The organism is Blastococcus saxobsidens DD2, from assembly GCF_000284015.1.
Taxonomy (GTDB): Bacteria; Actinomycetota; Actinomycetes; order Mycobacteriales; family Geodermatophilaceae; genus Blastococcus; species Blastococcus saxobsidens_A.
Genome location: NC_016943.1, coordinates 1,311,120 through 1,541,805, shown reverse-complemented (window position 1 = coordinate 1,541,805; position 230,686 = coordinate 1,311,120). Strand labels below are relative to the sequence as shown.

Below are 230,686 nucleotides of genomic sequence, written 5' to 3'. Positions count from 1 at the left end.
CGTGGTCTTGCCGGCGCCGTTGGGGCCGATCAGGCCGACGACCTCACCGGCCCGGATCTCCATGTCCACACCGCGGACGGCGTGCACCCCGCCGTACTCCTTGCCCAGGCCTGCCAGGGCGACCACGGTGTCGCCGGCCGCCGGGTGGCTGCGCCCGGTGCGGTCGTCGGCGGCGTCGCCGGCGTCCGACGGCATCCGGGTGCGGCGCGGGAGGAGGCTGGCCAGCCCGCCGGGCAGGAAGAGGATGACCACCAGCAGCAGCAGGCTGGCGAGGAAGGGGCGGATCCAGCCCGCCTCCACCCCGACCGCCCGCTGGACCTCGGGGACGATCGTCTGGAACCCGCTGCCCAGCAGGGGCCCGAGGAACATCGTGGAGCCGCCGACCACCGCGGTGACCAGCCCCTCGACGGCCGCGACGAAGTCGAAGTCGTCGGGGGCGATGAGCCGGACGTAGTAGGCGTAGAGGACGCCGTACAGCCCGGCGACCGCACCGGCGGTGACGAACGCGGCGAGCCGGTGCCGGCCGACGTCGATGCCCATGGCGCGGGCGGCGAGCTCGTCCTCCCGGATGGCCTCCAGCGCCCGGCCGTACCGGGAGCGCCCCATCCGCCAGAACCAGTACGCCACCAGCGCCAGCGCGGACCACGCCATGCCGACGGTCAGGATGCGGGACACCCCGAGCCCCTGCGCGCCGCCGGTCCACTCCTGGTTGAGCAGCACCACGCGCACCGCCTCGGCGAAACCGAGGGTGGCGATGGCCAGGAAGACGCCGCGCAGGTGCATGGTGGGCAGGCCGAGCACCACGGCGGCGAGCGCGCCCACGGACATGCCGATCGCCACGGCGATCAGCAGCGCGGGGATGTCTCCGACGTCGGCCCGGTCGGGGGCCAGGTAGGCCCCGGAGAACGCCGCGAGGGAGGCGAAGCCGGCCTGCCCGAGGCTCAGCTGCCCGGCGATCAGGACCGCGTAGAACGAGTAGGCGAAGATCGCGCCGAGGGCGATGAAGGTCAGCGTGGTGGCGTACTGGTCGAGCATCAGACCTCCCGGACCTTCCGCGCGCCGAGCAGCCCCTGCGGGCGCAGCAGGAGGATGACGAACAGCAGGCCGAAGGCGATGACGTCCACCCAGGACGAGCCGATGTACTGGACGGCGAACACCTCGGCCAGGCCCAGCAGCAACCCGCCGATGAGCGCGCCGGGCAGCGACCCCATGCCGCCGACGATGATGACCGCCAGGCCCTTGAGCTCGATGGCCGCGCCCATGCCCAGCTGCGCCGTGTTCACGTTGATGGCGAACAGCACGCCGGCCACCGCACCGAGGGCCGAGGAGATCGCGAAGGTCACCGCGGTGACCCGGTCGACGTTCACGCCGAGCACGCGCGCCGCCGTCGGGTTCTCGGCGACCGCGCGCATCCCCCGGCCCAGCCGGGTGCGCGTGACCATGTAGGTGAGGCCCACCATCAGCGCGAGGGACACCGCCAGGATGACCACCTGCACGAGGGTCACCTGCGCGCCGAATACCTGGAACCGGGTGTCGGGGAACGAGCCCGGCGGGAAGCGGCGGGTGTCGGGGCCGTAGCGCCACTGCAGCAGCGCGATGAGCATGCCGGCGAGCGCGATGGAGGAGATCAGTCCGGCGAAGTGCGCGTCGGCCCGGCCCTTCAGCGGCCGGAAGGCCAGCCGCTCGATCAGCAGGCCGAGGACCGCGCCGACGACGAACACGAGCGGTAACGCCGCCCAGAGGGACAGGCCGCCGCGCTCGACCAGCTCGATGCCGACGAAGGCGGAGGCGGCGAAGACCGCGGGGTGCGCCAGGTTCAGCCGGTCCAGGATGCCGAAGACCAGCGTGAAGCCGATGGCGAACAACGCGTAGATCGAGCCGATGAAGATGCCGTTGAGGAGCTGCTGCACAGCGGTCCCTGTCTCGTCGTGGGTGCGGGGCACGGTAGCCGACAGACCGCCGGGGGCCCGGTCCGAGGACCGGACCCCCGGCAGGGTCGCGAGCAGCCCCGGCCGGTCAGCCGGCCGGGGCCACGTGCCGGATCACTCCAGGACGGCGAACGAGCCGTTCTCGACCACCTGCACGACGGCGGGGTGGTCGGCGTCGCGGTTCTCGTCGATCGAGAACTGACCGAGCACGGTGGGGACGTCCTCGATCTGGCCGAACGCCTCCTGGATGCTGTCCCGCTCCGCGGAGCAGTTGGCGCGCACGGCCTGGTCGACCAGCTTCAGCCCGGTGTACGCCTGCGCGGCGAACTGGTCGGGCTGGGCGCCGTACTCGGCCTCGTAGGCCTCGAGGAACGCCTGGTTCTCCGGGTTGTCGGAGGAGGAGTTCCAGGCGGCGCCGACGACGACGCCCTCGGCCGCCTCGCCGGCGTCGGCCATCAGCCGCGGGTTGTTGAACCCGTTGCCACCGATGATCGGCACGTCGATGCCCAGCTCGCGGGCCTGGGTGACCAGCGGCACGGCGGCCTCGATCAGCGCCGAGACGACCAGCGCGTCGGGGTCGCTCTCCTGGGCCTGCGTCAGCAGCGCCCGGAAGTCGGTGTCGGACTTGGAGAAGGTGATCGTCTCGCTGATCTCGACGCCCTGCTCCTCCAGCGCGGCGGCGAACGCCTCGTAGCCGGACTCGGTGAACGCGTCGTCGTTGCTGTACATGACCACCACGTTCTCGAGCCCGAACTGCTCGGTGGCGGCCTCGATGGTCTGCGGGATGACCGCCTGCTCGGTCAGCGAGTCGCGGAAGATGTAGTCCCCGATCTCGGTGACGCCCGCGGCCGTGTTCGAGATGCCGAGCACCGGGACGCCGGCCTCCTGGGCGATCGGGTCGGCCTGCACGGCGGCGTTGGACAGCGTGGGCCCGATGATCAGGCTCGCGCCGTCGTTGACGAACTCGTCGAACAGCGTGATGGCCTGACGCGGGTCGGTCTGGTCGTCCTCGATCGTCAGGTCGTAGGTGACGCCGTCCTGCTCGGCCAGCTCCGCGGCCGCCAGCTCCAGGCCGCGCTGCTGCGACTCGCCGTAGCTGGCCGCCGCGCCGGTGAGGCTCAGCACGGCGCCGATGGGCACCTCGCCCTCGATGGTGCACGAGTCGCCGCTGCCCTCGCCGGTCAGGCCGCCGGAGGCGGCGGAGTCCCCGCCGCCGGACTCACCGGAGGAGCAGGAGGCGAGGACGAGCGCCGCGGCGCTCGCCGCGGCCACGGTGTAGAGCTTGGTGCGCATGTCTCTCCCTTGTCGAACACGACGACCACGCCGGCCCCGACGGGGAACGGCGTGCGTCCTGGAGGCCACGGGAAGGGCCCGCACCGTCCAGTCGTCGTGGGCCGACCGCGGTCGGCCGGCCGGTTACGGCGCCACAGTAAGCACCCCGGTCCGGCGCGCGGACGGCGGCGTGGCGAGCGTGCCCAGAACGTGACCGACGCCGGCGCCCGGTCGCGCGTCGACGGCGCGCTGCACCGATCCCGTCACGCCGGTGCAGGATGGGGCGCTCCCTCTCCCGCTCCCCGGAGGTGCCCCGTGCCCCGCCCCGTCCCTCCAGCGCGCACGTAGTGCGCAGCGCAGCCGCCGCCCGGTCGGGTGGCTCCGGTCCCGGATACGTTCTTCTCCCGCTCGCCCACCGTGCCCGCACGGTGATCGCCCTCCTGCTCGCCGCCGTCCTCGCCGGCTGCGGCAGCTCCTCCCCGGCAGCCGACGAGCCGGACCCCCTGCGCATCGGCGCCATCCCCGACCAGGACCCCGAGGTCCTGCAGCGGCTCCACGGCACGGTCGCCGACTCGCTGTCCGACGCTCTCGGCGTCGACGTCGAGTACGTGCCGGTCACCGACTACGCCGCCGCCGTGTCGCTCTTCCGCACCGGCGACCTCGATCTCGTCTGGTTCGGCGGCCTCACCGGCGTCCAGGCCCGCCTGCAGACCCCCGGGTCGGTGCCGATCGCCCAGCGCGACATCGACGCGGACTTCCACTCCGTCTTCGTGGTGAACGAGGCGACCGGGCTGGCGCCGTCCGACGACCTGGCGCCGCTGGCCGACCTGCGTTTCACCTACGGCAGCGAGACCTCCACCTCCGGCCGGCTGATGCCCGCCTGGTTCCTGGCCGAGCACGGGGTGGATCCCGCCGGATTCCCGGGCGGCCCGGGCTTCTCCGGATCGCACGACGCGACCCTCGCCCTGGTGGCATCGGGCAGCTACCAGGCCGGGGTGCTCAACGAGCAGGTCTTCGAGGCGCGGAAGGCCGCCGGGGAGATCCCCCCGTCGGTCGTCCGGTACGCGCGGAGCCCCGCGTACTCCGACTACCACTGGCTGCTCGGCCCCGACGCGGTCGAGCGGTTCGGCGACGACCTGCCGCAGCGGCTGACCGGCTGGTTCACCGGCCTCTCGGCCGACGACCCGGCCGACGCCGAGGTGCTCGACCTCTTCGGTGCGGGGTCGTTCGTCCCCACCGAGGCGGCGAACTACGAGCAGATCGAGCGGATCGGCCGCGACCTGGGGCTGGTCAACTGAGCGCGCTCGCGCGGCTCACCGGGATCGAGGTGCGCTTCGGCGGCACCCCCGCCCTCTCCGGCGTGGACCTCGAGGTGGCCGCGGGTGAGCGGCTCGCCGTCGTCGGGGCCTCCGGCGCCGGGAAGTCCACGCTCCTGGGCGTCCTCAACGGGTCGGTGCGGCCGGACGTCGGCGAGGTGCGCGTGCTCGGTGCCGACCCGGCCGCCCTGCGCGGCCGGGACCTGCGCCGCCTCCGGGCCCGCACCGGCACGATCCACCAGGGCCTGGAGCTCCCCGGCGCCCTGCGCGTGGTGCACAACGTCAACGCCGGTCGGCTCGGCTCGTGGTCCGTGGCGCGGGCGGCGTGGTCGCTGGTGCGGCCGCAGGGCACCGCCGAGGTGCACGACGTGCTGGACCGGGTGGGCCTGGGCGACCGGATGTACGAGCGGACCGACCGGCTCTCCGGCGGCCAGCGGCAACGGATCGCGCTGGCCCGGCTGCTGCTGCAGCGGCCGGAACTGGTGCTCGCCGACGAACCGGCGTCCGCGCTCGACCCGGCCCTGGCCGACCTCGCGCTCGGCCTGCTCGGCGAGCTGGCCACCGCCCGCGGCGGCGTGCTGCTGGCCTGCCTGCACGACCCCGCGCTGGCCCTGCGGCACTGCGACCGGGTGGTCGGGCTGGCCGACGGCCGGGTGGTCCTCGACGCCCCCGCCCGCACGCTCACCGTTCCGGCGCTGGAGGAGTTCTACGGGGTCACCCGGTGACCGCCGTCCTCACCCGGGCGGCACCGCCCGAACCGCAGCTGCGCCGGAACCGGCGGCGCTGGGGATGGTCCCTGGCCGGCCTCGCCCTGGTGGCGTGGTCGCTGGCCGGCAGCGGCCTGTTCTCGGGGCCGGTGGTCAACCCGGCCGGCAGCGGTGAGTTCGGCCGCTTCCTCGCCGCGGCGCTGCGGCCGGAACTCGACGCCGGCTTCCTCGCCGTCGTCGCCGAGGCGACCCTGGTCACCCTCGCCTACGCGGTGCTCGGTGCCACCCTGTCGGTGCTGCTCGGTGCCCTCGGGGCGCCGCTGGTCGCCCGTGCCGGCTGGGGACGCCGCCGAGCCGGCTGGCTCGCGACCCGCGCCGCGCTGGCGCTGCCGCGGGGTCTGCACGAGGCGGTCTGGGGGCTGCTGCTGCTCAACGTGCTGGGCCTGGACCCGTGGGTGGGCGTGCTCGCCATCGCCGTCCCCTACGGCGCCATCACCGCCAAGGTCTTCGCCGACCTGCTCGACGAGGTGCCCCGGGGCGGGCACGACGCGCTGCTCGCGGCCGGGGCCGGGCGCGGGACCGCGGTGCTCTACGGGCTGCTCCCCGCCGCCGCCGGCGGGCTGCTGTCGTACTCCTTCTACCGGCTGGAGTGCGCGGTCCGCTCGGCCGTCGTCCTCGGCCTGATCGGCGCCGGCGGGCTCGGCTACCAGCTGGCCCTGTCGTTCAGCTCGCTGCGCTGGGCGCAGGTGTGGACGACGGTCTACGCGCTGGCCGCCCTGTGCCTGGCCGCCGACGTCGCCGGCCGCGCCGTCCGCCGCCGGGTCACGGCCCCGCCTCCGGGTGGAGCGGCGTTCCGGCGCGACCGGCTGCTCACCGGGGCGGTGGTCGCGGTGCTCGCGCTGGCGGTCGGGGCGGCCTGGTACCTGGCGCTCTCGCCCGCCGCGCTGTTCTCCGCCCGCACCGCGCAGCAGCTGGAGTACGTCGTCTCGGCCGCGTGGCCGCCGACCACCGACGGGGATCTGCTCGGCACGGTCGGAAGCACCGCCCTGGTCACCGTCCAGATGTCGGTGCTGGGCATCGTGTTCGCCACCGCGGGGGCCGTCGCGCTGGCCGGCTTCGCGGCCCGGCCCCGCGTTCCCGCCGGCCCGGCGCGCCGGGCCCTCGGGGTGCTGACCCGCCTCGGGTTGCTGCTCCTGCGGGCGGTGCCGCCGCCGGTGTGGGCGCTGGTCCTGCTGTTCGTGCTGCTCCCCGGCGTCCTGCCCGGCGCTCTGGCGATCGGCGTCTACACCCTCGGTGTGCTGGGCCGGCTGGTCGGTGAGGTGGTCGAGGAGGCCGACCGGCGCTCCGGGGAGGCGCTGCGGGCGTCGGGCGCATCACCGGCCGGGAGTTGGCTCTACGGCACCGCGCCGGCCGTGGCCGGACCCGTGCTCGCGCTGGCGCTCTACCGGTGGGAGGTGGCGATCCGCGACACCGTGCTGGTGGGCCTGCTCGGCGCCGGCGGGATCGGCGTGCTGCTGTCGGCCGAGACGTCGTCGTTCGACTGGCCCGCCGTCGCGACCGTGCTGACCGCGATCGTCCTGCTCACGTTCCTGGTGGACCTGGTCAGCGACCGCGCCCGTGCGGCGCTGCGCTGACCGACGGCGCGATCCGGCCGAGCCGCGTCCTAGCTCACCATTCCGGGTCCTGGCTCAGCGTCGACGGTGAGCCAGGACCCGGAACGATCAGGTGACCTGATCACCGGTGCGCGCCGATCAGGCCCAGCGCGTCCTGGCGGAGAGAGCGGCGAGGGCGGCGGCGCCGGCGGTGGAGGTCCGCAGCACCTCGGGGCCCAGCCGCACCGGCTCGGCGCCGGCGGCGCGGAAGGCGACCACCTCGCCGTCGGCGAGACCGCCCTCGGGGCCCACGACGATCACCACCGTCCCGGCGCCGGGCAGCGCCAGCTCGGCGAGGGGACGACGGGCGGCCTCGTGCAGGACGACGGCGAGGTCGGCGTCGGCCAGCAACCCGCAGACCTCGCGGGTGGTCATCGGCTCGATGACCTCGGGCAGCCGCGGGCGGCGCGACTGCTTGGCCGCCGAGCGGGCTGCCGACCGCCACTTGGCGACCCCCTTGGCCACCCGGTCGTCGCGCCACCGGGTCACGCACCGGGAGGCCTGCCAGGGGATGATCCGGTCGACGCCCAGCTCGGTGGCGAGGTCGACGGCGAGCGGGCCGTGGTCCCCCTTGGGCAGCGCCTGGACGAGGACGAACTCGACGGCCGGCGGCGGGACCTCGAACCGGGTCCGCACCGCGACCCGCAGCCCCTCGGGTCCGGCCGCCGCCACCTCGCCCTCGGCCACGGTCCCGTGACCGTCGCCGACGTGCACCCGCTCCCCCGGCCCCAGGCGGAGCACGTCGGTCGCGTGCCGCCCCTCCGCCCCGTCGACCAGGACCTCGGGTGCGTCGGGCAGGTCGTCGACGAGGAAGAGCGGTGCGCCGTCGAGCTGCGGGGTGTCGCTCACCGGTCAGCGGCCGTTGAAGACGTCGCGGACGCGGGAGAACAGGCCGCCCTGCGCCTCGCGGTTGGACTCGGGCTGGTCCTCCCCCCGGAGGGCGGCCAGCTCGCGCAGCAGCTTCTCCTGCTCCGCATCGAGCTTCGTCGGCGTCTGCACCTCGACGTGCACGAGCAGGTTGCCCCGCCCGGTGGCGCGCAGCCGGGGGGCGCCGTGCGCCCGGAGGGTGAGCACGCTGCCCGACTGGGTGCCGGGCCGGATGTCCAGCTCCTCCTCGCCGTCGAGCGTCTTGAGGTTGAGCGTCGTGCCCAGGGCGGCCGAGGTCATCGGCAGGGTGACGCGGCAGTGCAGGTCCTCGCCGTCGCGGGTGAAGACGTCGTGCGGCCGCTCGTGGATCTCCACGTACAGATCGCCGGCCGGGCCGCCACCGGGACCGACCTCGCCCTGGCCGGTCAGCCGGATCCGCATGCCGTTCTCGACACCCGCCGGCACCTTCACCGAGATGGTGCGGCGGGAGCGGACGCGGCCGTCGCCGGCGCACGTGGGGCACGGCTCGGGGATGACCTGCCCGGTGCCCACGCAGGTGGGGCAGGTGCGGCTGGAGACGACCTGGCCGAGGAAGCCGCGCTGCACGCTCTGCACCTCGCCGCGGCCCGAGCAGGTGCCGCAGGTGGCGACGTGCGTGCCGGGCGCGGTACCGGCCCCGGCGCAGGTCTCGCAGAGGACGGCGGTGTCGACGGTGATCTCCTTGGTGACGCCGAAGACCGTCTCGTCCAGCTCCAGCTCCACCGGGATCAGCGCGTCGCGGCCGGCGCGGGTGCGGCTGCGCGGACCACGCGTCGCCGCGCCGCCGAAGAAGGCGTCCATGATGTCGCCCAGCCCACCGAAGCCGGCGCCGCCGAAACCGGCCCCGGCGCCCGCGCCGGAGTCGAACGGGTCACCGCCGAGGTCGACGATCCGGCGCTTCTCCGGATCGGTCAGGGCCTCGTAGGCGCGGCTGACCTCCTGGAAGCGGTCCTTCGCCGCGGGGTCGGGGTTGACGTCGGGGTGCAGGTCCCGCGCCAGCCGCCGGTAGGCGCGCTTGATGTCGGAGTCGGTCGCCCCCTGGGCCAGGCCCAGCACGCCGTAGTAGTCGGTTGCCATCGAAGTCTTCGTCCTCAGCTCTCGGCCAGCAGATGGCCGACGTAGCGGGCCACGGCACGGACCGCGGCCATGTTCCCTGGGTAGTCCATGCGGGTCGGCCCCACGACGCCGAGACCGCCGAGCGGCCGGTCCGCCGAGCCGTACCCGACGGTGACCAGCGAGGCACCCGTCAACGCCTCGTGGTCGTTCTCCTCGCCGATCCGCACCAGCACGGTGCTCGCGTCGACCTCGCTCATCAGGCGCAGGACGACGACCTGCTCCTCGAGCGCTTCCAGCAGCGGCCGCATCGTGCCGGGGAAGTCCATGGCGCTGCCGCGGGTGAGGTTCGCCGTCCCCCCGACGACCAGCCGGTCCTCGCTGGGCTCGACGAGGGTCTCCAGAAGGGTGGCGCTCACCGCGGCGACCAGGCCGCGCAGGTGCGGCGGCGCCGTCTCCAGCAGGCCGGGGACCTTGTCGCCGGCCTCACCCAGCCTCACCCCGGCGAACGCGGAGTTCAGCAGCGTGCGCAGCTCCGGGACGGCGCCGGGTTCGACGTCGGCCGGGCACTCGACGACCCGCTGCTCCACCCGGCCGGTGTCGGTGATGAGCACCACCAGGAGCCGGCCGGACGCGACCTGGACGACCTCGAGGTGCCGGACGGCGCTGCGGGAGAGCGTCGGGTACTGGACCACGGCGACCTGGCGGGTCAGCTGCGCCAGCAGCCGGACGCTGCGGCCGAGGACGTCGTGCAGGTCCACCGCGCCGTCGAGGAACCGCTCGATCGCCCGCCGCTCGGCGGCCGACAGCGGCTTGACCGCGGAGAGCCGGTCGACGAACAGCCGGTAGCCCTTGTCGGTGGGCACCCGGCCGGCGCTGGTGTGCGGCTGGGCGATGTAGCCCTGCTCCTCCAGCACCGCCATGTCGTTGCGGATGGTCGCTGGGGAGACGCCCAGGTCGTGGCGCTCGGCGAGGGCCTTGCTGCCGACCGGGTCGTTGGTCGAGACGAAGTCCTGGACGATGGCCCGGAGGACCTCCAGGCGGCGTTCGTCGTGCGCCACGGTGACACCTCCCCGTACCGGTCGACGCGCCGTGCGGCGCCGGACGCCGAAGCGATGTCCCCGGGGCCTGGCGGCCGTCCGGGACACCCCCGGACCTGGCACTCGCACGGACGGAGTGCCAGGCCAGCATACGTCCGAGCGCGGGAGCCGTCGCGCGGCTGGCGAGGTGCCCTCACCCCTGCCGGGGAACGCCGACGGGGCCGCCGCGCGGCGTCTAGGGTGGACGGCGTCGGCGCCCCGGGGCGGGGCTGAGAGCGGAGGTCGGTCCCCTGATCTTCAAAGGCGTGCGCAACGGGCGCCCCTATCCCGACCACGGGCTGTCCACCCGCGACTGGGCGATGATCCCGCCTCGTCAGGTCCGGCTGGACACCCTGACGACGACCAAGCGCGAACTGGCCCTCGACGCGCTGCTGGCCGACGACTCCACGTTCTACGGCGACCTCTTCCCGCACGCCGTGCAGTGGCACGGGGAGCTGTACCTCGAGGACGGCCTCCACCGCGCGCTGCGGGCGGCCCTCCAGCAGCGCACCGTGATCCACGTGCGCGTGCTCGACCTGGACGCGCTCACCCCGGTGCAGTCGCAGCGCGGGCCGGACACCGCCGCGATCCCCGCGCAGCCGGCCGTGCCCGCCCGGCGCGACGGCTGACGGCCGGACGTCGGGTCCTCCTACAGCCAGCCCTTGTCCGCGGCCACCCGCGCCGCCTCCACCCGGGTGCGCGCGCCGGTCTTGCCGATCGCGGACGACAGGTAGTTGCGCACCGTCCCCTCGGACAGGAACAACCGTCCGGCGATGTCCGCGACAGTCGCCCCGTCGGCGGCTGCCCGCAGCACGTCGGCCTCCCGCGCCGACAGCGGCGTCGCCCCGATCGCCAGGGCGGCGGCGGCCAGGTCCCGGTCGATGACCCGCTCCCCCGCCATGACCGCCCGGATGCCACGGGCCAGCTCCGCCACCGGCGCGTCCTTCACCAGGAAGCCGGCGGCGCCCACCTCCATGGCCCGGCGGAGGAAGCCCGGCCGGCCGAAGGTGGTGAGGATGACCGACCGGCAGGTCGGCAGCACCGTCGCCAGCTCGCGGGCGGCGGCCAGCCCGTCGGCGCCCGGCATCTCGATGTCCAGCAGGGCGATGTCGGGGCGGTGCTCGGCCGCGGCGGCGGCCACCGCGTCACCGCGGCCCACCTCGGCCACCACCTCGATGTCGTCCTCGAGCTCGAGCAGCGCGCGCAGCGCCCCGCGGACCATGGTCTGGTCCTCGGCGATGAGCACCCGGATCACGGTGTGGTCACCTGCCCGGCCGCCACCGGCGTGCTCAGCGGGATGGCGGCCGTGAGCCGGAACCCGCGGCCGTCCGCCGGGCCGTGCACCAGCCGCCCGCCGAGCGTGGCGACCCGTTCGGCCAGGCCGCACAGCCCGGCCCCGGCGGGGGCGTCCCCGCCGCGGCCGTCGTCGACCACGCTGAGCTCGACGCCGTCGTCCCCGGTCCGGAGCGTGACCGCGACCGTCCGGGCGTCGCTGTGCCGCAGGACGTTGGTGGTGGCCTCGCGGACCACCCAGCCCAGGACGGCGTCGACCGGGCCCGGCAGCGACCGGCCCGGCGCCGGGGCCTTGAGCGAGATGCCGGCGGCGGACAGCGCCGAGCGCGCCTCGGCCAGGGCCTGCGCCAGGCTCACCTGGCGGTAGCCGCTGACCGCGTCGCGCACCTCGGCCAGCGCCCGGCGCGCGGTGGACTCGACATCGGCCATCTCCTGCCGGGCGCGGGCCGGGTCGCGCTCGGCCAGCCGCCCGGCCAGCTCGCTTTTGAGCGCGATGAGCGACAGGCTGTGGCCGAGCAGGTCGTGCAGGTCGCGGGCGAACCGCAGCCGCTCCTCCGCGACGGCGTTGCGGGCCAGCTCGTCGCGCGCCTCCACCAGCTCGGCGTTCACCGAGATCAGGTGCCGGGTGCTCCGCAGGGCGAACGCGGTGAGCACGCAGATCACCGGCAGGATGAACACCTCGCCGAGGACGCCGTGCGCGGCGAGCACCGCGGTGCAGACGCCGGCCGCACCGACCACCGCCGGCCACACCCACCGCTCCGGCAGACCCGAGGACGCCGCCGCCGACAGGTAGATCATCAGCCCGGCCCACGCGGGCCCCAGCCAGACCGCCAGCGCCACCCCCAGGACCGCGACGACGACCAGCTGCAGGCGCGGCCAGTCCCCGCCGCGCCCGAAGACGCGGCCGAAGACACCCAGGTACGCGACGGTGAAGGCGACCAGGGCCGCCGCGGCCACCAGCTGCACCCACAACGGCCGGGGCGTGGTCACCAGGTCGGCGATCGGGAAGATCTGGAACAGCAGCCAGGGCACGGCCCAGCCCAGGCGCTGCCATCGGGTCCGCGGGTCCACGGCGGGGACCGTAGCCCGCGCGGGATGGTCAGGTGCAGGTCCTCGACGGCGACCGCGGCGCCGTAGCGGACGGTCAGCCCGCGGATGTCGAGGGCGGGTCCGGGTGGCATGGCCCCGAGCCTGCTGCCTCGCCGCGGCGGCCAGTAGTGCCGGACGTCGCCGGGCGCCCCTGACATCGTCAGAGGCGACCGGCGACCGGTGGGTCAGGCGGCTGCGGTGCAGGCCACGCAGGTGGACGCGAACGGGCGCAGCTCCAGCCGCTCCTCGGGGATCTCGGCCTGGCAGCCGGCGCACCGGCCGTAGGTGCCGGCCTCGATCCGCGCGAGCGCGGCGTCGATCTCCTCGATCTGGCGGTGCAGGTCGGCGCTGCGGCGCTGGGCGACCGGGTCGGGCACCGAGGTGGCGCACTCGGCCAGCGCCTCATCGCGCTGCTGGATGGTGTCGGCCCGCTGGGTCTGCAGCAGGGTGCGGAAGCGGTCGTGCGAGCCGGCGGGCGAGGTGTGGGCGTCGAGGGTGGTGGTCATCGGAGCTCCTTCGGGCAACGCGGGAAGACGCGGTCACCGTGTGGTGGCGCGTCAGGACGGGCGGTTGCGACTCCGGGAGGGAGTCAGGAGAACTGCGGCGGGGCCCGATCCTGGCTGCGGCGGAGGACGTCGAGTCCTCGCAGGCCACGCGCTCGCCGGTTCATCGCCAGGGCGAGCAGCATCCCGCCCGTCAGCGGGGGTACCGCGGCACCGGATCGGTCACCGGGCGGCGGGAGCACCGGCCGGTGCGCGAACGTGTACGCGTCCATCGCCGATCACCTCCCCGTCAGCCCGGCGTCGTTGCCGGAACCGGGACCATAGCCCACAACCGACCGTGCAATCCCGCTCTTTCGGGTGAGTCGGTCAGTCGGTCAGATCCCGGACGACCGCGTCGGCGAGCAGCCGGCCACGGTCGGTGAGAACGGCCAGACCCCGACCGTACGCCTCCGGGGAGAGCAGCCCCTGGGTCACGGCGGCCGCGGCGCGGGCCCGGCCGGTGTCGGTGAGGGCCGTCAAGGGCAGTCCGTCGCGCAGCCGGAGGCCGAGCATCACCGCCTCCAGGGCGCGGTCGGCCTCGTCGAGCAGTTCGGCGTCCTGTGCCGGGCTCTCCCCGCGGGCCAGCCGGTCGGCGTAGGCGGCCGGGTGCTTGACGTTCCACCACCGCAGGCCACCGACGTGGCTGTGCGCGCCCGGGCCGACGCCCCACCAGTTGGCGTTGGCCCAGTACAGCTCGTTGTGCCGGCACCGGGCGGCGTCCGAGGTCGCCCAGTTGGAGACCTCGTACCACCGGAACCCGGCGCCGCGCAGGGTCGCGTCGGCCTGCTCGTAGCGGTCGGCGAGGACGTCGTCGTCCGGCATGGGCAGCTCGCCGCGGCGGACCCGCCGGGCCAGCTTGGTGCCCTCCTCGACGATCAGCGCATAGGCGCTGACGTGGTCGACGGGCGAGTCCAGGACGGCGTCGAGGGAGGCGGCCCAGTCGGCCTCGCTCTCCCCCGGGGTGCCGTAGATGAGGTCGAGGTTGACGTGCTCGAAACCGGCTGCCCGGGCCTCGTGCGCCGCCTCGACGGCCCGCCCGGGGGTGTGCCGCCGGTCGAGCGTGGCGAGCACGTGCGGTGCGGCGGACTGCATGCCCAGGCTCACCCGGGTGAAGCCGCCCTCGCGGAGCCGGGCCAGCGACTCGGGCGAGACGGTCTCCGGGTTGGCCTCGGTGGTGACCTCGACGTCGCCGGCGAACGGGAAGAGCCCGCGGGCGGCGGAGAGGACGGCGGCGAGGTCGTCGGCCGGCAGCAGCGTGGGCGTGCCGCCGCCGACGAAGACCGTGGAGACGGTCGGCAGGTCCGGCCCCAGGGTGCGGGCCGCGCGCTGGAGCTCGGCGATCGCGGTGCCGGCGTACTCGCTCCGGTTGGCGCCCGGACCCAGTTCGTCGGAGGTGTAGGTGTTGAAGTCGCAGTAGCCGCAGCGGGTCGCGCAGAACGGGACGTGCACGTAGAGGCCGAACGGCGTGGTGGCCAGCCCCTCGCGGGCGCTGTCGGGGAGCCGGTCGGGGCCGGGTGAGCCGGGGGGCGGTCCGGCGTCGTTCAGCAGCGGCAGGACGGTGTTCATCTGCTCCCAGTGTGCCGCGCGGGGCCCGTGGACCGGCAGGATGCCGGACGTGACCTCCGACCGAGTGCTGCAGGTGTCCGTCTCGCGCGGCGTCGCCACGCTGACCCTGGACTCCCCCGCCAACCGCAACGCGCTGTCCCGGGCGATGCGCGCCGAGCTGCGCACCGCGCTGACCGACGCCCTGGCCGACGACGCGGTCCGCGTGGTCGTGCTCGACCACACCGGCCGCGTCTTCTGCTCGGGGATGGACCTCGCGGAGGCGGCCGGCGGATCGTCGGAGGACCAGGGCGTGCGCGAGTTCCCCGAGCTGCTGTCGCTGGTCTGGTCCTCCCCCAAGCCCGTCGTCGCGGTCGTCCGGGGGCCGGCCCGCGCGGGCGGCGTCGGGCTGCTGGCCGCCTGCGACGTCGTCGTGGCCGCCTCGTCGGCGACCTTCGCGTTCTCCGAGGTGCGGCTGGGCCTGGTGCCCGCGGTCATCTCCGCCGTCGTCCTGCCGCGGATGACCACCTCCGTGGCGCACCGGCTGATGCTCACCGGCGAGGTCTTCGACGCGGCCACCGCGGCCGCCGGTGGGCTGGTCGACCTGGTCGCCCCCGACGACGAGCTGGACGCCGTCCTGGCCGGTCAGCTCACCGCGCTGGCCGCCGGTGCGCCGGAGGCCCTGGCCGCGACCAAGCGGCTGCTGCGGAGCCGGCAGCCGGAGCTGGCGTTCGAGGACCTGCTCGGGCTGTCTGCACGGTTCTTCGCCGGCGAGGAGGGCCAGGAAGGCATCGCGGCGTTCCGGGAGAAGCGCCCGGCCCGCTGGGTGCCGGCTGCGGACTGACCGGGAACAGTTCCCGGCACAGTCGGTCTCTGCCCAACCAGGGTGGGCAGAGACCGACCTCCCTCACAAGACGTAGGTGGCGATCATCTGCCCGAGCTGGCGGATGTCCCCGCTTCTGAGCAGGGCAGCCACGGGACCGAGGACGCCGTCCCCTCGACACGCGGAGACGGGATCGGGCGCCTACCGCAGCCGGCGGGTGTTGTCGGGCAACCGGACGGTGACGCCCCGGGCGTCGAGCCACTCCATGAGCGGGACGGCGACCCGGCGGCTGGTTCCCCACGCCTGCCGGGCCTGGCTGAGGGTGAAGGGCTGCGCGACCGAGGCCAGCCGGGCCCGCGCCACGTCGGCGACCCCCGGCGCCAGGTAGACCTGCTCCCCGACGCGCACCAGCTGACCGCTGCGGACGGCCGCGGCCAGTTCCCGGACGCCGAGCCCGGCGGCCGCCAGGTCGGGGGCCTCGGGCGCCGCGAACGGGTCGGCCGCGAGGCGGGCGCGCACGTCGTCGACCGCCCGCTGCACCGCCGGCGGGAGGTCCGCGGCGCCGTCGACGACCCGGCCCTCGCGCAGCACCAGCGGTGCCCGGACGAGGGCGGGCACCAGATCGGCGTCGGGCAGGTCGAGCGCCCGGCGCACCACCTCCGCCGGTGGTCCCGGCTCCAGCGGGCGCAGCCTCCGGTAGCGGCTGACGACGTCGGGCACCCGGGCCGCCAGCTCGTCGGCCAGCCCGGCGGCGAGCAGCCACGGCCCGGCGGGGGTGGCGCCCACGGGCACCGGCCAGCCCATGGCCGCGAAGTCCGCGGCGCGCACGATCCGCCGGCGGGCCAGGTCGGCGGCCGCCCCCGCGGTTCCCCCGGGCTGGGCCGCGAGTTCCGCGGCGCGCTGACGGGCCGCGCCCCGGCGGCGCAGCCCGGGCGGATCGACGTCGCGCACGTCGGCACCCAGCACCCGCCGGGAACCCGGATCGCGCAGCAGCAACCGATCGCCCACCCTCAGCGGGAGCGGCGCGTTCAGCCGCAGCCGCACGGCCGCGCCCTCCAGCGGCCGGAGCCGGGCACCGACCGTCGCGGACCCCACGTGCACCACCGGCTCGGTGGGCAGCCGCTCGTCGGGCTCTGCAGCGAGGGTCACGTCCACGACGTCGGTGAGCCGGAACGCCCCGGGGGTGAGCAGGGCGTCGCCGCGCGAGAGGTCCTCCACCGCGACCCCGCGGAGGTTCAGCGCCACGCGCGCGGTGGCCGCGGCCCGCTCGACCGGCTCGCCGAGCGACTGCACGCCCCGCACGGTCACCTCCCGGCCGCCCAGCAGGAACCGGTCCCCGGGCGCCACCGTCCCGGCGGCGAGGGTGCCGGTGACCACCGTCCCGGCTCCCTTGATCGTGAAGGCACGGTCGATCCACAGCCGGACCGGCGCCTCGTGGTCCGGCGCGGGCAACCCGGAGAGCAGCGCCTCCAGGGCTGCGGCGACCTCCGGCAGCCCCGCGCCGGTCACCGCGCTCACCGCCACCCCCGGCACCTCGCCCATCGACGTCGCGGCCAGCCGCTCGCGCACGTCGTCGAGCACCGGGGCGGGGTCGGCGAGGTCGGACTTGGTGACGGCCAGCAGTGCGTGCCGCACGCCGAGTGCGTCGAGGACGGCGACGTGCTCGGCGGTCTGCGCCGACCAGCCGTCGTCGGCGGCGACGACGACCAGCGCGGCGGGCACCGAGCCCACGCCGGCCAGCATGTTGCCGACGAACCGCTCGTGACCCGGCACGTCCACGACGGCCAGCCGCCGGCCCGAGGGCAGCGTCGTCCAGGCGAAACCGAGGTCGATGGTGAGGCCCCGGCGGCGCTCCTCGGCCCAGCGGTCGGGCTCCATGCCGGTGAGGGCGCGCACCAGCGCCGACTTGCCGTGGTCGACGTGACCCGCGGTCGCGACGACGTCCATACCGACGGGGGTCACGTCCACCGGCGGGCCACCTCCAGCACCGCGGCAGCCAGCTCGGCGTCGGCGGCGGACGGGACGCTGCGCAGGTTCAGCAGCGTCCGGTCGTCCTCGAGGTAGCCGACGACCGGTCGTGCGCCCCGGCGCAGCGGCTCGGCGAACGACGCCGGCAGGGAGACCGCGGCGCCGGGCAGCGGGTGCTCGGGCGCCCCTCCCCCGCCGACCCGCGAATCCGCGTCGACCGCGACGGCGTCCACCCCGGCGCCGGACAGCCGGTCGGCCAGTGCACGGGCCCGGGCGCGCAGGCCGTCCACGTCGGCGGCGAGCATCTGCTGCACCGGCGGGAGCGGGCCGCGCAGGGTGGCCTCCAGGGCGGCGAGCGTCGTCTTGTCCACCCGCAGCGCCCGGTACAGCGGGTGCCGGCGCAACCGCTGCACCAGGTCGGCCCGGCCGAGGACCAGCCCCGCCTGCGGGCCGCCCAGCAGCTTGTCCCCGCTCGCCAGCACCAGGTCGGCGCCGGCGGCCAGCGTGGTCTGCAGGTCCGGTTCCTCGGGTAGCAGGGGGTGCGGGCGGAGGAGCCCCGAGCCGACGTCGGCCACCAGGGGGACGCCGCCGAGTGCGCCGGCCAGCTCGGCCACCTCGACCGCCCGGGTGAAGCCGCGCACCACGAAGTTCGACGGGTGGACCTTGAGCACCGCGCCGGTCTCCGGGCCCAGGGCGCCGCGGTAGTCGTCGACGGTCACCCGGTTGGTCGTGCCGACCTCGCGCAGCCGCGCGCCCGTGGCCTCCAGCAGCTCCGGGATGCGGAAGCCGTCACCGATCTCCACCAGCTCGCCGCGGGCCAGCACCAGCTCCCGGCCCTGACCGAGGGCCGTGGCGACGAGCGCGAGGGCGGACGCGCAGTTGTTCACCACGATCGCCGCCTCGGCGGCGGGCACGGCCTCGAGCAGCGCGGCGATCGCCGCCGCTCCGCGGGGCCCACGACGGCCGGTGGTGAGGTCGAGCTCGACGTCGGTCGTCCCGGCGGCGGCGGTGATCGCCTCCACCGCGGCCGCCGACAGCGGAGCCCGACCGAGGTTGGTGTGCACGATGACGCCGGTCGCGTTCAGCACCGGGCGGAGGCTCGACGCCGTCGCCGGCAGCTCGGCCAGGACCGCGTCGACCGCTGCGTCCGGAGCCACCTCACCGGCCCGCACCCGCTGCTGCACCCGCTGGACGGCGTCCTTCACCAGCCCGCGGCCCAGGCGCTCACCGGCGCCGGCGAGGCGGAGGTCGGCGAGCAGCGTGTCGGTGCGCGGCACCTGGCGGCGCGGGTCGGTGCCGTGCGGGTCCTGAGTCATCGCCCCGCAGCGTATGTGCGGGAAGTGTTGGCGGAGGCGGACGGGAATCGAACCCGCCTGACCGAGCTACTCGGCCACGTCGGCTTTAGAGGCCGCGGGGGCCACCAGACACCCTGACGCCTCCGCCGGGCACCCTACGTGGCCGGCCGTCTCCCCGGAACTGTCGGTGGCTCCTGCCAGGCTCCGGTCCGTGAACCGCACCGGGTCCCGCTCCCCCACCACGCTGCCGCCGGTCACCCTCACGCCCGAGGAGGCCGCGGCGGTCGCCCTCGCCCTCGCCGGGCAGCCGGAGGGCGCCTACACCGCCGCCGGGCGCGGTGCCCTGGAAAAGGTGCTGGCCGCGCTCGAGCCCGATCCGCGCCGGCACGCCGGGCTGCTGGCCGCGGTCGCCCGTGTCGCCGGGCACCCGTCGCGACGCGCACGCACCGGGGAGCGTGTCCCCTCGCCCCGACACCCCGCCGGCCGGAGGCATCGGTCCGATCCTGACCCGGCCCGGCCCGCCCCCGAGGCGCCCGTCCCACCACGGCTGGTCGTCCTCCCCGGGGGACGGGCCTAGATTCGGGGGCGTGACCACCGCACCCGCCAGAGTCAGGCTCACCCAGTACGCGCACGGCGGCGGTTGCGCCTGCAAGATCCCGCCGGGTGAGCTGGAGGCGGTGGTCGCCGGTCTGTCGGCCCAGGGCCCGGTCGACCCGGCGGCCGAACTGATCATCGGGCTCGACGACGGCGACGACGCGGCCGTCGTCCGCATCCCCGGCGGCCAGGGCCTGGTGCTCACCACCGACTTCTTCACCCCCGTGGTCGACGACGCGTACACGTTCGGCCGCATCGCCGCGGCGAACGCGCTGTCGGACGTCTACGCCATGGGCGGCATCCCGGTCGTCGCGGTCAACTTGCTCGGCTGGCCGCGGGACGTGCTGCCGGCCGAGCTCGCGGCGGAGGTGCTGCGCGGCGGGCTCGAGGTCGCGCAGCAGGCCGGCTGCCACGTCGGGGGCGGTCACTCCATCGACGACCCGGAGCCGAAGTACGGGATGGCCGTGACGGGCATCGTCGACGTCGACCGGATCATCACCAACTCCGGCGCGGTGGCCGGCACGCCGCTGACCCTGACCAAGCCGCTCGGGGTCGGCGTGCTCAACAGCCGGATGAAGGCGACCGGCGAGGTGTCGGAGGAGGCGGTCGCCGCCATGACCGCGCTCAACCGGGACGCCGGGCGGGCCGCCGTCCAGGCGGGGATCCGCGCGGGCACCGACGTCACCGGCTTCGGCCTGCTCGGCCACCTCTACAAGATGGCGCGGGCCAGCGGCGTCACCGCCGTGGTCGACGCTGCCGCGGTGCCGTACCTGACCGGTGCCCGCGAGGCCCTGGCCGAGGGCTTCGTGTCCGGCGGGACCCGGCGCAACCTGGACTGGGTGCGCCCGCACACCGACCTGTCGGCGGTGCCGGAGGACGAGGCGCTGCTCCTGGCCGACGCGCAGACCTCCGGCGGCCTGCTGCTGGCCGGCGAGATCCCCGGCTCGCCGGTGATCGGCGAGTTCGTGCCGCGCGGCGAGTTCGTCGTCGTCATCCGCTGAGCCCTCAGGTGCGTCGCGGCGAAGAACGGACCGGGGCGCGTCAGCGGACTTCCGCGTGTCCCGCGGGACACGCCGGAGACCGGGCTCCTCTCCGACGAAAGTCCCTCGCCCTACGGGTGATTCCGCTGCCACGCTGCCGCCCTCGACGGACCCGAAGATCCCGCGGTCCGACGCCGAGGAGGACGGGATGAGGACGAGGACGGCCAGGCGCGCGCTCACCGTGGCGCTGCTGGCGGCGACGACCGGAGCAATGACGGCGGGCCCGGCCGCCGCCGAGACCGAGACACGGATCGGCTTCGCCTCCACCGGGCTCGACGGCACCGATCCCCGCACCGGTCGAACGCTGCACAGCGGCTTCGACGTGTTCGACCCGCCGGACGAGAACGCTTTCGGGGTCACCGACGTCTTCGTCGGCGGAGTCGTGACCGGGGGCGGCGAGGGAATCATCTACGAATGCATGACCGAGGACCGGGTGCGGGCGCGGCTCGACGCACTGAGCTCGGCCTTCGCGGCGGGGGTGCTCCGGGTCGACTGCTTCTCTCCGGACGGGCTGCCCGACCGCAGCGGTTACGTGGTCGTGGCGCTGAGCTGGCGGGGAACGGGGCCGGTGGAGCGGCACGTCTTCGACCGTGGCGACGGCTGCACCGAGTACATGGACGTGCGCGGCGCGCACGTCACCGGCCGGATCGTTCTCATCGTGCCCGGGGTGGCCGTTGCCCCGCTGGCCAATGAGGATCCCGCGGAGAGCGAGCTGCGCCAGCAGCGGATCGTCTGCAGCAGCTGATCGTCGCCCCTCCGGGCCACCTCGCCATGGTGCGGCCCGGAGGGAGGCGATGACATAGTGCGGGGCATGCTGGCTGCCTTCGTCTCCGCCCCCGCCCCGAAGGACCCGCTCTCCGTGCTCGAGGTGGGTGAGCGCCCCGAGCCGGAAGCGCCGGAGGGCTGGACGACGATCCAGGTGAAGGCGGTCTCGCTCAACCACCACGACCTGTTCAGTCTTCAGGGCATCGGGCTGCCGGCCGAGCGGATGCCGATGATCCTGGGCACCGACGCCGCGGGGATCGACGAGGACGGCAACGAGGTCGTCGTCCACGGGGTCATCTCCACGCCCCACTGGATGGGCGACGAGACGCTCGACCCGAAGCGCTCGCTCCTGTCGGAGGTGCACCAGGGATCGATGGCGGAGAAGGTCGCCGTCCCCCGCCGGAACCTGCTGCCCAAGCCGGCCGAGCTCTCCTTCGCCGAGGCCGCCTGCCTGCCCACCGCGTGGCTGACCGCCTACCGGATGCTCTTCGTGAAGTCCGGCCTGCGGCCGGGCCAGACCGTCCTGGTACAGGGCGCCAGCGGCGGCGTCGCGACGGCGCTGATCGTGCTCGGCCGTGCCGCCGGCTACCGGATGTGGGTCACCGGCCGGAGCGAGGAGAAGCGGACGGCGGCGCTCGCGCTCGGCGCGGAGCAGGCTTTCGAGACCGGCGCCCGGCTGCCCGAGCGGGTGGACGGCGTCATGGAGACCGTCGGCGAGGCCACCTGGAGCCACAGCATCAAGTCGCTCAAGCCCGGCGGCGTCCTGGTCACCTCCGGCGCCACCACCGGCTTCAACCCGGGCGCCGAGCTGAACCGGGTCTTCTTCACCCAGCTGTCGGTCATCGGCTCCACCATGGGCACCAAGCCGGAGCTCGAGGCCCTGATCCAGATGTGCCGGGTCACCGGGATCCGGCCGCAGATCGACGTCGAGCTGCCGCTGACCGAGGCCCGGGAGGGCTTCCAGCGCATGCTCGAGGGCCGTACCAACGGGAAGATCGTCTTCACCCTCTGAGACCGCCGCGCGGATGGGTGGGCAGTTGCGGCCGCCGACACATGCGGCCTCGGCGCGGCCGCCTGCCGCGACTGCTCACTCAGCGCGAGGGTCAGTGCAGAACTTTCAGCCCGACGACGCACCCGACGATCCCGGCGAGCAGCAGGATCTTCACCACCGATACCGACTCCGCACCGGTGACCATCGCGTAGACGACGGTGAGCACCGCACCGATGCCGACCCACACCGCGTAGGCCGTGCCCAGGGGTAGCTCGCGCATGGCGTAGGCGAGCCCGGCCATGCTCGCGGCCAGGGCGACGACGAAGAGCACCGTCGGCCGGAGCCGGCTGAACCCTTCCGACCGGTCCAGGGCCGCCGCCCACACCGCCTCGAGCACCCCTGACACGACCAGCACCAACCACGACATCGCGGGCTCCTCTGGCGCCGTCTTGTCGCACACCGGGTACGGCACCGCTCGTCCGGGAGCCGTGGTCGCGGCTCTCCCTCAGTCTGGCACGGCGCTCCGTCGCCCACGCTGTCAATCAGCGTTGACAGGGAATCAGGAGCAACCTAAGTTGACAGCCATGTCCGATACAGCGCAGGTGGCCGGCGCCGCCGGCAGCAAGGACCCCACGGTCGGGCTGAAGGCCGTCCGGTCGCTGCGGGTGCTCGTCGAGCGCCTGGAGGCCCTGCAGGTGCGGAACGCCCGCGACCAGGGCTGGACCTGGGAGCAGATCGCCCAACTGCTCGGCGTCAGCCGGCAGGCCGTGCACAAGAAGTACGCGAGCGGCCGCGGGCCGCTCCGTCGGGGGGACTGACCATTTTCGAACGCTTCACTCCCGAGGCCCGGGCGGTCGTCGTCGGGGCGCAGCGGGAGGCCCGGCAGCTGCACCACCGCTCGATCGGCACCGAGCACCTGCTGCTGGCCCTGCTGGCCCAGGACACCCGCAGCGCCGCCGTGCTCGTCCGGCACGGACTGACCCATGACGCCGTGATCGAGGCGGTCGCCGCCCACGTCGGCGGGCCGGAGCTGGATGCCGGGGCGCTGGAAGCCGTGGGCATCGACCTGGACGCCGTCCGCAGCTCGGTCGAAGCCACCTTCGGGCCAGGCGCGCTGGACCGGCCACCCGGCAGCGGAAGGGCAAGCCCTGAACACATCCCGTTCAGCCCCCGCGCGAAGAAGGTGCTGGAGCTGTCGCTCCGGGAGACCATCGCGATGCGGACCAAGACCATCACCGACGGGCACATAGCGCTGGGCCTGATTCGGGAGGGCGAGGGTCTGGCGATGAAGGTGCTGCACGACCGGGGGGTCGACGCCGGTGCACTACGCACCGACCTCAGGATCGCGCTGAACCCCTGACTGTCCCCCCGCGCAGCAGCACCAGGGCGGCGACCGCCGCCAGACCTGCCGCGATCGCCGCCCCGGCGAAGACCGTGTGCAGCTGGGTCAGCAGCGCCGTCTCGGTCGCGGCGTCGTAGGCGGGACAGTCGGCGGGGCTCGTCGGGCACACCTCCATCGGCGTACCGATCGCGGCGATCTCGGCGGTGAACCGGCGCAGCGCCACGGCGGTGAGCAGCGACAGGCCCGCGAGCATGCCGACGGTCCGGGCGACGACGGCGAGCGCGCCGGCGCTGCCGTGCACCTCGGCCCGGGTGACGGCGAGCAGCACGGCGTTCACCGGCGCGATGGCCAGGCCGAAGCCCAGGCCCGCGGCGAGCAGCACGACCGTCGACCACGCACCGTCCAGCGACCGCTCGTCCCAGCCGGTCATGGCGACGAAGGCGACCGCGGTCAGCGCCATGCCGGCCCCGGCCACCACCCGTGGCGCGACCACCCGGCACAACCACCCGCCGGCCACGGCGCCCACCGGAACGGCGACCAGCAGCCGGAGCAGCACCAGCGCCGCGCCCAACTGGTCACCCGGCGTGGTGGTGGCACGGGCGAAGAGCGGGACGTCGACCAGCGCGGCGACGAGCGCGGCACCCACCAGCAGGTTGACCAGCAGTGCCCCCCACGCACCCACCGGCCGGAGCGCGGCCAGCGGCAGCACCGGGTTCGGCGTCCGCCGCTCGTGCAGCACGAACAGCACCGCGGCGACGCCGGCCAGCGGCAGCAGCACCCAGCCGTGCGCGACCACCTCCCGGGAGGTGTCGGCGGCGGCGAACGCCCAGACCAGCGCGCCCAGCGACAGCACGACCAGCGCCGAGCCGACGACGTCGACCTCCCGGGCCAGCCGCCCGAGCCCCCGCAGCGGCAGCACGGCCCCGGCCGGCCGGAGCAGGCTGCACGCGACCAGAGCCACGGCAGCCAGCACGGTGGCCAGCAGCAGGGGCGCCGTCCACGCCTGCCCCGCCACGAGCGGCACGTACAGCAGGCCGAAGGTGATGTCCTCGGCCAGCGCGGCGGGCTCGGCGAGCAGCAGCCCCAGCGCGGCCGCGGCGGCGACGGCCAGCACCAGCCCCACCGGGTCCGGCCGCCGCACCCGCCCGGTGACGACCACCCCGGCCGCGAGCCCCAGCCCGAGCAGCAGGTTCAGCCAGAAGATGGCCCGCCAGTCCGCCAGGGCCAGCACCGCCGCCCCCGCCAGAGGGCCCAGCACGGCGCCCGCCTCCTGGACGGCCCCGACCACGCCGAGGGGCAGCGACCGGCGCTCGGGCGGCCAGCGGTCGGCGACCAGCGCGAGCGTGGCCGGGACCAGCCCGCCGGCACCGATGCCCTGCAGCCCCCGTCCGGCCACTGCGAGCCCCAGCGACTCCGCCGCGGCGGTCAGCAGCGACCCGAGCGCGAACAGCAGGAGGCAACCGATGAGCACCGGCGTCCGCCCGCGCAGGTCGGCCAGCCGGCCCAGGAGCGGCAGCGTGGCGGTGTAGCCGAGCAGGAAGCCGCCGACGATCGGCGTCGCCTTCTGCAGCTCGTCCAGACCGACCCCGACGCCGGCGAGGATGTCGGGCAGCGCGAGGACGACGACATAGGTGTCGGCCGCCGTGACCAGCACGGCGAGGGTGGCCAGCGCGATCGCCGCCAGCCCGGGGACCTCCCGGACGGCGGGCGGCCGGTCAGCCGGTGGGCGGTGCGCTGATCTCGACATCGGCCCCGAAGTCGCTGAGCTCGAGGGTGTACGTGGCGTCCGCGTCGGCGGTGAAGAACGGCCCGGTCAGCTCCGCCCGGCGCAGCTCCCCACTGTCAGCGGCGACGGAGAACCGCGCCTGCACGGGCTCGGACAGGCTCTGGGTACTCAGGATCTCCTCGACGAGCTCACCGGGCAGTTCGGCGGTGACCTCGCGCACCACCTCGCCGTCGACCCGGCTCTCCTCACCGAGTTCGGCGGAGGTCGCCTCGGCGAGCAGCTGCGAGATGCCGGTCTCCGGGTCCAGCAGGTCGCCGGGGTCGCCGAAGCCGAACTGGGCCGGGTCGATGACGCTGAACCCGCTGGTGAACGGCAGCTGGGCGTAGACCGTGTCGTCGACCGACACCACCTCGAGGTCCAGCGTGGATCCCAGCGCCTGCACCTCCAGCGTGCCGTCGAAGGACGCCGGCCGGGCGATGTCGCCCTCGCCGCCGACCAGCAGGGTGCCGCTGGACGGGGCGCCCTCGCTGTCCAGGACGAAGTGCGCGCTCTCGGCCTCGTCCAGGGTCGCCTTGGCGCGTTCGAGCAGCTGTGCGGCCGACTCCTCCGGCTCGTCGGCGCCACAGCCGGCCAGGACCGGGCCGGTGAACAGTGCGATCACGAGAACGGGCAGGCCCGATCGGCGCAACAGCATGGCGACCTCCACGTCCCGGCTGGGTTCCCCGGCCGTCCGGCGGACACTAGCGCGCCGGAGCCCTAGAGGATGGGAGCGATCCGCCTGGCGATCTTCCCCGCCACCTTCGCGCGGTCCTTGTCTGGCAGGTGGGGCAGCGCCGGTTCCAGCTCGGTGATCCGGTACTTCTGCGTCGTGAACGCCCGGAACGCCAGCCCGATCGTGACCTCGTGGTCGGGCCGCGCCACGACCGTCACCTCGTCGTCGGCGGCGACCTCCCCGGTCTCCAGCACCCGCAGGTACGCCCCGCTCGCGCCCCGCGCGGTGAACCGCTTGACCAGCTGCGGCTCGTCCCAGAAGCGGGCGAGGGTCGCGCACGGGATCCGTGGGGCGGTCACCTCGAGCAGCGTCGTCCCGACGCGCCACCGCTCGCCGAGCAGCGCACCGGTGAGGTCCAGCTCCGTCGTCCGCAGGTTCTCGCCGAACATCCCCGGCGGGAGCTCGCGGCCCAGCTCGGCGATCCAGAGGTCGGCGTCCTCCTGGGCGTAGGCGTACACCGCCTGCCCCTCGCCGCCGTGGTACTTGCGGTTGACCTGGACGTCACCGTCCAGGCCCAGCGTGCCGACGGCGATCCGGCCGGCCACCGGCCGCTTGGAGATGCCGCTGCGGTCGGGCCGGCGGCCGGGCAGCGGGAGGAGGTCGGCCCCCGACACGCAGACGGCGTCGACCCGCCCCGTCACTTGGGCTTGGCCGAGGCGGTGGACTCGTTGGTGGAGAGCGCCGCGACGAACGCCTCCTGGGGGACCTCGACGCGGCCGACCATCTTCATCCGCTTCTTGCCCTCCTTCTGCTTCTCCAGCAGCTTCCGCTTGCGGGTGATGTCACCGCCGTAGCACTTGGCGAGGACGTCCTTGCGGATGGCGCGGACGGTCTCGCGGGCGATGACCCGGGAGCCGACGGCGGCCTGGATGGGCACCTCGAACTGCTGGCGCGGGATGAGCTCCCGGAGCTTGCCGGCCATCATCACGCCGTAGCTGTAGGCCTTGTCCTTGTGCACGATCGCGCTGAACGCGTCGACCGCCTCGCCCTGCAGCAGGATGTCCACCTTGACCAGCGCGGATTCCTGCTCGCCGGCCTCCTGGTAATCGAGGCTGGCGTAGCCGCGGGTGCGCGACTTCAGCGCGTCGAAGAAGTCGAAGATGATCTCGCCGAGCGGCAGGGTGTAGCGCAGTTCGACCCGGGACTCGGAGAGGTAGTCCATCCCCCCGAGCTGACCGCGGCGGCTCTGGCAGAGCTCCATGATCGCGCCGGTGTAGTCGCTCGGGGCGATGATCGTGGCGTTGACGATCGGCTCGTGGACCTTGTCGATCTTGCCCTCGGGCCAGTCGCTGGGGTTGGTCACCGTGTGCTCGGTGCCGTCCTCCATGATCACGCGGTAGACGACGTTGGGCGCGGTCGAGATCAGGCTGATCCCGGCCTCGCGCTCGAGCCGCTCACGGACGATCTCCAGGTGCAGCAGGCCCAGGAAGCCGACCCGGAAGCCGAAGCCGAGCGCGGCCGAGGTCTCCGGCTCGTAGACCAGCGCGGCGTCGTTGAGCAGCAGCTTGTCCAAGGCCTCGCGCAGCAGCGGGTACTCGCTGCCGTCGATGGGATAGAGGCCGGAGTAGACCATCGGCCTGGGATCGCGGTAGCCGCCGATGGACTCGGTGGCCGGCTTGTGCTGGAGCGTGACGGTGTCGCCGACGCGGGACTGGCGGACGTCCTTCACCCCGGTGATGAAGTAGCCGACCTCGCCGACGCCGAGGGAGCCCACGGGCTTGGGCTCGGGTGAGATGACGCCGATCTCGAGCAGCTCGTGGGTGGCGCCGGTGGACATCATCTTGATCCGCTCGCGGGCGGAGATCCGGCCGTCGACGACCCGGACGTAGGTGATGACGCCGCGGTAGATGTCGTAGACGGAGTCGAAGATCATCGCCCGGGCGGGCCCCTCGGCGACGCCGGTGGGCGCCGGGATGTCGGTGACGATCCGGTCGAGCAGCTCCGGGACGCCGACACCGGTCTTGCCGCTGACCCGCATGACCTCGTCGGGGTCGCAGCCAATGATGTGCGCGATCTCCGCGGCGTACTTCTCCGGCTGGGCCGCCGGCAGGTCGATCTTGTTCAGGACCGGGATGATCGTGAGGTCGTTCTCCAGCGCCAGGTACAGGTTCGCCAGCGTCTGGGCCTCGATCCCCTGCGCGGCGTCGACCAGCAGCACCGCGCCCTCGCAGGCGGCCAGCGACCGGGACACCTCGTAGGTGAAGTCGACGTGACCCGGGGTGTCGATCATGTCCAGCACGAACTCGGTGCTGGTGTCCGCGCCGCTCCGCGGCGTCCAGGGCAGGCGGACGTTCTGGGCCTTGATGGTGATGCCGCGCTCGCGCTCGATGTCCATGCGGTCGAGGTACTGGGCGCGCATGTTCCGGCCCTCGACGATTCCGGTGACTTCCAGCATCCGGTCGGCCAGCGTCGACTTGCCGTGGTCGATGTGGGCGATGATGCAGAAGTTCCGGATACGGGCCGGATCGGTGGCAGCAGGAGTCGTCACAGTGCCGCCATCGTCCCACGTCCCCGCCCGGGAGCGGGAACGGGCGCGGCGGGCGGTGGGTGCTGGGTGGCGGGCACGGGATGTGCGGTACGTCCCCGGACCGCGGGTTGGGGTAGCGGGGGCGACGCTGGTAATCTTGCAGGCCGGTCCTGTGGCGCATGCGCGGACGCAGAATTTTGCACGACTGTCAGAAGTACTCCCTCCTGTCGAGACACCGAGGCTCACGCGTGGCGAACATCAAGTCCCAGTTGAAGCGGATCAAGACCAACGAGAAGGCGCGCCAGCGCAACGTTGCGGTCAAGTCCGCCCTGAAGACGGCCGTCCGGCGCGTCCGCACGGCCGCCGAGTCCGGGGACGCCGCCGCCGCGACCGCCGCCTACCAGGTCGCTGCCAAGCAGCTGGACAAGGCCGCCAGCAAGGGCGTCATCCACAAGAACCAGGCGGCCAACCGCAAGTCCGGCCTGGCGAAGCTGACCGCCGGCCTCTGAGCCGCGCGGCACCGGTGAGCTGACGCCGTCGCGGCGGTCACCTCACTAGCTCCACTTCCCGACGAGCCTCCTCCCGGTGGGAGGGGGCTCGTCGCGTGTCCGGACCCGTGCGTGCACGCGTCCCTGCCCGGCACCGGCGCGCCGGGCCCGTGGCTGGACGGCGCGCTCAGTGACCGGTGCGAGCCGGTCGGCCCCGGCCGGTCTCGGTGCGGATGGTGACGATGCGCCGGATCGCCCGCTCGAGCGCGTAGTCGGCGCTGGCGGCGACGCCCTTGACGTCGGCGTTCAGGTCCGCGGCCACGCCCAGGGCCTGCTGCAGCCCCTCGATGCTCCAGCCACGCGCCTGCACCTGGGCCTTCTTGACCTTCCAGGGCGGCATCTTCAAGGTGCGGGCGAGGTCTCCGGGGTTGCTGGAGCTCAGGGATGCCACGCGCGCGGCGGTGCGCACGCCATCGGCGATCGCGTCGGCGATCAGCACGTGGGCGACCCCGCGCTCCAGTGCCCAGCGCAGCATCTCGATGGAGCCGGCGCGGTCACCGGTCAGCACCCGCTCGGCGACGGTGAAGCCGGTGACCTCCGCCTGGCCCCGGTGGAACCGGGCGACGTCGTCGGCATCGACGCTGCCGCCGAAGTCGGAGACGAGCTGGCTGGCCGCGGCCGACAGGGACCGGAGGTCGGCCCCGATGGCGTCGACCAGCGCGGTGACCGCATCGGGGGTGATCCGGCCGCCCAGCCGGCGCACCTCGTTGCGCACGAAGGCGATGCGGTCGCCGACCGAGCTGACCTTCGGGCAGTCGTCCACCGCGGCTCCCGCGGCCTTGAACGCCTTCACCAGGGCCTCGTTGCGCTTCCCGCCGGAGTGCACGACGACGAGCGTCAGGTCCGGATCCGGGTCCTTGGCGTAGGCGGTGAGCGAGTCGGTCAACGCACCGGCCGCCTCGTGCACCCCGGTGACCACCACCATCCGGTGGCCGCCGAACAGCGACGGGGCGAGCACGTCGGCCAGCTGGCCCACCGGCAGGCCGAGCGCGGCGAGCTCGTGCACCTCGGCGTCGGGGTGGTGGGCGAGGACGGCGGAGCGGACGGCGCCGACCGCGCGGGACCGCAGCAGCTCCTCCTCGCCGATGACCACCCGCAGGCGCGACGTGGGCTCGACCGGGGCTGCAGGCACGGGTGCATGGTCCCACGCGCCGCCGACCGTTCCCGCCGGTCCGCCGGGTAGCCGGCGCGGGCACCGTCGGATGCGGCCAGGGGGTGGCCGGCCGCTCCGACGCCGCGTCCGCGCCGCTGCTCCCCCGCGGGACGACGCCCCAGTCCCCCTCCTCGCCGACGACGGCGAGGTCGCCCTCGCGGTCGGTGCGGTGCACCCGCATGCCGGCGTCGGCCAGCCAGCCCAGCAGCCGGGGCGCCGGATGGCCGTAGGAGTTGTCCGCCGCTACGGAGATGAGCCCGATCCGGGCGCCGGTGGCGGCCAGGAAGGCCGGGTCGGCGTCCCCGCTGCCGTGGTGCGGCACCTTCAGCACGTCGGCCCGCAGATCGGTGCCGTCCCGGCGCAGCCGCGTCTCCGCGTCCGCGCCGAGGTCACCGGTCAGCAGCAGCCGCAGACCGCGCACCGTCACCCGCACGACGAGGGACAGGTCGTTGCTCTCCGCAGCCGCGGTCGCCCGCCGGGGTTCCGGAGCCAGGACGTCCAGCACGACCCCGGCCACGGTGCGCCGGTCACCGGGGACCAGCACGGTGCGGGTGCTGCCGGCCTGCCGCACCAGCTCGTCCACCACCGGTGCGCGGTCGTCGCCGGGTGGCAGGGTCCCGCCGGCCACCTCCCCGACCGCCCGACCGGTCAGGGCGCCGGCCAGCCCGCCGACGTGGTCGGCGTCGAGGTGCGAGAGCAGCACCAGCGGCAGCTCGTCGATGCCCAGCCGGTCCAGGCAACGGTCGACCGCGGCCACGTCAGGGCCGGCGTCGACGAGGATCCCGCGCCCGGCTCCCACCGGCAGGACCAGCGCGTCGCCCTGCCCGACGTCGCAGGCGACCAGCACCGCACCGGGAGGCGGCCAGCCGTCGACGCGCTGGCGCAGCGGCCAGGCGACGACGACCAGACCGACCAGGGCGGCCACCCCGAGGGGCCGCAGCCGCGGGAAGCGCCAGAACGCCCAGCCGGCGCCGAGCAGCACACCGGCGAGCAGCAGGGCGCCGAGCGTTCCCCCCGGCCAGTCGGCGACCGCGTCCGGAGCGGCCGCGGCGCGCTCGGCCACTCCGACGATCCAGCGCACCGGCCAGCCGGCGAGCCACACCAGCGCGTCGCCGAGCGCGGGCGACACGAGCCCCGCCGGGGCCGCCAGCAGCCCGAACACGGTCGCCGGTGTCACCGCGGGGACGGCAAGCAGGTTCGCCGGTACCGAGACCAGGCTGACGGTGCCGTTCAGGCCCGCGACGATCGGGGCCGTGGCGAGCCCGGCGGCGACGCTCACCGAGACGGCATCAGCTGCCCACGCCGGCCAGCCACCGGCGCGCAGCCGCCGGGCCCACGGCGGGGCCAGCAGCACGATGGCCGCGGTCGCCGTGACCGACAGCGCGAAGCCCGGGTCGCGCGCGAACTCCGGCACGGCGAGCAGGAGCACGGTCACCGCGGCACCCAGGGCCGGCAGCGCGGCCCGTGGGCGGCCGGAGGCGAGGGCGAACAGCGTCACCGCGCCCATCGCACCCGCACGCAGCACGCTCGCGCTGGGCCGGGCGAGGACGACGAAGCCCACGAGGGCCACCAGGGCCACGCCGGCCTGCACCCGGCGATCGACGGCACGCCGCCGGAGCGGGTGCAGCACGCAGGCGATCACGATGGCCACGTTGGCGCCCGAGACGGCGGTCAGGTGGGCCAGCCCGGCGCGCTGGAACTCCTCGTCGAGCACCTCGTCCATGCGGCGGGTGTCCCCGACCACCAGCCCCGGCAGCAGCCCACCGGACCGGTCGTCGAGCACGCGCGCGGAGGCGGTCGCCAGCGACTCCCGCAGCGCGCCGGCCGCCCGCTGGACGGCGCCCGGGCCCGCACCGCGTTCCGGTGGCCCGCGCGCGGTGAGCACCGCGGCGACGTCGTCGCCCACCTCCGGTAGCGCGACCCGGGCGCGCACGCGGAGGACCTGGCCGGGGAGCGCTCCGGTCCAGCCATCGGCCGGCGCGAACACCAGGACCGCATCCCGCACCCGATGGACGGTGCCGCCGTCGGACAGGGAGGTGACCTCGGCGTCGAGCAGCACCCGGGGGCCGCCTGGGCCGGTCAGGCGCCGGGCATCGCTGCGGACCGTCAGCGTCACGTCCGCCGTGGCACCGGACTCCGCGGCGGCCCGGAGCGGCGAGCCCTCCTGTGCCGCGGCCCGCACCGCGGCGGCCCCGGAGGCGACCGTGGTTCCGGCGAGCACGACCAGCACGATCGCCGCAGGCGCGCCCCGGCCCCGCGCACCGACCACCGCCGCGGTCACGATCCCCCCGACCGCTCCAGCGGTGAGCAGGTGCTGTGGCAGGAACGGGGCCGCGAGCCCGACCGCCCAGACCGCGGCGGCGACCGGCCACAGCCGCAGGTCGAGCCAGTGCCAGCGGCCGGGCGCCGGCGGACCGGCCGGCGGTCGCCGGTCGCTCACACGGCCACCAGCTCGGCCAGCTCTGCCGCGATGGCCGGGCCGATTCCCGGGACCTCGTCGAGTTCCTCGACGGTGCGGAACGGCCCGTGCCGGGTGCGGTGGTCGACGATCCGCTGGGCGAGCACCGGCCCGATGCCCGGCAGCGCGTCCAGGTCCGCCATCCCGGCGGTGTTGAGATCGACCGGACCAGCCGGTCCCCCGCCGGCGGGACCGCCGGCCCCGCCGACCGGTGCAGCCGCCGCCGGCGCACCCACCGGGATCTGCTGCCCGTCGGTGACGGGAGCCGCCAGGTTCACCGAGGCCGGATCGGCGTCGGGCAGGAGGCCACCGGCGGCGGCGACGGCATCGGCGACCCGCGCTCCGGCGGCGAGCGTGACCAGGCCCGGCCGCGCCACCTCGCCCACCACGGAGACGACCACCGTCGGAGGTGTCGAGGGCGCCTCGCCGGGCGGTGCGGACGGTGACGCCGGTACCCGGGCGGAGGCGCCGGCGGCATCCGACGCGGCGGCGGCCGGTTCCACCCGCGGCCGCTCCAGCCACGTCCAGCCCAGCACCACCAGGATGGTGGCCACCGCCGCCACCCACAGGGCACGGGACCCGCTCGGGCCGGCGCCCCAACGGACGGCGACCCCCGGTGCGCGGTGCCGGCCCACGCCCTGCGGCAGCCCGTCGTCCTCGCCGGCGAGCCCGTCCGGCAGAGGCGACCGCTCCTCGGCCGGGGCTGACGGGGTCGGCCAACCCTCGTCCGGCTGTTCCTCCGGGAGCCACCCGCCGACCGGCGCCTCCTCCGCCAGCAGCGCCCGCAGGCGGGCGCGGATGATGTCGGCGTCGTCGCCGCGGCGGGTGGTCAGGCGCACTCGGGCGACGCTAGGGAGCGCCGCCCCGCCGTGAGCCGGTCAGGACCGGACTGTGGACGCCGGGTCGTCCTGTGGACGGCGAACCGCCCCGGGCGCCGTCCCCGGTGCACGCTGGGCCGATGGGACCTCGCCGATCATCGCGCCGCGGGATCGTCGCGCGCCGGGCCGTCCGTCGGCTCCGCAGGCGTAGGCGCGCCCGTGGAGATCACCACCCCGACGGAGCCGGGGCCCACGTGTGCCCCGATCGCGGCTCCCAGCTCGCTCACGTGCAGCTCCCGCAGGCCGGGCACCCGCTCACGGAGTTCGGTGACCAGCCGGTCGGCGCGCTCCGGTGCGGCGAGGTGGTGGACGGCGAGCGAGACCTCCCGGTCCCCCGCGTGGTCGACGACGTGCTGCACCAGCCGGCTCAGCGCCCGCGCCGACGTGCGCACCTTCTCCAGCGGGACGACCTTCCCGTCGACCACGTGGAGCACCGGCTTCACCGCGAGGGCCGACCCCAGGACGGCGGCCGCGGAGCCGATCCGCCCGCCGCGGCGCAGGTGCTCCAGGGTTTCCACGACGAACAGCGTGCGAGTGCCGTCGGCGGCCTCCCGCGCCGCCCGGACCACGGTGTCCCGGTCCGCCCCGTCCGCCGCCGCACGGGCGGCCGCGACAACCGCGAACCCGAGTCCCATCGCCGCCGATCGCGAGTCCACCACGGAGACGATGTGCTCCCCCACCTGGGACGCGGCGACCCGGGCGGCGTCCCAGGTGCCGGACAGCTCCGCCGACAGGTGGACGGACACCAGCCGGTCGGCGCCGGCATCCAGCTCGGCACGGTAGGCGGCCAGGAAGTCCCCCGGCGTCGGCCGGGACGTGGAGACCCGCTGGCCGCGCGACGACAGCGCCCGGGCCACGTCCTCCGACGAGATGTCCTCGCCCTCGCGCCCCGACCGGCCGGCCAGCACGACGTAGAGCGGGACGACGTGGATGCCGTACTCGTCGGCGAGTGCCCGGGGCAGGTAGGCCGTCGAATCGGTGAGGACGGCGACGCGCACGCGGCGAGGCTAGCCGTCGTCCCGGGGCAGGGGCCCGGCACCCGTCGCGCAGGCGGGCCGCTCAGCCCACGGCGTCGGCGTCCTGCGCGGGTCGGTCCCCGCCGTCGGCTGCGTCCGTGCCGGGCCCCGGGTCGACCCGGAGCCGCTCGGCGGCGGGCACGGAGAGCCCCTCCGGGAGCGGGCCGGCCGACGAGTTGTGCCGCACCAGCCGCCACCGGCCGCTCTGCCGCACCAGCTCGCTCCAGGCGCAGTTGCCGAGCGGACCGAACACGCGCCGGTGGTCGGGACCGAGCTCGAGCAGCAGCTCGAGCAGCCGGCCGCTCGTGCCGCCGTGGGCCACCACGACCGCCACGTCGACCGGCGGCAGGTCGGTCAATGCCGCGAGCACCCGCTCGACCACCGCCACCTGCTCCTCGCCACCACGGCCGCGCACCGGCCGGCCGGCCATCCAGTCGGCGTACTGCTCCGGGTAGCGCTCGGCCACCTCGTCCCGGGTCAGCCCTTCCCAGGCGCCCATGCCGTGCTCGCGCAGCCGGGCGTCCAGGCGCAACGGCACGTCGAGCAGGGAGGTCAGCGCCCGGGCGGTCTCCACAGCACGCTCCAGGTCGCTGGAGACCACCGCCGTCGAGCGGCCCGCCAGCCCGGCCGCCACCAGATGCGGCGCGGTGTGGGCCGCCTGCGCGCGGCCGACGTCGTCCAGCGGCGGGTCTAGCTGGCCCTGGAAGCGGCCGGCCGCATTCCACTCGGTCCGCCCGTGCCGCCAGACCACGAGTCGGGTCACCGGCAGCTCGGGCAGGGCCGACGGGGTCACTGGCCGGCCGTCTCCGCGACGGGAGGGGAGCCGGCGTCGGTCGAGCCCTCGGCGACGGGCGCGGCCGAGTCGACGAACGGGATGGTGGGGCAGTCCTTCCAGAGCCGCTCGAGGGCGTAGTAGGCGCGCTCCTCGGCGTGCTGCACGTGGACGACGACGTCGACGAAGTCGAGCAGGACCCAGCGGGCCTCGGCCACGCCCTCGCGACGCACCGGCTTCACGCCGTGCTCGCGGAGCCGCTCCTCCACCTCGTCGACGATGGCCTGGACCTGCCGCTCGTTGGGCGCCGACGCGAGCACGAAGGCGTCGGTGATCGCCAGTCGGTCGCTGACGTCGATGACGGAGACGTCGGTGGCCAGCTTGTCCGCAGCCGCCTGCGCGGCGACGAGCGCGGTTTCCCGTGCTTCGGCCGAGGCGGTCATCGGGGTACCTCCTGGAGGTGAGAAGTCGTCGATGATGATTCAGCGCCGGCGCCCTCGGAGGTGTTCCCGGGTGCGTCGGGCGGTGGGCGGTCGTACGTCGGCCGGTCACCGGTCGCGCGCCCGTCCGCGACCGCGGGCTGCTGCCGGCGGGACGGCTGGCGGTAGAGCCCGCGCTTCTCGATGTACTGCACCACCCCGTCGGGGACCAGGTACCAGACGGGCATGCCGCGGCCCACGCGGTCGCGGCAGTCGCTGGAGCTGATCGCGAGGGCCGGGATCTCGACCAGGCTGACCCCGCCTTCGGGCAGGTGCGAATCGACCAGGGTGTACCCGGGCCGAGTCACACCGATGAAGTGCGCCAGCTCGAAGCACCGGGCGCCGTCCCGCCAGGTCATGATCTGGGCCAGCGCGTCGGCGCCGGTGATGAAGAACAGCTCGGCACCGGGCCGCTGGGCCTGCAGGTCGGTGAGGGTGTCGAACGTGTAGGTGGGGCCGCCTCGATCGATGTCGACCCGGCTGACGGAGAACCGCGGGTTGGACGCGGTCGCGATGACCGTCATCAGGTACCGGTCCTCCGCCGGGCTGACCGCCTGGTCGCTCTTCTGCCACGGCTCCCCGGTGGGCACGAACACGACCTCGTCCAGCCCGAAGAGGCCGGCGACCTCGCTGGCGGCCACCAGGTGGCCGTGGTGGATGGGATCGAAGGTCCCGCCCATCACGCCGACTCGTCGTCCTGCCACCGTCCGAGCCTATCCGGGGCCACCAGGGCCGGCCCCGTGAGGACCGGCCCCGCCCGGCTGGCCGCCGTCCGGACCCGGGGGCCGGAGCGGAGGCCGCGGCGACCGGCTCCCCCGTGCAGCCGGTCGCGATCCGGCCGCGGCGAAGCGGTCCGGGATGTCGACATGTCGACACCGCGCTGACCAACGGCTCGTCGGGCATTCGGTTACGGCAATGCCTCGAAACAGCGGTGTGCCGGGCGCTTCCGAGACGCGTCGTCACGGCGGGATGTCGACAGGTCGACGTATCGCCCGGGGTCCCGGTACAGATCGGTCGTCAGTTCGCGGTAGCCGCGTTCGGCGCCCCAGCGGGTCTTATCCGGCCGGACCAGCTGGGCACCGACGACGAGCAGACCCGTGGCCGCCGGCGTGCGAACGCGCCGGCGGCCACGGGGATTGCGCGTGCTCCGCCCCCGACGGCCGGGGTCAGCCGTCTTCGGCGCGGCGGCGGCGGCGGCGGACGACCATGGCGCCCGCGACGGCGGCACCGGCCAAGGCCGTGCTGCCGAGGAGGAACAGGCCCATCGATTCGACACCGGCGGTGCTGCCGGCGCCGGCGTCGACGCCGCCCACCGGCATCCGGGTCACCTTCCAGATGCCACCGGTGCCCGGCTGGTAGGCGTACGGCGGCTTGAGCTCCATGTCGATGTTCACGATGCCGTAGTCGACGATGTACATCGCGCCGTCCGGGCCGAACTGCACGTCGAACGGACGAGCGATCGGGTCGCCCTTCACGAACGGCGTGATCTCGCCGGTCTCGGTGTCGACCGCCACGACCTGGCGCCCGATGTTCCCCTCGCGCAGCGGGTTGGTCGGCGGCGCCAGGTCGCCCCACTCGGCGACCATCATCTGTCCGGCGAATTCCCCGAAGCCCTCGGGTGCGATGTCGATCATCGACGGGGACGAGTTGAAGGCGTGCCGCCCGAGGACCCACTCGGGGTCGGGCGGGGTCAGACCGCTGGCCTCCACATCGATGACCGATCCGAGGATCTTGCCCAGCTCCTCGTCGGTGCCCAGGAATACGGGAACCTGGAACTGGTCCGGCGGCTCGAACTGCGGCTCGGTCAGGGGTTCCCGGCTCGCGGAGTACTCGGGGACCCCGTACCAGCGGCCGGGCTCGACGCGGAGCGTCGCATCGATCTCGCCCTGCACCGGACGGGAACCGCGGATGTCGTAGCCGTTCTCGGCGACGAACATCTCGCCGTCGTCAGTCCAGGTGAGGCCGAGCAGGTTGCGGAATCCCCAGGCGTGGGTCTCGATGGTCTCCTCGGCGTTGTCCGGGTCGAAGGTCAGGATGGAGCCGCCGCACTTCTCCACGCCCTCGATCACCTGCCCGGGCTCGGTCGGGGTGCCGAACGGGACGTAGGCCCCGGTGAGCACCATGTCGTCCGGGTCCTCGGTCAGGAAGTTCGGGGTCTGGTAGTTGTGCCCGGTCAGCACGATGTCCTCGCACGGCGTGGTGTGCACGCCGGGGCTCCGCATGACCCACGGAGCCACCGAGGGACCCATCACGCCGGCGTTGCCGGCCGGCCCCACCGACACGTACATCCGGCCGTCGGGCCCCACGTCGATGTCGTTGATCTGGTGCTCGGCCTGGCTGTCCAGGATGCCGTCGAAGAGCAGCTCCACCTCGCCGTCGGGCGTGGCCCGCGACACCGCCCCGGTGAGATCCTCGGCCCGGTGGGTGAAGTAGAAGGCGCCGTCGTGCCACTTGAGTCCTACCAATGCGGGCTCGACCGCCTCGTCGAGCTCGATGACCGGCGTCGCCTGCCCGTTCGCGACCTCGAGGATGCGGATGGGCGCGAGCTGCTCGGGGAAGAGCCCGCTGCCGGCCTCGCCCACGTACATGCGCCCTTCGTCGTCCCAGGTGATCGAGCTGGGCAGCTGAAGCCCGCCGACGACCTGTTCGATCTGGTATCCCTCGGGCAGTTCGAACTGACCATTCGCCGGCGACGCGGGCGCCGCCGCCGCCCCCGTCGCGCCCACGCTGCTCGCCGTGCCGAACAGGCCGAGCGCCACTGCAGCGCTGAGCCTGCTCGTCGTTCTTCTCCTGGCCATGTGGGACATAGCTCTCCTGCTTCCATGGACCGTCGCTGGTCAGAGACGACCCTCGTCGACATCGGCCCCTGGTCTCATGGCCCGTTCGGCGACTGCCCGTCGGCCTACGCCGGATAACCGCCCACTGTGAGCCGTAACACAACCGCAAGGTCGATGGGGACGCGCGCGGGTGGCCGCCCGGCCGTGGGCGGCAGGGCAGGAGCCCTACAGCGTGGTCACGAAGTCGGCCAGCTGCGCGGCGTTGCGGCACTCGACCATGTCGATGACCTCGCCGTAGCGGTCGGCCGCGGAGTCACCGCTCCCCCACAGCCGGCGCGGCTCGGGGTTCAGCCAGTGCGCCGACCGGGCCTTGGACACCAGACCGGCCAGGACCGGGACGCCCGGCTGCCGGTAGTTCGTCCGCCCGTCGCCGAGCACCAGCAGCGACGTCTTCGGCCCGACCGCCGACGCCCACCGGTCGGCGAACACGTCGAAGGCGTTGCCGTAGTCGCTGTGCCCGTCGAAAGCGACCACGTCGGCCTCCCGGCCGATGCGGACGATGGCGTCGGCCACGTCGACGCCGGGCCGGAAGAAGCGGGTCACCTCGTCGGTGGAGTCCACGAAGGCGAAGGCCCGCACACCGGTGAAGTGCTCGCGCAGGGCCTGGGTGAGCATCAGGGTGAAGTGGCTGAACCCGGCCACCGAGCCGCTGACGTCGCAGAGCACCACCAGGTCGGGCTTGTGCACCTTGCGCGGCCGGTGGTGGGTGACCACCGGCACGCCACCGGTGCCCAGCGAGGCGCGGACGGTCTTGCGGAAGTCCAGCCGTCCCTCGCGGCCGAGCCGGCGGCGCGCGGAGAGCCGGACGGCCAGGCGCCGGGCCAGCGGCGCCACCGCACGGCGCAGCTCGGCGAGGTCGGCCGACTGGGCGCGGAGGAAGTCGACCTGGTCGACCATCGGCCGGACGGCGTTCTTGGCGACGCGGTCGCGGCCCTTTTCCGCCGCGGTCCGCCGCCGCACCTCGGCCTCCACGGCGGCCCGGAAGGCGGTCAGCCGGTCGCGCACGGTCTGCCGGGCCACCTGCTCGGCCAGCCCGCCGCGACCGGCGTCGCCGAGCAGCCCGGCCAGCAACTGGGCCACCAGCGTGTCCGGCGACAGGCCCCGCATGACCCGGTAGCTGAAGTACGACTGCCCCGACGGGGTCGGCTGGCCGCGGCCCAGCAGGTCGACGGCGTCCCGGGCGAAGCGGCGCAGCGCCTCCGGGTCGCCGTCCTCGAGCAGCCGGAGCAGCTCGGCGCGCATCTCCCCGGCCAGCGCCGCGTCGTCGGGGACGTCGAGCGTGGACTTCCCGGGCTCGCCCGTCCCGTCCTCGCCGTCAGCCGCGGCCGCCGGCCGGTCGCCCAGCGGCCACCACAGGTCGAACAGCACGTCGTAGGTGGGCCGCTGGGCGGCCCGCTGCAGCAGCACCGCCGCCAGACCGTGGCGCAGCTGCTCCCGGTCGAGCAGGTCGACGACGGTGAGGATCTCGGCGGCGTCGACCGCCTGGCTGATGCCGACCGGGATGCCTGCCTCGCGGACCGCGCGCACGAACGCGTCCAGGTGCCCGGCGAGCCCGCCGTGCCCGGTCGTCGACGCCGACGGCGCGGTCAACGCTGCTGCCCCAGGAGGGGGGCAGCTCCGCCGGCACCGATCACACACCGGAGGTGTGCCCGGTTTCCCTGCGGAGCAGCGTTCCGGTTCCCCTGCGGAGCAGCGTTCCGGTCCCCTGCGGAGCAGCGTTCCGGTTCCCCTGCGGAGCAGCGTTCATCAGTTCAGCCGCAGCTCGGCCGCGGCCCGGGTCTGGTCACTGGCGTGCTTGAGCACCACCCCGAGGGTCGAGGCCATCGCCGGCTCGTCGAGCGTGTCCAGGCCCAGTTCGAGCAGGGTCTGCGCCCAGTCCAGGGTCTCCGAGATCGACGGCGACTTCTTGAGCTCCAGGCCGCGCAGGGCACGCACCGTGCGCACGAGCTGGTCGGCCAGCCCGGGCGCGAGGTCGGGCACGCGAGAGAGCACGATCTCCCGCTCCCGCTCGGCCGACGGGTAGTCCAGCGCCAGGTAGAGGCAGCGCCGCTTGAGCGCCTCGGAGAGCTCGCGGGTGGCGTTGGAGGTGAGGACGACGGTCGGCCGGCGGGTCGCGGTGATGGTGCCGAGCTCGGGGATGGTCACCTGGAAGTCGCTGAGCACCTCCAGCAGCAGCCCCTCGACCTCGACGTCGGCCTTGTCGGTCTCGTCGATGAGCAGCACCGTCGGCTCCGAGCGCCGGATCGCGGTGAGCAGCGGGCGGGAGAGCAGGAACTCCTCGCCGAAGATGTCGTCGTGGACGGTGTCCCAGTCGGCCCCGCCGTCGGTTTGCGACGCCTGGATGCGCAGCAGCTGCTTCTTGTAGTTCCACTCGTACAGCGCGCGGGCCTCGTCCAGGCCCTCGTAGCACTGCAGCCGGATGAGCTCCGACCCGGTGGCCGTCGCCAGCGCCTTGGCCAGCTCGGTCTTACCGGTGCCGGCCGGCCCTTCCACGAGCAGCGGCTTGCCGAGGCGGTCGGCGAGGAAGACCGTCGTCGCGATCTGCGCGTCGGGCAGGTAGCCGGCGGTGGACAGCCGCTTGCTCACGTCCGCGACCGAGGAGAAGTTCGGGGACTGCGACGGCGGGCGGGGCATGCGGCTCCTCGTGCTGGCGAAGGGCGGTCAGCGGGTGTGGCCGCTGCCCGTGACGACGTAGGTGGTCGAGGTCAGCTCGGGCAGGCCGAGCGGGCCGCGGGCATGCAGCTTCTGGGTCGAGATGCCGATCTCGGCGCCGAAGCCGAACTCGCCGCCGTCGGTGAACCGGGTGGAGGCGTTGACCAGCACCGCAGCGGCGTCGACGCCGGCGGTGAAGTCGGCGATGGCACCGGCGGAGTCGGCGACGATCGCCTCGCTGTGCCCGCTCCCCCAGGTCGCGATGTGCTCGAGGGCCTGCGGCAGGTCGTCGACCACCCGCACGGCCATGTCCATCGACAGGTACTCGGTCGCCCAGTCCTCGTCGGTGGCGGGGACGACGGACCCGTGGGCAGCCCGAGCGGTCCCGTCGCCGTGCAGCGTCACGCCGGCCTCCGCGAGCGCCGACAGCAGCCGGGGCAGGAACGGCACGTCGCGGTGCACCAGCAGCGTCTCGGCGGAGTTGCAGACGCTCACCCGGTGGGTCTTGGAGTTCAGCACGACGGCCTCGGCCATCGCGGCGTCGGCGGAGGCGTCGACGTAGACGTGGCAGTTGCCGACGCCGGTCTCGATGACCGGCACGGTCGACTCGCGGACGACGCGCTCGATCAGCGAGGCCCCGCCGCGCGGGATCACGACGTCGACCAGGCCGCGGGCGTTCAGCAGCTCCCCCACCGACGCGCGGTCGGCCGGCAGCAGCTCCACGGAGCCGGCCGGCAGCCCGGCCTTCTCTGCGGCCTCGGTGAGGACGGCGACCAGCGCGGTGTTGGTGCCGAACGCCGAGGCCGAGCCGCGCAGGAGGGCGGCGTTGCCGCTCTTGAGGCACAGCCCCGCCGCGTCGACGGTGACGTTGGGTCGGGCCTCGTAGACGATGCCGACCACCCCGAGGGGCACCCGGACCTGGCGCAGCTGCAGGCCGTTGGCCAGCCGGGAGCCGCGGACGACGTCGCCCACCGGGTCGGGCAGCGCAACGAGCTGGCGGAGCGCGTCGGCCACGCCGGCCACCCGGCCGGCGTCCAGGCGCAGCCGGTCGAGCACCGACGCCGGGGTGCCGGCGGCCGCGGCGGCCGCCACGTCGTCGGCGTTCGCGGCGAGGATCTCGTCGGTGCGCTCGACCAGCGCGTCGGCCATCGCGGTCAGCGCGGCGTCCTTGGTCTCGGTGGGCAGGGTGCGCAGCACCCGTGCGGCCGCCCGCGCGCGCAGCGCGGCGGCACCGATCAGCGGCAGGCCGGAGACGTCGGTCACGCAGGGAAGAGTACGCGCGGGGCCGTTGCCTCCCCGAGCCCGCGGACCCGGCGCCGCTCCACCGTCCGGCTATGCGAGAATGATTCTCATGAACACTTCGGTCGTCCGTCGGACTGCTGCCGCGTCTGCCGCAGCCACCCTGCTGCTGCTCGCCGGGTGCGGCGGATCCGACGCGTCGGCTCCGGACGACGGCCGGCTGGACGTCGTCGCCGGCTTCTACCCGCTGGAGTGGGCCGCCGAGCGCGTCGGCGGGGACCTCGTGTCGGTCTCCTCCCTGACCGCCCCCGGCGGCGAGCCGCACGACCTCGAGCTCACCCCCCAGGACGTCGCCGGGGTCTCCGACGCCGACCTCCTCGTGTACCTGAGCGGCTTCCAGCCCGCGGTGGACGACGCGGCCGAGTCCCAGGCCGGCGACTCCGCCTGGGACGCGGCCGAGGCGGCCGACCTCTCGCTGACCTCGGACGGGTCCGAGCACGCCGGCGAGCAGCACGCCGAGGAGGAGCACGCCGACGACGAGGCGGCGGCCGACCCGCACTTCTGGCTGGACCCGCTGCGCCTGGCCGCGGTCGGCGACGCGCTGGCCGACCGGCTGGCCGAACTCGACCCCGACAACGCGCAGGCCTACGCCGGCAACGCCGCCGCCCTGCGGGCCGACCTCGAGGCCCTGGACGTCGAGATGGCCGCGGCCCTCGGCGACTGCCGGGTGGACACCCTGGTCACCAGCCACGACGCCTTCGGCTACCTCGCCGACCGCTACGGTCTCGACGTGGTCGGTATCAGCGGGCTCAGCCCCGACCAGGAGACCTCGGCCGACCAGCTGGCCGAGATCGCCACGCTCGTCGGCGAGCGCGGGGTGACGACCGTCTACACCGAGACGCTGGTCGACCCGGCCCTGGCCGAGACCGTCGCCGACGAGGCCGGCGTGCGGACCGCCGTCCTGGACCCGATCGAGGGCCTGACCGACGAATCGGCCGGCGAGGACTACCTCGAGGTCATGCGCAGCAACCTCGCCACCCTGGCCGAGGGCCAGTCCTGCTCATGAGCCGACCGGCTCCAGCACCGGCCGTCATCCGCCTCCGCGACGCCACGATCGGCTACGGCGACGTCCCGATCGTGCGCGGGGCGGACCTGACGGTCGGCCCCGGGGAGGCGGTCGCGGTCCTCGGCTCCAACGGCTCCGGGAAGACCACCCTCGCCCGGGGGCTGCTGGGACTGGCGACGGTGCTGGGCGGGGACGTCGAGCTGCTCGGCGCGCCGGTCGGGCGGCTGTCGGAGCGCGGCCGGGTCGGCTACGTCCCGCAGCGCCACTCGGTGACCGGGGCCGTCCCGGCCACCGTCCGCGAGGTCGTGGGCGTGGGCCGGCTGGCCCGCCTGGGCCTGTTCCGCCGGCTCGGCGCCGCCGACCGGGCGGCCGTCACCGACGCCGTGGCCGCGGTCGGCCTCGCCGACCGGCTGGACGACCCGGTCGCCGCGCTGTCCGGCGGCCAGCAGCGGCGGGTGCTCGTGGCCCGCGCGCTCGCCGCCGAACCGGAGTTGCTGATCATGGACGAGCCCACCGCCGGGGTGGACGCCGCGAGCCAGGAGGCGCTGGCCGGCGTCCTCGCCCGGATCTCGGCGCTCGGCACCACGCTGGTCGTCGTCACGCACGAGACGGCCCCGCTGGCCGGCGTCCTCACCCGCGCCGTGGTGGTCGACCACGGCCGGATCTCCTACGACGGTCCCCTGCTGCCGGGCCAGGACGAGCCGGACCCGCACCACCACCCGGCGCCGCGCGGCACCCGCCGCGGCTACCGGATGGACCAGCCGACCGTGACTCCCCGGCGGGGCGGCTCCGCCGAGCAGGGACGCTGACGTGGACATCCTCGACTACGACTTCATGCAGCGGGCGCTGCTGGCCTCCCTCATGGTCGGGCTCGTCGCCCCCGCCGTCGGTGTGTTCCTGGTGCAGCGGCGGCTGTCCCTGCTCGGTGACGGGCTCGGCCACGTGGCGCTCACGGGCGTGGCCGTCGGCGTCCTGACCGCCACCAGCCCGGTGTGGACGGCGCTGGTGGCCGCGGTCCTGGGCGCGGTGCTCATCGAGCTGGTCCGGGCCCGGGGACGCACCAGCGGCGACGTCGCCCTCGCCGTCCTCTTCTACGGGGGCATCGCCGGCGGCGTCGTCCTGCTGGGCCTGGCACCCCGTGGGCAGGCCACCAACCTCGACTCCTACCTCTTCGGCGCCATCACCACGACCAGCACCGAGGACGTGGCCGTGTTCGCCGCGATCTCGCTGGTCGTGCTGGCCACCGTGGCGCTGCTCGGCCACCGGCTGTACGCGGTCAGCGACGACGAGGAGTACGCCCGCGCGGTCGGGCTCCCCGTCCTCGGGCTCAACATCGTGCTGGCCGCCCTCGTCGCCGCCACGGTCGTGCTCTCCATGCGGGTGGTCGGCCTGCTGCTGATCAGCGCGCTCATGATCGTGCCGAGCGCCATCGCCCAGCTGCTGGCCCGCAGCTTCCGGACGACCCTGGCCCTGGCGTGCGTGCTCGGGCTGGCCGTCAGCGTCGCGGGGACGACCACGTCCTTCTACGCCGGGACCCCCTCGGGCGGGACCATCGTGCTGCTGGCCATCGCGTTGTTCCTGCTCGTCACCACCGGGGTCACCGTGCGGGACGCGACGGCCCGCCGCCGGCACCGGCGCAGGACCGACGTGCACGACGCGCACCCGCACGAGCACGGGGAGGGCTGCGGGCACCAGCCGGTCCCCCACGGCGACCACGTCGACTACGACCACGACGGGCATCTCCACGCCCCGCACCTGACCGGTACGGGCGTCCACTACGACGAGCACGGGTCGGATCCCGCCCCCGTGCACGAGCCCGGGACGGGGGCCGCCCGGTGAGCGGGGCCGACCAGCAGGAGGGGACGGGGCGGCGGCCGAGCCGGCAGCGCAGCGCGGTGCTCGCCCTGCTCGACGACCTCGACGGGTTCAGCAGCGCGCAGGACCTGCACGCGCTGCTGCGGGAGCGCGGCGACCCGGTGGGGCTGGCGACGGTCTACCGGGCCCTGCAGGCGCTGGTGGACGACGGCCAGGTCGACGTCCTCCGGGGAGCGGACGGGGAGGCGGCCTACCGGCGGTGCTCGCTGGTCCACCACCACCACCTGGTGTGCCGGTCGTGCGGCACGACGGTCGAGGTCGCCGACCCGCCCGTCGAGCGGTGGGCCAGGCAGATCGCGGCCGAGCACGGCTTCGCCGACGTCCAGCACCAGGTGGAGGTCTTCGGCACCTGCCGCGCCTGCACCACGGCCGGCCCCGCCGAGGGCTGAGGAGGCGTCAGCGCGACCGCAGGGCGCGCAGCGCGGACTTCCGCGCCTCGCCGGTCAGCCGGTCCAGGAAGACCGTGCCGTCGAGGTGGTCGACCTCGTGCTGCAGGCAGCGGGCCATGAGCCCGGTGCCCTCCAGCCGCAGCGGCGTGCCGTCGACGTCGAACCCCTCGGCGACGCAGTGCATCGCGCGGACCGTCGGCGCCCAGATGCCGGGCACCGACAGGCACCCCTCGTCGCCGTCCTGGATCTCCTCGGACCGCTCGACGATCACCGGGTTGACCATGTGCCCGATCACCCCGTCGACGTTGTAGGAGAACGCGCGGACCCCCACGCCGATCTGGGGCGCGGCCACGCCCGCCCGGCCGGGGTGCTCGACGGTGTCCTCCAGGTCGCGGATCAACGCGGCCAGCCAGCCGTCGAAGGCTCGGACGGGGTCGGAGGGGGTGCGGAGCACGGGGTCACCGAGTTCGCGGATGGGACGGATCGTCACCGGGCCAGTCTGGCAGCCCGGCCACAGCGCTCAGCGCAGGCGTCCGACCAGCACCATCTCGTCGCGGTGCACCACCTCGCGGCGGTGCTCCGGCGGCAGGTCGCCGGTCTTGCGGCCGAGGAGGCCCGGCATCTCGCGGGCGTCGTAGGCGACCAGCCCACGGGCCACCACCGCACCGTCGGGCCCGACCAGCTCGACCGGGTCGTCGGCGAGGAAGTCCCCCGCGATGCCGGTGATGCCGGCAGCCAGCAGGGAGGCGTGCCGCTCCCGCACGGCGGTGACCGCACCGTCGTCGAGGATCAGCCGGCCGCGCGGACGGCTGGCGTAGCGCAGCCAGAACTGCCGGGCGCTGGGCCGCCTGCCCATGGCGCCGAACAACGTGCCCACCCGGTTGCCGGCCAGCGCGTCGGCGGCCTGCGGGGTCGAGGTGACCACCACGGGGACGCCGGCGTGCGCGGCGATGAAGGCGGCCTCGACCTTGGTGGCCATGCCCCCGGTGCCCACGCCGTTGCGGCTGGCCGAGCCCAGGCTGACCGCCGCGAGGTCGCCGGGCTCGCGCACCGTGTCGACCAGCTGGGCGGGGCCGGTGCGCGGGTCGCCGTCGTAGACCCCGTCGACGTCGGAGAGCAGCACCAGCGCTCCGGCCTGGGCGACGTGCGCCACCAGCGCGGCCAGCCGGTCGTTGTCACCGAACCGGATCTCCTCGGTGGCCACCGTGTCGTTCTCGTTGACGATCGGCAGCACGCCCAGCGACAGCAGCCGCTCGACCGTCCGGTGGGCGTTGCGGTAGTGGCTGCGACGGGTCAGGTCGTCGGCGGTGAGCAGCACCTGCCCGACGGTGATCCCGTGCCGGGCGAAGGCGTCGGCGTAGGTCTGGACCAGCCGCAGCTGACCCACGCTGGCCGCCGCCTGCGCGGTGGCCAGGTCACGCGGGCGCCCGTCGATGCCCAGCGGGGCCAGTCCGGCGGCGATCGCGCCGGAGGACACCAGCACGACCTCCCGGCCGGACGCCCGCACCGCGGCGAGCACGTCCACCAGCGCCGTCAGCCGCTCGACGTCCAGACCGCCGGGCAGGGTGGTCAGCGACGAGGAGCCGACCTTGACCACGACCCGCCCGGCACCGGCGATCTCCGGGCGGGCGGCGGTGGTGGCGGGCGCACCGGTCACCGTCGGCCCGCCCGATCGTCGTCGTCGACGTCCTCCCCGGAAAGGCCGTCGGCCGGTCCGTCCACGTCGTCGTCCGCGTCGTCGTCGAGGCCGGCGAGGTCCTCGTCGGTCCAGCCGCCCTCGGTGACCTCGAACGGCACCCGGCGGGCGCGCTTGGCGGCGAGCCGCTCGACGGCGCCGATCCGCTCGGTGGTCTCCAGCCGGTTGTCGGTGCCGCGACCGCCGAGCCCGGCGGACTCCTCGGCGGTGAGCGTGCCGGCCGGCAGCGTCGGGGCCCAGTCGAAGGTGACGTCGCCGATGGTGACCGCGTCACCCTCGCGGGCGCCGGCCTCGGCCAGCTTCTCCTCGACGCCGAGCCGGTTGAGCCGGTCGGCCAGGTAGCCGACGGCCTCGTCGTTGGTGAAGTCGGTCTGCCGGACCCACCGCTCGGGCTTCGCGCCGCGGACGACGAACGCTGCGCCGTCCTCCCCGCCCGCCCCGTGGGGATCCCGCTCGACGGTGAAGCCGGTGTCGTCGACGGCGCGCGGGGTGAGGGTGATCCGCACCGGCTCGGGCGCCGGGAGCGCGGCCCGGTGCTCCTCGACCGCCGCGGCGAGCGCGTAGCCGAACGCGGCCAGCCCCTCGCCGGTCGCGGCGCTGACGGCGAAGACCTGCAGGCCGCGCTCCTCGAGCGAGGCCCGCACGAGGTCGACCAGCTCCCGGCCGTCCGGGACGTCGATCTTGTTGAGCACCGCGATCCGGAGCCGTCCGACGAGGTCGAGCTCGTCGCCGCCGGCCGCCGCCCCTGAGGCCACGGCTCCTGAATACTCGGCGAGCTCGTGCTCCAGCGCCTCGATGTCGCTCTCGGGGTCCCGGCCGGGCTCGATCGTGGCCATGTCGACGACGTGCACGAGGACGGCGCAGCGCTCGACGTGGCGGAGGAACTGCAGGCCCAGCCCCTTGCCGGAGGAGGCGCCGGGGATCAGCCCGGGGACGTCGGCCATCGTGTAGACGGTGTCGCCGGAGCGGATCACGCCGAGGTTGGGCACCAGCGTGGTGAACGGGTAGTCGGCGATCTTCGGCCGGGCCGAGGACATGGCGGCGATCAGCGAGGACTTGCCGGCCGACGGGTACCCGACCAGGCCGACGTCGGCGATGCTCTTGAGCTCCAGCACCGCGTCGAACGCCTCACCGGGCTCGCCGAGGAGCGCGAAGCCGGGCGCCTTCCGCCGGGGGTTGGCGAGTGCGGCGTTGCCGAGCCCGCCCTTGCCGCCGTGCGCCAGCACGACGCGGGTGCCGGCGCCGACGAGGTCGGCGATCACGCGGCCGTCGGGGGTGCTGACCACGGTGCCCTCGGGCACCCGCAGCACGCGGTCCTCGCCCCGGGCGCCGTGCCGGTTGCTGCCGGCGCCGGGGCGGCCGTTGGCCGCCTTCTGGTGCGGGCGGTGGTGGAAGTCGAGGAGGGTGTGCGCGCTGGGGTCGACCTCGAGGATGACGTTGCCGCCGTCCCCTCCGTTGCCCCCGTCGGGGCCGCCGAGCGGCTTGAACTTCTCGCGGTGCACCGAGGACACGCCGTGCCCGCCGTTACCGGCGGAGACGTGGATGGTGACGCGGTCGACGAAAGCGGCCATGTGTTCCGAGCGGACGAGGTCCGCGCCGCCTCCTAGCTACCTGTCAAGCGCCACGAGCGCACGGGCCGGTGGCCCGTGCGCTCGTCGCGAAGCGAATGTTCGCACCCCCTGCAGGAGCAGGAGGTGTTGTTCAGGCCTCGACCGCGGTGATGGAGACGGTCTTGCGTCCCCGCCGGGTGCCGAAGGTGACCGAGCCGGGCGCGAGCGCGAACAGCGTGTCGTCGCCGCCGCGGCCGACGCCGAGGCCCGGGTGGAAGTGGGTGCCGCGCTGGCGGACGATGATCTCGCCGGCCTTGACGACCTGCCCACCGAAACGCTTCACGCCGAGGCGCTGGGCGTTCGAGTCACGACCGTTGCGGGACGACGAGGCGCCCTTCTTGTGTGCCATGTCGGCGTCAGCCCTTCGAGATGTCGCGGACCACGACGCTGGTCAGGGGCTGACGGTGCCCCTGCCGCTTGTGGTAGCCGGTCTTGTTCTTGAACTTGTGGATGTGGATCTTCGGGCCCTTGCCGTGCTCGACGATCTCGCCGGTCACGGTCACCGTGGCCAGGGTCGCCGCATCGCTGGTGACGGTGTCCCCGTCGACCAGCAGGATGGCCGGGAGGGCGACGGTGTCGCCCGCCGCGCCCTGCAGGCGGTTGATCGTGAACGTGTCGCCCACGGCCACCTTGTGCTGGCTGCCACCGGCCTTCACCACTGCGTACACCACTGACTCCTCGTTCGCTTCTTCACGTCAAGCTCTGTGTCCGGCGCGCACGACCGGAACGGGCGCCGGGTGCTTGGACGGGTTGCGCACACCTGCCCGGCGGCGCCCGGAGGCGCCCGCGCGGTGGCGCAGCAACCCGTCCAGCGTACCCGAGCCGTCCCGGCCGGTCGACACGCCCCGGCTGTGGCCCTGCTGACCCGTCCGCGGGTTACGCGGGCGGACCTGCCGGGCGGCTGGCGGCCCGGCGACGGCGCGGCCGGGTGGTCGCGGCCGGCGGCTCGCCGTCGGCCGTGAAGCCGTCCTGGGCGCGCGGACCGTCGGACTCGGCACCGGCGTCGGCGTCGGCCGTGTGAGCCACCGCGCCGGGGAGGACGTCGGCAGTCGTGGTCGCCGGGGTAATCGGGACCTGGTTCTGCTCCGGTACCTCGACGGCACCGACCTCGCCGGCCGGCAGCACGTCCTCGGCCTGGGTCTTCGCCGGCGCCGGCGGCGCCGGCACGGTCTCGGGCAGCGGCTCGACCGTCGCGACCGACCCGCTGCGACGGCGCACGGGCGGCACGACCGGCTCCCCGTGGATCTCGTTGTCGGCCGGTTGCTGGGTCGCGGGCGCCGCCTCCTCGGTGGCGGGTCCGCCGGTGCCGGCCTCGTCCCCGGGATCAGCCGCGCCCGCGAGCACGGCGGCGTCCTCGGCCGCGCGCTCCTCGCCCGACTGGCCGCGGTTCCGGCGGCCCCGGTTGCGACGGCCGCCGCGGCCGCTCTCGGAGGCCTCGCCGTCACCGGTCGGGGTCTCGGCCGAACCGGCCTCGGCCCCGTCCTCGGCGGTCTCCTTGTCGGACGTGTCCTTGCTGCCGTCGCCGCGGTTGCGGCCGGAGTCCTTGCCGCCGGAGTCCTTGGCCCCGGAGTCCTTGGCCCCGGAGTCCCTGCCGCCGGAGTCCTTGGCCACGGAGTCCCTGCCGCCGGAGTCCTTGGCCCCGGAGTCCTTGCCGCCGCCACCGCCGCCGCCGCGGCGCTTCTCGTCCACCGGGTCGAGGTGCACGAGGATCCCGCGGCCACGGCAGTGCTCGCAGGACTCGGAGAAGACCTCCAGCAGGCCCTGGCCGACCCGCTTGCGGGTCATCTGCACCAGGCCGAGCGAGGTGACCTCCGCGACCTGGTGCTTGGTGCGGTCGCGGCCCAGGCACTCGGTGAGCCGGCGCAGGACGAGGTCCCGGTTGCTCTCCAGCACCATGTCGATGAAGTCGATGACGATGATGCCGCCGATGTCGCGCAGCCGGAGCTGGCGGACGATCTCCTCGGCCGCCTCCATGTTGTTGCGCGTGACGGTCTGCTCGAGGTTGCCCCCGGAGCCGGTGAACTTGCCGGTGTTCACGTCGACGACGGTCATCGCCTCGGTGCGGTCGATCACCAGCGATCCACCCGAGGGCAGCCACACCTTGCGGTCGAGCGCCTTGGTCAGCTGCTCGTCCACCCGCAGGTCGCGGAAGACGTCGCCCTCCCCGGTGTAGCGGGTGAGCCGCTCGGTCAGCTCCGGGGAGACGTGCGCGACGTAGGCCTCGACGGTGTCCCAGGCGTCGTCGCCCTGGACCACCAGCTCCTTGAAGTCCTCGTTGAAGACGTCCCGGATGACCCGGATGGCGAGGTCGGGCTCGCCGTAGAGCAGCGCCGGGGCGTTGGACGTCGACTCCGCCTTCTTCTGGATGACCTCCCACTGCGCGGTCAGCCGGTTGACGTCGCGGGTGAGCTCCTCCTCGGAGGCGCCCTCCGCGGCGGTCCGGATGATCACGCCGGCGTCCTCGGGCACGATGCGCTTGAGGATGTCCTTGAGCCGCTGCCGCTCGGTGTCGGGCAGCTTGCGGCTGATGCCGGTCATCGAGCCACCGGGCACGTAGACCAGGAACCGGCCCGGCAGGTTGACCTGCTGGGTCAGCCGGGCGCCCTTGTGCCCGATCGGGTCCTTGGTGACCTGCACCAGGATCTTGTCGCCGGACTTGAACGCCTGTTCGATGGAGCGCTGCTTGCCCGACAGACCCGCGGCGTCCCAGTTGACCTCACCGGCGTAGACGACGGCGTTGCGCCCCTTGCCGATGTCGACGAAGGCCGCCTCCATGCTGGGGAGCACGTTCTGCACGCGGCCGAGGTAGACGTTCCCGGCGAACGACGTCGCCGTCGCCTGGGTGACGTAGTGCTCGACCAGGACGTCGTCCTCGAGGACGGCGATCTGGGTGCGCTCGCCGCGCTGGCGGATGACCATCTTCCGGTCCACCGCCTCGCGGCGGGCGAGGAACTCCGACTCGGTCAGGATCGGCGTGCGCCGACGCCCGGTGTCCCGGCCGTCCCGGCGGCGCTGACGCTTGGCCTCGAGCCGCGTGGAGCCGGCGATCCCGCGGACGTCGTCGTCGCTGGTGCTCCGGCCGTTGCGACCGGCCCGCTCCGGGCGGTCGTCGTCGCTCTCGTCGGCGGAGTCCTCGGCGCCCGAGCCGCTGCTGCGCCGGCGACGGCGCCGGCGGCGGCGGGTGCCGGCGCCGGTCGATCCCTCGTCGTCGCCGTCGTCCTCGGTGTCCGTGGCGCCGTCGGAGGTGTCGGTGTCCTCGTCGGTGTCGGTGTCCTCGTCGGCGCCGGGGCGCTCGTTCCCGTTGTCGTCGTCGGAGTCCGAGGAGTCCTCGCCGCTGCGCCCACGGCCGCGCCCGCGACGGCCACGACGCCGCCGCCGGCTGGCCGACGAGCCGCCCTCGTCGGAGTCCTCGCCGGACTCGTCCGAGGCGTCGCGCTCCTCGGCGTCCTCGTCCTCGACGACGGTCGCCTCGGCGGGCTCCTGCTGGTCCTCGGCCGGACGGCGGCGCGAGCGGTTCCGGCGCGAGCGGGAAGGCGCCTCCTCGACAGCGTCGTCGCCGGCGCTGCCGGGGGTCTCGGCCGACTCGTCGAGCGTGTCGGGATCGGGTGACTCCGCCGGCCGGCGACTGCGCCGGCGCGGGGCCGGCGGCACGTCGGCGGGCGGGGCCATGAAGCTGATGAAGGCCGGGGCCGGCGCCGCGGGTGCGGGGGCGACCGCCTCGACCGAGTCCGGGGCGGCCGCGCCCGCCGGGCGGGTGGCCCGGCGGCGGGGACGGGCGACGACGGCGGTCGGTTCCGGCGAGCTGAACTGCGCCCCGAACGGGGACCGCACCGAGTCGTGCTCCGGCTCGTCGGACTCGACGTCCGCGGCCGGCTCGGCGGGCGACTCCGGCTCGGCGGGCGATCCGGGCGGGGTGCCGGCCTCCGCCGCGGCGTCCGGCTCCTCCTCGGCCGGTGCTCCGTCCTCGGGGAGCGCCGGGATGCCGCCGGCCTCGTTCTCGGCGGCCTGCGGTGTGCCCGCGGGGACGTCGTCGCCCTGGGTCTCGTCGTGCGTCGGGGTGTGGTCGGTGTCAGCCACGAGGGCTCTCGCCTCCTGTGTGGTGCTCCCGGGCGCCGATCGGTTCGACTGGCGGCCGCGCAGGAGCACGGGTTGGGCGGGGCGAGCCGCCGCTCGGGGTACGGCGGACGGGCTCGCCCTGCGAAGTCTGTGGGCGGCTCCCGCGCGACGGTTGCCGCGGCGGGGAGCCGGAATGCGGTGGTGCGCGCCTCCGGTGACGCCGGGTGCGGTGGTGCTGAGTCCTGCGGTGGTCTGGGCGTCCGGGACCGGGTGGCCCGGATCGGTCGCGTCACGTCTGGCAGCCGTGCCGCTCGACGGCGCGCAGCCCCCGGGGCCTCCGCCGGTCAGACCGTCGCATGCTCCCCCTGGCAGCGGGTGCGCGCCGCACGGTCAGGACCGAGCGGATCGGCCACGGTCCCGCTGTCGTCGAGCCGGCCCTGCGCCTCACGCACGGCCCGTGGGGGCAACGGCGGGCGCAGGTCGGCGACGGCAGCCAGGGCGGCCAACACGTCATCGGGTCGTACAGCGGGCGTCACCTGCCGGACGACCATGTGCAGTATGGCACAACCTGCCCCCTCGATCGCCGACGCGCTGGCGACGGCGGGGCGGGCATCGATGTCCTTGAGCCCGTTCTTGGTCCGCTTGGCTACGGTCACCACGTCGCTGGCGAGGAACTTCTCCACCGCCGGCGCGAGCTCTGCGAGGGACACCCCTGGCAGCTCGACGCGCCAGACGGAGGTGTCGATGCGGTCGGCCAGGGAACCGGTCCCCTCCTGCGCCTCCACGACCGCGAGGACGGCGACGTCGGGCGGCAGGGCGGCGTCCAGCGCGACCCGCACCGCCTCGGGCTCGCAGCGGATCGCGACCCCGATCTCCAGGTATTCCGCCTCGCTGGCCGACCCGGTCGGCGCGGCACCGATGTAGGAGATCTTCGGGTGCGGGCTGAACCCGGCCGAGAACGCCATCGGCACCTGCGCCCGCCGCAGCGCGCGCTCCAGCGCCCGGGCGAGGTCGCGGTGCGAGGCGAAGCGCAGCCGCCCCCGCTTGGCGTAGCGGATGCGCAGCTTCTGCACGGTCGGCGGCGGGGGCGGGCCCGAGGGCTGGCGGGCCATCAGACGACGGTGAGCGGGAGCAGGCTGCGGCCGGTGGGCCCGATCTGGATCTCGGTGCCCATGGTGGGGCAGACACCGCAGTCGTAGCAGGGGGTCCACCGGCAGTCGGCGACCTCCTCCTCGGAGAGGGCCTCCTGCCAGTCCTCCCAGAGCCACTCCTTGTCCAGCCCCGAGTCCAGGTGGTCCCAGGGCAGGATCTCGTGCTCGGTGCGCTCCCGGGTGGTGAACCAGCCGACGTCGACGCCGAACGGCGCCAGCTCGTCGGCCGCGGCCTGCATCCACCGGTCGTAGGAGAAGTGCTCGCTCCAGCCGTCGAACCTGCCGCCGTCGCGCCAGACGCGCTCGATGACCCGGCCGACCCGGCGGTCGCCGCGGGAGAGCAGGCCTTCGATGACGCCCGGCTTGCCGTCGTGGTACCGCAGCCCGATGGAGCGGCCGATGCGGCGATCGCTGTTGATCGCCTGGCGCAGGAGCCGGAGCCGGGAGTCGATGGTCTCGGCGCTGGCCTGGCTCGCCCACTGGAACGGGGTGTGCGGCTTGGGCACGAAGCCACCGATGGAGACGGTGCAGCGGATGTCCTTGCGGCCGCTGGCCTCGCGGCCGGCGCGGATCACCTCGACCGCGAGGTCGGCGATCTCCAGCACGTCCTCGTCGGTCTCGGTGGGCAGACCGCACATGAAGTAGAGCTTCACCTGCGTCCAGCCGTTGGCGTAGGCGGTGGTCACCGTGCGGACGAGGTCCTCCTTGGACACCGTCTTGTTGATCACCCGGCGGATCCGCTCGCTGCCGCCCTCGGGGGCGAAGGTCAGGCCGCTGCGCCGTCCGTTGCGGGACAGCTCGTTGGCCAGCGTGACGTTGAAGGCGTCCACCCGGGTGCTGGGCAGGCTGAGGCTGGTGTTGGTGCCCTCGTAGCGGTCGGCGAGCTCCTTGGCCACCTGGCCGATCTCGGAGTGGTCGGCGCTGGACAGCGACAGCAGCCCGACCTCCTCGTACCCGGTGGACTTCAGCCCCTGCTCCACCATGGAGCCGATGCCGGTGATGGTCCGCTCGCGTACGGGACGAGTGATCATCCCGGCCTGGCAGAAGCGGCAGCCGCGGGTGCAGCCGCGGAAGATCTCCACGCTCATCCGCTCGTGCACGCTCTCGGCGAGCGGTACCAGCGGGGTCTTCGGGTAGGGCCACTCGTCGAGGTCCATGACGGTGCGCTTGCCCACCTTGGCGGGCACGTCGTCGCGGGTGCGGGTGACCGCGGCGATGGTGCCGTCGGCACCGTAGGTGAAGGCGTAGAAGCGCGGCACGTAGACGCCGTCCACGCGGGCCAGGCGGGCCAGCAGCTCCTCGCGGCCGCCGGGGCGCCCCTGCGCCTTCCACGCGGCGACGACGTCGGTGATGTCGCCGACGGCCTGCTCGCCGTCACCGAGGACGGCGCAGTCGACGAAGTCGCTGACCGGCTCGGGGTTGAACGCGGCGTGCCCCCCGGCGACGACGACCGGGTGGGTCTCGTCCCGGTCGACGGCGTGGATCGGCACGCCGGCGAGGTCGAGGGCCTCGAGCAGGTTGGTGTAGCCGAGCTCGGTCGCGAAGCTGACGCCGAGCAGGTCGAAGTCGCGCACCGCGCGGTGCCCGTCGACGGTGAACTGCGGAACGCCGTGCTCGCGCATGAGCGCGGCGAGGTCGGGCCAGACGGCGTAGGTGCGCTCGGCCAGCGCATCGGGGCGCTCGTTGAGCACCTCGTAGAGGATCATGAGGCCCTGGTTGGGCAGCCCCACCTCGTAGGCGTCCGGATACATCAGCGCCCAGTGAACGGCTGCGGACTCCCACGGCTTCACCTGGGCGTTGAGTTCACCGCCGACGTACTGGATGGGCTTCTGGATCTGGGCCAGCAGCGGTTCGAGGCGGGGGTACAGGGTCTCACCAGTCATGACCTGTCCAGGGTAGCCGCCCCGCTGTCCCGCCCCCCCTGTTGATCAGGTGACCTGATCGATCGGGGTCCTGACTCAGCGTCGACGGTGAGCCAGGACCCCACCAGCTGAGCCAGGACGCCGCCAGGACGCCATGCCGCGCCGGCGGCTACTTCAGCAGGAGACCGGAGAGGCGGCGGGCGCCGATGGTCAGGCCGACCAGCCCCATGACCACCAGGTAGCCGGCGTTGCCCAGCAGCGACCAGCCGACGTCGCCGGTGACGAGGCCGCGGATCAGCTCGATGCCGTGGTACAGCGGCGTGCACTGGACGACGACCTGCAGCGGCCCGGGGTAGGTCGACAGCGGGTAGAAGGTCGTCGAGAAGAGGAACAGCGGCAGCAGCACCAGCTGCACGAACTCGAAGTCCTGCCAGCCGCGCAGGAACGTCGTGGCGGCGAGCCCCACCGCGGCGAAGGCGAACCCGATGAGGATCGCGGCGGGCAGCGCGAGCACCGCCCACCAGGAGCCGACCAGCCCCATGACCACCATGATCCCCAGGAAGGCCGCGGAGTAGGTGGCGCCCCGCATGAGCGACCAGGCCACCTCCCCCACCGCCACGTCCGGCGCGGACAGCGGGGTGGCCAGGACGGCGTCGTAGAGCTTCGAGTACCGCAGCTTGAAGAAGAGGTTGAACACCGAGTCGTAGATCGCGCCGTTCATCGCGGCGGCCGCCATGAGCCCCGGTGCGACGAACTCCTGGTAGCTCAGCGACGCACCGGTGTCGGTGACCACGGTGCCGATCAGCCCGCCGATCCCGACGCCGATCGAGAGCAGGTAGAAGAACGGCTCGAACATCCCGGAGACGAACAGCGGCCAGGTGCGCTTGGCCACCAGGAAGTTCCGGTGCACCAGGTGCCCGGCCCGCCGGGCGGAGAGCGGGTAGAGGGGGAACACCCGCCAGAGCAGCGCCTGCCGCGGAGCGGTGGTCTCCACGGTGCTCACGTGACCAGCCTCCGGCGCAAGGTGCGTGCCGCGAGCGCCAGGCCCACGAGGAACCACAGCAGCAGGTAGCCGACGTGCAGCAGCGCGGCACCCGCTTCGATCGAGCCCAGCGACAGCCCGCGGGAGAGGGCCACCCCGTGCCACAGCGGGGTCGCGTAGGCCACCCACTCGAAGAACCGCGGCAGCTGGTCCACCGGGAAGAACGTCCCGGAGAACAGGAACATCGGCAGGACCAGGAACCGCTGCAGCGCGGCGAAGCCGGTGTCGTTGTCCAACGTCGCGGAGAAGGCGGTGATGGGGGCGGCGAAGGCCAGACCCGTGAGCAGGGCTGCGGGCAGCGTGAGCAGGACGAGCAGGCTCTCGGCGGCACCGAACAGCACGAGGACGGCGAGGAACAGCGCCGCCGACGTCCCCACCCGGAAGGCGACGTACAGCAGGTGGCCGGCCAGCAGGTCGCGCACCCCCGCCGGCGTGGCCAGCACCGCCTCGTAGGTCTTGTCCCACTTGATCGCGCCGAGCACCGGGTAGGTCGACTCGAAGCTGCCCAGCTGCATCGCCGCGGCGACCAGCAGGCCGGGCGCGAGGAAGGACAGGTAGTCCACGCCGCCGGGCAGGCCGGAGCCGCGGTCGACGAGGACGCCCAGCGTCAGCCCCATCGCCGCGAGGAAGAGCGCCGGCTCCAGCACGCTGCTGACCAGGCTGCTGCGCCAGAAGTGCCGGTAGGCGGTGAGCCGGTGAGCGGTGAAGGCGAGGGCGCCGGGAGCGGTCACGTCAGTCCACCAGCGTCCGGCCGGTCAGCCGGAGGAAGACGTCCTCCAGCGAACTCCGGCGCACCAGGCTCGACAGCGGGTGCACGCCGGCGCCGGTGACGGCCGACAGGGCGTCGTCGCCGTCGCCGGTGTAGAGCAGCAGGCGGTCGGGCAGCACCTCGACCCGCTCGACGGCGCCGGCCTGCAGCACCCCGTCGAGGTCGGGGACGTACCGCTCCGGGCCGGGCTGCCCCTCCAGCAGCGGAAAGCGCAGCTCCAGGACCTCCCGGGTCGCGTACCGGCGGATCAGCTCCGCCGGCGACCCCTCGGCGGCGATCCGGCCCTTGTCCATGACGACCAGCCGGTCGCAGAGCTGCTCGGCCTCGTCCATGTAGTGCGTGGTGAGCACGAGGGTCACCCCGCGCTGCTTGAGCCGGTAGAGCCGGTCCCACAGGACGTGGCGGGCCTGCGGGTCCAGCCCGGTCGTCGGCTCGTCGAGCAGGACGACCTCGGGCTCGTTGATCAGCGCCCGTGCGATGGTCAGCCGCCGCTTCATGCCACCCGAGAGCGGCTCCACCTTGTCGCCGGCCCGCTCGGTGAGCTGCACGAACTCCAGCAGCTCGGCGGCGCGGCTGCGCAGCACCGACCGCGCGATCCCGAAGTACCGCCCGTAGACCAGCAGGTTCTCCGCGACCGTGATCTCGGGGTCGAGGTTGTCGGTCTGCGGCACGACACCGAGGCGGGCGCGGATCGCCGGGCCGTCGACCACCGGATCGAGGCCGAGGATCCGGAGCTCACCGGCCGTGGGCGGCGACACCGCGCCGATCATGCGCATCGTCGAGCTCTTGCCGGCGCCGTTCGGGCCGAGGAACCCGAACGCCTCCCCGGGCGCGACGTCGACGTCGATGCCGTCGACGGCGGTGAAGGTGCCGAACCGCTTGACCAGTCCGCGGGCGGAGATCAGGGACTGGTCGGTGGGCACCGGGAGACCGTAGTCAGCCCCACCGACGGCGGACGACCCGTTCTCGGCACGCGCCGGGAGTCAGCCGAGGTCGGGGAAGAACAAGGCGATCTCGCGCGCGGCGGACTCGGGCGAGTCGGAGCCGTGCACGATGTTGTCCTGCACCTCGAGGGCGAAGTCGCCGCGGATCGTGCCGGGCGCGGCCTTCACCGGGTCGGTGGCACCGGCGAGGGCGCGAAACGCCTCGATGGCGCGCGGGCCCTCCACGACCAGGGCCATCAGCGGGCCGCCGGTGATGAACTCGACGAGCGAGCCGAAGAACGGCCGCTCGCGGTGCTCGGCGTAGTGCGTCTCGGCGACCTCGGCGGTCAGCGTGCGCAGCTCGGCGGCGACCAGGCGCAGCCCCTTGCGCTCCAGCCGGGTGATCACCTCGCCGACCAGGCCGCGGGAGACGCCGTCGGGCTTGACGAGGACGAGGGTGCGTTCGGTCACGGGGCGGCAGCTTACGGGGTGGCCTGGTCCTCGCCGTCGGCGTCGCCGGCCCGGGGGGACGGAACCGGGCCGAAGGAGGTGCCGATCAGCTGCTTGCGCACCTGCAGCAGGTAGCTCCAGATGAGCACGAACGCCCCGGCCACGATCCACATGACGCTGTTGAGCAGGCCGGTGAGCAGCAACGGCACCTGCAGCGCGGTACCGATGAGCAGGCCGCGCTCCCGCCGCTGCACCGCCGACGCCAGGATCAGCAGGAGCGCGAGGACGAGCAGGACCGTCAGGCGGCCGGCACCGAGCCCCTCCTCGGTCTGCGCGATACCCCGCGGCACGAACAGGACGGCGATGCCCTCGAGCACGAGCACCGCCGCCGCGGCACCGCGCAGCGCCTTCGCGGCGCGGAGCGGGTCCGGTGCGGTCACCGCCGGCTCCCGGACAGCAGGGTGCGGGCCTCGCCGGCGGTGATGACGCTGCCGGTGACCAGCACGCCGGAGCCGCCGAGCGCGTCGTCCGGGCCGGCCTCGGCCAGCTCGATCGCCTCGGTGATGGCCTCGTTCAGCCGCGGCGAGACGCTCACCCGGTCGGCCCCGAAGACGTCGACCGCGAGCGCGCCCAGCTCGTCGGCCGGCATGGCGCGCGACGAGCTGTTCTGGGTGACGACCAGCTCGGCGCAGACCTCCTCGAGCGCGGCGAGCATCCCGGCGACGTCCTTGCCGTGGACGGCGCCGACGACGCCGACCAGCCGGGTGAAGTCGAAGGACTCCCGGATCGCTTCGACCGTCGCGGTCATGCCGGCCGGGTTGTGGGCCGCGTCGACCAGCACGGTGGGGCTGGTGCGCAGGCGCTCGAGCCGGCCGGGCGAGCGGACCGCCGCGAAGGCCGCGCGGACGGTCTCCTGCTCGATCGGGCCGGTGGCCGCGCCCGCACCCAGGAACGCCTCGACCGCGGCCAGCGCGGTGGCCGCGTTCTGCGCCTGGTGGGCGCCGAAGAGCGGGAGGAAGACCTCCTCGTACTCCCCGCCGAGACCCTGCAGCCGCACCTGCTGCCCCCCGACGGCCACCTTCCGGTCGAGGATGCCGAACTCGGTGCCCTCGCGGGCGACCACGGCGTCGGCCTCGACGGCGCGGCGGACCAGCGCGTCCAGGGCCCCGGGCTGCTGGTGCGCCAGCACCGCGATCGAGTCGGCCTTGATGATCCCGGCCTTCTCGCCGGCGATCGTGGCGACGTCGGGGCCGAGGTACTCGGCGTGGTCCATCGCCACCGGGGTGACGACGGCGACCCGCGCGTCGGCCACGTTCGTGGCGTCCCACCGGCCGCCCATGCCCACCTCGACGACGGCGACGTCGACCGGCGCGTCGGCGAAGAGCGCGTAGGCCATCCCCACCATGACCTCGAAGAAGCTCATCGGGATCTCACCGGCGGCGTCGACCATCTGCACGTACGGCGCGATGTCGTCGTAGGTCTCGACGAAGCGCTCGGGGCCGACCGGTTCGCCGTTGAGCACGATCCGCTCGCGGATGGTCTGCAGGTGCGGGCTGGTGAACCGGCCCACCCGCAGCCCGAAGCCGCGCAGGATCTCGTCGATCATCCGCGCCGTCGTCGTCTTGCCGTTGGTGCCGGCCACCTGGATGACCGGCATCGCGCGGTGCGGCGAACCGAGCAGGTCGACCAGGGCGCTGATGCGGGTGAGGGACGGCTCCAGCCGGCTCTCCGGCCACCGGGCCAGCAGCTCGCTCTCGACCCGGGCCATCTCACCGGTGCTGCCGTTGCTCATCCTGCTCAGGATGCCAGCACGGTCACCGGGCGACGGCGGCCCGGCCGGGGGCGCCGCCGACGACCCCTCCGCCGGCGTGCATCCAGTCACGCGGCGGAGTGTTCTCCACGACGCGCTTGCCGAGCGGGAACAGCCCGACCGCCGCGAGCTTGAAGGACGCCACGCCGAACGGGATCCCGATGATCGTGAGGCAGAACCCGATGCCGGCGACGATGTGCAGCAGCGCCAGCCACCAGCCGGCGACCAGGAACCACAAGAGGTTGCCCACGGCCGACGCGACCCCGGCGTCCGGGGCCCGCACGGTCGTGCGCCCGAACGGCCAGATCACGAAGAAGGCGAGCCGGAACGCGGCGATGCCGAACGGGATGGTGACGATCAGCAGGCAGGCGAGCACGCCTGCCAGGGCGTAGGCCAGGGCGAGCACCCAGCCCTGGAGCACCAGCCAGACGAGGTTGAGCAGCAACCGCAAGGTATCCACACCTGAACCACGAGGCGGCGCCACGCACGGTTCCCGCGACGCACCGTGCGACCGGCCACAGGCGCGTCACCGCGCCCGCCGGAACGGTGTTGCCACGCCTTTCTAGGATGCCGGTCATGGAAACCCGCATCGCGAGCCCGGATGGTGCCGCCGTGACCACGGCCGACCCGGGAGCCTCGAGCGGCGTACCCGAGAAGCCCTCGATCGACGGCCTCGAGGAGAAGTGGGTCGGCCGCTGGGCCGCCGAGGACACCTACGGCTTCGACCGCGCGGCCGCCCTGCAGGCGCCGCGGGAGCAGATCTACTCGATCGACACTCCCCCGCCGACCGCCAGCGGCTCGCTGCACGTGGGGCACGTGTTCAGCTACACCCACACCGACATCGTCGCCCGCTACCAGCGGATGCGCGGCAAGCACGTCTACTACCCGATGGGCTGGGACGACAACGGGCTGCCGACCGAGCGGCGGGTGCAGAACTACTACGGCGTCCGCTGCGACCCGGCCCTGCCCTACGACCCGTCGTTCGAGCCCCCCGCCAAGGCGGGCAAGGACCAGGTGCCGGTCTCCCGCCGCAACTTCGTCGCGCTGTGCATGCAGCTGACGGAGGACGACGAGGCAGAGTTCGAGAAGCTCTGGCGCCGCGTCGGTCTGTCGGTCGACTGGGGCAACGTCTACCGGACGATCTCGGAGACCTCCCGCGCGACCGCGCAGCGGATGTTCCTGCACAATCTGGCCCGCGGCGAGGCCTACGCCCAGGAGGCGCCGACCCTCTGGGACGTCACCTTCCGCACCGCCGTCGCCCAGGCCGAGCTGGAGGACCGGGAGCGCCCCGGCGCCTACCACCGGATCTCCTTCTCCTCCGCCGACGGCTCGGTCTTCATCGAGACCACCCGGCCGGAGCTGCTGCCGGCGTGCGTGGCACTGGTCGCGCACCCCGACGACGCGCGCTACCAGCCGCTGTTCGGGAAGACGGTCCGGACGCCGCTGTTCGACGTCGAGGTGCCGGTGGTCGCGCACCGCCTCGCCGAGCCCGACAAGGGCTCCGGCATCGCGATGATCTGCACCTTCGGTGACCTCAACGACGTCACCTGGTGGCGGGAGCTGCAGCTGCCCACCCGCGCGATCGTCGGCTGGGACGGCCGGATCCTGGCCGACCCGCCGCCCGGCGTGCCCGTGCACCCCTACGACGAGCTGGCCGGCAAGACGATGTTCAGCGCCCAGCAGCGGATCGTGGAGCTGCTGCGCGACTCCGGCGACCTCGAGGGCGAGCCGAAGCAGATCACCCACCCGGTGAAGTTCTTCGAGAAGGGCGAGCGCCCGCTGGAGATCGTCACCACGCGGCAGTGGTACATCCGCAACGGTGGCCGGGACGCCGACCTGCGGGACGCGCTGATCGCCCGCGGCCGGGAGATCCAGTGGGTGCCCGAGCACATGCGGCACCGCTACGACAACTGGGTCGAGGGTCTCAACGGCGACTGGCTGATCAGCCGGCAGCGGTTCTTCGGCGTCCCGTTCCCGGTCTGGTACCGGCTGGACGCTTCCGGTGAGCCGATCCACGACGAGCCGATCCTGGCGCCGGAGTCGGCGCTGCCGGTCGACCCGTCGTCGGACGTCCCCGAGGGCTTCACCGAGGACCAGCGCGGCAAGCCGGGCGGGTTCATGGCCGACCCCGACGTGATGGACACCTGGGCGACGTCGTCGCTGTCGCCGCAGGTGGCCTCGGGCTGGGACACCGACCCCGAGCTGTTCGCCAAGGTCTTCCCGATGGACCAGCGGCCCCAGGCGCACGACATCATCCGCACCTGGCTGTTCTCCACCGTGGTCCGGGCGCACTTCGAGCACGGCAGCGCGCCCTGGTCGCACGCCACCATCTCCGGCTTCGTGGTCGACCCCGACCGCAAGAAGATGTCGAAGTCCAAGGGCAACGCGACGACGCCGATCGACGTCCTCGAGCGCTACGGCACCGACGCCGTGCGCTGGCGCGCCGCCGGGGCTCGGCCCGGGGCCGACTCGCCGTTCGACGAAGCGCAGATGAAGGTCGGCCGGCGGCTGGCGATGAAGATCCTCAACATCGGCAAGTTCGTGCTGGGGCTGGGCGCGGGCTCGGTGGACCTGGCGTCGGCGACCGAGCGGATCACCGAGCCCATCGACCGGGGGATGCTCACCGCCCTGGCCGCCGTCGTGGACGAGGCCACCGCGGCGATGGAGGCCTACAACTACACCCGTGCGCTCGAGGTCGCCGAGACGTTCTTCTGGTCGTTCTGCGACGACTACGTGGAGCTGGTGAAGTCCCGCGCCTACCGGAGCGACGACGCCGCCGCCTCCGCGCAGGCCGCCCTGGCGCTCGCCCTGTCGGTGCAGCTGCGGCTGTTCGCCCCGGTCCTGCCCTTCGTCACCGAGGAGGTCTGGTCCTGGTGGCAGACCGGCTCGGTGCACCGCGCCGCGTGGCCGTCGGCCGCCGAGCTGCCCGGGAACGGCGACCCTGCGGTGGTGACCGTGGCCGCCGCGGCGCTGGCCGCGGTGCGCAAGGCCAAGTCCGACGCCAAGCAATCGATGCGCGCCGACGTGGAGTCGGCGACCGTGACCGCGACGCCCGACCAGGTGCCGCTGGTGGAGGCGGTGCGCTCCGACCTGATCGACGCCGGTCGCATCCAGCTGCTGATGGTCCGCCCGGGCGAGGGCGCCCTGGCCGTCGACGTCGTCCTGGCCGGACCCGGCGCGGACTAGCCGCGACCGGTCAGGGCGTCGTCCCCGCCGAGGCCGAGGCGCCGGAGCACCTCGTCGGTGTCGGCGCCGGGTTCGCGCGGCGGAGTGCGCACGGAGCCCGGCGTCCGGCTGAGCTTGATCGGGAGACCCACCCCGGTGTAGCCGTCGAGTTCGACGACGAGGTCGCGGTGCCGCACCTGCGGATCGGTCAACGTCTCGCCGATGTCGTGCACCGGACTCGACGGCACCCCGCGCTCGAGCAGGGTGCGCCCCAGCTCCTCCCGGTCCCGGCCGCGCAGCAGCGGCGCCAGGACGCCGCGGAGCTCGTCACGGTGCCCGACCCGGTCGGCGTTCGAGGCGAAACGCTCCTCGTCGGCGAGGCCCGGCACCCCGAGCACGTCCACCAGCGCGCGGAACTGCCGGTCGTTGCCGACGGCGAGGAAGAAGATCCCGTCGCGGCACTCGAAGGTGTCGTAGGGGGCGATCGTGGGGTGCGCCGAGCCGGTCCGGGCAGGCACGTGCCCGTTGGCGAACCAGGTCGCGCTGTGCGGGTGCAGCAGGCTGACCGCGGTGTCCAGGAGCGCGCAGTCCACGAGCTGGCCCCGTCCCGAGACCTGCCGTTCCTGCAGCGCCAGCAGGATGCCGGTGACCGCGTAGATCCCGGTCACCATGTCCACGACGGGTACGCCCACGCGCAGCGGTGGCCCGGTCTCCTCGCCGTTGATGCTCATCAGCCCGCCGTACGCCTGCAGCACCGCGTCGTAGCCCGGAGCGCCGCCCAGCGGCCCCTCGACCCCGAAGCCGGTGATCCGGGCATGGACCAGGCGCGGGTACCGGGTGGAGAGGTGCTCGTCGTCGAAGCCCCACGCGGCGAGCGTCCCGGCCTTGAAGTTCTCCACCAGCACGTCCGCGTCCTCCAGCAGCCGGCGCAGCGCCTCCCGGCCGCCGTCGGAACCGAGGTCGAGCACGATGTTCTGCTTGTTCCGGTTCACGCCGGTGAAGTACGCGCTCGTCCGGGGCCCGACGAACGGCGGCCCCCACCCCCGGGTCTCGTCACCGGCAGGCGGCTCGACCTTGATCACCTCCGCGCCGTGGTCGGCGAGCATCTGCGTGCACAGCGGGCCGGCGAGGACCCGCGACAGGTCCACGACGCGCAGACCCGACAACGCGCCGGCGTGGTGGGACATGGTGGCCTCTCAGTAGGACTTCGGCAGGCGCAGCACGTGCTGGGCGATGTGGTTCAGCACCATCTCCTGGCTCACCGGGGCCAGCCGCAGCAGTCGCGCTTCCCGGAAGTAGCGCTCCACGTGGTACTCCTTGGCGTACCCCATCCCCCCGTGGGTCTGGATCGCCTGGTCGGCGGCCTGGAAACCCGCCTCGGCGCAGAGGTACTTCGCCGTGTTGGCCTCGCGTGCGCAGGGCAGGCCCCGGTCGTAGCGCCAGGCCGCGTGGCGTGCGGCGAGCTCGGCGGCATCCAGCCGCATCAACGCCTCGGCGAGCGGGAACGCGATGCCCTGGTTCATGCCGATGGGCCGGCCGAAGACGACCCGCTCGTTGGCGTAGCGGGTCGCCCGGCGCAACGCCGCCCGACCGATCCCCAGTGCCTCGTGGGCCAACAGGATGCGCTCGGGGTTGAGGCCGTCCAGGAGGTAGGTGAACCCCTGGCCCTCCTCGCCGATCAACGCGCTCGCCGGCACCCGCAGGTCGTCGATGAACACCTCGTAGGACGCCACGGCGTTGCGCCCCAGTTTCGGGATGGCCCGCAGGTGGACGGCGTCGGAATCAAGGTCCACCAGGAACAGCGACATGCCCTCGGTGGGCCGGGCGGTCTCCTCGCGCGGGGACGTACGGCAGATCAGCACCATCTTCTCGGACTGGCCCGCCTTGGTGATCCACACCTTCCGGCCGCTGATGACGTAGTCGGTGCCGCTTCGCCGGGCGAAGGTGGAGATGCGTGACGTGTCCGTCCCGGCGTCGGGTTCCGTCACCCCGAAGCACACGTGCAGCGACCCGTCGGCGGCTCGAGGAAGGACCTCTTCGCGCAGCTCCGTGCTCCCGTGCTTGACGATGGTGTTGAGTCCGAAGATCGTCAGGTGCATGGGGCTGCAGCCGTTCATCCCGGCGCCGGATGCAGCCACTTCCTCCAGCAGGAGCGCCGCCTCGAGGATGCCGAGCCCACCACCGCCGTACGCCTCGGGGATGGCGATGCCCAGCCAGCCCGCCTCGGCGAACGCGTTGTAGAAGTCCCACGGGAACTCGTGCTTCTCGTCCCGCTCGGCCCAGTACTCGTCGGAGAAGGTGGCGGCCAGCTTCCGGACGCCGTCACGTACCTGCGTCTGGTCGTCGCTGAGTTCGAAGTCCATCAGGATGCCCCTGGCCGGATCGGATGACGTCGTCGGAGCGGGGCTCTCCAGGGACCGCGCGGACCCGGTGGCCCCGACCGCAAGCGGCGTCGACGCGACGGGACGTGGTCTCCCACGGGGCCAGGGTGAGGGGGTCGCACCCCCGCGGGGCACTCACCGGCGGTCACTCCGAGCAGTCGCTTCGGCGCCCGGCTGCGATCTTCGGTGACTGCTGCCACAGAGCCACCGTAGCGGCCCTAAGGCCGGCGGTCCGCATCGCCAGGACGTGGGCGGCCCCGGCCGTGTGCACTCCGCCCCCCGACCCGCGGCGACGTCGTCGCTCGCGAACGCCGAGCACATCGTCGAGGACCGGCCCGGCCACCGTCCGGGGTCGTGACCGTCACACCCTCCACCCAGCCGCTCGCCGCGCGCCTCGGCACCGGGGCCGGCACACCCTGGGGCGCTGCCACGGGCTCCCACCGGCGAGACGCAGCGAGCCCGCCCCCGGATCGGGGACGGGCTCGCACGGGTGCTACCTGGCTCAGGCCGACTTCTCGCGGGGGGCGCGGGACGGCTTGCGCGGGACGATCGTCGGGTTGACGTGCTCCAGGACGACCTCCTTGGTGATCGTCACGGAGGCGATGTCCTCGCGGCTGGGGATGTCGTACATCACCGACTGGAGCACCTCCTCCATGATCGCGCGGAGCCCGCGGGCGCCCGTCCCGCGGAGGATCGCCTGGTCGGCGACGGCCTCGAGCGCGTCGTCGGTGAACTCCAGCTCCACGCCGTCGAGCTCGAACAGCTTCCGGTACTGGCGCACCAGTGCGTTCTTCGGCTGGGTCAGGATGTTGATCAGCGCCTGACGGTCCAGCTTCTTCACGCTGGTGATCACCGGGAGGCGGCCGATGAACTCGGGGATCATGCCGAACTTCAGCAGGTCCTCGGGCATGACCTCGGCGAAGGCGTTGAGCTCCTCGAGCTCCTTCTTGCCGCGGATCTCGCCGGCGAAGCCGATGCCCTGCTTGCCGGCGCGCGCCTCGATGACCTGCTCCAGGCCGGCGAAGGCGCCACCCACGATGAACAGCACGTTCGTCGTGTCGATCTGGATGAACTCCTGGTGCGGGTGCTTGCGCCCACCCTGCGGCGGGACCGACGCCGTCGTCCCCTCGAGGATCTTCAGCAGGGCCTGCTGCACACCCTCGCCGGAGACGTCCCGGGTGATCGACGGGTTCTCGCTCTTGCGGGCGATCTTGTCGACCTCGTCGATGTAGATGATGCCGGTCTCGGCGCGCTTGACGTCGTAGTCGGCGGCCTGGATCAGCTTGAGGAGGATGTTCTCGACGTCCTCACCCACGTAGCCGGCCTCGGTGAGCGCGGTGGCGTCGGCGATGGCGAACGGGACGTTCAGCATCCGGGCCAGGGTCTGCGCGAGGTGGGTCTTCCCGCAGCCGGTGGGGCCGATCAGCAGGATGTTGGACTTGGCCAGCTCGACGGCGTCCTCGCGGGAGGCGCGGTCACCGCCGGCCTGGATCCGCTTGTAGTGGTTGTAGACCGCGACCGAGAGCGTGCGCTTGGCCTTGTCCTGGCCGATCACGTACTGGTCGAGGAAGTCGTGGATCTCCTTGGGCTTCGGCAGCTCGTCGAACTTCAGGTCCGACGACTCCGAGAGCTCTTCCTCGATGATCTCGTTGCAGAGATCGATGCACTCGTCGCAGATGTAGACCCCGGGGCCAGCGATGAGCTTCTTGACCTGCTTCTGGCTCTTGCCGCAGAACGAGCACTTGAGCAGATCACCGCTCTCACCGATTCGTGCCACCTGCTGACCTCCACCTCGACAGTCGCCGGTCCTGGTGCCAGGTACCCGCGGGTTGGATGTGTACTGCTTGCTACCCCTGCTCGACCCCGCTGACAGGCTGTCCCGCGAGGCTCTCCTCCCGGCGCTTCTGGCCGGGGATCGGGTGTTCGCCGAACGTACCTGCCGCCGTGGACGAGGTCGGGCAATGACTCACCCGGTTCCGCCCCGGCCGTCCCACTCGTGTCCCGCCGTGCCCTCAGACCCCTCCGACGGTACGGGCCGAACACGCGTCACGCGCGTCCCCGGCCCGTACCGGATCACGGAGTCGGGAGGGCGTTGAGCTTCCGGCTCTGGATCACCTGGTCGACGATGCCGTAGTCCTTGGCCTCGGCGGCCGTCAGGATCTTGTCGCGGTCGATGTCCTTGCGGACCTGCTCCTGAGGGCGACCGGTGTGCCGGGCCAGGATCTCCTCCATCTGCACGCGCACCCGCTCGATCTCGGCGGCGTGGATCTCGAGGTCGGACACCTGACCGCCGGACTCGCCGGACGGCTGGTGGATCAGCACCCGGGAGTAGGGCAGCGCCAGGCGCTTGCCCGGCGTCCCGGCCGCGAGCAGGACGGCGGCGGCCGAGGCTGCCTGGCCCATGCAGACGGTCTGGATGTCGGGCCGGACGAACATCATCGTGTCGTAGATGGCCATCAGCGAGGTGAACGAGCCACCGGGCGAGTTGATGTAGATGGTGATGTCGCGGTCGGGGTCGGCGGACTCCAGCGTGATCAGCTGGGCCATCACGTCGTTGGCCGACGCGTCGTCGACCTGCACCCCGAGGAAGATGATCCGCTCCTCGAAGAGCTTGTTGTAGGGGTTGGACTCCTTCATGCCGTAGCTCGTGCGCTCCACGAAGGAGGGCAGGATGTAGCGGCTGGAGGGCATCTGGAAGCTCATCGTCGTCTGTCCTCGGGACTCAGTTGTCGGAGACCGGGTTGGCGCTGTCGGTCATGGCCGCGCGGCTGACGACGTGGTCGACGAAGCCGTACTCCAGGGCCTCCTGGGCGGTGAACCAGCGGTCTCGGTCGGAGTCCTCGAGGATCCGCTCGACGGTCTGCCCGGTGAGCTGCGACTGCAACTCCGACAGCTCCTGCTTGGTCCGCCGGAACAGGTCGGCCTGGATGGCGATGTCGGAGGCCGTGCCGCCGACACCGGCCGAGGGCTGGTGCATCAGGATCCGCGCGTGCGGCAGGGCGTAGCGCTTGCCCTTGGTGCCGGCGGTCAGCAGGAACTGGCCCATCGAGGCGGCCAGGCCCATCCCGTACGTGGCGACGTCGCAGTCGATGAACTGCATGGTGTCGTAGATGGCCATGCCGGCGGTGACCGAGCCACCGGGCGAGTTGATGTAGAGGTGGATGTCCTGCTTGGGGTCCTCGGCGGAGAGGAGCAGCATCTGGGCGACGAGCTGGTTGGCGATGACGTCGTCGACCTGGGTGCCCAGGAAGATGATCCGCTCGCGCAGCAGACGCTCGTAGACCGAGTCGCCGAGGTTCATCATGCCGCTGGCGCCACGCATCATGGGTGCGCTCGCCAAGATCGGGTCGGTGGTGCTCACGGGTGCGGTGACCTCCGTAGGACGCGTCGTGGCAGTAGGTCTCGTCGGTGGTGCGGGCCCGGTTCGGCCCACCGGGGAGGCGGTACCCCCCGGCGATCGCCTGAGTCCTGTCGACCCTAACCCGCAGGCGCGACGGGACAGTCCCCGAGCGGGCGGTGTTCGCCGTCGGCGCAGCGTGCGCCCGGGAAACGCGCCGACGCCGCCCCGCCCGGGTGGGCGGAGCGGCGTCGGCGGCGGTACGGGGGCGATCAGGCCTTGTCGGCGTCCTCGGCCGGCGTGTCGTCGGCGCCGTCGGCCGGCGTGTCGGCGGCGGCCCCGGCCGGGGCCTCGTCGGTGTCCTCGTCCGGCGCCTCGTCGGCGGCCGGAGCCTGCACCGTCTTGGGGCGCAGCGCCTCGAGGTCGACGGTGTTGCCCGACGCGTCGGTGATCGTCGTCTGCTCGAGCAGCTGGGCCAGCGTCTTGGTGCGGCGGACGTCGGCGACGAACTCGGCGATGTTGCCGCCCTGCTGGAGCTGCTGGGCGTACTGCTCCGGGCTCATCCGGTTGCGCTGGGCCTGGGCCATGACCTGCGCCGAGAGGTCCTCGTTGTCGACGGTGACCTCACGGGCGTCGGCGATCGCGTCCAGGATGAACTGGGTCTTGACCGCCTCCTCGACGTTCTTCAGCTGCTCGGCGTCGTAGGCCTCGCGGCTCTCCACGCCCGACATCTGGAGGAACGTGTCCCAGTCCATGCCGGCCTGCTGCAGCTCGCGCTCGAATGCCTGGTTGCGCCACTCGACCTCGCGCTGGACCAGGTTCTCGGGGATCGGCACCTCGATGGTCTCGAGCAGGTGCTCGACCAGCTTGTCGCGCGCCTGGGTGCCCTGCTGGATCACCTTGGAGCGGGCCACCCGGGTGCGGACGTCCTCGCGGAGCTCCTCCAAGGTGTCGAACTCGCTGGCGGTGGAGGCGAACTCGTCGTCCAGCTCCGGCAGCTCCTTCTCCTTCACCGAGCGGACGGTGACGGTGACCTCGGCCATCTCACCGGCGTTCGGGCCCGCGAGCAGTGCGGTCTCGAAGGTCTTCGACTCGTCGGCGGACAGCCCGCGGACGGCGTCGTCGAGGCCCTCCATGAGGTTGCCGGAGCCCACCTCGTAGGACATGCCGGTGGTGGAGCCGTCCTCCAGCACCTCGTCACCGAGCTTGGCCTCGAGGTCGATGGAGGCGAAGTCGCCGTCCTGCGCCGGGCGCTCGACGCCCGTGAGCATGGAGAAGCGCTCGCGCATGACCGAGACCTGCTGGTCGATCTCCTCGTCGGTGACCTCGACGTCGTCGACGGTCACGGCGAGGTCGTCCAGGCTGGGGAGCTCCAGCTGCGGGGCGACGTCGACCTCGGCGGTGAAGGCGAGGGTGTCGTTGTCGTCGAGGCGGGTCACCTCGATGTCGGGCTGGCCGAGCACCCGCACCTGGTTCTCGCGGATGACCTCCGAGTAGACCTCGGGGACCGCGTGCTGGACGACCTGCTCCAGGACGACCGGCCGGCCGATGCGCTGGTCGAGCACGCGGTTGGGGACCTTGCCGGGGCGGAAGCCCGGAACGCGGACCTGCTTGCCCAGCTCCTTGTAGACCTCACCGAAGGCGTGGTCCAGGTCCCCCCACGGCACCTCGATCGCCAGCCGGACCCGCGTGGGGCCCAGTTCCTCGATGGTGCTCTTCACAGCGGCAGTGCTCCTCGGTAAGACGGCGGTTGTGGGCGCCCGCGGGTCCGGTGACGCCGGGTCGACCCCCGAGTCTAGAGACGTCGGGGGCACGCGCGCGGTGGCGGGATGGAGGCATCGCGCTCGTCCGGTCGGGGTGACAGGATTTGAACCTGCGGCCCCCTGCTCCCAAAGCAGGTGCGCTACCAAGCTGCGCCACACCCCGTGGCTGCCCGAGTCTAGGCGGCACCGCGCGGGCCGCAGCCCGGCAACCCGTCAGGCGGACACCGCCGGACGACGGTCCGCCCACGGCGCCGCCTCCTCCAGCGCGGCGGCCACCCGGACGAGCACGTCCTCCCGACCGAAGGCCGCGACGATCTGGACCCCGACGGGCAGCCCCTCGTCGGTCCAGTGCAGCGGCAGGCTGATCGCCGGCTGCCCGGTGACGTTGAACTGCGCGGTGAAGGGCATGACGCTGTTGATCCGCCGGCCCTCCTCCTCCGGCCCGGCGGCGGTGAACCAGCCGAGCTCCGGCGGGCGTGCGGCGATCGTGGGCGTCACCAGCAGGTCGAATCCCTGACCACCCAGCTCGGGCGGCGCCCACCAGCCCGACATGCGGCGGGTCCACGCGCCGAGCCACGTCCGCGCCCCGACGTACTTCTCCGCGGACAGCTTCCGGCCGACGGCGCGGTACATGACGTTGCGCCGCTCGAGGTCGGCGTCCCCCACGGGGCGGCCCAGTGCGCGCTCGAGCGCGGAGAGGGTGAGGGCGATGTCGGCCGAGATCGTGGTGGTGAAGAAGCGCGGGAACAGCGGGTCGAACATCGCGTCCGGAGTCCCCGGCTCGACGTCGCAGCCCAGGTCCGCCAGCAGCCGCCCGGCCCGCTCCACCGCGGCCCGGCACGCGGGGTCGTCCAGGTACTGCTCCCCCGGGTCGGCGTCCAGCAGGCCGACGCGCAGCCGGCCCACCGGCGCCCCCACCTCCTCGGCCAGGGGGCGGGGCAGCGGCGGGGCGACGTAGGGATCACCGGGCATCGGCCCTGCGAGGACGTCCAGGACGGCGGCGGTGTCGCGCACCGAGCGGGTGACGACGCCGTCGGTCGTGGCGCCGGCCCAGCTCTCCCCCACGTCCGGGCCCTGGCTGACCCGGGCCCGCGTCGGCTTCAGCCCGACCAGGCCGCACTCGCTGGCGGGGATGCGGATCGACCCCCCACCGTCGCCGGCGTGCGCGACGGGTACCAGGCCGGCGGCGACCGCGGCCGCGGAGCCGCCGCTGGAGCCCCCGGTGGAGCGGTTGGTGTCGTACGGGTTGCGGGCCGGGGCGTTCGCGGCCGGCTCCGTGGTGATCGTGGTGCCGAACTCGGGCACGTTGGTGCGGCCGAGGACGACGAAGCCCGCCGCGCGGAACCGCTGGGCGAGGTAGCTGTCGCCCGGCCAGCGGAACGCGGCGTCCCGCAGGAAGGACGTGCCGTAGTTGGTCTCCTCGCCGGCGACGTGGCAGCCCAGGTCTTTGAGTAGCAGCGGCACCCCGCGGAAGGGGCCGTCCGGGAGCTCGCCGCGAGCCTCTTCGCGGGCGGCGTCGAAGCGCTCGCGGATGACCGCGTCCAGCTGCGGGTTCACCCGCTGGATCCGTTCGATCGCCGCCTCGACCAGCTCCGCGGGGGTTGCCTCCCCGTCCCGGATCAGCTCGGCCTGCGCGGTGGCGTCCAGCCACGTGGTCTCGATCACACGGGCACCGTAGCTGCGGTGTCCGACACCACCCCCCGGCTCCCACGACGTGGTGGTCACCCGACCTGCTCGGCCGCCACCGTCCGCACACCCGCGGGCCAGGCGGGGGCACCCCGGCCGGACGGGCGCCGGATCAACCACTCGGCGACGGTCAGGTTGATCAGCCAGCCGGCGCCCATGGCCAGCGCCTCGGCGGTCCGGCCGGGCTCGCCGGCGACCGCGAACCAGATGCCGGCGGTGAACACCTGCGTGCCGGCGCCGATGCCGATGGCGTAGCCGCGCAGCATCCAGGCGCGGTGCCGCCGGATGTCGCGGTGCAGGACGGCGACGACGCCGAGCGAGAGAGACGGCCATCCCGGCCCCGGCCGCTGCGCGGAACCCGGTCAGCGACTTGCTGTCGGCCCCGGTGATCACGAGGGTCAGCCACAGCCCGCTCAGCGCCGCCACGAGCCCGGCCGGGGCGGCGATCCGCCCGGTGACCCGGCGCCAGCGCGGCCGCGGCGTCCGGGTGCCGGGCACGAACTGGAAGGCGCCGACCACCGTGAACACGACGGCGCTCACGATGTGCACCACGAGCGGCACGGGGTCGGCGACCGAGTGCGGCGCCTCGAGCGGACGGCGATCGCCGACACGTAGTGGGCGACGGTGTCGTGCAGGTCGCGGGCGAGGTTCTCCCGCTCGCGGGGGGCCACCTGGTCGAGCTCGCCAGCCCGGGCGCGCGACCGGTAGCGGGCAGCGGCACCGAGGGCGAGGGACGAGAGCAGGATCGCGGAGCCGCCGATGGCATCGCCCGGCGATGCCGGGCTGAGGACCATCGAGGCCACCGCGCTGACCAGCAGGACGCCGAGACCGGCGACCGCCTGGACGCCCGAGCCCCAACGCACGATGGCGTACGGCAGCAGCAGCAGCCCGAACGCGGCGGAGTACAGGCCGTCGCCGTCACCGGTGACGATCCCGAGCACGGCCAGGACCCCGAACCAGACGACGAACACGAGCAGCGGCCGTGTCCGGCGCCACAGCAGCACGGGGGCGAGCACGCAGAGGACCGCGACCTGCAGCCAGCGGAACGGCAGGTCGGCCTGGAGCGTCCCCTCGAGCGCGGCGGCGACCGGCACCAGGACGACCAGCAGCCAGTCCCGCCAGACCCGGGTGGGGGCGTCGGTCGGTCTGGGCTCACGCCACACCGGGCGCAGCAGCGCGTGCACGTGGTCACCGTACGAGCCGGGACGGCGGAATAGATCAGCCGGAAGTACGAGTTCCGGGCACTGCCGGACACGGCCTCGCCGGGGTCCGCCGAAGGCGGGCGCTATCCTCCACCCGGACCGTTCGCCCTGGAGTCGATCGACGGGTGCGCGCGGCTCCGCGGGTGTAGCTCAATGGTAGAGCCCCAGCCTTCCAAGCTGGCCATGCCGGTTCGATCCCGGTCACCCGCTCCCCGTACTGACTAGCTCGTATGCCCGTCTCCGCAGTTCAGCGCGGCCTTGGAACCGCTCTCGAGCTTGACGATGCCGACCCCTGTTGACCGCTGACCACCGGCTGTAGCCGGTGTTTAAGGCACGGCTGAGACACGTCCCGGCCGTGGATGACCTCGGCGCCGTGCAGCTGTAAGGCACGGGGCCGCCGGCCCACGAGCGGCGACGGGCACGGACCTCTAAGTGTCGTTTCGTGGCCGGTCGGTGCCCCATCGGTAGCGGCCGGCGCACCGTGATCGCGGCCTGGCCGTCCCGTCGATCACCCGTCGTGGCGGACACCAAGCGGGGGCAGTGAGTCCACCACCGTGATCGTCTCCAAGGAGACTGTGACGATCCGTGCCAGCAGGTCAACGATGTAACGCGGATCGCCGACCTCACGGGACCAGTCGTTGGGGTCGTTGACGATGCCCGACGCCTTGTCGGTCCTCACCCAGTAGCGATCGATGATCCACTCGATGGCCGACCGGCTTCCCAACGTGTACCGGTACGCCTCTTCCGGGACGCCGCGCAGGGTGATCCGGTCGTTGTACTGGATCACCGAACGGTCGTGTCGCAGCCCCGCGGCCTTCTGCTCCGCGGTCGGCTTGCCGAAGGCCATCTTCTTGTTCCGGACGGCGAAGAAAGCGAAGTCCGCATCACCACCCGGGCCGGCCACATCGAGTCCCTCCAGCGCATACGGTTCGAGGGTCTCGTAGCCCAGGTGCACCTCGGCCAGTCGCTTGCCCGCATCGGCGAACGCGCGGAAGTCGCTCGCGAAGGGGATACGCGGAAGCATCTTCTTCAGGTCCGCGGCATAGGTTTCCCGGTACTCCGGCGAGTGCAGCAACCCGTAGACGTAGTCGAAGATGTCGTCCTTGCTGATCGACTCGCCCGGATAGGCAGCCGAGAACGCAGCAAGCGCCTCATCAGTAATGTTGTCGATCCGCCGAAAGCCATCGACGATCTCGCCCTTGTGGACGTCGAACATCCCCGATTCATCGACCTTCTCGTACCGCCATCGAGCAAAGAATTGACCGGTGTCCAACAAGTGCTTGTCGGGCGGAACATTGACCATCAAGGCACTGAAGTCGGCGTGAGAGGCGATGCCCGTGATGTGGAAGCCCCAGTTGCTGGCCTTCAGGGTCGGAAATAGCCCTTTAAGCACTCCAGGACGATGGATCCACCGAATGTCGTCATAGAGGAACTGGCGGGTGAAGGGGCGGTACGCGATGGTTCGAGGCGGGCTACTCAGTAACTCGATTTCACGCCCGCGCTCGAGAAGGGCTTGGAGAGTGGAAGACCACTTGATGTGCGCCTGGTCGATGCGACGATTGCCGAGTCGGGCTGCTTCGTAAGCAGCGACGCTCTTAGTCATGTTCCGTACAATGGCACTGGATGATGCGTTGTAGACCCATGGATCGCGAGTCGTCTCTACACCCCGCCCCGGTTCCTGCACCAAAGACGGCAACGGCAGGAACGCGTCGAAGTCGTCTGCCCGCTGCTGCAGCCAGTCGCCGTGAGCGTTGGGTGTGATAGCGACGGGAGTCAAGCCGCTGATACTGCGCGCCTGAACCACCTCCGCCACCTTCTCGATCGCCGTGGTGAAGTCACCGACCTCCGAGTAGAAGACCGTTGCGGGCTCGGAGGTCTCGGGTCGCTTGACCAGCACCACGATGGCGATGGTCGCAATCGATCCGCCGGAGCCCTTCGCGAATGCTTCCCAGATCGGTCGGCCCTCGGCGCCACCTTGCCGCCGGTTGCCGCGCAGGTTGAACACGTGGATGGCCGAGAACTCCTCAGCCAGCGTCTTGCGCATGCCGTCGGCGGTGTTGGAGTCCAAGAAGCCACCATTGGTGACGAACGCGACGATGCCGCGATCGCCGAGGCGGAGGGTGGCCCACTTGATCGCCCGAATATACGAATCGTAGAGCGAGTTCTTGTTCGTCGCGGAGGAGCGAGCGGCGTACGTCGTCCGAATCGCGCCGTCCAACGTCGGGTACTTCTCGTTCGCGTTGTCGTCGTTCGCGCTGTCCTGCCCGACGGAGTACGGCGGGTTGCCGACGATGACCTGGATCGGCAACTGCTTCTGCCGCTCGAGGCGCTCATTGTTCTCCGGGATGACCTCGATGTCCTGCTGGTCGCTGTCCTCCCATGACTGGAAGCTGTCGGTGAGCACCAGACCGGGGAACGGCTGCGGGGTCCCCTCAAGCTCCTCGAAGGTCGTCTCGATGTTGGCCGCGGCGATGTAGTAGGCCAGTAGCAGAATCTCGTTGGCGTGCAGCTCGTTCGCATACTTTCGGGCCAGGTCGTGCGGCTCGATCAGCCCGCTCTGCAGCAGGCGCACCAGGAAGGTGCCGGTGCCGGTGAACGGGTCGAGGACGTGCACGTCCTCGTCGGTCAGCCCTTGGCCGAACTCCGCGCGCAGTACCTCGTCGGCCGAGCGGAGAATGAAGTCGACGATCTCCACTGGCGTGTAGACGATGCCGAGCTTCGCCACGGTCATGGGGAAGGCGGTGGCGAAGAACTTGTCGTATAGCTCGACGAGCACCTTCTGCTTGCCGGCCGCGTTGTCCACGTTGGATACCCGCTTGCGGACGGACTCATAGAAGCCCTCGAGAGTCTCGTTCTCTGACTCCAGAGCGTGCTCGTCGAGCACCGCCAGCATGTTCTCCATCACCCGGGCCACCGGGTTGCCCTCAAGGAAACTGGAGTGGGCGAACAGGGCGTCGAACACCGGCCGAGTGATCAGGTGCTGGGCCAGCATGTCGATCGCTGCGTCGTCGGTGATCGAGTCATTCAGGTTGCCTCGCAGCCCGGCAACGAAGTGCCCGAACTCGTTCGCCGCTGGCCCGGGGGAGGCGAGCAGCCCCTTGATCCGGGTGACGTGCGCGGCGGCGATGTCGGCGATGTCCTTCGCCCACGTCTCCCAGTAGCGACGCTCACCAACCTTGTTCACGATCCGCGCGAACATCGCGTCCCGGAACTGGTCGGCGGGGAACTCCATGAGCAGCTGCTCAGGGGTCTTCTCGCCGGGCTTGCCGGGATCCGGGACGGTGACGCCGTCGCCGTCCGTCGGGTCGGTGATGGAGACGATCTCGATCTGGTCCGGCTTGCGCTTATTCAGCTCGATCTGGTTGACCAGCGCGTGGAACCGGTCGTCATGGCTGCGCAGCGCCTGCAGCACCTGCCAGACCACCTTGTACCGCTCGTTGTCCCGCAGCGCCTCCTCCGGCGCGACGCCACTGGGGACCACCACCGGCAGCACGATGTAGCCCAGCTCCTTGCCCGGCGCCTTGCGCATCACCCGGCCGACCGACTGCACGACATCCACCTGCGAGCCCCGCGGGGTGAGGAACAGAACTGCGTCCAACGCCGGCACGTCCACGCCCTCGGACAGGCACCGGGCGTTGGTCAGCACCCGGCACACCCCGTCCCCTGCCGGCTCCTTGAGCCACGCCAGGTGGGTGTTGCGCTCGTGCACCCCCATCGTGCCGTCCACGTGCGCGGCCTCGACACGCAGCTTCGGCCGGTCGTCCGGCGCGTCGATCTGCGCCCGATCGGCCAGATCGGGGAACGCGGACGCCGCCGCCTTGGACGCCTTGATGTGCTGCGCGAAGGCGACCGCCGTCCGCATCGGCGCCTTGTCGACGGCACGAGCGTCGTCGTCGCTGGCCCCGGGCCCGAAGTTCTTGGCCAGGCCGTTCCAGCAGCCGATCAGCTTGGCCGCCTGGTCGAGCTGGATCTCGCCGGAGTTGGCCATCGCCTGCTGGAAGTTCTCGGCCACGTACTTCTCATCGACGGCCAGCACCAGCACCTTGTAGTCGGTGAGCAGGTCGGCCTCCACCGCCTGACCGAAGCCGAGCCGGTGCAGCTCGGGGCCGAACACGTCGGCGTTCCCCATGTCTGCCAGGACCGCGTCAGCGTCAGTGGCCTTGCGCTTGACCTCTTCCCCGAAGACCCGAGGAGTCGCGGTCATGTAGAGACGCTTGGCCGCCTTCAGGGCGCCTGCGTCGTGCACGCGGACAAACGCGGACTCGTCTTTGTCGGCGAGGGTCACCCCGGTGGTCCGGTGCGCCTCGTCGCAGATCACCAGGTCGAAGTCGGGAAGGCCGAGCTCCTGCGCACGGGTGACCACGTCGATCGACTGGTAGGTGGAGAAGATCACCCGCATGCGCCCGGCGGCGTTCGTGCCCTGCTCGAACCGGGCGAGCAGGGTCTCGGGGTCGGTCGAGGCCGGCTCGGTCAGGTCGATCGGCAGCTGGTCGGCGTCGTCGGACTGTGCCTGCCGCCCCACGCGGACGTCGGAGCAGACCGCCATCGCCCGGATGTCGACCTCGGCGTTGGCCATCCACTCCCGCAGGCTCTGGCTCAGCAGCTGGATGCTCGGCACGAGGAACAGCACGTTCCTCCCCGCCCCGGCCAGTTCCTCGGCGATCCGCAGGCTGGTAAAGGTCTTGCCCGTACCGCAGGCCATCACCAGCTGGCCGCGATCGTGCACGGCGAGCCCGGCGCGGACGTCGGCCAGCGCCTTCTGCTGGTGCGGGCGCAGCGCCTTCTTGCCCGTGGGGACGACGATCTCTGGCGTCGTCCACGAGAACTGACCCCAGTCGATCGCCGCGTCGGCCAGGTAGCCGATGTCCACCCGCTGGGCGACGCCGTCGGCCAGCGTGTCCTCCGCGTTCGCCGACCAGCCGGCCGCCGTGTCGAAGACGATGCGCCGGGTGAACTGTGCGGAAGCAGAGGCGGACACGAACGAGTCAATGTCGGCCTTGGCGACCGTGCGACCCGAGCCGTAAAACTTGCACTGGATCGCGGTCAGCCCACCGTCGTCGGCGTTCAATGCGACCAGGTCGATGCCGGTGTCCGGCCGGCCGGCGCGCCCCGGCCAGTCCGACCACAGCCACACGTCGGAGAACCGGGACGTCCACTCCGGGTCGGTCATCAGGTACGCCCGGATCAGCTGCTCGAACTTGCTGCCCTTGTCCCGCTCGTCCAGCGATTCGCCGCGCAGGCGGTCCAGGACAGCGTGGATAGTCCCCGTCACGCTTCGTATCTTGCCCGACAGAGCGGCAGGACAGGGTTGCCCCGCCCGGACGAGTGGGCCAGAGATCGACTAGCCGAACGTCCACCCGGCTGGGCTTCGGTCGAGGACCACCCCACCTAGATCGTGGGCACTACAGCTAGCGGCTTCTCGCGGTGCCGAGCCAGCTCCAGATCAAGGCGACGGAACTTCGGTTCTTGGCTGCAGGCTTCCGGTACCTCTTGGGCGATTCTCGCGTCAGGTCAAAGCCTCAGGTCAGGCGCGAACCCCGTCAGGCTTCGTGGCGCCTGCGGGGCCGCCCATCACGGTGTCAGTAGACGTCGACGAAGCCGAACTCTTCTAAGTCCTGAACGAGCTCTGTTAAGTACCAGTGGGCGCGTAACCGTGGATTCAGTTCGATCAGTTGCCGCACCATGTCGAGTGGGGCGTCGGCCCTCGCCTGCGCGATCACGAGCAGGCGAAGGGCAACCTCGAGCTCGCTACGAGCAACAGCGAGTCCGACTGCCTGGGCAGCCACCCGCTCGAGCTCTCCGTCTTCCACGAGCAGGCACCACAGGCATTGGCCAAGCCCGCCGCGCTCCCACCCGGGCGTCTCCTCGGGCCGCTCCTCGACTGCCGACACCAGATGGACGAGCTCCTCTGCGGACCAACGAAACGACGCCCGCGCCTGCTGCTTGATCCCAGGCGGGATCCAGTTGCCGGAGTGCCAGTAGATGTCCGGGTGCGGTGTTAAGTAACTTAACGTGATGATGGCCTGTCTCAGGCTCTCGCCGCGTAACCCGGGCAGCGCTCGGCGCAGAAGTACGAACGCGCGCACGTCTGAGCGACCGAGTGTCCAGCAGTCGTAGACCGCGTTGCGACGCCACTCGTCGTTCGTGTCGAAGAGACCCAGAACCGCCGCCGGGGACCAGAGTCGAAGGTGCTCGTTTGCTGCTTGGATTAGCGCCGGGAGTGTTTCGTCGGACAGAGCTTGCGAGGGAGGAAAGCGGACGATGTCCTCGGGACCTGGTCGGGAGGCTGTGCGCGCATACGCCGTCAGATTTGCCCAGCGAAGACGGCCACTGTCGGGGTCCCAGAGAATACCGAAGACGGGCACGCTGGATTCAGACCAATACCGACGGTCTTTGGGAGTGGCGGGCAGCTCCCAATCGTCTGCTCGGATGAATCGACGGTCACCCTTCACTTGGATACCGACCACGGAGCCAGTGAGCGCCCCGTCTTCGGTGATGTCGACGACCAGGTCGCGTCCGTAATCGCTGCGGCCATCCACTTCATCCACGACGAGCCCGTGACGTTCCAGTAGCGCGCGAGCCGCGTTGACGGCGCCGCGCTCGCTCACATGCCCGATGCGCAGCTTCTTGCGTTCGTCAGCGTTCCGCCTCCTCGACATGCAGCCCATGGTCCCCGAAGGCCCGGCATAGCATGTACACACGCGAGGGTTCTGAGAGTCAGGTGGCGGCTTGAGCTCAGACAGCAGGTCGCCGGGGGTGACGGACGGTCGGGGCGATCACGCGACAGCGAGAACAACTGTCGGTGCGTGCCGCCGGGCGAGAGAACGCGGCTCGTCACGGGGCGATACGCAGGTCTAGGACGGATTGCACGACGTCGCCGATGTCGATCCCGTTTCGCGCGAGGCTTTGCAACTCGCTCACGATTCGCTTCGGCTTGACATCGCGCTGTATCGCGGCCAGGCGTCGGGCGATGTCGACGAACGTCTCGACAGGGACACCGTGCGCTGCTGCTTCGAGGCGAGCGTCGTCATCGCAGGAGACGAAGCCAGAGCCATCGGCAGCCGCGGCGTGGATCGACTCTGACTCTCCCCGGTGCTCGTCCGGGTGCAGGATCTTTCCCGGCTGCTTTCTCTGAGCCCGGGTGTGCAGACTTGCCTCGATGCTCGTGAGGTGCGGCGGTGCCGGCGTCGGTCTGGGGGCCGCCGCGTCCAGAAGCGGGCGGTACCGACCCGCCGCGACGCGCGCCGCTCGATCTGCCGGCCCCTGTCGGCGGGGATCACCCGGTGCGGTTCGCCTGACCGCACGCCGGCTGATCTCCGCTGCCACCGCTCCGACTAACCGCGCCTCCGCGAGATAGGTCTGGTCGTAGAGGTCTGCCATCGTGGCCGAGCCACCAAGACAAAGCAGAGGGCCTGAGTCCAGGTAATGAGCTCCCAGAGCCTTAGTCCTCTGCGTCACCGGCACCTTCCTGTCGGTCGTCGAGCACGATTAGCTTGGCGAGTTCGGGCTCGTCGTCGACGTCATCTCGTGCGAGCCAGGGGTCGTCCGCGTAGGAGGGCCAACCGTCCGGCTGGAGTCGGAGGGCGTCCGTCACCTCGATGGGGCGCGACGACGTCTGATAGTTGCGGTCGATGGTGAAGACCGGGTACGTGAGGCCCAGTACCTCAAGGGGAGCACCATGCGCCTCGATGATCCGTTCGGCTGCATCCGCAGGGCCGCGGCCACCGCTCTCCGCAAGCAGTTGGCGCCGGAACGCCGCAAGGCCAGCTCGCCACCATCTTCGCCCTGCGAAACCGCTCAACTGGCCTGTGTACACGGCGCCGCCGAGCCGACTCGACAGGTCAGTCGCACTCGCGACCACCTGATCCAAAGCCTCCTCCCGCAGGCCCAGGTACGCCGCGGCCCGCAAGTCGTCCACCAAGAACGTAGGAAACGGGAGAACCTTTTGCAGGAACCAGGCGAGCCAGAGCCGTCCGGCAGATGTCGCGGACAGCGTCGACCACGGCGGGCGGCACTGCTCGATTTGCGCCAGCGCATCTGCTGCCCATGGTGTGTCCGCGAGGCTGAGCCATTCCCGCTGCTGGACCGGCTTGGTGGGGTCCCACGTCTCGGGGAGTGCGGCGGCCGCCAGTGCGATGGCCGCGAGCGTGTCCGGTGCGGCGCTCTTCTCGGCCACCCACTCGAGGTCGTAGCGGGACGCCACGGCTGGCGACCAGAGGTGTCGCGGCAGGCCGCTCGCAAGATGGCTGAGATGACCAGTGCGCAGCGCGACCGCAGTCCGGGACGGCGTCGAGTCGGAGATGTTTGGTCCACGATGTTCTAGCTGAGCGCGAAGCACGGCCGCCAGCGCGACGCCGTCGCGGATGAACAGCGTCGGGTGATCCTTGAGTTTCTCGCGGGCGGGCCACCTCTCCAAGTACTCGTCGATGAGCACGAGAGCGGCACGCTCGAGGTGCCGGGTGGAGACGTCATCGGGGAAGACGTGATCCGCGTCGACCCCATGCCGGCTCAGCTGGAGGGCGAAAGCCTCTTGGGCGGGGTCGTCGTCGATGATCAGCACATAGGGCCTAATCGTCATGGCCGGTCCTTCCTTGTGAGCAGGACCCGCACGGCCGACCCCGGACCGTGCGGAGAGGCGACGAACCTCACGTCCCCGCGGTAGTCGTCAGTGATGGCACGGACGATCGGCAGTCCCAACCCGAGGCCCTGCCCGAGAACTTCGTCGACCGTGGTGGTCGTGCTCTCAAAGGGCAGGAACCAGCGTTCGGCTTCGGCGAGATCCACCTTCGTCCCGTCGTTCGCGATGAGGATCTCAGTGTTTCCGTCGAGATCCTCCTTCGCATCGATCCAGATGTTTCCGCCGTCAGCGGCGTTCTTCACGGCATTCGTGAGCAGGTTCGTGAGCAGCACCGTCATCTCGGCGGGAAACATCGGGGGTGTCTTGAGGTCTGGTGGAATGTCGACGTGTATTGCGATCTTCTTGCCGGCCAGCCGAGCTTCGAGGAATCGGAGCACCGACTCACATCGATCCCGGACGAGTACTCGCGCTCTTCTGCGCCGCGGGTCGGTGCTGAGCACGTCGGTCAAGTACGAACTCTGGCGCGCGAGCACATGGGCGAGTTCGTCGGCTGCGCGCAGGATCACTTGCAGCTCACGCCGCTGCTGCCCATCGGGACTTGCAACGATTGCCTCCCGCAGAAGGCTCCGGACGGTCGTCGTGGATGCCAGCATCCCGTTGATGTCGTGCACGAATGCGCCCAACTGCAGGCCCACGCCTGCGAGCGTGCGAAGCTCCGGCTGGATCGACCGCATGTCCTGCAACACCGAGTTGGCGGCGCGGAAGCCGTCCACCAGGGCCCGCACCTCGGGGCCTCCACTGCGCATGGCTGCAGGGGACCGCTCCAGCTGCTCCGCGGCAGTTGCCGCGCTTTGCATGGCTTGGTGTGCCTCTGCGGCAGGCTCCCGTCGCGCCAGCAGGTCGTACGAAGCGCGTGGTTGCGGGTGGGGCTCCGCCTCCGGCGAGGCGGGAGCTGTTCCATCGTCGCGCCCGCCTGCGCCTGACAATTGGTCGTCGGGCGACTCGGCGGGTCCCGGGCCCTTCTCCTTCAGCGCTTGACGGAGGTTGTGCAAGGAGCGTCGCACTCGCACGCTGAGCCGGACACCATTCTGGACGATGCCGCGAATGGCGTCGAACGATGCACCGGGAACGAACCCTTCGCGGTTGATCAGACTCTGCAGGTCGGGCGCTCCCGACGTGGTCAGGAAGACCGCGCCGTAGTAGCCGATGCTCGCGATCGCGTTGAGGGCCTCGCGACGGTCGAGGTCGACGGGGTCACTCGCATCCTCGTCAAGGTCGATCGTGTAATACCGCGCCCCTCCACGGTAATCGCGATTGATCTCGAGCCAATCGTCTCCGTACTCGCCGTAAGGGAGAACCCTGAAACCCTCGAGGTAGACGCGAATTCCGCTGTGCGCTCGCGTGAAGCCGCCAAGCGGGCCGCGAGCTGTGGCATTAGGCATGACGAAGAAGCGCGCCTGAAACCGGAGGGACGGGTCGACGACTGCCTCGAAGTTGTACGGCCTGGCAAGAGGCTCCGTCTGAGCAAATGGGCGGGTCGGGGTGATCCGATAGCGAACGCGACCGTTCTCGACGTCCACCTCGACGCACCAGCTGAAGCTCTCGGCTGCAGTGGCCCATAGGTCGTCTCCAGCGTCCAGGTCACCCGCCAGTTGGATCGAGAACCCTGGATCACCCATCGACGCGTCACGAACGTGCGGCGTCCTGATCAACGGGTCCCCTACCAACGCGAGCGCATCAGCATCTGCGCCCATGAGGAGAGCCGGGGGCTGCGCCGTCTGGAGCTCGGTGACGAAGCTGGCGATCTGTGCACGTGTCCACGGACGCTTCAGGCCTCGCAGGGCCAGGGCGGTACCTGACGGCAGATTTCCCACGATCGGGGTGCCCGAGACCTCAAGCCCCCGTTCCAGCATGTCCAACCGGTCCTGACGGTCGATCTCCTCCCAGTCGATGGCTGCGTGCACGCCCTCCTCCCCGGCAGACGCGACGTGGGCGTTAGGGCGACTGGACACGTCGAGTCGCTTGGCCAACTTCTGGCTCGCCAGACGACCGATCCCCTTCTGCCCGGTGTAGGCACGCTGGTACCGCGGCGACGTGCGATCTCCGACCTCTTTGTCGCGGCCGGCGATCCTCAGGAAGGCAGCCTCGAACCGTTGCAAGGTCATGCCGTTGCCGTCATCTTCCACCGTCAGCACCGCCAGCTCCGCATGGTCGAGCTGCTGCGCGCCCACCCGCACCACGGCGGCGTCTGCGTCGTACCCGTTCTTTATCAGCTCCAGCACCGCTGTGCTGTCTCGTCCGACGAGCAGGTCTCCGAGCTCGCGCAGGAGGTGCGTGTCCACGATGAATCCTCGGGTCATCGCGGGCCTCCGCTCTGTGGGACGACCAAGTCCGGTGCGCGGTCCTCGACGCACCTCGCCGTCGGAACGCGGACAGCACCTAGCGCACGCGGGCTCAGACGTCGGAGGCCGTCGGCCTCGACTGACGAGCTCTCCACGAGTGCGGCCTGCCCGGTCGCGCTACGAAGCCAAGACACGATGGCCATCTTGGTCCGCTCCTCCACCCCATCACGCCAGGTCAGACCGAAGAGGTTGTTAGTGATGCCACATCTTGACTCGTTCGCGTAGAGGTGGAACCGCGCCTTGCTCAGTGCCGAGATCGCCACATCGGGCCGTTGCACTTCTGATGAGAGGTCGAACCAGCGACGACGTTTGGCGCACAGGTGACCGAGGTGGACGTCGGCGGCCTCCGCTCGGGTGAGCGCAGCCTCGACATGTGGATCGTCTCCTCGACCGTAGCCTTCGAGGAGCAGCATCGACGAGAACTCGGCGTTGGGCGCCTCGGGCGTCGCTCCTGGTCGCAGGCGCCTGATGACCGGGGTGAGCCACCGGTCGCCGATACCCAGGGCAAGTGATCTCGGCCCGTCGAGTAGGAAGAAGTGGTTGGCCCCGGTCGCGGTACCCCGCGTCACCACCGCCACGTCACCAAGGCACATATCGTCCCCCGCCGCCGCCCGTGCTGGCGAGGACCGGTCGGTCCGGAGCCGAGTGAACGGCGCAGAGCCGTCGTCCCGCTCACGTACTTCCTGAACCGCTGCGACACCCGGCCAGTCGGTGATGACGAACGGCTGCGGTGAAGTGGCTTCGGGTCCGATCTGCACGACCACCGCGTCGACGATCGCGTTGTCAAACCGCCATGAGTCTGCGAGCCGCAGCGTCACAAGTCGGTGGTGTTGTTCTCGTACGTTTGCGCGAAGCTCGCGGGCGTACTGCGCGCTCATCCAGGCGGCAGGGACAATGAGGCACAGGCCGTCCTCGCTTCGCAACTTCTTAAGGGTCATGGCGAGGAATAGTGTCGACAGGTTCGCCCTGGAGCCTACGAGGTTCCCGGTCGCGGCGACGAGCGCCTCTCTGCGATCCGGCGGGATGAGTTGCCAGCGGGTGTAAGGCGGATTCCCCAGGTAAAGAGTCGGCCCGTCCGGGCGGAATCCCGCCAGCCAGGATGCGTAGTCCGCAAGGCACAGTTCAACATTGCCCAGACTGTCCGCGGATCGAGCGATCGCTTGCAGCCCCAGTGTGACAGGGTTGATGTCGACAGCGTGGACCGACGCATCCGGCCACTGTCGACCGGCAGCGTCCGTAAACACTCCCACTCCAGCACCCACATCGACGACGCAGCGTGGCGCGGCGTGTTTCCTCGCGTAATTTTCCACCATCGAGGCGGCCTCGACTCGAGGGGTGAAGAACGTACCGAGCGCCCGCCGATTCGGCGCCGACACCGTCCGGGCATAGATCATCGCGAGGGACGCGACGGCGTCCGCATCCAACAGGTCACGAATTGAGCTGCGGACCAACTCCGGAACGGGAACCGACGACGCAGGTCGTAACGCCTCCAACAGCGGTCCCGGCGCGGCGGACGACTCAAGGAACGACATAATGATCGCCGACAAGCGCGTCAGATATACGTGTTGCGCCTCGGTGGCACCGGGGACATCCCCGATCCTTTCGGTCAGCTCGTCACGCGATCCGACCCAATCCAGGACATCCCGCATCGATCTTTCGTCGATCACGGACGCGAGCGGACTGTCCATCGCAGAAGCACCGGCGAGCAGGTCTGGGAATGGATCGCCCTGGATCAGACGCTCAACGACGGTCACATCTCACCGCCTCGTCGCCCATAAGCGGCGAGAGAGCGAGACGAAGCAACACCGCATCGGCCGGTGGAATGCGTGTCGGTACCAGCGTTCTGCTTACGTGGACCGGAAGCCAGGACAGCGACGCTGGACCGGCAGAAGCCCATCGTCGACCTGTGGACCGAGGTCACCACATCGCGCTCGCGACGGGCCCAGCACTCTCCTGCCTATCGCCGACCACACCCGACAGTCTCCCTCATGCCGGCCGCGTCCGACCTCCGACTCGACGGTTCAGCGACCGACGGTCGGACGACATCGTGGTGTCGGTGAAGCGTCACGGCGAGCAGTCCGTGGACCACGAGCCGCCGGCGACGGTCCGTGGCGACCCGAGCAGCAGTCCCGACGCCGGAATAGGTGGCCGTCTCGTCGCGACCCTGCCCACCTCCATGGCCGGTCAGTAGGGGAAGCAGCCCGACGGCGGCACGCGGGTTGATGCCATCCTCGACAGCTGCGTCGACCGCAAACGCACAGCGGCCCACGACCTAGGTCGTAGAGCTGGCCGCTCCCGAGACGCCCTCGCGGTAATGACCTTGATGAGGTCGCCGATCTCCTTGCTGGGCTGGCCGCCTGACGTTCGTGGCTTGAGGCGCTCATTCTCTCCGAAGCGCACGAGGCAACGGTCGACACCGATCGGCACACCTCGTCGGCCGCACCAGACATCACGCCGGTCTCTCCGGCCGAGGCGGAGATCTGCGCAGCCGCCGAGTGTCCTGTTCAGTCGAAGATTGCGCTGGGTGGCGTCCCTGACCTGCGGTTCGCAAGGTAGATCCGAACAGCCCGAGCGGATCTTGTTCAGGTCAAGGTTGCACTTTCGGTGACCAGGCGGCCGCTGGCGTCTTCCGTGGGTAGCGTCGAGTCGGCGATGTCGAGCCTTGACTCCGGCTTGCGATGCAGGTCGATCGTGGTGCTGCTGGCGAAGATCGTGGCGGTGATCCCGTCCATCCTGGGTGACCAGTCGCGGATCAGGACTGGGCGGATGTGGCGGTGGTGCAGGAGGGTGCTGCCGCCGCGCCGGTTGATGCCGAACCAGTAGGCGCTGCGGTCGGTCCGGGCCTGGCTCTGGGCGCTGGCCCCAGCCGGGCGGAGCGCGCCGTACTCGCGGGTGTCCGGGAAGAGCTTCTCGGGTCGGCTCGGCGGGCGGTGGCTGTCGTATTTCATCCAGTGCGCGATCGCGTCGCCGCCGTCGGGCGGCTGATAGCCGGGGTGGGCGAGCAGGCGGCCGATCTCGGTGCGGAACCGCCGCTGCTGCTCGGGGCTGCCGCTGGCCAGCCGCCGCCAGGCCGGTGAGGCGAGCACCGCCGCGAGGGTGACGGCTTCGGGATATACCGCGGCGAACAGCCGGGAGGCGCTGAACGTCACCGCCTCTGCTCCGACGGGGATGAGTAGCTTCGTGCGGCCCTCCCATCGGAGCTGCCAGGAGACTGTGTCGGCGTCGGGTCGGTCGGCCCACAGGTGCCCGCAGATGAGGAACCCGGTCAGCACCGCGTCGAAGGTCGCCGCCGGCCCGTGTCGGCGCAGCAGCCTCAGGTGGCGCCGCTGGGCGCAGACGACGTCGTCGAGGTCGTCGTCGAGGTTGTCGCCGAGAGCGGTGGCCGGCTGGCCGGCGTCCGGGGGCCCGATCCAGTACCGGTGGCGGGTGCAGACGTAGCGGTGGTGCGGCAGCAGTCGGGCCACCGCTCCCCCGCCGTGCCGGGCGTCGCAGCGGGGGCAGCCGGGCTGGGGCTGGTGCCGCCACGCGGCCCAGTCTGGCGGCGGGTCGCGCAACTCGGGCAGCGCCCCGGCGAGGTGTGAGGTTGGGCGGCCGGTGAGAGCGGCGAGCCGATCCGCGAGGGCGTCGCGCCGGGCGGATCCGGGGCGGGGGGTGCTGATCGGCTCCCAGAGCTCGCGCGGCGCCATCCCGTGCAGGTTCGCCAGCCGCGCAAGGTAGGAGGCCAGCGTCTCGTGCCGGGCCGGCGGGACCGGGATCGGCAACCGGAGCGGGGGCATCAGCCCGCGGCCTGCTTCCGGCCGCCCCGGTTGCCGACCGCCCGGGGCGGGGTGGCGGCGCGTTCGGCGGCGTAGTCGACCGGGACGGTCTCGAGCAGCTCGCGGGTGATGCGTTCGCTGCCGTCCTCGATGGCCAGGATCGCCGCGCCGCGGACCAGCTGCGAGAGGCTGCCGATCATCCCGCCGCTGCGCCGGTAGAGGTGCTCCTCGAGGGCGAGCAGGTCACCGGGGCGGTGGCGGTGCAGCCGCAGGGTGCCGTCCATGGTGGCGATCAGCGCGCGCCACTGTTCGCGTTGCTCGGTGGTGCCGTAGGCGAACGCGGTGGCCGGGATGACGGTGAACCGGCCGGCGATCTGCCGGCCGCGAACGCCGGCGAACAGGCCCTGCGCCTCCACGTCGATGCCGGCGTAGCAGAAGGTGGCCGGCAGCCGCTCGGCGAAGTACTTCAGCTGGTCGGAGACTTCCGCGCCGGCGCGGGTGGCCAGGTTGAGATTGTGCAGCTCGTCGACGCAGACCAGCTCCACGCGGGTGCGGGTGGCGGTGGTGCAGACCGCCTCGGTGACGTCGGTGAGGTTCGCCCGGGCGGTGAAGCTCAGGCCGAGGAAGCGGGCGAACTCCACGGCCAGCATCCGCGCGGTCGCCGCCGGCGGGACGGTCACGTAGAGCACCGGCAGCCGGTGCTCATCCTCGGGAAAGCGCCGGCGGGTGCGCCGCTCGTGGGTGCGCCCCAGCTGGGTCAGCGCGGTCGTCTTCCCGGTCCCGGAGGCGCCGGAGACGATCACCCCGCGGCGGGCGGAGATCTGGTGCCGGTTGAGCTGGACCAGTAGCCGTGCGGTGGCGATCAGCTGCTGGATCGTCGGGGTGTTCGCCAGCGGCAGGTCGGCGTGGTAGTCCCGCCGCGCCTGGTCGTAGGCCTCCCGCTGCCGGGGTGGCAGCCCGGCCAGCGCCGCGGTCTCGAGCAGCGCCGGCGGGCTCGGCTGCCGGTCGACGAAGCGGCGCCAGCCCTCCTTGGTGGTCAGCGGATCCTCGACCCCGCCCGGGTCGATGCCGCCGTCGGGGTCGGTCACCACCGGTCGGCCTCCGCGTCGGCATCGAAGACCCCGAACGGGATCACCGTGGCCAGCCGCCCGTCGCGGCCGTCATCCCGCTCGACGTCCTCCGGCGCGGCGGTGTCCGCGTCCGCGTCATCGTCCCGGGATGGGGGGCTGTGCGCGGCCGCGGCGACCCGGGTGCGGGCGGCGATCCGGTCGCTGACCTTGTCCACCGGGCCGGCCTGCGCCCGGGTGAGCAGGTCATCGAGCACCCGGGCGACCTCGGTCTCGTTGGTGTCGTCCCGACCTGCCTCGGCGGCGAGGCGCCGGGCGTGCCGCCAGGTGAACTCGGCGAACGGCGCCGAGACCATTGGCAGGTGGGTCCACGGCACCGTCAGCCAGCCCTCGGCGGTGCGCACGAACACGTGCGTGGCGTCATAAGGGTCGTAGTGCACCTCCCACAACCCGCGGCGGGCGGTGACCCCGGAGTGCTGCTGCCGCCACGGGCCCAGCTCAGGACTGTCGTAGGTGCGGTAGCCGATCCGGATGCCGTAGGCGTTGATCGCCCGCCAGGCCACCGGCAGCAGCTCCAGGTAGTCCTCCCCGGCCAGCGTCAGCGGCAGGTAGCCAGCGGCGGCGACCAGCGCGGCATACATCTCATTCGGCGAGAGCGCCCGCCGCGGTGCCAGCGGGTCACGCAACGCGTCGTGCGGGCGGGTCTGCCAGCCGGCCAGCAGCCACTCATCGAGCAGGTCCTGCAGCTCCGGCAGCGTCCAGGCGCCGGTCGCATCCGTGCCCCGCAGCGTGGTGTTGTAGCCGGTGTAGGAGGCCACGTGCTGGCAGAACAGAGAATTGATCGCCTCGAATGTCGTCTCGACGATCGGCTTGTCCGTCGGCGTCCGCGGCCTCGCCCGCTGCACCGAGACGCCCAGCCGGGCGCAGGCGCGGGTGAACGTGTCGGAGAGGAACACCTTGCCGCCGTCGATCACGATGGTGTCCGGCACGATCACCGGCCGGGCCGCGGCCAACTGCATCCGCGCGTCGATGTCGACCAGCCGGGCGTGCGGCAGCCGGGAGGCGGCCATCCGTAGCGCCACCGGCCAGCCCGGCCGCATCGGCTCGGGCACCAGCATCCGGGCCAGCAGCAGCGCCGCGTCCACCGCCTTGGTGCCGACCGGGCGCAGCACCGCCGCGCAGATGGTGCGGGAGGCGACGTCGACCGCGATCGTCAGATCGGCGCGCACCGGGGTCCCGTTGTCCAGCAGCACCAGCACGTCGATCGGGGTGGAGTCGATCTGCACCTGCGCCCCCGGCCGGGCGGCGTGGCTGGGGGTGAACACCCCCGGTGGGCGGTTGGCGGTCTGCCTGCGGGTGACCGCCGAGCCGAACGTGTGCCGGCCGGCGGCCAGGACGTCGATCAGCCGGTAGAACGTCGTCCGGCCCGGCAGCGGCACCACCCCGGGCCCGTGGGTGGCCTCGACCGCCTTGGCCGCCCGGCGGATCAGCCGCGACCGGGTGCCGGTCGAGGTGTCGGTCTCCGCCTCGATGACCTCCCGGACCGCCTCAACCAGCCGCGCATCCACCCGTCCGGTCGCTTCCCACTCCCGCGCCGCCCGCTGGTCCACCAGTCCCCACAGGCCCTGCCGGGCGTAGCGGGCCCGGCGCAGTTGCACTGTGCGAACGCTGACCGCGAGCTCGGCCGCCTTCGCCTCCTCGCGCTGGCGCAGCGTCGTGGTCGCCGGGTCATAGCCCGCCCGCGGGACCGCGCCGGACGGCGGGTTCGGCGGCAGCCCGGTCTCCACCTCCACCACCTGGCGTTCCCACTCCCGCGCCGCCTCCAGCACGCCGGCCGGCAGCCGGTCGAGCAGCCCGAACGGCTGCACCGCCGGCGCCGGCGCGCCGCCGATGACCGCGAACTCCGGGGAGGCCAGCAGGTAGCCGGCAAGCACCACCTGCTCGGTGCCGTCGCCCGCGCGCAGCCGCACCGACGTGCCGGCCAGCGCGATGACCTGGTGCTCGCCGCCGTCGAAGTGCACCCGGTCGCCCGGCCGCAGCACCGCGGCCCGTCCCGGCGTCATCGCGTGCCCGCCGCGGGACTCACCAGCGTCTCCGGATGCAGCGGCACCGACACGTCCGCGGTCAACTCGTGCGACCACAGCAGGTGAAACAGCACCGGCAGCACCGCGATCGGGTCGCCCGCCGCCTCCGCACCGGCCATCAACGGCGTTGGCGTCGCGAACACCCGCCGCAGCGCCTCGACGCTCTCCGGCAGCCGGTGCCGAGGATGCCGGTAGCCGGCCAGCCAGCGCACGTTCTCGGTCTCGACCGCCTCCGGGGCGCCGAGCAGCCGGTACTCCCAGCCGACCAGCGCGCACGCCCTCGCGGTCGCGTCGAACTTCGCCACGTCCCGCGGCTTGCGACGCTCCACCGGCCGGCAGTCGATGACCACCGCCGAGCCGTCCGCCCGCCGGGCGAAGAAGTCCGGTGCGTGCGATGCCTGCTCGCCCGCCTCGCCGGTCCAGCGCAGCCAGAACGGCTGGGATGCGATGCCGACCACGGTCGGGTCGAAGTCCAGCCACATCAAGTTGTCGCGCTCGAGCCAGGACTCGAAGCCCACGTGGCCGCCGGTTGACGAAGACCACCACAGCCCGCTCAGGTGCCGCTGCCCCTTGCGCGATACGAACCGGCGCACCGGCGTTCCGTGCTCGAACGCCACCGTCCACGCCTCGGCCAACGGCACCCGGAGCTCGGCGCCGTCCTCGGTCAGGTAGCCGACCTGAAAACCGTCCGCGCGCAGTGAGTCAGCGGCCTCCGCCGCCCGAGGTGACTGTGTCACCCGTCACAGTGTTCGCCAGCGGTCGGCCCGATCCCGGTAGCGACTCGCAAGCTAATTCCGGACGTCGCAAGATCACTCGCAAGGTAAGTCCGGACTTCGCAAGGTCCAGCCGGACAGGACACCGAGGCAGGCAACCCCTCGGACCATGCAGAACGACAATCCAGCCGACACACCTTCTGCACCGCCGGTCACGGGCCCGCTCCCCGCACTCAAGCGACGCAGGCCACACCGTCGAATAACGTCCTCCTGGCGCAGGAGCCATCAGCGGCGGACCGATCCAGAGTCGCTCAGGGCGAGACGCCGCTGGCGGCAAGAGTGCACTGGAGAATCACTGCAGGGAGGCTGAAGGCCGCCTGCCTACCGTCCGCGGACGTGATGTCACTGCACAAGCTGACCGCCGGGGACGGCTACACGTACCTCACCCGTCAGGTGGCGGCAGTCGACAGCACAGAACGCGGTCACGTGGGGTTGGGCGACTACTACTCCCGGCGCGGTGAGTTCCCCGGCGCGTGGGCCGGGGGCGGTCTGGCCGGCCTGATCGGCGTGTCGGAGGGGCAACCGGTCGGCGAGGAGCAGATGAAAGCCCTCTTCGGCCAGGGGCGGCATCCGGACGCCGACCGGCTGGAGAAGGAGGCCCTCGCGGCGGGCTGCACCGCCGAGGAGGCACGGGCGGCCGGTGCACTCGGCCACCCCTTCCTGATCTTCGCCGCCGACTCCAACGGGTTCCCTGCCCGCTGCGCTCGCAGGTACGCCGAGTTCAATGCTGCCCGCGGCGCTGAACTCGGCGCTCCGATCCCAACAGACGAACGCGCGCGGATTCGCAGCGCGATGGGCCAGTCGATGTTCGCCGAGGCTCACGGCCGTCCGCCCGCCGATGCCCGGGAGCTGTCGGGCTTCATCGCCCGTGCGTCCCGACCGGCGACGACGGCGGTTGCCGGCTACGACCTGACCTTCTCGCCGGTCAAGTCCGTCTCGGCGCTCTGGGCGCTGGCGTCCCGGGACATGGCCGAGCAGATCGAGGCTGCGCATGCCGCCGCTGTCGCCGACGTTCTCGCGTGGCTCGAGCAGCACGCGACATTCACCCGGCTCGGCCACGGCGGCGTCCGGCAGGTGGAGACCATCGGGCTGGTGGCCGCGGTGTTCACGCACCGCGAGTCGCGCGCGGGCGACCCGGATCTGCACACGCACGTAGCGGTGAGCAACAAGGTGCAGACCCACGACGGCCGCTGGCGGGCGCTGGACGGTCGGGTCTTGCACAAGGCCGTCACCGCTGCCTCCGAGCGATACAACACGAGACTGGAGACCCACATGGTCGGCCGCCTCGGTGTGCGGTTCGCCGCACGGCCCGATGGCGAGCCCGGCAAGCGACCGGTACGCGAAATTGTCGGCATAGACGCCGGTCTGCTGGCCGCGTGGTCCACCCGGCGCCGGGCCATCGATGTCCGCCGCGGTGAATTGGCCGCCGACTTCCAGCAGGACCACGGCCGCCCGCCGACGACGGTTGAGGCGATCGTGCTGGCCAAGCAGGCGACGCTGGAGACTCGGGATCCCAAGCACGAGCCGCGCTCGCTGGCCGATCAGCGGCAGGCGTGGCGGTCCGAGGCGGTCGCGGTTCTCGGCTCGCCGGCTGCCCTGTCCCGCATGATGGACGAGGCGCTGTTCCGGCCGGCCCGGGGAACCACCCCCCGGCTGACCGACGGCTGGGTGGCCGCGGCGGCCGCCCGGGTGGTGGACACCGTCAGTGCCCAGCGGGCCACCTGGCAGGTCTGGCACGTGGCCGCTGAGGCGGAGCGGATGGTCCGCGCCGCCGCCTTTGCGCCGGAGGACGTGGACGCCGCCGTCGATCGGCTGACCGACACCGTCCTCTCCTTCGCCTGGTCGGTGCCGCTCGGCGAGATCGACCCGGTCGACGAGCCGCCGGAGCTGCGCCGCGGCGACGGGGCCAGCGTCTACACGGTGGCCGGCGCCCGGCTCTACACCAGCCGGGCGATCCTGGACGCTGAGGCGCGGCTGGTCACCGCCGCCGGTCAGGGTGGCGGCCGCCGCGCCGACCCGGGCACGGTCGGGCTGGCCCTGCTGGAGGCCACCGCCAACGGCGCCGAGCTCAACCCCGGACAGGCGCAGCTGGTCCGGGAGCTGGCCGGCAGCGGCGCCCGGCTGCAGCTGGCGCTCGCCCCGGCCGGTGCGGGCAAGACCACCGCGCTGGCCACCCTGGCCCGGGCCTGGACCGCCGACGGCGGCATCGTCCTCGGGCTGGCGCCGTCGGCCGCCGCCACCGCTGCGCTGCGCGCCGGCCTCGGCGGGCACTGCGACACCCTGGCCAAGCTGGTGTCCTGCCTCGACAGCGGCCGCCTTCCGGACTGGGCGGCAGGTATCGGCCCGCGCTCCCTGGTGGTGGTCGACGAGGCCGGTATGGCCGGAACTCTCGAGCTGGCCCGAGCCGTGGAGTACGTGCTGGGTCGCGGTGGCAGCCTCCGGCTGATCGGCGACGACCGGCAGCTGGCCTCCGTCGCCGCCGGCGGCGTGCTGCGCGACATCGCCGCCGCCCACGGCGCGGCCACCCTCACCGAACTGGTCCGCTTCACCGACCCGGCCGAGGCCGCGGCCACCGTCGCCCTCCGGGACGGCGACACCATCGGCCTGGGCTTCTACCTCGACCACCACCGGGTGCACGTCGGGGACCTGTCCACCTGCGCCGGCCAGGCGTATGCGGCCTGGGCCGCCGACCGCGCCCGCGGCCTGGACGCGCTGCTGCTGGCCCCCACCCGCGAGCTGGCGACCCGGCTCAACGACCGCGCCCGCGCCGACCGGCTGGCCCGCGCCCCGTCCACGGGCGGTCCCGAAGTGCGCCTGGCCGACGGCACCGTGGCCGGCGCCGGGGACGCCGTCATCACCCGCAGCAACGACCGCACGCTGCGCGTCACCACCACCGACTGGGTGAAGAACGGCGACCGCTGGACCGTCACCGGCGTCAGCTCAGACGGCCGCGTGGACGTCGCCCACGCCGTCACCGGACGGCGGATCACCCTGCCCGCCGGCTACGTGCGCGAACACGTGCAGCTCGGCTACGCCAGCACCGTGCACGCCGCGCAGGGGCACACCGCGGAGGCGTGCCACACCGTGCTCTCCGGGGCCGAGAGCCGGCAGATGCTGTACGTGGCGCTCACCCGCGGTCGCACCGCCAACCACCTCTACCTCGCCACCGCCGGCGACGGCGACCCGCACAGCGTCATCACCCCGGCCGCGGTGTGTCCGCCGACCGCCACCGACCTGCTCACCGCGATCCTGGCCCGCGACGGCGCACAGATCTCGGCCACCACGGCGGGGCGGGCCGCCGCGCAGCCCGCCACCCTCCTGGCCCACGCGGCCGCCCGATACACCGACGCGCTGCAGTTCGCCGCCGACCACACTCTCGGCCGGCAGGCCGGAGAAGAACTGGAGAACGCCGCCGAGCGGCTGCACGCCGGGCTCACCACCGCACCGTCCTGGCCCACGCTGCGCGCCCGCCTCGCGCTGGCTGCTCTTTCCGGCACCAACCCGCTCACCGCCCTCCGCAACGCCGCCACTGGCCGGGAACTGGGCAGCGCCGCCGACCCCGCCGCCGTCCTGGACTGGCGGCTGCACCCCCAGCACCCGGCCGCCCCAGCCGGCGGGCCGCTGCCCTGGTTGCCCGCCGTCCCGGCCGAGCTGGCCGACCACCCGCACTGGGGGCCTTACCTGGCCGCCCGGGCCGAGCAGGTCACCGGGCGCGCCGACGAAGTGGCCCGGGCCGCCGGAACCTGGACAGCGGCCACCGCCCCGGGCTGGGCCCGGCCGCTGCTGGACACCGCGCCGTCGCCACTGCGGGCGGACCTCGCCGTGTGGCGGTCCGCCCTCGACATCCCCGACGCCGAGCGGCGGCCCACCGGCCCCCAACGGCCGGCCGCCGCCGAGCGCACCCATCAGCGCCGGCTCGACCGGGTCCTGTCCACCGTGCTCCCGTCGCGGGGCACGTCGACCTGGGCCGCGCTGGCCGACGGCATCGACCCCCGCATCCGACGTGACGAGCACTGGCCGGCCCTGGCCGGCCGGCTCGCCGCCGCCGACCGCGCCGGCCTCGACGCCGCCGGGCTGCTGACCGCCCTCGCCGCCGGACAGCCGCTGCCCGACGACCTGCCCGCCGCCGCCCTCTGGTGGCGGCTGGCCCCGCACCTCGGACCGGCCACCATTCCCGCGCAGGCCGCCGCGCTCCCGCCCCGCCCGGACTGGTACCCCGCCCTGCTCCGGCAGCTTCCCCAGGAGTCGGAGCGCAGTGCACTGGTCGACCCGGCCTGGCCCGCGCTGGTCGCGGCGGTCTCCGCCGCCGTCCGCGCCGGATGGGACGCCGACGAGCTGGTCGCGACCGCCGCGACCGGCCTGCCCGGCACGCTCGCCGCCGGCACGGCGGTCGAGGCGCTGGTGTTCCGCGTCACCGCCCTCACCGACCCCGCCCCGGTCCAGACCGCCGAACCGCTCCCGAGCGATCTGCGGCCACCCGAGGACGCCCACCTCCTCCCCCAACCCGACGCGCCGGTGTGGATCAGCGCGGACGACCCGCTGCTGGCCGACCTGCCGCCCGAGGACACCCCCGACCGGGACGACGCCCGGCCGCCGTCTCGAATGGCGGAGCCGACCTTCCTGACCCCCGACCCGTTCACCCCGGCCGGCCCGGGCGGCGTCGACGAGGCCGACTACCTGCTCGAGCAGCACTATTGGGCCACCGCCGCCGTCGGGCGCGACCGGCTCATCGAACTCAACACCCAGGCCGCAGCCTTCTTCACCGCCCACTACCCCGGCTCCTGGGCGCTCGGCTACCTGCGCGAGCGGCTGGGTACCGATCCCGCCCGCGACTCCCGGTTCACCGTCGGGTACGCCCCGGGCGGCTGGACGTCCCTGACCGACCACCTGCGGCGCTCGGGGGCCACCGACGAGGAGTTGCTGGCCGCCGGGCTGGCCTCGCGCGCGTCCACTGGCCGGCTGATCGATCGCTTCCGCGACAGGCTCACCTTCCCGATCCGAGACACCGACGGCGCGATCCGCGGCTTCGTCGCCCGCCGGAACCCCGCCGCCACCGACGACGGCCGCGCCGGTCCCAAGTACCTCAACACCCCGACGACCGACCTATACCGCAAGAGCGAGCACCTGCTCGGACTGCACGGGGCCCAACTGGCGCTGGCCGCCGGAGCCGCGCTGGCCCTCGTCGAAGGGCCGCTGGACGCGATCGCCCTCACCCTGGCCGCCGACGGCCGGACCGTCGGCGTCGCCACCCTCGGCACCGCGCTAACCGATCAGCAGGCCGACCTGCTACGGCCGCACATCCACGCCGACGGCCCCGGCATCCTGGTCGCCACCGACAACGACCCCGCCGGGCATCAGGCCGCCGAGCGGATCTTCTGGCTGCTCACCGCACGCGGCGACCACCCGCGCCGCCTCGCCCTACCCGACGGGCTTGATCCCGCCGACCTCCTCTACCGAGACGGCGCCACCGCGCTGCGCAACGCCATCGACACCGCGACCAGCCTCGCCGACGCCTTCCTTGACGCGGCGTGCTTCGACAGGAACCCCGCGGACCTCCACACGACACTGCACCAAGTTGGCGCCATCATCACGGCTCTGCCTCCCAGCCGGTGGCTGGCACACATCGACCGAGTCACCCAGACCCTCGGCGTCCCGCCCGGCACCGTCCACAACGCAGTGCTGGGAGCCGAACGGACCACCGCGCCGCCTCTCAGATCGACGACCGGCCCGGCGCAAGTGTCCCAGCTGGCGTCCCCCTACGAAGATCGTCACCGGACGGGTCTACCGGGACACCCGCCTCAAGCCACCCCGACTAACCTGCACCATTCCCTGTAGCCGTTCGGCTTCCGAGACGTCCGGACGTGCCGATGTGCCGATGCGCGGTCGATGCTGCTGCCCCTCCGAACGAGCAGAACGGGCGCTTCTGGTCGCGGGCAGGTGGGTGGCGCGATCAGCGGCATGAGCGCACGTTCGGGAGCGCACGTCACATGCATCGCGCGGTGCCCGAGAGCGGACCCCGGAGACCGTCCCTCGCCCCGCAGGCAGGCAGACGCGACGATTTCGGCTACGGGATGATGGGACCGTGACGACGACGCTCCCAAGCTCGCAAGGTGAAGTGGGGCGTCCGCTCGTCGTCGACCTTGTGCAGGTACCCGCGACCCGATCCGAGGGTCAGCACCTGTGACGACTCCCGACTCGCCCGCAGCACCGCCCCCGGCACCCGCCCCGGTGGGTCCGACGCCTGCGCAGTCTGAGGAGTTCGCTCGAACCAACAACCGCCTGACAGTCGGTGACTACCTGAAACGAGCGTTCCACGACGGCTCCGCTGCCGCAGGCAAGTGCGAATGGAGTTCACACGTCGCCGTCAGCCTCACCCCCGAGGAGGCCGGCGCGCTCGCCTGGGTGCTTATCGACACAATCATGCGGGCCCGCTTCGGGCCCGCCACCGCCTTGCACGACATGTGGAGGCAGCACACGCTCGCGGGCACCAGAATCCCGTCGCCGACCAACCGCATCATCGCGTCGTTCGTCGAGCCGGTGTTCGGACTGCCCAACGCCGAGAAGAGCGAGCACCACCTGCACGGGCACGTCGGCGAGTGGCTCTGGCACCTGCTCACGAAGGACAACCGCGCCGTCCGGGTCCAGCCCGACCCGAAGGGTGACGTCACCGACGCCGGCGGCGACGGCTTCTCGATCTACGAGACAGGCACGGGCGCGCTGCGGTTCCGGCTCTGGGAAAGCAAGAAGAACACCGGTTCCGGGTCGCTTTCCACGACCCTGAACGACGCCTACACACAGCTTGCCGAGGCCGGTCAGCGGTACGTCGCCAAGATCGTCGGCACGTTCGCACAGGTCTCGAACGACAACTCCGACGAGATGATGACCTTCATCACCGAGGTGCCTGAGGCATGGGTCCAAGGTGACGAGCTCGTCGGCGTCGGCGTGATGCTCGCGACGCACCAGACGCTGCCCAAGACGCCGTTCAGGAATATGGCGGCCAAGCTGCCTCTGCTCGGCAAGCCAGGTCAGCTGCGCGGCCTCGCCACGAGCATCAGCTGCTACGACGCGCTCGCCAAGACGGTGAGGAGGTACGCGTGGACCGCGCTCTAGCCAGAGAACATCTCACTGGCGCGTTCGGCGACGTCCAGCTCAGCGAGCTCCCCACCGTCGCCGAGCTGACCGACCTCATCGCCGAGCTCGAGATCGAGCTCGTACGCGGCCTCACCGAAACCGGGTTCCGAGCCGACCTCTCACCGCTGCGACGCTCCGCGTGGTACCTGCACGGCATCGCCTCGACCGCCGAGACGTCTCGATACCCAGCGGAGCAGCGCCGCCGTGCCTTCGCCGTCAGCGCTCACGTCCTCGACCTCCTCCTGGAGGACCCGGCCGAGACAGGCCGGGTTCGGCTGGCTACCGCGTTCGCCGCGCAGGTCGGGTACCACCGCGCCGACGAGACCCCGAACGCTGGCGCCGTCCACCGCAAGCTCCGTTACGTTCTGGCAGAGCCTGCCGAGTTCACCGAGAGCGCAGACGTGGCGCTGCACGCCGGGATCCTCTTCCTCGGATTCGAGATGACCGCGCTCAACCGGCACCTGCGCACGTGGGCGACCACCGCGGCTGCGCTGACGCGCGGGGCCCAGCTCGGCAGCCTCGACGGGACCATGTTCGGCCCGACGCAGCGGCTCCTGCGGGGCATCGCCGACCTCGTCACGTACCTGCGTGAAGGCAGTACCGACGCGCTCGGGGCCGCCCGCGGCCACCTACTGCTCGTCGTCCGTGCCGAGGTCGGAATCAGCGACCTGGACACCCGCTGGGTCGCCGGGCACTTACTCGCCCTCGCGAACGGGCTCAGCGAAGGCAGCGTATGGGCGGTGCTTCCACCGGACGTCCCCGCGGCCGTGAAGCAAGCGTTCACGCTAGACCGGCAGCCAGTCCTGACGCTCTGGCCGCCGCAGCGCAGCCTGGTCGCCCACCCGACGATCAGTCCACTCAGCCTGGCGACGTCGAGGCTGCTCGTGTCTGTCCCGACGAGTGCTGGCAAGACGCTGCTCGCGCAGTTGATCATCTGTGCGCACATGGCACAGGACGACCTGGATGTCTGCTACGTGACGCCGCTTCGCAGCCTCGGGCGAGAGATGCGCCAGGCGCTCCGGTCCCGGCTGAGGTATCTCGACCGTCGGCTCGGCGCAGACCTTCCCGACGGCTTCGGCACGCAGGACCTCACCAGCGGCGGCCTGCAAGACACAGACGAGAGCTCCAGCCAGCTTCCGCAAGTCGAGGTGATGACGCCCGAGCGACTCATGAACGCGCTGCGGCAGTCGCCGCAGGAGGTCTTGAGCCGGTTCAGCCTGTTCATCATCGACGAGGCGCACCTCATCGCTCAATCCGGCGGCCGCGGACTGCGAGGATGTCCCGAGTTCCGTAGAACTTCGGTGGCGGCCCGTTGTGCGTCAGGCTGCGACGACCTCCTCATCATGCACGGCGGGTGTGACAGTTCCGGTGATCTCGGCGTCGAGCGCGGCGCGCAGCTTCGCCAGGTGCAGGTGGCCGTTGACCCGGCGGAACTGCTTGCCGGCCTCGACCATGCCGGCGGCGCACCAGCGCAGGGCCATCTGCCCGTCCCGCCAGCGCTTGACGTTGCGGGCGTGATCACGACAGATGGAGATCATCGACTCGATCGCGTTGGTCGAGCGCAGCGTGCGGGCCAGCGTGGGCGGCACCCCCAGGCGCAGCACGGTCAGCGTCTCGTGCAGGCCTTCGCGCAGGCTGGCAGCCGCGCTCGGGTGGGTCTTGTCCAGCTCCCGGGCCAGCCCGGTCAGCGCCGCCTCGGCCTCTAGCGCCGAGTCGGCGTGGTAGGCCGCGCGCATCTTTGTGCCGACCGGGCCGCGTAGCCGCTGCGGTAGTCGGTCCTGAACGTTTCGGATCTTGTGCAATTGGCAGCGCTGGATCACCGGGTGGTCGAAGACGTCGACCACGGCCTTGCGCAGCGCCTTCGCCCCGTCGATGCCGACCAGGATCGGCCGGCTCACGTCCAGCCCCCGATCGCGCAGGCCGACCAGCAGGTCGGTGACCACCGTGGCGTTCTCCGTCGCCCCCTCGACCAGGGCGAGGGGGTGCTTGACCCCCTCGGAGTCGATGCCCAGCGCGACGACGCAGCAGGATTCGCCGAAGTGCACCCCGTCGACCATCAGCGCGACCAGGTCCAATGCGGACAGGTCCGCGGCAAGCAGCTCGGCCAGGGCGGTCTCGGTCATCGCCACGAACTTCCGGGACACCGCCGACTTGCTCGTCGCCTTCGCCGCCGCGCTGACGTGGTCGCCGACCGGTTCCAGGCCAACCCGGTAGCGGCGGGTGGACAGGCCGGCCAGCATCCGCTCCATCGCCATCGACCCGAGGATCTCGGTGCCGCTGAACAGCTCGTAGGTGGGCACGGACAGCTCGCCGGAGCCGTCAGCGGCGCGCACCCGCGGACGGCTCACTGGCACCCGCCGCCCGCCCAGGGTCACCGACCCGCGCTCGGAGCCGTGCCGGACCGCGGTCCGACCGGCATCGTGCTTGCCCTTCGGCCCGGCCATCCCGGTCACGTCGGCCTCCATCAGCGCCTGCATCACCTGCAGGCCGGCGCCGACCGCGAGGGCGAGCAGGCCCTCACGCATCGTGCCGGCGATCTCGGCCATCGCCACATTCACCCGCTCCGGCACGACGACTCCGTCGCCGGTAGGCGTGTCGATCTTGTCCTTCTGGTACTTCTTGGTCACGGCGGTCCCCTGCTCGAAGTGGTGTCTTGGCGGACGCCCAACACCTACCTCACGGCCGGTGCGGGCGGGGGACCGGCCACCTCAACTTCTACGAGACCCGGGACAACCTCCGGACTGCTGCTCGAAGGGCTGCTGTCCCTGCTGGACGCCAGCGACGCAAGGCTGATGCTGCTCTCCGGCGTCATGGGCAACGCCGCGTCCCTCGCAGCCTGGACGTCGGCCGGGCAGGGAGACGTGCTGTTCACCGACGACTGGCGCGCGCCACGACGGCTACACGTGCTAACGGCTACTGACAAAATCGAGGCGAGCCGTGCCGTCGTCCCCGGTCGCCGTGGTGCGGCGGACAAGACCCGGTACGACCTGCGTGCCCACCTCGCGGTCCGCCCGACAAGCGCGACCGAGCAGCACCTGGTCACCAGCGACGACACCCCGATCGGTCAGCTGGTCATCGGCGCCGACAACCGGCGCAAAACCGGGTCCGGCAACACGTCGCCGGCGTACGTGACGACGGCCAGGACAGCCAGGCTGCTGCTCCGGGCCGGCAGCCTGCTGATGGTCGTCACCCAGCGAGCCACGGCACGCGACGCAGCGAAGGTCATGGCTGCCGAGCTGGACGACGACCCGCGGTCGCAGGGCCTCGCTGATGCGCTCGCCGCACGGCTCGGTGTCGATCACCCCCTGGTCGGCTGCGTCCGCAAGGGCGTTGCATACCACCATGCCGGTCTGCCCGTCGAGGTACAGGAAGCCGTCGAGGATGCGATCCGCAGCGAGACGATTCGGGCAGTCGTCGCAACGAGCACCCTCACCGACGGCGTGAATCTCCCCGTCCGAACCGTTGTTATAGCGACGACCGAGTACGAAGGCCAAGATCCCGGTCAACGGATGTCTGCCGCGCAGCTGCTCAACGCTGTCGGCCGTGCCGGCCGCGCCGGCAAGGAGTCCGAGGGCTGGATCGTGCTCGCCCTGCAGAAGACCCTGGAAGGCAGCGACTTCGATCGGCTGACGCCCGCACCGAGCGACTTGGAGGTCCGTTCGACCCTAGCTGGCGACACAGCCCTTGCCGCCCTCGCCGAAGCAGAAGCATTGGTGGCACAGACGCAGGACGCGATTCTGCAGCTGCCTCCTGACCGGGAAACGGGCGGCTTCGTCAACTACGTCTGGTTGATCCTCCACACCCTCGAGCTCGTCCCGGACCTCGCCAACACCCGCACTTGGCAGGACGTCGTCAGGCGACTGTTCGCCTTCACTCAGCTCCCGGATGACCTGAAGTCGCGGTGGCTGGCACTCGCCGACGTCGTCGCTGCGCGATACGCGCAGACCCCGCAGGCGTCTCGCCGTCGCTGGGCGCAGGCCGGGACGAGCCTGGGATCAGCTGCGGTGATCGAGTCGATCGCCGCAGCTCTCGCCGACCAAGTACAGCTCATTGGCGGCCTCGGTGAGCGCTCGCTCGACGAGACCCTCGACGTTCTTGCCGAGCAGGACGTGTACGCACAACTGCTGCAGCTGCCAGAGGCGACCAGGCACTGGCGCTTTCGGATGTCACCCCGAGGTGCCCTCGTCGAGGTCGACGCCGCCCCAGTCGTTCGTGACTGGATCGCCGGTCGTGACCTCAGCGACCTCGCCGACACCCACCTCACCGAGGTGGCGGACTCGGCGTTCCGGCTTGAGCAGATGGTCGACGGGATCAGTGAGGGAGTGCAGCACTATCTGGCGTGGACCGTCGGTCTCGTCATCGCCCAGGCAAACGACATCCTGCTGTCACGCCTGAGCCCGCTGCAGCTGTTGGCGAGCACCGCCGCCCACCTGCGCTACGGCGTCGACACCCCGCTTGCCATCGACCTGCTCGTCCGTGATGTGAGGTCCCGGACGCTGGCACGTGACCTCGGCCGGATCGCACGGGATGCGGAACCTGTCAAGCCGGTTGAGACAAGATCGCGTTAGTTGTTCTGGATGAGGGCCTCCCTGCTGGGCTGGTTGATCCAGGCCGCGGTCGGCAGCTGCGGTGGTGTCGGGCGTCGGTGGCCGAAGCGGGCGGGGTTGGCCGCGTAGGCCGTCTGCAGGGTGGCCGCTCGCTGGGCCCGGACCTCGCCGGCGGTGCCGTGGTGCACCGAGGCGGGGGTGTGCAGCCCGAGACCGGAGTGGCGGTGCTCGTGGTTGTAGTAGGCGAAGAACGCCTCGCAGAACGCGCGGGCGTCGGCCAGGCAGCCGAACCGGTCGGGGAAGACCGGTGCGTACTTCAGCGTCTTGAACTGCGCCTCGGAGAACGGATTGTCGTTGGAGACGTGCGGGCGGCTATGGCTGCGGGCGACGCCGAGGTCGACCAGCAGTTGGGCGACCGGCTTGGAGGTCATCGAGGTGCCGCGGTCGGCGTGCACGCTGCTCGGGGCGCCGTGCACCTTGATGGAGTCCGCGAGTAGAGCCTTGGCGATCTCGGCGTCCTCCCGGGCGGCGACGGTCCAGCCGACGACGTAGCGGGAGAAGATGTCGATCACCACGTAGAGGTCGTAGTAGACGCCGCGCTCGGGTCCGCGCAGCTTGGTGATGTCCCAGCTCCAGACCTGCCCTGGCGCGGTGGCCAGCAGCTCCGGGCGGGCCCGTGGCGGATGGGTGGCCTGACGGCGCCGCTCCCGGGACTGCCCGGCGGTTCGCAGCAGCCGGTGCATGGTCGACATCGAGCACAGGTATTCGCCCTCGTCCAGCAGCGTGGCCCAGGTCTGGGCGACGGACTTGTCGGCGAACCGAGAGCTGTTCAGCCGGGCCAACACAGCCTCTCGTTCGGCGTCGGTCAGCGCGTTCGGCGGCGCCGGCCGTGGCCTTCTCTCGCGCTGCGCGACCGGCTTCTGGGCGCGGTAGTGGGTGGCCCGCGACCAGCCCAGCAGCGCACACGCCCGCGCGGTGGACGTGTGCGCGGCCAGCTCGGTGACCGCGGGGGCGATCACTTCTTCGACCGCGTGTCGGTGTCCGCGCTCTCGGAGAGCAGCTCCAAGAGCGCGTGTGCTTTTCCCACGACCTCCAGCGCGGCCTTGGTGCGCGCCAGCTCGGCCTCGACCTTCGCCTTGTCCCGGCGGAGTCGCTCGAGTTCGACCTGCTCGGGCGTCCGCCTGGCCGGCCGCGACCGGCCCTCCAGTCCCGCCAGGGCACCGGTATCGCGGGCGCGGCGCCACTCGACCAGGTGCGAGGAGTACAGGCCCTCCCGGCGCAGCAGTGCACCCCGCTCACCGGGCTGCGCAGCCTCGTACTCGGCCAGGATCTGCAGCTTGTACTCGGCGGTGAAGGACCGCCGCCGGGGGCGCTCGGCTCGAGGACTCACCGCCCCATCGTCGGCGCCCACCGGTCCCGTGCGCAGGTCCGTGTCCGTCATCGTCATCGTGATCAACCCGTCTCGCCCTGTGCAGAGTGAGGAAGCGCTACTCGAGGTGTCTCACGCCAGCCTGACGCACAGGGATGGCGGGCTGGATGAGGCGGGTCTGCGCGAGTACCTGAGCGAGCAACACATCCGCGGGTGGCGCGTGGACCTCGGCGCGACCCCGACCGACGTGCTCGACCTGCTGCAGTACGTCCAGGGCGGAGACCGGCACAAGCTGGGCGAAATGATGGCGACCGGGTCTGTCACCGCGCAGGCCCGTCTCAGCAGCGGCGACCCTGTCTCGCGGCCGGCTGCTGAACCCGTGCCGGTGACGATTGTCGTCTCTGACGACGGCGATGAGTTCAGCATCCTGGCCGAGGGCGGCTCGGTTCTCGGTGTGGTTGTCGCCCGTGATCACGCGGGCGTCGCGGCGGTCCTCGACAGCGGCCTGCTGCTCGACTTCAGCCTGCAGGGCGCGACGGTGACGATTACGCGCGCAGCAGCAGGTCAGTTCAGCTTCACCTAGGCCAGTCCTGACGCACAGAGACCCACCACAACGGGTCCGTGAGACGTCCGCTCATCGGCATAAGCGATCGTTGCGCTGCCATCGTTCCCGGCAACGTCGGTGCACGCGGTCCTGTCTGTCGTCCGACCTCGGAACCGGCCAGAGGACCGGGTCTGCTCGGACAGGCGTCGCTCCCGAACATCCTCATCTGCCGCGATCCGCGCGGTCGCTGTTCCGCAGCAGGATCTGCTTACAGGAACGGCATGCCGCGACGGCCGCTCTGCGGCCACCAGCATGTCGGTCCTCCGAAGTAGCCTGGCCGCAGAACACTTGACGTTTTTGCGGGAGGACCACTTTGACTCTTTATGTGGACGGTGAATGGTCAGGCTGGTCTGGTGACACGATCGTTCAACTCACAGATGGCTCAGTGTGGCGTCAAGACGAGTATTACTACTCGTACTACTACTCCTATCGGCCGACGGTCGAGATCTCGAACGGGAAGATGTTGGTCAAAGGAATGAACCGAGCGATTCGGGTGCGACAGCTGTCCTGATCCCCATGCGTTGCTGACGCCGAGCCGATCAGATGCGGCGTCGGGCTCTCGTTCCATGCCCCTGACGATCTTTGACTGGCCCAGATCTGTCATACCCGTCGTGCACGATGAGCTCATGGCAAGAGCGGGATGCCCGTGGCTCCTGAAGGCGGAGCCAGCCGTGGTGACGCGACCGCGTGAGCGGGATGCCGGATTCGTTCGTCGGCGCGGGGCTGGCGACTGAGATGCCAGCGGAGCCGACTGCCGTGGATAGCAAGGCCCGCGATCTCGCCCGCGAACTGGTGTCGAGCCTGCACGGGCTCAGGCATGTGGATCTGGACACGGCCGGTGCGTCGCTGGGACTGGACATCCCCGGACAGCAGCCGGACCCGTCGCCGGTCGGGGAGGACGTCACGCCGCTGTCTAAGCAGCAGCGACTTGACCGGGCGTTCGACGCCATCTCACCAAGCGACTACGAGGCCGTGTGCGCCCGGTTCCTTCAGCAAGGCAATCTGTCGATCGAGCTGCGGAACCGGGTCGAGGATCTGCTCTGGTCACGGGAGAACTGGCCGCCGATCACCGCCCGGGTGCGCCGTGAGCTCGCCGAGGCCCTAGATGCATCCGGGGCAATCTGGTCGGAGGCCGACGGGCTGCTCAACGTTGTCAAGCGGCACTGGGTGCTGCACCCGCCGGCGTGGTCATTCGACTGGAAGGACCCTTACGAGCCGGTCGCCCGGCACATGATCTGGAATCCCGACTGGACGACGATTGAGTTCTTCAAAGAAGTCGGCGCCCTCGACGGTGGTGATCGCCGGTTCGCGCTGTTTCTTGAGGGGCTGCTGTCCGGATCGGTGAACCCGAACGAGCCTCGTCAGCGGGCGCTGGTCGCAGCGATCTCGCCGGTCCTGACCCGCGCAGGACTGAAGATCGTCGAGTCCGGCACGACCGACGGTTACCCGGACTTCACCATCGTCGGCGCGGGAACTCGCCCCCGCCCGGCCCAACTCATCCTGTTTGCCTCCCCCCACGCCAAGCCCGCACTGCGGATCCGCGACGTGCTGGATCAGAGCATCGAGGTCCTCACTGGAGATGACACGGTGCTCGCCTACGACGTGCCCGTCGGCGAGCGCGGACTGACCTGGCGTGACGTCGAGTCTTGGTGGTCGCGCCGCCGGGACATCCCGGCCGCGCAGGCAAAGCGTGAGCTCTGGCAACGTCTCGCGAATGTCTGCGCCGACGTGTCACCGGCCCAGCGGGCGCTCTTCGGCGCCTACTACGACTACGCGAAGGGGCACGACCCGTTGTTCGCGCTGCTGCCGGAGGTGTGGCTGCACTGGGATCCGGTCTCGCGAGCCCAACGCGGGGAGGACGCCTACCTCAACCAGCGCATGGACTTTCTGATGCTGTTGCCCGGGCTAAGACGAGTCGCGCTCGAGGTCGACGGGCAGCAGCACTACGCGACCTCCGCCGGCGAGCCGAGCCCACGCATCTACAGCGTTACAACCCGCGGCGATCGGGACCTTCGCCTTTCCGGCTACGAGGTCTACCGCTTCAGCGGCTACGAACTCACCGAAGACCGTGCCTCGGACACGGTCAGGGAGTTCTTCGACCGGCTCCTGCATTGGGCATAAATGGATTCTGTGTGCCCGCTGGCTGAGCATCGTCGGCCGTCATGGGCTCATCTCACCGCACGGCGGGAGGGCTGGCTTACGCATCCCGTTCGGGAATGGACGATCGGTGCATCGGTGCATCGGTGCATCGCCGTGTCGCCCACACGGTCCGCTGCCCCCGACGCCATGCGTCTGGCCACGGTCTTGTCGGGCCCCTGTTGCATAGTGATGGCTCCCGAGGAGTACGGAGTGTCGGGATGGCCGAGCGCCTATGGCTCGATGTTCCCTACGGCGAGAAGGACGCCGCCAAGTCGGCAGGCGCGCGCTGGGATCCCGACGTTCGTCGCTGGTACGCGCCGCAGGAGGCACTGCTGCCGAAACTGGCGCGCTGGGAGCCCCGGATGCCGGAACTCCTGCCCGGGGAGGACCGCAGCTTCGGCCAAGGCCTCTTCGTCGACCTCGTTCCGTCGACCTGCTGGTTCACCAACGTCCGCAGCTGCGTTGACGAAAGCCAGTGGGACGCGCTCCGGTCCATGGTTTACCGGCGGGCCGGCAACCGCTGTGAGGCCTGCGGCGCTCCGCGCGGCCGCGACCGCCAGCGGCTGGAAGCCCATGAGCGCTGGGAGTACGACGAGGCCACCTACACCCAGACGCTGCGCCGCCTGCTCGCGCTGTGTTGGTCTTGTCACCGGGCCACGCACTTCGGCTTCGCCGAGATCACCGGCACCTCCGCCGGGGCAAAGGCGCACCTTCGGGCGGTCAACGGCTGGTCGACCGGCGAGGCTGACGCCCACATCGACCTGGCCTTCGCTCTGTGGAACAGGCGGTCGGCCCATCAGTGGCGGCTCGACCTAGGCATGCTGACGAACGCGGGAATCAAGGTGGTCGAGCCCCCTGCTCCCGGGCGTCGGAGTGAGGAGAGCGCAGCGCGCCTGGCGGTCAGGATGCCTCTCCTGCCCCCGGCGGCACAGGGTGAGCAAGGCAGCCACACCGCCACGACGTACCGACGCGACGCCGACGACCGCTCCGAGCCCGAGCCGCCCCGCAGGAAGCTCTGGGCGCGTATTCGCGGAGCCCTCGCAGATCAGTAGCGGCCAGTGCCTCCTGCACCCGGCGCGGGGGTGGTGATCGGCGCACATCGGGATCCTGCGATGGCCTCGGCCACGTTGTCGGCGTGGCTGAGCAGGCGCTCGCCGCGGCCGGGCGCTCGGGCTCGCTCGGCGTAGAGCCCGGCAAGGTGGCGCTGACTCGGAGCGGCCGGGGACACGGCGCGGTTGACCGCGTCGGCCAGGCTGCTCGACAGCGCGCCGGCCGAGGCCAGCGCGCGACGGAGGCGGTCGAGATCAGCGCCGCGGGCCTGTACTCGGCGGCCGGCGATCACCTCCCGAACTCGGTCCTCGGGCATGTTGTCCATGCGCGGCAGGTCCCGGGCGGCGGCGTAGAGCCGACCGGTGCGAGACCAACGGTCGACGCCCGCGACGAGTCGGTCGGCGAGGACGGGAAGCTGGTTGCTCACCTCCTGGACCGTGCGAGTCAGGCGCGGGAGGTCGCCCCGGTCGCGGAGCGCGCTGAGGTCGGCGTTGGACCCCACGTCGTTGCAAAGCGTGTCGGCGAGGCTGCGTGCCCAAGGAACGACGCCGTGAGGGTCAGTGGGCCGGGCTCGGTGGCCATCCTCAAAGGTCATGCTGATCCTGCCCGTAAGTTCCCAGGCGACGGCTGTCAGCAGGGGTCGCATACCTTCGTCACCCGCCGCAGCGGCTACGACGGACGCGGCGGAGTCGCTCGTGATTTCGGCGGCGGCAACAGCGGCGCGGAATTCACGCAGGGTCAGGCCGTCGGTGCGCAGGGCTCGGTCCAGCGCCGCGGTGAGCGCCGCTGCGGCATCGACGGCGGTCACCCTCTCGCCGGCTCGTGGCAGGCCGGACACCGGCACCAGGCGATTCAGGACAGCCGCGCCGCTGGCCGTCGGTGGGTCGCCCTGGGCATCGCGCTCGACGGCTACGGCCAGCCGGTGGACGGCGGCCAGCTCGGCGACCGCGGCATGCGGCAGCAGCCGATGCGCCAGCCGGGCACAGTGGTCAGCGGCTTCGGCGAGTTCGACGGTGACTGCCCAGCGGTGGGCGCGACCCATGCTGGCGCGGTCGCGGCCGATCACATCGGCAGCGGCGCCCGCCAGATCGGTCAGCGGTCCGCCGGTGCGCGGCCACAGCCGGCCCACAGTTGTGCAGGCTGCCGTCAGCTGAGCGGCGGTCTGCTGCCGGCGGCTGACGCCAGCGGTGAGCCCGTCATGGGTCATGCCGGCGAGGGCCCGGCCGAGGTGGGCCAGGGCTCCGGTTGCGTCCTCGATCGCCACGTCGGTGATCGGCGCCGCAGTGCGGTCGGCCAGCGCGTCGAGCAACTGCTGCAGGCTGGTGGCCATAGTCAGCGCAGCTGTCGCAGGGCGCGACGGGCTGCGCGGGCCGCGTCTAGGACGTAGGGAGTCGCGAAGGTCTCCTGGTCGAGCAGGCCGAGCGCGCCCATGGCGGCGCGGATGCTGGCGCGGGGATCCTCGTCGACCAGGGGGACGGGTTCGGCGTGCCCACCGGCCAACTCGAGAAGCTCGGCGGCCTGCATGCAATCCAGGGCGATGTGTGCGGGAACTTGCTCTCGGTCGGCGCCCACGGCGTCGAGCAGGGAGGCGGCGTAGCTGAGCGGGTCGATGCTCGCCTCGACGGTCACGGGCGGCTCTCCTTTACGTGGTGGACTGCGCCGAGGCTGGGTCGCCGCGGCAGGTGACTGGGGATGTGGCGATGAACTTGTGGATCCGGGCGGGGCTGTGCACGACCGGTTATCTGGGCGGCGGCGTGGCTGATCCGCCGTCCGCGTCGGGTACGGGCAAGGCGGCCGGGCAGTCGTCGAGCAGTCGCCAGTGCAGCTCCCTCGCCGGATGCCGGTCAGGCAGCGGGGATGCGGCGAGAGCGGGCAGACGGGCGGGGACGTCGTAGCCGGCCGCCGCGGCGCGAGTGAGAGAGGCGGACAGGGGCCTCCAGTCCGGGCCGTCCAGGAGGCGCGGATCGATCCGCCGGGCGACGGCCTCCCACGCCGGGTCTGCAGGTTCGTTGTCCCGGCCTACCGGCTCGCTCTCCATCTCGGCGGCGACGCGCAAGATCTCGGCCGCGATGGCCCGCCGGGCCTCGGGCATGGCCTCGCACCACGCGGCCAGGAGTTCCGGAGTGTGGCGAGTCATCCACTGCCGGCTGACCCGGACGCCGCCGAGCAGCGCGACCCAGTCGCCGTCGAACCGGTCAGTGCGCGGAACCGCACTCATGGGGTTGCTCCCTCGCCGTCGTCCGGTGTGGCTGTGTCCGGTGCGCCGTCAGATGCCTGGGCCCCGGTGTCGGCGTCGAAGCGGCGGCGCCGCTCCGCGACGGCCGACGGAGTGCGGTAGTCGGCGTCCCAGGAGCGCGCCGGCCAGTCGACATGTCGACCGGGTGGGCAGCCGAGGCCCTGCCGCTCGTTCATGCGGGCGTAGAAGCCGGGCAGGGCGTAGCGGTGCCACTCCTCCATCGGATGCGGAACCGTCGCGTCGGCGGCCGCGACGCGCATGCACGCGAGGACTGCCAATTCGCGGACCAGTGCCGGGTGGGCAGGCCAGCAGGAGGGGACGACGTGCGTGGTCTGCCAGGCGTACGTGTGGTTGAGCCAGCCGGCGACGTCGTCGATCCACGCCCACAGCTCCCGGCGCACCTGTGGAGAGCAGGTCGCCGGGTCCCACGGCCGGTCGAGCAACCCGTAGGCCGATGGCTCGAGCCCGGACAGCTCGGCCTGCCGGAGCATCTCGAGCGCGTGCCGGACCCAGCGCGGCGGTCGCGGGAACGGAGACACTAAGAGGACCTCGGTCACGACGACTCCCAACCCGCGGGCATGGTCCGTCTGGCGGCGGCCGTCGCCTCAGAGGAGCGGCGTGTGCGCATCCCTTCCCAGGTATCGAGGTCGCGGGCGGCCGCAACCCGGTCACGAGCGGCGGTCTGGACGGCCAACAGCGCCGCACCGCGGCGGCCGGTGAGGCATCGGGTCAGCCGGGCGATCAGCGGCGGTGCGTTCTCTGCGAGTACCAGCGCTCGGCCCGAGGGCAACAGGCGGATCTCCTCCGGGCGCAGCACCGGGGTGTCCTCGCCGTGCGTGGACCGCGACCAGCCGGCTCCCCGGTAGCTGTAGGAGGTGCGGCGCACGCGGGTCCGGCCGATCAGGTCGGAGAGCTCGCGGTAGAAGCCGCCGTCCTTGCCGCCGCCGAAGGCGATCACGACGTTGGTGAGGCCGAACAGGGCCCGGGCCTCGTCCTCGCCGTAGAGCAACACCAGCTGCCGCCAGGTCTGGGCGGCGTAGATGTAGCTGACGCCCAGTGCCCGGTCGTTGGCCATGCGGGTGCGCAGGGTGGGCAGCGGCGCGGTGGACGGCAGCTCGTCCAAGCAGGCCAGCAGCGGCGGGCACAGCCGCCCGGTCCGTGAGCCGGCGGCGAGTTGCAGGGCTGTGTCGAGGGCGTGCTCGGCCAGCGCGGTCAGCAGCGGGGACGCCGAGGCGTAGGGGTCGTCGCGGCCGAGCAGGTAGACGGTGCCGCCGGCAGCGAGCAGACCGGCGACCTCGGTGGCCGGGCGGCCGGGCCCGGGGGTGCAGCGGCGGCGGATGTCTGCCTGGAAGAACAGAGCCAGCGCCTGCTGAACGGTCGTGGCGGTGTTCCCGGCGGTGCGCGGGTCGCCCTGCAGGGCGCCGTGCAGCAGCCCGTCCCACAACGGCGCGGCCTGCGGGTGGCCTCGCAGGATGTCGGCCGGCGCGGTCGCAGCCTGCGGATGGGCCGCCCACTCGAGGACCTGCTCGACGGTGCCACCGGTCAGCGCGGCGGCGTGGAAGTAGGCCTGCAAGACCTTGGCCGCCTCGAACGCGTAGAAGCGAGCCGCTCCGTCAGAGATCCCCCCGGTGACCGCGCCGGCGACGGTGCCGGCGGTGAACGCCTTGGCCCGACGCTCGGCGACCATCGGATCTGCGCAACCGGCAACCGGGTCCCACAGCAACTCGGGCACTCCCGGGACCGAGCCGAACGGGTCGCACACGGCAACCGGCCGCCCACCTGCGGCGCGCGCGTCGAGGGTGAGCAACAGGTCCTCGGCCTTGGTCAGCGTCACCAGCGCCGCCCCGGGCGCGTCCAACAGCGCCGGAGCGAGCAGGTCCAGGGTCTTCCCCGAGCCCTGCGGGCCGTAGACGCCGGCGGTCCGGTCGAAGGGCACCCACAGCTCTCCCCCGGCGGGGACGGCGCAGGCACCCAGTCGCCAACCCACGGCGTGCGGCTCGACGGACCGTCCGGCTCGAGCCGCGGAAGCGGGCAGGTCGGGCCGGACCACGGCAGCGGCGCGACGCAGCCGGGAACGGCCGAGTACCTGCTCGACCTGGCTGCGGTCGGCCATTCCAGTCGGCGTCCCGAGGAACCGCCGTCCGGCCCAGAAGGCACCTCCGCTGACACCGAGGAAGGCGACGAGCAGGACGGTGATGACGGCGTAGACGGCGGGGGTGCCGGGCAGCGCCGCCGCTCGAGTCGCGTCGAGGCCGGTGTCCGGATCGCCGACCAGCAGGCCACCGACCGAGGCAGCCAGGGCGGCGCCGTCGGTCGGCCAGACCCAGCCGCCGCCCGCGAGCACGGCGGCCACTCCGCGGCCGACGGGCAGCAGCAGCGCGGCGGCGGCCAGCCAGGCAAGGACGGCTGCGGCGGGGACCTCCCAGCTCGCCGGGCCGACGTCTGCGCGCGCGCCGACGCCGGTCATCGCCGCGGTCCGTACGTCGTCCTTTGCATGGCTCCTCCTGTGGGCCGGAGTGGGGCACGAGCAGGTCAGCCCGGGTCGGGCGCGTCGAGGTCGACGCCGCGATCGGCCAGCCACGGCACCGGATCGAGCGGCGCGCCGTCCTGGCGGACCTCGAAGTGCAGGTGGACACCGGTGCTGTTGCCGGTGGATCCCTGAAAGCCGACCAGCGTCCCGGCGTCGACGTGCTGGCCCGCGCTGACCGTGTAGGCCGAGAGGTGCCCGTAGCGGGTGGTCACCCCGCTGCCGTGGTCGAGCTCGACGAGGTTGCCGTAGCCGGCCAGCCCCAGGCCGCCGTCCCGGTCGCAGTAGGCGCTGGTGCAGGCGGCTGCGATGACGGTGCCGCCGGCGGCGGCGTAGACGGGGCTGTCGCGGGGGCCGGCGATGTCGACCCCGGCGTGCAGGGTGCCCCAGCGAAGCCCGTAGCCGGAGGTGACCGAGCCGGCGGTGGGCCGGATCCAGGATCCGGCGGGCACCGGCAGGTCCGGGCAGACGCCGGAGGCCGCGCCGGCCGGATTGGCCGCGGCCCCCTGGGCGGCCGGCCAGAGCATGCCGGCCAGCTCGCGGGCGAGGGGCTCCCAGCGGGCGTAGGCGCCGCCGGCGGCCGAGATCTGCACCGCTTGGGCCGCCTGGGTGAGCGGGATGGTCCTCCAGTTCGGCACGTCGACCAGCCGGTCGTAGAAGGCCGCGGCGGCGTAGACGGGGTCCATGAGCTGGGCGACGGTGCCCCAGCCGGCGATCCACCGCTGCTGGAAGGTGTTGACGCTGTCGTGGTCGGAGCCGAGGCCGTCGTGCGCGTACTCGAGGCTGGTGGCGGTCACCGCGGCCTGCTCGGCGGTGAGTTCGGAGCTGCTGCCGTCGTTGGCCAGCATCCGGATCCGGGACTCCTGGTATGCGGTGGCCAGCGCCACGGTGGCCGCGTACGGCTCGAGTCCTTGCGCCAAGGCGACGTTGACGATGGTCTGTGCTTGGCCCATCTGGACGGCGTCCAGTTCGATGCCGGCGACGGTGGCGCCGGTGCCGCCGATCGAGCAGGCCGACGACGCGGCCGCCGTCCGGGTCTCGGGGGCCGCGATGACCGCCAGAGGTATGAGCAGCAGGGTGAGCCCGGCGAACAGCGGGACGGCGGCTGGTGCAACGGCCCTCCACAGCCATCTCTTCGCGTACGCCCGTGCGATGGGCTCCGCTGCCCCGCTCATGGCGGGCCTCCGGCGGTGAGGGCCTCGTTGGTGTAGGTCAGCCGCAGCTCGGGCTCGGTCAGGACGGTCTGCACCTTGAAGGCCCGGTCCCCGACCAGCCACAGTGCCCGGCCTTTGCCGCCGACCGCCCAGCCGGTGACCACTCGCTGGGCGATCGGGGCCAGGCCGAGCAGGCTGCCGAGCTCGTCGCCGACGGCCTGGTCCTGCCCGTGCAGCACCTTGACGTCGCACAGGTGCAGCAGGTCCCGGGCGATGGCGACCGCCTGCGAGGTCGCGTCCCCGGCGGTGAGCATGTCGGAGGGCTTGTGGGCCAGCAGGATCTGCACGTCGGCGTCGCGGCGGGACAGCCGCAGGTTGGCGTCCAGGCTCTTCATCGCCTCGGCGCCCAGGCGCATCTGCCGCCACGTCTCGTCGCGGATGACGATGCGCAGGTCACCGGGCTCGGCGATCTCGCGCATCGCCTGGCCCCACGAGTTGAGACAGGTCAGCGCGATGCCGACGGCCTGGTCGCCCAGCGGCTCGAGCCGGGACAGCGACAGCGACTGGATCGGGGCGCGCCAGTCGACGGCGATGGTTGTGTGGTCGTCGAACAGCCCGGCCAGGGAGCCCTTCACCAAGGCGCCCAAAGCGTCGCGGAGCGTGCGGGTGGCATCGAGAAAGTGCCGCCGGTCGGCGTAGCGGCAGCCGGCGACGAGCTCGTCGGGAGGCTCGTCGAGTGCTCGCCACAGCTGCGGGATGGTGGGCTCGGTCAGCCGGGTGGCGCCCGAGCGGTGGCCGGTGAGCAGCCGCAGCGCTTCGCCCAGCGCGGTCTCCTCCACCGGGCCGAACGGCACCGCCTGCGAGCCGATCAGGCCGCGCAGCAACACCAGCCACCGGGCGAACAGGAGCGCCTCGCGGCGGCGGGCCTCGGCCGCGTTGAGGCGGTCCCAGCCGTGCCCGAGCGGGCCGAAGGCCAGCGGGTTCACCCGGGTCGGCAGGCCGTGACCGATGACGAACGGCTCCACGCCGAGTGCTCTGCAGAGGGGCTCGTACTCGTCCTTGGTGTCCCCGAGGATGAGAGTGCGATAGCCGTAGGCGAGCATCCGCAGCGCGAAGGCCTTGACGGTGGCGGACTTGCCGCGGCCGGGCTTGCCGAAGACGACGACGTTGGGGTTGGTGACCGGGATGTCGTCGTCGGTGACCCAGCCGACCGGGTCGCAGTAGAACGCTCCGCCGGACAGCAGGTCGAGTCCCATCTGTGCGCCGGTGGGCGGTAGGCCCGAGGTGGCGATCAGGGGCCACATCACCGGCGTCTGCTCCGAGGTCATCCGCCATACCGACAGCGGCGCCAGCGCCGCCGCTCGGCCACGACCACGTCCGCGGGGGCCGCGGCGGGGCACCAGATGGGTGAACGGCCCCCGTTCCCGTGCCGCGGTCTCGACCGCGGGAACGGCGGGCAGCCGGTGGCCGAAGTGGTCGAGCAGGACAGCGACGTCCCGGCCACGGCGGAAGGGACGGCGGCTCATTGTCGACCTCTGCGGTCCGGCAGCCCGACGCCGAGGGGAATGGCGGCGGCGGCGAAGGCTGAGTCCTGCGCCAGGTCGAGTCGCAGCGGCACGAAGCCGGCGGCCCGGACCGAGGCGGACAGCCGGCGGCCGTGCTCGACCACAGGCCACGTCGCCGGCACGGTGACGCAGGCCGCCGCGGCGACGCGCACCAGAGCGCGGCCGGCGGTGAGCTTCTCCTCGGCGGCACCGACCCGCTCGGTGTCCCGACGCTGCCGGGCCCGCTGCCGGAAACCCATCCGGGCGCGCATCTCGTTGCCGGTGGTGGCGCTCATCTGCTCCCGACTAACCACCCGGGTCGCCCGGGTCAGCGGCAGCGGGTCGAGGAAGACGGTCAGGCAGCGCCGCTCCCCCGCCACCGTCGGCACGAGCACCGGGGCGAGCGCGCCGAGCACCGCACCGGAGTCGGGCAGCAGGATCGTGTCGGTCACCGACGCCCAGGCGTCGTGCAGGTAGTGCCGCACCTCGGCGCGCGCCATCGTGGGTGCCGCGGCGGCCATCGGCACCCCGGTGGCCAACTGCTGGCCGGAGGCGGCCGCCAGGTCGGCGGCGACCAGCTCGCCACGGTCACCCGGGGCGAAGCTGGTGCGCACCGCGGCGGCGAGCTGTGCGGAGTCGAGCCAGGACACCGTCGTGCAGCCGACGGGTCCACGGAGCGCGGCCTCGACCTCTGCCATCACCGAGTGCAAGACCCGGGCCCGGCCGTCCACGCCCCCGCCGGACTCCCTCGCCGCTCGGGCGATCCGTCCCTCGCCGACCACGACGGTCACGAACGCCTCGGTCCGTACCGCGGCCGGCGTCAGCGTTGCGCCCAGCAGCGCGTTGACCCGCGCGGCGAGCGTCGGCGCGTCGGGGTGGGTGTGAGCGCGTTCCCAAGCGGCGCGCTCCGCGCCGTCGTCGGGCACGGTGCGGACCTGCAGGACGAGCACGTCGATCAGCTCGGTGCGGGCGGCGAGCTCGCACATCTCGGCCAGCCCGGCGCCCATCCGGTCCCGCTCGCCCGCCTCGGCGAGCCCGATGCCGGGATGGGCAATCGACGCCACCGCTGCCCAGGTCCGTGCGGCGCAGTTCTGCACGATCACCGGCCGGGTGAACATCTGCCCGAAGGGCGGCCCGTCGTGGGTGCGGATGCCGGCGAGCACCCCCGGCAGGTCGGCCTGGGACAGGTCGTCGGCCGTCCCCGCTCCGGCCCGTGAGCCGAACGCCGCCCAGCCCATGGCTCCTCCGATCGCGTGCAGACAGAGGTCGCCGAACCAGCGGCCGGCGGCACGGCCCCGGATGGGCACCAGCAGCACGACGGCCAGCAGCGCCCACACCGGCAGCCAGCCGACGAACAGCCCCCAGGCCTGGCCGTTCAGGGCCAGCAGCGCCGGGACGCCGGCGAGCGTCACCAGGGCCAGTTGCGTGCCGGTCATGCCGAGGAACCAGCCGGAGACGTCCTTGGCGTACTCGCCGTAGCGGTGCGCACTCATGCGGCACCGTCGTCGGCAGGAGAGTCAGGCCGCCCTCGCGGAGCGGGGAAGTCGGATTGCGGAGACCCGCCGCGTGCGGCGCCGTTGGCCCGCTCCGCGGGCCAGCCCATAGCCGCTGCGCCGTCGGCGACGGCCGACCACAGCGGATCAGGAGTCAGGGCGTCGGGGCCGTCCCCATCCAGACGCGGCGACGCGCCGTCCTGCCGTGAGAGCGACGTTGCGCGAGCGTGCCCGTTTCCTGCGACGGAAGCCCGGCCCCGAACTGATTGCCCGTAGTAGGGGGCGGTGTGTCCGATGCCGGCTCCGGAGAGGACGTCGGCCGCCGAGGCGGCCACCCCAGCGGCCAGCCGGCCGGCCGTGGAGGTGCCCGTTGTCAGCGCACGCAGCGCGCCGGCGAAGCGACCACTGGTCGCGGCGTCGGCGGTCGACTCGCCCTGCGCGCGGTCTCCAACCAGCTCTGCCGCGGCTCCGGAGGCCGCAACCCCACCGGAGGCGGCGACAGCGGCGGCCCCCGCAGCACGACCACCTCCCCCGCCGAGGTTGCCTAGTGCGCCCATGACTCCGCCAGAGGCGGCCAGGGACGAACGCAGAGCCGCGCCGCTGGAGGTACCGGGGTCGACGAAGGACAGCAGCCGGAACAGCGCCAGCGGGCAGATCGCGCCGAGCAGAATCAGCAGGCAGCCGACCACCGCCATGCCGACCGCAGCCTCTGTGCTCGTTTCCTCGGCTCCGGTGACGATGCCCTCGGTGATGGTGACGCCGACACCAAGGATGAGGACGGCGACCGGGGCGATCAGCAGCGCGGCGAGAAACCAGCGCAGGCTGCGCCAAAACCAGGCGCTCGAGGACTGTGCCAACAGGCCGCCGGCCGAGATAGCCGAGGTCGCCGCCAACACGATCAGCGCCGCCTCGCGGACCAGCATCAGCAGCAGGTAACCAACGCTGGCCGGCACCAGGAGGAAAATGGAGCTGACTCCGAGAACGGTGGCGACCGTGCCGTCGACCACGTCGCGGCCCACGCTGATCGATGGGTCAAAGGCGGCCAGAGTGTCGATGTCGAGCAGGCTGCGCAGCAAGGCGGTGGTCAGCCCGGAGACGCCGGTGACCAGCAGCGCCGCGATGCCGACATAGCTGACCCAGACCAGCCCGAACTGCAGCAGGCCGATGAGCAGCCGGCCGAGGGTCTGCCCGTCCCGGCGTGCCGCCGCGACACCGAGTTGCACCATGGCCATCAGCGCAGCCACGGCCGCGCCGATGCCGAAGGTCACTGGATAGACCCCGGCCAGCGCGCCCCCGGCGGACAGGTCAGGGGTGGCGAGCGCGTCGATCACCGAGAAGGCCAGGCCCAGCAGCCACAGCCCGGCCTCCCACAGCGACAACATGGCGCTGATCCACACGTCGGCGACCACGGCTCCGGCCGCTTCACCGATCACGCAGAACGGGTTGGTCGGCAGACACGACAACGCATCCTCGGCCGATGACGGATCGGCCGGGAAGGCGACCACCACCGCCGTGTCGGCCAAGGCGGGAGCGGCGACTGCCAGCCATCCCGCCGTCGCCAGCAGAATGACGACCAAAGCTCTGGGCCCGACCCGACGACGCCGTCGTGGCTGCGGGCTAGACATGGCGCAGATCCCGCCAGCCAGCCGCGATCGCGGTGTCGGTACCCGGCCAGACCGATGGCGCCGGCGCGGGCTCCGGCCCGGCACCGATCACCCACCGGTCCCCCACCCATGCCATGCGCTGGCAGTCGGCGATCGCGATCCGCGAGGTCTGCTCGAGGGTGACGGTGAACTCGAGGTTCACGCACACCACCGCGAACTGCGGACCCACCGTTCCCTTGATCAGCCCCATCGCCGGTCGGACAACGATGGCCAACTGCGGGGACCCGGCACCGGACAGCCCCGCCGCCGACAGAAGGCTCGCCATGCCAGCCACCCCGGACCACGTCTCCGGGGTCGGGCCGCCAGGGGCAGCCCACTCGGCGATGACACGCCGCACACCGTCCATCGAGCCGGTCTGCATCGCCGTCACGTCGATCGCGGCCAACTGCGCCAGGGCACCTTCGGGAGTGCGGGGAAAGCCGGTGGGCACGTCAGCCGGGCCGTCGGCCGTGGTGCGCGGCAACTCGATGACACCCGCGGCCTGCAGCGACACCGGACCTGGCAGCGCGTCGTCCGGGTCGGCGGTCTGCATCGATGTCGCGGCCAAGGCATCTCGGGACGACGTATCCGGGGAGACTGCATCTCTCTGTCGCGCAGCGTCCGCTGAACCCGGCTTCTCCTCGCTCAGCACCCCGACGACCGCCAGGACCACGCCGGCCAGGACCGCCAGCGCCACGAGGGCTGCGACTACGACCAGCGTGAGAAGTCGACCAGGTCCCCACTCCGGGACAGCGCTTCGCCGGACGTCTCGACGGCGCATTACGTGCACCCGCTGCCGGTGATCGAGTCCAGGATGACGAGGATGACCGTGTAGGCGATGGCCACCATCACCACCACCGCGACGCCCATGGCCCCGTACCGGGAGGCATGCGGATGGGAGAAGATCCGCCCGACGAGGATCGACCCGAGGGACACGACCGCGCCGATGCCGATCAGCGCTAGCACGCCCCACTTCACCCAGGCGGTCACGTCGTCGGCGAAGCCTTGCATCCCCGGCGGTGCCGCCGGGCAGACCGCCGCGCCGATCTCGGCCGGCGTCGCGGTCGCCGGCCCGGCATCCAGCACGACGAACCCGGCAAGGACGAACACGACGCTTGATGCCGCCCGCACCGCCACGGCGGTGCTCCTCCGTCCGGCGGTCACGGAGTCTCCCCCGCCGGGGCCACGAGTGCGGCCAACGACCGGCCGGCGGCCGCCACTGGCTTCGGTAGCCGGTCGCCGGTCAGCCCGGCAATCTGCAGTCGCCGGTCGATCGGCACTGGGACCATCTGCCCCCGCGACCGCAACTCACCAAGCCGCGGACCGCAGCTGACCTTCACCAGCCGGGGCCAGCGGGCCGGGCCCACCGCGGCGACCGCCGCCTCGCCGTCGACGGCGGCGAGCAGCTGCTCGGTCTGCCGGACCCCCGGCACCGTCACCCGGGTGACGACAACCATCGCGCCGCAGGCGAGTGACCCGGGTGAGTCGAGCAGCGCGCGGGTCAGCGACCAACCCGCATCGACCACCGCCAGTCGAGCCGCGTCGTCGATTTCCGGAAGCGGCGGTAGGTCTCCGTCGGCTGGATTCCGAGTAAGGCGGACGACGTCGAGTCGACCGCGGCGACCGCTTCGCCAGTCCCCGTCCGCGCCCATCTCGATGGCCGGGGCCGCCGCCAGCCCTGACCGGAGCGGCCCGGCGTAGTCCACCAGCTGTACCCGCCGAGCTTCCGCCAGCCCTTCGGCGACTGCCAACGCGACCGTGGAAGCGCCGGCCCCGGCGTGAGCGGCAACAACCAGGACGACAGGGTCGCCGACGTCGAATGCCGCCCACGGGATCGAACTGGCATCCGGCCGGGAGGCAGTGACAGGGCCCGCAGCGCGCGACGGCTGGCCTCTCCAAACGACGTCGGGATCGTTGAGGTCGTCGAAGATCCCTGCGCGGATCGCGATGACGGCCGCGCGCATCGCCTCGACCGTCATCGGCCGTGCTCGACGGGAAGTCAGTGGGTCCGCGATCGCCATCGATCCCGACGGCGGCGCGTCACGGCTCATCCGACCGCGCCGCGGTCCCCGACGCGGTGTTGGGCTCTGCATGCGCCGACCGTGTCGTCCGGGCCTCCAGAAGTCCTCCAGTCGGCTACTGGAGAGCGGTCATCGGCCGAGGTGAAGTGTGTGCCGGCGCAGGGGTGGTACCGAACGACTCTCACCGGCGGACGACTGGAGGATTACCGGAGCACCGACGCCGCACGCCGACGGATGCCGGCCCTCGATCGGGTTTCGGTCAGGGACGCTGGGCACCCTGCCGTGGAGCGCCGACCGCGCGCCGTGGAACCCCGTGCTTGTCCAGAACGCGGCGGACTGCGGTGGGCGAACGGTCGATCAGCTCGGCGATCTGCCGCAGCGAGCGGCCGGCGGCGTACTCGGCGAGAACGAAGGCCTCCAGCTGCGTCTGCAGCCGCTGGCCGGGCACGGTGCCGGTGCGGGCAGTTCCGGCGAAGGCGGGTAGCGGGCGAAACCGTGGCCGCGGCGGATAGGGCATGGCTGGATTAGTGCCGAGCCGGCCAGGCGATCAGCGGTCCCAGCCCGAGGTCGGCGTCTGCGCCCTGGCCGGCCGGAGCGCAGTGATCGTGGCTGCCGGCGGCGTGCGCAAGCGCAGCGAGCACCAGGCCGAGTCTGCGACGGTCCAGCGCCACCGCCACGTCGGCAAGGTCGACCGGTCGGCCGTCGGCGAGGCTTACGGCCACCCGGAGCACTGCAAGCTCCTCCGGACTGCCGGGCAGCCGCCCGTCGGCGAGGGCAGCATCGAGTTCCGCCCACTCGATGCGCGCCCACATGTGCCCGCCGACCGGCTCGGCCTCCACCGTGATCATCCCAGCGGCGCGCAGATGAGCCGGCCAGTAACCATCGTTGGCGAGCAGCAGCACGGCGGCCTCGGCGGCGTAGTCACCGACCGCGGCATTCAGCAGCGCGACCTCTACCTCGTCGAGGTCCACGGTCGGCGGCGATCGGCTCGATTATCACCAGCGTCTCTCCTTCCATCCCGAGGCCCCTGCGCACTCGAGTGTGGTCAGAGGTACGACATCTCGACCTGCCGGCGCAGGTCCCGGACGTCCCAGACTGCGGTCCGTCCAGGTTGGACGCTTCCCTCGTTGTGGTGGATGCAGCCAGCGGCCGTCGTCACGAGGCTCGGTCGAGGAACTGCCGGCGGGCGCGGTTAATGGTCTCCGCGGTGCTCATGGGCAAGTCCATCTCGTCCTCCCCGTCGTGGACGGCCACGATGCGAGCGACGTAGGTCTCGGCCTCGGCGCGGTTGCCCTGGTGGTAGGCCACCCACATCGCGTCCAGCAGCACTCGCTCGTCGTCCGGCGCCACGAGCAGGGCGGTGGCCGAGGCGGTGCCGGCGGCCGCCAGGTCGCCGTCGACGAGGGCGGCGGTGACGACCTGGTGGGCGACGTCGCAGACCGCGGCGGTGAATGTGAGGTCCAATCCGTCCAGCCACTCGTAGCCGGCCGGGCGCTGGGCGAACGGCGGGCCAGACACCAGCCGAAGGGCGGTCAGCAGGTCGGGCAGGTCGTGTCCGCGGACAGCGGCCCGGGCGCGCAACTGGCGGAAGAGGTCGGCGTCGACAAGCACGCCGGTCAACGTGTAGCGGCCGCGGTGGCCGGAGCTGAGGTGCTTTTGGCCGGTGGCGGGGTCGGTGCCCAACCAGGCGCGGGCGCCGGCGGCGACCCGGTGGACGTAGGCGCGGGCGCTGACCGGGTCGGCCCTGCCGCCGCGGGCAGGCTGCAGCGCGGTGGCGGCCTCGTCGGCGGTGGCGCCGTGCGGGCGGGTGGCGAGGTAGGCGACTGTCTCCTCGTAGCGGCGCCGCAGCCCGGACCTGGCCACGGCCGCCTCATCACCGAGCGCGCGCAGGGAGATCGGTCCGAGCAGCGTCAGCCGCGGCCGGGGGCAGTCCGGCGCCCACCAGTCGACGAGATCACGGTCGAGCTGGGCGAGGTCGTCCTCGATCCGGCTGCGCACGTCGGCCGGCGCCGTACGCTCCGGCGTCTCGGCGGCATCGCTCGACGACGACGTCGGTCGGGCGGAAGGTTCGGTCGCGGCGGGCGGCGTCGCGTCGCGTGCCGCGGCGGTGGTGGACCGGCGTAGCGCCGTCTGCGTGGCGGGGAGTTGGACCGGTGGCGCGGTGGTGCCCGGATCGGATGCGTTGTTGCGGATCGCGCCGGCGGCGTCGGTGTGCACCTGCCAGGGGCGGTCGCCGGCGGCGACGGGGATCGGGTCGTCATCGGAGTCACGTTCGAAGGCCAGCAGCGTGGCGATGTCGCGAGCCTGCTCGGCGGTCAGCCGTGGAGCCGGTAGCCGCAGCCCCAGTGCCGGAATGAACAGCGACCCGTCGTCGGTCAGCGTCAGCAGCCACTCGTCGCCGGCCTCCCCCGGCTCGACGCCGAGCACGAGTGCGACCGCGGCTCGCCGCTCGCGAGCGCGCAGAGCAGCGGAGGCCTCGGCCAGTTCGCCGACCTGATCCGGCGAGCGTGGGTTGAGGATGACCTGCGGCATCCAGCCGTCCCCCGCTCCGGCCCGCAGCCGCCCGTCCAGCACGTCGTCGGTGTCGCGCTCGGCCGCTTCCCGCAGCGCGGCGTGCAGGTCGGGGTCGTTGGCGGTTTCGGTCGGGTGGACCCGGTGCGGTGCCAGGTCGAGCAGTTCCTCGCCGAAACCGACGGTGGTGACGGTGAGGTGGTCCGACCAGCTGTTGACGGCCATCTCGGCGGCCAGGTGCCGGGCGAAGTCCGTGCGGCGGTCGACCGGTCCGGTCACGTACACGGCGCCGAGGCGTTCAAGGTCCAACAGCCAACGGTCGCCGCCGTCGGTCCCGATGGTGACCAGGGTCGGATATGGCGCCAGGCGAGCCCGGGCCACTTCGGTGGCCACGCCGGTGTCCCGGTCCAGCCGCACGAACCACCACAGGCCGGTGTCATCGGCGGTCCACGGTTCGGGCGGCGGACTGTCGGCCGGGGCGTGCAGCCGCAGCTCGAGCCGGCCGCCGTGCAGTCGGGCGGCGACAACGTCGGGCAGCAGCCCGTCTGGGTGCTCGGAGATCCGGACGGCGAGTCCGCGCAGCGCCAGGTCGAGCGCGTCGTAGTCGGCCGTACCCGCGTCGGCCGCCGAGGTGACGACCGTCTGGGTGGCCGACAGCCCCTTCGGGAGGGGAATCAGCCGTCGGCCAGGGCGGCGGCGGCGCAGCCGCTGGCGGCGGTGCGCCAGCCACGTCGCGCCCACGCCTGCGGCGAGCAGTGCCCCGCTGCCGGCGAGAACGGCCGCCAGCTCCGCCGGGAACTGGTCCCCGTCGGCATCGAGGGCATCAGCGTCGGCTGCCGACTGCACCGGTTCCTCGGCTGGACTCTGCGATGTCGGCGAGGCGGTCGGGGTCGATGAGGGCTCCGCCGGCACGGCTGGCTCGTCCTCATGCGGCGGGGGTGGCGGCGGTGCCTCCTCAGCCGGTGGTTCGGGGGTGGCGGGCGAAAAAGAGCCAGCGGCTGCCGGGTCTACGGGCGGGAGGTCGAGGACCTGCCCGGGGAGGATCAGGTCGGGATCGGTGAATCGGCCGCCGCCGGGAAGGGGTTCGCCGGCATTGAGGGCGTAGATCGGCTGCCAGCCGTCCAGGCCGTGTTGCTCGGCGATGTCGGTGAGGGTGTCGCCGGGCCCCACGGTCACCTCGCCGGCCGTCCTGTCGACCACGGGGAGGCTGGCGTCGGGCGGAAGGACCAATACCCAGCCCGGACGGATCAGCCCCGGATCGGAGAGGATCGCGCCGTCGGGCTGGGGCCGGCCGCGGTTGAGCTCGAGGATTTCCTCGAACCGGGTCCAGTCGCCCAGGTAGCGGGCGGCGATGCGGCCGAGAGTGTCGCGCGGCTGCACCGAGTAGGTCGGACCGGCCGCGGGAGGTGCGGTAGGCGGATTGTCGGCTGGCGGGGCGGGCGCCGGCGGCGGCTTCTCGAGGTCAACCGGCTGTTCGGCGACGACCGGCGGACCGGCCACGGCCGGAGCGGCCAACAGCGGTGCGCTGGCGACACCGAGGACGGCGGCCACCAGCAGGCCGGCGAGCTGCTGTGGGACCGCCAGGCCGGGCAGCCGCAGCGGTGACAGGCCGCGCAGCTGACTGACGAGCTCGACGGCCACCGACAGGGCGAAGCACGCCCAGGCACACCAGCCGATCACCACGAGCAGTCCGAGGAAGACGGCGCCGGTGTCCGGTCCGCTCAGCGCAGTGGTCACCCGAGCCCAGGAGGGCAGCTCGTCGGGCAGGTAAGCGCCACCGAGCTGCCATAGCGCAATGGGGACGCCGGCGACGGCGGCCGCAAGCGCCAGAAGGGCGAGCAGCTGGCGCAGCACGTCGAATGCCCGCGGTGGCGTGGTCATGGGCCCGCTCCCCCGTTCTGACCGGTGCCTGTGATCAGGTCGGCGGTGCCGGAGCCCTCCACCGTGAGGGTGGAGATGCCGATCAGGCCCAGGAAGGTCGTGGGCTGGGTGATCGTGGTGGTCACGTACAGGGTGTCGCCATCGACGACCGTCACCGCGCCCTGCACGTCGTTGCGGTCGAGGTAGTCCTGCGCAGCGGCGACTGCGGCGGTCGGGTCGACCTGCACCTGTCCGGCGAGGGCCGCGGAGATGTCGAGGGCCTGTCCGCCGGCGCGGGCGGCCTCGTCAGCGATGGCGTTGGCGCGCTGGGTGGCGGCCACCTTGGCGCCGCCATCGACGGCCAGCCCGATGATGAGCAACAGCCCGGGAACGAGGACGGCGAGGAAGACGCTGATGGCACCGCGCTCTCCGTCCGGCCGCCGGTGGCCGTGGTAGCCGGTCATCGTTCGCGGTAGGCGTCGACGGGGCTGATGAAGGAGGCCTCGACGGAGACAGACCCGGGCAGGCCGGGGGCCAGCAGGTCGGCCATGCCGACCACGCAGGTGATGGACACCGTGACGTCGCCGGGCTGGCCGAGCGGGGCTTGGAAGCCGGCGGTGTCGACGTCGACCGTGGTGCGCTCGCAGCGCAGATCCTGAGCGGCCAGGGTGCGCTCCGCCTGGGCGCCGGCCCGTGCGACGGCGGTGGCAGCGTCGCGTGCGAGCGAGGCCTCCCGGGCGGCGGCCCGTGCGGCCTCTTGGACGGCACCCTCGGCGATCTGGGTGCGTCCGGCGACGACGGCGAAGGCCAGCAGCAGGAGGAGCGCCGGCGCCAGCAGCGCCAGCTCGACCGACACCGACCCTCGCTCCGTGGCCTGGGGGTTCATGGTGTGGGCCGTTCCACCGGGCCGACGGCGGTCTGGGTGACTGACCAGCCAGACAGCCCAGGAAACAGGCTGAGGGAGGTGCCGGTGACGGTGACCTCGATGCTGCTCGGTGAGCCGGCCACGGTCACGTCCCGGCCGGTGAGCAGGTCCTGCGCGGTCTGGTCGAGGAAGCCTTCGGCGGCCGACTGGGCGCGGGCGGTCGAGGCGGGCTGCACGCGGCCCTCGCGGGCGCCCTCCTGCGCGGCACCCAGCGCGATCGAGCGGGCGTAGAACCACAGAGCCGCCTGGATCAGTGTCATCACCAGCAGCAACACCACCGGGAAGGCGACCGCCAGTTCCACCGACGCCGCACCGCGCTCGCCCGACCTCCGTCGGCTCACCACGCCGCCGGCCCGGTTGCCCGCAGCAGGGCAGGGCCGGGACACGGGCGCGAGGCCACACGGGCTGGCGGGGCGAGCCACGGGGCGGGCTACTGGATCTGGGCGGACCGAGAGGTGACCGCGTTGGCGATCACGGCCACCAGCGCGACGGCGATGCCGATCAACGCCACAGTGATAATCACCTGCTCGACCGACAGCGAGCCGCGCTCCGGCTCGTCGCGGAGATCGCGCAGCCGGTCGCGCAGCTGCGCGCCGACGATGGTCAGGAGAGTGAGTATCGAGGTCATCGGAATTCCTCTCGGGTCAGGGTCACCGGGTCAGGTGGCCATGAGGCGGGCCAGTGCGGGATAGAGGAAGAGCAGCAGAAAGGCGATCGACAGCAGAGCGACGGGAGCGGTGAGCTTCTCGCTGGCGGTGTTGGCCGCCGTCTCCTCCTCGGCCAGCAACTGGACCCGCAGCGACTGCGCGCGGGCCCGCAGCGTCGGCGCGATCGACGCGCCCTCCGAGGCGGCGACCTCGGCGATGTCGGCCACGTCGGCCAGCTCGCCAACACCGGTGTCGGCGGCCATCCGGCGCAGGCCGTCCCACGGCGGATCGCCGGCCAGCCGGGCGGCGACCAGCGCGTCGGTGATTTGCCGGAACACCCAGCCCTCCCCCACGCCGGCGGCCCGCTCCAGGGCGATGGTGGGGCCCTCGCTGGCGTCGCGGCGCAGGCTGACCAGATCCAGATAGGACGCCAGCGCCCGCCGCATCTGACCGCGGGCCTCGGCGGCCTGGTCGCGCACGACCAGGTCGACGACGAGGAACAACACGCCAGCCAGCGCCAGCGATCCGGCCACCGGCACCACCACCGGCACCCGGACGCCGGTCACGCCGAGCACGGCGGTCAACAATGGAACGAACACCGCGCCGAAGGCGGCCAGACCGACCTTGCGGGCGGCGTAACCCTCCGGCGTCCAGCCGATCACCGCCAGCGCCTGGGACGGCGCGCTCCTCCCGGCGGCGGGCAGCCGGGCGGCGGCCCAGGCACCGACGCGGCCGGTTGCGCGTGCCCACCGGTCGCCTTCGTCCGGCATCGGCCCGACCGGGACCGGAGCCGCGCCCCCGTCGAGGCGGGCCAGCGCGTCGGCCAACCGCGGCTGCTCGACCACGAGAACGGCCCGCAGCAGCAGGAACGCTCCGAGACCGACGAGCGCGCCGGAGCCGATCAGCAGCGCCTGGGTGCCGCTCATGGGACCGGCAGCTCGTTCGGCTCGAGACCGGGAACCCGCAGGCTGCGGTCGGGATCGACCAGGAAGCGTGTGGACGGCGCAGGGGCGGTGAGCCGGCGCATCCACAGCAGGCAGGCGACGATCAGCCCGGCGATGGCGGCCAGCACCAGCTGCCCGACTCCCGTGCCGTAGGGAGCCAAGTAGTCGCCGTTGAGCGCGGCCAGCCCGGATGCGGCGACGGTGATCAGCAGCAGCCACCGGGCGTTCGCGCGGGGCTTGGCACGGTCGGCCTCGACCTTGCGTCGCATGGTCACGTCCTCGGTGAGACTTCCCGCCAGCTCGGTCAGCACCCGCGCCAGCCCCGGCCCGCGCAGCTCCGCACCCAGCAACAGGGCGGCGACGACCAGGTCCCCGGCGGCGTCGTCGAGATCGTCAGCGAAGGCCAGCAGCGCCCGGGACGTCGGCCAGCGCGCCTGAAGCCGCGCGGCCAGTGCCGCCACCTCCGCCGCGATCGGCTCGGGGGCGGTGCGGGCCGAACGAATCAGCGTCTGCTCCAGCCCGCCGCCCGCAGCCAGTACGTCGGAGGTGCGGCGCACCCACTCCTGCAGCGCCTCCAGCCGCTCCACCGTGGCGTTGCCGCCGGAGAACTGCGCCAGCAGCCACGGCACACCGATCACCGCCAACCCGGTCAGCACGCCAGCGACCGGCCAGCCCGAGGCCAGCCACACCACCGCCGCCGCAACGGCGGCGGCCACCCACAGCGCCCGCTGCCGCCGCACCGCCGGGCGGTCGGCCCGCGCCGTCGGACGCGGCTGGCGGCGGCGCGGCCGAGCCGGCGGTTCGGGGGCGGTGAGGGCGTGGGAGGCCAGCAGCAGGCCGCCCATCAGCAGCGCCCCGCAGACGCCGGCAAGCAACCCCGTGCCGCTCACCGTCGTCCCCCGACAGCGCCAGCCCAGCGCCCGTGGCCTGGCCGGAGCCAGTCGGGATCGAAGCCCACCCGGACGTAGTCGGCGAGGTCCACCGGATCGTGCTCGGGTACGGCCCGTCCGTCGGGGCCTGGGGCGAAGACGTCGGTGACGGCCGGGCGCCCGCCCTCCCCGATGCCGTTGCACTCGAGGACCTGGCTGACGAACCGGTGCCGCTCGCCCCCGACCCACCGTTCGTCCACGGTGGTGATGTGCACGATCAGGTCGATCGCCGATGCGCAGGACCGGTAGGCATGCTCCGGGGTGACTGCGGCGCGGCCGCGCATGCACAGGTTGGCCAGCCGCTCGAGGGCGTGGTGGGCTGAGCGGGCGTGCAGAGTGCAGGCCGAGCCGCCCTCCCCCGCCTCCATCACCTCGATCAGCGGCCACGCCTCATCGCCGCGGACCTCGCCCAGCCACACGCGGCTGACGTTCATGACCAGCGACTGCTCGACCAGCTCGGTCAGCGTCACCTCGCCGAGGCGGCGGCCGTCGGGTCCGCGCTCCCCGGTGCCCTCCCGGGCCTCGAACGGCACCACCCTCGGATGCCGGTCGGGCAGCTCGTGCAGCAGCAGCTCGAAATGCTTCTCGATCGTGGCCAGGTGCTCCTCGACCGGCAGCTCGTTGGCCAGCGCCCGCAACATCAGCGTCTTGCCAGCAGCCTGGGCGCCGGTGACGACGATGTTCTTGCGCGCCCGCACCGCCGCCCGCAGGAACTCGGCCAGCGGCCGGTCGATCGCCCGCAGACCCACCATGTCGTCGAGGTCGACGTTCCGGATCCGGTGTCGGCGGATCACCAGATGGGGTCGCGGCACCGTCTCGATGACTGCGGCCAACCGGGACCCGTCAGCCAGGCGCATGGTGAGCAGCGGACTGGCCGTGGTCAGCGTCCGCTCCGCGCGGCCCAGCCGAGCGGCGATGTGCTGCAGCTGCCGCACCAACTCCTCGTCCGAGTCGGCGATCGGGTCAACGCGGACGTCCCGGCCGTCGGCGTAACCGATCCACACGTTGTCGTACCCGTGAACCTCGATGTTCTCCACCAGCGGGTCGTCCACGTAGGGCTGCAGCCGGCCCAACCCGAACTGGGCGGCGAACACCGCGTCAGCGATCACCCGCTCCTCGGCCGGCGTGGGAACCATCTGCCCGGCGCGCATCCGCTGCCGGACCAACTCGTCGACGCCGTCCTGGACGAGCGTTCGGGCCAGCTCCTGCTGCGCCACCGTGCTGAGCGTCGGGCGACGCTTGAGCTCTTCGGCCAGAGCCGTCGCCGTCGCCTCGTGCAGCCGACGCACCAGCGTCCAGTCCACCGAGACCGGTGATGCGTCCGCTGGTCGAGGCACCGTGCCAGCACCCAGCAGGTCGGTGGTGAGGTCAGCGGACACGGCTGCCCCCGAACGTGCCGGGCGCAGGCACGGGCGCTGGCGGTGGTGTCAACCTGGATTCGTGCGCCGCGGCCGACTCGACCAACCGGGTCGCGACCGTCCGGGCGGCTCGAAGCAGCGGCGACTGGGTGAACAGCCGGCCCGCCGGCGCGCCGTCGCTGAGCACTGCCGCCGCCTTCGGATCCCGCGGCAGCGAACCGACCGATGGAACGCCGAGTGCCTCGCTGATCTCTCGCTCGCCGTACGGCTCCCCCGGCCCGATCACCAGCGTGCGCAGCATGCCTGGGCACGCTTCCCGCTCTCTCAGTTCGGCGATCGCCTGCGTCGCCGCACGGACGGCGCGAAGCGTGGAGCCGGTGGCCAGCACGACAACGGCAGCCCGCTGAACCACGGCGGCCGGGAAGTGCTGAGCGCGCAGCCGCCCGCAGTCCGCCACCACGTCCACGGCGCCGTCCTCCACCGCCGCCAGGACGGCGGCCAGGCGATTCCAGTCCACGTGTCGGGCGCCGGCGGGGTCGGCCAGGCCGGGTAGGAGCCGCGCACGTCCCTCGGGGTCGAGCCGCAACAGCTGACTGTCCAGGTGCCGGGCCAGCCCGCCGCGCCGCGCCGCGAGCTCCAGGTCGGCGAGCCCGCCTGCGAACGGCTCGCCTCGGCCGTATCCCGGCAATACGTCCCCGCCGACCGGATCCAGCTCTGCCAGGACCACCTGGCGAGGCCAGGACAGCGCCATAGCCAGCCCGCTGGTGGTCACCCCGGGAGCGCCCTTGGCCGAGCACAGCGCGATCAACACGGCAGCCGTCCCGCCTACTCGCCGGCCACCACGACGATGGCGATGAGGCCGGCAGCGGCGCGGGCGGCGACGTCCGGCCCGTCGGCAGCGTCGACGAGCACGTCGACGACCCGCAGCCCGTCGGTTCCGGGAGGGCCAGACTTCACCACGGTCGCCTCCACCACGCTTGGGGCTCCTTCGGTCGTGGCTGGAGCGCTGCCCGCGGCCACGGGCACCAGGAAAACGTCGTCGCCCGGCCGCAGCGGGGTCGTCGGTAGTTGCACGAGCGACACGCCGACCCCGACCAGCTGCTGGCCGGGAGCCGGGAGGCGTTGATCGGTCAGGGCGTCGCGGGTGAGCAACGAACCCGGCCGCAGGGAGGTCGCCGCGACCAGGCCGATGACCTGGTCGCGGTCGACGTACGGAATAGGCTCCAACGCCGGATCGGCGGGGATCCTCGCTTCTGTGAGATCGGCAGCGGTGAGGGTCTGCCCCCAGGGCACCTCGCGTGCGATCGCGATCACGGCGGTCGTCCGACCCAGCGACGTCGCCAGATAGGTCGCCCCAAGGGCACCGAGCACCACCATGCTCACGGCCAAGGCCAGGAGGGCCGGACGGCGCCGACGACGAGGTGGCGGCAGCACCGGCGCGCGAGGCAAGCCGTGCACTTCCGCCGGAGATGGCGCTGCGCCGGTCGTCACCGGCTGGGTCCGGGTCATCGGCTTCCGTCCTGATTGAGGACGTGCAGCTCACCGACGAACAACTCCGCCGAAGAGGACAACTCCAGCGTCTCGGTGCCCGACAGCCCACCACCGGACCAGGTGATCGTCCACGTGCTCGTCGCGGTGATAGGCCACGGGCCACCGCCCGGTACGTGTCGGCTCGACGTCTGCGCATACACATGGCCGCAGTCCGGAGACGGGCCCTCGGTGCCCTGCACGTACCGCGTCCCGAGGCCGCAGGTGACGATGTGCCCGTCGCCCATGTTCCAGAGGACCTGGCTGACCCGAGCCTCGGCGGTCACCGTCACGCCTCCAGCGGAGGCCGAGGCCTGGACGGGGCCAGTCGTGTCTGCGGTGCGTTCGACCCACATCCACACCGGTAGTCCCACCAGTCCGCTGCGGGAAGCCGGCGGTGGCGCCATCCCGATATCCGGCGCGTTCAGGGCCATGGACGCGATCGCCTGCTGAGCGAGGAGGCGGGGGTCCACCGTCGGGGCGCCGGGTGCTCCGGCACCATTCGACAGAAAGATCAGGCCCGTCCACAGGCCGGATCCCGAACCCGCCGGGTCCGGACATGTGAAGACCCAGACCGTCCCGTCTTCCGGATCATTCCCGGCCCATACCGGGTGCCCGATCCACGGCTGGGGATCTGCCACCGCTCTCGTGCAACTCGGCGGGGACGGCTCTCCGACTGCCGGCCGCTCCATGCCGGCGTTGACGTCGTTGTCCCCACCGGCGCCTTGCCCAGGGGAAGTCGCCTGGACCAGGCAGATACCGGTCTGTGCATCCCTCTGCGCGCACTCCACGGGTGGAGCTGCGATTGCAACGTCCAGCCCGCCGCAGACGGTGAAGACCGCGACCGCCAACAGGACTACGCGGTGCGACGTCAGCATGGTCGATCCGTCAGCGGGTCCAGCTCGTTGACCAGCCACGGAGCTCCCGGTTCGGCCTCGTAGCGCGTGACGGTGATGTCCCAGACGTACCGCGGCGGAGTTCCCGGGGGCACGACCTCCCCGGTCTCGACCCTCACCACTCGCGTGCTCTCGCTGTCGTAGCAGCCGGTGATCCTGACGGTGGGCCCCTCGGGAGCTGTGAGATTCACGCCCGTGACCTCCAGGTCGACTGCAGTGTCGCCTTCCTGACGAAGCCCGAGCGCGGCGTAGTCCCGTACCGCCGTGACGGCGAGCAGCGCGGCCGGATCACCCGAGAACCGTCGGATCTCTGGCTCCCAGTCCCTCGCGCCTGGGTCCTTCTTGGCCGCGTCCGTGACGCGCAGCAGCTCGTTGACGACCACAGTGGCATCTGTTGCCGCCTCGTCCTCGGGAGTCGGCGCGTTGCTCGTGGCAGGAGCGGACGTCGAAGTCCGCGAGGTCGACGACGTCGCCGCGCTCTGCGCCGAGCCCTCCGGACCGGCGTCGCCCGCCGTGCATCCGGCGAGGGGCAGTAGCGCAAGGAGCGCAGGAGCCGCCCACCGCCGCCTGGTCATCGCGACTGCCCGCGCCGGGTCGGCAGACCGTGCTTCGGTACGAGGCTGACTGCCCGTGGTGGGTGGAGGAGTCGCTGGGGCATGCGGTCCCATGCCGCGCTCGACTCCGTCGTGCGGGCCATGGGCACCTCCCCCGGGCAACGTGCGCGGGAAATTACCACCGGGATCGTCCGGGGAGGCAGGCTCTTTCTCCAGTAATTCTCCAGTTCAGCCTTCGAAAGCCGCCATGGCCGCGTGGTCCCTGCGAGAGCGGCGGACGGCCGCCTCCACGCGCGGGATGTCCACGCCGAGAACCTGGCTGATGGCGGCCATCACCTTGGGCGAGGGATCCGCCCCAGGGCGGCCGTCCTCCAGTCGCACGTACGTCATGACCGACAACCCGTCGCCAGTCACTTCATTGGTGGCCAGTCCGGCAGCCAAGCGCAGAGCCGCCAGTGGCGGGTCGTCGCGGTCGACGTCGAGGAGATACAAGGGATCGACGCCCAGGGCGGCCGCCAGCCGCGGCACGAAGCGGGGGCGCGGACGCTCGAGTCCCGTCTCCCAGACCCGGATGCGCACCGGACTGGAGAGCTCCAGTCTCGTGGCCAGTTCTTCTCGGCTCAGGCCGATGGCCTCACGAGCAGCCTGCAGGCGGTCGCCTCGAAGCAGCGGCCGCGCCACGGCAGCTCCCCATCACCCGATCGGTGGACACCCGCCCCGTGGCGCCGAACCCTAGTGCCGTGTGCCCGCCCCGATCGGGCAAGCGCCTCGTCACCGACGCGGCGCGCCTGCGTGTCGACACGCTGCGATACCCGACAACGGAGGGCGCAACGGAAGGGTGCGCGTGGGGCCGGGACCGGAGGCCTGCGCCGGCATCCCCATCGATACATCCAACGCGCCTTCGTCCATTGGAGATCTTCTGCGGAGCCACGACCGACTGCGCATCTGCCGCCGCAGGGGAACTGCAGAAGAAGTGGAGGCGGGCGTGCTTGACGGTGCTGACAACGGTGACACGGCGGTGGAGACCGGCTGCTCGGTCATGCCGAGGCACCGAACCGAGGCAGCAGGACTGCAGGAAGACCGGAACAGTCCCCCAAAGAATCTTGGCCATGAAACCCGCAGCGCATTCGCAGCCGCGGCGGCATCCGTGCCGGCCTCGGGGTACCAGGGCCGGTAACGCTGGCCGCAGCATCCGCGGACGTCACCTCCTCGGTCAGCAGGGCGGTTCCTGATGCCTGGGACGACGTCGCAAGGAGTGGCGTCGCCTGATCAGCATGATCAGCTGCTGACCGTTGCTCAGGCCGGGGACTACCTGGGAACAGGAGAGCGCTTCATCCGCCGACTGATCGCTCAACGGCGGATCGGCAACGTCAAGCTCGGCAAGTACGTCCGGCTCCAGCGCTCGATCCTCGACGAGTTCATCGAGGCCGGACGTGTCACGAGTGACGGGTAGCTCAACCCTGGCGCACGCCGGCGTCGACGGCGGTGGCGCGCCCATGAGCGGCGGAATTTCTCAGGGGTTCACGACGCCACCTGGGTGCCCGTCCCTATCGTCGTCAGCCACGGCGTGGAGGGGGCGGTTCTGCGGCGCCACAGCCGCCCTTCCGCTCACTCCCTGTAATTGCTGCGGCGAGCACGTCGTCCTGAGTACGTCAAGGCCCTCCATGAGATCCGTGGGGGGCCATCAGTCGATCGGCGTCGAGGTCTCAACTCACTCAGCAGCTGCACAACAGTCACCCCAATCGACGAGATGGGGAGGCTGACGTGGGTCGAAGGACCTGGGGAACGGTTCGTCGGCTCCCCTCCGGGCGCTACCAGGCCCGCTATACAGATCACTCGGGCAAGCAGATCTCGGCGCCGTCCACCTTCGCTACCAAGGCCGACGGCTACAGATGGCTGGCCAAGGTCCAGACCGAGCTGGACTCGGGCCGCTGGATCGACCCCAAGGCGGGCAAGGAGACGCTGAAGGTCTATGCCGAGCACTGGGTGGAGACCCGCCTCGTTCGCGGTCGTCCGCTGGCACCTCGCACGGCCGAGCTCTACCGAGCACAGCTCAAGAACCACATCGTCCCGGCCCTGGGATCGACGCCCCTTCGCCAGCTGGAGGCCTCTGCTGTCCGGGCCTGGTACGGGAAGCTCAGCGGCCCCGCCGGACCGGGTCAGGTCACAGCGGCCAAGTGCTACCGGCTGCTGCGCGCCATCTGCACTACGGCAGTCGACGACAATCTCATCGCTCGGAACCCGTGCTCTATCCGTGGAGCAGGGCAGGAACGGTCCACCGAGCGACCGATGTTCACGCTCGCTCAGGTTCAGGCGCTCGTCGATGCCGTCGAGGATCGCTGGCGTGCGCTGATCCTCCTGGCCGCCTGGACCGGCCTCCGCATCGGGGAGCTGTCGGCGCTGCGCCGCGAGCACCTCGACCTGCAGACAGGCACCGTGAGCGTGACGACCGCCGTCGTCGACCTTGTTGGACAGGGACGTTTGTACGGCCCGCCGAAGTCGGCCGCCGGCCGCCGATCCGTGGCTATCCCGCCGCACATCATCGGCGACTTGGAGCGCCATCTCAGGATGTACGCCCAGGCCGGAGCGCACGGGCTGGTTTTTGTGGGGCCGAAAGGCGGCCCGATCCGGAACAACAACTTCGCCTCACGGGTGTGGGCACCAGCAGCGGAGGCGGCCGGACTCCCGGCCGGTTCTCACCTGCACGATCTACGCGGCTGGGGCGCCACCATCGCCGCCCGTCATGGCGCCACCACCAAGGAGCTAATGCACCGGCTTGGGCACGCCTCGGCCGCCGCGGCGCTGCGCTACCAGCGCGCCGAGCAGGAACGAGACGCCGCTCTCGCCGCGGCCATGAGCACGGCGCTGAGTCAATCGGAAGGCACGTCCTCGACATGATTCGCGTTGACCAGGCGAATCGCTGCTCGAAGGTTTCATTTCCCAGCCGACCGTGCGGATCCGATTCCTGTCACCCGCTCCACATGCTGGTCAAATCGGACGCCCGTTGCCTTGGTCCGGGTGTTGTGCCAGGTGGTACGGACCTGGCGACCCAACGGCCGGCCTTCGCTCAGCACGGCTAGGTCGGTGTTGCGCTGCCGGAGGGCGGCGGAACTCGATCCGCAGCGTCCCGCTGGCCTCGCCCAATGACCTCGAAGCGGTGGCCGCGGCGCTGGACGCGCGGCAACGTCACGCCTGCGAGCCGGGCGCCTTGGCTGTCAGCCCTCATCCCGAGAGTCCCCTGCTGACCAGCCTCCCGCCAGGTCAGGGAGCGGACGGAAGCCGATCTGCGGCCACGTCGTGCCCTCGGAAATCGGCACCGAAGGAGTCGCGTGGACGTCCCACGGCATGCTTGCCCGGCCCGCGTCCGCATCCCACGGGCCGAGAGCCGCCCGGCGCGACCCGTCACCGCAGGCGTCTGCCGGGCAGAGCGTCACGTCGGGCCTGACCGGCGCGACCGCCAGAAGCCCGAGTACGACGGCAGCGAGTGCCGCACGGGGGAGCCGTCTGGCCCACCGCGTGCACGCCTCCTCGTGGCGCGCAATCGTCCGGGGCGACCCGACGCACCACCACGTGCAGCCTGCGAGGAACCGCGGCTCACTTCACCGTGGGCGCGGGCGAGTCACTGAGGTCGGGAAACCGCAGTGGACGGCGCCAGGCGAGCCAGTCATCCGAGCGCGAGGTCGGGCGGCCGAGGAGGTACCCCTGGCCGGCATCGACGGCCAGTTCCCGGAGCACCGCCAGCTCCGCGGGCCGTGCGATCCCCTCGGCGATCACCGTCAACCGCATCTCGCGGGCGAACGCCACGACCGCGGCGGTGAACGCCCGCAGGGCCGGATCGGCATCGATGCCGCTGATCAACGTACGGTCGATCTTGATGATGTCGGGTGACAGACGCAGAATGTGCCGGAACGTCGCGTAACCGGCTCCTGCGTCGTCAACGGCGAGTCGGATGCCCGCGTTCCGGAGGGGGCGTAGGGCGCGGGTGAGCCGGGCGTAGTCCGGCACGGTCGTGTGCTCGGTGAGCTCCACGACGATGCGCGACGGGTGGATCGGCAGACTGCTCAGCAGCCGGGCGAGCCCGGACCAGAGCAGCGTCGCCGGTGAGAAGTTGACCGCGACGTACCCCGGAACCGGGAGGGCGGCCGCCGCGTCGAGGGCGACGACGGCGGCCCGTAGCTCCAAGTGGACGGTGCGACCGGCTCTCGCCGCGTCGCTGAACCAGTCCTGCGGCGCTCCCCGGTCGGCCGGGACGAACCGTGACAGCGCCTCGACTCCGAGGACTTGGCCGGTCGCGAGGGACACGATGGGTTGGCAGACGGCCGTGATGGCATCGCTGCCGGGACCGCGAATGCGTCCGCGGCTCGTTGCATGGGAAGGTACACACCAGGACGATCGTCGCCGGAGCGGCCGGGCGGGATGGGCGCAGTGTCACGACCCCGCAGGCGACCTGTCCGTTCTCCGCAGCAGGTGGATCAGTTCCTGTTGCGACGCCACCCGCAACTTGCGGAACACCGCCGAGAGATGATTCCGCACGGTGCTTGGACTCAGGAAGAGCGCCTCGGCGATCGCCGGCACGCGATCACCGTTGAGCAACCGCGTCACGATCTGCAGTTCCCGTCCGGACAGGCGGTTGAGGCCGGGCACCGCATCGCTGCGCGCCGCCAGACGTGACGACGTGGCCGACCGCAGGCTCTCGTCGAACTGCCACAGTGCCTGCCGGATGCCCACCGCCGACGTCAGCGGGCCGGCGGTCACGTCGTCGTCCAGGAACGCGAAAGCGAAGCTGGGGGCCGGCACCAGGGGCAGGGTCAGGAGCTGGCACCGGTGGACCACCGACCCGTACATCTGCACCCGGACCGCAAGGGTCGCGCCCAGCCCGGTGGCAGCGGACTGCGCGAGCGCGCCCAGCAGCGCCGTGACGTCGGCGGGCAGTACGAGCCGGAACAGCGACTGGCCGACGACGTCGGACGGTTCGTGGCCGGTCAGCCCCTGCACGTCGGCGCTGATCCTGTCCACGATCACGTGCGGGTCCGTCGACCCGACGACCGCCTCCGCGGTCATCCCATCGGGGCGGTGTATCGCCTCACCGAGGAACGTGGGGTCTGGCAGCAGGAACGCCATCGCGAACCGTCGATCCCCCCGCGGGTCGGCGAGCCGCAACCACACGGTCACGGACTCCGATCTGCCGGCGCGCACGATCGTGCGCCGCGCCTCGTAGCCGTCCAGCCGGCCCTCCAGGAGAAGCTCCAGCGCCCCGGTCGGCTCGTCCGCGGTGAACTCCTCCAGGCTGCGGCCGACCGCTGAACCCCCGTCCGGGCACAGGATCCGGTCGGCCACCGGGCTGGCGGCGAGGATCCGTTCGGACGGCACCGCCAGCAGCAGGGACGGCAGCGGGCAGGAGGCCACCGCGTCGAGGACGGCCCGGGGAGGTCCGGTCGTCGACAGGACTGATCCGGTGCGCTCACGACTGCCAGGAGCCACACCGACCACCTCGACGAGGACGGTAGCCCTCTCCGGGGCCGCCGCCCACCCGCGAGGCGACAGCGATCAGCGCTCCGCCGTCGCGTGGATCGGCCCCTCGGTGCTCGCCAGCCGCTCCCCCGAACCGCCCCAGCGCCCGGCGATGATCTCCGCGGCGATCGACACGGCGGTCTCCTCCGGCGTCCGGGCCCCCAGGTCCAGGCCGATCGGCGAGGACAGCCGGCCGATCTCCTCCTTGCTCAACCCCGCCTCCTCCAGCCGGACCAGCCGGTCGTCGTGGGTGCGCCGCGAGCCCATCGCACCGACGTAGGCGACCGCGATCCGCAGCGCCACCTCCAGCAGCGGGACGTCGAACTTCGGGTCGTGGGTGAGCACGCACAGCACGGTGCGCTCGTCGATCCGGCCGCCGTCGACCTCGGCCTGCAGGTAGCGGTGCGGCCACTCGACGACGACCTCGTGCGCGTCCGGGAAGCGCTTGGCCGTGGCGAACACCGGCCGCGCGTCGCACACGGTCACCCGGTAGCCCAGGAACGCCCCGACCCGCGCCACGGCGGCGGCGAAGTCGATCGCGCCGAAGACGATCATCCGGGCGGCCGGCGCGAACGAGTTGACGAACAGCGTCAGGTCGTCGCCGCGCCGCTCGCCGTCGTGCCCGATGTGCAGCTGCCCGGTCCGGCCGGCGGCCAGCATCCCGCGCGCATCGGCCGCCACCGCGTCGTCCAGCCGCTGCAGCCCCAGCGAGCCCGACGCGCGGTCCGGCCACAGCACCATCCGCCGGCCCAGCCGGTCCTCCGGGCCGTCGATCAGGGTGACGACGGCGACCGGCTCGTGCCGGCCGATCGACTCGGCGATCTCCCCGAGCTCGGGGAACGACTCGCGCGACACCGACTCCACGAAGACGTGCATGATGCCGCCGCAGGTCAGCCCGACGGCGAAGGCGTCGTCGTCGGCGATGCCGTACCGCTGCAGGGTCGGCACCCCGGTCTCGACGACCTCCTTGGCCTCCTCGTACACCGCGCCCTCGACGCAGCCGCCGGACACGCTGCCCACCGCCGTGCCGTCGGGGCCCACGAGCATCGACGCACCGGCCGGGCGCGGTGCCGAGCGCCAGGTGCCCACGACGGTGCCCACGCCGACGGTCTCCCCCGCCTGCCACCACCCGATCAGGTCGTCAAGTACATCGCGCATTCGACTGGTCCTCTCCGGCCCCGTCCCGAGCCTCGTCCACGCGGGCGCGGCGCGCGCATGTCGTCCTCCTGGGTGCTGTCACGCCCTCCGCGCGGCCGTCGCATGTCGCTCGACCACGGCGGCGAGTTCTTCCAGGCTCGCCACGTTGTGTCCGGCCAGGAAGAGGTCCAGGTGCGGCACGGCCGCGGCCATCCCCCGCGCGAGCGGTTGGTAGCGGGGGTCGCCCTTGAGCGGGTTGAGCCACACCAGCCGGTGCGCGAGCCGGGAGAGCCGCGCGGTGGCCGCGCCGAGCCGCTCGGGGTCGTCGCGGTCGAGACCGTCGGAGCAGATCACCACGACCGCCCCCCGCAGCGCCGCGTGACCCCGCCGCAGGTCCAGTAACCGGACGAGTGAGGTGGCCAGCAAGGTCCCGCCGTCCCAGTCGGCGACCTGCCGGCCCACCTCGGCGAGCGCGCGGTCGGCGGAGTCGTGACGGAGCGCGTCGGTGACCCGGCTCAACCGCACCCCCACGGTGTAGACCTCGACCCGGTGCCCGGCATGCAGGAGCGCATGACCGAAGCGCAGCAGCGCCTGCGCGTACGGCGTCATCGAGCCCGAGACGTCGACGACCAGGGTCACCGGCCGCTGCCGGACTCGTCTGCGCCGGCGGCCGAGCCGGGCCGGCTCACCGTCGGTGGCCAGTGACCGGCGCAGTGTGGAGCGCATGTCCAGGTACCGACCGCTGGAGGCTGGGCGCCGGCGCCGACTGAGCCGTCGGGGCAGCCGCACCCGCAGCCGCCGGATCATCAGCGCCGCGATCCGACGCTCCTCCGCGGTCATGCGGGCGAAGGACTTGACGCGCACGCGCTCGGCCTCGCTGGCCTCGACCCGGGCTTCCTCCGGCAGCTCCAGCGGCTCCTCCCCCACCGCGACGTCCATCGCGGGCCGGGCGAGGGGCTCGTCGTCGAGGACGCTCGGCGGCGCGTGCGGTGGGGCCGGCGGCGGGGCGTCATCGGCATCCGCCGCGGCGAAGAACTCCGCGAACGCCCGGGCGTAGGCGGGCAGCACGGCGACGTCGGTGGCCAGGACCGCCCGCCCGGCCCAGTAGAGCTCGGCCGTCGTCGTCGGTCGGAGCAGGTACAGCGCTTCCAGGAAGGCAGCGGTCTGCACCGGGCCGACCGCCACGCCGCGACGTCGCAGCAGGTCGGTGAACTCGACGCAGGTCCGGCCGAGTTCCTCTCCCGCCATCCCGGCGGCGGTCACCGGGGTCAGCTCGCGGAGTCGGGGACGACGTCGTCGATCGCCTCGACCACCGCCCGCTGGTCGTCGACGTCCTTGATCAGGGCGGCGAGTGTGTCCAGCGCCGTCTGTCGGTCCAGCTTGGCCAGGCCGAGCATGTGCAGCGCGCTGGCCCAGTCCACGGCCTCACCGACGCCGGGCCGGTTCACCAGGTCCAGACCGCGGATGCGGGCCACCGCGCCCGCCACCTCGGCCGCCAGGGACTCCGGAACCTGGGGCGCGCGTACCCGCAGGATCGCCAGCTCCCGCTGGGCGTCGGGGTGCGCCACCCAGCTGTACAGGCAGCGCCGCCGGACGGCGTTGTGCAGGTCGCGAGTGCGGTTGGAGGTGAGGACGACGAGCGGCCGGGTGGCCGCTGTGACACGCCCCAGCTCCGGGATGGTGACCGAGAAGTCCGACAGCAGCTCCAGCAGGAACGCCTCGAACTCGTCGTCCGCACGATCCAGCTCGTCGATGAGCAGGACCGCTCCCGACCCCTGTTCGAGCGCGGTGAGCAGCGGACGCGGCAGCAGGAACTCACGCGTGAAGACGTCGGCATGCGCCCGGCCCTCGCGCACGGCCAGCAGCTGGCGCGCGTAGTGCCAGTCGTACAGCGCCTGGCTGGTGTCGATGCCCTCGTAGCACTGCAGACGGATCAGCTCTCGCCCCAGCAGGCGGGACAAGGCGAGGGCGATCTCGGTCTTGCCGACCCCGTTCTCCCCCTCGAGCAAGAGGGGGCGCCCCATGCGCAGAGCCAGGAACGCCGCCATCGCCAACCCGTCGTCGGCCAGGTAGTCGACCTCGACGAGGGCTCGCTTGAGGTCGGCCACCGTGCTGAGGCCTGCGTTCGGCGCGGCAGGCGAGGAGGTGGCGGTCACGGTGGTGGTCACGGTGGTGGTCAGGCCTCCCGGTCGCGCCGGCCGGTCAGCCGCCGCCCGATCCGACGGGCGAATCCGGCGAGTACCACCCAGATGATGCGGAAGCCGGAGAGCGCCGCACCGTCACCGTGGACCTCCCGGGGGGCCGTCCGGACCACGGCGGCCGGTGCGCCTGCTGCGTGCGGCTGGTCGGCAGCCTCGGCCGGTCCGCCGGTGGCGGTCGGCTCCTGGTCGGTCGTCAGGCGGGACTGCAGCCGGTCGGCGAACTGCTTGGTCATCGTCTTCGAGACGTCGGCGATCATGCCGCGGCCGAACGAGGCGATCTGCCCGGCCACCTTGAGGTCCTGAACGATCTCGACGGTGCTCGATCCTGCCACCGGCCCCGGGACGACGGCGACGACGACGTCCGCGCTGGCGCTACCGCGGCCGCCCTTGTCCTTGCCTGCGCCGGTCAGCCGCAGACGACGCTGCTCGTCGTCCCGCTCGACCATGGACACGTCCCCGGAGAAGGCCAGCGCCACCGGGCCGAACTTGATCTTCAGCCTCCCCCGCCAATGGGTGTCGTCGACGGTCTCGACCAGTTCCGCGCCCGGCATGCACGGCACGAGGTTCTCGACCTCGAGCAGGTGCGCCCAGACCGTCTGAGGGTCGGCGGTGACGGTGAACGAGTTCTGCAGCTCCATTAGGCGCTCTGCTCCTTCTGCTGCTCGCGGGCCGCGAGCACGGTGGCGACGATGTCCGAGGGCTTGACCGGCAGGTTGCGCACGTGCATCCCGAACTCCCGGAGCGCGTCGTCGATCGCCGCGGAGATGACACCGGGCGTGGCCATGCGGCCGCCCTCACCACCGCCCTTGATGCCGTACTCGGTGTAGGGCGACGGCGTCTCGACATGGCCGAGTTTCATCGCCGGGATCTCGTTGGCGGTGGGGATGAGGTAGTCCATGAAGGTCGAGGACTTGAACTGGCCGTCCTCGTCATAGGCCAGTTCCTCCAGCAGCGCCGTCCCCACTCCCTGCGCAGTTCCGCCGGTGACGTGTCCCCCCAGCGTGATCGGGTTGACGATGGTGCCGGCGTCGTGGACCGCCACGTAGTCCAGCCACGACGTCTTGCCCGTGTCCGGATCCACCTCCATCACCGCGATGTGGCAGTTGTGGCCCATGATCGGGTAGAAGATGCCCAGGTCGCTGCGGTCCGGCGACGGCAGCGTGGTCAACGGGTGGTCGTAGGTGAACTGCTCCTCCAGCCCGCTGGTCATGCCCGGCGGCAGGTTCAGCGCGAAGAAGTAGGCGGTCGCGGCGACCTCGCCCAGGCTCAGACCCACCTCCGGCGCGCCCTTGACCTGCACCCGCGCGTCGGTGATCTCCATGTCCTCCGGCGGCACCTCGAGGGTGTGCGCGGCGATCTCGATGATCTTCTTTTGCAGCTTCTTGGCCGCGCCGCGGATCGCGCCGGTGACCATGACCGTGAAGCGGCTGCCACCGGGGCCGGTGCCGGGCAGGGCGTGCGCCGAGTCGGCGTACCGGATGTTGACCCTGTCCGGCTCGACGCCGAACTCCTCGGCGACCACCATCGCCGCCACCGTCTCGGGGCTGTTGCCCCACATGGCCTGCGAGTGCAGCAGAACCTGGAACTCGCCGGCCGGATCGACGGTGATCGTCGCACTCTCCGGGCTGGAGGTGATCGGGAACGCCGGCTCGTCGAACCAGTACCAGAACTCCGTGGAGCTGAACACGCTGCGCTCCTGCGTGGTGACCAGGCCGATCCCGATGTACCGGCCCTCCTCCTCGCGCAGCCGCTGCTGTTCCTTGCGCCAGTGCTCGAGGTCGATCAGCGACAGCGCCTTGTCGAGCACGGCGTCGTAGTTGCCGCTGTCGTAGAGGTTCCCGCCGGGGATCTTGTGCGGGAACTGCTCGGGCTGGATGAAGTTCTTCCGGCGGATGACCTCCGGGGCCATCCCCAGCCGCTCGGCGGCCTGGTCCACCAGGCGCTCCAGCACCCAGTTGTGCACCTCGGACCCGAACCCGCGATAGGCGCCCTGCTGGCACTTGTTGGTGAGTACCGCGCGCAGGTGGTAACGGAGGTTCGCGAAGTTGTACGGACCGACGCACTGGGAGAGCGCGTTGCCGTGGGTGCCGACGCCGAACTGAAGGTAGGCGCCGTAGTCGTCGACGACGTCGACGTCCATGCCGAGGATGATGCCGTCGGAGGTCAGGGCGAGCTTGGCGTCGTAGTAGCGGTCCGACGCGTGGTGGTCGGAGTTCATCAGGTGGTCGAGCCGGTCCTCCACGTAGGACACCGGCCGGTTGACCTGCAGGGCCAGGAAGCCGGCGAGGGTCGGCACCTTGTGCGCGGTGAACTTGCTGCCGAAGCTCCCACCCGCGGGGACGGGGTTGATCGTCACCCGGTTGCTGGGTAGCTTGAGAGCGGTGGCGATCAGCCACACGAAGTAGCTGAAGTTCATCGAGTTGCAGAAGATCTCCAGGACGCCGTTGAGGCCGGGCCGGGCGATCGCGCCCGTGGTCTCCAGCGGCATGCCGGCCGAGCGACCCCAGTGCAGCGTGTCCGAGACGACGAGGTCGGCGGTCTGGAAGGCCTCGTCCACCTCGCCGAAGGTGAAGGTGCGCTCGTAGGCCAGGTTGCTGCCGTGCTCCTCGTGCAGCAGCGCGGCGTCCTCCTGCAGCGCCTTGATCGGGTCGACCACCGGCGGGAGTTCCTCGAACTCCACGTCCAGGGCGTCGACCCCGTCCTCGGCGATGTACCGGCTCTCGGCGATGACGGCCACCACGGCCTCGCCGACGTACCGGACCTTGTCCACGGCCAGCGGGTACTGGCTGATCGTGGGCGGACCGAAGTTCATGCAGGGGTTCATCTTCGCCTTGCAGTCCTCACCGGTGACCACGGCGACGACGCCGGGGATGGCGAGGGCGGCGGAGGCGTCGATCGAGACGATCCGCCCGTGGGCCACCGGGCTGCGGAAGATCGCGGCGTGCAGGAGGCCGGGGATCTTCTGGTCGGCGATGAAGCCACCGCGGCCGGTGAGCAGTCGTGGGTCCTCGACCCGCTTCATGCTCCGGCCGATGTACTTGCGCTTGATCTGGCCGGTCGCGCCGGTGGCGGCCGGCGCGGGGGTGATGTCGGCGCTCATCGGGTCACGCTCCCGTGCGAGTCGGAGGAGCCGCCGGTGCCGGTGCCGCTGGCGATGGGCGCCGGGGAATCGCCGCGCAGCTTGCGGGCCGCGCACTGCACGGCGTTGACGATGTTCTGGTACCCCGTGCAACGGCAGAGGATCCCGGAGATGTCCTGGCGGACCTCCTCGTCGGTGCGGTCGCGGCCGTCGTCGAGGATCTCCTTCGTGCGCAGGACCATCGCCGGGGTGCAGAAACCGCACTGGAGGCCGTGCTCCTCGTGGAAGGCCTCCTGGATCGGGTGCAAGTTGTTCGGGTCTCCCGACAGGCTCTCCACCGTCTCCACGTCGTGGCCGTCGGCCTGCACGGCGAGCATCAGGCAGGCGCGCACCGACTCGCCGTCGAGCAGCACGGTGCAGCAGCCGCACACCCCGTGCTCGCAACCGAGGTGGACGCTGACCAGGTCGCGTTCGTCGCGGAGCCAGTCGGCGAGGGTGAGGCGGGTGTCCACGGAGCTGGTCACCTCGCGGCCGTTGAGGCGCGCGGTGATCCTGCGCTGCAGCGTCGGGCCTGCGTCGAGCCCGGTCTGGCTGGTCACGAGCGGTTTCCTTCCTGGGCGGCCCGGCGAACCGCCGCGAGGACGGCGCGCTGGGTGACGGTGGCGGCGAGATGCCGGCGGTAGCTGTGGGTGGCGTGCAGGTCGTCGGAGGCGGTGACCTGCTCCTCGACGGCGCGGGCGGCCGCGGCGACGGCGTCGGCCGTGGGCAGCCGGCCGAGCAGCGCGGCCTCGGTCTCCGACGCCCGCACGGGGCGGTCGGTGACGCTGGCGACGCCGATCGCGATCTCCGCCACGCGGCCGGCGTCGTCCAGGCGGAGCTGGGCCGCGGCGGCCGCCAGCGCGAAGTCGCCCTCGCGCCGGGCGACCTCGACGAACCCCCAGCCGGCGCCGGCAGGCGTGATCGGGAACCGGACGGCGACGAGCAGCTCGTCGGGAGCGATGGTGGTGGTCATCCACCCCGCGAAGAAGTCCCGCGCGGCTTCCACACGGCGGCCGGCCGGTCCCTCGATGACCATCTCGGCATCGAGGGTGAGCGCGGCGGTGGGCAGCTCGGCAGCTGAGTCGGCATGCGCCAGGCTGCCCCCGACGGTGCCGCGGTGCCGGTTCTCCACGTGCCCGATGTAGTGGGTCACCGCTGCCAGCAGCGGAACGTTCCGGGCGACCACCGGGTCGCTCTCCAGGCGGTGCTGGCGGACCAGCGCGCCGAGCTCGACGTGGGTCTGCCCCACCTCGAGCTGCTGCAGCGACGTGATGCGGTTGATGTCCACCAGCGCGTCCGGCTTGGCCAGTCGCGTGTTGAGCATCGGCATCAGGCTCTGCCCCCCGGCGAGCACCAGGGCGTCGGTCTCGAACCGAGCCTTGAGCTCGACCGCCTCGGCGACGCTGGCCGGGTCGTAGTAGGCGAAACGTGGCGGCTTCATCGCGCTCCTTTGCGCCGGACGGCGGACGCCACCCGATGAGGACGGAGGTTGTGTCAGCGGGCGGTGACTGGCCCGCGCGTTGTCATCCGTCAACCACTGTGGAGCATGTCACTCGACAACCCCATGGGCCATCACACTGCATCAGCGCCACGGAGTGTGGCGTGGCACAGTTGGCCGTGTGGTACGCATCCCCCCGGCGACCGAGCCCGGGCACACCGTTCCTACCGCAGAGGTCTCGGGTGAGCGGGTCGAGCTGCGCCGCTGGCTGGGTGGCATCGCGAGCATCGCGGCTGTCGTGAACACGCCGGCGTCCCGCACCGAGCTGCTCGAGCTGGTCAGCCGGACGGCGTGCGAGCTCATGGACTACAGGTTCTGCGCGGTCACCCTGGCCGACCCGGACCGCAGGGTCCTGGTGATCGAGGGCTCCAGCGGGCTCTCTGCCGAGTACATCGCCGGCGTGAACGCCGAGCATCCGATCACGCTGCGGCCCGGCGACCCCGACGAGGCGCCCTCCAGCCGGGCGTTCACGACCCGTCGGGCGGTCCACGTGTCCGACATCTCGGTCGCGCCCACCTTCCGCCCTTGGGAGGGCGTTGCCCGGCAGCAGGGCTTCCGATCGATGATCTCGGTGCCGCTGCTGGTGTCCGGCCGCGCCCTCGGCACGCTGAACTGCTACCGCCTGGACGTCCACGAGTTCGGACCCGCCGAGACCGAGCTCCTCACCACCCTCGCCCATCAGGCGGCCATCGCCATCGAGACCGCGCGGCTGCGCGACCACGAGGCGCGCACGATCGCCGACCTGCGCGAGCTCAACCGCTCACTGGCCGAGCAGCATGCCCTGCTGCAGCAGGGCGAGCAGATCCACCGGGAGCTCACGGCGGTCGCACTGCGGACCGGTGGGATCTCGGCCGTCTCCGCCGCGCTGGCCCCGCTGCTGCGCCGGCCGGTCCTGGTGGAGGACCCGGTCGGCACGCCGCTGGCCTCCACGGCGCACGAGGGTCGGACCGTGGACGCGCCACCTCCGGCCGAGCGGGACCTCGACCACCCGGCGCCGCACGAACTGGCCGACGTCTCCGGGTGGCCCACGGCCGCCCCGCCCGGCCCACGGGTGGTCGCGCCGGTCCTGCTCGGCAACGAGGTGGTGGCCCGGATCTGGCTGCCCGGGTCGCTGGCCGAACTCAGCCCCCTCGATCGCCGGGCGCTGGAGCACGCCGCGACCGTCTCGGCCCTCGAACTGCTGCGGGCCCGAACCGCCCTCGAGGTCGAATGGCGCTTGTCGGGAGAGGTGATCGGCGACCTGCTGACCGGCGACCCGGCGGCGCTCGCCACCATCACGTCGCGCGCCGCCCGACTATGGCATGACCTGGACACCCCGCACGCGACCCTGGTTCTCAAGATCGATCCCGAGCGTCACGACGACGTCCAGGCCGCGCTGGGTGCCGCCCGCTCCGTGTCGGCCGCGATCCGTCCCCGGCCGCTGGTGTCCGCCGTCGGGGACTACGTCGTCGCGCTCTGGCCGGTGGCCGACGGGGACCTCACGGCCTGCGTGACAGGCGCCGACGCCATGCGCCGCGCGATCCGCGCTCAAGCCCGCGGCGCGACCGCGTCGGTTGCCGTCGTCCGCCCCTGCACCAGCCTGCAGGACCACGCTGCGGCTTTCCGGCTGGGCCGGGGGGCGGTCGAGCTCTCCCGCCTCCGCGGACGCCGGGACGTGACCGTGACGCTGGCCGACCTCGGGGTCTACGGGCTGCTCCTGCAACTCGAGGACACCCGGGAACTGGCGCGCTTCACCGATGAACTGCTGCGCCCTCTCCGCGAGCACGACACCGCCCGGGGCACCGCGTTGCTCGAGACCGTGGTCACTCATCTGCGCCACGACCTGAGCACTGCCGCGACCGCGGCGGCGCTCTACGTCCATCCGAACACCGTGGGATTGCGGATCCGCCGAGCCGAGGATCTGCTCGGCCTCTCGCTCTCCGACGTCGAGTCTCTGACGCAGGTGAAGGTGGCGCTGATGGTCGACGACGTGCTGGCGTTCTCCGCCGCCATCCCACCGCCTCACAGGACCTGACCGGAGGGGCTCGCCGCTCAGTGCTCCGGGTGAACCCGGCGGCCCAGGGCCTCCGACGGGGTGAGGAGGGGCACCAGCCACAGGGCGGCGACCACGAGCAGCCCGGCGGTGCTGCTCGTGTGCTGGATCGCGGCACCGAGCAACGGGGCCCCGAGCAGCACGAGCAGATTGGCCTGCGCGTTCATCAGGCCCACTGCTGCAGCAGGCCGATCGGCGCGCCGGGTCTGGGCGGCTGCCATCACCGCGGCGAACGGGAGGCCGGACGCCATGCCGAGCACGCCCACCGCCAACCCCGCGACGACGACGCCGGACGGCCAGGCCAGCGCGGCCGTCGCCGCGGCCGAGGCCACCAGTGCGCCAACGACCAGCGGCCGGATGCTCGCCGGGTGGCGCCGGGCGAGGTAGCCGCCGAGCGGGCGGCTGACGATCGCCAGCAGCAGGACCAGAGAACCGAGCGTGGCCGCCACCCCGGTGGGCAGCCCCCACACGCGCTCGAAGACGACGGCCACCCAGTTGCTGAGCACCACGCCGAGCCCCAGCGTGACCGCGTGGACAGCGGCCAGCCGGTGCAGCTGACCGTCGCGGAGCACCGAGGCGCCGCCGCGGAGGCGGGGCCGCTCCGCGGAGAGTGTGACCGGGGCGGTGGTCGTTGCGAGCGCGAGCGCGACCGCTCCGGCTGCCAGCAGCGCCGCCGCCGCACCCGTCGCCCACGCCGAGCGCCAACCCAGCACGACGTCCAGGAGGGGGACGACCAGGACCGCGGCGCCGCCGGCGCCGATCGCGACCCCGCCGAAGAGCCCCAGCCCGAGCGGACCCGTCCGGGACTGGCGCGCCAGGTCGGCACCGGCCGAGAAGCAGATCGCGCCGCCCGCGCCGACGACCGCTCGGGCGGCCATGGCCAGCCCCGTGTGTGGCACGGTGAGCGCAGCCAGGTAGGCGGCGATCATCAACGCCAGCCCGAGCAGGCCTGCCCGTCGCGCCCCCCAGCGATCGACCAGCGCCCCGGCGGGCAGCTGGAGCAGGGCATAGGGGATGGCCATCGCGGTGGTGAAGAGCCCGATGACGACGAGATCGACCCCGTACCCGGCCTCCAGCCCGGTGGCGCCGGCACCGGCCGCCGTCAACGACCACCCCGCCGCGCCGCCGACCAGGCAACCCGCTGCCAGGGTGCCGCCCGACCGCACCGCCACGGTCGGCCGCGTCACGCGTGCGCGTTCTGCAGATGCAGGCGCAGGGCGTCGAACCCGAAGTCGCCCTCCGGGTCGCGCCAGACCGAGTGGACGTGGTTCACGTCGCGCTGGGTGTTGTCGTACTCGACCAGCAGTCGGGGCCCCTGCATCCGGTAGTAGTGCGGCTGGTGCCGCTCGGTACCCCCGGCCCACGCGAAGTGCACCTGCCCGAGCCGGTCGCCAGCGAACTTGGCCGCCTCCCGTTCCGCGAGCTCCTCGGGAAGTCGCCCGAGGTAGACGTCCAGGAGCGCGCGCAGCTGCTCCTGCTGGGCCCGCGAGAGATCAGCCGCCGCGACCCCCTTCGGCCGTGCGGTGAGTCGGACGGCATCGTGATCCTGCGGTCGCACTCCGGCCTTCTCCTCGGCACCGCGGTGCATGGCCTCGACCCGCTCCGCGAGGCGCGGCTCGGAGAAGACACCCCGCCAGACGTCCGGGAGCGGCAGGAGCCGGTCGCCGTCGCCGATGCGCGGTCGATTGCCCCCGACGATGTCGACGGGGGCAGTGCCGGTGAGCAGGGCGCGCTCGGCCTGGGACTCGTCGAGGGAGCGCACCAGCTCGCGGGCCAGATCCTCGGCGCCCCCGAGCGGCCGCAGCAGGTGCGGGCCCAGGAGGGGCGACTCCGCGGGATCCGCGCCCAGGAAGCACGGCGTGCTCGCCTGCACCTCGCCGTCCACGACGAGGACATTGAGCGAGATGTGATGTCCGCCGAAGCGCCACGACCACGTGCCGTGATCCCCCGGCTCGCCGAAGACTCGGAGCCAGTACAGCTGAGGGTCGCGCCCGCGCTCGCGGCCCCAGTCGACCTGCCACCCCTCCAGCTCGTCGAGAACGTTCTCCAGTCCCATGATCGTCGACACGGTGACGTAGCCCGCGCGAGACAGCCCCGTGGCGACGAGCTGCATGGCCAGGCTCTGCTGCGCCGGCCGCATGTCGCGCAGGGCCAGCCCGCCGTGGTCGGTGGGCGTGTAGAACCAGCGCAGCCGCTCTCCGCCGTCCTCCCACGGCCACGCGGCCTGCGCCCGCTGAGCGTCGTCGAGGCCGGCCAGCCAGGCGCGCGCCGCGGCCGCCATCCGGTCCGCGACGGCGCTCTCCCGAGCCGGCGGCGTCATCGTCGTCCTCTTCCTGTCGTGTCCAGTCGTGCCCGGGCCGACCCTCAGCGGTCGGGGCCGTAGAGGCCAAAGCGCAGGTTGAGGTCGGCGGGGTCGGCGTCGCTGTCGACCTGGTAGTGCCGCCCCATCCGGCCCACCCGCTTCACCAGGCTGCGTCCCAGCTCGAGGCGACCGGGCTCCCACTTCTGGAGCGCTGTGACCACGTCGCCGTCCGTGCTGCGCATCGCGTCCGCGAGTGCCCAGGCGTCTGCGGCCGCCTTGGCCGTGCCGGCCGCGGCGTGCGGGCGGGCCGCGAACGCGGCGTCCCCGATGAGACAGACCCGCCCGAAGGCCATGCGCGGGACCTCGATGTCCAGGACCGGCTGGATGAACGGCTGCTCGGTGCGCAGGACGAGCTCGGCCGCCGCGGGCGGCAGGAGTTCCCGTGCCGCCGCGCGCAACTCCTCGACGTAGCGATCCTGGACCAGCCCCGGGTGCACGGAGACCGGGCAGGGGAACCCGCGCTTGTCCGTCAGCATCTCGTCGAGCTCCGGCCCCTCGGCGACGTTGCGGTACCAGACGTAGTTGAGGTCCCGAGAGCCCACGCGCAGCCCTCCGTCGCGGCCGGGGATCGGGTACATCACGATGTGCGTTCCGGGCGCCGTCGCGTACGCCAGCGAGTCGTGCAGGAGCTCATGGGTGCGCGGGCTGACCTCCGACTCGAGCACCGTTCCCCGCCATCCCACGTAGCCGGAGTAGCGAGGCGCGACCTCGGGCAGCAGCCGGCGGCGGCCGGTCGAGGAGATCCCGTCGGCGAAGACGACCAGGTCCGCGCGTTCCTCGCGTCCGGTGACGAAGCGCAGGGTCACGCCGCCGTCGTCCTGGCTCAGCCCTGCGACGTGCTCGCCCAGGTGGTAGCGGTCGGTGCCGAAGTCGCCGAGCAGCGCCCGGTACGTCGCCGTCCACGAGGTGAAGCGCCAGGACGACGGCACGTCGTAGACCACCGTGTCGTCCTCGCCCAGGTACCGCAGGTGCGACGACCCGGTGCTCACCCGCTCGACGGCTTCGGTTCCGCCGTGCTCGGCGAACCAGCGAACCGTGTCCGGCTGGACGACGATGCCCGCACCACGGCCCTCGAGGGGTTCAGGGGACCGTTCGAAGACGTCCACGCCGAAGCCGAGGTCGCTCAACAGGAGTGCGGCCGTGAGCCCGCCCATGGAGCCGCCCACGACGATGGCTCTCTGCTGGTTCCAGTTCGTCATCCCCAGTCGCTCCCACCGTGTTCGCCCAACCCCGTGACGCACACCAGAGTGACGGCTACCACCGCACGAGACACTGTGCACTCCCCCTGCATGCCAGCCTCCCCCTGTGGTGACTCACAGCGCGGCGAGTATCGGCACGGCTGCACCGAGGGCGTCGACGGCGGCGGCGTCAGGCCCGCGGTCAGCCGACCGCCGCCGGCGAGGGAGCCGCCACGTCCGCTTCCTTCTCCGCCAGACCGCCGGCGGGGATGCGCGCGGAGAAGGTGGTCCCCTCACCGGGCACGGACTCGACGGTCAGCGTTCCGCCATGGCCTTCCTGGACCACTCCCCGAGCCAGCGGGAGGCCCTGCCCGCTGCCACGGCCGACGTCCTTGGTCGTGAAGAACGGATCGAAGATCTTCGGGAGTACGTCCTCGGGGATTCCGCCGCCGGTGTCACTGATGCGGGCGACGACCTCTTCACCGTCCAGAGCCGTGGCCACCGTGATCACCCCCCGGCGTCCGGTCTCCTCGATGGCGTCCGCCGCGTTCACGATCAGATTCAGGAACACCTGGTTGAGGTCGGCGATGTTGCACCGCACAGGCGGCAGGTCGGCCAGCTCCAGCACCAGGTCTGCCACGTCGCTGACCTGGTGACGGGTGACGGTCACCGTGGCAGTCACCGCCTCGTTGAGGTCGGCCGGCGCCTGCTCCTTGTGCCCCTGGTGGCTGAACGTCTTCATGGCCCGGACGATCGTCGACACCCGGTCGATGCCCTCCAGCGTCTGCTCGACTGCGCTGGGAATCTCCTTCTCGAGGTAGTCGAAGTCGATGCCCGCCTCGGCCTGGCGCACGCGCTCCTGCCGCTCGATCCACCCGATGGGATTGGAGGTGTCCAACAGCCCCCGGTAGACCTCGACCACCCGGATGAGTTCCTGGTAGGCCTCCTCGAGGAACCGGGCGTTGTCACCGACGAACTGGATGGGCGAGTTGATCTCGTGCGCCAGGCCGGCGGCGAGTGGGTACGGCTTACGCGGTGTGGACCGGTGTCGGCGCCGTCGGCACGGCAGTGTGCGGCATGTTGTGGCTCGGTGACCCCGCCGCCTTCGTGCGCATTGCGTCGATCCTGATGATCGTCGGCGGGATCGTGGGCCTCAACTTGGCCGGTTCGAACGCGCACTGACCGGTCCCCCTCGGGTCTTGCTGAACGGGGCGCAAAAGGCGAGCGCGGCACTCGTCAGCCGCACGAGCGGGCCGGCAGACGAACGTGGTGTCGATTCCGCGCGTCAGGTTCCTTCCGGCTGTCCATCGCGCTGCACCGCTCGTGATGCTCGCAGGGGGAAGCTCCTCGGATCGGTCACCGACTCGGCGCGCTGAAGCAGGGCCGAACACCCTCCCATGCGCGGGCGGGGCGAGCAGCCCCCCCACGAGTCCACGCTCGGCGTCCCCGCTCGCCGTCCCAGACAGGGGGCTTGACGCACTGTAATGCCGTTCACTAGCCTGATCTCGCAACTGGACTACAGATAGTGAAAGTCAATCGTGGTCCGTCCGTTGCTTAGATCCCTCGACCCGGGAGCCGGCCATGAGACCGCCCGCACTGAACTACGTACGCGCAGCCAGTCCGTCCGACGCCGCTGAGCTGCTCGGTGGGAACGCCATCCCGATCGCCGGCGGCCAGGGCGTCATGCGGGACATCCGGGCCCGCACGCTGCAGGTCGGCACCCTCGTCGACATCTCGCGGATCCTCGAGCTCGACTACATCCGGCTCACCGACGACGCACTGGAGATCGGCGCGGTGACCACCCTGGCCACGGTCGCCGAGGACCCGACGGTCCGGGCGAATCTCGCCGCCCTCGCAACGGCCGCCGGCCGGGTCGCCGACGTCCAGATCCGCAACCGGGGCACCGTCGGGGGCAACATCTGCGGGTCCTGGGTGCCCTCCTGGTGGGGCAACGACGTCGGCACCGTGCTGTCCGCCGCGGGTGGCGAGGTCACGGTGCTGGGCCGCGGCGGGGCCCGCTCACTGCCGGGCGCGGAGTTCGTCGCCGCAGAGACCAACCCCCTGGCGCCGGGGGAGATCATCACCGCGCTGCGCTTCCCCCGCTGGGACGGCTCGGCCTACATCCGCCTCTCCCGCCAGTGGGCCGACGCCGGCATCGGGAGCGCCACCGCCTGCGTCCGTCGCGCCGGCGCTGGCATCACGGTCGGGCTCGCGGTCGGCCGCGTGCACCACCGCAGCGTCCGCCTCGACGACGTCGCCCGGACCATCGAGTCCGACGGGCTGGACGCGCCCTCGGTCCGCGCCGCGATCGCCGACGCCACCCGCGGCTTCACCGTCCCCAGCACCACCCACGCTGACGCCGACTACCGGCGCGCCGTCCTGCCGGTGCTCGTGCACCGGGCCGTCTCCGCCGCGCTCGACAATGGAGGTATCCGATGACCAGCCTCGCCGACCGGAACGACACCGCGCCGAAGACCGTCGCGCCCGAGGAGGAGACGCAGACCGTCGACATCACCGTCAACGGCCGTTCCCGCCGGGACGTGGTGCCGACCCGCGAATTGCTCGTCGACTACCTGCGCAGCGACCGCGGCCTCACCGGCACCCACATCGGCTGCGACGAGGGCGTCTGCGGGGCGTGCACCGTGCACGTCGACGGCAAGCCGATGAAGTCCTGCATGATGCTGTGCGCGCAGGCCGACGGCTGCGAGGTGAAGACCGTCGAGAGCCTCGGCACCCCGGACGCCCTCTCGCCGCTGCAGGCCAACTTCAAGAAGTTCCACGGCCTGCAGTGCGGCTACTGCACCCCCGGCATGCTGATGTCCGCCCAGGCACTGCTCGACCGGGACCCGAACCCGACCGAGGACGACGTCCGCAAGGCGATCGCCGGCAACCTGTGCCGCTGCACCGGATACCAGAACATCGTCGACGCGATCCTCGCGACCGCCGCCGCGGCGCGGGGCGAGACCTACACCGCACCGCTCGGGGCCGGCGCGCACCCCGAGGAGAGCGAGGGCTGGATCGGCCGCTCGGTCGAGCGGGCGCAGGACAACCGGCTGCTCACCGGGTACGGCCGCTTCACGGCCGATCAGCTGCCGGCCGGCACCCTGCACGCGGCGGTATTGCGTAGCCCGCACGCGCACGCCCGCATCGTGCGGATCGACGCCTCGCGGGCGCTGGCGCTCGACGGGGTCGAATACGTGCTGACCGGGCAGGAGGCCAAGGAGACGTGGAACCCGTTCCCGCCAGTCATCAACCTCGGCTACGTCCTGAACACGTCCTACGCCCTCGCGGTGGACAAGGCCGTGTACCAGGGTGAGCCGATCGCCGCCGTCGCTGCGCGTGACCCGTACGTGGCCGAGGACGCGCTCGCCCTCATCGACGTCGAGTACGAGGTGCTGACGCCGATCACGAGCATCGCCCAGGCGCTCGAGGGCACAGTGAAGGTCTACGACGACTGGGACGACAACGTCGGTATGGACGTGTCGTTCACCGAGGGCGACGTCGACGGCGCGTTCGAGCGGGCCGCGCACGTGGTCCGGCACTCCTTCCACCACCACCGGTACACGGCGGCGCCCTTGGAGGCCCGCGTCACCCTGGCCGCGTTCGACGTCGCCACCGGCGACCTGCGCATCGACATGTCGACCCAGAGCGCGCACCAGTGCCGGACGTTGTTCGCGCAGATGCTGGGCATGCCCGAGGGGCGGATCCAGGTCGTCGCCAAGGACGTCGGTGGCGGGTTCGGCATCAAACTGCAGATCTACGACGACGTCCTCCCGGTCATGCTCGCCCTCAAGTCCGGCCGGCCGGTCCTGTGGGTGGAGACCCGGGCGGAGAACTTCCTCTCCGGCATCCACGCCCGCGACTACGACGCCGACCTCGAGGCCGCGTTCGACGCCGACGGCCGGATCCTGGCCCTCAAGGCGGACTGGCTCGGCGACGCCGGCTGCGACGGCACCAACCGGGCGCACGGCATCGGGCAGCACCACGTCGCGCTCTTCTACGGCAGCGGCAACTACAAGGTGCCGGCGTACCAGGCCCGGGCCCGCGGCGTGGTGACCAACAAGGCGCCGTACGGTCCGTACCGCGGCTACGGCAAGGACGTGGCCAACCAGAGCATCGAACGGCTGATACAGGTCGCCGCTCGCCAGATCGGCATGGACCCCAACGAGCTGCGGCGGCGCAACTTCATCCAGCCCGATGAGTTCCCCTACGAGATCCTCACCGGGCCGATCTACGACTCCGGCAACTACCCCGAGCTCGTGCGCATGGCCGAAGAGGCCATGGGGCAGGCCACCTTCCGGCGGCGCCAGCAGGCCGCCCTCGCCGAGGGAAGGTACATCGGTCTCGGCTACGCGATGATGCTCGAGCCCGCCGGTGGGTCGGTCCCGAACTCGGTGTTCAACGCCAACGAGACAGCGACGCTGCGGATGATGCCCGAAGGCGACTTCGTGCTGCTCACGGGCATGCAGGACATCGGCCAGGGCATCACCACCGCCTACGCCCAGATCGTCGCCCAGGAGATGAACGTCGACCCCGAGCAGGTCAAGGTCATCTGCGGCGACACGGACAAGGTGCCCTACGGACTGGGCGCCTGGTCCAGCCGGGGTGCCGCGTTCGGCATGTCCTCGACCGCCGAGGCCTCGCGGGCGCTGCACCAGAAGCTGCGCAAGATCGCGGCGCAGATGCTCGAGCTCGACGACCCGTTCCAGCTCGAACCGCGTCAGGGCGGTTTCGACGGCCCCGGCGGCAAGTCCATCGACTACCGCGCGATCGGCAACGGCGTGCACCTGTGGCCCGGCCCCATCGCTACGGTGCCGAAAGGGGTCATGGCAAACCTGGAGGAGACCTACACCTGGCAGTCGAAGATGGTCCGCTGGGTCCCCCGGGAGAACGGGTCCCTGTCGATCTACACCAACCACAGCAGCGGCTGCTACGCCGTCGAGGTGGAGGTCGACATCGAGACCGGCCAGATCAGGCTGAGCCGGATCTACGTCGCGCACGACTGCGGCAAGGTGGTCAACCCGATGATCGTCAACGGCCAATTGCACGGCGGCGTCGTGCAGGGCATCGGCGGCATCCTCGAGGAGGAACTCCGCTACGACGACCGCGGGAACCTGCTCAACACGGGGCTGTTCACCTACACCATCCCGGAGGCGGTCGACCTGCCGCGCATCGAGCTGGGGCACCTGGAGTCACCGTCGCCGTTCACCACGCTCGGCACCAAGGGCATGGGCGAGGGCGGGCCGGTCGGTGTGCCGGCCGCTGTCATGAACGCGGTGGAGGATGCCCTGGCCCCGCTCGGCGTCGAGTTGACCGAGACGCCGCTGTCCCCGGACCGGATGCTGAAGTTGATCGCGTCGGCACGGCAGGAGGTGTAGGCGCGCTTGTACAAGGTCCACCCGCTCGTCGTCGGGCAGGCGCACGTCGGCGCCGTCCTGGACGTGTTCTGGAGTCTCACCCGCCAGCAGGGACTCGTCGAGGTGCCCATCCTTGCCTTCCTCATCGAAGGCGGCCCGGAGCCGATCCTCGTCGACACCGGCATGCGCGAGCCCGAGCGAGCGACCGGGGTGCACCGGCTGGGGCCGCACAGCAAGTCGCGCGAGCAGAGCCTGCAGGCCCAGCTCGCCTTGCACGGGCTCGAACCGGGCGACATCCGGACCACCCTCATCACGCACCTGCACTACGACCACGCCGGCGGGATGGAACTGCTGCCCAACTCCCGGTTCGTCGTGCAACGCACCGAGATCATGGCCGCTGCCGCGCCGATGGGGCCCGCGGAGCTCGAGATCGGCAGCAAGGACATGTTCTTCGACCGCAAGGACATCGCCGCCGTCGTCGACTCGTTGTGGGACCGCGTCGACATGCTCGAAGGGAACAAGCAGATCCTCCCCGGCATCGAGGCCGTGCTGTACCCGAACAGCCACACCCCGGGCAGCCAGTGCTTCTACGTCGAGACCGAGGACGGCACGGTCGCGCTCGTCGGCGACATGGTGCGCAAGGTCGACCTCAATGTCGACAAGGCGATCCCGCCGGGACTGTTCTACGACCTGGAGTCCATGATGCGCGCCCTCGCCGACATCAAGGGGCGGGCGGACCTGATCTACCCCGCCCACGACCCGCACATTGCCCGGCTCGGCACCGGCTACACCGGTCCGTTCGACACCTGAGCCGCTCTACCGCCCTGGCACGCGACGACGCGTGCCAGGCCAATCGATCAGCCGCTCTGAAACCCAATCGACATTCTGAAAGCCCCGGAGGAAACATGCTCAGCGACGAACTGACCGTGGCGGAGGCGTACCGCCGGATGGCGTTGATCCGCCGCTTCGAGGAACGCGTCCTCGAACTGTCGGCAGAGGGCGTGGTCGCGGGGTCGGTCCACCCCTGCATCGGCCAGGAGGCGATCCCGGTCGGCGCGACCGCCGCGCTGCAGCCCCAGGACCGGGTACTCGCCACCTACCGCGGCCACGGCTGGGCCCTGGCGTGCGGCAGCGACCCCACGGCGGTGCTGGCCGAGATCGCCCAGAAGGCCGGGGGCGTCAACGGTGGCCGGGCAGGCTCGGCGCTCCTGAGCGACCCCGACACCGGGTTCCTCGGCGAGAACTCCATCGTCGGCGCCGGCGTCCCGATCGCCGCGGGCGTCGCCTTGGCGACGCTCGCCCAGGGGACGGACCGGGTCGTGCTCACCTCGATCGGCGACGGCGCCATGAACCAGGGCGCCACCACCGAGGGCATGATCTTCGCGGCCGCGCGGAACCTGCCCGTGATCTTCATCTGCGAGAACAACGGCTGGTCGGAGATGACGCCGATCGCGCAGATGACCCGCAGCGGCGACCTCGCCCAGCGTGGCGTGGGACTCGGCATCGAGAGCCACGTCGTGGACGGCTGCGACCCGTTCGCCGTGCGCGACGCCGTCGCTGCCGCGGGCGAGACCTGCCGGGCGGGACAGGGCCCGGTCCTCCTCGAGTGCAAGACCGTCCGCCTGCGCGGTCACTACAACCGGGACATCGAGCACTACCGGCCCAAGGACGACATCGCCGCGGCCGCGGCCGATGAGCCCCTGGCCCGCCTGCTCCAGGCCCGGCTCGCCTCCGGCGAGCTCGACGACGACACCGTCGACGGGATCGACGAGGAGGTCAGCGCCCTCCTCGAGGCCATCACCGAGACGGTCCGCGACATGCCGGCGCCCGACCCGGCGACGGCTCTCGACCACCTGTACGCCGGGCCGGTCGCCGTCCCGCCGGCCGTCCCGCGGCAGCCGGCCCGGGAGCTGACCTATCAGCGGGCGATCAACCAGGCGCTGAAAGAGGAGCTCGAGGCGCGGCCGGAACTGCTGCTCTACGGGGAGGACGTCGGCTTCGCCGGCGGCATCTTCGGGGTCTCCCGCGGCCTGCAGAAGCAGTTCGGGGCCGACCGCGTCTTCGACACGCCCATCGCCGAGTCGGCCATCCTCGGCTCCGCGGTGGGCGCCGGGCTGGAGGGCATCCCGACGGTCGTGGAGATCATGTGGGCCGACTTCGTCTTCGTCGCGCTCGACCAGATCGTCAACCAGGCCGCGAACGTCCGGTACATCAACCGGTCCCGGCTGCACGCCCCGGTGACCATCCGCATGCAGCAGGGCGTCACGCCGGGCTCCTGCGCGCAGCACTCGCAGAGCATCGAGGCGCTGCTGGCGCACGTCCCCGGGATCAAGGTCGGGCTGCCGGCCACCCCGCAGGACGCCTATGACATGGTCCGGGCGGCGATCGCCGACCCGGACCCCACCGTCCTCATCGAGCACCGGTCGCTCTACCAGCAGAGCGGCGAGGTGAGCAGCGGCGGCGCGGGTCAGCGCGCCGAGGGCGCGCGGCTGCACCGCAGCGGCGCCGACCTGACCATCCTCACCTGGGGCGCCATCCTCGGCGATGTGCTCACCGCCGCCGAGCAGCTCGCCGCCGAGGGCGTCGAGGCCACCGTCGTCGACCTGCGCTGGCTGCGCCCGCTGGACGACGCGACGATCGCGCAAGCCGTTGCCGCGAGCTCCGGCCGCGTGCTGGTCGTGCACGAGGCGACGACGAGCGGCGGGTTCGGGGCCGAGGTCGCCGCCCGGATCACCGAGCAGCACTTCGACACCCTGACCGGGCCGGTGCGCCGGCTCGGCACGCCGGACACGCGCATCCCGTCCGCGCCCGTGCTGCAGGACGCGCTCCGGCCCTCGTTGGCCGGCATCGTCGCTGCGGCCCGCGCAGTGGCGGGCGCGGACCGCGTGGCCGCGGGCCTCGCCGGCTGACCACCGATGGAGTTCCTCACCGAGGTGCTGCTGACCGTGCCACCCGGCACGCGCGACGACGAGATCGCGCGGCGCCGGGCTGCCGAGGCCGGGCGTGCCCGGGAGCTAGCCGGGCAAGGGCACCTGCTCCGGCTGTGGCGCCCCGCGGAGGCCGGCTGGCGCAACATCGGCCTGTGGTCGGCGCGGGACGAGGACGAGCTGCGTGCGCTGCTGCGGACACTGCCGCTGTTCGACTGGATGGCGGTGACCATCCGGCCCCTGGGCCCGCACCCGAGCGATCCCGGATGAGCCCGCCCCGGATCCCGCAGGGCCGGGATCGTGCGGCCGACAGCGGAACTCCTCGTATCCTGGAGATCGTGAGCAACGCCGCGAAGCCGACCGGCAGGACGACGATCCAGTCGGTCAGCCGCGCGTCCCGGCTGCTCCTCGCGGTGGCCGCCAGCCCGGACGGGCTCTCGGCGAAGGCAGCCTCCGAGCAGTTCGGGCTGTCGATGCCCACGACCTACCACCTGCTCACCACGCTGGCCGCCGAAGGCTTGCTCGTGAAGGACGCCCGCCGGCAGTACATGCTCGGCCCGCGTGCTGCGGTCATAGCCGCCGCCGTCAGCCGGGACAACCGGGCCCCCGAGTACTACCTGCAGCCGTTGCGCGACCTCGCGGCGGCCACCGGTGAGACGGCCTACCTCAGCGCCTGGCGCAACGGCTCCATCGCGGTGCTGCAGACCGTCGAGGGCGCCCACGCCGTCCGCGTCGCCGGGCTCACCGCCGGCTACGGCGACAACGTCCACGCCCGGGCCAGCGGCAAGCTCCTGCTGGCGTTCGCCTCGCCGGCCGATCGCGAGCGGACGCTCTCGGTCAAGCCGCTGCGCGCGCTGACGACGAACACCATCACCGACCGGTCCCTGTTGGAGGAGGAGTTCGAGAAGATCCGCCGGGAGCGGATCTCCTTCGACCATGGCGAGTTCTTCGAGGGCGTCGACTGCGTCAGCGCGCCGATCACCGAGGACGGGTTCGTCGTCGCCTGCTACGCGGTCTCCGTCCCCTCCGCGCGCTGGGCGACCGAGCAGGAGCAGATCGTCAACGAGGTGCAGCGGGCCGCCGAGAAGGTCAGCAATCTGCGCATCCTCGAGTAGTCCGGCGGAGTGGCCCGGACGGAGCGGACAGCAAGGACTGGATGCTGCACGGGCGGCTCAGCAGCAAGGGCGCCGCGAACCGCAGCAACCCGGCTGGCACCCACAACCGGCTCGGCCGTCCCGGACGGGGACGCCATCAGGGATCGCTCCTCAGGGCCCGCGGGGGCAGCACTGTCGTCGCGAACCGCAGCACTCGACTGACCGCTGAGCGAGCGACACCGAAGAGCCGCTGCTCCGACGGGTCTTCCGCGCTGAGGCACGCGGAAGGCACGGCATGCATCAGACTTGATGGTGACCAGCAAAGATGCCGGCAAGAGTCCCAAGCCTTCCAAGCTGACTGTGCGGGTTCGATTCCCGTCACCCGCTCTGCTGCGATGTCGCGGGACACCGTTTACGGCTGTCCCACGACATCGCACACCGGACCTGTGGCTGGAAACCCCGCCGAACGAGCTGGGGCGTCAATGTGGATCATCGTCCTTCAGCGGACGCGTCCGAGCACCAAGCTGAGAGATGCCTCTCGTGGATTACCCTGCGGTACTCGCTGACCGGCTCGGCCGACACCGTCGCCCGCAAACTCGAGCAGGTGATCGAGGATTTCGACACCGACCTGCTCGTGCTGTGGCAGGCATCGGGCCGGCGTCCATCGACAAGATGCTGGCCAGCACCGAGTTGCTCGTCGACAAGGTGCTGCCCAAGCTCGGAATCACCCTGGAGCAGTTCACGCCGACGCTGCGTCCCGAGTTCCGGACACCGATCTGGGACGAGACGCCCCCCGTCCGCTGAATCCCGCCCGCCGGGGGTGCCTCGACCAGAGTCACCTCCGGCGGCGGCGCGCTCCAGCGCGGTGCGCCGGACTTCAACCCATCGTGGTGCGGGCCGCCCGGCGAGAGCCCGGGTCTCAGCCCACCTGTCCCGACTCCCCGGCCGCTGTCGGGCCGGGCGGCGAGGACGCCGCCGACCGGCCGGGACTCAGCCAGCCGTCGGCCGCGGAAACCTCGACCGCCACGTCGACGAAGCGCCGGACGGCGGCCCCGGCTCCCCGACGCCAGTAGAGCTGGACGGGGATCAGCGTCTGCGGCTCGACCGCGCGCCACACGAACCCCTCTGGCAGGGGGTCGAACTGGGTCACGAACGCGACCGAGAATGCGCGGCCGGCCGCGATCTCCGCGCGGGCCGCCGGATCGCGGTGGAACAGCGCCGACGTCAGGTACTCGAACTCCTGGATCGAGCCCCGGAAGCCGTGTCCCCGGAAGGAGTCGACAACCTGGTCGAAGAAGTCCGGCGAGAACTGGCGGGGCCAGATGGCCAAGGTGCTGTTCGCCAGGTCCTCCATGGTCAGGAGGGGTCGGCGCGCCAGGGGATGCTGCTCCCCCAGCACCACCCCGATCGGCTCGTCCCGCAGCCGGACCGACTCGAGGTCCTCGTCCACGTGCGCGGGGCGTGCCATCCCGACGTCCACCCGTCCGGCTCTCACCGACTCGATGCTCTCGGTCTGCCACATCTCGACCATCTGCAGCGAGAGCCCGGGCCAGTGCTCGTGCACCGCGCCGACCAGTCGGGGAAGGGTCTCGTTCACCAGGGTCGGGGTGTAGGAGACGACCAGCCGCCCGCTCTCACCCGCGGCGGTGCGCCGGACCTCCTCGGCAGCCGAGGTCACCCGCTGCAGGATCGAGCGGGCGTGTTCGAGCAGCGCCACGCCCGCCTCGCTGAGTTCCACCCGCCGCGTGGTGCGCCGGAAGAGCTGGACGCCGAGTTCGTGCTCGAGCTGCTGCACCTGGGCGCTCAGCGACTGCTGGACCATGTGCAGCTTGCGCGCGGCGCGGGAGAAGTTCAGCTCCTCGGCGACGGCGACGAACGCCCTCAGGTGCCGAAGTTCGAAGTTGTCAGCCACCGCATGCCCATTTCTCTGCCCAAACGGATTCACCAATCTAGTTGGTGAATCGACCAGAGAACAGTGTTTCCCAGGTCACATCCGCCGACCGTACGTTCGATCCCGTTCGTGATCCCGCGCACCACCGGATGAGAGCAGGCACCGTGCAGCTGGTCAGCTACCGCCGCGGGGACGGCGCGGACTCTCCCCGCGTCGGGATCGCCGACGGCGACCAGATCGTCGACCTCGTCGACGCGGCGGGGAGTCGCCCCGGTGGGTATCCCGTTCCCGGCTCGATGCTCGAGCTGCTCCGCCTCGGCGACGAGGGTCTCGACCTCGCCCGGAAGTGCCTGGACCGTGCGCGGGACACCGGCGGGTTCTCGGCACCCGCGAGCGAGGTCCGACTGCTCGCACCCCTCCCCCGCCCCAATTCGATGCGCGACTTCATGCTCGTCGAGGAGCACGTCAGGAACAGCTTCGGCAGTGTGCCGGCCGAGTGGTACCGACTGCCGATCCACTGGAAGGGCAATCCCGACACGGTCATCGGCCCGGAGGACGAGGTCCCCTGGCCGCACTACACCGATAAGCTCGACTTCGAGCTCGAGGTGGCCGCGGTCCTGGGCAAGCGCGCCTTCCAGGTGACGCCGGAGCAGGCACTGGACTGCATCGTCGGCTACACGATCTTCAACGACTGGAGCGCCCGCGACATCCAGTTCCGGGAGATGGAGGTGCAGCTCGGGCCGGCCCTCGGCAAGGACTTCGCCACCACCCTGGGCCCGACGCTGACCACTGCGGACTCGATCGATATCTCCACCGCCCGCATGAGCGCTCGGGTCAACGGCGAGACTTGGTCCGAGGGCACTCTGGGCGCGATGGTCTTCAGCTTCGCCGAGGTCATCTCAACCCTGTCGGTGGACCAGCCACTGCAGCCCGGTGACGTCTTCGGCGGCGGCACGATCGGCCGCGGTTGCGGCCTGGAGATGGACCGCTGGATCGCACCCGGCGACGTCGTCGAGCTGGAGGTCACCGGCATCGGCGTCCTGCGCAACACCGTCGGCCAGAAGCGGCCGGCACCCGGCTACGGCATCGACCTCGTTCATACGACGGCCTGAGCCGTCCCCTGCTGCACGTACCGGACTGCCGCCCGGCAGACCGGCTCCCCCCGCAACACGACGGAGACGCGCATGACCGAAGTGATCCTGCAGGTCTATCCCACGCTCGGTGACGAGCAGGAGATGGCCGCCCGCCGCCCGATCGGACGGGACAACGACGCCTACCAGCGGATGCTCGAGAGCCTTGTCGAGCTCGTCAAGGCCGCCGACGACCTCGGCTACTGGGGCATCACCCACGTCGAGCACCACATGCACTCCGAGGGCATGGAGATCTCACCGTCCCCCCTGATGCTCAACCTCTATCTCGGGCAGCACACCAAGCGGCTCCGGCACGGCCAGCTCGGGCTGGTGCTCCCCGCGCACGACCCGATCCGGCTGGCCGAAGAGATCGCCATGGTGGACCACATGCTCAAGGGCCGGCTGTTCGTCGGCATGGCGCGTGGCTACCAGGCGCGCTGGCAGAACATCCTGTGTCAACGGTTCGGCGTGACGTCGACGGCGTCGGACATGAGCGACGCCGACCAGCGCAACCGGCTGCTCTTCTCCGAGAACTTCAAGATCATGAAGAAGGCGTGGACCGAGCCGCTGCTGCAGTACGACGGCCCGACCTATCAGGTGCCGTTCCCGATCGAGGGCATCCCGAACTGGCCGCCGGCCGACACGATCACCCGCCCGTACGGCCAGCCCGGCGAGGTCGACGAGCACGGCACGATCAAGGGCGTCAGCGTGGTGCCGCGGCCGTACCAGAGCCCGCACCCGCAGCTGTTCCAGGCGTTCGGCGCCAGCCCCGGCACCCTGCGGTGGTGCGGCGAGGAGGACGTCACGCCGACGATCCTCATGGGCTCGCACGAGAAGCTGCGCCAGCTCATGGACATCTACGTCGAGGGCGCCAACTCACGCGGCCGCAACCCGCGCTTCGGCGAGGGCATCGGCGTCTGCCGCACGTTCTACGTCTATCCGAACGGCACGCCCGAGGACGAGGTGCGCGCCCGGATCCGGGAGAGCGTGGACCGCTACGAGAAGCCGGTCTGGCAGGGCTGGTACGAGCAGTTCGGCTTCATGGAGGGCGCGCGTTACGACGGCGAGGAGGGGCCGGTGCCCAAGCCGGGCGAGCACCTCGCCGACCGGCTGATCAACAGCGGGCTGCTCATCGGTGGCACGGTGGACAGCGTCAAGCGCCAGATCAGTGAGTTCCTCACGAAGATGCCGATCGACTACTTCGTATGGCTCTTCCACTGGGGCATGATCCCGCGCGACGAGGGCCTGCAGATGCTCGAGCTGTTCTCGAACGAGGTCATGCCGGAGTTCGGGCTCACCGGGGCGGTCGCCGGCCAGGCCTGATCCGTCCCCGCCCGCCCCGGGGGCGCCTGCCGCGCAGGCGCCCCCGGATCGGCCCTTCCCCCCTCCCGTCCCGCCCCCCTTCCATCCCGGAGGACGACGCATGAGCAACAGCCGGAACGCCACCGCGACTCTCCCCCCGCCGACCCTCGAGAACCTCGGCGGCGGCTTCTCCGCCTTCGTCCAGTTGGACGGTGGATGGGGCCTGAACAACGCCGGCGTCCACGTCGGCGAGCGCGGCGTCACGCTGGTGGACACCGCGTTCACCGCAGCCCGCGGGCAGGGCCTGCGCGACGCCGTCGCCAGCCTCACCGGTACGCCGGTACGGACGATCGTGAACACCCACCATCACGGCGACCACACCTACGGCAACTACCTCTTTCCGGAGGCGACGATCGTCGGCCACGACCTCTGCCGGGAGTCCATGCTCGCCGTTGGCCTGGAGACCCAGGAGTGGTTCCCGGGTGTGGAGTGGGGCGACCTGGAGATCGCGGCGCCGACAGTGACCTTCTCCGACTCGGTGACGGTTTGGTGTGACGACATCGAGACCACGCTGCGCTATGTCGGCCGGCCTGCGCACACGACCAACGACGTAACGATGTGGGTGCCTTCGCGCGGCCTGCTGTTCGCCGGCGACCTGGTCTTCAACGGGGGCACGCCGTTCGTGGTCATGGGATCGGTCCAGGGGCTGATCGACGCGCTCACGGACCTGTCGAGCCTGGATGCCGGCACACTGGTTCCGGGCCATGGAGCTGTGTGCGACAGCGCCGTCATCGGCGACCAGCTCATCTATCTGCGCTTCGTGCAGGAGCAGGCGAAGGAGGGCTTAGCCGCGGGCGACGAGCCCCTCGAGGTGGCCCGCCGCACCGACCTCGGCGAGTTCGCCGGATGGACCGATTCCGAGCGGCTGGTGGGCAACCTGCACCGGGCCTACTCCGAGCTCCGCGGGGAACCGCAGGGCGTTCCCCTGGACTACCACCTCATCGTCGACGAGATGATCGCCTTCAACGGCGGTCGCCCCCTGACATGCCTGGCATGACCGCCGACCAGATGCGGACAAGCCCGTACGTCGAAGAGCTGCAGGCCCACTTCCGCGAGGTGATGGCCGGCGTGGCCACGCCGGTCTCGGTGGTCACCGCGATCTCCGACGGGCGACCGCACGGGACGACGGTGAGCGCCTTCGCCTCCCTCTCCATGAACCCGCCGATGGTGCTGGTCGCCCTGGACCGGGGATCGGAACTGCTGGCGCGCGTCCGTGAGTGCGGACGTTTCGGAGTCAACGTGCTGGGGTCGACCCAGTCGGCGCTGGCGCTGGCCTTCGCGAAGAAGGGTGGGACCGGAAAATTCGACGGCGTCCACTGGGAGCTGCACGACGACCTGCCCCGACTGCCGGGGGCGCCGGGGTGGCTGGCCTGCGATGTCGCCGGTCTGGTGGACGGCGGAGACCACGTCGTGGCCCTCGGCACCGTCGTGGCCGCGGAGACCCTCGACGGCCGGCCGCTGACCTACCACGGCCGGGTGTTCGGCACCCACGCCCATCTCGAGGAGACGGCGTGACTGCCCGCCCGTCGCCGGCCGAGGCGGTGCAGCATGCCGTCGCCGCCCTGGCCGAGGGCCGGATGGTGATCGTGGTGGACGACGCAGACCGGGAGAACGAGGGCGATCTCATCCTCGCCGCCGAGAGCGTGACCGAACAGCAGATGGCGTTCCTGGTGCGTCACACAACCGGGATCGTCTGCGTGCCGATGAGCGCCGATCGCGCCGACGCGCTGCGGTTGCCGCAGATGACCGCGGACAACACCGACGCGCACGGCACCGCATTCACGGTGACGGTGGACCACGTCGACACCGGCACGGGTGTGTCCGCGGCCGATCGGGCGCGGACGGTGCGGGCGCTGGCCGACGACGCCCTTCGCCCGGACGAGTTACGCCGGCCCGGCCACGTGTTCCCGCTCAGGGCGCAGGCCGGCGGGGTGCTGGTCCGGGCGGGGCACACCGAGGCCGCGGTCGACCTCACGACCATGGCCGGGCTGTCCGGCGTCGGGGTGATCGGGGAGATCGTCGACGAGGACGGCTCGATGCGCGCGGGCGCCTCGCTGGCCACCTTCGCCGCCGAGCACAACCTGCCGGTGCTCGCGATCGCCGACCTCATCCGGTACCGGCGGGCCACCGAGCAACTGGTGGAGCTGGTCGCCAGCTCGCAGATGCCGACCAAGTTCGGGGACTTTCGGGCGCTGGCTTACCGAAGCAAGCTGGACGGGAGCGAGCACCTGGCGCTGGTCCTCGGGGACGTCGCGGCAGCGGGACGGACCAAGGCCGGCGCCCTGGTCCGGGTGCATTCGGAGTGCCTCACCGGCGATATTCTGGGCTCGCTGCGCTGTGACTGCGGCGGCCAGCTGGAGCAGGCACTGCTGGCCGTCGCCGGGGAGGGCTGCGGCGCTGTGGTGTACCTGCGCGGCCACGAGGGCCGGGGCATCGGCCTGGCACACAAGATCCGCGCTTACGCCCTGCAGGAGAAGGGTCTGGACACCGTCGATGCCAACACCGCCCAGGGGCTGCCCGCGGACTCACGCAGCTACGGAGTGGGAGCGCAAATCCTGGGTGATCTCGGCATCACTCGGCTACGGCTGATCACCAACAACCCCGCCAAGTTCGGCGGGCTCGACGGCTACGGCCTGACCGTCGCCAGCAGGGTGGCCCTGCCGGTGGTGTTGACACCGCACAACGTCCGGTACCTGCGCACCAAGCAGGAGCGGATGGGCCACGTCTTGGAGGTGTCTTCGTCCGACTGGCTACGGGACGGCTGAGACGCCGGGAAGGCTGGGATGAGGATGCGGCCGGCACGGCGGCCAGGAAGCGGCGATGTCCTCGACCGCGTCGCGGTAGAGGCTTCACGGGTGCCCCGCGACAGCGATTGAGTTCGCGCGGTTCGCGGTGCCGGAATGAATGTCGTCCTCCCGGCGGATGAGAGCCTCGATCGGACCCGGCGTGGGACACAGGGGCTCGCAGGCGTTCTCGCCGCGCCGGCTGTGCCGCCGGTCGGCCGCCGGGTGCCACAAAGGCTTCAGAGGCGAGGCCGTTACGGGCGGTGACGAGGGGCCGCCGGTCACCTCGGAGAGAGAGAAGAGGCGCTGAACGGAGGGGGCTCCGGGAGGTGGCATTCCGGGTGGGCTCCCGAGGGCCCCCTTATGGCTGCCTGGGAGTCGTCGGCCGCCTCCCCGTCGCTAGCGGGGCAACGGTCCTGATGCACCGGCGTTCCACAGTGCCGATGGCCGTTGTCCATGTCGAGGTCCCTCGGGTCGCCGGCCTCGATGTGCTGGCGGCACCGCGACCAGGTGACCATTCCGGCCTCGACGATCGAAGCCCAGCCGGGGCTCGGCCTGATACACCTCGGTCCAGTGCGTCACGGCAGCTCGACCAGGTCCCATTCGTCTCTCGGTTTGGCGGCCTCGTTAGTCATGACCCACTGATCCTTTGGGCGCTTGTGCCGCGTTGTTTCATTCGTGGGCTCCGATCCGCCGTCCGGTTGGAGCGCATGTGGGCCAGCGAAACGCTGCGTGTCAGAAGAACCAGTGTTCGGGCTCGGATCCCCTTTCCACGACGTCGCCGAACCGGCCGGCGAGAAAGGCCAGCGGCGCACCAACGCGGTCGGAAGCCTGCTCGACATGGCCAATGATGATGGTGTGATCGCCGCCCTGGAACTGGCGTTCCAGCGTGCACTCGAGGTGCGCGAGCGCCTCGGGCACGACCGGCACCCGATGTCGCCCGTAGTGAAGCGGTAGGCCCTCGAAGTGATCGACTCCGCGCTTGGCGAATCGCAGGGCGATTTCCTCCTGGCGCGCGCTTAGAATATTCACGGCGAAACGTCCGGCATTCAGCACGGCCTCGGTCGTCCGAGCGCCGGTGGTGAGGCAGACGAGCAGCAGCGGCGGGTCCAGAGAGACCGACGTCAAGCTGTTGACGGTCATGCCGTGGGGCTGGCCGCCGTCCAGCGCGGTGATCACGGCCACGCCCGTGGCGAACCGGCTCATGGTGCGGCGCATGGCCAGCGGATCGACGACATCCCGTTCCGACATGGTTGTTCCTCCCATGATGGGCCCCTTCCTCAACCGCGGTAGCGAACCTCGAACGTCGTTACGCCCTCATCGGAGCGCCACGGCCCGTGCGGCATGCCCGGTGGGCGACAGGCGTACATCCCGGCGGTGAAGGTCTCGCCGAGGGTCAGGTCGGTGAAGGACCCTTCTAGGATGTAGACCTCCTCCCAGAAGTCATGGCGCTGCACCCCGCTAGCCGTGAAGTCGGCGCCCGGCTCGTATCGCAGGATCCGCGTCGCAACACCGGCCTTGTCATCCGCGGCGAGGATCCTTTCCTTGATCTTGGGATTGTCACCGGGGCAGATCGTGTATGCGATGTTCTCCACCGGGAAGAACTCGTGCTCTGGCTTTGCCATGGGCGCTCCTCGATCAAGTACTGAGTGGTGGGTTCGTCGTGGGCCGGCCGGGCGGGAACCAGCCGGGGGCTACTCGACGCCGTAGCTCGCCAGGAAGGCGTCGACGTCGGCGAGCGTGCCCTCGAAGCCGTAGTTGCGGAATGCGTAGCCCTTCACCACGAAGGGCGCTCCGGCGTAGAACATCTCGTACTGGTGGTGGCGCCCACCGAACTCACTGCCGACGGCGTCCCACGCGAGTTTGAACAGCTTGATCCGCTCCTCGGCGGGAGCCCCCGGCGAGTAGATGTAGCGATCGATGTCCGACCGCGTCTCGGGATTGCGCATGTCGGCCACACTGGAGGGCACCTGTAGAACGCCGCCGCCGACGAGTTCGCGCAGGATCGCCAGCGCTCTCGGGTAGAGCTCGGCCTGCAGCCCCATGGCGCCGTAGACAGCCCGCTTGCCGGGGCGCCACAGGCCTGCCTCGTCGGGACTTGCGGTGTACTCGGCGGCGAGTACGGCCGATTCGACCACGGCGGCGAGGCTGGCCAGTTCACCGAGCTTCTCGACGACACCCGGGAACTTGTCCACGCCGTTGACGGCGGCGACCTTCCGAGCCAGGCCGGCGATGAACTGCAGCTTCACGGAGAACCGGATCTGCGCCTGCCAGTTGCCCAGCACGTGCGCCCCGGTCTCGAAGAACTGCCGGCGCAAGCCTGCGACGTCCCGGTCCACGAAAACGTTCTCCCACGGGATGAACGCGTCGTCGAAGACGAGCAGCGCGTCGGTCTCGTCGTAGCGGGTAGTCAGCGGATAGTCGTAGGAGCTGGTGGCCGCGGGCGCGTACGGACGTCGGCAGTAGAACTTCAGACCCGGGGTCCCGGCGGGGACGACGAAGCTGATCGCGAAGTCTCTGTCATCCTCGGTCAGCGGCTTGATGCAGGACACGAAGATGTCGTCGGCCACCGGCCCGCCGGTGGCGAGCATCTGGGCGCCGCGCACCACGATGCCGTCTGGAGTCTCCTCCACCACGCCGACCTGGACGAAGTCGCCGTCCCAGGCGTGCGCAGTGGTGGCGCGGGAGACCTGCGGCGGGATGATGGCGTAGGAGACATAGCGGCTTTCGGTGAGCAGCCGCTGGTGGTACGCGAGCACGTTCGCGGACAGGTCGCGCTCACCGGCCGAGAAGGCCTCCGGGTGTGCGGCGAATCCGGCGATGAACGTGGCGACGTGGTCGGGACTGCGCCCGACCCAGCCGTGGGTGTGGCGAGCCCAGGTCTCTGCCGCGTGGCGGAAGTCCGCCAGGTCCTCGCGACTGCGCGGGATGCCGTAGACCCGGTTGGCCTCCGCGCCCGTTTCCGGCGCGGTGAAGGTCATCTTCGAGGCCGGCTCGGCGGCGAGGTCGTACAGCTCGGCGATCGTCGTGGCGATCGGAGCGAAGGCTGGATGGTTCGCGACGTCCCGGATCCGCTCGCCGTCGACGTAGATCTCCCGGTCGTCGTTGAGGGCAGCGAGGTAGTGCTTGCCGGTGCGCATCAGCTGTTCTCTTCCTTCGTCTCGTAGCCGTGGGTCAAAAGGGTGCCGTCGGCGAGCCTCAGCCGCATGTTCCATGCCCGTCCGTAGTGGAATCGGCCGGTCAGCAAGGGCAGCGTTCCTCCGAAGAGGACGAGGTCGCCGTCGGTGTCGGGCAGGGCGTCGGCCAGCCGGGCCAGCACGTCGGACGGTGTACGCAGCGCCGACAACCGGCCCCGCTGGTAGGGCTCGCCGTCCACCTCGCTCTCGGCCTGGACCGCATCCCAGTCGAACTGCGCGAGATCAGTGGGCAGCTCGACGACCGTCGTACCCAGTGGCTTGGGACAGGCTGCCTTGGAACCGGCGATGCTCGACTTCTCCAGTTCGCGGTCGGTGTGGTCGGAGCCGACGGCGAGGAAGTGCCGGCCTCTGTGCCGGACGATCACCGGTTCGACTTCGCCGGAGCTCTCGGGACCGGGGACGCCGATCGTCGCGGCCGTGGTGAGCAGTGAGGGATCGAGATCGTAGAAGGCCGGGACGGTCGCGGGCGGTGCCACCCCGATTGCGGCGAGCTCGGCGATGTGCTCGGCCACCGCTTTGGGGTTGCGGGCGGTGTAGCCGGCGACGATCAGTCGCGCCGGTCGGACGTCCACGACCTCCGCGGTCGTGCTCACTGTGAGTCGCAGCGGCGACGGGAACGCAGGCATCGCTCAGTTCTCCTGTTGCGGTGTAGGGGTGGTGGTCTGGGGGGAGGCGGATGGCAGTCTCCGATCGGCAAGGACGGGGAATTCGGCCCGCGCCGCCGCGACCACCCCGGTGTCGATGTCGCAGAAGGTCACGCCCTCGTCCTCACCTGCCTCGACGAGGACCTCGCCCCATGGGTCGACGATCCGGCTGGTCCCGGCGAGCCGGACGCCGTCTGCTTGTTGGCCCACTGCGTTGCAGGGAGGATGTCCCGAGTTCCGTAGAACTTCGGTGGCGGCCCGTTGTGCGTCAGGCTGCGACGACCTCCTCATCATGCACGGCGGGTGTGACAGTTCCGGTGATCTCGGCGTCGAGCGCGGCGCGCAGCTTCGCCAGGTGCAGGTGGCCGTTGACCCGGCGGAACTGCTTGCCGGCCTCGACCATGCCGGCGGCGCACCAGCGCAGGGCCATCTGCCCGTCCCGCCAGCGCTTGACGTTGCGGGCGTGATCACGACAGATGGAGATCATCGACTCGATCGCGTTGGTCGAGCGCAGCGTGCGGGCCAGCGTGGGCGGCACCCCCAGGCGCAGCACGGTCAGCGTCTCGTGCAGGCCTTCGCGCAGGCTGGCAGCCGCGCTCGGGTGGGTCTTGTCCAGCTCCCGGGCCAGCCCGGTCAGCGCCGCCTCGGCCTCTAGCGCCGAGTCGGCGTGGTAGGCCGCGCGCATCTTCGTGCCGACCGGGCCGCGTAGCCGCTGCGGTAGTCGGTCCTGAACGTTTCGGATCTTGTGCAATTGGCAGCGCTGGATCACCGGGTGGTCGAAGACGTCGACCACGGCCTTGCGCAGCGCCTTCGCCCCGTCGATGCCGACCAGGATCGGCCGGCTCACGTCCAGCCCCCGATCGCGCAGGCCGACCAGCAGGTCGGTGACCACCGTGGCGTTCTCCGTCGCCCCCTCGACCAGGGCGAGGGGGTGCTTGACCCCCTCGGAGTCGATGCCCAGCGCGACGACGCAGCAGGATTCGCCGAAGTGCACCCCGTCGACCATCAGCGCGACCAGGTCCAATGCGGACAGGTCCGCGGCAAGCAGCTCGGCCAGGGCGGTCTCGGTCATCGCCACGAACTTCCGGGACACCGCCGACTTGCTCGTCGCCTTCGCCGCCGCGCTGACGTGGTCGCCGACCGGTTCCAGGCCAACCCGGTAGCGGCGGGTGGACAGGCCGGCCAGCATCCGCTCCATCGCCATCGACCCGAGGATCTCGGTGCCGCTGAACAGCTCGTAGGTGGGCACGGACAGCTCGCCGGAGCCGTCAGCGGCGCGCACCCGCGGACGGCTCACTGGCACCCGCCGCCCGCCCAGGGTCACCGACCCGCGCTCGGAGCCGTGCCGGACCGCGGTCCGACCGGCATCGTGCTTGCCCTTCGGCCCGGCCATCCCGGTCACGTCGGCCTCCATCAGCGCCTGCATCACCTGCAGGCCGGCGCCGACCGCGAGGGCGAGCAGGCCCTCACGCATCGTGCCGGCGATCTCGGCCATCGCCACATTCACCCGCTCCGGCACGACGACTCCGTCGCCGGTAGGCGTGTCGATCTTGTCCTTCTGGTACTTCTTGGTCACGGCGGTCCCCTGCTCGAAGTGGTGTCTTGGCGGACGCCCAACACCTACCTCACGGCCGGTGCGGGCGGGGGACCGCCACCTCAACTTCTACGAGACCCGGGACAACCTCACGACGAGGGCTGAGCACGGGTAGTAGGGATCGCCAGTGACGTGCCCTGGTGAAGTGGACTCACAGATGCCGTCGCGAGCCTGGCCACCGATTGCGGCGCATGACCGTTTCTCTTCGGCGGCTACGGCGGCGTTGTGCTGGGCTCGGGAGGCCGAAGCTGCCGCCGACGCCGCCGATGCGGACGCCCGGGCGCTTGCCTCTGCGGCCGCCGATATCTCGGCTGACTCCTGCTCGGCGTATTGCTCGTCGCACGCCACGATCCACTCATCAGCCAGCGCACGCGCTTGAGGCACGGGCACGCCGACGTACTGGGCAAACACCCGGTCCATGCCGGGGTCGCCGCCGTTGTCGCCGGTTGCTAGGTAGCGGAGGATCTCTTTCCCAAGGTCACACGCTGAGTACTGGGCGCGGATTAGGCCGTTCTCGTCGGCCACGGGTGGCACGCCCTCGCCGTCAAGGTGCTCTTCGGAAGGCGCGACATCCGTCGGCACGGCAGGAGAGGCCGTGCTGGCCGCGTTTGAGGTGCACCCAGCCAGACTCACAAATACGACCCAGGGTAACACCGCGGTGACGACGCGCACGGGCCCAGCCTGGCACCTTGGGACACTGGGCCGAGTCTGGCGCGCCGAGCCTGCACCGGGATACGACGTCATCTATCCCATAGCGGCCCACTAAGGGACATCAGCGGAGGAGGTGAGCGCGAGGCTGCAGATCGCGCCCGTCAGAACAGCGGAAGGGAGAAGCGCCCCGCTGGTGGGGTCAGACGGGTTCACTTCCCGCCGTGCGCGCAGTCCGTCGTCCGTTGTAGGTCCTCACCTGCTCGGTGATGGGATCGACCGTCGCGGCTAGGGCATCAACGATTCGCCAGGGCGAAGACCCCGAGGTCGTGGACGAGCATGAGCACGCGTTCGAGACGCTCGCCTACGTCTCAAGGACAACCTCGACAGGCGCATGGTCGCTCAGGCCAAGGTCCGTCGCGACCTCCGTTAGGACCCGCCACGACTTCACCGCCGCCTCGGTCTTGGTGTCGGCGTACAGGTGGTCGAGCATGAACTGCCGGCTGTCCGGCTTGATGTACGTCGGCACCTCGTCGGCAGAGTGGCGGTGACGGATGTCTGTGTAGCCGAGCGTTGCCAGATTCTCGAACAGCTTGGCCTCGTAAGGCTTCCCCGGCTCGTCGAACAGGAGTGACGAGTTCAGGTCCCCGCCGAAGAGGAACTCGTTGCCAGCCAGCAGCGGCTTGAGTTCGTGGGCGATCACCTCGATCTCAAACATCTCCTTCTCCCGACTCCGGAGGATGCCGTCGCGAGGCGGAAGGTCCTGATAGGTGCCCTTGTACTTCTTGGCGGTCTTCTCAAAGGAATGCGCGTCGGAGTGAACAGATGCGAACCACACGCCGTCGCCGTCAACGGGCTTGGCAACGGCCACCGCACCTCGAACAATCTGAAGCCAAGGCTGCTCCTCTGAAGGCTCCCACTTCTCGTACCCGCCATCGCGGACCAGGACAGCAGATCCCCAGTTCTTCCACTTTCCGGCGAACGCGACCGACTTCCAATGGTCGAGGTACTCCTCGCGGGGCACGACCTCCTGCAGCATCGCCACGTCGGCGTCTTGAGCATTGAGCCACTCCCATGCGGCAGCGTGCTTGGCTCCCGTGAACCCGAAGGCAGCGCCCATGTTCCAGCAAAGAATCTTCATACCCTGGTCCGTTCTACGAAGACCGCATTGACGTTTGGCTCGGGCTCCGAGAAGCGCTCCCGAGCAGCGGACACGGGCAGAGAGTAATGCCGGTTATCGCTCCAGCAACCGCGTAACCCACGTGTCTCCAGCCTCCTTGAGGGGTGTCGTCGCCGCAGGTTGGCAGTAGATCGGACGTCGGTACGACGCACCATCCGGACCACCCGCCCGGGTGTCCCATAGGCCGCCTTCAGGGACACCTCCACGGCCGCCTGCGACGGGAGCTCAGCCAGCCCCCTCCCTACGCCCCACTCCACAGAGCGACCCAATGCCGGTCGATCCCTACTGCAGGCTCACAGATCAAGTGCCACACACGTCTTGCATCTCGGGCGCCGCAACGCGTTGTGACAGGTTTCCTGGAGGTCGGCGCTCACCGTCCCGAGCATGATCAGCTGCGAAGCCGGCACCGCGTTCAACGTCGACCGTGCGCGCCAACGTCATCGGTCCTCTCCCCCGGCAGGGGCTGAACGACGCGGCGCGACCAAACGCCTCGAAGCGTTCTCGATACCCGATGATCATCTGGGACAGCCGGGTGGAGGGGCGACTGGCCGCATGATCGACCCGTCCCGGACCAGCTGCTGAAGGTGGATGGCGAGGGTGTTCGCCTCGTCCGAGTTGGCAATCACGTGGCGGCGGTCGATCTCGGCGTTGGCGAACTCGGCGTACATGTGTCGGGCGGCGTCCAGATCGGTGAATCCGTGTCCGACCCGGGACTGGACTCGATGTAGGCACAGCTGCTCGGGCGGTAGCAGGAGGGCGTAGTGGAGCCGGGTGACGCCGGCTGTTTGCCCGAAGACGTCCACGAACCACGGGCCGATCACCCCGTCGTAGACGACGGTGTACCCGCCGGCGGCGAGCCGACCGGCTGCGGCTGCGGCTGCGCTGACCACGGTCTCGTTCTGTTGGTGCGCTTCTCGTATCCACGGCGCCAGGTAGCCCCGGTCGATGAACCCGAAGAAGTCATCTCCCGCGACTCGGGCGCTGTGTTCGAACATGCCCGACAGGACGCGAGAAACGGTGCTCTTGCCTGCCCCGGGTGGCCCGGTCACCACGATTAGTTGCCCCACGAGATGATGGTGGCAGTCGCTCGGCGGAGGCGCTGAAGCGTTCGCCGGACTATGCGCCGCAAGCCGGATCCCGGAAGGGCCGACGATCACGCCGGGAGAAACCGGGTCGCCCAGAGGGTTTCCACGGCCGCCTGCTGGGCCAGCTCATCCATGGCACTGACGTCGACCCTTCTGATCACCGACTTTGGGTCCCCACCGGCGCACGAAGGCTCCCGGCCCAGAGCTCTCTCCAGTCACCGGGCGACTTCAAGATCATGAGCCGACACACCTCATGCACCTCGGGTCGAAGGGCCGCCTATTGACGGAAAGTTGACACTGCGGGCGCACGCTGCACGTCTATTCGCCGGCGGGTCGGCGGTGCGCGCGTCGCTGACCTGGGGACCATCCTGCTCTTGCTACGTTGACGCGACATTGTCGTGTTTCCGTTGACAGGGTGGGGTGCGGGGTTGGCGCAGGTGCCGGGCTCGGCGGGACTGGTTCTGGTCGAGGGCGTCGCTCATCTGGACGAGCCGGCTGCGGTGTTCGAGGGCATGCTGACCGGCTGGGCCAGGCAGCAGAAGTCGCGGATGCTCTCCGATGCCACCGTCTCCTCGCGGCTGTCACTGCTGCGCCGGTTCACCGAGTTCGCCGGCTCCTACCCGTGGTCGTGGACGCCGGCCGACGTCGAGGACTTCACCGTCGGGCTCACCTCCGGTGAGCGGCGGATGGCGCCGGCGACGATCCGCGGCTACCACCTGACGCTGCGGATGTTCTGCGACTACCTCACCGACGCCCGTTACGAGTGGCCCCGGCAGTGCCGCGACCGGTTCGGGCAGGTGCCCAGCCAGGTGTGTCACGAGTGGAACACCGTCGCGCACCTGACCGAGTACGAGGGACAACCGGCCCGGCGCCCGCTGTCCTACGACGAGCTGGAGCAGTTGTTCGACCACCTGGACCGTCAGGTGGATGTGATCGTCAAGTCCGGACGCAAGGGTGCGCTCGCCGCGCTGCGGGACGCGCAGATGATCAAGACCTGCTACGCCTTCGGGCTGCGCCGCAACGAGCTGTGCCGCCTCGACGTGGCCGACCTGCGACCCAACCCGCACGTGCCGGACTGGGGCGGCTACGGGTCGGTGCACGTGCGCTACGGCAAGGCCATCCGCGGCGGCGTTCCACGCCGGCGCACGGTGCTGGCGGTCCCGGAGTTCGACTGGGCGATCGCCGGGCTGCGGCAGTGGGCCGAGCAGGCCCGGCCCATCCTGCGGCCCGCGGACCATCCGGCGCTGTGGGTCACCGAGCGGCTCACCCGGGTCTCGACCAAGCACCTGGACAAGCGGTTCGCGGTGCTGCGCGCCGGCGCCGGGCTCGCCCCGGAGCTGACGCTGCACTGCCTGCGGCACTCCTATGTCACGCACCTGATCGAGTTCGGCTATCCGGAGCGGTTCGTGCAGGAACAGGTCGGGCACGCCTACGCCTCGACGACGGCGATCTACACCTCGGTCAGCAACGACTTCAAGAACAAGACGCTGCAGGCGGCGCTCGGCCGCGTCTACAAGCCGCCATCGACAACCACGGAGGCCACCGGGGCGACGACCGGGATGACGACCGGGACGGAGGTGCGCCGATGACTCGGCGGCTGGTGATGCGCTGGCACCTGCGGCAGGTGATGGCCTCCCGCGGCATCTTCCAGACCAGCGAGTTGGTGCCGCTGCTGGCCGAGCGCGGGGTGCACCTGACCCGCCAGTACGTGCACAAGCTGGTCACCACCCCGCCGCAGCGGGTCAACGTCGACCTGCTCGCCGCGCTCTGCGACATTCTCGGCTGCACCCCCGCCGAGCTGCTCGAACCCGTCGTCGAACAGGCCGAACAGGCCAAGACCGGCACCGTCGATGCGGCGCGGGAGGGGCTGGGCATCGGTGACCTCCGCCCGATCCGCGCCACCGTCCGGCGCCCGCACGAGGACCGGTGAGCGCTCCGCGCGGCTGGTCGACCACCACCTGCGGGCAGTGCGGCGAGCTGCGGCCCTGCCATCGGAAGATCCTCGAGCAGCGGGTCTGCCAGCGCTGCATGCTGCGCTTCCGTCGCACGGCCAAGCCGTGCCCGGGCTGCGGCCAGCTGAAGGTGCTGGCCTTCTACGACCCGCAGCGCCGCCCGGCCTGCGCCGGCTGCACCGGCCACGAGCCGGTCTACGCCTGCCCGTCCTGCGGCCGCGAAGACAGCCCATTCGGCCGCCACTGCGGGCCCTGCACCCTGCGCCAGCAGCTCACCGAGCTGCTCACCGACCCGACCGGAGACATCCACCCGAAGCTGCAGCCGGTCTTCGACGCCCTGATGGCCGGGCCGCGGCCGCAGACCACGCTCTACTGGCTGACCCGTGCCTCGGCCCGCCCGGACATCCTGCGGGACATGGCCCGCGGCGAGCTGGAGATCTCCCACGCCGCCTTCGCGGCTCTGCCGGCCACCCGGTCGGTCGACTACGTGCGCGATCTGCTCGCCGCGCTCGGCGTCCTGCCGCCCTACCAGCTGGCCGTCGAACGCATCGTCCCGTGGCTGCGCGAGCTCCTCACCGACCTGCCCAAACCCCACGCCGAGGTGATTGACCGATTCGCCCGCTGGCAGCTGCTGCGCCGGCTACGGCTCCTCGGCGAGCGTGACCGGGTCACCCGCGGCGGGGTGCAGCACGCCCGCGCCGCCGTGCTCGGTGCCGCCCGGTTCCTGCGCTGGCTCGACGAGCACAACGCCACCCTCGCCACCGCCACCCAGGCCCAGCTCGACGACTACCTGGTCAGCCATCCCGGCCGCGGCCGAAGCCTGAAGGTGTTCCTGGACTGGACACAACGCAGCGGCGTCGGCTCCGACCTGCACGTTCCCGGCGCCGAGCGGCCGCTGCCGCAGGTCACCCTCTCCGACCAGCGCCGCTGGCAGCAGGTCGAGCGGCTGCTGCACGACGACGACATCCGCCTCTATGTCCGCATCGGCGGGCTGTTCATGCTGCTGTTCGCCCAGCCGCTGGCCCGGATCTGCCGCATGCGCGCCGACCAGATCACCACCGAGCCCGACGGAGCCGTGACCGTCACCTTCGACGCAGCCCCCATCCAGCTGCCCGATCCGCTCGACCGGCTCGTGCTCGACCAGCTGGCCCGCCGCGGCCAGGCCTCCTACGCCAGCCGCCCCGACCGCTGGCTGTTTCCCGGCGGTCTGCCCGGAAAGCACCTGGTCACCGAGAACATCCGCTCCCAGCTCGTCGCTCTGGGCATCCGGCCCTCCGCCGCCCGCAAGGCCGCGATGTTCGACCTCGCCGCCCGGATGCCGGTGCCGATCCTGGCCGAACTGCTCGGCCTCAGCACGAACACCGCCACCCGCTGGGCCGCCCTCGCCGCCCGGGACTGGAGCCAGTACGCCGCCATGCGACGGGCCTGACACCACGACGCTCTCCCACCGACGACCAGGCTCCCTCCCCGCCGTCGTCGGCGGAGCCGACCGGAGACGGGCAATAGGAGGTGGTTCCGATATGCGCCTCCACCGATACCGAACGCGTGGTGACGGGTTTCTGGAGACCCGTCCGGAGCCTTGACGACATGGGAACCAGCGGCAGCCCCGAGTACCGAGCCCGACGGCAGGAGCGCGAGCGGCAAAGGCGTCAGCAAGCTCAGCCCATATCCATGAGGGAGGCCGGCTCGCCGAAGGCGGGCTCCGGCGTCGAGGGGCGAGATCGCCGGACCGCCGCTTCGGCCTGCGGGTGGTGCGGTGGGCCAATCACTCCGCGCAGCCGGGGCCCATCCCGAAGTGGTGCTCGGCCACCTGCCGGCACCGGGCCTGGGAGCAGACCAGGGCCGCTGCCTCTGGACTTTCCGCGGTGGAGCTCGTCGAGCGGTGCGTCGAGGTCCAGGTACCTCTCGCGCCCACTCGCCGCGAGTGGCCGAGACTGCTCGGCGAGCTCGTCGGCCAGCTTGACGACGGGCGGGTCTACGACCGCGACTTGCCCGCCCGAGGATGTCCCGAGTTCCGTAGAACTTCGGTGGCGGCCCGTTGTGCGTCAGGCTGCGACGACCTCCTCATCATGCACGGCGGGTGTGACAGTTCCGGTGATCTCGGCGTCGAGCGCGGCGCGCAGCTTCGCCAGGTGCAGGTGGCCGTTGACCCGGCGGAACTGCTTGCCGGCCTCGACCATGCCGGCGGCGCACCAGCGCAGGGCCATCTGCCCGTCCCGCCAGCGCTTGACGTTGCGGGCGTGATCACGACAGATGGAGATCATCGACTCGATCGCGTTGGTCGAGCGCAGCGTGCGGGCCAGCGTGGGCGGCACCCCCAGGCGCAGCACGGTCAGCGTCTCGTGCAGGCCTTCGCGCAGGCTGGCAGCCGCGCTCGGGTGGGTCTTGTCCAGCTCCCGGGCCAGCCCGGTCAGCGCCGCCTCGGCCTCTAGCGCCGAGTCGGCGTGGTAGGCCGCGCGCATCTTCGTGCCGACCGGGCCGCGTAGCCGCTGCGGTAGTCGGTCCTGAACGTTTCGGATCTTGTGCAATTGGCAGCGCTGGATCACCGGGTGGTCGAAGACGTCGACCACGGCCTTGCGCAGCGCCTTCGCCCCGTCGATGCCGACCAGGATCGGCCGGCTCACGTCCAGCCCCCGATCGCGCAGGCCGACCAGCAGGTCGGTGACCACCGTGGCGTTCTCCGTCGCCCCCTCGACCAGGGCGAGGGGGTGCTTGACCCCCTCGGAGTCGATGCCCAGCGCGACGACGCAGCAGGATTCGCCGAAGTGCACCCCGTCGACCATCAGCGCGACCAGGTCCAATGCGGACAGGTCCGCGGCAAGCAGCTCGGCCAGGGCGGTCTCGGTCATCGCCACGAACTTCCGGGACACCGCCGACTTGCTCGTCGCCTTCGCCGCCGCGCTGACGTGGTCGCCGACCGGTTCCAGGCCAACCCGGTAGCGGCGGGTGGACAGGCCGGCCAGCATCCGCTCCATCGCCATCGACCCGAGGATCTCGGTGCCGCTGAACAGCTCGTAGGTGGGCACGGACAGCTCGCCGGAGCCGTCAGCGGCGCGCACCCGCGGACGGCTCACTGGCACCCGCCGCCCGCCCAGGGTCACCGACCCGCGCTCGGAGCCGTGCCGGACCGCGGTCCGACCGGCATCGTGCTTGCCCTTCGGCCCGGCCATCCCGGTCACGTCGGCCTCCATCAGCGCCTGCATCACCTGCAGGCCGGCGCCGACCGCGAGGGCGAGCAGGCCCTCACGCATCGTGCCGGCGATCTCGGCCATCGCCACATTCACCCGCTCCGGCACGACGACTCCGTCGCCGGTAGGCGTGTCGATCTTGTCCTTCTGGTACTTCTTGGTCACGGCGGTCCCCTGCTCGAAGTGGTGTCTTGGCGGACGCCCAACACCTACCTCACGGCCGGTGCGGGCGGGGGACCGCCACCTCAACTTCTACGAGACCCGGGACAACCTCGTTGCAGGCGATGAGCACGACCTGCTCCTCGACCGCTCGGGCGGACGTGAACAGTCGCCAGTGCGCGAGTCGGGCGGCGGGCCACGCCGAGCACACCACGATCGTCTCGGCGCCGTCGTCGACGAGACCGCGGTACAGCTCCGGAAAGCGCAGGTCGTAGCACGTGGTGGTACCCAGCCGACCCAGTCCTGTGGTGACGGCGCTGACCTGCTCGCCAGGCGTGAGCAATTCGGCCTCGCGTGACTTGTAACCGAAGACGTGGATCTTCCGGTAGGTGTGCAGGATGTCCCCGCCGGGCCCGATCATCACCGCCGTGTTGTGCAGGTGACCCAGCTCGTCACGTTCGAGGACGCTGCCCATGTGCAGGTGGCAGCCCAACCGACGGGCCCACTCACGGGCCGCCTCAACGGTGTCGCCGTGGAGCGGTTCGGCCAGGTCGGCGTAGGAGTCGAAGGCGAAGTACCCCGGCAGCCACAGCTCCGGAAGAACCACGAGGTCCGCCCCCGCCGCATCGGCGACCATGTCCCCAACCCGACGGCGCCGCTCAGCGACCGGCTCCCCAGCGGGGCTGGCCACCTGCACAAGGGCTGTTCTCACTTCGCGTGATCACCGGCCGAGGAGAGGAAATTCCGCAGCTCGTTGTTGAACCGCTCGCCGATGCGCTGCACGGCGTGTGGGCTCCCGTCGAACAGCACGCGCTTGCCCGGGAGCTTCTCGGCGAGCACGTCGGCGACGTCTTCGAACCCCGGGGTTCCACCACCGGTGACGACCAGCTTCGGGAAGGGTGCCGCGGCCAGCTTCTCCAGCGGAACGCCGGTTTCCCACGGCCGTTCGGTCTTCAGGTTGCCCACCGCTTCCGCGAGCGGAGGCGGTAGCGGCGACGGCAACTGCATCGAAACGCCGAGGACCTTCAGGAACCCGTCGACGAAGGTCTCCAGGTCCGCGTCGCCGTTCTGCTCCCAGTGGGTGCGGAGGCCATCGATCAGCGCGTCCGCCTCCGAGTGGCCGGCCGCGTTCGGCAGTGCGGGCGGCTCAATGACCGTCAGCGACCACACCTTCTCCGGCGCCAGCGCAGCGGCGCGCATGGCCACGACACCGCCCATCGACGTGCCGACCAGATGAGCCCCGTCACCGAGGAGTTCGAGGATGTCCTCGGCGTCCCGGTCGGGATCGATCCGGTCGGTCGCCGGGCTCGGGCTGTAGCCGCGCCGGTACGGCGCGATCAGCCGGTACCGGTCGGCGAGCACCTGCTGCTCCCCGAAGGCTGCGGCAGCCGAGCTGAGGCTGCCGTGGACGAGGACGACGGTCGGGCCGGCATCGCCCCAGCGTTCCGCGCGGAGCTCACTCACCGCAACGCACCGGCGGCCTGCTCGGCGCGGGCGAAGACACCCTTGTCCACATCGAGCTGCCGGGACTGGAACTTCCAGCCGTCCGAGGTGCGGACGACGACGTCGTTGTAGACGCCGCTGGCGATGATGAACGGCGGCTCCTCGACCTGGAGCTTGACGACGAGGCAGTAGACGGTGGCCTGGTCTCCGTCGCCCTCGATAACGTAGTTCGTCATCACGTGACGGGCGCCGTCCTCCTTGCCGGCCGCGATGTGGCCGCGGATGAACTCCTTGATCGCGTCGTGACCGGTGAAGGTGCCGTACGTGGCGATGAACTGCCCGTCGGGTACCCAGCAGCCGGCCCAGGCCTCGACGTCGTGGTTGTCGAGGTGCCTCGTGTGGGAGTTCGACAGCTCCTGGATGGCCAGCTTGTCGTCGTGGGAGAGAGACATGAGCGCTCCTTGCGAGTTGGGGTGACCGGTAGAACGCTAGTATTCTAGTACTCAACATGCAAGTCCTGTAGCATGGGAGCCGTGGAAAAGCTGAGCGGTATCCCGCTTGTGGAGCGGCCTCCGACGCTGGCGCGGCGGGCATATCTGCAACTGCACCAGGCGATCCGCGACGGCGCGATCCGGCAGGACGTCCTCTACTCGGAGAACGAGCTCGCCGAGACGCTAGGTATGTCACGGACGCCGGTCCGCGAGGCGGTTCTGTCGCTGAGCCGTGAGGGCCTGATCGTCATCGAGTCCCAGCGGGGTTTTCGACTCCGCACGCTCTCGGCAGAGGAACGTCAGGAGATCTTCGACCTGAGATCGCTCCTGGAGGGCTACGCCGCCCGTCGACTCGCCGCGGCCGCGAGCTCACAGCAGGTTCGCCGCCTTCGCGAGCTCATCGACGCTCAAGAACACCTGGGAAGTGTTGGGCAGGAGTCTGCCTTTCTCTCTCTCGACGAACGATTCCACCTCCTCCAACCGGAGATGCTGGGGCTGGAACGAACGCACGACACGCTGGTCAGTCTTCGCGGGGCCATGTGGCTGATCGGCTACGAAGCGCTGTCCCTGCCGCGCCGGCACGAAAACGTGATCGCGGAACACCGCGCCATCGTCGACGCAATAACTCGCCGCGACCCGGAGGCCGCAGCCACGGCGGCGCAGGCGCACATTCACCGAACCGCTGCCGCAGTCCTGTGACCGAACCATCGCTTGATGGCTTCGCCAGCGAAGGCTTCCGCCGAATCCCGGCCCGGCCAGATTGGTGCGAGGACCGCTGCGCCAGGGCCGCATTCGGGCGGGCGGCACCGCCGGCCGACGTCATGACCTCGGAGCACCTCGCAGGGCAATGCCGTGGCATGATTGTGGCATGAGTAGAACACGGCTCAGCACTACGGTCGACGAAGATCTGCTCCAAGCCGCTCGACGTGTGCGAGTCGGTGACACCGACGCCGCCATGATCGATGAGGCGCTCCGCGCGCTGGTGGCGCGCCACCGTTCAGCCGAAGTCGAGGCGAGCTACACCGCCTACGACGAACACCCGCTCGACGAACCAGACGAGTGGGGTGACCTGGCGTCGTTCCGCGAAGCCACCGCACGGTCGTGACTACGCTGCCCGCGCGGGGCGAGGTCTGGTGGTGCGAGATGGCCGAGATCGGGCGCCGCCCGGTCGTCGTCCTCTCCCGCGACGCCGTGATCCCCCGACACCGGCGCGCACTCGTCGCACCATGCACCACCACCATCCGCGGACTCGTCAGCGAAGTCAGGCTCGAGCCCGGCGAGGACCCGGTACCCCGCCGCTGCGTGGTCAACATGGACTCGGTCGAGAGCGTCTCTGTCGCGGTCCTCGTTGAGCGGCTCGGCCGGTTGGCCGACGCCCGCATGCGGCAGATCTGCGGAGCCCTCGCCGTCGCGGTCGACTGTGCGGACTGACGCTGTCTCGGTGGAGGAACCCACCAGAGATATCGCGGGGCGGTGGGCCATGCCGTCGGCCACCGTCCCTCATGACCGGCCCGGTGAGCCGTCCTGGACCGGGAGGACGACAGGGACTCGCGCCTCCGGGCCGGCGTGGGCAGCAATGGCGCCCCGAACCGCAGCACTCGACTGCCCGCTGACCGCTACAGCCAGAAGCTGCTCCTCCGGCCGACATTTGGCGCTGAGGCACGCGGAAGGCACGGCACGCGCCTGACTTGACGCTGACCAGGCAAGATGGCGCCCCGAGTACCAAGCCTTCCAAGCTGACTGTGCGGGTTCGATTCCCGTCACCCGCTCCACCGCGGTGTCGCGGGACACTTTCCCAACCGCGGCGCTGCAGCGCCTGGCCGGCGCGGTCTTGGTCGACGCCCACGACAAATAGCAAGGCTCCGACCGGGCCTGATGCATCCGAACGGCGCCTCGGCCCAGTTCACGGTCGGTGCGCTGGTCCGTCAAGCGGTCGATGACGGATCCGGCGACGGCCAGAGACGATTGAGTTACGGCGTGAGGGCGTTGGGCCGACGCCGCCCCTGGCGGATGCCGCTGGCCGGTCAGCCCGCCGCAATCGACGTCGTAACGAATTCCCGAAAATGCATCAGCACCGCGGCCGGTTGCTGTTCAGGGATCCAGTGCCCACTGGGCTGGACACGCAGAACTCGCGGCCGGACCGCGATCCGGCTCGCCTGGCGCGACATCTCCGCGTGTGTAGCTGCATCCGCGAGGGCGAGGTACGGAATCGTGAGCGGGCCACTCGCGAAGAACCGCTCGTTGTCCACCATGTCGATGGGGAACTGCCGGTACCACTCCAAGGTGGCGGTCAGTGCGCCGGGTGCGGCATAGGCCCGCACGTAGACACCACGGTCGAACGCGCCGATGGAGGAGGTGTCGTAGTTGGTACCGGGATCGTGCCGATCGATGCGGTGGTCGATGTAAAAGGCCAGGTTGTCCCCGATGAGCCGGTCGGCGACGTCCTCGACCATGTGAAGGGCCCACCACCACTTCCACGGCTGCGCGCCGAACAGCCGGTAGTCCAAGCACGTCGCGTCCGGCACCTGCGCCGACATGATGACTAAGTGACTGACCAGCTCCGGATACTGCGCGGCACACGCATAGGCGACCTGGCCACCGATATCGTGTCCGACGACGGCAGCTCGCTCATGCCCGAGGGTGAGCACGAGAGTCGCGATGTCGTCCGCCATGGTCTTCTTGTCGTATCCCCCCGCGGTGATGGTTGATCCTCCGACTCCGCGCAGGTTGGGCGCGAGGACGGTGTGACTCTCGGCGAGGCCGAGCATGACATGTCGCCACACCCACCAGGTCTGCGGCCAACCGTGCAGGAGCACGACCGCGGGTCCGCTACCGCCCACGACCGCGTGAATCACTCCGTCCTGGGTCGAGACGGCGACGCCACGGAACCCACGTGGGGGTTCCGGGTGCACAGGCACGGGCGCCGTCATGACGGTGCTCGCCCGTCGGTATCGATCCCTGTCACATCTTCGGGCGCTGTCACAGCCTCGGGCGGCCGCCGGAGACCGCGGAAGGGGCGCACGACCTCCGTTCCGTCCGCGCGGCGGATCAGCACGTTGCGCGGCCCTTTTCCCGTCCAGCTCAGCAATACCGACACCGGCTTGCCGCGTTCCAGGTACACGCGGCCTGCAAGCCTGGACATGGCCCGAGCTCGTGCCGATGTGGCGCGGGGCCGCTCGGAAGCGAACCTTCCGATCAGGTCGTAGGCCTCCCCCGCTGCGGAGCACACCCGATCGAAGCGGAAGAATCCGTGGATCATGCCTGGGAATCGGTGCAGCGTGACATCCACCCCCGCTTCCCCCAGGCGTGCGGCCCAGGCCTCCCCCTCATCCCGCAGCACATCATGTTCCGCGGTGATCACCAGGGTCCGCGGGAGGCCGCTCACATCGGTCCGATGCGCCGGCGAGAAGTCCGAGTCCACCGATCCGTACCGCGCGCCGAGGAAACTGCTCCAGTACCAGCGCATGGTGTCTGCGGTGAGGAAGTATCCGTTGGCGTAGCGCCGGAAGGACTCCGAGCTCATGGTCGCGTCGATGATCGGATAGACGAGCACCAGGGCCTCGATCGACGGCGATCCTCCGCCGTCACGGGCGGCGAATGCGACCAGGCTCGCCAGGTGACCGCCTGCGCTGTCCCCGGCGACGACCAGAGGGCCGCGCACTCCGTGCAGCTCGCCACCGCCCGAGGAGATCCACTCGGCAACGGCAACGCAGTCGGAGATCGCGGCCGGAAACGGGTGCTCCGGGGCTAGGCGGTAGTCGACGCTCACGACCGGAAGGCGGCATCGATTGGCCAGTGCGCGGCAGGCGGCGTCGAAGGATTCGATGCCGCCGACGACCCAGCCGCCCCCGTGCAGGTACATGAGGGCGCCGGGGCGGGCGCCCTGTGGTCGGTAGATCCGGATCGGGACCGGGCCGCCGTCGCCGGGGACGGCGAGGTCGATGACCTCGGCGACGTGCTCTCCCGTCCCGGACACCCACTCCACCGACCGGAGATGGGTACGCCGTGCCGCGACGTGCACTGGGACACCGCTGTCGGCCTCAGCCTCGGGATCTGCGGCGAACATGTCCAGCACGACCTGCGCCTGCGGATTCAGGACGATCTGCTGGGACGCGCCGGAAAGGTCGGGATGCCTGTTAGGCATCGGCGACCTGCTCCCGCAGGTGGCGCAGGTTGCGCCCGAAGAAGACCGCGGGATCCCCGTCCGCCACCTCGGCTGCTACCACCCGTCCGATGAGGATGGTGTGATCGCCGGCCGGCAACCGCTGATAGGTCTCACAGGCCAGATAGGCGAGGGCGTCGGGAACCCGGAAGATCCCGAACGGGTCCGCGACGAAGGTGTCATCGAACTTGTCCTCGATCTTCGACGCGAAGCGGCGCGCGAGGTCCCAGTGATCGGGCCGAAGGATCGCGATACCAAACCTTTCCGTGGCCGCGAACACGTCGTGACAGCGGGCACCGACGTCGAGACAGGTCAGCACGAGTGGAGGGGCCGCGGAGACGGAGGCGAATGCACTCGCGGTGTAGCCGTGCGGTCGTCCGGATGGATCCCTGGTGGTGACCAGGGTCACGCCGCTGGGGAACCGACTCAGCGCCTCGCGAAAATTCCCCGGGTCCACCCCCTCGGTAACCGACTTGCCGCCGCCGTCCGTTGCATGCATTCCTGTCTCCTCTTCCATGGTCCAGTCGCCCAGGCGGGGCGGTGTTGCACGAGCCCCGCCCGGAGCGATCTTGGATCAGCTGATCTGTGGCGCGACTTTCTGCTTCAGCAGACGCAGCGAGTTGTTCCACGGCTCGGGGTCGGCGGCGTAGTGCAGCCCGAGGATGAGGAGGGTCTCGAAACCTCCGCAGGCGTCGTGCAGGCTGGTGAGCTTCTCGGTGACGGTGTCCACCGAACCGATTGCCCACTGGTGCTCGTACAGGTACTCGACGTCGACGTCGGCGTCGTCGACCGAGTCGTCGTGCTTGAGGTGCCCCAGGAAACCGAACTGCCGGTAGAGGGGCAGCATGTACTCGCTGTAGTAGCGGCCGAGCGCACCGTCGACGGCGTACTTGCGCGCTTCAGCGTCGGTGTCCGCTACGAAGACCTCCTTGACGACCCGCCAGTCCTTGCGGTCGGCCACCCGCCCGCCGATCTCGGCACCCTCCTCGACCGCCTCCCAGTGGCTGGCCATGTAGCGCTCGTTCATCGACAGCGACATGGGGATGTAGCCCTTCATGCCCGCGATCTTCAGGCTGCCGGAACGCTCGCTGAACCCGGCGAATGCGATCGGCGGGTGCGGCTCCTGATAGGGGTACATGTGCCAGCCGAGGCCCCCCTCGGCACCCCAGTCGTCGGCGATCCGCTCCACGGTCCAGAACTTGCCCTCGTACTTCCACGGGGTCTTGTCGGTCCAGAGCCGCTGGATGATCTCCAGAGACTCTCGGGCCATCTCGCGGTGCTGGCCGCTCATGCCGTCCACGCAGAAGGCGTTCCAGTCCGAGGGGATCGCGCCCGAGCCTGCCCCCATCAGAATGCGCCCCTCGGAGAGGTGGTCGAGGGCTGCGACGCGACAGGCCAGCTCCATGGGGTGGTGGTAGGGCAGCGCGTGTGCACCCACGGCGAGCTTGATGTTCGTGGTCTCGCGGATCGCCTGCGCGATCAGCAGATCCGGTGCGGGGTTGTTTTCGTACCGGCTCGTGAAATGCTCGCCTAGCCACACCTCGTCATAGCCGAGCTCATCCAGGAGCTTGATCTGTTCGAGGTCGTAGTCGTAGCCGGCCTTGTAGCTGTACTCCGGAAAGTGTCCCGGCTGGATGAACATCCCAAGACGCATGTGCTTTCCCTCCTGTGAGCGGCTGTTCTTCGGCAGAATTCGTAGTGCTCCGCAACGGCCATTTTTGGTGCTCCGCAACGGCCGGAGGTGTTGCAGGTTGCGACGGTTCTGTGTCAGAAGCACCCGTCCGCGCGTCGTTATCCGTCGGCGCTCGGGGTCCAGACGCGCCCGTCAGGGAACGCGTAGCGGGACAGCGAGTCAGGGACCATCTCTGCGCTGAAGCCGGGCCGCAGTGGCGCCAGGTAGCGGCCGTTGCGGACCCGTACCGGCTCGACGAAATGCTCATGCAGATGGTCGACGTACTCCAGCATGCGGTCGTCGAGACGCCCGCTCACGGCGAGGAAGTCGAACATCGCCAGGTGCTGGACGAGCTCGCAGAGCCCGACTCCTCCGGCGTGCGGGCAGACCGGGACACCGAACTTGGCCGCGAGCAGGAGGATCGCGATGTTCTCGGGCACGCCGCCGACCCGCGTGGCGTCCAGCTGGAGCACGTCGATGGCCGAGGCCTGCAGGAGTTGCTTGAACATCACCCGGTTGTGGACGTGCTCGCCCGTGGCCACCTTCACCGGCGCCACCGCGGCCCGGATGGTCGCGTGGCCGAGCACGTCGTCCGGGCTGGTCGGCTCCTCGATCCAAAACGGGTCGAAGCGGGCGAGCTCCCGGATCCACCGGACCGCGTCGCCGACGTCCCATCGCTGGTTGGCGTCGGCCGCGATCCGGATGCCCGGACCCACCGCCGCCCTGGCCGTCTCGAACCGGCGCAGGTCGTCGGCCAGATCCGCCCCGACCTTCAGCTTGATCAGGGTGAAGCCCTGCGCAACAGCCTGCGTCGCCAGCGCGGCCAGCTTCGCGTCGGAGTACCCGAGCCATCCCGGGCTGGTGGTGTACGCCGGGTAACCCTCACGCAGCAGCCGGTCCCGACGTGCGTCGAGACCAGGCCGGGCCGCCACCAGCAGGTCCAGCGCCTCCGACTCCCTCAGCGCGTCACGTAGGTACCGGAAGTCCACCAATGTCACTAGGTCTTGTGGGCTTAGGTCGGCCAGGTACTGCCAGAGCGGTTGGCCGGCCCGCTTGGCCACCAGGTCGAACGACGCATTGACGACCGCCCCCACGGCCATGTGCATGACCCCCTTCTCGGGGCCGAGCCACCGCAGCTGCGAATCGTGGCTCAGCCTCCGGGTGAAGTCGCTGAGCTCGGCCGCGGTCCCGGGCACCGGCTGTCCCTGCACGAGGGGGGCTAGGGCAGCGACCGCGGCGACCTGCACGTCGTTGCCGCGGCCGATGGTGAAGGCCAGGGCATGGCCGCTGTGGCCGTCGTCCGCGTCGGTCGTGAGAACTACGTATGCCGCGGAGTAGTCCGGGTCCGGGTTCATCGCATCCGAGCCGTCCAATTGCAACGACGTGGGGAACCGGACGTCCAGAGCGGTCAACGACGTGATGGTGGCCATACGCCCTCCGGGGAGGACCGGTGCTGCCCAGGGATGAGCCACGACATCGCACGTTTGCCCTCGACGACGGGGTTGTCGAGCCTGCCCACGCCAGGGATGGTGATCTCTACCCGGTCGCCAGCGCTCAGCGTGAGGCTGAGGTCGGGAACCAGCGCAGTGCCGGTCGATAGGACCGCACCGTCGGGAAAGTCCTGCTCGGCGTAGAGCCAGGCCACCAGGTCCTCGATACGGCGCTTGAGCAGCGCAGTGCTCGTGCTTCCCGAGAACACCGGCATGCCGTCGCGGTGGATCGTCATCACGATCTGCAGGTCGTAAGGGTTCGGCACCTCCCACCACGGGGTGATCAGGGCGCCGACCGCGCAGCTCCCCGCATACACCTTTGCCTGCGGCAGGTACAGCGGGTTTTCGCCCTCGATGCTCCGGGAGCTGACGTCGTTGCAGACCGTGTACCCCATCACCTCCCCGGCGGCGTTGGTGAGGACCGCCAGCTCTGGTTCGGGGGCCGAGGACCAGGAGTCGGCCCGGACGGCGACAGGCTCCCCGTCGCTGACGACTCGCCAGGGCACAGCTTTGAAGAACAGCTCCGGCCGTTCGCTGAGGTAGACCTGCTCGTAGACGGAGCCGCGCTGGCTCTCCTCGACCCGGGCGTCCAGGGACCGGGCGTAGGTGACTCCCGCCGCCCACACCTCCATGACCCCTTCGACGGGAGGCAGCCACTGCTGTGCGGCGGCGGGCTCCCCCGGACCGGCGGCGCACGCCTCGGTGACCAGGGCGAGGATGTCCGTCGCCGACAGGTGCAGCAGTTCAGCGAGACCACCCACCGCCAGCGGGAACACCTCGTCGCCCACGACGGCCCCCACGCGTGCCCGGTCGGAACCGGGACCGACGAAGCGCGCCAGCGTCAGGGCCGGTTCCGCCCGCGCCACGTCAGCGCCCGGACCCGGCCGCCGGGGCGGCGCACGACGCCGCCTCGGCGATCGTGCGGTCCTGCTCCGCACTGCCCCCGGAAACCCCCACCGCGCCGACCATGCGGCGGCGGTGGGTGATCGGCACCCCTCCGGCGAAGAGCACCATCCGCTCCGTCTGCGGCAAGCCGTGGACCAGCGCCGGGTCGTCGGCAATCCGCTCCCACCACTCGTGGGTGGGCACTCCGTTGAACGCCGCCACGGTGTAGGCCTTGTTCTCGGCGATCTGCTGGGACAGCAGGGGCGCGCCGTCCATCCGCACGAAGGCCAGCAGATGCGCGCTGCTGTCCACGACCGCCACGCAGGCCCTTACATCGAGGTCCTCCGCGGCGGCAACGGCCGCCGCGACGACGCGTTGGGCGACGACGTGCCCGATGGTGGCCGGACGCTGGATCTCATTCATCGGGCGGCTCAGCCGAAGTAGCCGAAGAGGAGGATGGCACCGAGCAGCAACAGCACGTACAGCGGTGCGCCTTTCCAGAGCCGGCGATCGGGACCGGTGTTGCTCTGCTGGCGGTTCAGCGCCACCACCACGATGATGATGACGCCGGTGACCATCAGGTTGGTCCACGGGTTGACGTTGAGCAGGTTGAGCAGGTTGGACACCAGGGCGATGATCAGCACGCCCACGCAGGTCCCGACGATCGACCCGCGTCCGCCAGAGAGCAGCGCGCCGCCCACGACGACCGCTGCGATGGCGCTGAGCTCGTAGCCGTTGGCGAAGTTCGGGTCCGCGGTGTTCAGTTGAGCCATGCCCAGCACCCCCGCCATCCCGGCGAGGAGCCCACTGATCACGTAGACGCCCAGGCGGTAGGCGCGCACGTTGATACCCGACCCGAAGGCGGCGTCCTCGTTGCCTCCGACGGCGTACAGGTTGCGCCCCAGGACCGTTCGGGACAGGGCGACCTGCCCCAGGACGGCGGTCACCACGAAGATGACGATCGGGACCGCGATGGGGCCGATCGTGCCCGTGGACAGGAAGGACATATTGGCCGTCTCGATGTAGACCGGTCGGGCGTTGGTGAGCTGAAACGCGACTCCGCGACCGATGGTCAAGGTGGCGAGCGTGACGATGAACGGCTGCAACCCGGCGGTGGTGACCCCGAGACCGTTGAGCAGGCCGAAGAAGACACCGGTCGCGAGGCTGGCGACGATGACCGCAGCCAGCCCGTAGGACTGGAATGCTGCGCCGACGACCGCCGCGGCGGCAGCGACCGAGGCGACGGACAGGTCGATGCCGCCCCCGCCGGACAGCACGACGAAGGTCTGCCCGATCGCGAGGAGCCCCAGCACGGCCGACAGTCGCAGGACGTTGGACAGGTTGGTCGAGGTCAGGAATACCGGGGAGAGCAGCGACCCGGCGATGACCAATACGACGAGCGCGGGCACCATGCCGCTCGTCGCGAACAGCTTCCGCGCCGTGGCGAACCGTGAGGTGCGATCCGACCGGGCGGCGGGCGACGTCGGTGAGGTGGTGGCCGGGGTATCGATCGCTGTCATGATCCCTGAGTTCCCATCGCGAGTTCGAGCACCGATTCCTCGGTGGCGGTTGCTGCATCGAGCTCTCCGACGCTCCGGCCGTCCCGCATCACGAAGATGCGGTCGCATATGCCGAGCAGCTCGGGCAGTTCGGAGGAGATGACGAGGACGGCTGCCCCGTGGTCGGCGAGTCGTCCGATCTGTTGGTAGATCTCTGCCTTCGCACCGACGTCGATACCCCTGGTCGGTTCGTCGAGGATGTAGACCCGCGGCCGCTTCGCCAGCCATCGGGCCAGGATCACCTTCTGCTGGTTGCCTCCCGACAGGTTGCGGACCAGGGTGCTGGTGCTGGGCGCCTTCACCCCGACCGCGTCACTGGCCTGCTTGCTGTAGGACCGCAGGCGTCGCCGTCGCAGGAACAGCGCCGTCGACATCGCCCGCAAGTGCGGAAGGCTGATGTTGTCGGCGATCGAGAAGTCGAGCACGAGGCCCTGCTCCTTGCGCTCCTCCGGCACCAGGGCCAAGCCGGCGTTGATGGCCTTGCGCGGCGAACGCGTCGTGACCGGACGGCCGTCGATGCTGATCGTGCCGTGGTGCAGCCGGTCCAAACCGAAGATCGCCCGTGCCACCTCGGTGCGTCCGGCACCCATCAGGCCGGCGATTCCCAGGACCTCCCCGCTGTGCACGTCGAAACTGACGTTCGAGAACACCCCGTCACGGCCCAGATCGTTGACCGACAGGACCACCTTTTTGTCGACGTGGTGCGCGCTCCGGGTGTCGAAGAATCGCTCCACCGGCCGGCCCACCATGGCGCGGACGAGGGCGTCCTCGGTGGCCTCCTTGGCCGGCATGTGCCCGACGACGTGCCCGTCGCGCAACACGGTGATGTCGTCGGCGATCTGCGCCAGTTCGGGCAGCCGGTGGCTGACGTACAGCAGCGCAGCACCATTCGCCTTGAGCTCCGACAACACCGCGAAGAGGCGCTCGATCTCCGGGTCGGTCAGCGCTGCGGTCGGCTCATCCAGGATGAACAGCCGGCCGCGCAAGGCGATGCCACGGGCGATCATCACCATCTGGCGCACCGCTGGTGGGTGTGACGCCAATGGCGTCCGCGGGTCGATCGACACGCCCAGGCGGTCCAGCAGCTCGCTGGTCCGCTTGAGCAACTCTCGGCGGTTCACCAGGCCGGCCCGCCGCGGCAGGTGGCCCATGTAGATGTTCTCCGCGACGCTGCGGTCGCCTGCCAGCGAGAGCTCCTGCGGGACCAGGCTGATGCCGTGTCGGCGTGCCTCGGCCGGGGTGGGCAGGTGCACCGGCAGGCCGTCGATCCGGATCTCCCCTTCGTCCGGTGCCATGGACCCCGCGATGACCTTGATCAGGGTCGACTTGCCTGCCCCGTTCTCCCCCACCAGGGCGTGCGAGCGGCCGGCGCTCAGCTCGAGGTCCACGCCGGTGAGCGCGTTGACCCCTGGAAACCGTTTGCTGATCTGGGTGAGCGTCAGCAGCGAGGCCGCCGCCGTGGCCGGGGGAACCGGGGCCACGGCGTGCGCGTCAGCCGGCCGGGAGTTCATGGTTCCGGGGCGTGGTCTTCTGGCCGAGGATCTCGGCGTGGTTGTCCTTGATGTACTCCGCGCACCGGACGGCGACCGCCTGCAGCGTGCTTGTCGGGTTGACGGCGGCGCTGGTGGGCAGCGAGCTGCCGTCGGCGATGAACAGGTTCGGGACGTCCCAGGTCTGGTTGAACTTGTTGGTCACCGAGTCCTCGGGTGTGTTGCCCATCCGCGCGGTCCCCATCAGGTGCCAGCCCGGTTGCGGGAAGTCGTAGCCGCCACTGCCGCTGCTCGAGGTGTCGATGAGCCCTCCGGCGACAGCCGCCGCCTCCCGCGCCCGTTCGCGGCCGTACGCGAGCAGCCGCCGGTCGTTCTCGTGGAGCTCGTAGTTGACGTGCGCCGCGGGCAGGCCGCTGGAGTCGGTGACCGTCGAGTCCAGGGTCACCCGGTTGGTCGCGATCGGCAGGTCCTCCCCCTGGATGTAGACCAGGAGATGACTGCCGAAGTGGGTGTTGAAGAACTCACGGTGGCCTGCGCCCCAAGGGGCCAGGTTTCCGCTGTTGGCGCCGAGCGCGCTGTGCGCAGCCCCGGAGGAGCGCCCGACCTGGATGGAGAACCCGTTGACGAAGCCGCGGTCGGGATCGCTGTTGTAGAACTCCTGGCTGTACAGGACCGCAGCCTCCTGGGCCTTGTAGCCTTCGATGGGTTCGTCGAACCAGAAGTCTTCGAAGGCCCAGGCGTGGAACATCAGATGTGTTCCTACGAGGCCGCTGGAGTTGGCCAGCCCGTCCGGGTGACCGGCCTGCGCCGACATCAGCAGCAGCCGCGGCGTGCCGACGCCGTTGGCGCACAGCACCACGATCTTGGCTCGCACCTCGGAGCGTTGGCCGGTGCGGCGGTCGATGTACGTGGCCCCCGTCGCACGCCCTTTATCCACGTTGATGCGCTCCACACGTGCGTTGGTGCGCAGGTCGACACCGTTGCTCAGTGCCTTGGGCCAGTACGTGACGTCCGGGGTGGCGATGGAGTGGCGAGGGCAGCCAGCCAGGCAGGGGCCGCAGGCGTTGCAGGCCAGCCGGTTGTCCTTGGGTCGGGTCAGGATCGAGTGGTCGGCCGGCCACCAGTGCCAGCCAAGGGTGTCGAACGCGCGCGCCAGGCGGTTGCCCACCTTGCCCGGCGGGATGGCCGGGCCCCAGCCGGGCAGCCGGGCCGGGTTGCCCGGGTCACCCGGTCGGCGAGCCACGCCCACCTCGGCGTCGTTGATGGCGTAGAACGGCTCGAGGTCCTCGTAGCTGATCGGCCAGTCGATCGTTCCCTCGACGCCGTGCTCGGTGCCGCGCCGGAAGTCGACCGGCTTGAACCGCGGCCAAGCTCCGGCGTAGATGATCGCCGAGCCGCCGACCGCGTTGTACATCAGCGGTGGGGTGTTGCCCGTGGTCGGGTAGTCCTCGGGGAGCTGGCGCACGTTCGGGTCGTGTGACCACCCGCGCCGCTTCTCGATCTCCCATTCCGAGTGGAAGTGCGGGTGCTGCAGCGGGTGTACCCAGTCACCCTGCTCCAGGCAGATCACCGTGATGCCGGCGTCGCTGAGCCGCTTGCTCACCGCCGCACCGCCTGCGCCGGCCCCGATGACCAGGACGTCGGCCTCGCTGTAGCTCGCCATCAGTTCTCGCTCGCGTCCTCGTAGTTGGGCAGGCGGTCGAGGGGCTTCACCTCGGTGGTCGCCAGGAAGCTGCCCCGCACCCGGCTGAGCAGCTCGGCGTCCCACTCCTCGAGCCCGTCGAGGTAGCCGTAGGGCTGCGGGGTGTTGCGGTAGTCATGGGCCGCCGGCACGTTCGCGTTGATCGCGCGGGTCACCGCCGGTCGGCTGTAGTAGCCGAGGTAGACGACGTCGCGCAGGGCGGTGAAGAAGGCGGGGTCGTCCTGCTCCAGCGCGGTCAGCGTCGCCACCGGGTCATCGGCCTGGGCCGACAGCGCGTCCAGCCGGGCCTTGAGGTCGTCCTCGGCCAGGTAGGGGTACCACCGGGGCAGTTGCCCCGTGGGCGTGGTGTAGCGGGCGACGAAGCCGGCCACGTCGACCTCGCTGGGGGCGGGGAAACCGCCGCCCGGCGGGACGAGCGCGTCGGCGAGAGCGTCCAACACGTTGTGCTGTACAGGGCTGAATCGGACACCCTGAGAGCCACCCAGGGGCGGCCGGTCGAGCTGAAGGTTGTCTACGGTCATGGTGGATCCTTCTGTCCTGACGCCTGCCGGGAGTGGTGGCGGGATGTGGGAGGCGGGTAGTCGCCTCCCACATCCCGCGGTCGATCCGGTCCGCGGCTACCTCTGAGGGGTCAGCCCGGCCAGGTCCGCTGCAGCTCCCCCGGAGCCGTCTCGGGGGTGATGAGCGGCGGCTGCCCCAGCGCCAAGTCGTGCGGGACCTCCTCGCCGGTCAGGTGGTAGATCGCCGCCCGCAATGCGACGTCCCCGTGGATCGGGGTCCATGGAGAGATGGCGAAGAACGTGCCGTCGATCGCCGCCTGCGTGGCGACCTTGCCGTCGACCACCGTGAAGTGCGGGATGTCGGTGCGGTCGTAGTCCTCCAGGGCCTGCGCCACGCCGAACCCGATTTCGCTGTACTGCGTGAACCAGGCATCGATCTCCTCCCCCTGACGGGACTGGAGGAAGTCGAGTGCAACCTTGTAGCCCTGGCCGCGGCTGTAGTCGGTCGGAGCGGTGTACTCGACCTTGATGTCGGGGTACTTCTCCCTGAGGTTCTGCGCCAGAAGGGTGCGCCACAGGATCTGCGGTGAGGACCCGAGGGCGCCGTCGGTTTCCACGACCGTGCCCTTGCCGCCGAGCTGCTCGCCGATCGCCTCGGCCATGTCGGCGGTGGCCTTGCGGTGGTCGAGGTAGATCCAGGTGTCATAGTCGCGGGTGGCGACGGTGCGCTCCATGCCGATGACGACCTGCCCGGCCTGGTTCAGCTTCTCGATCTCCGGCGTCAACGGTTCGACCGAGTGCGGCCAGATGAGGAACGCGTCCACCTTCTGGGCCAGGCAGCTCTCGAGGTCGGCGACCTGCTTCAACGGGTCGTTGTTGGTGTTGTAGTACAACACCTTCACGTTGGGGTGACGCGCTGCCTCGATCATGACGCTCTCCTGCTGGGCGACTGCCCAGGTCGAGCCGGTCAGCGCCTGCGAGAAGCAGAAGGTATAGGTCTTCTCCGGATCTCCGATCGGACCGTCTGGCAGCGGCAGCACGTGCGTGTAGGGCAGCGAGACCGTGCCGCCCTGGATGGGGGCGGTGACGGGAGTGCCCGGCTCGGCTGCGAAGCTCTCCGCATCCTCGGGCGGCAGCAGGAACTCGTCGATCTTCGTGCTGTCGACGGCGGCGGCATCGTCTGTCGAATTCGCCGTCGACGGGCTGCAGGCCACGGTGAAGGCCAGAACGCCGGCCACCCCCGTGACAAGTGCGGCGCGCCGCACTGGGCGTCTCTTACCCACTGATTCCTCCAAGGAGACGTTCTCACGGCGCCATCTGCGCTGGGGGAGAACTCTCTGGGAGATGGCCGTGAGGGGTTGTTGCTTCTTGCGACATGCCCGTCTCAGTTCGTGAGCACGGCACGTATCCCCTCGGGCCGCAAGCACTCCTGCTGTCCCATCGATGCGCACGGACGTATGTCCAACGCGCGGCCAGCCGGTGACCTGCGTGTTTCAAGCTGCAACACTGCGCGCCCTGTGGATGGCCTCATGATCACGCAAAACGTGATTCTCGCCTCAGGGAGGATGCATGACGACGGTCGGTGCGCCATCCGCCGTTCTGCTTCGCATGCGAGAGCATCTGCTCGACACGGGCGACTTCTCGGAGACGCAGACCTTGCGGCCAGAGATCGCCGGCTCCTGGCGACGATGTGTCATGAACGGGCTCAGCCCGGACGTGGCGGCGCAGCCCGAGGCAGGATCAGTCAACCCGGACGGCGTCCTGGCACGTGTCGCCCGAGGCGTTCTCAGCAAGCGCGCCGAACAACTCGCCGGAACCGCAACCGGGCTCCTGGTCGCCGACCGCACCGGCGTCGTGGTGGACCGCTGGACCGGAGACGAGGGGCTGGCGAAGCTCCTGGATACCTCCGGTAGCGATCGTGGCTGGCTGCTGGACGAAGGCATCGCCGGGACCAACGGCATCGGCACGGTGCTCGAGGAGCTCAAGCCCGTGCAGATCATCGGTGCGGAGCATTTCACCGATGCCTTTCACCCGTTCGCCTGCGTCGGCGTGCCCATCCGGCACCCGATCTCCCGCCGCCTCGTGGGCGTGCTCAACATGACCTGCCGGGTCGAGGACACCAACAGCCTCCTGTTGCCCTTCGCGCTGGAGACGGCTCACGAGATCGAGCGTCGCCTGTATCTGGGGAGCTCACGGAAGGAGCGGCTGCTTCTCGAGCGATTCCTGCAGGTGCACAAGCGCAGCAACCACCCGGTGGTAGTGCTCAACGACCAGGTCATCATCAAGAATCCGGCAGCCGACCGGATCACCGACGAGATCGAGCAGGCCCTGTTGTGGGAGCACGCCTCACGAGCGATCCGCACCGCGAGCACCATCGAGATCGACATGCCGCTCAGGAGCGGTCGGCTGGTTCGGGTTCGCTGCAGCACCGTGGAGGACGGCGGCGTCCCGATCGGCGCGGTCGTCGAGATCCCCGCCGGGATAGCGACGCCGCAGGCTCGCGTCATCACCCCACCCACCACTGGCCGGACACCCCTCGCGGGCCTCGCGGGCAACAGTCCTGCCTGGCGGCAGGCCTGCTCACAGGCCCAGCGAGTCACGCACAACCAGGCGCCGATGCTCGTCGTGGGACCCCCCGGCACGGGCAAGCTGGCGCTCGTCAGAGCGCTGTTCGCCGAGGATGACCGAGGGGGGCGACTGACCGTCTGCGACGCCACGCTCCAGCCGCTGGAGGGTGCTGCGGCGTGGCTCACCGGCGTGCGCGCGGCGATGGCATCTCCGGACCGCATCGTCGTGCTTCGCAGGATCGACGCCCTGGAGAGCGTGGTGGTCCGGGCGCTGTGCGGGCTCATGGACGCAGCTGTGGAGGGCGGCGCTCGTTTGATCGGCACCGTGTCTGCCGTCGACGACCTCACCGGTCCGCATCGCGAACTCAGCGACCGGCTGTCGGTCATCAATGTCGCCGTCCCGTCGCTGCGTGACCGCCTCGACGACCTACCGGCGCTGCTCGCAGCACTGACGCAACGGCATGCGCCGGGCGACCCGCCAAGGTGGCAGGCAGATGCGGTTCAGACGCTCAGCCGCCTCGACTATCCCGCTAACGTGCGCGAGCTAGAGAACATCGTCCGGCGGGTGCTCCTCGCTCGGCCCATCGGAGACATCCGTGCGACGGATCTGCCGGAAGAACTCCGCGGACGCGCACCGCGGCGCCGTCTGACGCTCTTGGAACAGATCGAGTGCGACGCAATCCTCGCTGCCGTGCGGCGCAGCAACGGCAACAAGTCGGAAGCGGCCGAGACACTGGGAATCTCGCGAGCGACCCTGTATCGCAAGACCCGCGCCTACGGCGTCGACCTCGGCTCGACTGCGTACTGACCGGCCCGGCGACCAAGCCTGTCCGCTTCACCAGTCCCGGCGAACGAGCACGGCCTCCTCCCTGCAGTGCTCGTTCACTCGTCGCACGGTGCGTGTGCCACCCGACCGACAAGCAGTCCGACGGATCAGCCGCGCCACGGGGCCCAGCTGGCCGATCGCAAGGACCGGAACTGAAACAGACGCGTCGCGTTCTGCGACACCGTTGCCGCGTTCGCCGTTTGCAGACTCCAGACATGCACCACACGCACGTAGGGAGAAGCCGCGATGACAGGACACACCCCATGACGGGCCGGGTGCACGCGATCCGTCCCGTCGCGGAGCATGGCCCAGCCGAGGTCCCGGCGCAGCTGGCGAGCGCCCTAGCGGTCGAGGCAGCCGTGAGCGCCATCCGTCGCGGGGAGATGGTGATCGTGTGCGACGGCGATGATCGGGAGAATGAGGGCGACCTCATCGCCGCCGCCGAGCTGGTCACTCCTGAGCTCGTCGCCGACATGGTTCGACTGACCAGTGGCGTGCTGTGCGTCGCAGTCGACGGTCCCCGCCTGGACGAGCTCGCACTGCCTCCGATGGTGCTGCGCAACGAGGACCCCCGCGGCACTGCGTACACCGTGTCCGTCGACTTCCGGCACGGCACGACCACCGGCATCTCGGCGGCGGATCGCGCCGCCACGATCAAGCACCTCGCCGATCCCCGCAGCACGGCCCAGGATTTCGTTCGTCCGGGACACGTCTTCCCTCTGCGGTACCAGCCCGGAGGAGTCCTGTGCCGGCCGGGCCACACCGAGGCGGCGGTTGATCTGGCGCGTGCAGCCGGGGTCCAGCCGGCTGCCGTGCTGTCCGAGGTCGTGGGTTCCAACGGCGCCATGGCCAGGCGGCCGGAGCTTCGGACGCTCGCCGAGAAGAGCGGCCTCTGCATGATCAGCATCGAGGACCTCATCCAGTACCGCTGGCTCCGCGAGACGCTGGTCGAGAAGGTGGCGACGGCGCAGATGCCGACCGAGTTCGGCACCTTCACCGCGCACTCCTACCGCTCGCTGGTTGACGGGGTCGAGCACCTCGCGCTGGTCATGGGTGAGCCGTCCGGGCAGGACGTTCCGATCCGCGTTCAGTCCGAGTGCGTCACCGGCGAGGTCTTCGGCTCGCTGCGCTGCGACTGCGGCGACCAGTTGCAGTTCGCGATGCGCCGGGTTGCCGAGCTCCGTCGCGGTGTCATCGTCTACCTGCGCGGTCAGGAGGGACGAGGCATCGGCCTGGCGGAGAAGATCAAGGCGTATTCGCTGCAGGACCGTGGCTACGACACGGTCGAGGCGAACCTGCACCTGGGGCACCCGGTCGACGGCCGCACGTACGGCATCGCCGGTCAGATCCTGCGGGACCTGGGCGTCCGGGCCGGTCAACTCATGACCAACAATCCCGACAAGCTCGCCGGAATCCGTGCCTACCTGCCGGACGGTCTGGACCGTATTCCGCTCGTGATGCCGCGGCGCCCGGAGAACCTGCACTACATGCAGACCAAACAGCTCCGCCTGGGACACCTGACACAGGAAGAGAAGGACATCGTATGAACCGGCTCTCCACGAAGAGGATCGCGCGATGACGTCAGCATCCCTGCTTGTCGAGGACTCGCGGGACTACCTCTCGCCCCGGCAGGTGTTGGTCGGGGACGGCAGCGCTGCGCGGTTGGGTGACGCACTGCGGACATGGGGTGTGGCGGACGGAGCGGTGGCGGTGATCGCCGACCGCGCCGTCGTGAACTTCGGTGTGGCCGATCCTGTCCTGAACAGCGTGGCCGCCGCCGGCCTGGTCGCCCACGTCTTCGCCGACATCGAGGGCGAGCCGACGGTGGACACCGCCGAGCGCGCCACGGAATTCGCCCGCGGGCTCGGCGCAGCGGCCATCGTCGGCGTCGGTGGCGGAAGTGCGATGGACGTCGCCAAGATCGTCGCGATGGCTCTCGGCTCCGGCACCGAGGTCCGGGAGTGTCTGGGCATCGACATGCCGGGCCGCACCGTGCTGCCGCTGGCCCTCGTGCCCACCACGACCGGCACCGGCGCGGAGGTGACCCGCGTCGCGATGCTTTCCGAGGACGGGCGGAAGGTCATCTCCAGCCATCGCGCCCTCGTCCCCACCCTCGCCGTTCTGGATGCCGAGCTGGTGCGCGGCCTACCGGCAGGGGTGACGGCGTCCACCGGGATGGACGCGCTCGCGCATGCCGTCGAGGCCTTCCTCTCGACGAACCGCAGCGCCCTGTCGGTGGAGGCGAGCCTGCGCGCCGTCGCCCTGCTGCGGGATGCGCTGCCGCGGGCGGTGGCCGACGGATCAGACGTGCCGGCCCGGCGCGCCACCCTCTACGGGGCGCACCTGGCCGGCCTCGCGCTCAACGCGGGTGTGGTCCTAGGACATTCGCTGGCCTACACGATCGCCAACCGCGCGCCGTTGCCGCACGGAGTGACCTGCGGACTGGCCCTCCCCTACTGCCTCGCCTACAACGCGGTCGCAGACATCGACGGCGTCGAGGATCTCGCCCTTGCCCTCACTGGTGGCCGGTCGGCGCGGCTCCTGGACGCGGCGGACTGGGTCGCCGAGCTCGCCGCGCAGGTGGGACTCCCAACCTCGCTCGGCGCTGTCGGGATCCAAGCCACACAACTGACCGACATGGCGACCGAGTGCATCGAACGCTATCCCCGCGCGAACAACCCGGTGCCCTTCCACCACGCCCCCCTCACCCGGCTGCTCCAGGCGCTGCACACCGGCGATCTGGCAGCCGCCGACCCGAAGCACCTGTACCTCGAGGAGTCGAACGCATGACGGCCCTGATCGATAACCTGGTCGACGGCACGTGGTCCCAGAACGGGGACGGTTCTCCCCAGCCGAATCTGAACCCGGCCGACCAGCGCGATGTCGTGGGTGTCTACCCCATGGCGACGGAGGCGCAGGCTGCGGAGGTGGTGGACGCGGCGGTGAAGGCCTTTCCCGGCTGGCGGCGGACGTCGGCCATCGACCGAGGTGTTTTTCTCTCCCGGGCCGCCGACCTGTTGCGGGAACGCTCGGAGTCGATCGCGGCGGACATCACCCGGGAGAACGGAAAGACGCTGGCCGAGGCGCGTGTGGAGGTGATCAAGAGCGCCGACTTCCTGGACTACTACGCCGGCATTGCGCGGCTGCCCTTTGGTGATCTCCTCGACGACGCCCGCCCGAACGCCTTCGTGCTCACCCGTCGCGAGCCGATCGGCGTGATCGTCGCGATCACGCCGTGGAACGATCCGCTGCTGACCCCGGCGCGCAAGATCTCGCCGGCGCTGGTCACCGGGAACACCGTCGTCGTCAAGCCGTCGCCGGAGACTCCGCTGTCCATGCAGCACCTGGCGCGCGCTCTGCACGACGCCGGCCTGCCGGCCGGCGTCCTGAACACCGTCAACGCGGCCAACGAGGTCGTGGGCAGCGCGGTGCTGGCCGACGACCGGATCGCCGCCGTCACCTTCACCGGCTCAACCCGGACCGGCTTCGCGCTGCAGCGCGCGCTCGCCGGGCGGACGGTGCGGTTTCAAGCCGAGATGGGCGGCAAGAACGCCTCGGTCGTCATGCCTGATGCCGATCTCGATCTCGCCGTCAAAACCATCGCGGCCGCTGCCTTCGCGCAAGCGGGTCAACGCTGCACCGCGACCAGTCGCGTGATCGCGCACAGCGACGTCCATGACCTTCTGGTCGAACGCCTGGTGTCTGCCGCCGCCACCTACCGTCCGGGCGACGGTGCACGCGGTGCCGTGATGGGTCCGGTGGTGCACAGAGACCACCAGGCATCGGTTCTGCGCTTCGTGCATGAGGCACAGTCGCAGGGCGCGACGGTGCTCACCGGCGGCGATGCGCCGACGGACGACGACCGAAAGCACGGCTGCTTCGTCAATCCCACAGTGCTCGGCGACGTCACGCCAGAGATGACGATCTGGCGCCAGGAGGTCTTCGGCCCAGTCATCGCCGTGGTGCGCGCCGCCGATCTCGACCACGCGGTCGCGCTGGTCAACGAATCCGACTACGGCTTGTCGGCGGCAATCTTCACAGCTGACCTGCACGCAGCTCACCGGTTCATCGACGAGGTCGACACCGGACAGGTCTCGGTCAACTTGCCGACGTCGGGATGGGATGTCCACCAGCCCTTCGGAGGGTTCAAGCAGTCGGGCTCCTCGTTCAAGGAGCAGGGCCTGGACGCGCTGCGCTACTACACCAAGACCAAGACGGCGGCGATCGCACACGGAGTTCTGCCGTGACCTGCTCAGCGGGCGTGAGCGGAGGAGGGACGGACCCGCGATGAAGTACGTCGTGGTCGGCGGCGGGATCATCGGTCTCGCTGTGGCTCGGCAGCTCGTGCGCAGCGATCCGTCGAACACCGTGGTGGTGCTGGACAAGGAGCTGGAGGTAGCCCATCACCAGACCGGCCACAACAGTGGGGTCATGCATGCCGGCTTGTACTACCAACCGGGGTCGATGAAGGCTCGCCTCTGTCGGCGGGGAATCGAGCTCATGAAGCGGTATTGCCTCGAGCAGGGCGTCCCGTTCCAGGATGCCGGAAAGCTCGTTGTAGCGGTGGATCCGTCCGAACTCACCCGCCTCGCCGAGATCGAGCGACGGGCAAAGGAGAACGGCGTCGCCGACGTCCGGACGGTGAGCGCGGCAGAACTTCGCGAGATTGAACCGCACGCCGCGGGGATTGCCGCGCTGCACTCGCCGTCCACGGCCATCGTCGACTACGCCGCGGTGAGCCGCGCACTCGCGGCAGAACTCGAACTCGCCGGCGTGGAGATCAGGCTGGGTTGCGAGGTGCAGAACATCATCGCCGATGCGCCGCGACCTTCCGTCGAAACCACCGGCGGCGACCTCATCGGTGACCGCGTCATCGTCTGCGCCGGGCTGCAGTCGGCACGGCTCGCACGCCGCACCGGCGATGACCCCGACCCGCAGATCGTGCCCTTTCGGGGTGAATACTACCGACTGCGGACCGACCGGGCGGATCTCGTGCGCGGCCTGATCTATCCCGTACCGGACCCGCGCTATCCCTTCCTCGGCATCCATCTGACCCGGCGCATCGACGGTGGCGTGGACGTCGGACCGAATGCGGTCCTCGCGCTGGCGTTGGAGGGGTATCGCAGGCGCGACGTCTCACTGCCCGACCTGGCGGAGACGCTGACGTACGCGGGGTTTCGCGCGATGGCTCGGCAGCACTGGCGCACCGGTGCTCGCGAGCTGCTGGGCTCGGTCAGCAAGCGGTACTTCCTGCGTCAGGCACGACGCTACCTGCCGGAACTGACCCTCACCGACCTGCAACCGGCCCCCGCCGGCGTGCGCGCCCAAGCCGTCCGCAGGGACGGAACGCTGGTCGATGACTTCTGGATCAGTCAGCGCGGGCCGGTCACGTTCGTGCGCAACGCGCCCTCGCCGGCGGCAACATCGTCGTTGGCGATCGCCGAGCACGTGAGTTCTGTGGTGTTGTCCGACGCACCGGCGTAGCGCGTGAGCAGTCAGCGAGGCCGCCGCGCAGCTTGGCGGCCACCGCCTGACCCTTTGACGTTTGCGACGCTTCCAGGAATCGGGTGGCCTTCATGGACAGTCTGGACCGGGTCGGCGGAGTAGCCAGGGCACGGCGGCAATGAACCAGCTGCTTAGCTCTCGACGAGCTTGTCGGGGACCTTGCGGCTGTTGCGCGGTGCTCCTTGGCCCGTTCCCGGGGCGCGCTTGTCCTCGATATTGCGGATGGCCAGTCAGAGCGGTTTGATCAGCGCGTTGTCGCGGGAAGGTGCCCCCGGTTCTTGATGATCTTGCGGAGCTGGTAGTTCAGCGACTCGATCACGTTCGACGTGTAGATGATCTTGCGGACCTCGGGTGGGAACGCCAGGAACGGGATGAACCGCTCCCAGGCGCTCTGCCAGGTCGCCACCGTGGCCTTGTTCCGCTTGCCGATGTCGAACTCGGCGAACTCCAGCAGCGCGGTCTCCGCAGCCTCGGCCGTGGGCGCGGTGTCGATCGGCTTGAGCGCCGCGGCCATCTTCCTGCGGTCCTGACAGGCCACGAACCGCATCGAAGCCCGGATCAGGCGCACCACGCAGGTATGCACCGTGGTGCGTGGGAAGGTGGCCTCGATTCGGCCGAGAGGCACGCAGAAGGCACGGCATGAAGCAAGGAACGCTCCGACCAGCGGAAATGGCGCTCAGTAGCCCCAGCCTTCCAAGCTGGCCATGCCGGTTCGATCCCGGTCACCCGCTCAACCGGGGTGTCGCGGGACACCGTTCACAGGTGTCTCGCGACACCGTCTACATTCGGGCGTTTTGCGGTGCCGCCATGACTTCTATTCTTTCCGGCGGATATCAGCCTCCATCGAACCCGGCGCGGGACAGGGTCTCGTCAGCGGATGTCCTCGCAGCGGGCCTCTGCACTCGCACAGCGAGATCCTGCCCTTCCACGACCACCCCCACCAGGCGGAGGCCCGTTACACGTCATTGCGCGGAGGAATGCCTTCTCGCTTGCCGGAAGGCGCGGTGACCGCCTCAGCTCGGCCGGCCTCCGAACCGCCATCGGTGCACCTCGACCGCCGCGTGGCGTCCAGGGCCGAGGGCGTGGATCGCTCCTGCGGCGTCAGGGGCTTCCAACAGCACGGCTGTTCCCAAGGTCATTCTCGCGTCGTCGGAGAGAAGCGGACCGTAGGCAATCACGTCAGGGCCAGGCGGCTCGGTGGCATCCGGCGGGCCTTCACGTCCGAGACCCAGTACGAGATAGCGGCCGCGCCCAGGATGCTCGCTCACGAAGTCCCACATCGTGCGCCCCGAGATGTTGCGCCATCGTCGCAGCATCACGTCGCGGTACACCCCGGCTTGGTAGCCGGGCTCGTCGAAGGCGAAGGCACGCGCGGCGGTCACGTCCGGTAGGTCCACGATGTGGACGCTGCCCGTCAGGGTTCCGTCGTCGGCGAAGGTGGGGCCGCGGGCGACCATCCTGCCCGCGAACTGATCCATGTAGTCCCAATGCCGCTCCAGCATCGCCCGGCGCAAACCCATCGATCCTTGCCGGTCACGGTGGTAGCAGAAGAACTCCATGGACCAGCCTCGCTGTCAGTGGACGACGGCAGGTTGACCGCGAGCAGCCCGACGCCGACGGCCAGGTAGACGACCGGCGCCGCCGCAGTCCGCCGGTCGACGTGCCGGAACAGCAGGTACAGCGTGACTCCGACGAGCAAGAAGGACACGGCCATCGACACGTCGGCGTCGCGGGCGACAGCTAGCAGCGTCGAGCCGGCGCCGGAGTTCTGAGCGCCGGCGTTCGCAGTTCCAGGGACGTCGATGCCGGCGTGCACGCTCACCTGGACGATGGCGGCCACGACCACGACGAGCAGGTAGACGGCACCAGCGGCTCGGGCAAAGCCTGCCCCTCGTGACCAGCGCTCTTCGAACAATCACCATGACCTCACGATGACGGGGCCATGTGACGGCCGCATCCGTCCGTGGGCTTGCGTTGCCCCGGCCGCGGGGACGACCGAGACCTCGCTCCTTCGGCTGAGGCGTCACCGCTGTGGCCTCGGGGCTTTGCGAGCGGATCAGGTATCGATGCGGCGCGTCTCGTAGGCCCACATGACGATCTCGACGCGGTTGCGGGCATTGAGCTTGCGCATCAGGGCGGCGATGTGGGTCTTGACGGTGCTGAGGCTGATCGACAGCTCATCGCCGATCTCGCTGTTGGTCCTCCCGCGAGCGGCAGCGAGCAGGACCTGTTCCTCCCGAGGGGTCAGCGGCTCGACGGGCTCGGGTGGCACTGAGCGTGAGCGGCTGTTGGCGAAGGAGGACAGGAGCCTCGCGGTGATGTTCGGTGCGATCAGGGCGTCGCCGCGGGCGGCGGCATGGACGGCCTGGGTGAGCAGTTCGGCACCGGCGTCCTTGAGGAGGAACCCGCGGGCCCCTGCCTTCAGCGCGCCGTAGACGTACTCGTCGAGGTCGAAGGTGGTGATGACGACGACGGCCAGAGGATCGGCGATGTCGGCTCCGGCGAGCTGCCGGGTGGCCTCGATCCCGTCGACGTCCGGCATGCGGATGTCCAGCAGGCACACATCGGGACGCAGCGAACGCGCCATGGCGATCGCCCGTCGGCCGTCAGCGGCCTCGCCCACGACGGTGATGCCTGGCTGGGCGTCCAAGATCATGCACAATCCCGCCCTCACGATGTCCTGATCGTCAGCGACGAGCACGCGGATGGTCATGACGCACGCACCGTGTGAGGCAGCGAGGCGTCAACGCTCCAGCCGCCGTCCGGGTCAGGTCCCGCCTGCAGGGTGCCTCCGAGGAGGCTCGCCCGTTCCGCCATGCCGCGGAGCCCGAAGCCGGCCGGAGCAGATCCGGCCGTACGTGCCGCGCCGTCGTCGTGAACTCGCAGGCGCACCTGGCCGCGGGATGCGGCGACGTCGATGGTGACCTGGGTAGCCCCGGCTGCGTGCCGGGTCGCGTTGGTGACCGCCTCGGCGGCGATCAGGTAGAGGGCGGTGCTGACTGCTGGGTCAACGGCATCGACGTCACCGGAGACCTGCACGCGGACGCCCAGCACCTCGCCTCCGGGGCGAGCGAGCCGCTCGATGTCCGCCACGCCCCGGCGGGGGGCGAGATCGGCTTCGGTCCCATCGCGCAGCACACCGACCAGCGCCCGCATCTCCTTCAGCGTCCGGGACGCCTCCTCCTCGATGGTGACCAGCGTGGCCAGCGCGCGCTTCGGATCTGCAGCCGACAGCGCGCGACCTGCCTGCGCCTGGACCGCGATCGCTGAGACGCGATGTCCGACCGTGTCATGCAGCTCGCGGGCCAGTTCGTTGCGCTGGCGCAACCGCACCTGCTCGATCTCGCGGTCGTGGCTTCTGGTGCGGTAGCGCACGGCCGCGCCGAGTGCGGCCGAGAACAGGAATAGGCCGTAGCCGCCGACGATCTCCGCGGGTGTGGTCGGGACCGCGATGAGGGTGACGGGGAGCCAGATGAGGATGATGCCGAGTCCGAGGGCAGCCTCGCGACCTGCCCCCCAGCGCAGCAGGGCGTAGGGCAGTACGAGCAGCCCTGCGATGCTCTGCAGGCCGGTGGCATCGACAGCCACGATCCTCGCGACGTCGAAGGCAAGGACGGCTCCGAAGGCAACGGTGACTGCGGCCAGCGGCCGCGTGCGTCGCCACAGCAGGCACGCCGCGACCACGACGCTGACGCTGACGAGCAGGGGCGCCCATGCCCTGTCGTCGCGCAGCAGCATCTCGACGAATGAGCCCGCGACGAGGACCGCGACCAGAGCCCAATCCCGCCAGACCCGCGCCGGCGGGTCCGCGGGGCGCGGCTCGGCCCACAACGCACCCAGCATGCTTCCCCCTCCCCGCCAACGTAGAGGGGCCGCCGCTCGGGCGGATCAGCCGAAAGTACTGCGGATGTCCCGTCCCTGCGGCCAGGACGGCTGGAGCCCGCAGGCGGATGTGTCGCCTGTCAACGCTGGTCATGGTGAGGACACCGACTGAGCCGACCTGGCCAGCTCGCCAGCACACAGGAGAAGTGATGACCAGAAGCAGCACAACCGCCGGCGCATTCCAGGAAGCGCGACTCCCGGTTCAAGCGAAGCTCGCAGCGGCCTGGACCAGCGTCATGTTCCTCTACATCTACGTCGACTACCTCGCCCTGTACAAGCCCGGCGTCATCGACGACATCCTGGTCGGCGTCGTCCATGAGTTCGACACCGGCCCGACCTTCGTCGCCCTTGCGCTCACGCTCATGGCCATCCCGAGCCTCATGATCCTGCTCTCCACGACACTGCCCGCCCGTGTCAACCGCGCCAGCAACCTCGTCGTGGCAACGCTCTACATCCCTGCCTCGCTGTACAACGCGGACGGCGAGTCCTGGAGCTACTCCTACTTCTACGGCCTCTCCATCGGACTCGAGGTGCTGCTCCTGGCCTTCATCCTGCGCGCCGCCTGGACCTGGCCCCGGACCACTCGAGCCACCGCCGGCCGCGACCTCGCCCAGGCCCGGGTGTGACGCTCGAGGCAAGGCCCGGTGCCCGTGGTCGGTGACAGCAGCTCTGGTGAGCAGCGACTGGGGTTCCTGTGGTCGAGCCGGTGACCGTCTCGCGGAGGGTCAGTGCTCCCGATGGTCAGCAGCCCCCGTCCGCACGGGAACTGCTGGCTCTGGACACGCTGCTGTTCGCTCCCGTGCTGCTGGGCTTCGCGCTGAGCCTCTTCGGGGGGACGTTCGGGTGGGTCGTCGGGATCAGTCTTGGATGCGTCGCCGGCCTGGCTCTTCTGTGGTCGTCGACATCGTGGACCACCGCGGAGGAGTGCGTGGCCACAGGGGTGTTACCCGGCGGCATGACCCCGGCCTTCCTGCTGCTGACGACCGGCGCCGCCGTGTGCGAGCAGACAGCCGGGGAGGCAGAGGTGTGCAGCAGCGCCACGCTGCCGCTGTCGCTCGGGCTCCCGATCCTCGTCGGCAGTGTGGCAGCCCCGCTGACCGTCGCGGTGATCCTTCTGCGCCGCAGCCCTGTGCCGCCCGCCGTGAGCGCTCAACCGCGAATGCCTTGGCCGCGCTGTGAGCCGGCGTCGCGAGAACGATGCGCCTCGTACGGACATGCGCATGGAGCTGATGTCGAAGACGTCCCTCGCTCTTCTCGAGCATGCCTTCGACCAGATGCTCGTCGTGGCCGAGGTGCTGGGAGAGCCACGCATTCACCAGCGACCGCTGGGACCCGCGACGAATGCGGTCGGCGCCCTCATCGTCCACTGCTGCGAGGTGACGGAGTTCTGGTTGGGTCCTGTCGCACTGCGGCGGCCGAGCGACCGTGACCGCGAAGCGGAGTTCAGTGCTGTCGAGTCACTGGACGACCTGCACCGACGGGTCGCGACGTGCGTCTCCACTGCTTCGCGGGACCTCGAATGGATAGCGGCAGGTCTTGGCGGCGGCGTGAACGGCGCACGTGAGTTCCTGCCAGGAACTGATCGCCCAGACTCCGCCGTGGTGCTCTACGTGGGCAAGGAGCTGTTCCAGCACCTCGGCCACATCGAGCTGGCGGCGGACGCACTGCGCCAGTCGCTCGACCCGACACCGCCTTGACCGGCAGTTGCGCAGCCCTTCCCGTCCGCGCATGAGGCGAGCGACGACCGCAGCGCTCACCCTGCTGCTCGGGTGCGCGACGGGTCTCGTTACCTGGGCGGTCTGGCTGTGGGACAGCGAGTACTACTGGGACGAGGTGTCCCAGTCCTTCCAAGGCCCCTACCGCACGGCGCAGGTCGTCGGCTGCGCCCTGACCTACCTCCTGGTCGCGGTGCTGATGTCCTGGAAGCTGAGGCCGCTGCTGGTGACGATGGGAATGGCCATCGGGTTCGCGGCCGCGTGGTCTGCGCACGCCGCCGGTCGTGACCAGACAGGGATGTTCCTGTTCGGAAATGTCTTGCTCGTGCCGGTCCTGCTGGCTGCGGGCGTCCTCGCGAACGTCGCCGGGACGTGGATTCGACTGCTGTGGCGCAGCCTGCCCAGGTAGCCCTTCTGGCTACGTGACAGCCCGGCTTCCGCGCTGTGGGTTGTCATCGCATCGGGGCACGGCGGGGTCGAACCCGCGTAGCGGTAGCAGATCTCGATGACCGGCATGGCAGTCGTCCGTCCTCATCTCGCCTGCGACGTGCGCGGGCCGACGGAGGGCGCATGCACCGGGCGCAGGCTCGTTGCCAGCTGCCGTGCGCTGGTGTCGACCGAGGGGACGCGGCTCGGTGCTCGCTCATGGCCCGCTTCTGTCCGATGCGGTAACCGGCGGTGCGCCAAACCAGGTCCTGAGATCGGCCCAAGGCATGGTCCGGCGCCCATGCTTTCGGCTAGGTCAAGACTGGCCATCACACCGATGTGCGCACGCCGCGCCGCGGCGAGGGTTGTCACATGATCACTGTTGAGTCACTGACCCGGAGGTACGCCGGCTTCACCGCCGTCGACAACGTCTCCTTCACCGCCCTGCCCGGTCGCGTCACCGGCTTCCTCGGCCCGAACGGCGCCGGCAAGTCCACCACGATGCGCGTGATGGTCGGCCTGACCGTCCCGACGTCCGGCAGCGCGACCATCAACGGGGAACGGTTCGCCGACCTCCCCAACCCCGGCCTCGAGGTGGGCGTCCTCCTGGACGCCTCCGCCCAGCACGCCGGTCGCACCGGACGCGAGATCCTCACGATCGCCGCCGACACCATGGGTCTGCCCCGCCGCCGCGTCGACGAGATGCTCGAGCTCGTCAGCCTGACGTCATCGGAGGCCAAGCGACGCGTGCGCAACTACTCCCTCGGCATGCGTCAGCGACTGGGCATCGGCACCGCGCTGCTCGGGGACCCCCGGGTGCTGATCCTCGACGAACCGGCCAACGGGCTCGACCCTGCCGGGATCCGGTGGATGCGCGACCTGCTGACGGGCTTCGCCAGCCAGGGCGGCACCGTCCTGTTGTCCTCGCACCTGCTGCACGAGATCGAGGTCATCGCCGACGACCTGGTCGTGATCGGGAACGGCAAGATCGTCGCGTCCGGCAGCAAGGAAGAGCTGCTGGCCGCAGCGGGGACGCTCGTCCGGTCGACGTCACCGCGCGACCTCGCGCACGCCCTCGAGCTGGCCGGGGTCCCCAGCACGCTCGCAGGGGACGGCTCGGTCCGCACGGACGCCGACCCCGCTCGGGTCGGGGCCGTGGCCCTGACAGCGGGCATCACCCTCACCGAGCTCCGGTCCGCCGAGAGCGCCGGGCTCGAAGACATGTTCCTGTCGCTCACTGCCGACACCCAACGCGAAGGAGTTGCGGCATGACCGCCACGATCATCCCTCCGGCCACCACCACGGAGGCCGCACCGGTCCGCCGGGCCGCCCGTCCCATCCCGACCACCCGGCTCGTCACGGTCGAGCTGCGCAAGATGTTCACCACCCGCTCGGGACTCTGGATGCTCATCAGCATCGGCGTCCTGTCGCCCATCGCGACCGGGTCGGTCATCATCTTCGCTCCCGACAGCGACGTCACCTACGAGAGCTTCGCGAGGGCGAGCGGGTTCCCGATGTCGGTGATCTTGCCGATGATCGCGATCCTGGCCGTCACCAGTGAGTGGAGCCAGCGCAGTGGGCTCACGACATTCACGCTGGTGCCGAGCCGCGGACGCGTGATCGGCGCCAAGGCGATCGCGACCCTCCTGGTGGGCCTAGGCTCCGTGGCCGTCGCCTTCGCTGTGGGCGCCCTCGGCAACGTGGCCGGTTCCGCACTCGCCGGCGTCGACACCGTGTGGGACATTTCGATGTCCATGGCGCCCCAGATGGTGCTCTTCAACCTGGTCGGCATGGCCATCGGCTTCACCCTCGGTGTCGTACTGCGCAACTCCGCGGCAGCGATCGTGGGCTACTTCGTCGTCTCCCTGGTCCTGCCGGGCATCCTCGTCCTCCTGGCCCAGGTGCGCTCGTGGTTCGAGGACCTGCAGCCGTGGATCGACTGGAACGAAACGCAGGTGGCGCTTCTCGAGGGCGCCACGAACACCGGTGAGGAGTGGGCGATGCTCGCCTCGACCACGATGATCTGGATCGTCATTCCCCTCGTCGTCGGGCTGCTCTCCCTGCGCCGCTCCGAGGTCAAGTAGTCACACACACGGGCGGCGGTATCCGGAACTCATCTGTGCGTTCCGGATACCGCCGTCTCGTCGTGGACCGTCGATGGTGTCGGTCATCACTCGCTCCTCGCGATCGGGCGGTGGTTCCGCCGTGCGCCGACCATGGCCCCGGCACGTTGCAGAGCGGCTGCAACCCGGATGCATGCAGCCCCGCGCGATTCGTCACGCCTGCGCGGAGCCCTACGGGGCTGCGTGGGAGGAGACAGTGATCACGCGGACCGTGGCGCTCCCCTTCAGCCGCTCGAGGAGCAGGTAGGTCACGAGGAGCGACTGCTGGTGGAGGATGAGTCGTGCTCGGCGGTGAGCCGCTGGCGGGACAGGTCGCGGGGTGTTGGTCACAGGCCGAGGACCAGGCGCAGCGCGGCGTCAACCTGGCGTAGTTCATCGAAGCTGAGGTGCCCGGCCGACTCACCCAAGCGCTGCGGGTCCACCGCACTCGTCTGTTCGGCCAGCACCCGGGTTGGGCGGCCGTCGATGGACACCTCAGGACGGAACGTGGCCGCTCGGGCCGAGGTGGACGTCGGCGCGACCAGCCAGGTCGAGAGGGGCAGCAGGTCGGACTGGACGACGACGGCATAGCGGGTGCCGGCCTGCTCATGGCCCTGGGCGCCGCGGGGAGAGCGCAGGCGGTAGACCTCACCACGCACGCAGCGTCTCCATGTCCCGGAGGACCTGAGCGCTCTCGGCACGGTCGGTGTCATCGGCTGCCAGCGCAGCGGCCTCGGCGCGCAGCCTGTCCTGCGCCGCTGCCTTGGCGGCATCGATCAAGGCCGCTCGAACGGCTGCGGAGACAGAGGTGCCGTCTTGCGTCAGGACGGCCAACGCCCGGCGCGCGTCTTCGTCGGGGCGGAAGGTGATCGTCTCAGCCACCTCTCAAGCGTCTCACCGCTTGTAAGACATGGGAAGGAGCCGGTCGCGGTCTCCACCAAAGGGGACCCGTCCTTGAGGCATGTGAGAGGCACGAACACTGCCGAACGAGCCACTGACCAGCGGGAACACCGCTCGGAGGGCCAAGCTTCCCAAGCTGACCGTGCGGGTTCGATTCCCGTCACCCGCTCCACCTCGGTGTGGCGGGACATCGTTTAGGGTGTCCCGCCACACAGGCCGCGTTCGGGTCCGCGGTCCCGCCATGACTCTCATCCTTCCGGCGAATCAGAGGCTCGATCGGACCCGGTGCGGGACAACCAGTTCCGGTCCGGACTCGACGATCTGGAACCGCAGGCCGCGCTGCGCCAGGTGATATCCCATCGCCAGACCTGCCTGACCTCCGCCGACGACCAGCACGTCCAACGCCGGCCGGACCGGTCCGGCCGTCATCGGACCGGCTCCGGGCGACGGGCCACGTTGAAGCTGAACATCATTCCGCTCTCGACATGTTCGGCGATGTGGCAGTGAGTCATCCACAGTCCCGCGTTGCTGACGTCGAGCAGGACGTCGATCGTCTGACCGGCCCGCAGCAGCACGGTGTCCTTCCACACCAGGTTCGGCTCCGGTGCACCGTCCCGGGACAGGACGAGGAAGCGCCCGGCCCCATGAACATGCCAGGGATGGTGCATCGGGTGATCCTGGTCCATCTCGTTGACCAGCCGGATCTTCACCCGGTCCCCGACGGTGAACGCCCAATCGATGGCGTGGTTCACGGCGCCGGTCTCCCGGTCGACGAGCTGCCAGATCATGTTGCCCGGATCCGATGCCCGGTTGATGTCGGGCATCAGGTCCTCCCACTCCAGGCCCTCTCCGCCATGGGCATGGGACTCGTCGGCCGCGTGTGAGGCAGCAGGTACCGCGTCCGAGGGCACCAGCTTCATCCCGCACTCGGGGCACGTCGACGGCTCGACCGCGGTGATCTCCGGGCGCATCGGACACGCGTAGGACGGCGCGGCGGCAACCAGCCGCATCCCGCAGACCGGGCAGGCCGACGGCTCGATTGCGATGACCTCCGGGTGCATCGGGCAGACATAGGACGACGCAACTGGAACGTCCTCGCCGTACAGCAGCGGCGTCTTCGACACGAACGCCAGTACCTTGTCCGGCTCCCGGTCGAGGTCGTGCTCGATCATCCGGCGCTCGGCGGTCAGTTCCGGGTCGGTGCGCAGCGTGGCGAATGCCCCGGCCGCGGCGCCGCCGCCGTTGGCTGCCGGTGCGACGGTGAACGCGCCCAGGTCGTAGGTCTTGTCCGGCGTCCGGTGCTCGAGCCTGACCTCTCCCGGCGCGTCGAAGAGCACGTCGACGACGGCCCGCTCCGATGGCGCCAGCAGGACGTCCTCGATGAACGTCTCCCGCTCGTAGCGGCCGCTGTCCCCGCCGACCAACTTCATCCGGGCTCCGCGCACCGCGAAGTTGAACAGCCGGGTATTGGCGGTGTTGACCAGGTACAAGCGAACGACCTCGTCGGCTGCTGCCGTCCCCGCGAAGGCCGTCTCACCGTTGATCAGCAGCACGTTGCCGAACCGGCCCATCGCGGTGAAGTTCGGCCCCGACCGCGAGAACGCGGCGATGTGCCCGTCCTCGACGAGCAAGTCGTCGAGGGTGAACGTCAGCTCCCGGTCGACCTCCGGCCAGTACTCGGGGTCCGCTGGTTCGACGACGAGCGTTCCGTAGAGCCCCATCTCCTGCGCGAAGTCCTCGCGGAGGTGCGGGTGGTACCAGTAGAAGCCGGCGTCGGGGAACTGCACCCGGCAGCTGTAGCCGCCGCCCACCGGGATCGGTTCCTGGGTCTCGTGCGGGACACCGTCGAAGCGGCTTTCCAGCCGGAGCCCGTGCCAGTGCACCGTGGTCTCCACGTCGCCGTCGTTGCGGATGTCCACGGTTATCTCGGCTCCCTGCGGAACGTGGAGCGTCGGGCCGGGAATCGAGCCGTTGTAGGCCAACATCCGCAGCTCAGCAGCCGAGCCTGCATCGCCCGTGTCCGTCCCTTCCAGGTCTTTGCGCACCGCGCCGATCGACAGGCCGAATCGGCTTCCGTCGGCCAGCCGCACGGTCTGCGGCCGGGAGACCTGAGCCAGCCCGACCGTGTCAGTCGAGAACAGGTCGTGGTCAGTGGTCATGGTGCGTTCCTTTCGACGTCGAGCCGAGGACGAGCGGGGGCCGGGCGCTCAAGGGAGGCCGGTGCAGCTGAGCCGGGGCCTACTGGTGGCCGTCGAGGGAAATCGGCTGTGCGAGTAGTGCGGACGCGGGGGCACCCTCCGGAGGGCTGCCCCGGTCATGACGCGACCGGCCCGTCCGCGCAAGCGATGCGGGACTGCGCTCGGTCCCGGAGGGAGCCGGTGGTGGGCGACGGGGCCGTCCTCGGCGATGCGCTCACCGAGCTCGGCGAGCACGCGTGTGCTGGTCATCGCTTCTCTCCGATTCGATGAGCTGGGGAGGGTGGACGGCTGGCGCGGCCGCAGGAGTGACCGCGCCAGCCGGGTCGTGCGCAGGCCGTGCGGTGGTGCTAGGCGGCGATGGGCTCGCTGTCGGTGCTGTTAGCGGCCGGGCTGTCGGCGGGCTTCTTCAGCAGCACGGAGGCGAGGACCGCACCGACGGCGGCGATGCCGGCGGCGCCGAGCAGAGCGGCCGAGAACCCGTCGGTGAGGTCGGACGGGTTGCCGATCTGGTCGGCACCGAACGCAGCCGCGACCGCGGTCATCGCCGCCAGGCCCAACGCGGAGCCGATCTGGTAGCTGGTGTTGACGATCCCGGCGGCCAGGCCGCCCTCCTCGGGCGCCGCAGACGACAGCGCGGTGCCGAGCGAGGGGATGAAGGCCATCGCCATGCCTGCGGCGGTCACCAGCGACGCGGGCAGGATGTCGACGACGAAGCTGCCGTTGGCGTCGATGAACGACAGCCACACCAGGCCAACGGCCAGCGTGGCGAGACCCGAGACGGTCATCGCGTTCGGGCCGAAGCGGGCGATGAGCTTCGGGGCGACCGCGACCATCCCGATCATGATTGTGATCGTCAGCGGCAGGAGCGCGGCGCCGGACGCGAACGCACCCAGGCCGAGGATCTGCTGCAGGTACAGGTTCACGAAGAAGAACATCGGGATCCAGGCGGCGCCGAGCAGCAGTTGCGCGACGTTGGCTGCAGCAAGGTTCGGTGCGCGGAAGATGCCCAGGCGCATCAGCGGCTGACGGAGCTTGGCCTGCAGTGCGACGAACACACCGAGGAGCGCGAGGCCGCCGAGGCCGGCGAGCAGGGTGCTGCCGGAGGTCCAGCCGGCTTCAGGGGCGCGGACGATCGCGAAGACGACCGCGCCGAGGCCGAGCGTGGCGGTGGTTGCGCCGGCGAGGTCGAGCGAGCCGCGGCCGGTCATCCCGGCCGGCATGACCGAGCGGGTGAGCAGCAGCACGACGGCGGCGACCGGCAGGTTGATGAAGAACACCCACGGCCACGACGCGTACTCGGTCAAGACGCCGCCGAGGAACACACCCGCGGTGCCGCCGGCAGGTGCGGCCGCGCCGTACAGGGCGAGGGCCTTCGGGAACTCGCTGGTGCCGCCGAACACCTGGAACAGCAGGGTGAGCGCGGCCGGGGCGATGAGCGCCGAGCCGGCACCCTGGATCGCACGGCCGGTCAGCTCGACCGCGACGCCTTCGGCCAGGCCGGCGACGAGCGAGCCGACGACGAGGACCACCCAGCCCGTGATGAAGATCCGGCGGGCGCCGAACAGGTCGGACAGCCGCCCGCCGAGCAGCAGCAGCCCGCCGAAGGCGACGACGTAGGCGTTGAAGACCCAGCTGAGGTCCTGCGGGTCGAAGCCGAGGTCGGCCTGCATCTTCGGCAAGGCGACACCGATGATCGAGGTGTCCATGATGACCATGAACTGAGCGGCGGCGATGAGCGCGAGCGCCAGCCGGCGCCGGCTGCTCGTCGAACTCGCCGCGGGTGCGGTGGTTGTCATGACGGTTCCTGTCTTCTGCGAAGGACAGCCGGCGGTGGCTGTCAAGAACGCAGGTTCGTGAGGCCCTCTGTCCTGCCGCTGTCCTCGCTCTGTCGTCCTCGCCACTGCACACCCGCGACAGCTGCGGTCGTCGAGATCCGTACCGGTCCTGTCGGCATGCGTCCGTCGCCGTGGTACGTCTTCCGCGGCCCGTACTGTCGCCGCGCATGAGCTTCGTGGCCGTCGGCGTCCGCGACGACGCTCTCGTGGCCTATGTCGACTCGCGGCGGGTTCGCCCGCCACGACGAGCTGCCGTACGGGACCGCGGACGAGAAGGCTCACATCGTCGCGCACGTGCTCGTCGTGCTCGCGGGCAGGATGACCCCGACCAGCAGTGGGCCCCCTTCCACCTCGCGGCGGCGGCGTGGAAGTGGCCGCGCGCCCGTCGTCGCCGATAGAGGCCGCCGCCTCTGTCATCGACGCTCTGCCTCTCCACGGGAACGCACTCGTTTGCGACGGCTCAAGTGACGTCGGCGCAGCCGTCGACGACACCCCCGTCGTGTCCCCCGCTGGGTGCTTCACCGAGGGCAGGCAAGGCGTGTCGTCCGCTGTCGTGTATCTGCCGCTGGACAGCGCGCTTTGCCCTGCCGCTCGGGACCCCGGGGCTGGCTCACCGCACGCCTTGACGATTAGCGACTCGTCGCCGTCAGCAGAGCCTGCGCGGATGCTCGACTCCGGCAGCCGCCGCTGGCGGCTGCGCCGGCCGGCACGATGACGAACGCGCGGCCAGACCGCTTTGCCGTCTCCGCCAGTTGGCGCGCCGTGGTGATGCGCAACGTCCGCGTCGAGCTCGTCGACGGCGGGTGACCCGGTCTCACCGTGCCGCCCGGTGTCTGGTCTACGCCAGGTGGCACGTGAGTCCAGCGGTGGCCACATCGGCATTCCGCGGCGTGCCATCGGGTGCGAACAGGGCCGGTGAGCGTTGCTCGCAGCGGCGCCAGCGACGCTCCTGATCGGCCAGCAGGCCGACCAGCACCACAACAGCCAGGACGACACCCATCACGGCGGTCACCGGCAGGGTCAGCGGTGAGGCCGTGTTGACCGCCAGGCCAGTGAGCACACCGGCGATGACCGCGGTCAACGCAGCGACGGCCGTCGCCTGATGCGTCCAGTGGTGCCAGCCAGTGAGCCGCTGACCGGCGTGCCGCATGACGGCGTGCTGGTCATCGCCTGCGCTCAGCAGCCAGTACTTGCGGGCCTCCGGCCCGGCGACGTCGAAGTAGAAGCTGCGGACCCGGCCGATCGCGCGGGCGTAGTACGCGTCGTGGACGGCCAGGTCGGCCAGGCGCGCGTAGCTCATGACGCCGAGCATCAGCAGCGCTGGCAAGACGGAGAACGCGAATACCAGGAAGGTGTCGCCGAGCCGGTCGAGCTGGGCGACCAGCGCCAGGGCGACCAGTGCGCCGCTGACGGCGGACAGGAACAGCGAGCTGCGTCCGTTCGCCTCGATGATCGTCGACGAGCGTGAGGCCTGCAGCGTGTAGTGCTCGGTCGTCAGCGCAGACATCAGCGCGCTGCTCGGCACGGTCTCGCCGGACGGGCGCAGACCTTGCCCGCGCGGTTCGGGGATGTTCATGGCGGACTCCGGGGCTGATGGGTTCTCGGACGTGACAGGGGCTTGCGGGTCAGGTGGTACGTGGCTCGTCGAGCAGGTCGATGACGATCTCGGCGGGCAGCTGCTCGAGATGCTCGGACGCCGCGGCCATCAGGGGCAGGCCCTCGGTCTGGCCGTGCTCGCAGCGCTTGCGGATGGCGGCGTCCGGCCGGCGGGCGTAGCCGAACCAGGTGCCGTCGGCGGCGCCGTGCAGGCGGGAGCCGTAGCGGCCACAAGACGCGGAGATGGCCGCGCTGGGCCGGGTGCGTGCCGACGCGGCGGCGAGCTTGGCGAGTCGGTGCCGGGCGGCGTCGCGCTGCAGCTCCCGGGCGGTCTGGCGACTGAGCACCAGCGCGGTCCAGGCGTCCATGTCATGTGCTCCGTCTCAGAGGACGCGGGCGTCGCTGTCGAGCGCCGCGTACAGGTCGATGAGGTCGTCGAGGCTCATGGGGCGGGTGCTGTCCGGCCGGTGCTCGGGGTAACGCGGCTGGATCTGGTCGAGGTCGGGGGCGGTGAAGGCGGTCGCGCCGGCGTCGAGCAGGTAGGTGGCGGTCCGCCACGGGACAGGCGTGCTGTCGCACGCGAGGCAGCTGGGGCAGATGTGCACGAAGCTCGGCTCGACGGCCGCGTCCGCCGTCGGAGCGGGCAGCGCGAGGACGATCGCGGTGGAGGGCACGTCGAAGGTCAGCTGGCAGCTGTCGCAGGTGGTGCGGATTGTCGTGGTGGTCATGTCGGCCTCCGGGCCTCGTGTCGCTATTGGCTTGCGATGCACACGGTCGGCCGGGGCGCTGTCCCTGACCTGTCCCACCTCTGTCACCGAAGCGGACATCTGGTCCCGGGCGCCGTTCCGGGGCGCGTCGGTGGACAGCGGACGGACAGCGCAGCGAGGCAGCTTGGGTGGCGTAAGAGGAACGCCCGCTGGACGAAGGTGAGCGCGATGCCCGAGGTCAGGCTCTCGGTCGGCTCAATGCAGTGCAGGCACTGTGTGCGCGAGGTGACCGGCTGGCTCCGTGACGTCGTCGGCGTCGAGACGATCATGGCCGACGCGAAGACCGGCACGGTGGTCCTCGGCGGCACGATGACCGTCGCCGACGTCCTGGCCGTGTTCGCCGGCTCCGACTACACCCCGCAGGTTGTGGACGCAGCGCCGGCTACTGAGACGTGAGCTGCCCGGACTTCGCTACGTCCACCGCAGCTCGAGGCGCACCCAGCCGGACGGCCGCCCCGGTTACTTCGTCGACCTGACCCCACAGGTCGTCGAGCTCGGCCTGCTCGTGCGGCGGTGCCGGGCGCGCCGACGCCTGCCGAACCTCGACGGCCTCGTTCAGCCGCGCCTGCGCCTCGTCCCGCTGACCCACCGAGGCGGCCACGCGCGCCAGACCTTCCAGGCCGGTCGCGAGCAAGGTCGGTTCGCTGTACTGCTGCCCGGCAGTGTGTACCTGCGTGTACCGCTCGGCGGCGTCGTCGAGCAGCCCGTCGCGCCAGTCGCACCATGCGACACCGGCGAGTGCGTGCCCGCCCCACAGAGGGGTGCCCAGTTGGGTCAGGCCGCGCACCGCCTCCTCGAACAGCGGCCGGGCCGTCGTCGCATTCCCATCGATCTGCGCGATCTGCGCCCGTCCCAGGCCGGCGAGGACGGCACCTGCGGCGTCCCCGACCTCCTCGGAGGCAGACGCAGCTCGGTCGAACGCGCCCGAGGCCGCCTCGCGTTCGCCGAGAGCCAGCAGCGCGACGCCGAGGTCGGACAGCGCCCACTGGGCGGTGTTGAACACCCCTGCCGAGCTTGACACCTCGATCGCCTGCTCAAGGACGGGTATCGCCTCGGCGTACCGGCCGAACTCCTTCAGTCCCCAGCCCAGGTGGTAGAGCACAGCTGACAGGCCCCATGCGTCATCGAGCCGGCGGAACGCCTCCGACGCGGTCCGGCCCATCGCCCGCGACCGCGGCTCGTCGCCTCGGCGGATGAAGTTCTGCAGGCGGACGAACGCAACGACCGCATGACCCCAGTGGTCGGCCCGGGCGGTGAACTGCTCCTCGGCCTCGGCGAGCAGCCGTGCGAAGCGGCCGGGGTCTGAGCCGTTGAGCAGCTCGACTGCGAGCAGCACCTTCGACAGGGCAGCGCGATGCGCTTCACCCTCAGCCTCGAACAGCTGCAAGCTCTCGAGCGCCGTCTCCGCACAGCGCGGGCTCGGATGCACCAGGCAGGCCCGTGGACGCTCGACGATCGACACCGCCTGCAGCGCCCGGGCTCGCGCCTGCTGGCTCGCGCCGGGAGTGGCGATGAGCTTCGACAACACCTCGCGGCCTTCGACGTGCCGTCCCAGGTGCCAGAACAGCGCGAGCGAACCGGCTAGTCGTAGCCCGTCTTCGACCCGGCTCGGGTCGGCCGACAGCCTCGCCAACGCTGCACGCAGGTTGGGGTGCTCGTTGCGCAGCCGCTGCAGCGCCGCCCGCTGTCCGTGACCGCGCAGGCTCTGCTCGGCCTGCTCAGCGAAGTGCCGGAAGAACGTCGCGTGCAGGGCTGCCGTGTCGTCTCGCTCCCCGGAGGTGTCGAGTTCCTCGACTGCGTACTGCCGAAGCGTCTCGAGCATGCGGTACCGCGACGGCGAGCCGGGCTCGAGCACGACCATCGACCGGTTGACCAGGTGGTCGAGCACGTCGAACACCTCACCGGCGGGGATGTCCTTGCCCACGACGACGGCCTCGGCTGCCTCGAGCGTCCAGCCGCCGTGGAAAACGGCCAGGCGCCGGAACGCCTGCTGCTCGGGCTGCGACAGCAGCGCGTGGCTCCACTCGACGGTCGCACGCAAGGTCCGCTGCCGGGCCTCTGCGGTGCGCCGTCCGCTGGTGAGCAGACCGAAGCGGTCACCCAATCGGCCTGCCAGGTCCGGCAACGACAGCGACGACATGCGTGCCGCAGCGAGTTCCAGCGCGAGCGGCAACCCATCAAGCTGCCGGCACACCTGCGCCAGCGCCAGCAGGTTCGGCTCCGACAGATCCAGGCTCGCGCGGACAGCCGACGCCCGCTCGACGAACAGAACAGCGGCTGGGAACTGCAGCACCTGCTCGGCGGGCGTCCCCTCGGGCGGCACCGCGAGCGGCGCGACGCTGACCTGCACCTCGCCGGGAACGGCGAGGGCTTCCCGGCTGGTCGCGAGCACGGTGACGTGCGCGGCCGCGCCGAGGATGGAGTCCACGAGCGTCGCGACCGCGTCGATGACGTGCTCGCAGTTGTCCAGCACGAGCAGCAGCCGCCGGTTCACGAGGTAGGCAAGGAGGCGGGCGCGTACCGCCGCATTCGGGTCGGCACCGTCGAGCGGCACGCCGAGCGCGTCCGCGACCGCCAGCGGCACGTCAGCCGGGTTGCTCACCGCCGCCAGACGGGCCAGATGGACATGCTGCTCGAAGTGGTCGGCGAGCTGGTGGGCAGACGCCATGGCCAGTGACGTCTTCCCGGCGCCGCCAGGGCCGACCAAGGTGACGAGGTGCTGGCGAGTGAGCGCGTCGCTCAGCTGCGCGAGCTCGTCGTCGCGTCCGATCAACCGCAAAGTAGGGATCGGCAGGGTCCGCTTCGATCCGGTCTCGGCTTCCTGGCCGACCGCCGGGGTCTGCGCTGCTGGCGCGGCCGGTCCGGCCTCGGCAGCAGCCGAACCAGCCGGACCGGGCTGTGCAGGCACGGCTGCGAGCGCATCGTCCTGCTCGAGAATGCGCTGGTGCAGCGTGCGGAGCGCAGCGGAGGGCTGCAGCCCGAGCTCGTCGTCGAGGTGACGGCGGGTGCGGGCGAACACCTCGAGCGCGTCCGCCTGCCGCCCTGCGCGGTACAGGGCAGTCATCAGCAGGCCGGCGATCGCCTCCTGCCCGGGGTCCCCCGCGATGGTCGGCTCGAGGTCGGCGGCGACCTCGACGTGCCGGCCCCCCACCAGGGCCGCCTCGGCCCGCTCGGTCAGTGCAGCCTGGTGCAGCTGATCCAACCGGGCGGCCTCGACGGTCGCCCACCCCTCACCGGCAAAGTCAGCGAGCGGATCATCACGCCACAGCGCCAGCGCCTCGTCGTACAGGGCCAGCGCGTCACCTGCAGCGTTGCTGCGCGCGGCGGTGCGCGCGGCCTGCACCAAGCTCACGAATCGGTGCAGGTCGACGCGGTCGCGGTCGACGTCGGCGCGGTATCCGGATGCCTCCCGAACGATGACGTCGACGCCGTGCGCGGCGAGCGCCCGACGCAGCTTCGACACACGCAGCTGCAGGGCGTTCAGCGGGTCGGCCGGCAGGGCGGACTCCGACCACAGCCGGTCGATGAGCGAGCTGGCGGCGACGGTCCGGCCCGGTGAGAGCAGCAGCAGGGCGAGCAAACCGCGCTCTGCCGCCCCGGGCAACTTCGCTGGCTCATCGTCGACGCGCAGCTGCATGGCGCCGAGCAGGCGGAACTCGACCTCGGTCACGGCGCACCCCCTCCTGGGCGTCCGCAGTCTGCACCCGAGCGACCCACTCCTACAGGAAACGGAGCACCGCTGTCCGGACGCTGTCCACGACCGTGGCATCCGGCCGGCGCCAGACAGCGCGGCGACAGCCCCGGCCGCGACTGTGACGCCCGGCCGGCACGCCGCCGGCACCAGACGAAGGAGAACCTCATGAGCATCGAGACCTACACCGTCACCGGGATGACCTGCGATCACTGCAGCAGCTCGGTCAGCGCCGAGGTCAGGGCCGTCGCCGGCGTCACCGCAGTCGACGTCGACCTGGCCACCGGCACGGTCACCGTCACCAGCGACCAGCCCGTCAGCACCGACAAGATCCGCGAGGCGGTCGAGGAGACCGGCTACACCCTCGCGTCCTGAACACCGCGCTCCGGCGGAGCCTCGGACCCCTGCTCCGCCGGAGCGCGGACATCAGCCGGCACCCACCCGCCCAGCCACGTCCGCCCAGCACATCGCACCCTCGTGCCGGATTCATCGACTCCCCCGGCCACGCAGGCCTCACCACACCCAGCCTCGCCGCGCTCGCCTGCCGGCCAGCGACGCGCTCCGGCGTCGAAGCCAGGGACGTCTTCGGAGGCGTGCTGCGGCGCGGGTTCACCACCGGGTCGAGCACGACCGCCCCGGCCGGCGTCGACGACCCCGACCCAGCCCGGGCGTGACCTCATCCCCGGCCGGGGCCGCCGCATCCGCTGACCCGCCACCCGCCACCCGCCAGCACCTGACCAAGTCCAGCCAGCGCAACACCATCCGGACAGCACCCGGACAGCGCCGCTGAGCAGCCTCACCACCGAACCACCCGCACCGCAGCGCGCCCGACCAACCCAGGAGCAGCCATGACCACCACCGCCGAGCCCACCCAAACTGCCGGGTACAGCGACGACGCGCCGACGGTCGTGCGCCACCTGGAGATCACCGGCATGACGTGCGCCAGCTGCATCGGCCGCATCGAGAAGAGCCTCAACAAGGTCGACGGCGTCGCAGTCGCTCAGGTCAACCTCGCCACCGACGTCGCCACCGTCACCTACGACCCGAACACGGTCGACCTCGACGAGCTCATCGGCGCTGTCACCGCCGCCGGGTACGGCGCCACCCCCAGGCAGGAGACGAAGGCAGTCGGGCCAGCTGCGCCCACGACGGCGACGGGCGGGGACGACACCGCCGAGCGCGACCGCGAGCTGAACCGCATCAAGCGCAAGTGGCAGATCGCGCTCGCCACCGGCCTCGGCCTCATGGGCCTGATGTACGTGCCGCTTTACCTGGACACGATTGACTGGCTGATGCCGGCGATCTTCGTCGTCGCCACCGTCATCCAGTACTGGGCCGGCAAGAGCGTCTACGCCAGCGCCTGGCAGGCCGCCAAGCACCGCAGCACCAACATGACCACACTGGTTGCGCTCGGCACCGGTGTTGCCTGGACGTACAGCACCTTCGTCACCCTGTGGCCCGCGCAAGCCGAAGAGCTCGGGCTGCCACTGCACGTCTACTACGAGACGTCGCTGATCATCGTTGCGCTCGTGCTCGCCGGGAAGTGGATGGAAGCCCGCGCGAAGAAGGCGACCGCCGCGGCCGTCACCGCCCTCGTCGGCCTTGCCCCGAAGACAGCCCGGATCGTGCGGGACGGGCTGGAAGTCGACATCCCGGTCGAGCAGGTCGCCGTCGGCGACATCGTCCGCATCCGACCTGGCGAGAAAATCCCCGTCGACGGCGTCGTCGCGACCGGCACCACCACCGTCGACGAGAGCATGCTGACCGGCGAGAGCCTCCCGGTGGACAAGGCCGAAGGCGACCAGCTCATCGGCGCGACCATCAACACCACCGGCACCGTCCTCATGCGCACCACGGCCGTCGGCGACGACACCGCCCTCGCGCAGATCGTCCGGCTCGTCGAGGACGCGCAGAGCAGCAAGGTCCCGATGCAGCGCCTGGCGGACAAGGTGTCGTCCGTGTTCGTCCCGGCCGTCATCCTGACCGCGCTGCTCACCGCACTGGCATGGGCGGTGTTCGGCCCGGACGGCGAGAGCATGACGATGGCGATCACCACCTCGATCGCCGTGCTGATCATCGCCTGCCCGTGCGCCCTCGGCCTCGCGACACCCACCGCCGTCATGGTCGGCACCGGCCGTGCGGCCGAGCTCGGCATCCTGATCAGCAACGGCGAAGCGCTCGAGCAGGCACGCCGGCTGACCGCCGTCGTCCTCGACAAGACCGGCACCATCACCCAGGGCAAGCCGGCGCTGACCGACGTCACCGTCGTCGACGGCTGGACCTCCGACGAGCTGCTGCGCCTGGTCGCAGCCGCTGAGACGGGCAGCGAGCATCCGGTCGCGCAGGCGATCGTCACCGCCGCCCGCGACCGTGGCCTCACGCTGCCGCCCGTCGACAGCTTCGACTCCATCCCAGGGCACGGCCTCCTCGCGACCGTCGACGGCCACCGGCTCCGTGTTGGCAACGCCGCCCTGATGGAGCGCGCCAGCGTCGACGTCAGCCACTTGGGGGCGGCCGCGCTCGCGCGGGCCGAGCAGGGCGGCACCCCGATGTACGTCGCCGTCGACGAGCGCGCCGCCGGTCTGGTCACCGTCGCCGACACCATCAAGGCCGAGAGCCCCGAGGCGATCGCGCAGCTCATGGCCCTCGGTCTGCAGGTGTGGATGATCACCGGCGACAACGCCGCTACCGCCCACGCCGTCGCCCGTCAGGTCGGCATCGACAACGTCCTCGCCGACGTGCTTCCTGCCGACAAGGCCGCCAAGGTCGCCGACCTGCAGGCGCAGGGCCACGTCGTCGCCATGTCCGGCGACGGCGTCAACGACGCCGCCGCGCTCGCCCAGGCCGACCTCGGCATCGCCGTCGGCACCGGCGCCGACGTCGCCATCGCCGCCTCGGACATCACTCTCGTCGGCGGCGACCTGCGCAGCATCGTCTCGGCGATCGCCCTGTCCCGCCGGACAGTCAGCGTCATGCGGCAGGGGCTGGCGTTCGCTTTCGCCTACAACGTGCTGCTCATCCCGGTCGCCGCCGGCGCCCTGTACTGGTTCGACGAGCTGCTGCTCGACCCGGTGCTCGCGTCCGCGGCGATGGCGATGAGCTCGGTCAGCGTGCTCACCAACGCGCTGCGGCTGCGGCGGTTCCGCCGGCCGGAGACGGTGCACGAGATCGAGCACCCGCCGGTGCGGCAGCGGATCGGGCAGTACGCCTACCTGACCGGCATCGCCGTCGTCGCCGTCGCGATCGGCACTGCCCTGACCGCCGTCTCCCGGATGGAGTTCGCTGAGCGCGGCATGAACGGCACGCTCGCCTGGATGCAGATCACCGGCATGCCGATGCGGCCGGCGATGAGCGTCATG

General features: G+C 71.4%; 199 protein-coding genes, 3 tRNA genes, 7 pseudogenes and 1 riboswitch (2 of these 210 only partly in view). Of the genes and pseudogenes, 60 read left to right on the top strand and 149 right to left on the bottom strand.

Annotation, left to right across the window (positions count from 1 at the left end; translation table 11 throughout):
- From BLASA_RS07255 to BLASA_RS07245, 3 genes are all read right to left on the bottom strand, one after another.
- Positions 1 to 1,035 carry the 5' portion of an ATP-binding cassette domain-containing protein gene (locus BLASA_RS07255; RefSeq protein WP_014375423.1) on the bottom strand. The gene continues 783 nt to the left of window position 1, outside the view, so only the first 1,035 of its 1,818 coding nucleotides appear in the window; it begins with the start codon at positions 1,033 to 1,035; its stop codon lies beyond the left edge, outside the window.
- On the bottom strand, positions 1,035 to 1,910 hold the full coding sequence (locus BLASA_RS07250; RefSeq protein WP_014375422.1) for a branched-chain amino acid ABC transporter permease: 876 nt from the start codon (positions 1,908 to 1,910) through the stop codon (positions 1,035 to 1,037). Before BLASA_RS07250 ends, BLASA_RS07255 begins: the two co-directional genes overlap by 1 nt.
- Positions 1,911 to 2,042: 132 nt before the next feature.
- On the bottom strand, positions 2,043 to 3,221 hold the full coding sequence (locus BLASA_RS07245) for an ABC transporter substrate-binding protein (RefSeq protein WP_014375421.1): 1,179 nt from the start codon (positions 3,219 to 3,221) through the stop codon (positions 2,043 to 2,045).
- A gap of 407 nt (positions 3,222 to 3,628) precedes the next feature.
- Between BLASA_RS07245 and BLASA_RS07240 the strand changes: the two genes are divergently transcribed.
- Genes BLASA_RS07240 through BLASA_RS07230 form a run of 3 tightly spaced genes read left to right on the top strand, consistent with a single transcriptional unit; the run spans position 3,629 to position 6,857 of the window.
- A complete protein-coding gene (locus tag BLASA_RS07240; protein ID WP_014375420.1) occupies positions 3,629 to 4,498 on the top strand; it encodes a putative selenate ABC transporter substrate-binding protein in 870 nt (289 codons plus the stop codon).
- Between the two features lie 29 nt (positions 4,499 to 4,527).
- The gene (locus BLASA_RS07235; protein ID WP_014375419.1) at positions 4,528 to 5,241 is read left to right on the top strand and encodes a phosphonate ABC transporter ATP-binding protein; all 714 of its coding nucleotides are present in this window, start codon (positions 4,528 to 4,530) and stop codon (positions 5,239 to 5,241) included.
- Positions 5,238 to 6,857, top strand: coding sequence for a PhnE/PtxC family ABC transporter permease (locus BLASA_RS07230; protein ID WP_014375418.1), 1,620 nt, complete (start codon positions 5,238 to 5,240; stop codon positions 6,855 to 6,857). Before BLASA_RS07235 ends, BLASA_RS07230 begins: the two co-directional genes overlap by 4 nt.
- Before the next feature lie 117 nt (positions 6,858 to 6,974).
- Here the strand turns inward: BLASA_RS07230 and BLASA_RS07225 are convergent, their stop codons facing one another.
- Genes BLASA_RS07225 through hrcA form a run of 3 tightly spaced genes read right to left on the bottom strand, consistent with a single transcriptional unit; the run spans position 6,975 to position 9,895 of the window.
- On the bottom strand, positions 6,975 to 7,724 hold the full coding sequence (locus tag BLASA_RS07225) for a 16S rRNA (uracil(1498)-N(3))-methyltransferase (protein WP_014375417.1): 750 nt from the start codon (positions 7,722 to 7,724) through the stop codon (positions 6,975 to 6,977).
- A 3-nt stretch (positions 7,725 to 7,727) separates the two neighbouring features.
- A complete protein-coding gene (dnaJ, locus tag BLASA_RS07220) occupies positions 7,728 to 8,858 on the bottom strand; it encodes a molecular chaperone DnaJ (RefSeq protein ID WP_014375416.1) in 1,131 nt (376 codons plus the stop codon).
- Positions 8,859 to 8,872: 14 nt separating this feature from the next.
- A complete protein-coding gene (hrcA, locus tag BLASA_RS07215) occupies positions 8,873 to 9,895 on the bottom strand; it encodes a heat-inducible transcriptional repressor HrcA (RefSeq protein WP_014375415.1) in 1,023 nt (340 codons plus the stop codon).
- Between the two features lie 269 nt (positions 9,896 to 10,164).
- On the opposite strand from hrcA, the pseudogene BLASA_RS07210 reads away from it, so the two are divergent.
- Positions 10,165 to 10,455 (top strand): annotated as a pseudogene (locus BLASA_RS07210) (type II toxin-antitoxin system VapB family antitoxin); the annotation flags it as partial.
- 107 nt (positions 10,456 to 10,562) lie between these two features.
- On the opposite strand, the gene BLASA_RS07205 reads toward BLASA_RS07210, so the two are convergent.
- The 5 genes from BLASA_RS07205 to hemW form a co-directional block, all read right to left on the bottom strand.
- The gene (locus BLASA_RS07205) at positions 10,563 to 11,168 is read right to left on the bottom strand and encodes a response regulator transcription factor (RefSeq protein ID WP_014375413.1); all 606 of its coding nucleotides are present in this window, start codon (positions 11,166 to 11,168) and stop codon (positions 10,563 to 10,565) included.
- Positions 11,165 to 12,277 (bottom strand): sensor histidine kinase, encoded by a 1,113-nt coding sequence (locus tag BLASA_RS07200; protein ID WP_014375412.1) that lies wholly within the window; start codon positions 12,275 to 12,277, stop codon positions 11,165 to 11,167. The genes BLASA_RS07205 and BLASA_RS07200 overlap by 4 nt, the downstream gene beginning before the upstream one ends.
- Before the next feature lie 203 nt (positions 12,278 to 12,480).
- Positions 12,481 to 12,801, bottom strand: a complete 321-nt coding sequence (locus tag BLASA_RS07195; RefSeq protein ID WP_014375410.1) for a TraR/DksA family transcriptional regulator — start codon at positions 12,799 to 12,801, stop codon at positions 12,481 to 12,483.
- 83 nt (positions 12,802 to 12,884) lie between these two features.
- Positions 12,885 to 13,070 (bottom strand): hypothetical protein, encoded by a 186-nt coding sequence (locus BLASA_RS07190; RefSeq protein WP_014375409.1) that lies wholly within the window; start codon positions 13,068 to 13,070, stop codon positions 12,885 to 12,887.
- A gap of 94 nt (positions 13,071 to 13,164) precedes the next feature.
- Entirely contained in the window at positions 13,165 to 14,403 is a 1,239-nt protein-coding gene (hemW, locus tag BLASA_RS07185; protein ID WP_014375408.1) for a radical SAM family heme chaperone HemW, read from the bottom strand.
- A gap of 49 nt (positions 14,404 to 14,452) precedes the next feature.
- Here hemW and BLASA_RS07180 point away from each other — a divergent pair, with 49 nt between their 5' ends.
- On the top strand, positions 14,453 to 15,223 hold the full coding sequence (locus BLASA_RS07180; RefSeq protein WP_014375407.1) for an enoyl-CoA hydratase-related protein: 771 nt from the start codon (positions 14,453 to 14,455) through the stop codon (positions 15,221 to 15,223).
- 180 nt (positions 15,224 to 15,403) lie between these two features.
- Here the strand turns inward: BLASA_RS07180 and selB are convergent, their stop codons facing one another.
- From selB to BLASA_RS24910, 3 genes are all read right to left on the bottom strand, one after another.
- The gene (gene selB / locus BLASA_RS07175) at positions 15,404 to 17,170 is read right to left on the bottom strand and encodes a selenocysteine-specific translation elongation factor (RefSeq protein ID WP_231839569.1); all 1,767 of its coding nucleotides are present in this window, start codon (positions 17,168 to 17,170) and stop codon (positions 15,404 to 15,406) included.
- A complete protein-coding gene (selA, locus tag BLASA_RS07170) occupies positions 17,161 to 18,486 on the bottom strand; it encodes an L-seryl-tRNA(Sec) selenium transferase (protein ID WP_014375405.1) in 1,326 nt (441 codons plus the stop codon). Before selA ends, selB begins: the two co-directional genes overlap by 10 nt.
- A gap of 28 nt (positions 18,487 to 18,514) precedes the next feature.
- A tRNA-OTHER gene (locus BLASA_RS24910) sits at positions 18,515 to 18,610 on the bottom strand.
- A gap of 66 nt (positions 18,611 to 18,676) precedes the next feature.
- Here BLASA_RS24910 and BLASA_RS07165 point away from each other — a divergent pair.
- From BLASA_RS07165 to BLASA_RS07150, 4 genes are all read left to right on the top strand, one after another.
- Complete coding sequence (locus tag BLASA_RS07165) at positions 18,677 to 19,042, top strand: hypothetical protein (RefSeq protein ID WP_014375404.1); 366 nt, start codon at positions 18,677 to 18,679, stop codon at positions 19,040 to 19,042.
- 10 nt (positions 19,043 to 19,052) lie between these two features.
- A complete protein-coding gene (gene selD, locus BLASA_RS07160) occupies positions 19,053 to 20,060 on the top strand; it encodes a selenide, water dikinase SelD (protein WP_041775659.1) in 1,008 nt (335 codons plus the stop codon).
- A gap of 187 nt (positions 20,061 to 20,247) precedes the next feature.
- Positions 20,248 to 20,844 (top strand): hypothetical protein, encoded by a 597-nt coding sequence (locus BLASA_RS07155; protein ID WP_014375402.1) that lies wholly within the window; start codon positions 20,248 to 20,250, stop codon positions 20,842 to 20,844.
- Positions 20,845 to 20,910: 66 nt separating this feature from the next.
- The gene (locus BLASA_RS07150; RefSeq protein ID WP_014375401.1) at positions 20,911 to 21,876 is read left to right on the top strand and encodes a zinc-binding dehydrogenase; all 966 of its coding nucleotides are present in this window, start codon (positions 20,911 to 20,913) and stop codon (positions 21,874 to 21,876) included.
- A gap of 91 nt (positions 21,877 to 21,967) precedes the next feature.
- Here BLASA_RS07150 and BLASA_RS07145 read toward each other — a convergent pair whose 3' ends face one another.
- Complete coding sequence (locus tag BLASA_RS07145) at positions 21,968 to 22,282, bottom strand: DMT family transporter (RefSeq protein WP_014375400.1); 315 nt, start codon at positions 22,280 to 22,282, stop codon at positions 21,968 to 21,970.
- 11 nt (positions 22,283 to 22,293) lie between these two features.
- Positions 22,294 to 22,359, bottom strand: a riboswitch (guanidine-III (ykkC-III) riboswitch).
- An 80-nt stretch (positions 22,360 to 22,439) separates the two neighbouring features.
- Between BLASA_RS07145 and BLASA_RS07140 the strand changes: the two genes are divergently transcribed.
- Together BLASA_RS07140 and BLASA_RS07135 are read left to right on the top strand one after the other, a co-directional pair.
- The gene (locus BLASA_RS07140; RefSeq protein ID WP_014375399.1) at positions 22,440 to 22,673 is read left to right on the top strand and encodes a helix-turn-helix domain-containing protein; all 234 of its coding nucleotides are present in this window, start codon (positions 22,440 to 22,442) and stop codon (positions 22,671 to 22,673) included.
- Positions 22,574 to 23,215, top strand: coding sequence for a Clp protease N-terminal domain-containing protein (locus BLASA_RS07135; protein WP_331371091.1), 642 nt, complete (start codon positions 22,574 to 22,576; stop codon positions 23,213 to 23,215). The genes BLASA_RS07140 and BLASA_RS07135 overlap by 100 nt, the downstream gene beginning before the upstream one ends.
- Here the strand turns inward: BLASA_RS07135 and BLASA_RS07130 are convergent.
- The 4 genes from BLASA_RS07130 to lepA form a co-directional block, all read right to left on the bottom strand.
- Entirely contained in the window at positions 23,193 to 24,944 is a 1,752-nt protein-coding gene (locus BLASA_RS07130; protein ID WP_014375397.1) for an MFS transporter, read from the bottom strand. The genes BLASA_RS07135 and BLASA_RS07130 overlap by 23 nt on opposite strands.
- Complete coding sequence (locus tag BLASA_RS07125) at positions 24,913 to 25,617, bottom strand: LppX_LprAFG lipoprotein (protein WP_166486498.1); 705 nt, start codon at positions 25,615 to 25,617, stop codon at positions 24,913 to 24,915. Before BLASA_RS07125 ends, BLASA_RS07130 begins: the two co-directional genes overlap by 32 nt.
- A 62-nt stretch (positions 25,618 to 25,679) precedes the next feature.
- Positions 25,680 to 26,336 (bottom strand): MOSC domain-containing protein, encoded by a 657-nt coding sequence (locus tag BLASA_RS07120; RefSeq protein WP_014375395.1) that lies wholly within the window; start codon positions 26,334 to 26,336, stop codon positions 25,680 to 25,682.
- Positions 26,333 to 28,183 carry a translation elongation factor 4 gene (lepA, locus tag BLASA_RS07115; RefSeq protein ID WP_014375394.1) on the bottom strand — a complete coding sequence of 617 codons (1,851 nt, stop codon included), beginning with the start codon at positions 28,181 to 28,183 and terminating at the stop codon, positions 26,333 to 26,335. The genes BLASA_RS07120 and lepA overlap by 4 nt, the downstream gene beginning before the upstream one ends.
- A 227-nt stretch (positions 28,184 to 28,410) precedes the next feature.
- Between lepA and rpsT the strand changes: the two genes are divergently transcribed.
- Positions 28,411 to 28,671 (top strand): 30S ribosomal protein S20, encoded by a 261-nt coding sequence (rpsT, locus tag BLASA_RS07110; protein ID WP_014375393.1) that lies wholly within the window; start codon positions 28,411 to 28,413, stop codon positions 28,669 to 28,671.
- 166 nt (positions 28,672 to 28,837) lie between these two features.
- On the opposite strand, the gene holA is transcribed toward rpsT, so the two are convergent.
- The 11 genes and pseudogenes from holA to BLASA_RS07055 form a co-directional block, all read right to left on the bottom strand.
- The gene (holA, locus tag BLASA_RS26545; RefSeq protein ID WP_014375392.1) at positions 28,838 to 29,803 is read right to left on the bottom strand and encodes a DNA polymerase III subunit delta; all 966 of its coding nucleotides are present in this window, start codon (positions 29,801 to 29,803) and stop codon (positions 28,838 to 28,840) included.
- Positions 29,804 to 30,179: 376 nt separating this feature from the next.
- Positions 30,180 to 31,607, bottom strand: a pseudogene (locus BLASA_RS26540) (ComEC/Rec2 family competence protein); the annotation flags it as partial.
- Positions 31,608 to 32,299: 692 nt separating this feature from the next.
- On the bottom strand, positions 32,300 to 33,160 hold the full coding sequence (locus BLASA_RS07095) for a ComEA family DNA-binding protein (protein ID WP_014375390.1): 861 nt from the start codon (positions 33,158 to 33,160) through the stop codon (positions 32,300 to 32,302).
- 134 nt (positions 33,161 to 33,294) lie between these two features.
- Entirely contained in the window at positions 33,295 to 34,197 is a 903-nt protein-coding gene (locus BLASA_RS07090) for a DegV family protein (RefSeq protein ID WP_014375389.1), read from the bottom strand.
- 61 nt (positions 34,198 to 34,258) lie between these two features.
- Positions 34,259 to 35,008 (bottom strand): histidine phosphatase family protein, encoded by a 750-nt coding sequence (locus tag BLASA_RS07085; protein ID WP_014375388.1) that lies wholly within the window; start codon positions 35,006 to 35,008, stop codon positions 34,259 to 34,261.
- Positions 35,005 to 35,430 carry a ribosome silencing factor gene (rsfS, locus tag BLASA_RS07080; RefSeq protein WP_014375387.1) on the bottom strand — a complete coding sequence of 142 codons (426 nt, stop codon included), beginning with the start codon at positions 35,428 to 35,430 and terminating at the stop codon, positions 35,005 to 35,007. The genes BLASA_RS07085 and rsfS overlap by 4 nt, the downstream gene beginning before the upstream one ends.
- Positions 35,427 to 36,170, bottom strand: a complete 744-nt coding sequence (gene nadD, locus BLASA_RS07075; RefSeq protein WP_231839568.1) for a nicotinate-nucleotide adenylyltransferase — start codon at positions 36,168 to 36,170, stop codon at positions 35,427 to 35,429. Before nadD ends, rsfS begins: the two co-directional genes overlap by 4 nt.
- Before the next feature lie 462 nt (positions 36,171 to 36,632).
- Complete coding sequence (locus tag BLASA_RS07070) at positions 36,633 to 38,273, bottom strand: PQQ-dependent sugar dehydrogenase (RefSeq protein WP_193345673.1); 1,641 nt, start codon at positions 38,271 to 38,273, stop codon at positions 36,633 to 36,635.
- Between the two features lie 195 nt (positions 38,274 to 38,468).
- A complete protein-coding gene (locus tag BLASA_RS07065) occupies positions 38,469 to 39,893 on the bottom strand; it encodes a vWA domain-containing protein (RefSeq protein ID WP_014375383.1) in 1,425 nt (474 codons plus the stop codon).
- Between the two features lie 156 nt (positions 39,894 to 40,049).
- Entirely contained in the window at positions 40,050 to 40,937 is an 888-nt protein-coding gene (locus tag BLASA_RS07060; RefSeq protein ID WP_014375382.1) for an AAA family ATPase, read from the bottom strand.
- 27 nt (positions 40,938 to 40,964) lie between these two features.
- On the bottom strand, positions 40,965 to 42,218 hold the full coding sequence (locus BLASA_RS07055; RefSeq protein WP_014375381.1) for a glutamate-5-semialdehyde dehydrogenase: 1,254 nt from the start codon (positions 42,216 to 42,218) through the stop codon (positions 40,965 to 40,967).
- Positions 42,219 to 42,306: 88 nt separating this feature from the next.
- Here BLASA_RS07055 and BLASA_RS07050 point away from each other — a divergent pair, with 88 nt between their 5' ends.
- From BLASA_RS07050 to BLASA_RS07035, 4 genes are read left to right on the top strand one after another with little or no spacing between them, the layout of a single operon-like run.
- Positions 42,307 to 43,260: a metal ABC transporter substrate-binding protein gene (locus BLASA_RS07050; RefSeq protein ID WP_014375380.1), complete on the top strand. Its 954-nt coding sequence runs from the start codon at positions 42,307 to 42,309 to the stop codon at positions 43,258 to 43,260.
- Positions 43,257 to 44,069 (top strand): metal ABC transporter ATP-binding protein, encoded by an 813-nt coding sequence (locus BLASA_RS07045; RefSeq protein WP_014375379.1) that lies wholly within the window; start codon positions 43,257 to 43,259, stop codon positions 44,067 to 44,069. Before BLASA_RS07050 ends, BLASA_RS07045 begins: the two co-directional genes overlap by 4 nt.
- Before the next feature lies 1 nt (position 44,070).
- The gene (locus BLASA_RS07040; RefSeq protein ID WP_014375378.1) at positions 44,071 to 45,099 is read left to right on the top strand and encodes a metal ABC transporter permease; all 1,029 of its coding nucleotides are present in this window, start codon (positions 44,071 to 44,073) and stop codon (positions 45,097 to 45,099) included.
- The gene (locus BLASA_RS07035; RefSeq protein WP_014375377.1) at positions 45,096 to 45,524 is read left to right on the top strand and encodes a Fur family transcriptional regulator; all 429 of its coding nucleotides are present in this window, start codon (positions 45,096 to 45,098) and stop codon (positions 45,522 to 45,524) included. Before BLASA_RS07040 ends, BLASA_RS07035 begins: the two co-directional genes overlap by 4 nt.
- A 7-nt stretch (positions 45,525 to 45,531) precedes the next feature.
- Here BLASA_RS07035 and BLASA_RS07030 read toward each other — a convergent pair whose 3' ends face one another.
- The 15 genes from BLASA_RS07030 to BLASA_RS06960 all read right to left on the bottom strand — a co-directional run bounded on the left by BLASA_RS07030 (position 45,532) and on the right by BLASA_RS06960 (position 61,353).
- Positions 45,532 to 46,014, bottom strand: coding sequence for a peptide deformylase (locus tag BLASA_RS07030; RefSeq protein ID WP_014375376.1), 483 nt, complete (start codon positions 46,012 to 46,014; stop codon positions 45,532 to 45,534).
- Between the two features lie 30 nt (positions 46,015 to 46,044).
- Positions 46,045 to 47,181 (bottom strand): glutamate 5-kinase, encoded by a 1,137-nt coding sequence (proB, locus tag BLASA_RS07025; RefSeq protein ID WP_014375375.1) that lies wholly within the window; start codon positions 47,179 to 47,181, stop codon positions 46,045 to 46,047.
- A complete protein-coding gene (gene obgE, locus BLASA_RS07020; RefSeq protein ID WP_014375374.1) occupies positions 47,178 to 48,791 on the bottom strand; it encodes a GTPase ObgE in 1,614 nt (537 codons plus the stop codon). Before obgE ends, proB begins: the two co-directional genes overlap by 4 nt.
- Before the next feature lie 130 nt (positions 48,792 to 48,921).
- Positions 48,922 to 49,179 (bottom strand): 50S ribosomal protein L27, encoded by a 258-nt coding sequence (gene rpmA / locus BLASA_RS07015; protein WP_014375373.1) that lies wholly within the window; start codon positions 49,177 to 49,179, stop codon positions 48,922 to 48,924.
- Between the two features lie 7 nt (positions 49,180 to 49,186).
- On the bottom strand, positions 49,187 to 49,498 hold the full coding sequence (gene rplU / locus BLASA_RS07010; protein ID WP_041775655.1) for a 50S ribosomal protein L21: 312 nt from the start codon (positions 49,496 to 49,498) through the stop codon (positions 49,187 to 49,189).
- A 208-nt stretch (positions 49,499 to 49,706) separates the two neighbouring features.
- The gene (locus BLASA_RS07005; protein WP_014375370.1) at positions 49,707 to 52,907 is read right to left on the bottom strand and encodes a ribonuclease E/G; all 3,201 of its coding nucleotides are present in this window, start codon (positions 52,905 to 52,907) and stop codon (positions 49,707 to 49,709) included.
- 323 nt (positions 52,908 to 53,230) lie between these two features.
- Complete coding sequence (locus BLASA_RS07000) at positions 53,231 to 53,998, bottom strand: TIGR03936 family radical SAM-associated protein (RefSeq protein ID WP_014375369.1); 768 nt, start codon at positions 53,996 to 53,998, stop codon at positions 53,231 to 53,233.
- Positions 53,998 to 55,920 (bottom strand): TIGR03960 family B12-binding radical SAM protein, encoded by a 1,923-nt coding sequence (locus BLASA_RS06995; RefSeq protein ID WP_014375368.1) that lies wholly within the window; start codon positions 55,918 to 55,920, stop codon positions 53,998 to 54,000. Before BLASA_RS06995 ends, BLASA_RS07000 begins: the two co-directional genes overlap by 1 nt.
- 148 nt (positions 55,921 to 56,068) lie before the next feature.
- Positions 56,069 to 56,902: an ABC transporter permease gene (locus tag BLASA_RS06990; protein WP_014375367.1), complete on the bottom strand. Its 834-nt coding sequence runs from the start codon at positions 56,900 to 56,902 to the stop codon at positions 56,069 to 56,071.
- Complete coding sequence (locus BLASA_RS06985) at positions 56,899 to 57,672, bottom strand: ABC transporter permease (RefSeq protein ID WP_014375366.1); 774 nt, start codon at positions 57,670 to 57,672, stop codon at positions 56,899 to 56,901. Before BLASA_RS06985 ends, BLASA_RS06990 begins: the two co-directional genes overlap by 4 nt.
- Position 57,673: 1 nt before the next feature.
- Positions 57,674 to 58,633 carry an ABC transporter ATP-binding protein gene (locus BLASA_RS06980; protein WP_014375365.1) on the bottom strand — a complete coding sequence of 320 codons (960 nt, stop codon included), beginning with the start codon at positions 58,631 to 58,633 and terminating at the stop codon, positions 57,674 to 57,676.
- Positions 58,634 to 58,693: 60 nt separating this feature from the next.
- On the bottom strand, positions 58,694 to 59,104 hold the full coding sequence (gene ndk / locus BLASA_RS06975; protein WP_014375364.1) for a nucleoside-diphosphate kinase: 411 nt from the start codon (positions 59,102 to 59,104) through the stop codon (positions 58,694 to 58,696).
- 11 nt (positions 59,105 to 59,115) lie between these two features.
- Complete coding sequence (locus BLASA_RS06970) at positions 59,116 to 59,523, bottom strand: DUF4233 domain-containing protein (RefSeq protein WP_014375363.1); 408 nt, start codon at positions 59,521 to 59,523, stop codon at positions 59,116 to 59,118.
- Positions 59,520 to 60,875 (bottom strand): bifunctional folylpolyglutamate synthase/dihydrofolate synthase, encoded by a 1,356-nt coding sequence (locus tag BLASA_RS06965; RefSeq protein ID WP_014375362.1) that lies wholly within the window; start codon positions 60,873 to 60,875, stop codon positions 59,520 to 59,522. The genes BLASA_RS06970 and BLASA_RS06965 overlap by 4 nt, the downstream gene beginning before the upstream one ends.
- A gap of 22 nt (positions 60,876 to 60,897) precedes the next feature.
- Entirely contained in the window at positions 60,898 to 61,353 is a 456-nt protein-coding gene (locus BLASA_RS06960) for a YccF domain-containing protein (protein WP_041775654.1), read from the bottom strand.
- Positions 61,354 to 61,469: 116 nt separating this feature from the next.
- On the opposite strand from BLASA_RS06960, the gene valS reads away from it, so the two are divergent.
- Complete coding sequence (gene valS, locus BLASA_RS06955; RefSeq protein WP_014375360.1) at positions 61,470 to 64,079, top strand: valine--tRNA ligase; 2,610 nt, start codon at positions 61,470 to 61,472, stop codon at positions 64,077 to 64,079.
- Here the strand turns inward: valS and BLASA_RS06950 are convergent.
- The 11 genes and pseudogenes from BLASA_RS06950 to BLASA_RS06905 all read right to left on the bottom strand — a co-directional run bounded on the left by BLASA_RS06950 (position 64,076) and on the right by BLASA_RS06905 (position 74,409).
- On the bottom strand, positions 64,076 to 65,245 hold the full coding sequence (locus BLASA_RS06950; RefSeq protein WP_014375359.1) for a CaiB/BaiF CoA transferase family protein: 1,170 nt from the start codon (positions 65,243 to 65,245) through the stop codon (positions 64,076 to 64,078). The two genes, valS and BLASA_RS06950, sit on opposite strands and share 4 nt — an antisense overlap.
- Before the next feature lie 9 nt (positions 65,246 to 65,254).
- The gene (locus tag BLASA_RS06945) at positions 65,255 to 66,421 is read right to left on the bottom strand and encodes an acyl-CoA dehydrogenase family protein (RefSeq protein ID WP_014375358.1); all 1,167 of its coding nucleotides are present in this window, start codon (positions 66,419 to 66,421) and stop codon (positions 65,255 to 65,257) included.
- Between the two features lie 520 nt (positions 66,422 to 66,941).
- Entirely contained in the window at positions 66,942 to 68,216 is a 1,275-nt protein-coding gene (gene clpX, locus BLASA_RS06940) for an ATP-dependent Clp protease ATP-binding subunit ClpX (RefSeq protein WP_014375356.1), read from the bottom strand.
- Between the two features lie 296 nt (positions 68,217 to 68,512).
- The gene (locus BLASA_RS06935; protein ID WP_014375355.1) at positions 68,513 to 69,142 is read right to left on the bottom strand and encodes an ATP-dependent Clp protease proteolytic subunit; all 630 of its coding nucleotides are present in this window, start codon (positions 69,140 to 69,142) and stop codon (positions 68,513 to 68,515) included.
- 19 nt (positions 69,143 to 69,161) lie between these two features.
- Positions 69,162 to 69,800, bottom strand: coding sequence for an ATP-dependent Clp protease proteolytic subunit (locus BLASA_RS06930; protein WP_014375354.1), 639 nt, complete (start codon positions 69,798 to 69,800; stop codon positions 69,162 to 69,164).
- A gap of 248 nt (positions 69,801 to 70,048) precedes the next feature.
- The gene (gene tig / locus BLASA_RS06925; protein ID WP_014375353.1) at positions 70,049 to 71,497 is read right to left on the bottom strand and encodes a trigger factor; all 1,449 of its coding nucleotides are present in this window, start codon (positions 71,495 to 71,497) and stop codon (positions 70,049 to 70,051) included.
- A 131-nt stretch (positions 71,498 to 71,628) separates the two neighbouring features.
- Positions 71,629 to 71,702 (bottom strand) — tRNA-Pro (locus BLASA_RS06920).
- Between the two features lie 50 nt (positions 71,703 to 71,752).
- Complete coding sequence (locus BLASA_RS06915; protein WP_014375352.1) at positions 71,753 to 73,204, bottom strand: amidase; 1,452 nt, start codon at positions 73,202 to 73,204, stop codon at positions 71,753 to 71,755.
- 56 nt (positions 73,205 to 73,260) lie between these two features.
- Positions 73,261 to 73,536: pseudogene (locus BLASA_RS26220) on the bottom strand (DUF2306 domain-containing protein); the annotation flags it as partial.
- A 127-nt stretch (positions 73,537 to 73,663) separates the two neighbouring features.
- Positions 73,664 to 73,723 (bottom strand): annotated as a pseudogene (locus BLASA_RS26535) (hypothetical protein); the annotation flags it as partial.
- A gap of 38 nt (positions 73,724 to 73,761) precedes the next feature.
- On the bottom strand, positions 73,762 to 74,409 hold the full coding sequence (locus BLASA_RS06905; RefSeq protein ID WP_014375351.1) for a histidine kinase dimerization/phosphoacceptor domain-containing protein: 648 nt from the start codon (positions 74,407 to 74,409) through the stop codon (positions 73,762 to 73,764).
- A 157-nt stretch (positions 74,410 to 74,566) separates the two neighbouring features.
- Here BLASA_RS06905 and BLASA_RS06900 point away from each other — a divergent pair.
- Positions 74,567 to 74,637 (top strand) — tRNA-Gly (locus BLASA_RS06900).
- 298 nt (positions 74,638 to 74,935) lie between these two features.
- Here BLASA_RS06900 and BLASA_RS06895 read toward each other — a convergent pair.
- From BLASA_RS06895 to BLASA_RS06850, 10 genes are all read right to left on the bottom strand, one after another.
- The gene (locus BLASA_RS06895; RefSeq protein WP_014375350.1) at positions 74,936 to 79,699 is read right to left on the bottom strand and encodes a DEAD/DEAH box helicase; all 4,764 of its coding nucleotides are present in this window, start codon (positions 79,697 to 79,699) and stop codon (positions 74,936 to 74,938) included.
- A 307-nt stretch (positions 79,700 to 80,006) separates the two neighbouring features.
- Entirely contained in the window at positions 80,007 to 81,086 is a 1,080-nt protein-coding gene (locus BLASA_RS24090) for a DUF4365 domain-containing protein (protein WP_014375349.1), read from the bottom strand.
- Positions 81,087 to 81,261: 175 nt separating this feature from the next.
- Positions 81,262 to 81,807, bottom strand: coding sequence for a hypothetical protein (locus BLASA_RS24900; protein WP_166486494.1), 546 nt, complete (start codon positions 81,805 to 81,807; stop codon positions 81,262 to 81,264).
- 61 nt (positions 81,808 to 81,868) lie between these two features.
- Positions 81,869 to 83,005 carry a hypothetical protein gene (locus tag BLASA_RS06880; RefSeq protein WP_014375347.1) on the bottom strand — a complete coding sequence of 379 codons (1,137 nt, stop codon included), beginning with the start codon at positions 83,003 to 83,005 and terminating at the stop codon, positions 81,869 to 81,871.
- A complete protein-coding gene (locus tag BLASA_RS06875) occupies positions 83,002 to 85,347 on the bottom strand; it encodes a sensor histidine kinase (protein WP_051004876.1) in 2,346 nt (781 codons plus the stop codon). Before BLASA_RS06875 ends, BLASA_RS06880 begins: the two co-directional genes overlap by 4 nt.
- A 14-nt stretch (positions 85,348 to 85,361) precedes the next feature.
- Positions 85,362 to 87,161 carry an Eco57I restriction-modification methylase domain-containing protein gene (locus tag BLASA_RS23365; RefSeq protein WP_014375345.1) on the bottom strand — a complete coding sequence of 600 codons (1,800 nt, stop codon included), beginning with the start codon at positions 87,159 to 87,161 and terminating at the stop codon, positions 85,362 to 85,364.
- 828 nt (positions 87,162 to 87,989) lie between these two features.
- Positions 87,990 to 89,183 (bottom strand): TniQ family protein, encoded by a 1,194-nt coding sequence (locus BLASA_RS06865; protein WP_014375342.1) that lies wholly within the window; start codon positions 89,181 to 89,183, stop codon positions 87,990 to 87,992.
- Complete coding sequence (locus BLASA_RS06860; RefSeq protein WP_014375341.1) at positions 89,183 to 90,250, bottom strand: TniB family NTP-binding protein; 1,068 nt, start codon at positions 90,248 to 90,250, stop codon at positions 89,183 to 89,185. Before BLASA_RS06860 ends, BLASA_RS06865 begins: the two co-directional genes overlap by 1 nt.
- On the bottom strand, positions 90,247 to 92,292 hold the full coding sequence (locus BLASA_RS06855) for a Mu transposase C-terminal domain-containing protein (protein ID WP_014375340.1): 2,046 nt from the start codon (positions 92,290 to 92,292) through the stop codon (positions 90,247 to 90,249). Before BLASA_RS06855 ends, BLASA_RS06860 begins: the two co-directional genes overlap by 4 nt.
- Positions 92,289 to 93,050, bottom strand: a complete 762-nt coding sequence (locus tag BLASA_RS06850; RefSeq protein ID WP_014375339.1) for a TnsA-like heteromeric transposase endonuclease subunit — start codon at positions 93,048 to 93,050, stop codon at positions 92,289 to 92,291. Before BLASA_RS06850 ends, BLASA_RS06855 begins: the two co-directional genes overlap by 4 nt.
- Before the next feature lie 375 nt (positions 93,051 to 93,425).
- Between BLASA_RS06850 and mobF the strand changes: the two genes are divergently transcribed.
- Together mobF and BLASA_RS06840 are read left to right on the top strand one after the other, a co-directional pair.
- Complete coding sequence (gene mobF, locus BLASA_RS06845; protein ID WP_041775650.1) at positions 93,426 to 98,921, top strand: MobF family relaxase; 5,496 nt, start codon at positions 93,426 to 93,428, stop codon at positions 98,919 to 98,921.
- Positions 98,922 to 99,266: 345 nt separating this feature from the next.
- Positions 99,267 to 100,196 (top strand): hypothetical protein, encoded by a 930-nt coding sequence (locus tag BLASA_RS06840; RefSeq protein WP_166486493.1) that lies wholly within the window; start codon positions 99,267 to 99,269, stop codon positions 100,194 to 100,196.
- A 140-nt stretch (positions 100,197 to 100,336) separates the two neighbouring features.
- On the opposite strand, the gene BLASA_RS24895 is transcribed toward BLASA_RS06840, so the two are convergent.
- On the bottom strand, positions 100,337 to 100,846 hold the full coding sequence (locus tag BLASA_RS24895) for a hypothetical protein (RefSeq protein WP_041775648.1): 510 nt from the start codon (positions 100,844 to 100,846) through the stop codon (positions 100,337 to 100,339).
- Here BLASA_RS24895 and BLASA_RS26530 point away from each other — a divergent pair.
- A pseudogene (locus BLASA_RS26530) lies at positions 100,748 to 101,413 on the top strand (DEAD/DEAH box helicase); the annotation flags it as partial. The gene BLASA_RS24895 and the pseudogene BLASA_RS26530 sit on opposite strands and share 99 nt — an antisense overlap.
- A 123-nt stretch (positions 101,414 to 101,536) precedes the next feature.
- Here BLASA_RS26530 and BLASA_RS06830 read toward each other — a convergent pair.
- Positions 101,537 to 102,844: an IS256-like element ISBsa1 family transposase gene (locus tag BLASA_RS06830; RefSeq protein WP_014374930.1), complete on the bottom strand. Its 1,308-nt coding sequence runs from the start codon at positions 102,842 to 102,844 to the stop codon at positions 101,537 to 101,539.
- Between the two features lie 165 nt (positions 102,845 to 103,009).
- Here BLASA_RS06830 and BLASA_RS06825 point away from each other — a divergent pair, with 165 nt between their 5' ends.
- On the top strand, positions 103,010 to 104,785 hold the full coding sequence (locus BLASA_RS06825) for a helicase-related protein (RefSeq protein WP_041775647.1): 1,776 nt from the start codon (positions 103,010 to 103,012) through the stop codon (positions 104,783 to 104,785).
- Here BLASA_RS06825 and BLASA_RS06820 read toward each other — a convergent pair.
- Positions 104,782 to 106,211, bottom strand: a protein-coding gene (locus BLASA_RS06820; protein WP_085972504.1) for an IS3 family transposase whose coding sequence is annotated in 2 segments (ribosomal slippage) — positions 104,782 to 105,851 and positions 105,851 to 106,211 — 1,431 coding nt in all. Because the reading frame shifts where the segments join, the coding sequence is not laid out codon by codon here. The genes BLASA_RS06825 and BLASA_RS06820 overlap by 4 nt on opposite strands.
- On the opposite strand from BLASA_RS06820, the gene BLASA_RS06810 reads away from it, so the two are divergent.
- From BLASA_RS06810 to BLASA_RS06800, 3 genes are all read left to right on the top strand, one after another.
- A complete protein-coding gene (locus BLASA_RS06810) occupies positions 106,195 to 106,716 on the top strand; it encodes a hypothetical protein (protein WP_014375332.1) in 522 nt (173 codons plus the stop codon). The genes BLASA_RS06820 and BLASA_RS06810 overlap by 17 nt on opposite strands.
- Before the next feature lie 717 nt (positions 106,717 to 107,433).
- Positions 107,434 to 108,858, top strand: coding sequence for a hypothetical protein (locus tag BLASA_RS06805; RefSeq protein ID WP_014375330.1), 1,425 nt, complete (start codon positions 107,434 to 107,436; stop codon positions 108,856 to 108,858).
- Between the two features lie 236 nt (positions 108,859 to 109,094).
- A complete protein-coding gene (locus BLASA_RS06800; RefSeq protein WP_014375329.1) occupies positions 109,095 to 109,928 on the top strand; it encodes a DUF5710 domain-containing protein in 834 nt (277 codons plus the stop codon).
- Here BLASA_RS06800 and BLASA_RS06795 read toward each other — a convergent pair.
- The 27 genes from BLASA_RS06795 to BLASA_RS06665 all read right to left on the bottom strand — a co-directional run bounded on the left by BLASA_RS06795 (position 109,922) and on the right by BLASA_RS06665 (position 135,376).
- Entirely contained in the window at positions 109,922 to 111,235 is a 1,314-nt protein-coding gene (locus BLASA_RS06795; RefSeq protein ID WP_166486492.1) for a hypothetical protein, read from the bottom strand. The two genes, BLASA_RS06800 and BLASA_RS06795, sit on opposite strands and share 7 nt — an antisense overlap.
- Before the next feature lie 23 nt (positions 111,236 to 111,258).
- Complete coding sequence (locus BLASA_RS06790; protein WP_014375327.1) at positions 111,259 to 111,555, bottom strand: hypothetical protein; 297 nt, start codon at positions 111,553 to 111,555, stop codon at positions 111,259 to 111,261.
- Between the two features lie 109 nt (positions 111,556 to 111,664).
- Positions 111,665 to 112,144, bottom strand: coding sequence for a hypothetical protein (locus BLASA_RS06785; protein ID WP_014375326.1), 480 nt, complete (start codon positions 112,142 to 112,144; stop codon positions 111,665 to 111,667).
- Positions 112,141 to 112,701: a hypothetical protein gene (locus BLASA_RS06780; RefSeq protein WP_166486491.1), complete on the bottom strand. Its 561-nt coding sequence runs from the start codon at positions 112,699 to 112,701 to the stop codon at positions 112,141 to 112,143. Before BLASA_RS06780 ends, BLASA_RS06785 begins: the two co-directional genes overlap by 4 nt.
- Before the next feature lie 14 nt (positions 112,702 to 112,715).
- The gene (locus tag BLASA_RS06775) at positions 112,716 to 114,629 is read right to left on the bottom strand and encodes a type IV secretory system conjugative DNA transfer family protein (RefSeq protein ID WP_014375324.1); all 1,914 of its coding nucleotides are present in this window, start codon (positions 114,627 to 114,629) and stop codon (positions 112,716 to 112,718) included.
- A 65-nt stretch (positions 114,630 to 114,694) separates the two neighbouring features.
- On the bottom strand, positions 114,695 to 115,864 hold the full coding sequence (locus tag BLASA_RS06770) for a M23 family metallopeptidase (RefSeq protein ID WP_014375323.1): 1,170 nt from the start codon (positions 115,862 to 115,864) through the stop codon (positions 114,695 to 114,697).
- A complete protein-coding gene (locus BLASA_RS06765; protein ID WP_014375322.1) occupies positions 115,861 to 117,369 on the bottom strand; it encodes an ATP-binding protein in 1,509 nt (502 codons plus the stop codon). The genes BLASA_RS06770 and BLASA_RS06765 overlap by 4 nt, the downstream gene beginning before the upstream one ends.
- Positions 117,366 to 118,880 (bottom strand): SCO6880 family protein, encoded by a 1,515-nt coding sequence (locus BLASA_RS06760; protein WP_014375321.1) that lies wholly within the window; start codon positions 118,878 to 118,880, stop codon positions 117,366 to 117,368. Before BLASA_RS06760 ends, BLASA_RS06765 begins: the two co-directional genes overlap by 4 nt.
- Positions 118,877 to 120,403, bottom strand: a complete 1,527-nt coding sequence (locus BLASA_RS06755) for a hypothetical protein (protein ID WP_231839567.1) — start codon at positions 120,401 to 120,403, stop codon at positions 118,877 to 118,879. The genes BLASA_RS06760 and BLASA_RS06755 overlap by 4 nt, the downstream gene beginning before the upstream one ends.
- Before the next feature lie 94 nt (positions 120,404 to 120,497).
- On the bottom strand, positions 120,498 to 121,175 hold the full coding sequence (locus BLASA_RS06750) for a hypothetical protein (RefSeq protein WP_231839566.1): 678 nt from the start codon (positions 121,173 to 121,175) through the stop codon (positions 120,498 to 120,500).
- Between the two features lie 128 nt (positions 121,176 to 121,303).
- A complete protein-coding gene (locus BLASA_RS06745) occupies positions 121,304 to 121,687 on the bottom strand; it encodes a hypothetical protein (protein WP_231839565.1) in 384 nt (127 codons plus the stop codon).
- Complete coding sequence (locus tag BLASA_RS06740) at positions 121,684 to 122,502, bottom strand: hypothetical protein (protein WP_014375317.1); 819 nt, start codon at positions 122,500 to 122,502, stop codon at positions 121,684 to 121,686. Before BLASA_RS06740 ends, BLASA_RS06745 begins: the two co-directional genes overlap by 4 nt.
- 301 nt (positions 122,503 to 122,803) lie before the next feature.
- Positions 122,804 to 123,061 carry a helix-turn-helix domain-containing protein gene (locus BLASA_RS06735; protein ID WP_014375316.1) on the bottom strand — a complete coding sequence of 86 codons (258 nt, stop codon included), beginning with the start codon at positions 123,059 to 123,061 and terminating at the stop codon, positions 122,804 to 122,806.
- Positions 123,062 to 123,068: 7 nt separating this feature from the next.
- Complete coding sequence (locus BLASA_RS06730; protein WP_014375315.1) at positions 123,069 to 123,515, bottom strand: hypothetical protein; 447 nt, start codon at positions 123,513 to 123,515, stop codon at positions 123,069 to 123,071.
- 184 nt (positions 123,516 to 123,699) lie between these two features.
- Entirely contained in the window at positions 123,700 to 126,936 is a 3,237-nt protein-coding gene (locus BLASA_RS26215) for a LysM peptidoglycan-binding domain-containing protein (RefSeq protein WP_014375314.1), read from the bottom strand.
- Positions 126,933 to 127,379 (bottom strand): TadE/TadG family type IV pilus assembly protein, encoded by a 447-nt coding sequence (locus tag BLASA_RS06720; RefSeq protein WP_014375313.1) that lies wholly within the window; start codon positions 127,377 to 127,379, stop codon positions 126,933 to 126,935. The genes BLASA_RS26215 and BLASA_RS06720 overlap by 4 nt, the downstream gene beginning before the upstream one ends.
- Positions 127,376 to 127,771 carry a TadE/TadG family type IV pilus assembly protein gene (locus BLASA_RS06715; RefSeq protein ID WP_231839564.1) on the bottom strand — a complete coding sequence of 132 codons (396 nt, stop codon included), beginning with the start codon at positions 127,769 to 127,771 and terminating at the stop codon, positions 127,376 to 127,378. Before BLASA_RS06715 ends, BLASA_RS06720 begins: the two co-directional genes overlap by 4 nt.
- Positions 127,772 to 127,797: 26 nt before the next feature.
- Complete coding sequence (locus BLASA_RS06710; protein WP_231839563.1) at positions 127,798 to 128,226, bottom strand: TadE/TadG family type IV pilus assembly protein; 429 nt, start codon at positions 128,224 to 128,226, stop codon at positions 127,798 to 127,800.
- 44 nt (positions 128,227 to 128,270) lie between these two features.
- A complete protein-coding gene (locus BLASA_RS06705) occupies positions 128,271 to 128,468 on the bottom strand; it encodes a hypothetical protein (RefSeq protein ID WP_014375310.1) in 198 nt (65 codons plus the stop codon).
- A gap of 30 nt (positions 128,469 to 128,498) precedes the next feature.
- Complete coding sequence (locus tag BLASA_RS06700; protein WP_014375309.1) at positions 128,499 to 129,413, bottom strand: type II secretion system F family protein; 915 nt, start codon at positions 129,411 to 129,413, stop codon at positions 128,499 to 128,501.
- A complete protein-coding gene (locus BLASA_RS06695) occupies positions 129,410 to 130,321 on the bottom strand; it encodes a type II secretion system F family protein (RefSeq protein ID WP_014375308.1) in 912 nt (303 codons plus the stop codon). Before BLASA_RS06695 ends, BLASA_RS06700 begins: the two co-directional genes overlap by 4 nt.
- A complete protein-coding gene (locus tag BLASA_RS06690) occupies positions 130,318 to 131,739 on the bottom strand; it encodes a CpaF family protein (protein WP_014375307.1) in 1,422 nt (473 codons plus the stop codon). Before BLASA_RS06690 ends, BLASA_RS06695 begins: the two co-directional genes overlap by 4 nt.
- The gene (locus BLASA_RS06685; RefSeq protein ID WP_014375306.1) at positions 131,729 to 132,529 is read right to left on the bottom strand and encodes a hypothetical protein; all 801 of its coding nucleotides are present in this window, start codon (positions 132,527 to 132,529) and stop codon (positions 131,729 to 131,731) included. Before BLASA_RS06685 ends, BLASA_RS06690 begins: the two co-directional genes overlap by 11 nt.
- Positions 132,530 to 132,543: 14 nt before the next feature.
- Positions 132,544 to 133,095, bottom strand: a complete 552-nt coding sequence (locus BLASA_RS06680) for an SAF domain-containing protein (RefSeq protein WP_041776206.1) — start codon at positions 133,093 to 133,095, stop codon at positions 132,544 to 132,546.
- Positions 133,096 to 133,223: 128 nt separating this feature from the next.
- Positions 133,224 to 133,886 (bottom strand): ATP/GTP-binding protein, encoded by a 663-nt coding sequence (locus tag BLASA_RS06675; protein WP_231839562.1) that lies wholly within the window; start codon positions 133,884 to 133,886, stop codon positions 133,224 to 133,226.
- 230 nt (positions 133,887 to 134,116) lie between these two features.
- A complete protein-coding gene (locus BLASA_RS06670) occupies positions 134,117 to 134,524 on the bottom strand; it encodes a hypothetical protein (RefSeq protein ID WP_166486490.1) in 408 nt (135 codons plus the stop codon).
- 399 nt (positions 134,525 to 134,923) lie between these two features.
- The gene (locus tag BLASA_RS06665) at positions 134,924 to 135,376 is read right to left on the bottom strand and encodes a helix-turn-helix domain-containing protein (RefSeq protein WP_014375301.1); all 453 of its coding nucleotides are present in this window, start codon (positions 135,374 to 135,376) and stop codon (positions 134,924 to 134,926) included.
- Between the two features lie 574 nt (positions 135,377 to 135,950).
- On the opposite strand from BLASA_RS06665, the gene BLASA_RS06660 reads away from it, so the two are divergent.
- Positions 135,951 to 136,148 carry an excisionase family DNA-binding protein gene (locus BLASA_RS06660; protein WP_014375300.1) on the top strand — a complete coding sequence of 66 codons (198 nt, stop codon included), beginning with the start codon at positions 135,951 to 135,953 and terminating at the stop codon, positions 136,146 to 136,148.
- A gap of 311 nt (positions 136,149 to 136,459) precedes the next feature.
- Positions 136,460 to 137,593 carry a site-specific integrase gene (locus BLASA_RS06655; protein ID WP_014375299.1) on the top strand — a complete coding sequence of 378 codons (1,134 nt, stop codon included), beginning with the start codon at positions 136,460 to 136,462 and terminating at the stop codon, positions 137,591 to 137,593.
- A gap of 696 nt (positions 137,594 to 138,289) precedes the next feature.
- Here BLASA_RS06655 and BLASA_RS06650 read toward each other — a convergent pair.
- The 9 genes from BLASA_RS06650 to BLASA_RS06610 all read right to left on the bottom strand — a co-directional run bounded on the left by BLASA_RS06650 (position 138,290) and on the right by BLASA_RS06610 (position 148,103).
- Positions 138,290 to 139,000, bottom strand: a complete 711-nt coding sequence (locus BLASA_RS06650; protein WP_269446701.1) for an EAL domain-containing protein — start codon at positions 138,998 to 139,000, stop codon at positions 138,290 to 138,292.
- 123 nt (positions 139,001 to 139,123) lie between these two features.
- Positions 139,124 to 140,176, bottom strand: a complete 1,053-nt coding sequence (locus BLASA_RS25380) for a helix-turn-helix transcriptional regulator (RefSeq protein WP_014375295.1) — start codon at positions 140,174 to 140,176, stop codon at positions 139,124 to 139,126.
- 66 nt (positions 140,177 to 140,242) lie between these two features.
- Positions 140,243 to 141,364, bottom strand: a complete 1,122-nt coding sequence (locus BLASA_RS06640; RefSeq protein ID WP_014375294.1) for an XdhC family protein — start codon at positions 141,362 to 141,364, stop codon at positions 140,243 to 140,245.
- Between the two features lie 78 nt (positions 141,365 to 141,442).
- Positions 141,443 to 142,606, bottom strand: a complete 1,164-nt coding sequence (locus tag BLASA_RS06635; RefSeq protein WP_014375293.1) for a vWA domain-containing protein — start codon at positions 142,604 to 142,606, stop codon at positions 141,443 to 141,445.
- Positions 142,607 to 142,611: 5 nt separating this feature from the next.
- Positions 142,612 to 143,511 carry an AAA family ATPase gene (locus tag BLASA_RS06630; RefSeq protein WP_014375292.1) on the bottom strand — a complete coding sequence of 300 codons (900 nt, stop codon included), beginning with the start codon at positions 143,509 to 143,511 and terminating at the stop codon, positions 142,612 to 142,614.
- 8 nt (positions 143,512 to 143,519) lie between these two features.
- Positions 143,520 to 144,182 (bottom strand): SRPBCC family protein, encoded by a 663-nt coding sequence (locus tag BLASA_RS06625; protein WP_014375291.1) that lies wholly within the window; start codon positions 144,180 to 144,182, stop codon positions 143,520 to 143,522.
- Positions 144,182 to 146,644 (bottom strand): xanthine dehydrogenase family protein molybdopterin-binding subunit, encoded by a 2,463-nt coding sequence (locus BLASA_RS06620; protein ID WP_014375290.1) that lies wholly within the window; start codon positions 146,642 to 146,644, stop codon positions 144,182 to 144,184. The genes BLASA_RS06625 and BLASA_RS06620 overlap by 1 nt, the downstream gene beginning before the upstream one ends.
- On the bottom strand, positions 146,641 to 147,222 hold the full coding sequence (locus tag BLASA_RS06615; protein ID WP_014375289.1) for a (2Fe-2S)-binding protein: 582 nt from the start codon (positions 147,220 to 147,222) through the stop codon (positions 146,641 to 146,643). The genes BLASA_RS06620 and BLASA_RS06615 overlap by 4 nt, the downstream gene beginning before the upstream one ends.
- Positions 147,219 to 148,103 (bottom strand): FAD binding domain-containing protein, encoded by an 885-nt coding sequence (locus tag BLASA_RS06610; RefSeq protein WP_014375288.1) that lies wholly within the window; start codon positions 148,101 to 148,103, stop codon positions 147,219 to 147,221. Before BLASA_RS06610 ends, BLASA_RS06615 begins: the two co-directional genes overlap by 4 nt.
- 178 nt (positions 148,104 to 148,281) lie before the next feature.
- Between BLASA_RS06610 and BLASA_RS06605 the strand changes: the two genes are divergently transcribed.
- Complete coding sequence (locus BLASA_RS06605) at positions 148,282 to 150,174, top strand: helix-turn-helix domain-containing protein (RefSeq protein WP_014375287.1); 1,893 nt, start codon at positions 148,282 to 148,284, stop codon at positions 150,172 to 150,174.
- Positions 150,175 to 150,191: 17 nt separating this feature from the next.
- Here BLASA_RS06605 and BLASA_RS06600 read toward each other — a convergent pair whose 3' ends face one another.
- The 4 genes from BLASA_RS06600 to BLASA_RS06585 all read right to left on the bottom strand — a co-directional run bounded on the left by BLASA_RS06600 (position 150,192) and on the right by BLASA_RS06585 (position 154,654).
- Positions 150,192 to 151,379: an MFS transporter gene (locus BLASA_RS06600; RefSeq protein WP_014375286.1), complete on the bottom strand. Its 1,188-nt coding sequence runs from the start codon at positions 151,377 to 151,379 to the stop codon at positions 150,192 to 150,194.
- Positions 151,376 to 152,512, bottom strand: coding sequence for a DUF3500 domain-containing protein (locus BLASA_RS06595; protein WP_014375285.1), 1,137 nt, complete (start codon positions 152,510 to 152,512; stop codon positions 151,376 to 151,378). The genes BLASA_RS06600 and BLASA_RS06595 overlap by 4 nt, the downstream gene beginning before the upstream one ends.
- Positions 152,513 to 152,556: 44 nt before the next feature.
- Positions 152,557 to 153,753 carry an FAD-dependent monooxygenase gene (locus BLASA_RS06590; protein ID WP_014375284.1) on the bottom strand — a complete coding sequence of 399 codons (1,197 nt, stop codon included), beginning with the start codon at positions 153,751 to 153,753 and terminating at the stop codon, positions 152,557 to 152,559.
- A gap of 181 nt (positions 153,754 to 153,934) precedes the next feature.
- Positions 153,935 to 154,654 carry a sensor histidine kinase gene (locus BLASA_RS06585; protein WP_014375283.1) on the bottom strand — a complete coding sequence of 240 codons (720 nt, stop codon included), beginning with the start codon at positions 154,652 to 154,654 and terminating at the stop codon, positions 153,935 to 153,937.
- Between the two features lie 95 nt (positions 154,655 to 154,749).
- On the opposite strand from BLASA_RS06585, the gene BLASA_RS24080 reads away from it, so the two are divergent.
- The 8 genes from BLASA_RS24080 (at position 154,750) to BLASA_RS24875 (ending at position 163,914) form a co-directional block, all read left to right on the top strand.
- Positions 154,750 to 154,914, top strand: a complete 165-nt coding sequence (locus BLASA_RS24080) for a DMT family transporter (RefSeq protein ID WP_083877949.1) — start codon at positions 154,750 to 154,752, stop codon at positions 154,912 to 154,914.
- 399 nt (positions 154,915 to 155,313) lie between these two features.
- Positions 155,314 to 156,171 carry an FAD binding domain-containing protein gene (locus BLASA_RS06580; RefSeq protein ID WP_014375281.1) on the top strand — a complete coding sequence of 286 codons (858 nt, stop codon included), beginning with the start codon at positions 155,314 to 155,316 and terminating at the stop codon, positions 156,169 to 156,171.
- Positions 156,168 to 159,110 carry a molybdopterin-dependent oxidoreductase gene (locus tag BLASA_RS06575; protein WP_014375280.1) on the top strand — a complete coding sequence of 981 codons (2,943 nt, stop codon included), beginning with the start codon at positions 156,168 to 156,170 and terminating at the stop codon, positions 159,108 to 159,110. Before BLASA_RS06580 ends, BLASA_RS06575 begins: the two co-directional genes overlap by 4 nt.
- A gap of 6 nt (positions 159,111 to 159,116) precedes the next feature.
- On the top strand, positions 159,117 to 159,899 hold the full coding sequence (locus BLASA_RS06570) for an N-acyl homoserine lactonase family protein (protein ID WP_014375279.1): 783 nt from the start codon (positions 159,117 to 159,119) through the stop codon (positions 159,897 to 159,899).
- A gap of 95 nt (positions 159,900 to 159,994) precedes the next feature.
- Positions 159,995 to 161,998 carry an alpha-ketoacid dehydrogenase subunit alpha/beta gene (locus BLASA_RS25820; RefSeq protein ID WP_014375278.1) on the top strand — a complete coding sequence of 668 codons (2,004 nt, stop codon included), beginning with the start codon at positions 159,995 to 159,997 and terminating at the stop codon, positions 161,996 to 161,998.
- A gap of 6 nt (positions 161,999 to 162,004) precedes the next feature.
- Positions 162,005 to 162,286, top strand: a complete 282-nt coding sequence (locus BLASA_RS06560) for a muconolactone Delta-isomerase family protein (protein WP_014375277.1) — start codon at positions 162,005 to 162,007, stop codon at positions 162,284 to 162,286.
- A gap of 68 nt (positions 162,287 to 162,354) precedes the next feature.
- On the top strand, positions 162,355 to 163,131 hold the full coding sequence (locus tag BLASA_RS06555) for an IclR family transcriptional regulator (RefSeq protein WP_197536271.1): 777 nt from the start codon (positions 162,355 to 162,357) through the stop codon (positions 163,129 to 163,131).
- A gap of 618 nt (positions 163,132 to 163,749) precedes the next feature.
- Positions 163,750 to 163,914 (top strand): hypothetical protein, encoded by a 165-nt coding sequence (locus tag BLASA_RS24875; protein WP_014375274.1) that lies wholly within the window; start codon positions 163,750 to 163,752, stop codon positions 163,912 to 163,914.
- A 115-nt stretch (positions 163,915 to 164,029) separates the two neighbouring features.
- Here the strand turns inward: BLASA_RS24875 and BLASA_RS06550 are convergent, their stop codons facing one another.
- On the bottom strand, positions 164,030 to 165,022 hold the full coding sequence (locus tag BLASA_RS06550; protein ID WP_014375273.1) for a LysR family transcriptional regulator: 993 nt from the start codon (positions 165,020 to 165,022) through the stop codon (positions 164,030 to 164,032).
- Positions 165,023 to 165,150: 128 nt separating this feature from the next.
- Between BLASA_RS06550 and BLASA_RS06545 the strand changes: the two genes are divergently transcribed.
- The 5 genes from BLASA_RS06545 to BLASA_RS06525 all read left to right on the top strand — a co-directional run bounded on the left by BLASA_RS06545 (position 165,151) and on the right by BLASA_RS06525 (position 170,258).
- Positions 165,151 to 166,113: a fumarylacetoacetate hydrolase family protein gene (locus BLASA_RS06545; RefSeq protein ID WP_197536270.1), complete on the top strand. Its 963-nt coding sequence runs from the start codon at positions 165,151 to 165,153 to the stop codon at positions 166,111 to 166,113.
- Positions 166,114 to 166,185: 72 nt separating this feature from the next.
- On the top strand, positions 166,186 to 167,454 hold the full coding sequence (locus tag BLASA_RS06540) for an LLM class flavin-dependent oxidoreductase (protein ID WP_014375271.1): 1,269 nt from the start codon (positions 166,186 to 166,188) through the stop codon (positions 167,452 to 167,454).
- A 100-nt stretch (positions 167,455 to 167,554) separates the two neighbouring features.
- Positions 167,555 to 168,490, top strand: coding sequence for an MBL fold metallo-hydrolase (locus BLASA_RS06535; RefSeq protein WP_014375270.1), 936 nt, complete (start codon positions 167,555 to 167,557; stop codon positions 168,488 to 168,490).
- Positions 168,487 to 169,008, top strand: a complete 522-nt coding sequence (locus BLASA_RS06530; protein WP_014375269.1) for a flavin reductase family protein — start codon at positions 168,487 to 168,489, stop codon at positions 169,006 to 169,008. The genes BLASA_RS06535 and BLASA_RS06530 overlap by 4 nt, the downstream gene beginning before the upstream one ends.
- Positions 169,005 to 170,258, top strand: coding sequence for a bifunctional 3,4-dihydroxy-2-butanone-4-phosphate synthase/GTP cyclohydrolase II (locus BLASA_RS06525; RefSeq protein WP_014375268.1), 1,254 nt, complete (start codon positions 169,005 to 169,007; stop codon positions 170,256 to 170,258). The genes BLASA_RS06530 and BLASA_RS06525 overlap by 4 nt, the downstream gene beginning before the upstream one ends.
- 753 nt (positions 170,259 to 171,011) lie before the next feature.
- Here BLASA_RS06525 and BLASA_RS06520 read toward each other — a convergent pair.
- The 9 genes from BLASA_RS06520 to BLASA_RS06480 all read right to left on the bottom strand — a co-directional run bounded on the left by BLASA_RS06520 (position 171,012) and on the right by BLASA_RS06480 (position 178,588).
- Complete coding sequence (locus tag BLASA_RS06520) at positions 171,012 to 171,527, bottom strand: flavin reductase family protein (RefSeq protein WP_014375264.1); 516 nt, start codon at positions 171,525 to 171,527, stop codon at positions 171,012 to 171,014.
- A gap of 29 nt (positions 171,528 to 171,556) precedes the next feature.
- Positions 171,557 to 171,901, bottom strand: a complete 345-nt coding sequence (locus tag BLASA_RS06515; protein WP_014375263.1) for a cupin domain-containing protein — start codon at positions 171,899 to 171,901, stop codon at positions 171,557 to 171,559.
- Positions 171,902 to 171,970: 69 nt separating this feature from the next.
- A complete protein-coding gene (locus tag BLASA_RS06510) occupies positions 171,971 to 173,416 on the bottom strand; it encodes a 4-hydroxyphenylacetate 3-hydroxylase family protein (protein ID WP_014375262.1) in 1,446 nt (481 codons plus the stop codon).
- The gene (locus tag BLASA_RS06505) at positions 173,416 to 174,099 is read right to left on the bottom strand and encodes a DUF2848 family protein (RefSeq protein ID WP_014375261.1); all 684 of its coding nucleotides are present in this window, start codon (positions 174,097 to 174,099) and stop codon (positions 173,416 to 173,418) included. The genes BLASA_RS06510 and BLASA_RS06505 overlap by 1 nt, the downstream gene beginning before the upstream one ends.
- A 3-nt stretch (positions 174,100 to 174,102) precedes the next feature.
- Positions 174,103 to 174,408, bottom strand: coding sequence for a nitrilase-related carbon-nitrogen hydrolase (locus tag BLASA_RS26405; protein ID WP_331371089.1), 306 nt, complete (start codon positions 174,406 to 174,408; stop codon positions 174,103 to 174,105).
- On the bottom strand, positions 174,386 to 175,693 hold the full coding sequence (locus BLASA_RS06495; RefSeq protein WP_014374930.1) for an IS256-like element ISBsa1 family transposase: 1,308 nt from the start codon (positions 175,691 to 175,693) through the stop codon (positions 174,386 to 174,388). Before BLASA_RS06495 ends, BLASA_RS26405 begins: the two co-directional genes overlap by 23 nt.
- Positions 175,694 to 175,780: 87 nt before the next feature.
- Positions 175,781 to 176,383 carry a hypothetical protein gene (locus tag BLASA_RS06490; protein WP_014375259.1) on the bottom strand — a complete coding sequence of 201 codons (603 nt, stop codon included), beginning with the start codon at positions 176,381 to 176,383 and terminating at the stop codon, positions 175,781 to 175,783.
- 340 nt (positions 176,384 to 176,723) lie between these two features.
- The gene (locus tag BLASA_RS06485; RefSeq protein WP_014375257.1) at positions 176,724 to 177,500 is read right to left on the bottom strand and encodes an endonuclease/exonuclease/phosphatase family protein; all 777 of its coding nucleotides are present in this window, start codon (positions 177,498 to 177,500) and stop codon (positions 176,724 to 176,726) included.
- Positions 177,501 to 178,054: 554 nt separating this feature from the next.
- Positions 178,055 to 178,588: a hypothetical protein gene (locus tag BLASA_RS06480; protein WP_331371054.1), complete on the bottom strand. Its 534-nt coding sequence runs from the start codon at positions 178,586 to 178,588 to the stop codon at positions 178,055 to 178,057.
- Between the two features lie 473 nt (positions 178,589 to 179,061).
- Between BLASA_RS06480 and BLASA_RS06475 the strand changes: the two genes are divergently transcribed.
- From BLASA_RS06475 to BLASA_RS06465, 3 genes are read left to right on the top strand one after another with little or no spacing between them, the layout of a single operon-like run.
- Complete coding sequence (locus BLASA_RS06475) at positions 179,062 to 180,213, top strand: tyrosine-type recombinase/integrase (RefSeq protein ID WP_231839624.1); 1,152 nt, start codon at positions 179,062 to 179,064, stop codon at positions 180,211 to 180,213.
- A complete protein-coding gene (locus BLASA_RS06470; RefSeq protein ID WP_014375253.1) occupies positions 180,210 to 180,554 on the top strand; it encodes a helix-turn-helix domain-containing protein in 345 nt (114 codons plus the stop codon). Before BLASA_RS06475 ends, BLASA_RS06470 begins: the two co-directional genes overlap by 4 nt.
- Positions 180,551 to 182,005: a hypothetical protein gene (locus tag BLASA_RS06465; protein WP_014375252.1), complete on the top strand. Its 1,455-nt coding sequence runs from the start codon at positions 180,551 to 180,553 to the stop codon at positions 182,003 to 182,005. Before BLASA_RS06470 ends, BLASA_RS06465 begins: the two co-directional genes overlap by 4 nt.
- 616 nt (positions 182,006 to 182,621) lie before the next feature.
- On the opposite strand, the gene BLASA_RS06460 is transcribed toward BLASA_RS06465, so the two are convergent.
- From BLASA_RS06460 to BLASA_RS06445, 4 genes are read right to left on the bottom strand one after another with little or no spacing between them, the layout of a single operon-like run.
- Entirely contained in the window at positions 182,622 to 183,929 is a 1,308-nt protein-coding gene (locus BLASA_RS06460; RefSeq protein WP_014374930.1) for an IS256-like element ISBsa1 family transposase, read from the bottom strand.
- A gap of 49 nt (positions 183,930 to 183,978) precedes the next feature.
- Positions 183,979 to 184,614: a nitrilase-related carbon-nitrogen hydrolase gene (locus BLASA_RS06455; protein ID WP_231839561.1), complete on the bottom strand. Its 636-nt coding sequence runs from the start codon at positions 184,612 to 184,614 to the stop codon at positions 183,979 to 183,981.
- Between the two features lie 17 nt (positions 184,615 to 184,631).
- The gene (locus BLASA_RS06450) at positions 184,632 to 185,387 is read right to left on the bottom strand and encodes an alpha/beta fold hydrolase (RefSeq protein WP_014375250.1); all 756 of its coding nucleotides are present in this window, start codon (positions 185,385 to 185,387) and stop codon (positions 184,632 to 184,634) included.
- A complete protein-coding gene (locus BLASA_RS06445) occupies positions 185,384 to 185,818 on the bottom strand; it encodes a nuclear transport factor 2 family protein (protein ID WP_014375249.1) in 435 nt (144 codons plus the stop codon). Before BLASA_RS06445 ends, BLASA_RS06450 begins: the two co-directional genes overlap by 4 nt.
- 81 nt (positions 185,819 to 185,899) lie before the next feature.
- On the opposite strand from BLASA_RS06445, the gene BLASA_RS06440 reads away from it, so the two are divergent.
- From BLASA_RS06440 to BLASA_RS06430, 3 genes are all read left to right on the top strand, one after another.
- Entirely contained in the window at positions 185,900 to 186,556 is a 657-nt protein-coding gene (locus BLASA_RS06440; RefSeq protein ID WP_014375248.1) for a GntR family transcriptional regulator, read from the top strand.
- 169 nt (positions 186,557 to 186,725) lie between these two features.
- Positions 186,726 to 186,962 carry a type II toxin-antitoxin system VapB family antitoxin gene (locus tag BLASA_RS06435; protein ID WP_014375247.1) on the top strand — a complete coding sequence of 79 codons (237 nt, stop codon included), beginning with the start codon at positions 186,726 to 186,728 and terminating at the stop codon, positions 186,960 to 186,962.
- Positions 186,959 to 187,288 carry a type II toxin-antitoxin system PemK/MazF family toxin gene (locus tag BLASA_RS06430; RefSeq protein ID WP_014375246.1) on the top strand — a complete coding sequence of 110 codons (330 nt, stop codon included), beginning with the start codon at positions 186,959 to 186,961 and terminating at the stop codon, positions 187,286 to 187,288. The genes BLASA_RS06435 and BLASA_RS06430 overlap by 4 nt, the downstream gene beginning before the upstream one ends.
- A gap of 593 nt (positions 187,289 to 187,881) precedes the next feature.
- On the opposite strand, the gene BLASA_RS06425 is transcribed toward BLASA_RS06430, so the two are convergent.
- The 12 genes from BLASA_RS06425 to BLASA_RS06370 form a co-directional block, all read right to left on the bottom strand.
- Positions 187,882 to 188,787: an alpha/beta fold hydrolase gene (locus BLASA_RS06425; protein ID WP_014375244.1), complete on the bottom strand. Its 906-nt coding sequence runs from the start codon at positions 188,785 to 188,787 to the stop codon at positions 187,882 to 187,884.
- Positions 188,784 to 189,923 (bottom strand): alpha/beta hydrolase, encoded by a 1,140-nt coding sequence (locus BLASA_RS06420; RefSeq protein ID WP_231839623.1) that lies wholly within the window; start codon positions 189,921 to 189,923, stop codon positions 188,784 to 188,786. Before BLASA_RS06420 ends, BLASA_RS06425 begins: the two co-directional genes overlap by 4 nt.
- 70 nt (positions 189,924 to 189,993) lie before the next feature.
- Positions 189,994 to 190,518, bottom strand: a complete 525-nt coding sequence (locus BLASA_RS06415; RefSeq protein ID WP_014375242.1) for a flavin reductase family protein — start codon at positions 190,516 to 190,518, stop codon at positions 189,994 to 189,996.
- A 75-nt stretch (positions 190,519 to 190,593) separates the two neighbouring features.
- Positions 190,594 to 191,673, bottom strand: a complete 1,080-nt coding sequence (locus tag BLASA_RS06410) for an LLM class flavin-dependent oxidoreductase (RefSeq protein WP_014375241.1) — start codon at positions 191,671 to 191,673, stop codon at positions 190,594 to 190,596.
- A 137-nt stretch (positions 191,674 to 191,810) separates the two neighbouring features.
- The gene (locus BLASA_RS06405; protein ID WP_231839559.1) at positions 191,811 to 193,103 is read right to left on the bottom strand and encodes an enolase C-terminal domain-like protein; all 1,293 of its coding nucleotides are present in this window, start codon (positions 193,101 to 193,103) and stop codon (positions 191,811 to 191,813) included.
- Positions 193,100 to 194,047, bottom strand: a complete 948-nt coding sequence (locus BLASA_RS06400; RefSeq protein WP_014375239.1) for a fumarylacetoacetate hydrolase family protein — start codon at positions 194,045 to 194,047, stop codon at positions 193,100 to 193,102. The genes BLASA_RS06405 and BLASA_RS06400 overlap by 4 nt, the downstream gene beginning before the upstream one ends.
- Position 194,048: 1 nt before the next feature.
- Entirely contained in the window at positions 194,049 to 194,489 is a 441-nt protein-coding gene (locus BLASA_RS06395; RefSeq protein WP_014375238.1) for a GlcG/HbpS family heme-binding protein, read from the bottom strand.
- An 8-nt stretch (positions 194,490 to 194,497) separates the two neighbouring features.
- Positions 194,498 to 195,586, bottom strand: coding sequence for an ABC transporter permease (locus BLASA_RS06390; protein WP_014375237.1), 1,089 nt, complete (start codon positions 195,584 to 195,586; stop codon positions 194,498 to 194,500).
- Entirely contained in the window at positions 195,583 to 197,136 is a 1,554-nt protein-coding gene (locus tag BLASA_RS06385; RefSeq protein WP_014375236.1) for a sugar ABC transporter ATP-binding protein, read from the bottom strand. The genes BLASA_RS06390 and BLASA_RS06385 overlap by 4 nt, the downstream gene beginning before the upstream one ends.
- Positions 197,117 to 198,778, bottom strand: coding sequence for a GMC family oxidoreductase (locus BLASA_RS06380; protein WP_014375235.1), 1,662 nt, complete (start codon positions 198,776 to 198,778; stop codon positions 197,117 to 197,119). The genes BLASA_RS06385 and BLASA_RS06380 overlap by 20 nt, the downstream gene beginning before the upstream one ends.
- Positions 198,778 to 199,338, bottom strand: a complete 561-nt coding sequence (locus tag BLASA_RS06375; RefSeq protein ID WP_014375234.1) for a hypothetical protein — start codon at positions 199,336 to 199,338, stop codon at positions 198,778 to 198,780. The genes BLASA_RS06380 and BLASA_RS06375 overlap by 1 nt, the downstream gene beginning before the upstream one ends.
- A 110-nt stretch (positions 199,339 to 199,448) precedes the next feature.
- Positions 199,449 to 200,555 (bottom strand): substrate-binding domain-containing protein, encoded by a 1,107-nt coding sequence (locus BLASA_RS06370; RefSeq protein WP_166486486.1) that lies wholly within the window; start codon positions 200,553 to 200,555, stop codon positions 199,449 to 199,451.
- Between the two features lie 331 nt (positions 200,556 to 200,886).
- Between BLASA_RS06370 and BLASA_RS06365 the strand changes: the two genes are divergently transcribed.
- From BLASA_RS06365 to lhgO, 5 genes are all read left to right on the top strand, one after another.
- Entirely contained in the window at positions 200,887 to 202,692 is a 1,806-nt protein-coding gene (locus tag BLASA_RS06365; RefSeq protein ID WP_014375232.1) for a sigma-54-dependent Fis family transcriptional regulator, read from the top strand.
- Between the two features lie 281 nt (positions 202,693 to 202,973).
- On the top strand, positions 202,974 to 204,257 hold the full coding sequence (locus BLASA_RS06360) for a bifunctional 3,4-dihydroxy-2-butanone-4-phosphate synthase/GTP cyclohydrolase II (RefSeq protein ID WP_014375231.1): 1,284 nt from the start codon (positions 202,974 to 202,976) through the stop codon (positions 204,255 to 204,257).
- Between the two features lie 28 nt (positions 204,258 to 204,285).
- Complete coding sequence (locus BLASA_RS06355; protein WP_014375230.1) at positions 204,286 to 205,500, top strand: iron-containing alcohol dehydrogenase family protein; 1,215 nt, start codon at positions 204,286 to 204,288, stop codon at positions 205,498 to 205,500.
- Entirely contained in the window at positions 205,497 to 206,957 is a 1,461-nt protein-coding gene (locus BLASA_RS06350) for an aldehyde dehydrogenase family protein (RefSeq protein ID WP_014375229.1), read from the top strand. Before BLASA_RS06355 ends, BLASA_RS06350 begins: the two co-directional genes overlap by 4 nt.
- Positions 206,958 to 206,997: 40 nt before the next feature.
- Positions 206,998 to 208,194, top strand: coding sequence for an L-2-hydroxyglutarate oxidase (lhgO, locus tag BLASA_RS06345; RefSeq protein ID WP_014375228.1), 1,197 nt, complete (start codon positions 206,998 to 207,000; stop codon positions 208,192 to 208,194).
- A gap of 158 nt (positions 208,195 to 208,352) precedes the next feature.
- Here lhgO and BLASA_RS24075 read toward each other — a convergent pair.
- The 5 genes and pseudogenes from BLASA_RS24075 to BLASA_RS06325 form a co-directional block, all read right to left on the bottom strand.
- Positions 208,353 to 208,825: pseudogene (locus BLASA_RS24075) on the bottom strand (transposase); the annotation flags it as partial.
- A 403-nt stretch (positions 208,826 to 209,228) separates the two neighbouring features.
- Positions 209,229 to 209,774, bottom strand: coding sequence for a YciI family protein (locus BLASA_RS06335; RefSeq protein WP_041775643.1), 546 nt, complete (start codon positions 209,772 to 209,774; stop codon positions 209,229 to 209,231).
- A 41-nt stretch (positions 209,775 to 209,815) separates the two neighbouring features.
- Positions 209,816 to 210,130: pseudogene (locus BLASA_RS26525) on the bottom strand (DUF4386 family protein); the annotation flags it as partial.
- A 141-nt stretch (positions 210,131 to 210,271) separates the two neighbouring features.
- Positions 210,272 to 210,928 carry a response regulator gene (locus BLASA_RS06330; protein ID WP_014375224.1) on the bottom strand — a complete coding sequence of 219 codons (657 nt, stop codon included), beginning with the start codon at positions 210,926 to 210,928 and terminating at the stop codon, positions 210,272 to 210,274.
- The gene (locus BLASA_RS06325; protein WP_014375223.1) at positions 210,925 to 212,058 is read right to left on the bottom strand and encodes a sensor histidine kinase; all 1,134 of its coding nucleotides are present in this window, start codon (positions 212,056 to 212,058) and stop codon (positions 210,925 to 210,927) included. Before BLASA_RS06325 ends, BLASA_RS06330 begins: the two co-directional genes overlap by 4 nt.
- A 188-nt stretch (positions 212,059 to 212,246) precedes the next feature.
- Between BLASA_RS06325 and BLASA_RS06320 the strand changes: the two genes are divergently transcribed.
- The 5 genes from BLASA_RS06320 to BLASA_RS06300 all read left to right on the top strand — a co-directional run bounded on the left by BLASA_RS06320 (position 212,247) and on the right by BLASA_RS06300 (position 216,322).
- The gene (locus BLASA_RS06320) at positions 212,247 to 212,723 is read left to right on the top strand and encodes a DUF6326 family protein (RefSeq protein WP_014375222.1); all 477 of its coding nucleotides are present in this window, start codon (positions 212,247 to 212,249) and stop codon (positions 212,721 to 212,723) included.
- Between the two features lie 588 nt (positions 212,724 to 213,311).
- Positions 213,312 to 213,794: a DUF664 domain-containing protein gene (locus BLASA_RS06315; RefSeq protein WP_041775642.1), complete on the top strand. Its 483-nt coding sequence runs from the start codon at positions 213,312 to 213,314 to the stop codon at positions 213,792 to 213,794.
- Between the two features lie 31 nt (positions 213,795 to 213,825).
- A complete protein-coding gene (locus tag BLASA_RS06310; RefSeq protein ID WP_014375219.1) occupies positions 213,826 to 214,221 on the top strand; it encodes a hypothetical protein in 396 nt (131 codons plus the stop codon).
- A gap of 389 nt (positions 214,222 to 214,610) precedes the next feature.
- Positions 214,611 to 215,510: an ABC transporter ATP-binding protein gene (locus BLASA_RS06305; RefSeq protein WP_014375218.1), complete on the top strand. Its 900-nt coding sequence runs from the start codon at positions 214,611 to 214,613 to the stop codon at positions 215,508 to 215,510.
- Positions 215,507 to 216,322, top strand: coding sequence for an ABC transporter permease (locus tag BLASA_RS06300; protein ID WP_014375217.1), 816 nt, complete (start codon positions 215,507 to 215,509; stop codon positions 216,320 to 216,322). Before BLASA_RS06305 ends, BLASA_RS06300 begins: the two co-directional genes overlap by 4 nt.
- A 365-nt stretch (positions 216,323 to 216,687) precedes the next feature.
- Here the strand turns inward: BLASA_RS06300 and BLASA_RS06295 are convergent, their stop codons facing one another.
- The 8 genes from BLASA_RS06295 to BLASA_RS06265 form a co-directional block, all read right to left on the bottom strand.
- Positions 216,688 to 216,999 carry a type II toxin-antitoxin system PemK/MazF family toxin gene (locus BLASA_RS06295; RefSeq protein ID WP_014375215.1) on the bottom strand — a complete coding sequence of 104 codons (312 nt, stop codon included), beginning with the start codon at positions 216,997 to 216,999 and terminating at the stop codon, positions 216,688 to 216,690.
- On the bottom strand, positions 216,989 to 217,222 hold the full coding sequence (locus BLASA_RS06290; protein ID WP_014375214.1) for a hypothetical protein: 234 nt from the start codon (positions 217,220 to 217,222) through the stop codon (positions 216,989 to 216,991). Before BLASA_RS06290 ends, BLASA_RS06295 begins: the two co-directional genes overlap by 11 nt.
- 282 nt (positions 217,223 to 217,504) lie before the next feature.
- Positions 217,505 to 217,669, bottom strand: a complete 165-nt coding sequence (locus tag BLASA_RS24870; protein ID WP_014375212.1) for an FAD-dependent oxidoreductase — start codon at positions 217,667 to 217,669, stop codon at positions 217,505 to 217,507.
- Positions 217,666 to 219,399 carry a multicopper oxidase family protein gene (locus BLASA_RS23355; RefSeq protein WP_014375211.1) on the bottom strand — a complete coding sequence of 578 codons (1,734 nt, stop codon included), beginning with the start codon at positions 219,397 to 219,399 and terminating at the stop codon, positions 217,666 to 217,668. Before BLASA_RS23355 ends, BLASA_RS24870 begins: the two co-directional genes overlap by 4 nt.
- A gap of 386 nt (positions 219,400 to 219,785) precedes the next feature.
- Positions 219,786 to 221,234 carry an MFS transporter gene (locus BLASA_RS06280; protein ID WP_014375209.1) on the bottom strand — a complete coding sequence of 483 codons (1,449 nt, stop codon included), beginning with the start codon at positions 221,232 to 221,234 and terminating at the stop codon, positions 219,786 to 219,788.
- An 877-nt stretch (positions 221,235 to 222,111) separates the two neighbouring features.
- Positions 222,112 to 222,849, bottom strand: coding sequence for a hypothetical protein (locus BLASA_RS06275; protein ID WP_014375207.1), 738 nt, complete (start codon positions 222,847 to 222,849; stop codon positions 222,112 to 222,114).
- 49 nt (positions 222,850 to 222,898) lie between these two features.
- A complete protein-coding gene (locus BLASA_RS06270) occupies positions 222,899 to 223,237 on the bottom strand; it encodes a hypothetical protein (protein WP_014375206.1) in 339 nt (112 codons plus the stop codon).
- Between the two features lie 15 nt (positions 223,238 to 223,252).
- Positions 223,253 to 223,597: a hypothetical protein gene (locus tag BLASA_RS06265; RefSeq protein ID WP_014375205.1), complete on the bottom strand. Its 345-nt coding sequence runs from the start codon at positions 223,595 to 223,597 to the stop codon at positions 223,253 to 223,255.
- A 207-nt stretch (positions 223,598 to 223,804) separates the two neighbouring features.
- On the opposite strand from BLASA_RS06265, the gene BLASA_RS06260 reads away from it, so the two are divergent.
- Positions 223,805 to 224,032 (top strand): cation transporter, encoded by a 228-nt coding sequence (locus tag BLASA_RS06260; RefSeq protein ID WP_166486485.1) that lies wholly within the window; start codon positions 223,805 to 223,807, stop codon positions 224,030 to 224,032.
- Here the strand turns inward: BLASA_RS06260 and BLASA_RS23350 are convergent.
- A complete protein-coding gene (locus BLASA_RS23350; RefSeq protein WP_014375203.1) occupies positions 224,019 to 227,306 on the bottom strand; it encodes an AfsR/SARP family transcriptional regulator in 3,288 nt (1,095 codons plus the stop codon). The genes BLASA_RS06260 and BLASA_RS23350 overlap by 14 nt on opposite strands.
- 189 nt (positions 227,307 to 227,495) lie before the next feature.
- On the opposite strand from BLASA_RS23350, the gene BLASA_RS06250 reads away from it, so the two are divergent.
- Together BLASA_RS06250 and BLASA_RS06245 are read left to right on the top strand one after the other, a co-directional pair.
- Positions 227,496 to 227,702: a heavy-metal-associated domain-containing protein gene (locus tag BLASA_RS06250; protein WP_014375202.1), complete on the top strand. Its 207-nt coding sequence runs from the start codon at positions 227,496 to 227,498 to the stop codon at positions 227,700 to 227,702.
- Positions 227,703 to 228,175: 473 nt separating this feature from the next.
- Positions 228,176 to 230,686, top strand: partial view of a heavy metal translocating P-type ATPase gene (locus tag BLASA_RS06245; RefSeq protein WP_014375201.1) — the 5' portion only. Its footprint extends 765 nt past the window's final position; the window shows 2,511 of its 3,276 coding nt (coding positions 1-2,511); the start codon lies at positions 228,176 to 228,178; its stop codon lies beyond the right edge, outside the window.

Excerpts from the sequence above, each read along its gene's own strand:
- BLASA_RS07245 (WP_014375421.1), bottom strand. The coding sequence starts at position 3,221 with ATGCGCACCAAGCTCTACACCGTGGCCGCGGCGAGCGCCGCGGCGCTC.
- dnaJ (WP_014375416.1), bottom strand. The coding sequence starts at position 8,858 with ATGGCAACCGACTACTACGGCGTGCTGGGCCTGGCCCAGGGGGCGACC.
- BLASA_RS07195 (WP_014375410.1), bottom strand. The coding sequence starts at position 12,801 with ATGACCACCACCCTCGACGCCCACACCTCGCCCGCCGGCTCGCACGAC.
- BLASA_RS07190 (WP_014375409.1), bottom strand. The coding sequence starts at position 13,070 with ATGGACGCGTACACGTTCGCGCACCGGCCGGTGCTCCCGCCGCCCGGT.
- hemW (WP_014375408.1), bottom strand. The coding sequence starts at position 14,403 with ATGAACACCGTCCTGCCGCTGCTGAACGACGCCGGACCGCCCCCCGGC.
- selA (WP_014375405.1), bottom strand. The coding sequence starts at position 18,486 with ATGACTCAGGACCCGCACGGCACCGACCCGCGCCGCCAGGTGCCGCGC.
- BLASA_RS07155 (WP_014375402.1), top strand. The coding sequence starts at position 20,248 with ATGAGGACGAGGACGGCCAGGCGCGCGCTCACCGTGGCGCTGCTGGCG.
- BLASA_RS07150 (WP_014375401.1), top strand. The coding sequence starts at position 20,911 with ATGCTGGCTGCCTTCGTCTCCGCCCCCGCCCCGAAGGACCCGCTCTCC.
- BLASA_RS07145 (WP_014375400.1), bottom strand. The coding sequence starts at position 22,282 with ATGTCGTGGTTGGTGCTGGTCGTGTCAGGGGTGCTCGAGGCGGTGTGG.
- BLASA_RS07140 (WP_014375399.1), top strand. The coding sequence starts at position 22,440 with ATGTCCGATACAGCGCAGGTGGCCGGCGCCGCCGGCAGCAAGGACCCC.
- BLASA_RS07130 (WP_014375397.1), bottom strand. The coding sequence starts at position 24,944 with ATGTCGAGATCAGCGCACCGCCCACCGGCTGACCGGCCGCCCGCCGTC.
- BLASA_RS07125 (WP_166486498.1), bottom strand. The coding sequence starts at position 25,617 with ATGCTGTTGCGCCGATCGGGCCTGCCCGTTCTCGTGATCGCACTGTTC.
- rsfS (WP_014375387.1), bottom strand. The coding sequence starts at position 35,430 with ATGACCGCCTCGGCCGAAGCACGGGAAACCGCGCTCGTCGCCGCGCAG.
- BLASA_RS07070 (WP_193345673.1), bottom strand. The coding sequence starts at position 38,273 with ATGTCCCACATGGCCAGGAGAAGAACGACGAGCAGGCTCAGCGCTGCA.
- BLASA_RS07060 (WP_014375382.1), bottom strand. The coding sequence starts at position 40,937 with ATGCCCCGCCCGCCGTCGCAGTCCCCGAACTTCTCCTCGGTCGCGGAC.
- BLASA_RS07050 (WP_014375380.1), top strand. The coding sequence starts at position 42,307 with ATGAACACTTCGGTCGTCCGTCGGACTGCTGCCGCGTCTGCCGCAGCC.
- BLASA_RS07045 (WP_014375379.1), top strand. The coding sequence starts at position 43,257 with ATGAGCCGACCGGCTCCAGCACCGGCCGTCATCCGCCTCCGCGACGCC.
- obgE (WP_014375374.1), bottom strand. The coding sequence starts at position 48,791 with ATGGCCGCTTTCGTCGACCGCGTCACCATCCACGTCTCCGCCGGTAAC.
- rpmA (WP_014375373.1), bottom strand. The coding sequence starts at position 49,179 with ATGGCACACAAGAAGGGCGCCTCGTCGTCCCGCAACGGTCGTGACTCG.
- BLASA_RS07000 (WP_014375369.1), bottom strand. The coding sequence starts at position 53,998 with ATGGCCCGCCAGCCCTCGGGCCCGCCCCCGCCGCCGACCGTGCAGAAG.
- BLASA_RS06995 (WP_014375368.1), bottom strand. The coding sequence starts at position 55,920 with ATGACTGGTGAGACCCTGTACCCCCGCCTCGAACCGCTGCTGGCCCAG.
- BLASA_RS06965 (WP_014375362.1), bottom strand. The coding sequence starts at position 60,875 with ATGAGCAACGGCAGCACCGGTGAGATGGCCCGGGTCGAGAGCGAGCTG.
- valS (WP_014375360.1), top strand. The coding sequence starts at position 61,470 with ATGGAAACCCGCATCGCGAGCCCGGATGGTGCCGCCGTGACCACGGCC.
- BLASA_RS06950 (WP_014375359.1), bottom strand. The coding sequence starts at position 65,245 with ATGTCCCACCACGCCGGCGCGTTGTCGGGTCTGCGCGTCGTGGACCTG.
- BLASA_RS06945 (WP_014375358.1), bottom strand. The coding sequence starts at position 66,421 with ATGGACTTCGAACTCAGCGACGACCAGACGCAGGTACGTGACGGCGTC.
- BLASA_RS06935 (WP_014375355.1), bottom strand. The coding sequence starts at position 69,142 with ATGAGCTTCCAGATGCCCTCCAGCCGCTACATCCTGCCCTCCTTCGTG.
- BLASA_RS24090 (WP_014375349.1), bottom strand. The coding sequence starts at position 81,086 with ATGTCGAGGAGGCGGAACGCTGACGAACGCAAGAAGCTGCGCATCGGG.
- BLASA_RS24900 (WP_166486494.1), bottom strand. The coding sequence starts at position 81,807 with ATGGCAGACCTCTACGACCAGACCTATCTCGCGGAGGCGCGGTTAGTC.
- BLASA_RS06880 (WP_014375347.1), bottom strand. The coding sequence starts at position 83,005 with ATGACGATTAGGCCCTATGTGCTGATCATCGACGACGACCCCGCCCAA.
- BLASA_RS06865 (WP_014375342.1), bottom strand. The coding sequence starts at position 89,183 with ATGCCCCCGCTCCGGTTGCCGATCCCGGTCCCGCCGGCCCGGCACGAG.
- BLASA_RS06855 (WP_014375340.1), bottom strand. The coding sequence starts at position 92,292 with ATGACGCCGGGACGGGCCGCGGTGCTGCGGCCGGGCGACCGGGTGCAC.
- mobF (WP_041775650.1), top strand. The coding sequence starts at position 93,426 with ATGTCACTGCACAAGCTGACCGCCGGGGACGGCTACACGTACCTCACC.
- BLASA_RS06825 (WP_041775647.1), top strand. The coding sequence starts at position 103,010 with ATGCTGCTCTCCGGCGTCATGGGCAACGCCGCGTCCCTCGCAGCCTGG.
- BLASA_RS06805 (WP_014375330.1), top strand. The coding sequence starts at position 107,434 with ATGCCGGATTCGTTCGTCGGCGCGGGGCTGGCGACTGAGATGCCAGCG.
- BLASA_RS06800 (WP_014375329.1), top strand. The coding sequence starts at position 109,095 with ATGGCCGAGCGCCTATGGCTCGATGTTCCCTACGGCGAGAAGGACGCC.
- BLASA_RS06785 (WP_014375326.1), bottom strand. The coding sequence starts at position 112,144 with ATGAGTGCGGTTCCGCGCACTGACCGGTTCGACGGCGACTGGGTCGCG.
- BLASA_RS06775 (WP_014375324.1), bottom strand. The coding sequence starts at position 114,629 with ATGACCGGCGTCGGCGCGCGCGCAGACGTCGGCCCGGCGAGCTGGGAG.
- BLASA_RS06770 (WP_014375323.1), bottom strand. The coding sequence starts at position 115,864 with ATGAGCGGGGCAGCGGAGCCCATCGCACGGGCGTACGCGAAGAGATGG.
- BLASA_RS06765 (WP_014375322.1), bottom strand. The coding sequence starts at position 117,369 with ATGAGCCGCCGTCCCTTCCGCCGTGGCCGGGACGTCGCTGTCCTGCTC.
- BLASA_RS06760 (WP_014375321.1), bottom strand. The coding sequence starts at position 118,880 with ATGAGTGCGCACCGCTACGGCGAGTACGCCAAGGACGTCTCCGGCTGG.
- BLASA_RS06740 (WP_014375317.1), bottom strand. The coding sequence starts at position 122,502 with ATGACGGTCGAGGCGATGCGCGCGGCCGTCATCGCGATCCGCGCAGGG.
- BLASA_RS06735 (WP_014375316.1), bottom strand. The coding sequence starts at position 123,061 with ATGCCCTATCCGCCGCGGCCACGGTTTCGCCCGCTACCCGCCTTCGCC.
- BLASA_RS26215 (WP_014375314.1), bottom strand. The coding sequence starts at position 126,936 with ATGACCACGCCACCGCGGGCATTCGACGTGCTGCGCCAGCTGCTCGCC.
- BLASA_RS06720 (WP_014375313.1), bottom strand. The coding sequence starts at position 127,379 with ATGACCGGCTACCACGGCCACCGGCGGCCGGACGGAGAGCGCGGTGCC.
- BLASA_RS06705 (WP_014375310.1), bottom strand. The coding sequence starts at position 128,468 with ATGACCTCGATACTCACTCTCCTGACCATCGTCGGCGCGCAGCTGCGC.
- BLASA_RS06700 (WP_014375309.1), bottom strand. The coding sequence starts at position 129,413 with ATGAGCGGCACCCAGGCGCTGCTGATCGGCTCCGGCGCGCTCGTCGGT.
- BLASA_RS06680 (WP_041776206.1), bottom strand. The coding sequence starts at position 133,095 with ATGGTGGTGCTCGGTGCCCTTGGGGCGACCTATCTGGCGACGTCGCTG.
- BLASA_RS06640 (WP_014375294.1), bottom strand. The coding sequence starts at position 141,364 with ATGCGCGATGTACTTGACGACCTGATCGGGTGGTGGCAGGCGGGGGAG.
- BLASA_RS06625 (WP_014375291.1), bottom strand. The coding sequence starts at position 144,182 with ATGGAGCTGCAGAACTCGTTCACCGTCACCGCCGACCCTCAGACGGTC.
- BLASA_RS06620 (WP_014375290.1), bottom strand. The coding sequence starts at position 146,644 with ATGAGCGCCGACATCACCCCCGCGCCGGCCGCCACCGGCGCGACCGGC.
- BLASA_RS06610 (WP_014375288.1), bottom strand. The coding sequence starts at position 148,103 with ATGAAGCCGCCACGTTTCGCCTACTACGACCCGGCCAGCGTCGCCGAG.
- BLASA_RS06595 (WP_014375285.1), bottom strand. The coding sequence starts at position 152,512 with ATGACGCCGCCGGCTCGGGAGAGCGCCGTCGCGGACCGGATGGCGGCC.
- BLASA_RS06590 (WP_014375284.1), bottom strand. The coding sequence starts at position 153,753 with ATGACGAACTGGAACCAGCAGAGAGCCATCGTCGTGGGCGGCTCCATG.
- BLASA_RS06580 (WP_014375281.1), top strand. The coding sequence starts at position 155,314 with ATGAGACCGCCCGCACTGAACTACGTACGCGCAGCCAGTCCGTCCGAC.
- BLASA_RS06575 (WP_014375280.1), top strand. The coding sequence starts at position 156,168 with ATGACCAGCCTCGCCGACCGGAACGACACCGCGCCGAAGACCGTCGCG.
- BLASA_RS25820 (WP_014375278.1), top strand. The coding sequence starts at position 159,995 with ATGCTCAGCGACGAACTGACCGTGGCGGAGGCGTACCGCCGGATGGCG.
- BLASA_RS06560 (WP_014375277.1), top strand. The coding sequence starts at position 162,005 with ATGGAGTTCCTCACCGAGGTGCTGCTGACCGTGCCACCCGGCACGCGC.
- BLASA_RS06545 (WP_197536270.1), top strand. The coding sequence starts at position 165,151 with ATGAGAGCAGGCACCGTGCAGCTGGTCAGCTACCGCCGCGGGGACGGC.
- BLASA_RS06540 (WP_014375271.1), top strand. The coding sequence starts at position 166,186 with ATGACCGAAGTGATCCTGCAGGTCTATCCCACGCTCGGTGACGAGCAG.
- BLASA_RS06535 (WP_014375270.1), top strand. The coding sequence starts at position 167,555 with ATGAGCAACAGCCGGAACGCCACCGCGACTCTCCCCCCGCCGACCCTC.
- BLASA_RS06530 (WP_014375269.1), top strand. The coding sequence starts at position 168,487 with ATGACCGCCGACCAGATGCGGACAAGCCCGTACGTCGAAGAGCTGCAG.
- BLASA_RS06520 (WP_014375264.1), bottom strand. The coding sequence starts at position 171,527 with ATGTCGGAACGGGATGTCGTCGATCCGCTGGCCATGCGCCGCACCATG.
- BLASA_RS06515 (WP_014375263.1), bottom strand. The coding sequence starts at position 171,901 with ATGGCAAAGCCAGAGCACGAGTTCTTCCCGGTGGAGAACATCGCATAC.
- BLASA_RS06510 (WP_014375262.1), bottom strand. The coding sequence starts at position 173,416 with ATGCGCACCGGCAAGCACTACCTCGCTGCCCTCAACGACGACCGGGAG.
- BLASA_RS06505 (WP_014375261.1), bottom strand. The coding sequence starts at position 174,099 with ATGCCTGCGTTCCCGTCGCCGCTGCGACTCACAGTGAGCACGACCGCG.
- BLASA_RS26405 (WP_331371089.1), bottom strand. The coding sequence starts at position 174,408 with ATGAGGAGGTCGTCGCAGCCTGACGCACAACGGGCCGCCACCGAAGTT.
- BLASA_RS06485 (WP_014375257.1), bottom strand. The coding sequence starts at position 177,500 with ATGAAGATTCTTTGCTGGAACATGGGCGCTGCCTTCGGGTTCACGGGA.
- BLASA_RS06470 (WP_014375253.1), top strand. The coding sequence starts at position 180,210 with ATGACTCGGCGGCTGGTGATGCGCTGGCACCTGCGGCAGGTGATGGCC.
- BLASA_RS06445 (WP_014375249.1), bottom strand. The coding sequence starts at position 185,818 with ATGTCTCTCTCCCACGACGACAAGCTGGCCATCCAGGAGCTGTCGAAC.
- BLASA_RS06435 (WP_014375247.1), top strand. The coding sequence starts at position 186,726 with ATGAGTAGAACACGGCTCAGCACTACGGTCGACGAAGATCTGCTCCAA.
- BLASA_RS06425 (WP_014375244.1), bottom strand. The coding sequence starts at position 188,787 with ATGACGGCGCCCGTGCCTGTGCACCCGGAACCCCCACGTGGGTTCCGT.
- BLASA_RS06420 (WP_231839623.1), bottom strand. The coding sequence starts at position 189,923 with ATGTTCGCCGCAGATCCCGAGGCTGAGGCCGACAGCGGTGTCCCAGTG.
- BLASA_RS06415 (WP_014375242.1), bottom strand. The coding sequence starts at position 190,518 with ATGCATGCAACGGACGGCGGCGGCAAGTCGGTTACCGAGGGGGTGGAC.
- BLASA_RS06410 (WP_014375241.1), bottom strand. The coding sequence starts at position 191,673 with ATGCGTCTTGGGATGTTCATCCAGCCGGGACACTTTCCGGAGTACAGC.
- BLASA_RS06395 (WP_014375238.1), bottom strand. The coding sequence starts at position 194,489 with ATGAATGAGATCCAGCGTCCGGCCACCATCGGGCACGTCGTCGCCCAA.
- BLASA_RS06390 (WP_014375237.1), bottom strand. The coding sequence starts at position 195,586 with ATGACAGCGATCGATACCCCGGCCACCACCTCACCGACGTCGCCCGCC.
- BLASA_RS06385 (WP_014375236.1), bottom strand. The coding sequence starts at position 197,136 with ATGAACTCCCGGCCGGCTGACGCGCACGCCGTGGCCCCGGTTCCCCCG.
- BLASA_RS06380 (WP_014375235.1), bottom strand. The coding sequence starts at position 198,778 with ATGGCGAGCTACAGCGAGGCCGACGTCCTGGTCATCGGGGCCGGCGCA.
- BLASA_RS06375 (WP_014375234.1), bottom strand. The coding sequence starts at position 199,338 with ATGACCGTAGACAACCTTCAGCTCGACCGGCCGCCCCTGGGTGGCTCT.
- BLASA_RS06365 (WP_014375232.1), top strand. The coding sequence starts at position 200,887 with ATGACGACGGTCGGTGCGCCATCCGCCGTTCTGCTTCGCATGCGAGAG.
- BLASA_RS06360 (WP_014375231.1), top strand. The coding sequence starts at position 202,974 with ATGACGGGCCGGGTGCACGCGATCCGTCCCGTCGCGGAGCATGGCCCA.
- BLASA_RS06355 (WP_014375230.1), top strand. The coding sequence starts at position 204,286 with ATGACGTCAGCATCCCTGCTTGTCGAGGACTCGCGGGACTACCTCTCG.
- BLASA_RS06350 (WP_014375229.1), top strand. The coding sequence starts at position 205,497 with ATGACGGCCCTGATCGATAACCTGGTCGACGGCACGTGGTCCCAGAAC.
- lhgO (WP_014375228.1), top strand. The coding sequence starts at position 206,998 with ATGAAGTACGTCGTGGTCGGCGGCGGGATCATCGGTCTCGCTGTGGCT.
- BLASA_RS06335 (WP_041775643.1), bottom strand. The coding sequence starts at position 209,774 with ATGGAGTTCTTCTGCTACCACCGTGACCGGCAAGGATCGATGGGTTTG.
- BLASA_RS06330 (WP_014375224.1), bottom strand. The coding sequence starts at position 210,928 with ATGACCATCCGCGTGCTCGTCGCTGACGATCAGGACATCGTGAGGGCG.
- BLASA_RS06325 (WP_014375223.1), bottom strand. The coding sequence starts at position 212,058 with ATGCTGGGTGCGTTGTGGGCCGAGCCGCGCCCCGCGGACCCGCCGGCG.
- BLASA_RS06320 (WP_014375222.1), top strand. The coding sequence starts at position 212,247 with ATGACCAGAAGCAGCACAACCGCCGGCGCATTCCAGGAAGCGCGACTC.
- BLASA_RS06315 (WP_041775642.1), top strand. The coding sequence starts at position 213,312 with ATGCGCATGGAGCTGATGTCGAAGACGTCCCTCGCTCTTCTCGAGCAT.
- BLASA_RS06310 (WP_014375219.1), top strand. The coding sequence starts at position 213,826 with ATGAGGCGAGCGACGACCGCAGCGCTCACCCTGCTGCTCGGGTGCGCG.
- BLASA_RS06305 (WP_014375218.1), top strand. The coding sequence starts at position 214,611 with ATGATCACTGTTGAGTCACTGACCCGGAGGTACGCCGGCTTCACCGCC.
- BLASA_RS06300 (WP_014375217.1), top strand. The coding sequence starts at position 215,507 with ATGACCGCCACGATCATCCCTCCGGCCACCACCACGGAGGCCGCACCG.
- BLASA_RS24870 (WP_014375212.1), bottom strand. The coding sequence starts at position 217,669 with ATGACGGCCGGACCGGTCCGGCCGGCGTTGGACGTGCTGGTCGTCGGC.
- BLASA_RS23355 (WP_014375211.1), bottom strand. The coding sequence starts at position 219,399 with ATGACCACTGACCACGACCTGTTCTCGACTGACACGGTCGGGCTGGCT.
- BLASA_RS06280 (WP_014375209.1), bottom strand. The coding sequence starts at position 221,234 with ATGACAACCACCGCACCCGCGGCGAGTTCGACGAGCAGCCGGCGCCGG.
- BLASA_RS06275 (WP_014375207.1), bottom strand. The coding sequence starts at position 222,849 with ATGAACATCCCCGAACCGCGCGGGCAAGGTCTGCGCCCGTCCGGCGAG.
- BLASA_RS06270 (WP_014375206.1), bottom strand. The coding sequence starts at position 223,237 with ATGGACGCCTGGACCGCGCTGGTGCTCAGTCGCCAGACCGCCCGGGAG.
- BLASA_RS06265 (WP_014375205.1), bottom strand. The coding sequence starts at position 223,597 with ATGACCACCACGACAATCCGCACCACCTGCGACAGCTGCCAGCTGACC.
- BLASA_RS06260 (WP_166486485.1), top strand. The coding sequence starts at position 223,805 with ATGCCCGAGGTCAGGCTCTCGGTCGGCTCAATGCAGTGCAGGCACTGT.
- BLASA_RS06250 (WP_014375202.1), top strand. The coding sequence starts at position 227,496 with ATGAGCATCGAGACCTACACCGTCACCGGGATGACCTGCGATCACTGC.